This window comes from Acinetobacter sp. AOR41_HL, from assembly GCF_027854645.1.
In the GTDB taxonomy this organism is placed as follows: Bacteria; Pseudomonadota; Gammaproteobacteria; order Pseudomonadales; family Moraxellaceae; genus Acinetobacter; species Acinetobacter nosocomialis.
Genome location: NZ_JAKTHZ010000017.1, coordinates 57,672 through 288,357, shown reverse-complemented (window position 1 = coordinate 288,357; position 230,686 = coordinate 57,672). Strand labels below are relative to the sequence as shown.

Sequence of the window (230,686 nt, the reverse complement as noted above, 5' to 3'; positions counted from 1 at the left end):
AATAGATTTCACCGAAGTTTGCTTTTGAAACTTTGAAGAAACGGTCTTTGTCTTGTGGTTTAATTTGCATTAACTCAGCAAGTACGTTCAGGCTTTCACCTTGGCCTACAGCCATATCACGCGCTAAAGCTTCTGCATTTTCATTTGTGAAGGTAACAACTTGAGCTGTTACTGTTCCGCCTTGACGGCAACCTAAAGTACCGAAAGTAATACCTAATAATTGGTTAGTAAAAATACCGTTTGTTGTTGCAGCAAGAATTTTAGGCACCACTCCTTTTTGGCCAGCCCATACTTGCGTACCCACACCACAACCTACATCGTTATCAGCCATAGCAACACTTGAACCAGCTGCTAACAAAGCAGCTAAAGCTAATTTTTTTAACATAGATGTATATCTCCAAAATCATTATTGATTGTTTCTTATGTATTGTTATGTGTAACTATTGTTACACCCTTCAAAGATAGCGATATGCTTGTCATTTAGCAATTAAAAATTAAATAATATGATAAAAAGTAAAAAGGAAATTTTTATTTTAAATTCCAATTACCTTGATTATCTCGATGACCTAATATTTTAAGAACTAATACTAAACTTAGTAGTAATAATAAATACCATGAACCAAGTTTACCCCATCCCACCATATGCCAAGCATTGATCTGACTTGGATAAACCCAAATTTTATAAAATGTACTAATATTTTCAGCAACCCAAATTATGAATGCGAGTGTCACCAACACAGGAAGCATTGGAGTTTTAAACTTACGTTCATTTATTTGAAAATAAAGTGTAGTTTTCCAGAAAATATAAACACTAAAAGCAAATAAAATATAGCGAATATCAGGTATAAAAAATTTACTCATAAAATTAATATATGAGAAAAATGCGAGAAAAAGCATACTTCCAAAACTTGGAAGTTTTTCAAAAGAAACTTGAAATAAACGGATTGAGCGAGCAAAAAAGCTACCTACAGCCGAGTACATAAAGCCTGCAAATAAAGGCACAGTAATAATTTTAAACACAGCAGGCTGCGGATATTGCCATGAAGCGATGCCAGGGTGTGTCAAAAAGATTTCCATGACCATTGCCATGATATGAAATAAAGCAATGACCTTGGCTTCTTGCCAAGACTCAAGCTTTAAATACAACAGGCAAATCTGAATAATGAGCGCATAGATGAGTAAATAATCATAACGATAAAAACCCATATATTCATGGCTTCCCATCGGCGCAGTTAGGGCAAAAGCAATGAGAAGTAAAATACCAAACAAGGCTGCCGAAACAGCCTTGCCAATAAATTGAAAGGTTAAAGAGAGATATTGCACAAAAAACTATCCTAGATATTTAGCACTATACTCATGTACTGTATCTACAAAGATTTTTGGCTGGGCCGGATCTACCCATTGGGTAATGCCATGGCCTAAGTTTGCAACATAGCCTGTCTTCTCACCATTTGCATAAGCATCATCTAGCATGGCTTTCACTGCTTTTTCAATTGAAGCCGCTGAACCATATAAAACAGCCGGATCAAGGTTTCCTTGTAGGGCAACACGGCCTGCTACAGTTGTACGAGCTGTATTTAATGGTGTGGTCCAGTCTAAACCTAATGCATCTGCACCTGTTGTAATCATTGGCTCTAGCCACTGACCACCACCTTTAGTGAATACGATGACAGGAATACGGCGTCCATCTTTTTCACGTTGCAGACCTGCAATAATCTTTTTCATATAGTTCAGCGAGAACTCTACATATTCACGGTGTGCTAAAGCCCCGCCCCAACTATCAAAGATTTGAATTGCTTGAGCGCCTGCATCAATTTGCGCATTTAAGTAGTCAATGACTGAATCTGCTAAATGATCAAGCAACGCATGCAAAACTTCCGGCTGGGCATACATCATTTGCTTGGTAAAACGGAACTCTTTGCTTGAACCACCTTCAACCATATAAGTCGCCAGTGTCCAAGGGCTACCCGAAAAACCAATGAGTGGAACCTGACCACCTAAAGCAGAGCGAATTGTGCTTACTGCGTTCATGACATAATCAAGATCAGATTTAGCATTTAACTTCGGTAAATTTGCTACATCTTGTTCAGTACGAACCGTTTTATGAAACTTAGGGCCTTCGCCTGTTTCAAAATAAAGGCCTAGTCCTAACGCATCTGGAATCGTTAAAATATCTGAAAATAAAATTGCTGCGTCTAAATCGTAGCGACGCAAAGGTTGTAAAGTTACTTCACAAGCAAACTCTGTATTTTTGCATAAAGATAGAAAGTCACCAGCTTTTGAGCGTGTTTCCCGATATTCAGGCAAATAACGTCCTGCTTGGCGCATCATCCATATTGGAGTGGTATCTACAGGCTCACGTAATAAAGCACGTAAGAAACGATCATTTTTAAGTGTCGTCATTGCCGATCTCTATCTTTTTCATGTGGCAGCATCATATCAAAAAGGTGAATGTTTTTATAATTTCAATTTCATACAAAAAACTTGTCAATCTACTAAAAAATGCATATTTACACAAAAGTCTACTGCAAGAAGCTCGGTTTTCTGCAATACTTGCAACATGTTACATCGGGTTTATTGATCTTCCTTTAATGATTAAATTCACCAATACTTAAATACGCATACATTGCGTTATCGGTGATTTTATAAACTTTAGGATCAGTCTCCTTACCCTATTGCTTATATGAAAATTCTTAAGGTTGAATTACATGTTTGTTCGCTCATTACTCGCTATGAGTTTAAGTTGTATTATTGCTAATGTTGCTTTGGCTGCGTCAACAACTGAGCAACCAGTCACTCCTAAAAAAGTATCTGCTCCTGTAGAAGATCCGATTGATCCGCTTGCTGTAGATGCTGCTTCAACTGTTAAAGCCCAAACTCAAGCTCAAGCCCAGACACAGATTACAGCTCAAGAACAAAATGACTTAAATCGAGCGTCTACAACATTACAAAATTTACAAAAAGCTGAAGATCCAAATGCCGATTCAGGTATTGCTGCTTCAGAACCAACAGCGCCAGCTAAAACAACAACAGCATCTAAGACTGCTACTTCTGCTCCAGCCGCTTCATGGACATTAGATGGCTTAAACAATGCTGAGTGGTACGAAAATATTGGTAAAGGTCAATTACCAGTTTATGCACGTGCCCATGTCATGCTAAACAATGCGCATGCTTCACCAGGTGCAATTGATGGCATGAGCGGTAAAAACACCTTAAAAGCAATTGCATCTTTCCAGCAAATGAATGGTTTATCACCTACTGGTGAACTTACTAAAGAAACTTGGGATGCGCTTGTTGCAAAACAAACAAAACCAGCATTTATTGAATACACCATTACTGATGCAGACCTCAAAGGTCCGTATGCTGAGTCAATTCCTTCTGACTATGCATTACAAGCCAAAATGAAAGGTTTGTATTACACTCGCGTGAGTGAAATGTTGGGCGAGAAGTTCCATATTGATGAAGGTTTCTTAAAGAAACTAAACCCGAAAGCAACCTTCAAAAAAGTTGGTGAGAAAATTATTGTTCCTAACGTACGCAATGACTTACCAGAAGACATTCATTTAATTATTGCGCATAAAGGTGCTAAACAGTTGTATCTGTTTAATAGCCGCAATCAAATGATTGCCTCATTTCCTGCAACAATTGGCAGTACTGATACGCCATCTCCGACCGGTACTTATAAGGTAGTTGGTGTTGCGCGTAACCCTTGGTATAGCTATTCACCTTCGAACTTCGTACAAGGTAAAAACTTAAAACCACTTTCTTTACCACCAGGTCCTAACGCTCCTGTAGGTAACATCTGGATTGGTTTAAGTAAAAAATCATTCGGTATTCACGGTACACCAAACCCGTCTTTAATTTCTAAAACTGCATCACACGGTTGTATCCGTTTAACAAACTGGGATGCTAACGATTTAGGTAATAAAGTACGTTCAGGTGTCACTGTTAAATTCTTAGAATAATCTTTTAAAAGAAAAAGCCTGCTTTATGCAGGCTTTTTTTATATCTAAAATTTAAAACGAAAATTTCTAGATGTCTTGATCATATTAAAAACGCAACAATATGTTGCATCTACTCTATTTTTAGCTTGTTTCTACAGGTTTAACATAGTCCTCAAGAGATCAATAATAATTTGAGGAGATCGAGTCATGAATGCTTATTTGCATCGTAGTGAAGATCGTGGTCATGTTAAAGCAGGTTGGTTAGAGTCTTACCATAGCTTTTCATTTGGTAACTGGTATAACCCTAAATATATGGGTGTAAGTGCATTACGCGTGATTAATGACGACCAAATTGATGCCCATAACGGTTTCGGCACTCACTCTCATGACAACATGGAAATTTTAACATGTGTGCTCGATGGTGCAATTTCACACCGTGACACGATGGGAAATGAAGGCCAAATTAAGGCAGGTGAATGGCAACTTATGAGCGCTGGTACAGGCGTGGCTCATAGTGAAATTAATAACACTGATACACCCGTACATCTCTTACAAATATGGATTATTCCAGACGTAAAAGAAGCCGAGCCAAATTACCAACAAATTAGTTTGGACCCACGTAAAGATCCAAATAAATGGCATTTAATTGCAGGTCCCGATGCAAATGCCCCAATGCACATCCGCCAAAACGCAGAGGTCAAATCTGCTGTATTGGAAAAAGGAAATGAACTTCCTGTTGAAACATCAAAACGCGTAAATTACGTTCATGTCATTTCAGGTGTAATTCGTATTGGTGATCAAGAAGTTAAAGCGGGTGATGCTTTAGTGTTTGAAGATAACGCCGTGATTCATGCACTTGAAGACAGCCAATTCATTTGGTTTGATTTACCTTAAATAACTAAAAGCCCTTTTATATGAAAGGGCTTTTTTAATCGCTTCCTCCGCCCCCATCGCAACTCCCTGAGTCTGAAGAGGATGAACAATCATTTGAATAATTAGAGCTATGATGATGACTAGAACTATTATCGTGTAAATGATGTGTTGAAGATGAATAATCATGATCACTCGATGGTGAATAACTTTTTAAATTTCTGAGTAGCGCGATTAAACAGATCAGTCCAATACTCGAAAAAATGGCTATAAATATAATAAATAACTTCAAATAACGACCTCCTTGATTAGGCTATAGAGATACTTGTTGTGTCCCTATTCATTTATTTAAATGAGCTATGTTGAATAAACAAGTTGTTTTTTGATAGATAAGATCAATCTCTTAAGTTTCTTTTACATACAAATAGGCACTCGCTCTTGATATACCTAAATGTTGTGCCACTGTCTCGACAGCCTTTTTAATATCTAACAAACCGTTATTTTTTAACTCATGTACTAATTGTTTACGCTCATTGAGTTTTAACATACGCGGTGTCGTAGCATGCTTTGAGGCAAATTGGTCAATATATCTTCGAATTGCCTCTGTACCATTCGGTTCTAAATTTTCAATAATGTTGTCAGTTTCAATTTTAGTAAACTGCTCTAAAGCGCTTTGCATCCCCCTAAATAGGGTTAAATCAATATTCATACATAAAGCGGCTACATACTGGCCTTCTTCATCTTTAATCCCAATAGACGTACTTTTGGCAGGACGGCCATCAGCAAACTGGTTTGCATAGTTTGAAATGAGGTTTGGAAACTCTGGAGACATGATTCTAGCCAACCCTAACTCAGTGGCAGGATCTCCAATTTTTCGACCAGATAAATTGTTATGTATAGAGAGTATGGCATGCTCAGGATTTGTTAAGTCATGGACAACGACCTCACAAAAAGGAAATAGCGTTTCACTTAACCCCTTCGCAATGGTATCTAGTTGAGTGAGCAAATGTTTATCACGATTTCCCAAGGTATTTCCTCCAAATGACTTACTTACTATTTCAAACTTTAGAATGAAGCATGTAATAGTAATTTAGACTTTTTATCTAATTTTAAACTTAATGTAAATCAAAATCTTATATCTCATTGTTATCACATTAGAAAATAAAATTAGACATTTTATCTAAACATATATATTTTATCTAAACAAGGCTACTATTTTGTGTGTTCCTTGAGCGATACCAAATCTTGCATCCGAAAACATGAATAGAATTAGGTTTAATTATGAAAAATTTAACCCTTCCCACTTATGAAGATGTCGCAGCCGCTGCTGAACGTATAAAAGGTTTTGCAAATAAGACTCCTGTTTTAACTTCACGTACTATTAATAATGAATTTGAAGCAGAAGTATTCTTTAAATGTGAGAATTTTCAGCGAGTTGGTGCTTTCAAATTTCGTGGTGCAATAAATGCGCTTTTGCAATTCAATGAAGCTCAGAAAAAAGCTGGCGTGGTCGCTTTCTCTTCGGGAAATCATGCACAAGCAATTGCGCTCGCATCAAAAATTCTTGGTATTCCAGCAACAATCATCATGCCTAAAGATGCACCTGCTGCAAAAATGGCAGCGACCCGAGAGTACGGCGGCAATATTGTTGAATTTGACCGCTATACCGAAGATCGGGAAAAAATTGGTAAAGAGATTGCCGAAAAAAATGGCCTGACACTCATTCCATCTTATGACCATCCGCATGTAATTGCTGGGCAAGGAACGGCTGCAAAAGAGTTATTTGAAGAAGTCGGCGAATTAGATTACCTGTTTGTATGTTTAGGTGGTGGCGGTTTATTGGCTGGTTCTGCCCTGTCTGCTCGCCAGCTTTCTCCGAACTGTAAAATATATGGCGTTGAACCTGCTTTAGGAAATGATGGGCAAATGTCTTTTAGAAAGGGAGAAATTGTTCATATTGATACGCCGCAAACTATTGCCGATGGTGCTCAAACGCAATATTTAGGCAAATTAACATTCCCTATAATTCAGCAAAAAGTTGATGATATTTTGACAGTAGAAGACGAAGACCTCATTAGCTGTATGAAGTTTTTTGCTGAAAGAATGAAAATGGTCGTTGAACCGACAGGATGTCTTGGTTTTGCTGCTGCGCGTAATTTAAAGCATGAGTTAAAAGGCAAACGTATAGGCATCATTATTAGTGGTGGCAACGTTGATATTTCTAAATATGTAGAGTTTTTATCTGCTTAATAAAAGTCGATGTCTATCTATGATGTTAGGTAAAGCTTCATAGATAGACCTCCAATCTGTATCAACTTTTCGATTTATTTCGTCTTAATTTAATTAAAATTTAGTGTTAAATCAGTCCTCGCAGAAAATACTCAAGCATCTTCTCTTTTTGAGTTGTCTTATCTGAACTTAAAAGCTGAATAATGGCGCCCTCAATCATATATAAAAAGAGTTTGGCATCGGTAAAAGAAGCATCGGTTTTAAGTAATCTAAGCTGGCTATAAACTTCATTGGTCAGCCATGTTCTGTATCTCACCGCGGTTTTATAAGCTTTTGGATAACTATTTTTAGTTTCAAAAATAGCCTTAAATAATAAGTAATACGGGCCTTCTAAGTCGGTATGTAGAACATACAACTTCTTGAGTTTATCGATTGTGCTTGTGTCATGGTCATACTCGACCAGTGCAACCACTTGGTCTTGGAGGCGTTCTTTTTGTACGATTAAACAGATTTCGATGAAGCGTTCTTTAGAGTGAAAATAATTATAAAACGTCATTTTATTCACTTCGGTTTCCTTCACAATTTTGTCGACACCGACCATGTGAAACCCACCGTGATGGAACAGATTTATTCCTTTTTTTACAACTTCTAAAGCACGTGTTGGGAGAATAAAATTTGGCATAGTTTTACCGTTATAAAATAAATTTTTGTTGTATATAAATGAGATAAAAAAAGCCCGTGCCCTTTCTGGGAGAAAAAAGGCACAGCAAAGCCTATAAAGACTATGCTTGGCACATCTCAAGTTTTATTGTTGATACAAGTTTTTTGAGCCGTAATGACTTAAAGCCTGAAAACCCTATAGGTCATCAAGCTGCTTTAAATTTTTAAGTGGTGTCGTTATAGCTTTTGGCAACGGCTGCCAAGAAATAATGGATGTGCAAAGCCAACTCCTTTTTATTTGGAGTTCTGCCAGACATTTATAGAATTATGGTGGCAGAACGGAAGAAGGTTGACAGACTAGTAATAACTCAAACTAGCACACCCGAAGGTGTCCCTCTCCCGTCCTACCGCTACGGGAGGGAACGAGTGGTCCACCACACACAAAACTATTCCTCAGAAGGAAAAGCTCTGATGCGGGAGTTATTATTCAGCCTGTCAAAGCCGGCTGGCAATGTGGCCAGCAGGCAAAGAATAGTGCCCAACCCTGTTACAGTCAAGCACACAAAATGACATTTGCTTTAATTTAGATCATTAAAAAAGTAAGACTAAATAATAAATAAGTTATTGTTAAAGTGGGGTTTAGAATGGAGTATAAAATTTTGTGAGTTGGAAATATTATTATAGCTTTCATACCTATTCATAGCCTTATCATTTTTGAAGTTTTAAAGATTGCATATTTACCGACTTGGATAGACTATCGATAAGATTGGCATCACCCTCCATAATCTAGCAATAACAAACTTTATTTAGTTGAGCTTTGATAATTTAGGACTAATATAAATTTTATTAAAATATATTATTATATATCTAGCATAGCGCTCTACTATACTATTAAATATCTAATTTCAAATATTATTATTCAACACTACTAACATGTGGATATAAAATGACTGAACAACCAGACACTATTATTGAAGAACTCACATCAATCAATAAAAGCGTGAAAGAAATAGAAGCTAAAGGCAAGTTTAATAGCTTAATTGAACAAAATGATTTTTTTATATTTTTCAACACACTAAGCACTATTTCTGTTATTTTTATTGTAGCATTTGCCTTTAATATTAATAAACCTGATTCGCTTTATCGAGATATATTATTTTGGGGTTCCTTATTTTCAAAGCTTGTTTTATATATCTTAATAATTAATTATATTTACAGATTTAAATTCATCACTTACTTTTATGAATTAAAATTCACTAAAGTAATTACTACATTTATATTTTCTATAATTTTACTATTTTGCAATAGCAAAGCCTCTGCAGTAATTAATGACCTTTTTGGTATCTCAGCGAATGATTTACCTTATAGTTTAACCTTCACCACAACTTTTTATCTCGTTAATTATCTATCTAATACTTTACTATTGATTGGCATAATATGCTTGATTGGACTAGTTATCATCTGTGTCATAGAAGCACTTAATGACAAGGATGCAACTCCTAATCAAAACTGGTGGACAATTATTGTACTCTTAGTTTTTGCATTTACTACTTTTAGTATGCAAAACAAGGAAATATCAGAGATATCTATCAGACAAAAAGCTTATTGGCTAGCCTTACAAATGGATTTCAATCAAAACTATTACTGCAAAAATATTAAAAAAGACTATAAGGTTGCTTTCATCGGCTCAAATCAAGAAAAAGTTATAGTTAACAAGAATACCTTCCTACCAGAATCAATAAAGTTCGAAGACTTTTTGATAAGGACACCTTCATCGTACAGCATTGATTTTCCCGTTAAAACTTACTTTCCAGTAGGACTTATCCCCTCAGTCTCAAGTTGATTATCAGAAAGTTTATGCTTGGGTGGATGCCAAGCAGTCAACATGGTTAAAAAAACTAAATGAGGGATATACTAAAGATGAACTCGGTGAAGATGATTGTCGAAAGTGAGTAATAAAAAAGCCCTAATTATTTAGGGCTTTTTTCTATATCTGCTATATCTATAAAAATACTTATTTAGCTGGTAAATATATGCTTTGTATATACTGAAAATTGATTGCTCATAAAGAAAACAAATCTTTCAAATTAAGCCAAAACAACCTATGTATAAGTAAAGCTTGAATGCTATATTCGGCCCATGACTTAGCTCTATTTGCTTAAATGCTTAGGTGGGCTAACTTGCCAAAGCCATTTTATGAATAGCTTAATGACCTGCTTCTTGTCGTGATCATTTTTACAACTTAATCTCAATGGGGGCAGGTCGCCATCTCACCCACTACCCGCTTCAATCTTCGCTGTTGATTTTAATTCTAATAGGTTTAACTCCAAAAACAGGCATAAAAAAAGGGCTTACATGTTATTAAAACGATGTAAACCCTTTATAAATCTTGGTAGGTATATCCAGACTCGAACTGGAGACCTCTACGATGTCAAGATTACGCTCTAATTAATATAAGGCATTGAATAATATTAGAATAGTGCCTTTTTTCAACCATAAAAAACAATGAAAAACTATAAAACTAACATCAATATAATCAGACCCTTACGAAACCATTCCCCGAACACTTGCGGTATAATTTTTGTTCAGAAAACAGGAATTTTTAAAAGTTACAGATCCATTTAATTACAATATCAGCGCGTTTATTTTCCGACCAAATGCACTACCGCCAGCGACAAGTTATGACTAACCATTATTTATCCACAATTTTTTAAATTTGAATTTAATGTAACTCAGCTCTACCATTTATTTTGAATTTGTAACGTTTTCAAGGTGGGTATGAGAAGGCGTATTTTCGCACTTGTTGATGTCAACAATTGCTATGCAAGCATTGAGCGTGTTTTTAATCCAAAGCTTAATAATAGACCAGTCATTGTTCTTTCAAATAACGATGCTTGTGCTGTTGCCAGAAGTGCCGAAGCTAAAGCAATTGGTATTAAAATGGGTGAACCTCTTTTTAAAATAATTGATTTGGTTAAGCGCAATAATGTAGCTGTGCTTTCAAGCAACTACCCTGTCTATGCTGAAATGAGTAAACGATTTCATGCAATCTTAAAACAGTTTGTCGCACCACATGAACATGAAACATATAGTATTGATGAAGCATTTCTTGAGCTTACAGCTTACCAGCAAAATTATGATTTAGATGCTTATGCGAAATTAATGAAAGCAAGGATTTTGCAATGGATTGGCTTACCTGTCTGCGTGGGAATCGGTAGAAGCAAGACTGAAGCAAAAATGGCTAATCATCTGGCAAAAACCTACCCCACTTTTGACGGCGTATGTAACTTAGTTTCTTTCCCATCAAATATAAGAGATCTGCTTTATAAGCAAACGAGTGTTGCTGAAGTTTGGGGTGTTGGCCGTCAGCATTCTAAAAAACTTGAATCGATGGGAATTACCAAAGTTTATGATCTTATGATGTCAAATCCATATCACATGGAATCATTGTTTAGTGTAGTGATGAAGCGCACCGTGCTTGAGTTAAATGGTATTGCATGCATCGAAATTGAAGACACGCCACCATCACGTAAACAAATCATTTCTTCACGTGCATTTAAGCAAAAAATTACCAATAAAGATGATTTAAGAGAAGCAATCGCAAGAAGAACTCAAGAAGCATTTACACGCATAAGAAAAGATGAAGCATTGTGTGGCTGCATTATCGGCTTTGCACACTCAAGCCCTTTTGATATTAATAAACCATTTTATAAAAAAGAACTATCACAACCATTTAGTGTTCCAACGGACGACATTAGAAAGCTAATTAAAGCAACAACCAGAATGATTGATCATATTTATAAACAAGATGTGGATTTTAAAAAATGTGGTGTTGTTTTAACTGCACTCGAGAGTAAGCATACTTATACTTATGACTTACTAACAGATTATAGTGACCTAGAAAAAACAGAAAATTTGATGGTGGCGATAGAAGATATTCAAGAAAAGTTTGGAAAATTTAAATTAGGTTTTGGCGGGAGTATGTATCAAAATCGGGCTTGGTCTATGTCTCAAAATCTTAAGTCGAATAATTACTTTACATTTGAAGGGATGCTAACAATAAACAACTAATTTTTATTTGAGAATATTTTTGCTCAAATAACTTATTTTTAAGCTTTTTTGAGCAAATAATTGCACATTATTAAAGGCTCTTATTCAAGAGCCTTCACAATTGCAATATGTCTTGTTTTACAATCATTATATTTTGCAACTGTATCAACTGACCAGATCATTAAATCTTTACCTGTTGTGCCCTCAATTTCATTTAAATTAGAGCATGGCTGGACGAGATTAGCTGGTATTACCGGCTTTAATGAGTTCATTGAGTTGGTACACGCCGTCAAGGTCAATACAGCTATTGAAATAAATAGGACGCTCCACGATCTTTTGCACTTCACGTTTAACTGTTTCGACTTTTGTACTTTGCTCAACTTTGAGTTTTTCATAGTCTGCGCTCACTTTATTGATCTGATTCTGCTTTTCGGTTAGGGCGTCTAAATTTTTCTTTTCAATTTTCTGGATCTGAGACAAGCATTTTTGATCTGCTTGATTTAATTTGCCTGCCAAGTGGTTTGTGTACGCTATTTGAACTAGATACAAAATTGACAGAACCAGAATCAAGGACCATCGCTTATTGTTTAAAATCCAAGTCATGAATTAACCCCTATACATTTCTCATGTCGTTCTAGTTGTCTAGTCCAAACCCCATAACAACCATTTTTACGAATCGAACAATCGCGCTTTGCAACATACTTGTATTTAAGTAATGAGTCGCAAGCTGCTTTATATTGACCAGTCTTTAAATACTTAAGCATTGAAGATTTTGAGAATGTTGGCACACCGTACTGATATGAAAAATCCAAATAAATGTCATATTCAGTTTGTGATAATTTCACACCCTTCAATGAATCTTTAAATGCCACTTCACGTTTAGCTACATCATTTCGCAACCACTTGTCTGCTGTCGCACGTGTAATTGGTGGATCCGTCATTTTTACTGGTGAGCCGTCAAGTTTAAATGTGGAACCATGGCCCTGTGTAGGCCGATCACCTTTAACAGGTATCACTGGTTTTGAGGTATACCCCTCATCAACCTTTACGCCCATAAAAAAAGCAGCCGAAGCTGCTAGTAAACCCACCGCATATTTAGTCTTGTTCGACATCACAGTTACCTTTTAAGTTATCTATCCGCAACTTGTATTCGGCCTTTCGCATTTCATGCTCTACTTTTTCACGGCGATTTTTCTGAACCGCAAAATAAATTTGAATTGCCAAGCCAAGGGCAGCAATTAGCAAACCGCCCCATGCAATAACATCGATCTTTGCTATAAATCCGATAAAAGACCCCACGCCAGTAGTTGCTGTTACTTTTGATGTTAATGTTGCTGCACTCGCTTCAAGCGCAGTCTGAGTTTCAGACATTTGCCTTCTCCAGATTTTGGCAATAAAAAAGCACCCGACTGGGTGCTATTAATAATTTGCTGAATTAATCTCTTAAGATTAATTCATCATTTTTGATCAAATATTTATTTGCTGAGACCTGGTGATCTACCTCTAAAAACTGTTGCCCATTCTCAAGATGAATTGTTTCAACTAGAAATTCAGGACATTCTATTAAATTCTGTATTTCACCTGTTTCAACCTCATAAACTGCAAAATATGCCATTACTTCCTCATCGTCATTGCATGAATATAACGTTGTGACACATTCATTGAACCACCAGCAACCACCCGAAGTTGTAACTTGTATGTGCCGTAAATTCCTGTCGAATCATGTCTCGAAATATTAAGTGTCCCGGCACTTCGTGAAGTACCTTGCACGGTAATCTTATGGGTATGTGCACCACCCTCCGACATGGTTATATTACCGCTAGCACTAAAGCTGTGACTATGTCCACCGACATTGCCTGTCGATCCGCTAGCACTAAAGCTGTGGTTATGATAAGTACCTCCGGCATTAGTCGAGCCTGTTGTGCCGTTCACATTGTAGCTATGACTATGTGAGCCATCTTGTCCTGTTGTACCACTGACGTTAACGGTAGAACCATTATGGTTGTGCGAACCGTTTGCATCAGTGATTAAAGCAACTGAATTATGTTCAATAAAGTGAACTTCAAGATCCTCAAAAACAACTTGATCATTTTTAAGAACTCGACAATAAACTTGCTGTTTAGGGCTGTAACCAGAGAAACTAAAGACAGCGCCAAAAGTTAAAACTGTATGCCCCATATCTGACGGTACATTTAACGTCTGAATAGTGACATATTCGGTATCAACACCTACTGAAATTTCAGCAAACGCAGATACAGGAACAGTTACCGCATTATCAGCAATCTTTAAAGTATCAACTGCAAGATCAGCAATTTTACCTCTGGTCACTGCAAGATCATCAATTTGACCACTTCCAACAGCTAATTGTGCAATCTTGCCTCGCTGTACAGCCAAGTCTTTAATATGAGATGTATCAACAGATTGATAATCCATAATTGCAGCTTTCAAATAAGCAGCAGGTGGAAAAACAGTTCCAGTTAATGGATCAGTAAATGAAGTGGTACGGAAAATAAATGGATATGATACGGCACCATTACTGCCATTACCGATAGCAATAGAATCAAAGTTAAAAATAAACTGTGACTCTACCCCATTATTTGCACCACCCCAGCCTGCAATCTTTCCATTCACATCAAGCTTAATGAACTTTTGCGAATATAACCCATTGACTGATTTAGTGACCTCTTGAACAGCAGCTTTATTGCCGTTCAGATCAGTCTGAACTGTATCTGTACGAATAGCTTGAGCAAGATCACTTTCAATTCGTGCCGACTGTTCAGACCAGACACCAGCATAACCGCCATCATTGCCGATCAAATCAGAATCAGAACCAATCAGAGGCGGGTTAATTTGGGCATATACCCCATCAAGTCTGATTGTTTGAGCAGTAACCTTTTTATCAACCTCGTTAATATCCGACTTAACTTGAGTAATGTCACCAGTAGTGGCTTTGTCTTTCAACTCGATATTGATGTTCTTGATAGCTTCAATATTTGCTGAAGATTGATCGACACCAATTTTTGCAGTATCTCGAACTATGGCAAGAGCGTTGTCATTGCTAGCAATATAGTTATCAATCTTTTGGACTGTAATTTTATCGCCTTCAATACGTGATTGAACTTCTTGCTGGGTATAAGCTTGTAAATCACCTAGTACAGCATTAGTTGAATCAACTCGCTTACTTACAACAAGATCACTTTCAATTCGTGCTGATTGTTCAGACCAAACCCCTGCATAACCGCCATCATTACCAATCAAATCAGAATCAGAACCAATTAGCGGTGGGTTAATCTGTGCATAAACTCCATCAATTCGCGTTGTTTGAGCAGTTATCTTGTTATCAACATCTTTAATGTCAGACTTAACTTGAACAATATCACCTGTACTTGCTTTATCTTTTAAATCAACCTTAATAGATTGAATCTGCTCTGCATTTGCAGCAGATTGATCTGCCGCAACATTAGCTTGTGATAAAGCTGTTGCCGATGTTTGTTTAGCTTCATTCGCATTATCTGCCGCATTATTTGCAGTAGTTGCCGCTGTCGATGCTTCCGCATGGGATTGCTGAGCAATAGAAGCTGCTGAGCCTGCCTCAGAAACCGCCGTTTCTGCCTTACTAATTGCAGAAGCTGCATTTTGTTTAGCTTCATTAGCATTTGCATCAACAGTATTCACTCTGCTATCTAATTCAGTTAATGCCTTAGCATTGCTTTCTGAATTAGACACAGCAGATTCAGCTGTTTGCCGAACATTCGCAAGAGCTAGATCATTACTCGCCCGATAATCAGTCAACGCTTTTGTAACAACCTTGTCGCCTTCAATGCGCGCAATTTGCTCTGAATTGATACTTGCTGCATTATCATTTACAGAAACAATAACTTGATCTGTACGTTTTGCCTGTAATAAATCTCCTTCTTGAACAGCAGATAAAATCGACCAGACACCTGCATAGCCAGCATCATTTCCAATTAAATCAGATTCTGAGCCAATTAAAGCAGGTTTAGTAACGACCTCAACCCCTGTTACGCGTTCAGCTAATGCTCTATCTGCATCAATTCGCGCCTTACTTTCATCAGTAACCAAAGCACGAGTTTGAACATCATTTTCAATTGACTCAGCTCTCACTGTTTCAATTAATAATGCATTCGCAGAATCACCCTCAACACGTGCATTCGCTTCTTGTTGTATTGCTGCTGCATTATCTCCAGCTTGTGCAACTACAGTATCAATTCTTTGGCCCAATGCACTATCAGCATCAGTTCTTGCCTTTTCCTCACGTTGAATTGCCGCTGCATTATCTGAAGAACTAGCACTAACTGTATCAATTCTTTGAGAGAGATGATCATCACCACTAATACGTTCTTCTTTTTCAGATGTAATGGCCGTATCTCGCAATTTTGCTTCTGCAAGAATTGCAGCTTCACGTGCCTTTTGTTCTGAAAAATCAGCATTAATCCTGTCTTGAACTTCCTGAGCAATTAACTGATTTGTGGAATCAATATCTTTGATTCGTGCATCACGCTCTATTGCAAGGCTGTTGTTTGCTTGATCTACAGCTTGCTGAACAGAGTCTTTACGATCTTTAACTTCTTGTGCAATCTGATCTTTCGTATTTTGAATATCTTGAAGAATACCCGGAATTTGAGCATCAATATTTTCAATATGATCGATCTTAGTTTGTAAGTCTTGGCTTAGCTCTGTTTCAGAAATTTTACCTTCCAAAATTTCTAAAATTTCAGATGCATCAGCAGAAGTTGTTGCACTTGTCCAGTCAGACCAATGGCCAATATTACCGATACGGTCAATCAAGCGGCCACGATAGAATTGAGTTAAATTTGGTTGCAACCCCTGAATCGTATGTGTTGAAGTTGGGTATGCAAATAAGCCCAATTGAGCAATATTGCTTTTGCCATCTGGCGAAACTTGGATTTCTGTATAAGCAGTATCAAGCGCACCAGTTGATGGAAAGCCCCAATTTAGCCGCATACCAAACAAAATACCTGTTGCTTGTATGAATGCTAAAGCAGGCGGTAAACCTTGCTTACCAACTAACTTTGTAAGTGTTGAATATGCTGGCAATGATGAAATATCAGAAACATTAATTGCTGTAACTTTTGCTTGATAGTTACCTGCATAAATACCCGATACCTCAATTGAATTATTGCCAGTAACTGGAAGCTTAATCCAGCTACCATCATCTTTTCGCCATTCGACCAGATACTTAACCGCACCTTTTGCTTGCGTCCAAGACACAACCATAGTTGCAATATTAATCCCTTGATCAATGCGATCTTCACTTGTAATGGCAATATTTGAAACTGGTTCTTGAATATTGGGATTAACAATTGAAATTGGCACATCAATGTAATGAGCACCTTTATCAATAGCATCAAACTTTTTTGGATTGTACTCAATTGCGGTGATGGTAAATTGATGTGAATCACTTTGTACAACTGACAAAACCCTAAATTTAAGCGTAGCCAAATCTTGGGCATCGATAACCCAAATATTTTGGCGTGCAATAGAGTTTTCATCAAAAGCCACAGTAACTGTTACGACACGCCCTGTAACTGATTGAACAATACGAGTTTGAGCTTTGCCATTTTCACCGTTAATTACTAAACGGTCTCCAGCTATGGCGACAACGTCATCGCGATCAAGTGTAATGCTTTTTCTATCTGCTGATACTGCAGAAACTCGCCCACCATTTGCACGGCCAGCAAATAACTGATCAGCAATTTCAATCACTTTACCCGGCAATGGTATATGGCCGTCTAAACCAACTTTAAAAGTCACAGTTCGGGTTTCAAGTTGTTCAGACTTTAAAGCCCACTGTCCTGCTCGTTGAGCCTGTCCACGTGATGTACATCCCCAAGCATCGAGCTCAAGCAAACGAACTTGGCGCATTTCAGAAATGGCCTTTTCGTCTCGTACAAATTCATATTCAGTTTTATAATGATTAGCCGGGTTATCCCAGCCAACTTTTACTGCATTATGTCTATCACGTGCACGTGTACCGTTATAGTCTAATTCTCCAATAATATTTGCGCGGGTATATGTGAAATAGGTATCTTGTGGAATATCAGCATCACAAACAATACTATCTCCATCCCAATAAGTAATTGCTCGGAATACACCCGCTAATTTTGTAAGAATGCTATAAGCATCTTCAGCACTCTGAAGATAAATATTACAAGTGAAACGTGGTTCTTGCCCGCCAAGACCATCAGGCACCAACTCATCACAATATTGAGCTAAACGGTATAAAGACCATTTATCAAGCATTGATTCAGTGATACGTTCACCAATGCCATAACGTTTTGATGTACAGAGATCGTAATAAATCCAAGCTGGGTTATTTGAGTATGCCCGCTTAAAAGTACCATCCCACAACCCAATGTATTCGCGGGTTTCAGGGTTGTAATTTGTAGGCACTTTTATTTTTACGCCTTTTAAATCAACCGCTAGTTTTGCGACTGATCCGCCAAATGTTTCTGCATCGTATTGCAATGAAATTAAAGCAGTATTTGGATAACGTAATTTCGCATCGATTACCTCAGTGACTGCCTTAACATACATTTTGTCACTGATATAATCTGAAGATGAATTAGGAGTAATACGGCGAATTCGAACTAACCACCCTGAATCAGCTTCAGGCAAATCTATACGATGAGCTCGTTCATAGTTTTCTGAAGTTTTATCCGAAACTTTTGCTCTTAAGACTTCAGCCCAAGCACCACCATCGGTTTGCAGATCCACAGCATATTCAATTGAATAACCTGTAACATCTCCATTAACTGGATCTTGCGTTCTTAATGGTCCCCAGCGCAAACGTAATCGAACAGCATCAAGATCAAGATTATTAAAAGAGCGAACCCATGGTGTTGATGATTTAAGTTCTGTATCGATAGGTGTTTCATTTTCAACTGCGGGAAAACCTTCAATATATTCTTGGTCATTCGTTCCAGATCTAAAATTAACTGTGACGTTTTCAAAGTTTTTATTGCCGTTTTCATCTTGCAGTGGTGTATCTTCAAGAAAAATTGACTGATTGCCATTAGCTAAGCCTTCAACTTCACCTTCTGCTAAACCAATCAATTCTTTTATATATGTTTTAGATTGTGCGGAGTCTGGTGCAATTACTGGCTGTCTTGGCTGTTGGTTTCCTTTTTTTGCGCCTTTTACAATCGCTGTCATATCAAATCCCACGCAATAAAAAAGGCGCTAAAAAGCGCCTAAGATAACTAAATATTTACATCTGATCTTCTGGATATTGACCAGCGCTCAGAACAAAACCGCCAACTTCACGGCGTCCATAGAGAATAGGTACTGGATAACCTTGAGCGGCTGTTGTAACTGCACCACCAAACCCTTTGTTTGCCCGGTTACCATCTTGATTCTGGTTCTGTGTTGAATCAATTTTTGGCATGAGCATTGATGCAACACCACCTACAGCCATTCCCAAACCTGCACCAATTAATGCCATACCCGTTGTGGTAGTGGCACCAAAGGTGAAGTAACCAACCACCATCATTACAACACCTAGTACAACTTGCAAAGCTCCATTATTACCACCAGCACCCATAACCCGTGGGACAATATGAATAATTTCTGCTTCAGTATTCAAATCAAGCTGATCTGCGCCGATGTTATCGCCAGTGATTAGACGCTTGGATTCATGGTCGTAAATTGCTGGGCGTTTCTTGCCGCGCTTAATACTTGAACCTTTACCTTTTAGGAAAATTGCAAAAGCCAATCCTTGTTCATGGGCATGCGTCATGAAATTTTCAAAGCCAACAATCTGCACGGACAATGCACGCATGGCTTCACGAGTATTTACGACATCAAGTTTATATTCACGCCCAAACTTCTGGCCTAAAACGCCATACAATTTAATGGTTTTTAACATCTTTATGTCTCAGTATTTTTACAGTTCGCTCTTGCCATTGCTGCCCGTAAATTTCTCGGACAGATTTTCTCTTATATGGATGATGTAAAATTAAAGCAGATCCAATACAAGTTTCGGTTTGTTCAGATTTAAGTGCTCCATTATCTCCAAGCCAAACAACGGCATGGTTTGGATGTTCTGTACGTCCAACCCGACAAATCAACATATCGCCATATTGAGGTAAATCAACTTCGAAAAAACCTGCTTTTTCGTAGTTGTCTAAATATAAGGATGGATGATTTTTATCCTCCCACCACGCATCATCACGCTTAAAATCCATAAGCTCTATGCCTAATTCACGACTATAAAAATCGCGGATAAGTGCATAACAATCTTGCCAGCCATGAAAATAATTACGCCCTATTAATGGAGAACGATAACCGCATGGCTCGTAAACTTGAAAATACAGATCTGGATAAGAACAAATCACCCACGGTTTTTGATGTAATTCAATTTGAATCAGATCAAGTTCTGAAGCTCTTGTTGTTCCATCTGGATGAGAGTGCACATAAGCTAAGATTTCGCCTTGTTCTTCAGCACTTGCCAAGTCTTCGGGATGAATTTCAAACTGATCAGATTGTTCAGCGATATTGCGACAAGCAATATATTGCTTATCAACAATCACCCCACAGCATTCATGCGGGTAACATGTATCAGCATGAGCCATAATTGATTTTTTAAGTTTTGCTGTTAGTTTCATAAGACCTCACAACATACTTGATGCAGGAAAACCACCGAACGGTAATGGTTTATTCTTACCAAATCGGCATTCACAACCTGACATTCTGTACGAGCAACGATCTAATGCCGGGTTATCTGTTGGCTCATCTTTTTCTGTAAACATTGCTGAGCCTGTGTAGCTGCACTCTTCACTTCTATATTCCCAGCCGCAATAAGATGTGATTTGCCGAACTGGAATTTTAAGTCCCTCAAAATCAATTGGGTTTGAAAGTTCGAAAGATACTTGTTGTGCATTTTCTGAGGTTTTCTGTTCAATAAACCAAGTTTGTTCTTTAGACTCATTCGATGCTGAAGGATTGCCAGAAGTAAAGTTTTCAGCATCTAGATATTTCGCCAAAGTTGTAATTACTTTCAGTTTTGCCCCTGCAAAGTCCTTAAATTGAAGACAATAAGCCGAAACGGCATGTTGAATGCCGTTAATGTTATTTGCCATCATCAATGTAGGCGCTGAGGCTTTACCCGTTGAACGCATTTCCAGACCTGACACCTCAAGTGCCATCGGTTCGAAAACTTGCCCTTGCCAAATAATATTGCGGTTCCAGACTTTTTGTTCACCTGCATCAAATACTTTGCCTATACTTCCAGAATCAGCACCAATCAATCCCTCAGATCCGATGGAAGAATAAATCTTTTCCCAGTCTTGAAATGATATATGGCCGTGAAAGCGCAAGATGCCAGCACCTAAGCTGCTGGCATCTAGTTCAAATAGATGAATAAGACCATCTACATATAATTTCTGGAAATCACTATTCAGACTCATGGATTACCTCATCAAAAATAGGGTTACCATCCTTATCTTTAACTTGAACATCGTCAAAGACAGGATTTCCTTCACTATCAACTGCTTGCACCCATTCAAGTACAGGTTCACCATTTTCATTAATTACAGGTTGTTTTGTGAGAGTTGCCATTCCTGAAGAGTCTGTGACTAGATAAGTTTCTTTTTTCTGGAATGGTTTTCCATCTACCATGACAACCTTACCTTCATCATCAATGAGTTCAGTTAAACGAGTCATGAAAGTTGGTTGCATCGAATATTTGATTTGCTGAACCATACGTGGTTGCTTTTCAGTGCGTGGCACCTTTCTAATAATTTGTCGTTTAACTGTGTTTAACCGAATATCAATCCAACGTGGCTCACCATTTGCATTAGACGGAATCTCAATTGGTGCATCTAGATTCGCAACAATATCTCCATCTTCACTCAGAGTTTTCTTGAATGTTTTAATCTCAAGATCACCATTTTCAAGAGTTTGATATTCAACTGCACAAATCTTATTACCGTGAGTATCGGTCGGAATTTCTATCCACCATCCCTCTTTTGCAAAGCCAGAAGACCCTTTAATTAAATAATGGCCGATACCTAATTTCTCAAAAGTAAGTGATTGTTCAGCAGCTTCATCATTAGGTTCAATTTTATTGGCAAATAGCTTAACAATTGGTGAGGCGGCTTTAAGAAAACCGTTTGAATCAATTGTGGTATTACCTGAATGTCTAATTAATACAGGGGTATTCCATTTTTTAGTTGCATTTGGAGTTGAGCATCTTAAATAGTAAGCATTGTTATAGGGTAAATTCCCTAGCTCAAAACCAAGGGGATTATTGGCAAAATTACTACGAAGCACAAAAAAATTAGTTCCGACATCTTTCCATGAATTTTGTGCTGAGGAGTTAATATCATAATAGTAAAAGCCGCATCCAAGCACATTATCTGAATCATTTGGCATGGATAATTGGACCATATTTTTACCCAGCCCAAAAGCACCGACCTCCATGACATTCCCTGAAGCAGTACCTACATACCGACTAGCTGCATGGGTATTATTCGTAAAGTTTTCATTAATTTTTGCACCAGTAGAGCGAAATGTATCCCCACCCGCACCAGTAGGAGCCGTTCCAAGATTTACAGTTTGATATGTCATTTTCTTACTCGCATAAAAAAAGCCCCTGTAAAGGGGCTTTAAAGGGGTTTAATTTAAGGTTCAAATACTTGTGTGAACGTTGTTGAAATTTGCCAAATACCACCACCCATTGCGCGCGGCTGATATGATCCGGCTTTCACTCTTACTTCGCCTTCTAAGGGTGCATTCCAAAGGAAAGAATCGGCACCTTTATGCTCATCTAAGAATGTTTTAATTTCACGGATTTCACTTTCTTTTGCTGTTCGGGTGTATTGCCAAGTACCTGCTTTGTTGTTTATGCCGATCGATGTTGTTTGTTCATAACCATCGCCAAATTTAGAAGACAAGGTATTAAAGTCATTAGTTCCTGAATTACCATCTAAATCTTGGCACCATGTAAATTTACGGTTGCTCATACAATTAAATTGCTCCAAAAAAAACCCACTCTATTGAGTGGGTTTAAGTGGTTTATTTTGGGAAATTATCGCTTCACAAGATTAAAAAGCACACCACCCTGTTTGCTCTCACGTCTAGCCCATTCATTCATTGCAATATTCAGAGATTCAGCAACTTGCTTTTTCCCTTGAGTACTAACATTTGCGGAGCCATCAGCAAAAGTAATCTGTTGGCTAATCTGCACGTCCCCCTCACCAGAACCGCTTTGACGATTATTTAAGTAATTCGTTAAATCTTTGTTCTGTTGAGGGTTAAGTACACGCTCACCGCCATCAAGCAGCCATGTTCCTTCCTTAGGAACACTATCGATACCATTGTGAGCCATACCAGCAATTGTTTGACCTGCAATCATCCCGACATTTGCCATACCCATACCTAATACTATACTTGCTGCTGTCTCTTTACTGACAACATCCAAATACCATGGACTTGCAAGAATTTGGTTATAAGCTTGGAAAGCGTTAATGGTCGCAGAAGCAATCGCAAATGATTGTTGGGCAAGATACATTGCCTTATAGATTCCAGACTGCTCACCTGCTGCATCCTTGACAATACCCGTCATATTAGACCAGTAGCCAGAAAGTTGGCTGGTTAAGCTGCTCAATTGGCTTAGTTGAGAGTCATAAATTGATCTGTTTAGATCCATTTCATCTTGAGCATACTTTTTATCCAAGTCAGCTTTAGCTTTCAAAAACTGCTCACGTGCAGCCAAGAGTTGTGCATTTCGCTCATTCTCATTTTCAATCAGTTTAATACCAGATACCTGGTCGTCATATGATTGATTTATTCCACCAAAATCAGTTGAATATTGATTTTGTAAAGCCCATTTTTGAGCATTAATTGGCTCTTGCCGCTCCATCAAAGATTGTCTTGAGATTTGCCCAGACTGAAATACATTGTCAGAGGCTTGGTTTAACGCTCCAAAAATTGCGTAATCTTTAGATTTAGCAATCTCTTCACGTACACGTTTACTTAAGCTATAAGTTTGAAGTATCTCTTCGCGTTCACGTTGGTAACGTTTCACCACAATTTCAGTCTGGTTAAGATAACCCTCAAATGCCGATTGAATTTGTGCATCTTCTTCGCGCTTAACGGCGGCAATTTCAACTTGTTTTTGACGTTCAAGACCAGCTTTAATTTCCAAAGCTTCCTTTGACTTACCATATTGATATTCGGCATCTGTATCAATTAGCTCTTTTTGACGATCATAGTTTTGTTCAATTTGCTTAATTCGATCTGTTTCAAAAGCAAAGTACTGGTTGTACTGATCCTTTGTATCAGATGTAAATTTTGCAAGTTGTGCTTTATATAACGCATTTTCTTGAGCTAATACCTCTTTTAACTTATCAGTCCCACCAAAGGCTATTATTGCTTTTTCAGTACGATCCTTATGTTCCTGCGCTAACTTTTGCGGGACAGTGAGATAATTCGAATTAACTTCTTTCTGCATATCATCAATAGCTTTCTGAGCTTCAGCAGCTTTGTTAATCGCTTCAAGTTGATCTGCCTCTGTTGGCATTATGATTGAATTATCAACTGTTGTCTTACCATTAACAGCAGCAAACCATTTTTGATATCTCGGTAAATAACCAGCTACCTCTTTAGCTTTTTCAGGAGACATTTGGTCTGGCTTACTACCGATATTCCCAGCAAGATAGTTTTTAGTTCCAGTAGGTCCGGCATTATATGCGATGAGCGCTTTGTCAAGGCTACCGCCGAATTTTTGACGATTTCTCTTTAAGTCTTCGGCCGCTGCTGTTACGATTTCCTCCAAAGTACTTTTATCAGTTATCTGATATTCATCCCTAAAAATCTTTGTTGTCTGAAGTAATCCCTTTGCACCTGTTTTGCTACGTGCATTGGGATTTCCTGAAGATTCATTCAAAATAAGGGCTGCTAAAGTTCCAGATGGTAATCCACGTAAACTTTCGATTTTTGAAAAGTTATACTCACTAGCAAGGCTTTGAACGTATGCTATTGCTTTTTTTTCCGAAGGGCTAGGTGTGTAATTTTTGCGTTTAAAACTATCCTCAGTAGCCTTGCGTACTAAATCAGTTAGTGGGACTTTGTAGGCATTGTTTCCATTTGTACTTGCTTGTGCTTCTGCAAAAGCGTTTGCCTTATCAACTGTAAACCCTTTATCAACTAGGCCCTTAATGTAATTCTCACGAGATGCGTCTAGCTTCGCTTGGGTAATATAATCTCGTTGAGCTTTAGTTAAATTCTTATATGCCTCCGTTGAAATGTTTAAGGCTTTAGCTTGTGCTTGCTGGGCCTTAGTTGTTTCATCGGTAACATTTTTAACTAATGCCTGAATTTCCTTTTGATGATTAATGGAGTTGTTGGCATCATTAATTTTTGAGTCTAATTCAGCAACAAACTTGAGTGTGCTTTCGCTTACTAGCCCCTGACTTTGTAACTGGGCAAATGCATTTTTTGCCTTGTCTCCACCCTCTTTTAAACTGTTCAAATAGTTCTGGATAGCTGTAAGCTGATTAACATCACCCTGAACTTTTAAATCATGTTCAAATTGTTCAAGGGCAGTAAAAAGGCTTTTTAGTTCTTTTGTTTGCTTTTCAATTTCATCATTAGCTTGAATACCTCTTATTGCAAGTTGTGACGCGGTAAGTTTTTTATACTTCTCTCGCAATTCATCCACTGATAGCCCTTGCTCTTCTAAAGCATCCGTAGCATCCTGAGTTTGTTTAGTCATAAGATAATAAGCACCGCCAGCTACAGCTAACTGTGCAATCAGCATACCAATGCCAGCAGGTCCACCAAGCAAAGCTATAGCACTTCTAGCTACACCTGCCGATTTAGAAAAACTATAAAGACCTATACCAGCACGAGCGGCAAATAATGCCGTCTGACCAAGTTGATAAGATGCAAGAACTAAAGCCGGAACAAATCGGGTTGCTATACCAGCAGAAACAGCAATCGCAATGGCTTTTATTTCGCCCCAATTATCAATAACCATTTTGACTGCTGGAACTACATTATTTATTAGGCGATTTTCTAGGCCCTGCCATTGTAAATCCATCAGCATTAACTGTTTTTTAGCTTCCGAAAGATTCGCGGCCAATTCATCAGACATAATTGCGCCAGCTTTTTCAGCTGCATCGCCCCATTCTTTAAAACCTTTACCACCTTTTTCTAATAGTGGAATTAACAAAGAAGAATCAGAAATAATCGCTTCCATGTAAAACTTCATGTCATTAGTTGAAGCACCAGCTTTTTCTAATGAGTTATAAAATAATTGAAGCGCTTCTGGACCAGAAAGCTTTTGAAATTGTTGAATTGTAACGCCAACACGTGGTGCAATATTCTCAAAAAAGTCGGCTAACGGTCCACCACCTGTCTGCTGAAACTCGCCAATTCGATCTTGCATATCTTTCATTTTATCTGCGAAAGATTCCATTGAAATTCCAGCAGTTTCAGCACCTTTAGCAAAATATTGAAAGTCTCGGACTGAAGCATTAGCCAGTTTTGAAAACTTTTGAATATCGCTCCCTGTTTGTATAACCTTTTCACTAAAATTAACAAGACTAGCAATAGATAATCCCGCTAATGCTCCACCTAAAGCACTAACAGCTATAGCCGCAATATTTAAAGAATTGGCAATCCCTTGACTTGATGCTCGTGCTTGTCGTTCAGCTTTGCTTAATGGCTCGGAAAAGCTTGCAGTCTGAACAACCAAGTCTAAAGTTAATCTGCCAAGTGAATTTGTAGCCATTTCTTTTCTCCAGGCATAAAAAAAACCCACTCTAAGAGTGGGCAATATTTCAAGTAAAACTGACTATGGAATTGCTTTATTCAATTTACCAAGAGTCATTATTGTTGCTGGTACTAAGTGTTTTTTCAAAATCATTCGATAAAGAATCAAATCTGTTAAGCATCAACTTATAAGTAATAGGGTCATCAATTGGCGTGTTACCAAATCTCGCGTAACCGTAATTACTGAATTTTAGACGTGCTCTTTTATCTTTTAGATCAATTGTTAAATTAAAAGATATTTTAGCTTGGGAGTAACCATTACATTGCATTTTGCTTACTGTTGAATCACATAATGGCGAAGCAATTCCACGAATAATTAATTGCCCTTCTTCTGGGCTTTCATACTGAATTACGTCTTGAGCTGAATTAAAGTTATTTGCTACCCATTTTTTGGAGTTATTAAAAAGATTACTTTTGTCTCCATTCAAATTTTCAACAATCCTTACATGTTCAGTTGTGTATAAAGTTCTAGCTTGGACCTGACTGGTTACAATTAAAAAATAGCTTAAAAAAGCAGTAAAAATAACTTTTTTCATAAACGCACCGTTTTTTAAAATCAAAGTCAATTTAACAAAACGGTGCTAAAATGTCACATGAGCACCAATCTTAATCACTATGAAATGTCATTAAGTATTCTTCAAGTGAAACACTATTTTCTTCAACTGATTGTTTTTCATGAGGCATGAAAACGCGGGGATCTACCTTAGTTCCAACTTTAACCTTGAAACTTGTATAGTGCGCCATCCAGCTTCCGAAACTTTGTTCAAGACGGCGGCCAAAAAATAGAGAGCCATATTTTTGACGATAGGCTCTCCAATACATCAACTCCCCATGTGAAAGGTTCTGCTCAGCTTCTTCTAAGGTGTTTCCACCGACTCCGTTGAGGACGAGCTCAATAAGGAGTTCTCTGTCGTCAAGTTCTTCGTCCGTGACTTTCCCAAGAAGTTATTAACTTCATCCGCTGCCGCATAAAGAGCATTAATCAAACTCTGTTCAGCTTTGTAAATATCATTCACATTGGTGAAAAATGGAGTGCCTTTTTTATCGGAACAAATAGATCCAAGCAACTGAGCAGCTTGCATATGTGTTGAATCAATTTTCTTTACTTTCGAATGTTCAAGATTTGAATAATCTAAATCCCATTCGATAGCTTTAGCAGCTTCACGACTTTCTTTGAAGTTCATTTTTTTAACAAAAATATCAGCTTCAAGTTCAACAATTTCACCAAGTTCAAGTTTTGGCTCATTTGTTAGCTTTTTAAGTGATTCAATGTTGCATTCAGTCACTTCAACATTCCATTTGACAGTTTTTTCAACGGGAATATTTAAGGTCGAAATGCTTTGCTTAAGAACAGCAGCTGTAATCTTTGCCATTATGGATTCACCTTACGTTTAGTTGGTGTTACACCTGAAGTACGGATTAAGGTAAATGAATAAGCAACCACAGCATCTACTTCAAAAGCATTTGGTGCAGTAGGGTTAATATAGCCTTTGAAAGACCACCACATGCGATCTTCAGGAAGATCAATACCACTGGCTGGATCATAGGTCGGAGGGGTTGCAGCATGGCCCGAACCAACATACCATTCTAAAATTTCGCCAGTTTCTGCAATTTCAATCAATTTGTCATGACTTGTATTTGTATCATCATAATCAATTTCTACTGCACCTTCGCCGGGGTCACGCATACCACGAACATATTGCTTTGAGTCTGCATCAAGACAAGTTACATCAATTTTTTGAAATGAATCTTGGCCCAAATCGATTCGTTTAGAGCAAACAAAACGAACTACCTGACCATTTAACACAGTAAATAACTGTGTTTTTTGAGTTTTAACATTAGCCATTAAGAGCGCTCCTTAATTTTAGGCATAAAAAAAAGCACCCAATTGGGTGCTTACGGATAAGGATTGTTTTTTATCTAAGTTTATATTCGACACATTTATTAACGGTTTGAGGCATCAACCTGCCACCAATCATAATGTTTTGAACAGATACCTCATTCTTTGAGCAAATCCATTCATCTTTATTTAATTCAATTTTTTGACTGGTAAATTCTTTCCAGATTTGAAAACCCAGAAGAACAAAACATAGGGCTATCACTAATGAAAGTGTTACCTCAACAATAGGTAGTCTCATGTTTTAATTCCTATTTACGATCCAGCTAACATCAAAAGAATAGTGCGGCATGTTTGTAACTGGGTCCTTATCTGCCTCCCCATAACGAACTACATAACAATCAAGCTCTATTGCAAATCGAATTGCCTTAGCAACTTGGTCAACTACATCTTCATCCGTTGCATACACATCAATTTGAATAATTACATTGTCTGAAACTGGTCGACCATCAAGACTATTATTTGAATCACCTGTAATAGTCTGCCAAGTCACATAAGGAGCTTCTGCATCATCTGGTGCCGAACCAAATTTCCAAACTCGCAGAATGTCATCTTTTTCAAGAAAACTTTTTACAACTGGATCGGCTTTCGCTAATTGAAAAATTGGAATATCAATCATTAAGCTGCCCCTAAAACCACACTGAGTTCAAAATTAAAAACTTGAACAAATTTATCTGTAATTTGTTCAATATTTTCATAAAGTGCTGGACGTAAAAAAGGAGTTGCTGGCTGTCTACTTGTGCCTAGTTCCAAAAACCGCCAGTAATAAACACGACCATCCGATTGATATGACTTTCCAACTCGTCCAGAACGTCTATTTTTGGCATTATTTGTATATGGAATTTGTGCACCACCACGAACCCCAACACGCATAACTAATGTATTTTTATTTCTGCTTCGCCCGTTCTGAGTAACAATTTCGCGCCATATTTTTTCAGGTGTTTTTGGATCATCTAAGCGTTTTACTTTTTCCCTAGCTTTATCCCTAGCGATATTCATCGCTTGGCGCATAGCTTTGCGGGCAATCCGTTTTACAGTTTTTTCACTACCAATTGCCTGCATTTTTCTTAATGCAGGTTCTAAACCATGAATTTGTGTTGTCATAAATCACCCATTCCATGCTTTATCACCTGTGGCAAGATTTAATGTCAGATATTCACGGCGTGTGTCTGGATCACGCATTGGATTACCATCAATCTTGTAGAAATAGCCTTCAAAGCTAACTCTCATGGAGCTATTTATTTGCTTTGTGATACTGCTATAACGCACTTTTGCACGTGCCTGAATAGTGCTATTAACAGCCTTAGCTGCTATCTGGTCACGGGTTGAAAGATCAGTAACCTCTGCCCAAACTGTTGTGAAATCTGACCATATCAGGGTTAATTTTCCAGAAACTGGGTCTTGAGTGCTTTTAGATTTTTGAATGGTTATGCGGTGCTTTAATTTGCCAATTTTCACAAATCACCCCACATTTATAAATCGATGTCGATTCCATGCCCATGTAGTAGACTTAGGAATGTCTTGACTATTTCCCATTGTTTCAGGGTTTTCATGCCAGTAACCAATTAAGCTAATCGCTCCGTTTACTATAGCGGGGGTTGCATGAATTCCATTCAATACATCTTCTGGTATCACTTGCCCAATTTCGTAAAGCTTCCGGTTAGTTACTTCTTCAAAAGCACTTAATGCTGACTCAATCATTAATTCTAAGTCAGCATCTTCATCATCATGGTCAATTTTAAGTCTCGCTTTGACCTGTTCCAGTGTCAGAATCGCCATTAGATTTACCTTTACTAGATTTACTTGGCTTGCTTTGTTTTACTGGCTCTTGCTGTGCATCTTGCTGTGCATCTTGCTGTGCATCTTGCTGTGCATCTTGCTGTGCATCTTGCTGTGCATCTTGCTGTGCATCTTGCTGTGCATCAGTGTTTTGTGCTTTTTGACTTTGGTCAACATCTTTATACGTTGCTACACCCAGTTGCTCTACAGCAACTAATGCTGTTCGCTCTTCAACGTCATGTTCACCCGGTTCATATTCAACAATAGTGTTGCCATTGTTTTTTGCTATTTTAAAAGTCGAATCAACAATAATAATTGGTGGCATGTTTATCTCCCAGATAAAGAAAGCCCCTTTTAAGGGGCTTTATAGGTGCTTTTAAGCTGCTAAGGTTAAGACCTTAATAGCATTACTATCAGTCAACATACCACCAGTACGTTTTGTCGTATAAAAACCTACATATGGTTTGTTGGTGTACGGGTCACGTAATACACGTGTTCCCATGCGATCTGTAATTAAGTAACCACGTTTAAAGTTACCAAATAACACTGCATTAGCATCTGCTTCAGATTCTGGCATATCTTCATTTTCTTCAATGCCATAACCCAATAAGGTGGAAGGTTGACCAAGCTGCAAACCCGGTTGCCAAATATAGTTACCTTCTGAGTCTTTAAATTTACGCACTTTTGACTGTGTAAGATTAGTCATCATAAAGAGCGCACCATTGCGATAACCTTTCTTAAGTGAGTAAATCAAATCAATAAGATTATCACCTGTAAAATTACCTGCTTGGCCCGACTTAATTTGCTGTAACGTTCCGAATGCACGAGTTTTATCATTCGTGGTTGCCATTGCATAAGCCAAAATACCTTTAGGTTTTTTATCACCATCCCCCAATAGGAAAGCTTGACCTTCTTTTTCAGCAAACTCTTGGGCAACTTCTGTTGAGATCCAGTTTTCAACATCAAAAAACACATCATCTAGTGAAGTTTGAGTGGCTTGAGGGTTAGCATAAATCTCGCCCATATATGCTTGAATTTGCGCAAGGGTTGGTGTACCTGTTGCTGGGCGGTTGTCTGTTTCACCTACCCAACCAGAACCAGCACCACCAAGATTTACGAGTTTTTTATAGTCAGGCGTTCCAATTGTCATTTGAGAACAAACAGCACGCATTGGGCTTTCATCTTTGAGCAACTCAAGCAATGTGCGGTCAAGTTCTTCAGGTACTGCATAACCACCATCTTGGTTAGTAGTTGTCTGAACTGCCTTAATTTCTAATTCAGAAAGGCCATCATCAATCCCTTTTCGCAAGAACTGATAAAATGCAGATTTGTGTTCACCGACTTCTTTGCCATCAGTTGCACCTGGTCGTTTTGCTTCTTTTAGCTCTTTTTCAAGCTCTGTTTTAAGTTTATCAAGATCACCTAATTTTTCGTTGATCTTTTCAACTTCTTCAGACAATTTGCCTTTTTCAGCTTTAATACCTTCTAGCTCTTTGTCATTCTTCTTTTTGAAGTCTTCAAAAGTACCTTTTAGGTCAGCAGCTACTTCTTCGATGTCTTTCTTTTCAATAGGCATGATTATGCACCTTCAATAAAAATGGTTTTTAAGTCTTTAAGTGATTGAAGCGCGTCATCTTCCGAATCAACATCTCGCTGATTAAGTGCACTGTAGCCTTTAGACATAAATGCTTTGGCTTGCTTCTGAGAGAGTCCCATTACATCGCGTAATGCCTTCTCAACGCTGGAAGGCGGTGGAATCTCTCCTTTACGAAGTGCAGTCTTAACTTCTGTAATCTTCGCTTCTGTATTTGCAGGCATTGTCACAATTGACACTTCCCACAAATCAATTTCTTTAAGTAGAAATACGCCTTTCGCTTGGTCATATTCCCAATCTTTTAAGATGTAGCCGATTGACATTCCCTTTACGCTTCCAGCTTTCATATGAGCATGAGCACGTTTTGCTAAAGGGTCGTCATTAATAAGCAAACGACCCCGGACAAATAGGCCATGGTCGTCTTCTTTCATTTCTGTAAATGGGCCGATTGGTTCAGACATTTTGTGTTGCCACAAAACAGATGGTAGGTCTTTGCGTGTTGACCATTCCTCTAAAGTTTTTTGAAAAGCCCCCGGCATAACAACATCGCTGTAACTATCTACAACACCAAATACAGATGCATACCCCTCAAACTCACCTGAATCTGAGACACTTTTAATTTTCAATGGAACGTTAAGATACTTGACTTCCATCTTTTCCCCCTTCTTCAGGCTTAGTTGTCATATTCATAGGTGTTAGATAAATATCTCCACCTTCACGTGGGTTTAGATCTTCTAGTTCACGACAATCATTAGGACTTAAGAAGCCCCACTGAATTCCTTTTCCATAAGCTTCATATCGCGTTTTCAAATCACCACGTAACAAGGCACCAGCATTGAACTTTGCATAATGAGTTTTGCGGTCTTCTTCATTGAGCAAACCGACTTTGATTCGTGATTCGATTCTCGTCATGTACGGTACAAGCGAATAATTCACAAACGACATGCCCATGTGTTCAATATTGTTCAAAGTCATTTTGTCCATTGCTGCAACAAGATGAGGCGGGACACGGAAAAGGCCGCAAATCTCAGCTTTTTGATACTCTCGAGTTTCAAGAAATTGTGAGTCTTCAAGGTTTAAAGCTGTTGGCTTCCACTTAAGACCTTGCTCTAGAATCATTGGCTTATATGTGTTAGCTAAACCTGTATAACTTTCAGCAAATTCAGTTTTTAGACGGTTAAAAGCCGCATCTGTTAGTGAAGCTTCTGTTTCTAAAACACCAGAAGTTACGGCCCCATTTTTAAATAGCTTTGAACCGTGTTCTTCAGTATCTAACCCAAGAGCAATACTTTTTCTTGCAAATGCGATTGGATTTAATCCATTTAATCCATCAAGCGTGAATAAACGGACATGCCAAATTTCCTTTTGCGATAAAGTTTTTATCCCACCCTTTTTAAAGTTCACTTGATATTCAACTTCCCAGTTATCATTTAATTTTGGTGTAACTGAGGCTGGGTCAATAGGTAATAGTTCAACTACTTGGCCTAATGCATAAACTTTATAAGCATAAAAATTACCGCGAAGGCATAAACACACCATGAGTAATTCCCAAAACTCTTGAGGTGTCATGTAGTCATTGGGTGCTACGGTCAGCAATTCATTAAGCTTGTGATTAATTGCTGGCTCTTTATTTTTTCCATTTTGCTTATAAAGACGACATGGCAACATACCCATTGATTCGGATAGCACTCGTACACAAGAAAACACGATAGCCAGTTGCATAGCTCTCAATGGCGTCACTGGTTGCCCACTTCCTGAAACATACTCAGCACCAAAAATGCGAGCTAAATCATCAGGACTAGAAATGATTTGGGGAGCTGATTTAAAACCCATCAGCTCCCCAATTTTTGTTAAAACACTCATTACAATCTTCTAACCCCATGTTTTTCGATATGCTTCGAAAGATCTTCCTGCTCAGGTGTGCTGGTTAATGCCAAGACACGACTAATACCCATTAACAGTGCTACAGCACCATCAATTTTCTTGAACTTTTTCTCTTTATCAGGAAACTCTGAATCGTTTTTCCCTGTTTTAGAAACCACATTCCCCACCATCCATGTAAGAATCGGATTGCCATCATGATGAAAACGGCCAGATAAAATGGCCGCCTCGAGTTCTTTCATAGCAGGTGAGAAAGTTTTTGTAGTTTTGGGCATTTTGATGGAGGTATAACCTGCATCATCCACCGTTTTGGCGATCTGAAATCCACCCCATTCGTCATAGGGAACTTCAGTTAAAGAAACATGCTGAGCATCTGAAATTAAATCACTCGCAATTAAATTCAGGTCATTTTCAAAACCGTCATGAGCTTCAAGTAAACCCATGTTTAACCACTTTTGATAAAGCTTAATTACTTGCTTTTCTTCACCGTTATAGATCGTGTCTTCAGGTAAATAGAAATGTGGTGCAACACAGTAATAATGAATTTTTCCATCTTCACCAACTCTATAGAACAAGTTAATACGTGCTGCTATATCGATTTTTGATGACAGATCGACATTCATTAAACATGGCGTTGCTTTAAAATCTTCAAATTTCAGTGTTTTATCTGCACATTTTGCCCATTTTTCCATATTAAAAAAGGCAGTTTTTGCAGAAACCCATACATTTAAATGTTTAGTTTTAAATGTATTTTGTCTAGAAGCATTTTGAATCGCTTTCTTTTGCTGTGATTCAAGGTAATCGCCATAAACAGAAACATTAAAATTTGGATTTGCTTTTTGTAAAACCTTCGGATCAGTCCAGTCGTCACCATCATCAATAGTCCATATCCAGCCAAATAACTCGTCATCAGGCATGGAACCAAGCAACATTTCTTGCACACGAATGCGCAAGTCATAACAAGGACCTTCGATATTAAAACCAGCAGTTGTAATCGTAAAAATTAACGGTTGACGGCGTGCACCCATCCCCGTTTGCATTGTGTCATAAAGTCTAGAATCTGAATGCTCATGGTATTCATCAACAATTGCACAATGAGGTGATTGACCATCTGGTGGATCACCAATTAGTGGTTCAAAAATAGAACCATCTGTTGGAATTTCTAAACTTGCAGCATTAACTAAAATCCCAGCAGCTTCAATTAAGTCGGGTGACCGTAAAGCCATGAGTCGAGCAGGCTTGAATACTTCCCAAGCTTGTTTCTCAGTAGTTGCCCCCGAATAAACTTCAGAACCAAACTCACCATCATTACAAAACATATTGAGAGCAACACCAGCTGCAATAGCTGACTTACCATTTTTACGTGGTACTTCCCAATAACTCTCCCTGAATCTACGATAACCGTCTTTTTTTCTAACCCAGCCAAAAGTTACAGCTAAACCAAATTTTTGCCAGTCTTCTAACTTAATTTGGAGTCTTTTGAGTGCCCATTCGCCTTTTGTATGTGGTAGCAACTCAACGAAAAGAATCTTTTTTTCAGCTAATTTAGGCTCAAATTTATATGGGAAATCTTTGGTTTTACTTTTTTTTAAGTCATCTAAATGCCTTTGGCAGGCTAATTTCACCCATTTACATGCGGGTGTTTTGTCAGATACAACTGCCTTAGCCCATTTGTTGGCAGCGTCAACATTTGGGTATAAAGCAGACATTCATATCCTCACATTTCTAGCACCCCAGAAAACGCATTACCTTTATTTTTTTTCCCACCACCCGTTAATCTGTTACGTGAAGCAGGATCTAAACCTAATAACGAACCAAACATTGCCATTTGGCGGGATGCCTCATTCATAGCTGTTAATGCGGGATTCTTTACAGGACCACCTTGAGAACCCGCCACCACAATTCCATGTGTGGCAACTTCAATTTGGGCTTTCCGCCAGTTTTCATAAGCGAGACAAAAGCCTTCCACGTTATGCATATCAGTGATGCGTAGAATTTTATTTTTTAAAAGTTCAGGAACAACCGATTTCCAAATCATTGATGCAAATTGCAGTTCAGCCATGTATTCAGGTACATCGATATTTGTTACTTCAGTAAATTCAGGAACATTATTATTAAGTGGGCGTTTACCAGGGTTCCCATTTGCTCTTTTTGTCTCTACTGATTTTGGTTTGCGGCCTCGACCGGGTATTGCTGCAACTCCGCTCATTTTGTCAACCCACTAAATTTTTAATTTCGCGTCCGTAAAAATGTGACTAGGGGGGCGGTCATTTAGGCAAAAAGCCTGAACTTTTTACCCTCCCCTTACCCCTCACGGCGATTTTTTGAGCCTTCCCAACGGCACAAATAAAGTCGCTCAAACTCTTCTCTACTTTGAAGATTCACTGTTAAGACACGCTCATCTTTTGAGATTAAGCTTGATAACTCTTGTGCTTCCTTTGGAACACGAATACCTATGCCATGCCAAACGCCAGATTCTTTATTACTCATGGTTTACTATCCTGTTTAGCTGTCTTCTCTTTATGACACGGCGAACAAAGCGATTGTAAGTTAGATGGGTCATCTGTTCCGCCGTGTTCACGTGGAACGATGTGATCCACATCAGTTGCTTCTGTTACATGACCATTCGCTTTGCATATCAAACAAAGGTAATCATCTCGCTCAAGAATAGATGCCCTCAATTTGCGCCAAGCATGACCATAGCCACGTTCTGTTGTTGATCCTGTGCGATCTTGGCGTTTATTCCAATTGCTGCGCTTGTGTGCATGTTCATCACAGAAACCTTTCTGACTTGGTGACTTAACTACGTTTGGACATCTAAATTCTCGGCAGGGTCGTGACATAGTGTTACTCGCGCATCTAAATCTTTAACTACATCAACGGTAATGCATTTAATGTTCAAGCCTTTACGTTGATATTCTTGGACCAACTTAACCAAATTGAGTTCCATTTGCTTACGTAGAACTTCTGGAGTTTCAAGTTCAAGCACGATGAAAGACTTTTCTTGCTTATTACCCAATTCATGAAACCCTAAACGATTGTTAGTAATGCTGTTCGGAATCATCTTGCTCACCTTTAAGATCCGGTATCGAAACCACTTTAAGATCCGTCAACAATGCATCAATTTGCTGTTGATTGGTTGGATGTACTTCAATAATCGCCTTCCACGGTTGGCCGGGTTCAGCTACTAAAGTTATTTTGTTTACGTGTTGAAGATACTCACCATTATCAAGTAGAACTTTCGTTCCATTTGAAAAGGAAACATTTCCGTTACTTTCTGGTGGGATAATGCTGGTTATTCTAGGCATGTATTAATCTCCATCTAAAGATTTAGCCTTTGGTGCTGGCTCACCATCTTCAAACATTGCCAAGACTTCACTTAACTGGGCAGATTGTTCTGCATTGATTTGAACGATTAGTGTGTTTTGTTCAATCAGTTGATTGTTCTGTTCGATTAGCTTGTTTGTTTGATTAACAAGATTAAGGACTAGGTCTTGTAGTGATTGTTTGTCATCCACGTTGTGGCTCCTTATCTTTCAAGATACGCAAATTTTTTATTCGTTCTTTCAGTCGAACAATAATTGAATCTATTGTTATGAGCTCATCACGAGATAACCCGGTACGTGATGGATTTTGATATTTCTCTAGCTCACACGAACAAAAAATCCAGATCCTTTTTAACTTCTGATTTGTCAGCCATACAAACACTCCAGAGAAATTAAAGCCCCGCCAATAACTAGTATGTGGCGGGGCCATATGTGCCGTAATGTTCTCGGCTAACAACTACCTGCCTGAGCAGGTAAAAATTAAATGTTAGTCAGTGCTTCAGCTTCACTATGAAAAACACCAACTATTTCCATACTGGGTTCTATTCCCAACTCTTCATCTGCATAGAATGAAGCTTTATTAATATCTTCATACAACTTAAGAGCATCACCTATCATAGGATGATCATGACTTAAAATAATGAAATATCTTCCAGCTTCTACAGCTAAATAATATTGACCTTTAATCTTTTGCTTAACTATTGCATTCATTTCAAAACCCTCTTGGTAATGAGCAAATAATAAGCAAAAAGATTTGATTTAAATAGCTTATATTTTAAATTTATTTTTGTTATAATTCAGACACTTAAATGTAAAATAATTCTTTATAATTTAAAATAATTTCTTATCATTTCACATCACTGAAGCTCACAAAAAAAGCCCACAAAATAGTGAGCTTTCAAAATACTTAATGATCATATCCAATATACGACCATAATATAAATACTGTACGGTAATTCCCAAAGAAATGGAATAGGGATTTTTATAGATTAAGAAGAACACATTTCAATTAGTTTGGTAACTGATTCTAATACAGTGACACCAGCTGGCAACAACTCAATAAAAGTATTAATCCTACTCTTGTTTGGGTTACCACTTTGAACTTCTTCCTCAATTTTACCTATAACTTTATTAGACACATGCAAATCGGTATCATCTAAATTCAAATCAAGTAAATCACTCTTGATTTGATTCAAAACTTGTCTGTAATCATTAGTTGTATAGTTAATTGTGTTTACTGAGTTATCTGTACTATTTTGATAATATCTTGCATTACCAGATACTGAAATTGTATTAACAGTGCTGACTGATCTTGGATCTGGAACTGCATTCACGTTCACAACTTGCATTTGATAATGTGGCTGAATAATTGACGCTCCACCAGAATAATTAGGCTCAATAACTCTATATCTCTCTACTATCCCATTTGGAATAAGTCTATCCACCAAATAACCTATCTCAACTGGATAGTCTGCTTTAAAAGTTATGATGCTTTTACCATTTTGAACACTAGCTTTCTCCTTTTCAGCTACTAGATTTCCCTCTTTATCATAAACATTAATTATGTCACGCATTAAGCTACCGAATCCCATTTGTATACCTTATTATAAAGTTCAAAAAATCGTCATAATCATAAGATATAAAACGGAAAAAGCCCACTAATTGCAGGCCATTTACTCTAATTTTTCTTCACAATATTTAAGCACTTTCTTTTAATCTATTTCGATATTCACCAACCCCGTTTTCAATTTCCCAACGAGCATTTACTAATGCCACTTCCATGAGCTTTTCGTATTCTTTCCATGTTTTTCGATAAGCGTCATATGTTAAATGATGAGATGCTATACCTGCATAATACATTCGACCTTTACTTGTGAAAACTTCATTTAGGCTTGGATCAATTTCAAAATCAAGAACAAGACGAGCAACCAACTCTGCCAATTTCTCTAAAGGAATAATATTAGGCTTCTGTTTTTTTTCTTCAGCTGCACGAACCATGATTTTTGCTAAGTGTTCTTGTACAAATAAATACTCACGTTGTGCTTTATGTCCCCATACATAAACTGTAGCCAGTGCTTTTGCCAATTGAGTATCAATATTTTCAAAAGCAGCACAACGAATTTCCCACGCTGAAACCTCATCTGAACTATTTGAACCCACTTGTTCATAATTTGGTGTCTTGGCACGCATGTGCTGACCAAGCCATTCTAGATTTGTCAATTTGCTCATACGCTCACCTTTTTTATTATCCATTTAACTTAATTACACATATATCGATCTGACCACCCACAACAACTGGGCGAGCATTTACTGAAAGGCTTTTAACTTGCGAGTCATCACCTATGAGCCCACACTTAGTTAGGGCATCAAGGCAGGGTTTTAAAATGTTATCGATGTCACGTACTTTTTTATCTGGCATGTGGTAATCGATAATTACTTTTACATCACCCATATATTGAAGCGGTTGAACAAACCGTTTCATAGCTTCAATAAAATGATATGCACGTTTGCTTAAACGTTTTTGAGCTTTACCAGAATCTAACCAATAGTTATTAACTGACGGCGGAATAATGTTAAGACTGCAATTAAGCAATTCCCCCCCAACACATTCATAGGTTTTACCCTTAATTAAATATGCAGGTAGTTTAGGTGCCGGGTCTTTATTAACTCTTTTCTTGCCACTTTCGGTTTTTAAAACAGGTGGGCGGTAACCGCCCCACTTTGGTTTTAACATTTATCACCTCGGCGTTTTTCTGTTGCTTCAAGAATTGCAGCTGGAACTGATTTATCTATCTGTTGGCTATTTTCTTCAAAAACATCGCTATCCTTTTTTATTGAACGCATCTTAATATTGCTTGCTTCTGCTAACTGCCTTTGTATTGGTCTTAGAAAATAAAGCATTGCTGAAAAATAATTACGTTCTTGCATATCTACAGCGGTGTTTCTGCTTTGCTCTGCGCCTAAAATATCAAGTTCAACCAATTCAATTGATTTATTAAAAACTTTTTCTAGTGCTTCAATTGTGTCAGCACGTTGTGCACATACCTGTTGTAAAAAACCACGCTCATGCTTCAGATCCTTTACCCAGCCACAGTATTCCTTAATTGAACCCTGCAAATTGGTAATTACTTCCTGACGCTCACAATAAATTTCCCAAGCTAACTGGATAGCTGCGATCTTGTATTTTTCATCATCAAAAATAAAAAGTTTTTCACCATGCATAAATACGAGTTTCTGATAGCTTGCAGATGCTTTTATCGACTCTTCAAAATCAAGACGATTTTTATTTGTTGATTTAGATATTTCTTCACCTAAATCAATACCAATAACTTCTGATTGAGGTTGAACATATTGAGATGGACATCCAAACGTATGGCCTATGTCTAGGCGACCACAAACGAAACCGTCCGGCTCTACTCGATCTAACACACCAAAACCGCTAATTCGTGTCCCATCCGTTTCAACTCTATTTGATGAAAGGAAATCGACATAAACACGTTGGCCCACTTCCAAGTTTTGTTTTTTATTCTGCATTGCTCTAATACTCCGGTTCTGGCGTTGGCGCTGTTTAATACGTTTTTTCATACATGGACATCCAAAAAATTGAGCGTATTTTTAAGAATGTTCCAATCAAGAACTGTGACCTCAGATTTCCCTTCATAGATACGGCGCAACTGGTACGCTGTGATTGCATAGCCTGATCTTTCTGCTAAGAAATCCCATGATTGACCATATTCCTCTACGAAAACTTGCATGAATTTTTGCTGAAGCTTTGCAAATGCACTTTGCTCTGGCTCAACCTTTATTTTTTCCTTCTTCGGCTCAGTTAAGAGAATTCCATTTTTACGAGCCCAAACAACACATGTTTTACAGCGACAACCCATTTTTTTATAAGCGCCGTCTGTACCATGTTTAAGGCGGATCTGGTTTTGATCTTTTTTCTCAAATGGTTTTATTTCGTTACCCTGAGCAATCCACTTAGCAACCTCATTTTCTAGTTCTTCGCGTTTAGTAGATTTGAGACTTACATTCGAATAAGACAAAGAATAATCGCGTTTAACAAAATCTAACTTTGCATTCATGCTTGACCACCTGTACGTGCATCCGCCCAAACACACTCGACTTGAGTTAAGCCGCCATGTTGAAAACGCGACCATAAACGGTCACCTAAATCAGAAATAAGGCCATGAGTTACTTTGCCGTAACGATCTGTGGTGTCTTGCAAAGCCATATTTGAAATCAACATAGTTGGCTTACCAGCGTCATAACGTGCATATAAAACTTTGTGCACAAGTTCTTTACGCTTATCGCGGTCATGCAAACCATATTCATCAACAATGAGTAAGTCGTATTGTGAAAAATCATAGATAACTGATTTTTCAGACATGTCTTTTGTGTCTTTATCCCAAGCCTGCATAATGCGTTGTGCAATTTCTTCACTTGTGATGTAACGGGCCTTTTTCCCGTTTTTTAGCAGCGTACGCGCCGTTGCGCATGCCAAATGTGTTTTGCCTGTTCCAGTCATCCCAACCATTACCAAATTGGTAACTTTGTTTTTCATGATTCGATCTGCATATTCCACGCATTTGTTAAAAGCTATCGTTTGACCGGGTAAATCACATTGGTAATTTGAAAAACCTGAATTTTGGTGACGCTCTGGCAGCATTCCAGTAGACATATGAGCTTTGAATGCACGGCGATTCACTTCGCGGTCATATTGCTCATTTTGTTGTTTTGTATATTCAGCTGCACAAGCTGGACAAATTTCATGACCACCCATACTAACTTTTTGCTGTTTGTGTGTTTCACACATGCTTTCCGCTTGAGGGAATTGATAATTAAATTTTGGCATTGCGTTCATACGAAATTACCTCCAAGTTTCACAGGCTGCACGTTTTCATCGTATTTAGGCTGTTGTTGATCAAACGCCTGATTAACGCTGCCGCCTTGTGAATTACCTTGATTTGTTGGTTTAGTTTGCTTGGCTTTCTGAGCTTCCTGTTTTTCAAACTTTTCAAGTAACCATTGAGCAAACTTGTTGTGTTTCTGGTTGTCAGTAAGAAAACGATTAGTTTCATGATGGGCATTGAAGTTGCTCAAATGAAATTCGAAATCATCCATCGACAAAATTTCTTGAACACGTTGTGAGTATTTTGTTTTTTGCAAAATAGCTTTCAGGTGCTCTTTGTTTGGTTTCCAAGAATCATCCGGCTCTTCAAAATTTTGCGCTGGCGCTTGAGAGAGAGATTTATCTTGTTCCTGCTCCTGTTCCTGTTCTTGGCTTGCAAGGGGCTTTGAAGGGGCTTGAATTTGTTGTGTTGAATCACACTTGCCTTCACGTTTATTTGTCATGCAAAAAGCTTCTGCGTATTTATCGTAAAAGCTTGCTAAATAAGGGTTTGAAGGTAGTGAGTCATAATCCTTTTGAATGCCTTTACAACGGTTATCTGTTGCCTTTAATGACTCAGCAACTTGGTAGCGTGCCATTTCGTGCACCCAAACCATTTCTGATACTTCGTCATAACTACAAAATCCCGCTTCGCATGCCCATTGAAGCCCCTTTTTAGCCCCTTCTAAGCCCAATCCAGTTTCATGAGCTACATATAAAAGGGGCATATAGTAAAGGCCGAGCATGTTTGCATGAGGACATGTCATTAAGTACATAGCCACCACAATTGAATCAGGATACTGGCGTAATTTCTTGCCAGTAGATCCAGTCCAGAAGTGTGGAGAGACTTTCCCATAATCACGCACGGTTATTTATCTCCTTTGAAGGGGCTTTGTAGGGGGTTAGGTAATTACTTTCCATTTTGGATAACCTTAAATTCGATTACCCATACCCATGGGTTTAAATCCCATGAACCTTTACCTTTTATTGATTCCCACAAATATTTAAATTGACCAGTTGCATGCGGCCCATAACAGCCAATTTCATTACAAGTTCTACGCGCATGATCACAGGATTCAGCAATACAACCTTCACCAATGGCGTCTGCTTCAGAAATATCATTAAGGCGTTCAATTCGAATATTTGTTATTTCCAGAACTATGCGACAAGCACTACGTGGCATATGAATAGAAGGAACCCATTTAACTGGATATCCATTTCCGTTGCAGTCGTAATAACAAACCTCATCTGATTTATCGGCTTTATAGGCAAAAGATTCGTGTGGAGTTCCACCGATATTTCGAATTTTTGTTCCAAATGTTTCACGCACCCAAAGACGGTCACCTTTTTTACCAAATGGGTTTACTTCTTCAATAAATCCCTTGTACAGCTCACAAGGATTTTGGAGTTCCTGTTCAACACGAACCATTGACTGAACATAATCACAACGCCACCAATGCCCACCACCGGGATAAGGCACTGGTTGAGGTTTAACAATTCGACGAGTCTGAGTTTTACGACCTTCTAAAATGGCTCTAACCATTTCTGAATTAGATAAAATCGGACGTTCTTTCATGACACCTCTCCCATTGCTTCATGTGCACGGTTGATGTGTTTCAATTCATCTTCTGAATAAACACGACAATTTGCAGAAATATGGTTGTGTAGGTGACGGTCATCTCCTAAATCAGAGATAAGGCATGTCTTGCACTGCTCACCTTGAAAATTGCTGCATTTGTTTTCGCAAGGATGTTGTGATAGATTAGTTTTTGTATTCATTCTGGTTTCCAAATTAAATGAATCACAAAAAAGTCTGATTTGCCGATCAGGCTTTTTGCTTTTCTAGGTCTAAAGGGATTCGGCTTTTAGCCATCTTTTGAAGCGCTTTATCTGCTGCCGTTACGCTCTCGATAATTTTTTGAAAAATAGAATGAGCTTCTTCATATTCCTGCGGCGTTACAATATTGTCCTCTAACACTTCAGCAACCTTTTGATTTGCTAAACCATTAGCGATATTGTTTTTAAGCAATGCCTCAAGAATCGACATTTCATGATGCTTTTCGCCATCACAACCTACCGGCACCAGCACATAACCCAATTGATGAGCCCAAACTTTGATTAATGCAGGGTTCTGCGTGTAATTAATCATCGTCTCAACTTTCTTAAGACTAGGTACATGGTTTTCCATGTTTGGATTGGCATAGTTCAAAACAGTTTTGTGGGAATCACCCAACATGTCAGCAATTTCCGCAGGTGTAATACCCGGTGACTGGTGGACTGTCTTATAGAGAGCTGCTTGAGCTTCTCGGCTTAAATTAATTTCACTCATATGTGAATCCTTGAAAAATTTCACGTTTACGCACATTTGCTATCCGTGAATAATGTGTTTAAGCAGTTCGCTTTTGCTTAGGTGTACGGCGTAAATAGTCAAAATCGGTATCAGGACATAGATCATCACAGCGAACCTGCCCTTTACTCTCCCGATCAATGTCGATAGCTAAACTTGGATTACATGGGCGGTTGCCATACATAATCTGTTTGATTTGACCAGTTGTTGTTTTGCAGGCCGTGGCAAAAGAAACTTGCTGTTCTTCAGATAAAGAAGAGAAGTATTGTTTTAATGTCAGTTTCTGCATTGCTAAAACTCGTTGCTAAAATCTCAATACAATTTAGCAGCAGCTAAAAGTTTTAGCAATATATAAATTCGCAGTTTTTTACTAAAAAAGTTACAATTTGCTAAATGGTTTTATAAATTATGTTGGCTATGGAAATTAAAGAGATAAGACGAAAGAACTTTGTCTATATGGTCGACAAACTGTTGGCAGACAATAGTTATAAGAATCAAAAAGAAATGGCTCAAGCTATGGGGCTTTCCAATGGTTCTTATATTTCTCAGCTTAAAAGTGGTGAAAGATTTATAGATGATTCTAAGGCTAGAAGTCTCGAAGAGTTTTTCAAACTGAAGCCATATGCTTTCGATGTGCCTATGGGCGAACCAGTACTCCAAGATGGTGTTATGGAGAATGGTATTCTTAGACCAAGTGCTAACCATATCAGTAATTTAGGCAACGAGTTTTTAACAGAAACTATTGATCCTTCTGATTTTGTTCTTGTACCACAATTTGACGTAAAAGGAGCTTGCGGCTTAGGTTATACAAATGAAACTGAACTGCTTAAAGGTGGTTTAGTGTTCCGTGAGTCTTGGTTACGCAGTAAAGGTATTTCTCCAAAATTTGGATGTTCTGCTGTAATGGGTGGTGATGGTGATAGTATGTCCCCTACCATTGAGAGTAATAACATTCTCTTAGCTAACGTTACTGTTAAAACTTATGAACAAGTAATTACTGGTAATGTTTATGCGTTTATTGCCAATAATGAATTACGTATCAAACGTCTTTTTAAGATTGTTAAGGACGGTGGATTAAGAATTGTGAGTGATAATCCCAATAAAGATTTATATCCAGATGAGTATTTGAGTAAAGAAGAATTGAATAATATTCAAATAGTTGCACACTTAGCTTGGCGCGGTGGTGACATATAGAAACAAAATAAATAAATTTACAGCCTGCTAAATATGCAGGCTTTTTTTACATCTAAATTTTATACAAAATCAACAATTTGCTAAATCTGTGTAAATTATTTTAGCAAAGTGTATTGCTAAAACTTTTAGCTGCTGCTAAATTTTATCTCGTAGACAGCAAAAAGCTCTGCATGGCGACCAAACACAAGCAGAGCTTCTTATTTAACGAGGTGATTATGAAACAAAAAACTATTCAGAGTCAAACGACTCAAATTCTCCACCGCCACCCTACGGCGGCAGAACAAAAAGTGCCATGGATTGCACGATTCAAAGCTAATGCCTTAGCTACTGTAAAAATGCTTGGTTTTCTTTCAGCAGGTTTAGCAGTTTGGGCTATATGCGGTGTTGTTGCAGCTAAATTTGCAATGGGAGTCTAAAGAATGCCTAACCATGTAACAAATAAAGTTGAAATCTCATCAACTAATGCTGCTGAAGCTTTAGCCTTCATGAAAGGTGATGATAGAGCTTTTGATTTTGGCAAAATTATTCCAATGCCAGAGTCTCTAAATATTGAATCTGGTTCACGTACAGACTATGCACTTGCCTTTGCTTTGGCAAATGGTGAGAAAACAGAGCTCAGCCAAGAACAAGTCGAAAAATATTTTAAAGACGGCTTTTTTTATTCAAAAAGTGCAATAGCCAAAATAGATTTAGAAAGGGCTTATGACTATGTTGGCGACTCTCAAGAAAAACGTGAAGAGCTTTTAAAACTAGGTCAAACAGTTATTTCAAATGTTGATACCTATGGTTGTAAGACTTGGTATGAATGGTCAACCCAAAACTGGGGAACTAAATGGAATGCTTACGATATTTCAGTTTCAGATAACGTTCTGGAATTTGATACCGCATGGGCAAGCCCTACACCAGTTCTCGAAAAGTGGATTTCTCAATTCAAGCTTACCTGCACAGTCAAAGCTTTTGATGAAGGCTATAACTTTTGGTTTGTGAAGATATATGCAGATGGGGCATTGGTAAGAGAGCGTGGCTCACTTCCTGAAGATCGTGATGCATTAGCTTTAGAGCTTAAGGGTTATTCGTCTGACGAAGAGGATGACGAAGAATGACAATCGCTCAGCCTCAAGAAAATGAAACAAATGGCTTACCTGTTGATTTTTTTAAATCAAACCATGGCAAAGCTTATCAAGTTGCTCTCGATAAATTTGAAAAACCATTGCTAGATGCAGTGTTAATTCAAACACGCGTTAATCAAACAGAAGCTGCTGAAGTTCTCGGTATTAATCGTGGAACCCTACGCAAAAAACTTCAACACCACAAGCTTATGAAATAGCAGTTATTGGAGCTAATAACATGACAGCTAAAAAGACTTCGTTCTGCCAAACACTTGGCAACTTACAACATGGTGACACTTTGCAACAACTTGACAACCTTTTGTCAGAAGCGCTTCAAGCCTCAAATGACACGGGCAAAGTTTCAAAAGTATCGGTCACTTTGACAATTAAACCAAATGGCCGTGGCACCTACAAAATTATGGATGATGTGAAATCCACATTACCTAAATTCGATAAAGAGCCAACTGTTCTCTTTACTGACGGTGATCAGCAATTAGTACGTGAAGATCCACGTCAACAAAAATTGAAACTTGAACAAGTTTCAGAATCTGGCCCGGTTGAATTGAAATCAATCCCGACTGAACCAAAACAAACTTTCAAAACTCTTAACTAATACAGGTGTCTCATGACCGAACTTAACAATAACATTCAAACAGCTTATGAACTTGGTTTATCTGGCCTAAAAGCTGCTCAAAAAACAATTGGCGCTTTACCTTTTGTGGTGGTTCCTGAAGGAAGTAAAGTTAATACGTTTCCTGAACTCCTTGAACGTCCAATTAATCTTAAACAAAGCGTTTCTTTGCATACAGCTAAAGATTTTATTGGTTATGTAAATCGTTTTAGTGATCCAAATTCAATCATTTTTGTTGATGTATTAAATGGCCGTGTTAAAGCTGTGCTTGATTATCATGAAGCTACACCAGTTAGCGAATATAACAGCAATGCTAATCAACGCCATTGCAACCACATTGCTAATTTCTTTGTGGAAAAAACAACTGAATTTAAAAAAATTGAAGAGTGCTCAGGTAAGAAATTCACTCAAACTGAGTTTGCATTGTTGTTAGAAGACATCATGCCTCATATTGCAGAGCCGGTTGCAGCAGAACTTTATGAAATTGTTCAAACTCTATCTGCAAATACTAAAGTTGACTTTAAATCAGGCATTCGTACAAACACCGGTGAAGTAACCCTAACTTATAACGAAACCATTGAAGCAACGGCAGGCCGTGAAGGTAAATTAACCATTCCTGAAGTTATTAAATTTGGTGTTCAAGTACATCGTGGCGGAAATGCTTACTTACTCCCTGCTCGTTTCCGTTACCGCATTAACGGCGGAAATATCTCATTCTGGTACGACTTAGACCAGCTTGAGAAAGCAATCGAAAAATCAATGGAAGACACTATTGATTATATTCGCAACGGTAAAACGGTTACCTCAACCGTAAATGATGAAGAACTAAATGTCTTTCATCCTGGTGTTAATCCTTCAGTAACTATTTTAGAAGGCACCGTTTAAAGGTTCTTACGTGCACTAACAAGGATGTTTGCTTAGCTGTAAGCATGGTGGATCAGCTTGTAACTATTTAGACGCTGTAGAAATAGTGAAGATAGCCTCCCTATCGTCCGTTGGACCTACTTTCAACGTGAACTAGTAACTAGGAAGTGTAAGCGTTAGGCGTAATGTTTCCATGATGGGTTCCCCACCATCCGCCGATTCGGGGTTTCATAAGTTTAATAGGATTAGTAAATGAAGATATTACCTGTAATTTTCTTAGCACTGGTCTTAATACTGATCTTAACTAGCTGCATGAAAGAAGCGGAAGCTAAAAGCTCTACGGCAGGAGCCAAAGTTTCATTTAAACGTTCTTTTACCAGCACAAAAACAAACGTCTCTCAACCATCTAGCAAAAAACCTAGCTATGTAACTGAGAAGGCAAAACAAGTACGCAAATCAAAGTCAATTTTTAGTGGTCCTGAATATGTTTATTACCCATTAGGCGATTGCAAACGTTGGGTAACTTTCAATTTCAATGGCTACCGCTGTATTGACCGTGATTAATAAATAATTTGGAAACCAGAATGAATACAGTAAACAATGCTTTTGTTGATTATGTGACTAGCGGCGCGTTCAATTTGAACCTAAGCCGCCGTCAAATCGATTGTTTGAAATATTACGCTTGCCATGAGCAATTTATTTTCACACCTTCTCGCTCAAGTCAGGTGCTTGTTGAGAAAGGGCTTATTGAGCAAGTACCACAAGAAGAAGCACGTGATAAAAATTACGGCTGCATGCGGATCACGGCGGAAGGAAAGCTAGTTTGGGAATTAATTAAACGTGCTGGCCTAGCTGTGGATCTACCACCATCTGTATTTCTCCCTGCTCCTACTGTTGATTTTGTAGTTGAATTAAAGGAGCCGGTTCATGGAAATTAAGGAAAAAGAGGCTTTTTTAGAATTTCTCAGAACTAAAGGTGTAATTAAAGTTGGTTGGAATAGTTTAGGCGTTTTAACAAACCTAGTTCGAGAAGCTGGATGCACACTTAGCTATAACGATATTGAGCTAATGCAAGAGGCTTGGATGGAAAAAGCCAAAGCTCAGGCGTTGCCAGTCTGGGTATCAACTGAATTCATGAAGCCAAATGAAGGCGATTTAGTTTTAGGCATTTCCACAACTAAGATTGCTAAATTTAATGTTTATCAAATTGTTGCTTTGGATGAATTTGAGGAATGTGGGATTAATTACTGGATGCCTTTACCAGATGGGCCAAGCGAATCGGGAGCAGACCAATGAAAAAAGTAATGCAAACAAAAACTGGTTTAGGTGGCAACTGTCAATCTGCAACTATCGCCACTTTGCTTGAAATGGATATTAATGATATTCCTGACTTTTGGGAAGGCTGCGATAAATCCAAACCCGACTGCCCTATTAATGGTCAAATCTACAATGATAATTTTGACCGCTTCCTTGAAACAATTGGCTTCATATCTATCAGCTTAGGTACTAATGGTGAAGACAACTCAAAGTGGATTACTGAGATCAGTAAAAAACTGCATGACACTAAACTTTTAGTGAATGGAATTTCTCCACGTGGATACATGCATTCAGTTATTTGGATGAACGGCAAGCTTTGGCATGATCCACATCCCGAAGGAGGTGGTGTGGTTCCAGCTAATATCACTTTCATTATGCCTAAGTTTATCGGTAAAAATTTGGGAGATGAGTGATGACTTATCAAATCGAACCAATTGAACTGCCAGATGATTTAAATAGCTGCTGGTTCCATCCAGATATCGAACTACACGATACTATTGGGGAAAATTCAGAATTCTATACAACGGAACAATGGTCCCAACTTCAAAAAAATCTTGGTGTAAAGCTTCTTGTTGAGCGATTGGAATATTGGGATATTCCAGAAATCCCTGAAGATGATTGTGCAGATTGGTCAAAATGGAAACCTAAAGCACCTGAACAAGGCCTCTTTTTAATTGCAGCGTTTGATTCAGAAGATGGGCCAGTTCTTTGGTGGGCAAAACCACACGAACCGAAACTTTAATATTTAATGCCCTGCGATTGGAGGAAATATGTCTAGCAACATTAAACACATTAAACTCTCAATCTTCGCTAAAAATTATTTTGACGATGAGTCGCGCCCATGCCGTGCAACTTTGGTAAGTCATATTGAACGTGGCTGGTTAAGTGGTATTAAACGCGGCACCCATTGGTTTGTGCAATGTACAACTTGGGGTGAGCCAATCTTTTATAGTAGTGAAACACCAAAGATTGATCTACAGTCACCACCAATCACAGGGAATGCTATCGCCGATAGAATTTTAGCTGAGATATAACATGACACCACGTCCAAGGGGAAAAGGGAGCTTAGACCTCCCTCCCCATGTTGAAACAGATAAAAAGGCCAATGGCACAATTTACTTTCGTTATGTATTACCTAATGGGCAGCGTAAATCATTGGGTAAAGATCGTAATGAAGCAATTGTTGCAGCCATGGCTTTGAATGCTGCACTGAAAAGACATCCAGATATAGTTGCAAAAATACTTGAAGTGAATAAAAAAGTTGAAAATAAAATTCCAACTTTTAAAAATGGTCTTAAAGAATTTCTTGAGTTACGTTTATCAGAGAAAACATATGCTGAATCAACACTGGAAATTATTAATGCCAATTGCGACAAGTACATTGAAAAATGGGGTGAGCTCAGTTGTTCTGAAATGACTTTAAATATGTTAGCAACCTATTTAAAAGAACAAACGCCTTATCAGGCTGAAAAGCATCGCTCTTTACTGATCGATATTTTTAAATACTTTGTAGCGAATGGTTGGATAGCTGAAAATATTGCTGAGAAAACACTTAAGCCGATACGGCCTAAAAAGATTCGTCAGCGCCTAAGTAATGAAATGCTTGCTCAAATTTATGCTGTCTGCCCTAATTGGTTGCAGCTTGCTATTGATCTGGCATTACATTCAATCCAGCGCCGCGGTGATTTGGTGATGCTATTACGCACGGCGATAAATGTGAAAGAAAACACGTTCACAGTGCTACAGCATAAATCTCTTAATTATGATAAGCCGATCTATATTGAAGTTGATATGCACCCGGAACTTGCTGAGACAGTAGTTAAATGTATTGCCAATTCTTTCCGTTTGAATTGTCCATATCTAATTGCTACTCGTCCTGAACGTATTACTGAACATAATAGGATTGCAAAACCGCACCCTTATGCGGTTACTGAGGACCACTTAACAAAGCAATTTCAGAAATACCGTGATTTGTCTGGCGCTTGTGACCATTTGGAACCGAGACAACGACCATCGTTTCATGATCTGCGTGCACTTGGTATTTTCAATATTACCGAGAAATATGGAAAATCATATGCCCAAGCATTGGCAGGACATGCAACTGAAAAAATGACTGATCATTACCTGCAAGGTCATGAAGAACCGAAGCCAGAAAGGGTTAGTTATCGTTAGTTTTTTAAATTCTAAACTTGATTAATTTTCGCACTTATCCACATTAGGGCGTGAATTAGTTCCCCGAAAATACCCCGAAAGTAGCCCTAAAAGAAAAAACCGCCAATTAAGGCGGTTTTTTAAATTACTGATTTAACAGCGAATCTTGGTAGGTATATCCAGACTCGAACTGGAGACCTCTACGATGTCAACGTAGCGCTCTAACCAACTGAGCTATACACCTAGAATGGAAAGCATCATATTCATTTTTCAAAAGCAAAACAAGAGATTTGCCATTGAAAAAAATACAAATGAGCAGACTTTGAGCAAACTTTTTTCATTTCCCAAAAAGTAAAACGGTACATGGTTCAACCACATACCGTCTTTGGTTAGCCAAATATCAAGCTCAACTTAACATGGGCATTTCTTCAAAGTACCACCTGCCGATGGATAACGCACATCAACACAATGTCGATAGAAAGTCTTTGCATCCATAGGTGTTAAATCTGGATGATGGGCTTTCATATGCTCCAAATATGTTTGATAGTCCGGCACACCAACCATCAGTCGGAAGCTTTGCTGTAAACGTTGCCACAAGGTTGCTATACGCGACCAGTTCTTTGGAGAAAGTAATAGCTCTTTTTGCGAGAGCACTGTCATTTTGATGATTTTCGCAATAATGACAGTTCCATTTTTTGCAAATTTAAAATTCATCTTTATTCTCCTCGAGTGGTAACCACTTCAGGATCGGCATATACCGCAGGCGCTTCATTTACAGTCGGTTTCGGACTCGCTAAAGCACGGCGAACAATACCAATTGAGGCAATAATCATGACAATCGAAACAATCATAAAGAAGCCACAAAGCGCAGCATTAATCTGATTCGACATCACAATGTTTTGCATCTCAGCAATAGTTTTGGCTGGTTTAATAATTTCACCACGAGCAATCGCATCAGAGAACTTATGCGCTTGCGCCAAGAAACCAATTTTTGGGTTTTCGTGGAAAATCTTTTGCCAACCCGCAGTCATACAGGTCACGAACAAGAAAATAGTTGGAATAATCGTTACCCATACATATTTTTCTTTTTTCATTTTAAACAGAATGACTGTACCTAAAATAAGTGCCATAGAAGCCAGCATTTGGTTACCAACACCAAACAGAGGCCATAATGAGTTAACACCACCAAGTGGGTCAATTACACCTTGATAAACGAAGAAGCCCCATCCACCTACCGCAACAGCCGTACCGACTAAGTTACCGAAGAATGAACCTGATGCTTTAACCGCAGGAATAACAATACCTACCGTGTCTTGCACCATGAAACGACAAGCACGAGTACCGGCATCGACAGCAGTTAAAATAAACAATGCTTCAAACAAAATGGCAAAGTGATACCAAAATGCCATCATTTGGCGGCTATTAAAAATTTCAGAAATGATATGAGCCATACCAATAGCGAAGGTAGGTGCACCACCTGTACGTGAAAGAATCGAGCTTTCACCTACTTCTTGAGCCAACACAGTTAGCATTTCTGGGGTAACAACAAAACCTAAGTTACGTACAGCCTCTGCCGCAGTTTCTACAGTTGTACCGAGTACTGCCGCTGGCGCATTAATCGCAAAGTACACACCTGGGTCTAACACTGTCGCACAGATCATTGCCATGATCCCGACAAAAGACTCCATAAGCATACCGCCATAGCCAATCATGCGCATGTCAGCTTCGTTATCGACGAGTTTTGGTGTTGTACCACTAGATACAAGCGCATGGAAACCAGAAATGGCACCACAAGCAATAGTAATAAATAGGAATGGGAATAAGCTACCTGAGAAAACTGGACCTGTACCATCAATGAAGTGGGTTACAGCCGGCATTTTCAATTCAGGTAATGCAATGATAATACCCACCGCCAAACCAAGAATCACCCCGATTTTGAGGAAGGTAGATAAATAATCACGCGGTGCTAATAACAACCAAACTGGCAATACCGATGCGATAAAACCATAAATGATGAGACACCAAGTGAGTTGTGTACCTGTTAAAGTGAAGAACTCACCCCAGTATGGGTCTGCTGCAACATGTCCACCATAGACAATTGCCAGCATCATTAAAACAAAGCCAATAATTGAAACTTCTGCAATACGTCCCGGACGGATAAAGCGCATATAAACGCCCATGAACAATGCAATTGGAATGGTTGCTGCAATACTAAAGACACCCCATGGACTATGTGCAAGTGCTTTAACAACCACTAACGCCAGTACGGCAAGGATAATAATCATTACCCCAAGCGCACCGAGCATTACGACAATACCAGCAAAAGAACCAAGCTCCTGCTTTGCCATTTCACCAAGTGAACGACCATCACGGCGTGTTGAGATAAATAAGACTAAAAAGTCTTGTACCGCACCTGCCAGAACCACACCAACCAGTAGCCAAATGGTTCCCGGTAAAAAGCCCATTTGTGCAGCCAAAATTGGTCCAACTAACGGCCCTGCTCCTGCAATTGCAGCAAAGTGGTGACCGAAAAGCACATATTTATTGGTGGGTACATAATCCAGACCATCGGCTAAACGATGGGCTGGGGTTAAACGTCTTGGGTTTAATTCAAATACTTTAGTTGCAATAAATAGACTATAAAATCGATATGCGATGCTATATACACATGCTGCAGCCAGTACAAGCCAAACCGCGTTAACATGTTCACCACGACTGAGTGCCAGCATCCCAAAAGAAATTGCACCTATAATTGCCACTAGGCTCCAGACCAGCTTGGAGGGAAGCGTAGATTTCGCTTGCATTGTGTCCATTCTTAACCTCTCAATAAATAACTACAGCATTTTTATATTGTTATGTACTGTTTCTCTTAATCCCTGTGACTCTACTCCTCCTTTTTCTTTTTTCCTCTTATACTTTCGCATAAAAAAAGGGATGATTTAATCATCCCTTCGATAATAGTTTATTTTTTAACTATTATGCACGCTCTAAATACTCACCAGTACGAGTATCTACACGAACGCTTTCTTCTTGCTGAACAAATAACGGAACACGAACAACCGCACCTGTTTCAAGCTTAGCTGGTTTACCGCCACCGCCAGATGTATCACCACGTACGCCCGGATCAGTTTCAACGATTTTTAATACAACGAAGTTCGGTGGGTTTACAGTTAACGGTACACCGTTGAACAACATAATTGTACATTTTTCATTTGAATCGTCTTTTAACCATTTAGCAGCATCGCCCATTGCAGTTTTGTCTGCAGCGATTTGCTCAAAAGTTACAGGATCCATGAAGTTCCACATTTCACCATCGTTGTATAAGTAATCCATTTCAACTTCAACGATGTCAGCCGCTTCTAAAGAGTCACCTGATTTGAAAGTTTTTTCTAATACTTTGCCAGTTTTAAGGTTACGTAATTTTACACGGTTGAACGCTTGACCTTTACCTGGTTTTACATATTCGTTTTCCATGATAGAACATGGGTTACCATCAAGCATAACCTTAAGGCCAGCTTTGAAATCATTTGTAGAATAATAGGCCATGAAAGGCACACTCCAAACTTAACAAGTCAACTATGCGATATAATGCGTTGTTGCATTATCTTAATCGTGTCAAATGATAAACTATTTATACCAAGAGCAAAACTGGCAATCACAACTCAGTGACCTTATTACTGATCCTTCTGAACTGCTAAGCCTACTCGAGTTATCCTCAGATCAGCTATTATCAGGTGCGATTCTGGCTTCTGAAAAGTTTAAATTGCGTGTTCCTCGTGCGTTCGTCGGAAAAATGAACGCTAAAAACCCGCTTGACCCGCTTTTACTACAAGTATTACCTCATCATTTAGAGCTTGAAGAGCATCCTGAGTTTGTAACCGACCCTTTAGGTGAAGAAGCAGCCAATCAGTTACCGGGTGTTTTACATAAATATAAATCTCGTTTTTTACTGACCTTAACAGGCGCATGTGCTGTGCATTGTCGTTACTGTTTCCGCCGTCACTTTCCCTATCAGGAAAATCTGCCAAAAAATGATGATTGGCTCAATATTAAAAATTATATCGAAGCTAATCCCGATATTAATGAAGTGATTTTAAGTGGAGGCGACCCTCTTACACTTTCTAATCGTAAGCTTGCACTTTGGCTAGAACGCTTATCATCTCTCAAACATGTTAAGATTTTGCGAATTCATTCACGAGTTCCAATTGTCATTCCAAATCGAATCGACGAAGAGCTTATTTCTTTATTAAAAAACAGTAGGCTGCGTATTATTCTGGTGGTACACTCAAACCATGCTTCTGAACTCGATGACTTTACTTGTTCAAAGTTGATGGAGTTATCTTCGCACCACATTACTGTACTAAATCAGGCTGTATTGCTAAAAGGTGTCAATGATTCTGCTCAAACTTTAACTGATTTAAGTTATCGTCTATTTGAAGCTCGCGTTATGCCATATTACTTACACGTATTAGATAAAGTAAAAGGCGCACAACATTTTGATTTAATGCCATCTGAAATAGATGCGATATATCAAGACGTGTTAGCGAGCCTACCTGGATATCTGGTTCCTAAACTCGTCAGGGAAATTGCGGGCGAAAAGAATAAAACACCGCTTTTTGGGGCTACAACTTTTTGAGTTATATAATAAGTGATGATGAATAATGCACTTTCGGACATTTTTCACAATCAAACCTCACGTACCCGTGAACGGTTAAGCTTTTGTGAAGCCAACATTAAAGATCTTAATGAATGGGTCACTACCCTTTCTATTATGCAATTGGGTGATACTTCAAAAGCGCTATTTACCGCAATTTTGGAGTTAAATGAATTAAATTGCAGTGAAACGCTCCGCTTTGACTTAATTCAAACGCTTCACCCAACCATTAATAATGTTTTGGCAAGCTTAGAAAAGAACTTCTTTAACCAAGGGGTGATTAGTACCGACCGTAACGAGCATATTATTGAGCTGGCAATGCTGCTGCGTTGTTATTTTGCCAGCATTTATTTAAATATTGCACAGACCAGCCACGAGCAGCTACAAAGACAAAAGTTTTCTTTATTTTCTTTTAAACAAAAGAAAAACTTACAAACTGCGCGTATTTTGGCGACATTCCATGCATTGCAGCAACTCACCAACCTTTTATACCAACAGCATATGCTCTACAGCGAACCTGTAAAAGGCCAATGGTTAATTGCTCATCAACTTTATGAAACAGCCGTTCAGTATAAATATCATTTAACCAATATTAATCATATTCAAGGTGTACAGCACCCTTTAGCAAATATTACACAGGCATATGCTCAGCTGATTTTATTAGACATTTTTAATACCAATCAGATTCGTCAATCAGAAATTCAGGCTTTGTTTCAATGTAGTTTTGACTGGGCACGCATGATTCAAATCTTGCCTAAAGACTCTGCTTTAACTAAATATGTAGTCGATCCGACTAAAGACCATCCACCTGTATATAACAAAAAGCAAAGCTCAAATTTCAACCCAAGCATTTTCATTAGTACACAAGCCTTGCTTGAGCATGTGACTGCCACCATGCATAAAAATGCTCAATACATGTCTAAAAATGAAAAGATTTATTTGAGTCCAGCACTAAAATTCCACGTTCAAACCATTTTGGGTACCACAGCACAGCGTCGTCATGAACGTTATGAATACAATGCTGCACTGCAAATCTGTTTTGGCTTAAGTACTGCTCATTTTTATTTATCTAAAGCAAAAAACTTTGAAGAAACGCTACAGCTTAACAATAACTATAATCTACAAAGTGAATCAAAAGTTTTATCAAACTTAGAAAAAAAAGAGCAACAGACCAGCTCGTATCAGCGCTTGAGTCGTGAGAGCAAGACGATTTACCAAACTACAGTGCTTGATATTAGTGTTAATGGCTACCGTATTAAATGGTCTGGTGAGGCGCCTAAAAACTTAAGAACTGGCGAATATATTTTAGTCAAAGAAACGCTGCATGGTCAGTGGCGTGGCGGTGTGATTCGCTGGATTAAACAATCGACTGAAAAAAGTCTGGAGCTGGGTTTAGAAATTCTTTCGCAAGCCATGTTCCCTTGTGCCGTACATATTCAGGCAGAGCGCCATACTCGTAATTACCACCCTGCACTATTACTACAAACTCAAAACCTAGAAGAAATACAAAACACACTTATTTTACCGGGGTCTCAAATTTTTAGAGAGCAACAAACAATTCATTTACGATTGGGGACAGAAGAAATCAAAGTGTATCTACTCAAAGCACAACTCATTACTCAAAGTTTTATTCAATTTCAATTTGAACTTTTGAATGAGCAGCAACAACATCTGCTTGATCAGTTCATGCTGAAAAAGAATAGTAACGCGAATAACCAAGATTTATGGGAAGCATTAAAGTGAGAAACTCTTTACTATCTAAAAAGTTAAAACGTACTGAAATACGTTTACTCATTATTGATGATAACCAGTTACGTTATAACCAAATTTTAACTTTATTATCGGGGAATGATTATCAAGTTAATGCCTTATTACTTGATGATTTAAAAAGTTTTGAAAAGCAGTTAAATACATCGTGGGATGTCATTATTTTTGGTCGTGCGTATGATTTGAAAATTGAACAAACTCTCTCCCTTGTTCAAGCCTCAGAACAGCCGCAGCTTCCAATTTTACTTTTACAACCAGATGACTACCAATCATCGCAATATCAAAACTATATTCAAAAAGGTATTTATGATGTAGTTCCATTAGAACCTTTGGACTATTTTTATATTACGCTTGTTCGAGCGCTGTCATATAGCCGCCTTTTACAGAAAGAACAGCACCTTTTGGCTGAGCTTGATACCATTCATACACATACGCAAACACTGGTCGATAGCAGCCATAAAGCGGTCGCTATTTTTCAAGAAGGTATACATATTAAGGCAAATACCGAATATTTGAATCTTTTTGGTTTCCAGCAAGAAGAAGATATTATTGGTTTGCCGATTTTAGATGTCTTACAACCTAACGATTTAAATATTTTTAAACAACGTTTTAAGAAAATTTCTTTAGGCCAGTTTGATCAAGCACGTTTCGAAATTCAAAGTCAGCATCAAGCTATTTCTGGTAATAATGCTTTAAAACTGGAATTTATTCCGAGCCAAGAAGAAGATGCTGTACAACTGACCATCGACTATCAAGTTGATTTAAAAACACCAGCAAATACAGCGCTAACCGAGAAAACGGCTGGATTAAGTGCAGCTTGGCCACAGATTAATCGTCATTTATCGACCCACCCTGCCCAAGCAAATGCTCTGGTTCTATTTAGACTTGCACAGTGTCCAGAACGACTTTTTCAACAAGGTTGGCAAACTTTAGGACTTTATTTCAATCAGCTACATGGTTTTTTAAAAGACCATGCTCAGATGCCGATTTTCCAAGTCGACTTGGGCAGTTATGTCGGGATTTTACAAGCTGAAAATAGTACGGTTTTAAATTCTCAGTTGACGAGTTTACAAACTTTGCAAAAAGAACACTTGTTAAAAGTGAATGAGCAAAACTTTTCGGTACAGTTAAAACTTGGCTATGCTCCGCTTAACCAACCATTAACTGAAACTACATTTAGCTCATTACTTAATGAAGCTGAAAAGCAGAACCTACCTCAAGTTACTCCTCAGCTTGAAATAACGCCTATTGTAGAAAAACCAGTTTCGCCGAGCATTGAAGCTGTTCCTCTTGATTTAACGATTGAGCACTTTGAGGTGACTTCGCAGTCTTCTTTGCTACAGCAGTTGAAACAAAAATTAGCTAAAGGTGAGATACATCTTAAGTATCAGCAAATTTACGATAAGCATGATGAAGAAACTCATAACTATGAAGTGACGAGTGGCTTTATTGCAGACGAACAATGGCATGATTTAAATGACTTAGCTGAATTAAAAGAAGATGCTGAACTATCAATTCAACTAGATCGCTGGATATTAGTAGAAGCCTGTAAACAGCTTCATAATTTCATTGCTCAGTATCCTAAAGCAAGGCTCATTATTAACCTTAATATTGATATTTTGCTGAAAGATAAAACCTTCCCTGAGCTGATTTCCAAACTGCTTACTATCATTGGTAGTAAACTTGAATGTCCTTTGATTTTGCAATTTTCGGAACAAGCTCTTCAGCACTACCTTCCAACAGTTCAACCGCTGATTAGTCGTTTACGTCAACATGGTGCAGAAGTTTCAATCCGAGACTTTGCTTCTTCTATATATAGCGATTCAATTTTACAGCAGCTTGATATCCAGCTTGTAAAACTGCAGTCTAGCAAAACTGATCTATTAAGCTCAGACCAAGGACTCAATAGCTTGCAAGAAAAAGTATTGAACTATTTGACTGTAAAACCAATTGGAATTTTATTAGCTAACTTAAATGATATGAATCTGTTTGCCAATGCATGGAATGTGGAAACACGTTTCTTACAAGGTGATTATTTTCAGAAGAAGCTTGATCGTTTAACAGATGTGCAAGACCAGTAATGGTCTTGGACGCTAAAAACAAAAAACGGGCATAAGCCCGTTTTTTGTTGCGTTTTGAAGTATTAACGCTTGATAGAGCGAGACATACCAGCAAAACGTTGTTTGAATTTGTCGATACGACCACCAGTGTCTACATTCTTTTGTTTACCAGTGTAGAAAGGGTGGCAAGCTGAACATACGTCAAGGTAAATAGTTTCTTTACCTAAAGCAGAACGAGTTTCGATTACGTTACCGCATGAGCAAGTTGCAACTAATTTTTCATATTTTGGGTGAATATCGGCGCGCATCGTCGATTACTCCTAATTGAAGAAAGGCTTAAGCTGTCATCGCAATTGATCACTCTCAATTAAATTGAGGAAAGCTTTTATAAGCAGATCAACACCACAACAGACCATTCTTTTGGCCCACCGAAACCTCTAGGGTTAGAGCTAAGCACAACAAGTGGACAGTATTATACGCCATATAATTTTTTTTTGCGAATTAATCTTGGGATTTAGCCCAGTAATTTGCGATTACTCCACACACCATTAACTGTATTTGGTGAAATATCATAATTGGCAATACAATCATTCCTAAAGGCTGACCAATAAATAAGATTTGTGCCATTGGTACACCACTTGCCAAGGTCTTTTTTGAACCGCAAAAGAAAACAGTAATCTGATCGGCACGACTAAAACCAAAAGCACGCGGTAAATACAGGGCAAGCAACATAATAATAGTCAGTAATACAGAGCAAGCGAGCGCCAAAAGAAGTAAGGTTTTCCAGTTTACTTGATGCCAAAGTCCAGCAACCACCGCCCCACTAAATGCGCCATACACCACCATCAAAATTGAGCCTTGATCGAACGCTTTTACAATACTTGGTACTTTTGCCATATATGGAAAAACATAAGGACGAAGCAATTGCCCTAAAACAAATGGTACCAATAACAACAGCGTAATTTCTATAATAGATGATGTTGGATCAAAGCCATGCTGACTTTGTCCTAAAATAAAGAAACTCACTAAAACTGGTGTAATGAACATGCCAACCAAGTTTGAAAAAGATGCACTACATACCGCCCCTGCTACATTTCCTTTTGCCACTGAAGTAAAAGCAATAGAAGACTGAACCGTAGAAGGTAAGAAACACATAAACAGAAAGCCCCAATAGAGCTGCTGTCCCAATAAAGGTAAAAGAATAGGTTTAGCCAATAAACCAAGGGCAGGAAAAATAAAGAACGTAATTGCAAATACCAGTAAATGCATTTTCCAATGCAAAATACCTTCAATGACTGCCTCACGAGACAACTTAGCCCCATGTAGGAAGAATAAAATTGCAATCGCGACTGTAGTTAGTGTATTGAAATACTGCGCAGCTTGACCACTGACTGGAAAAAATGTTGCTAGTAGCACCATACCAACTAACAAAATTGTAAATCGATCAAGTGCCAAGAACTTCAGCATGTTCACATCCTATGATTATTTTAGTCAAATAAAAACCCAGTTGATAAATTGACCATTTGGTCAAGCCTTCATCATACTGGGCTATAAAAATAAAGCTAGGCTTTTAAGACCTAAATCTTAAAGCGCCTAAGTCAATTACTTAATTATTTCTAGCGTTTGCATCTTGCTGAATGAGTTCGATTTTGTAGCCATCTGGATCTTCAACAAAAGCAATCACCGTTACACCACCCTTCATTGGGCCTGCTTCACGCACAACTTTACCACCACGTGCTTTAATTTCTTCACATGCTTTGTAAGCGTCTTCGACACCAATTGCGATGTGACCATAGGCATTGCCTAAATCATAACTTGATGTATCCCAGTTATGCGTAAGTTCAAGCACGGTATTATTTTCTTCATCGCCATAACCAACAAATGCTAGTGTAAAACGACCTTCTTCATAATCACGCTTACGAAGTAACTTCATCCCTAATACTTCGGTATAGAACTTTAAAGATTGTTCTAAATTGCCTACTCGCAACATTGTATGAAGCATTCGCATGTTTATTCACCTGCCTTTTCTGTTTCATGTGTTTGATGATCTTTGAGTAGTTTTCCAACCCAAACCACTAAAATTAAGATTGGAATCCCGATCAATGTGGTCATCAAAAAGAAGTTTGGATACCCAATATTACTCACTATGGTACCTGAATATCCACCTAAAAGTTTTGGTGTAAGGGTCATGAGTGAACTAAAGATCGCATATTGAACAGCGGTAAATGACACACTGGTTAGGCTCGAAAGGAATGCAATAAATGCTGCACCCGCGAGGCCCGAAGCCATATTATCCACAACAATTGCAAAGTAGAGCCACAGCGAACTATAAGGCTTAATGACTTTACCGCTAATCTCGACCTCTTTACCTGACTGAGTATCAATATATGGTAGAGGGTCAATATTTACATCTAATTCAGCTTTGGATACAGAATTTGAAGCAATGTTATAATGATGGGAAACTGATAATACTTTTTGGTTTCCTTCGACAACTGACGCAGTAATTTGTTTGCTTGGTGATGACAGTAATTTTTGCATATCAATTGCAGCGTTAAATACACCTTTTTGATCTGTCATTTTTGCATCAAAATTTTGTCCATCAAGATTCAACACAATCTTTTGGTTAGGCGATAAAGCTTTACCAAAATACTGACCACGAACAACCACACTGCCTTCAGAAGATTTAGCAGTGATTTGGTCACTTCCCATCAAAGGTAAAATCTGTAGGGGTACATGTTCAGCATGCGTTGTTACTAAAGGTTGAACTCGGACTATGGTCTCTGCTTGTTGACCTTGCAAAGCATAGCCAGCTTTTACATCAACTTGTTTTGTTCCTTCAAAAGTGGAACTCGGGACTTTAATCTTCCAATAACCGACTTCATCTGGCTGAGCTTTATAATGTTTGTCTCCCACTTGAACATCCACCATATCAAGGGGTTTGCCAGATTTCACTAAACCAATGAAAATGAGGTTAGTAGAGCTTGCCAATACAGCACCCACAAACATCAGTTTCATGATGTTCATACGCTGTGCTAATAAGCCTCCTAAGAAGCCTCCAACCAAGCTAAAGATCACACCATAAACTTTTACAGCTTCAGCAATTTGTTCTTTGCTAAAGTTTAGATCTTGATAAAAGACATTTGAGATCACACCGGCAATGATGTCTGAAATACGGAAAAAGCCAATCAAAAATAGAAGCACTAACGCGAGTTTGACACCATAACGTTTAAAGAAATCCAGAATTGGAGCAATCCAAGTTTCTTTTGCCATTTGCTGGTTGACCACCCCCATCTTAACTAGCACATAACCAACTAAAATGGCAGAACCTGTTGCTGTTAAGAATCTTAAAGCTTCTAAACCAAATAAAGCTGCACTATCTTGAATATTGCCAGCTTTGGAAATTGCCTCGGTAATTTGACCTGAGTAAATATAAGTTATGACAAACGAAATGACCGCTATAAAGAAGACTAAAACCAGACGGTAATAATCAGTAGTTTTATAGTTTTTATATACGCGATTAACCTTAGGTTCACGAACAAGCAAGGTTGTAACAATACCGACCAACATGACTGCTGCCATGGTTAAATAGGTCGTTTTCCATGCCTCGTAAATATAGTTGCCTTTAGCTGTTCCTAAATGTGCTGCTAAAAATAATGCACCAGCACCAGCTACAATCATACCAATACGGTAGCCAGCATTATAAGTCGACGCCAACACCGTCTGCATTTCAGTTTCAGCTAATTCGATACGATAAGCATCAATTACGATATCTTGCGTTGCTGCCGAGAAGCCAAGTAATACTGCACCGGCTGCCATTTGAACCAAATAGCTATGGCCTAAAGCTGGGTCGGCAAAAGCCATGGTGCAAATCGCAAGCACAATTAAACACTGAGCAATAAGCAGCCAAGCACGTCTTCGACCTAAAGCCTTGGTCAAGACCGGTACTGGCAATTCATCAATGAGAGGTGCCCAAACAAACTTAAAGGAATATCCCAAAGCTGCCCAACTGAAAAAAGTGACTGCACTTTTATCAATGCCCGCTTCACCTAGCCATAAAGAAAGACTAGAAAAAATTAGTAAAATAGGTATTCCGGCAGAAAAACCCAGAAATAGCATAATTAATGCACGACGGTCTAAAAATGCTTTAAACGCCGAGACCCAACCAGAGGTTTGTGTGGTCATTCGTTTTTTATTTTCCATAAATTATAAATGCGTCTATTCAATCGCTTCTTACAATTGCTTTCAAGATTCTTTCTGCAATCAAGTTTTGTTTTGGTGATAAAAGCAGCAAGTTTGCTTGATATTTTATGCTAAACCTGTATACCTTTAATCTTCAACCTTCGTTTTCTTTTGCTGGATATCAACAGTGACACAAAAACTTGATCAAGTGACAACTTCAACTTTATCACTCGCTAAAACAAACACCACAAACGTCACAATAAATGCATTTCCTTCAGCTTTTGAGCAACCTGATATAAAAATGACTTTGGATAAAACAGCCTTAAAACCCGAACAACTTACACATATTCCAGATTTTGAAAATATTCCAGCCTCAACAAAACGTATAAAACCGCTTAATAACTTTTTAGGACAAGATCGTGCCAAAGCTTCAGTAGAAGCCGGCATTTCTTTACCCTACTCTGGTTATAACATTTTTGCAGTAGGAACGGCAGGTTTGGGTAAACGCACCATGATTAAGCGTTTACTACAACAACATGCGAAAACAATGCCTACTCCAGATGATTGGGTATATGTTTATAACTTTAAGCAAGCGCGTCAGCCAATTGCGCTACGCTTCCCTGCTGGGCAAGGAACCAAGTTTCAACATACTCTTCATCAAACTTGGCAAATTATTTTAAAACAGCTTGAACGCCGTTTTAGCGCCGAGACTTATCATAACCGTATTGAGCGAATTCGTCAGGAAACTGGAGATGAGCAGCAAGAAGCGCTTGTTGAATTAACAAAAGAAGGCGAAGAGCTCGATTTAAAATTAATTTCTCGAAATGAGAAGCATGGTTTTGTGCCTGTCCAAGTAAAAAATGATCAGGTTCAAGAACTGACCCAAGCAGAAATTGATGCTTTAAATAGTAAACAGCGTGCTGAAATCGCGGCGAATATTCGCTATATGGATAAAAAGCTTGAGCGTCTTGGTTTGCATTTAGGCGATTTAGAAGACGATGCACGAGACAAAGTCTCTGTTTTAAATCGAGACATCGCGACTCAAGTGGTTATGCCACGAATAGATTTAATTTTAAATAAGTATGGTCAAGTTAAAGGCCTTGAAGATTATTTAAAACAATATGCACAAGATGTAATTGACAATGTTGAGCTCATTTTAGAGCAAGAAGAAGATGACTTTGCTCCTGCTATGTTCAATCGTGTACCAGCACGTTATCAAGCAAATGTAATTGTTTCAAATAAACCAAACAGCGGTGCACCGGTTATCTTTGAAGATTTTCCAACCCACTACAACTTGCTTGGTCATGTAGAACAGCTTACGCACAACGGTACAATTACCACAGATTTCACTCTCATTCGCCCAGGTGCTCTACATCAAGCGAATGGTGGTTTTTTAATGCTTGAAGCCGAGCAATTACTCGAACAGCCTTATGCATGGCAGGGTTTAAAGCGTGCTTTAAAATCAGGCCAGCTCAAGCTTTCTTCTCTTGAACACATGTTGACGTTAACAGGCTCTATCTCGATAGAACCTGCTGCAGTTCCACTTGATATTAAAGTGGTTCTTATGGCAGAACCTGAGATTTATTATGAAATCTTAGAAGTAGAACCAGAGCTTGGTAGTGTATTTAAAATTCGTGCAGATTTTACCGATACATTACAGCGTAATGACGAAAATGAACAAGCTTACATGCAGCTAATTGCTGACTATGTACAAGCAGATAAACTACTTCCATTTGATCGTAGTGCCTTAGCAGCTTTACTTACCGACTCAAGCCGTCAGGCGGAAGACCAAAGCTCACTATCATTACATGCTTCAACTTTGGGTGACCTCATTCGTGAAGCACATCATCATGCATTTAAAGCCAATGAAAAGATTGTAACTGACCAACACATTAATCTTGCATTACAACATAGACAATATCGCTTAGGCTATTTAAGAGAACTTTACTGGCAGGATCTATCGCGTGGAACTCAGTTAATCGAAACTTCGGGCCACCGTTTAGGTCAAATCAATGCCCTCTCCGTTATTCACTATGCAGATGTTGAGTTTGGTTTACCTTCACGTTTGACCGCCTCAGTTTATCAAGGTGGTGGTGATATTCTTGATATTGAACGTAGTGTAGAACTAGGTGGTTCACTCCATGCCAAAGGCGTGTTGCTCATGTCTAGCTTCTTGAAAGCTCACTTTGGCCGTGAACAGATTTTACACTTCTCTGCCGCGCTTGCATTTGAACAAAGCTATGGGCAAGTCGACGGTGACAGTGCAACGGTTGCCGAGCTTTCTGCATTAATTTCTGCAATTAGCCAAATACCAATTGATCAATCATGGGCAATTACCGGTTCTATGAATCAGTTAGGCCAAGTTCAACCAATTGGTGGTGTAAATGCAAAAATTGAAGGCTTCTATGATGCTTGTAAATTACAAGGTTTAACTGGCAAACAGGGTGTCATTATCCCACGTCAAAACATGCAACATTTGATGTTACGTCAAGATGTGATTGATGCAGTAAAAGTTGGTCAGTTCCATATTCATGCGATTGATACGATTGACCAGGCACTTGAAATTTTAATGGCTCGTCCAGTCGGTACACTCGATAAAAAAGGCAAGTACAGTAAGCACTCTATTTATGCGGCTGTAATGGAGCAACTTGAATATTGGCAAGCCATCGAAGATGGTGCAGAAATTGAAGAGGAACCAAAGAAGAAAAAGAAAAACAAGAAAAAAATCAAAAAGCACGAAGAGCTCACAGCTGATGATCTTCCACAAGAGACTCAAGAAGAAGTTGCGACTCTGAAGCAAAAATAGTACTAAGTAAAAAAAGGGCTTGTAATCACAAGCCCTTTTTTATGAATAAGGTAAAATTAGCGAACAATTTGCATGGCCCTTCCGCCAGCCAATTGACTAAAATACTGTTTAAGCGCTTCAACACAACGCTGAATCTTCATTGGCTGTTGATCGTGTTTGGCGATCTCTGCATATAAAGTGAAAGCTGGAAGTTTCCAATCTGGAAGAATTTCAATTAAAGAACCAGCCTTCAATTCTTTTTGAGCATCTAAATATAAAATTCTAGCAATACCATGTCCTTGCTGACATAAGGCTTTAGCAACTTGCAAATTATTACTTTGTAAACGGCTTACCATCTCAATATTTAATTTCTCACCTGTTTTAGCATGCTGGAAGTTAAAAGTACGTGACTCGTTCATTGCATTGATAGAAAGCAACTCATGGTTGTTTAAATCGTTTGGATGCAAAATCGGGCTTGATTGATTGAGATAGCTGGGAGAGGCTACCAAAATCTGATCGACAAAAGCCATAGGGACTACAGAACTACTCTCTTCTACTGGCGTAGAGCTCATACGTACGGCAATATCAATTCGCTCTTCAATTAAGTCGATATAACGATGCCCCACTTCAAAATGAACAGATAAACCGCGATGGGCAGACATCCAATGAGATAAAGCAGGAATAATGTGCTGAACTGCTAAGTCTGGGGTTGTTGCAATACGCAAATCACCAATCAAGTCATCTCGCAGTTCATTGATTCTGATTTTGCCTCTTTCTGCTGCTGCCAACATTTCTTGGCAACTTGAGAAAAAAGCCTGTCCAGCCTCTGTCAAACTAAGTTTTCGAGTAGAACGGTGTAATAAAATTACATCCATTTCATTTTCAAGAGAACGTATTTGCTGACTGACAGCACTTGTTGTAATGCCTAATTCACGTGCCGCACCACTAAATGAACTTTTTTCAACCACACAAGCAAAAACACCCATCGCACGAAGCTGATCTAACATAGGTTTCCTCAAATCTAATTCTAAATTTATAAAAAATGCTTATTGTTGTAATGAAAGCAACCAATTACATTATACGAGGAAACCTATATTTATTGCATTAGCTAATTTGGTAAAAGATTTGCCGGATTGATTGGTTTACCGTCAAGGCGAATTTGGAACTCAAGCATGACACGAGAAGCCCCTGAAGACCCCATTTCAGCAATCTTTTGGCCTGCGGTTACATTGTCTCCACTCTTCACAATCATCTTGCTATTGTGGGCATACGCACTGATATAGCCATCAATATGTTTGATTAAAACGAGATTACCATATTCTTTTAAACCATCGGCTGCGTATACAACTTGACCGTCAGCTGCCGCATAAATAGGATCACCTTGGTTACCACCGTAACGAATTCCTTTGACATTATTCGCCAAATTAAATCCTTGGATAACCGGACCATTATTTGGTTTCACCCAACGCAAGCTTGAACTTGGAATTGAAGCCCCTACGCTAGTATTGTTTGTTGGTGCAACTGTTCTTGGCGGCGGTGTAGTAACCGTTGTTGTTGGCGGAGTTGTGGTTGTCGGTAATGCAATTGTTTGGCGCTTAATCGGCTCTTGTTGCGCCATGACTTGTGTCGACACGGTTTTTGGTGAAGAAGATTTTTTCAATCGTAATGATTGATTAACATAAATACGATATGGCGGAGCAATATCATTCATCTCTGCAATACTGAGATAGTCCAAACCATAACGCATTGCAATGCCACTTAAAGTATCACCTGAACGAACGGTGTAATAGTTAGGAGCCATTGAATAGCGAGAACTATTATTAATTTGTGGTTTAGAAGCACATCCTGCCATTGCAACAGTAAAACCTACAGCTACAGACAACATCATAATTTTCATTATATTGTCTCTTTGAATATGCGATCTGCTTTGTTGCCCAGTTAAATGCATCGATCTCCCTCACTAAATGCTACAAATCATTTCGGCTAAGAGTATCAAAAAAGTAAGAGGAAACATGTTCCTCTTTTTCTATATTCACAAAGTTATAACATTCGGGCCAAATTATTGACCCAAGCTTGCCTGTAAATCCTCTAAAACCGCATAGTTTGTTGCATCCATCTGAATTGGGGTCACACTTACAAAACCGTTTGCAACCGCAAAAAAGTCAGATTGAATTTGGCTAGCAATACGCTGCGGGTCCGTAACTGCTTCACCTGCCAGACCAATCCAGTAAACCTGTCTTCCTCTTGGGTCGACATGACTTGTGATGGGTTTAGACTGAGCACGGCGTCCTTGATAGGTAATTTGAGTCCCTTTAAGCTGTGGCACATCCGGAATATTAATATTAAAAATATGTCGAGGTGGTAGCGCAGGTAAACCTTTGGCAATAAAGTCATGTACCCATTTGGCTGCTTGCGCATAATCATCTTTATGGTTGTATGAACGCACATCAGAACCCGCTAAAGAAACCGCAATTGCAGGCTGTTTCATTAAACGTCCTTCAAATGCAGCGCCGACTGTTCCCGAATACAGAACATCATCACCTAAGTTTGCACCACTGTTGATTCCACTAACTACCAAGTCAAATTCGAAATCAAACAATCCATTCATAGATAAATAGACGCAATCGGCTGGCGTTCCATTTACAGCCCATACATCTTCAGCAATTTGAATAGGACGTAAAGGACGATCTAATGTTAACGCGCTCGAAAATCCACTTCTTTCACTTTCTGGAGCAACTACTACAACACGGCCTAATGGTTTTAACGCTTCAGCTAAAGCCTGTATACCTGGTGCAAATACACCGTCATCATTCGCAATTAGAATATTCACAAAAAATCTTTCTCGACAAATAAACCCGAAGGTTTTCTCAATTGAATTATTTGTTGAATTATATATATTTATGCCTCCATAGCATTATAAAATTGTGAAAAAATGAAAACTTTCGCTCCTTTTTTTCAAGTATTGGGGATCAGTATCACATTGTGTACGCAAACGGTTTTTGCTGATGAGGGTATCTCGACACAAGAAGCTGATAGCTTAATTAAAGATGACATTGCATCTACTCAAGTTTTACAAGAAATTTGCCCTAGTTTTGTTGGCGCAAATAAAAATCTTGAAACGAATACTAAAAAGATTATTGCAATGTACCTTGGTGGTTATTCCAATAAGTCAATTACCTTTTCTGCCCTACAAAATGATGCAGAATACAAGACACTTTTAAGTGAAGCTCGCCAAGCGGCAAAAGAAATGGACCACCGTGAGCAACACGAACTTTGTCAAGAAGTGGTAAATTACAAAGATTAAGCTTATTTGACTCAATACGCTTTTCTTTGAAGGGTTTTCTGTTTATGTAAAGCAGAAAACCTACATAACAATACATTTTTTCCATTTTTTTAGCGTTTAAATTGTTTAAGCTATCGGCATATTTCAAATTTTTGTTTCAGGTTATCCATGTTTATGAAAAAAAGCTTAGTTCAATCACTTTCTGTTGTTTTACTCATGACAATGGCAACAGTGGGTTATGCTGCTGACAAGAAAAAAACAGCTGAAAAGAAAACTGAAAATGAAAATGTTGTTGAAGTTACGCCGACCAAAGGGACTACACCCGAAGAATTAGCAGCAATTCAAGTACTTTCTGAAATTTGTCCAAGTTTAATTGGCAAAAAAGATGCTGAATTTGCCCAAGGTTATGAGCGCCTTGTAAAAGATTATTTACCAAATGAAGCAGACCCAGTTGCAGCTTTAGAAAAACGTAGCAAAGACAAAAGTTTCAAGAAAGTCTTAAAAGAAGCACGTAATGATGCGAAAGCTGCTGGTAACGAGCAAAACAAGTTAGTTTGTCAAGACGTAAAAGCTTATCAATCGCAAAACTAAATTAGTTAAAAACTCTCTAGTTACAATACTGTTTGAAAAAGCCGACTTCCCCCATAGAAGTCGGCTTTGCTTTGTCCTAAAATGCTAGGTTCTTCTGCTTCACACAAGATATTGGAATTACCTAGAATGACTCGAAAAAGCGCTATTGCTGCACTCCTCCTCTTACCAAGTTTTTCTTATGCAGCAACTGTCTTATCAGCTCCGCCAGAATTAAATAATAAGTCTTATGTATTAATGGATTACGAGACAGGACAGATTCTCGCTTCTAAAAATGAAAATGAAAAGCTTGCGCCTGCTTCTATGACTAAAATGATGACAAGCTACATCATTGAACAAAAACTATTAAAAGGTGAGCTTACCGAGAATGAAAAGGTTCGTATGAACGAATCTGCTTGGTGTAAAGGAAGCAGCGCTGAATCATGTATGTATGTACCATTAAATGGTACTGCAACAGTTTTAGAAATGCTTCGAGGTATTATCATTCAGTCTGGTAATGATGCGTCAAAAGCAATGGCTGAACATATTGCTGGAAATGAAGGTACTTTTGCTCACCTCATGAATCAGGAAGCAAAACGTATTGGTATGACAAATACCCAGTTTATGAACTCTACGGGCTTACCTGCAGAAGGTCATTATTCAACTGCAAAAGATATGGCTGTACTAGCTCAACATATTATTAAAGACAGCTCAAGATACTACCCAATTTACTCTGAGAAAGAATTTACATTTAACGGTATCAAGCAAGGTAACCGTAATGCGTTACTTTATACTGACCCAAGTGTTGACGGTTTAAAAACAGGCCACACAGATGAAGCTGGTTACTGCTTAACAACTTCAAGTAAACGCGGGCCAATGCGCTTAATCTCAGTTATTTTTGGTACTGACAGCGTTAATGAACGTGCTAACCAAACACGCGCGTTGTTGTCTTGGGGCTTTGCGAACTTTGAAACTGCAAATGTTCAACCTGCAAACCAAGTTCTTGCCAAAGCTAAAGTATGGTTCGGTAAAGAAAATGAAGTTCAAATTGGTTTAGCAGAGAACTTCAATGTCACTATGCCAAAAGGCAAAGCAGGTGGTATAAAAACTCAATTGGTTGTTCAACCAAATTTAAATGCCCCTCTTCAAAAAGGCCAAGTGGTAGGTAAACTTGTTGCAAGTTTAGATGGCAAAGTTATTGCTGAAAAACCTCTTGTTGCATTAAAACCAGTTGAAGAAGCAGGCTTCTTTGCACGCATGATCGACCATATCAAACAATTCTTTAGTAACTTATTCTAATTTTAGAATAGTTCAATTAAGCACTCATGCTATTAGCTTGAGTGCTTTTTTATTTTATACTTCTATTAAATTTTATTTTGATGCTTCTCATGACAAAAAACATCCGTCCTTATTTAGATCATCATCCACAAATTGATCCAAGTTGTTACATTGATGAAATGTCCGTGGTTGTCGGTGATGTTAAATTGGCCGAAAATGTTTCGGTATGGCCTTTTGCAGTCATTCGCGGAGATGTAAATAGTATTCAAATTGGTAAAAATAGTAATGTACAAGACCATTGTATGTTACATGTCAGCCATAAAAATGATGCAAAACCGAATGGTTCGCCTCTTATTATTGGTGAAGACGTAACAGTAGGTCATCATGTGACTTTACATGGCTGTACGATTGGCAACCGCGTACTAGTCGGGATCAATACCGTCATTTTAGATGATGTTGTTATTGAAGATGATGTGATGATTGGTGCGGGAAGTTTAGTGCCACCTCGTAAAGTCTTAAAAAGTGGTTATCTCTACGTTGGAAGTCCAGTACAGCAAGTACGTCCTCTAACTGAAAAAGAATTGGCATTTTTACCTTATTCAGCAAGACATTATGTAAAAGTGCAAAATAACCATAAAGATAACCAAACCAATTAGTACATACTCAATTTTTTCAAACGATAGAGCTTTTATAGTTCTCTATCGTTTGTAAGATCACCGTAGCCAAAAACCCCTAAATTTCGTATCATACGACTTTTAAATTCATGGTGCTTTTTTATGGCCGCATGGACTCCTCATGTCACTGTCGCTACAGTCGTAGAAAAAGATGGACGCTATCTTTTTGTCGAAGAACATAGCGAAGGTTTTGTACACACTGTGTTTAATCAACCTGCTGGTCATGTGGAATGTGGTGAAACGCTAATAGAAGCTGCTATTCGTGAAACACTTGAAGAAACGGGTCATCATGTTGATATAGATGCCTTACTTGGTATTTATACATATACTCCGCCTATGTTTCCGGATCGTACTTATTATCGCTTCTGCTTTTTAGCACATGTCACTCATGTCGAAAGCGACCCAAAACTTGATACAGGTATTGTTTCTGCTGTCTGGATGACTCTAGATGAGCTTCAAGAATCTGCCCGCGCTCGTAGTCCTCTGGTCATTAAAGCGATTGAAGATGCCATAAAAGGTCACCATTATCCTTTAGCTCTTATTTATGAGCACCCTTTCTCTCCCTCATTAACTTCTCATTTGGATGCCTAGTCCTATGCAACAACGTGTCATCGTCGGTATGTCTGGTGGCGTAGATTCATCTGTTTCTGCGGCACTCTTACTTCAACAGGGTTATCAAGTTGAAGGTCTCTTCATGAAAAACTGGGAGGAAGATGACGGCACGGAATACTGTACAGCAATGGAAGATTTAGCCGATGCTCAAGCAGTAGCAGATAAAATCGGTATTAAACTTCACACTGCAAACTTTGCGATGGAATATTGGGATCGTGTATTCGAACACTTCTTGGCTGAATATGCAGCTGGTCGTACCCCAAACCCAGACATCTTATGTAATAAAGAAATTAAGTTCCGCGCATTTTTAGACCATGCCATGACTTTAGGTGCCGACTTTATTGCAACAGGTCACTATGCTCGTCGTGCTGAAACTGCATACAACTCTAAAGGTGAAGCATATGCACCTTTATTACGTGGTTTAGATAATAATAAAGATCAAACTTATTTCTTGCATGCAGTGCATGGCCGCGAAATTAATAAAACGCTCTTCCCTGTTGGCGAAATTGAAAAACCGGAAGTTCGTAGAATTGCTGAAGAGCTGGACTTAGCAACTGCGAAGAAAAAAGATTCAACTGGTATATGTTTTATTGGTGAACGCCGTTTTAATGACTTCCTTAAACAATATTTACCCGCTCAACCAGGTAAAATTGTGCTGGATAATGGTAAAGAAGTTGGTGAACATCACGGTCTGATGTACTATACGCTCGGTCAACGTGGTGGTATTGGTCTGGGCGGTATGAAAGGTGCAGCTGAAGGTGCATGGTTTGTGCTTCATAAAGACGTTGCCAATAACCGTTTAGTTGTAGGCCAAGGACATGATCACCCGCTTATGCAAAGTACGCAGCTTTGGAGTGAGTCTATTGACTGGGTAGCTGGTGAACAACATATTCCGGCTGAAGGATTACGTTGTACCGCTAAAACACGCTATCGCCAGCCTGATCAAGCTTGCACAGTGTTTATTGATGAAAATAGTGAGCATGGTGTTCGTGTTGAATTTGATGAACCTCAACGCGCAGTTACACCAGGTCAAAGTGTTGTATTTTATTCAGATGAAGTTTGCCTAGGCGGGGGTGTGATTCACCATACAAATGCCCCTACACCAAATTTTATTTAAGGGAATGAATGGCATGGTGGAGTTACCCTTTCAACAATCACAAGCCTTGAATGTTCGCCAAAACCGTGCCCTTGCCTTGGCGGGGGTATTTCAAGCGACCCAGCTTACGCATATGACCGCTATGACAGGTCAACAAAGTATTGGTGAAAGTGGTAACTTCTATTTTGAATTATTAATAAAGGCGAGTTTAAATATTCGCCCTACAACAAATAATAATACCGTTCAGACATTAGATTTTTTTAATCAATTGGCTGATATTTCTCTAGGTCTTAAAACTCTTGAGAATTGTATTACCCAGCCTTTTACCAATGCGCCCAAATCTCGTTTGCCTAAAATGCGTAGTGCAAAACTTCCTATGTCTTACGCGATGTCACTTTTGCAGCTAGAAAAGAAGGTCTATAGCAATCCTGAATATGTGGCCATTATTGAAAAAGCACAGCAGAAGATTTTAAAACAGCTTTCTTTTTTCGATAATAACTATTTACACCCCAGCATTTTAGCCAATTTGGCACAAACCTATGTTGATACTGCCGGGCAAATTAATCCACGCATTCTTGTTCGTGGTAATGCTGAGGCATTTAAAGATACCAACCATACCAACCGTATTCGTGCTTGTCTGTTTACAGGGCTACAAATGGCTCATTTATGGCGACAACTCGGCGGTAGTTCATGGAACATGATTTTTAGCAAACGTAAATTGCTACAGGATATTCAAGCTCTTGCTCGCTTACAGTACCAAGTTATCTAAGGCTGTAACGAGATTATTTTTGTTTTATGTTTATTCCAGCATTAAGGAATCGTTATGAACGCTTTAACCGCACTATCACCATTAGATGGACGTTATGCCAGCAAATGTGATGCGCTACGCCCTTTTCTTTCTGAGTTTGGTTTAATTCATGCTCGTGTCACTGTAGAAGTGCGTTGGTTACAAGCGCTTTCTAACCGTCCAGAAATTATTGAAGTTGCTCCTTTCTCAGCTGAAACAAATGCAGCTCTAGATGCAATCGTAAGCAACTTCTCTGAAGAAGATGCGAATCGCATTAAAGAAATTGAACGTACAACTAACCATGACGTAAAAGCCGTTGAATATTTCTTGAAAGAGAAAATTGCTGGTATTGCTGAATTACAAAATGCGGGTGAGTTCATTCACTTTGCTTGTACATCAGAAGACATCAACAACTTGTCTCATGCACTTATGCTTAAAAACGGTCGTGAAGTTTTAGTATCAAGCATGAAGCAAATTTTAAATGCAATTTCTGCTTTAGCAACGACTCATGCTGAACAACCGATGTTGTCTCGTACACATGGACAAACTGCTAGCCCAACAACTTTGGGTAAAGAAATGGCAAACGTTGCATATCGTTTAGCTCGCCAAATCAAGCAATTTGAAAATGTTGAGTTACTCGGCAAAATCAATGGTGCAGTAGGTAACTACAATGCTCACCTTTCTGCTTACCCAGATGTTGATTGGCCAGCCCATTCACAAGCTTTTGTTGAATCTTTAGGTTTAACATTTAACCCATACACAACTCAAATTGAGCCACATGACTACATGGCTGAATTATTTGATGCGTTACGTCGTTACAATACAATTTTGATCGACTTTAACCGTGACGTATGGGGTTATATCTCTTTAGGTTACTTCAAACAAAAACTTAAAGAAGGTGAAGTTGGTTCTTCAACTATGCCGCACAAAGTTAACCCGATTGACTTTGAAAACTCTGAAGGTAACTTAGGCATTGCAAATGCTGTGTTGGCTCACTTAGGCGAAAAATTACCAATTTCTCGCTGGCAGCGTGACTTAACTGACTCAACTGTACTTCGTAACATGGGTGTTGGTTTTGCTCAAAGCTTAATTGCTTTTGATGCTTGCTTAAAAGGTATTGGCAAACTTGAATTGAATGCAAACCGCTTGAATGAAGATCTTGACCAAGCTCAAGAAGTTCTTGCAGAGCCAATTCAAACAGTTATGCGTCGTTATAACGTTGAAAAACCATATGAGAAGTTAAAAGCTTTAACTCGTGGTCAAGCAATGACTCGCGACATGATGGTTGATTTCGTAAATGGTAATGAACTTGCTCAAGTACCAAGCGAAGAGCGTGCTCGTTTAGCTGAGCTTACACCTGCAACTTACACAGGTAATGCAGCTGAACAAGCAAAACAAATTAACGATTTAATTAGCAAAATCTAATTAAAAAAATTTGATAAAAGCGAAGCTTAGGCTTCGCTTTTTTATTACACTCATATTCATCAAAAGAAATCTTATTTAGAAAATGATCGAAAAAAAATTTAAGCTTAAACATTATATTGCGCTTAGTCTGCTTTTCATTGCCATTATCATTTCAGGTATACAGCCTCTTGAGTTTGAAGCTTATTTACTTCATCAAGCTGGAACTGTTTTGATGCTGATTCTACTTTTTATTATTTTTAAAAAAATTGGTCTCGATTTTTTAAGTTTTTGTTTTTATTTACTGTTTCTTTTAATCCACGTAATTGGTGCTCATTATCTTTATTCATACGTTCCATACAATGACTGGATTCAGCACATCTTTCATTTTAATTTAGATGAGTACATGGGCTGGTCTCGTAATATGTATGATCGACTTGTCCACTTTTCATATGGTGCTTTGCTCTACCCTCTTATCTATCGTGTTTTCCAAGTATGGTTGCCGACCGCACGTCCTTTTTCTCTATTTTTGCTTGTAGTCCAATTCGTGATGGCATCGAGTGTATTCTATGAATTAATTGAATGGGTAATCGCAATAGGCTTATCACCTGAACAAGCGGAAAACTATAATGGGCAACAAGGTGACATGTGGGATGCTCATAAAGACATGCTACTCGCTACAACTGGAGCAATCTTCTATGGGCTTTTTGCCTTGATAACATCACCAAAATTAGCCCATAAACCTTAAATAAAAAGCGCTCAATGAGCGCTTTTTATTTTTTATCAAAAAACCTTTTAAACAACCGGATAAGTCTGTTCTAAAATATTTTGCAAAGGTGAAGAACTCGTATTTGGTAAAATTTGATCAAGATTTGTTGTTTGATCAATTGAAGTATTTACATCAGTTTGCTCAGGTATCTGCGTTGTTTTCAATGCTGTCGATGATAGAAGTTTTGAGACAGGATCTGAATCGTTTAAAGAAGAGCTTTTTAGCAAATCATCTACAGGAACAGTTTTCTGCTGATTCGTAGGCTCAGTTGTCGTACTTTGCGTAACCTTTAAAGTGTTTAACCCAACACTATCTGCTAAAGATGGTGTTTCTGTACTTAAAGTATTGACTGAAGCATCAGCCAGACTCGCGACTTTCGGTGCAACCACATAAAAAGTAAATGGAGAGCTTGCTTCACTGGTCAGCCCTGCTGCATCAGTTTGGGTTAAAGTAATGCTGTGCTTACCAAGAGTTAAATCCTTATCAAAAGTAAATGACCAAGATCTACCAGCCGTTACAGTCACCACCCCAATTGCAACACCATTATCATAAATCGTAAGTGTCGCATTAGCTTCACCTGAACCTGTAAGTTTTGGCCTAGCATCGTCAGTTTCAGAACCTGCTGCAATAGCACCTTTTATGTCACCTACATCATCTTCTACACTATTTAAGATAGGTTTTGTCGGGGGTATGGTGTCTTTTGTTCCCACAATGTCGAGACTTTCAGATCTATTTCCAGCACCATCGATCGCTGAAACAGCACCATGGTTGTTATCAGTTAATGCAGGCGAAATAGTAATCGTAAATTTTCCATTCGCATCTGCCGTTCCAGTACCAATCACTTTACCAGTTGCATCTTTAATTTCAATTTTGGCATTGGCTTCCGCTGTACCAGTTACCGAAGTTCCATCTGCATTAATTTGAGCCGTTGGTTTATCTGGTGCAATCGAGTCAAAGCCCGGCTTAATTTCAACGGGTTTAGACATATTACCGGCTGCATCTTCAACAACCACTGTACCTTTTTGGGATTCTGTTAAAGCAGGTGAAAGTGTAATTTGAAAGTCACCTTGAGCATCGGCGGTCCCACTTCCAATCACTTTACCATCGGCATCTTTTATTTGAACTTTCGCATTTGCTTCAGTTTTACCATGTATTACTGACCCTTCTTTGTTGACTTCAACAAAAGGAGAAGCTGGTGGCACGGTGTCTTTACCCGCAATAATTTTAACTTCTTCAGATTTATTACCAGCAGCGTCTTCAGCAACAACTTTACCGCCCGCTTCACTGGTTAACGGCGGAGTAAGCTTTAAAGAATAAATACCATCTTTATTTGCAAAAACAGAACCTAATACTTTGCCAGTGGCGTCATAAACTGTAATTTTGGCATTTGCCTCTGCCTTACCAGTCAACAATGAACCATCATCGCTCAATTGCGCCTGCGGAGCATCTGGAGGTATTGTATCTTTTGTACCTGTCACAACAGTCACTTTAGAACTATTTCCAGCCGCATCTTGGGCAATAACGTTTAATTTGTCCCCATTCAAGAGCGGCTTATCTAATTTAACAGTGTAGTTACCACTTGCATCTGCAACACCCGATGCGACTGTATTGCCTGCAGCATCTTTAAGATAGATTTTTGCATTTGCTTCAGTTTTACCAGTCACTGTCACGGTATCATCAGCAAGCGTAGCTGTAGGAGCAGCAGGTGCGATTAAATCAGGTGCACTTGATGAGTCATCCTTATCATCTTTCTTAAAAGCCCAAAGATATAATCCTTCCGCAGCTAAAACTGCTAAGCCTGCTTTGAGTACATTACCCATTGTAAAACTTGGATCACTATCAACCGCCATAGTTGCAGCTGCTGGACTCGTACTGGCATAGCCTAAATCTGTAACATGATTTAAGCCTTTATAATCGATCACTTTACCTTGAGCATCGAATTGCGCTTCAACAAATTTTCCATGTTCAGTCGGAAAAACAAGTGAATGCTCTATTGTATTTGTTGCTTCATTAAAGAAATTTTCTAAGACAATAGTCTCTCCATTTTTTAAATGGATAACTAAGCGCCCACCCTGTTTTTCCATGGATGCAATATCTTTTTGGCTTACACCAATCTGAATAATAGTAGGCTGATTTAAAATTACTTTATTGAGTTGACCATCTTGCAGAACGTCCAAACCCTCTTTGGATGCCACAATTATTCTTGTCATTATTTCCTATCCTGAATTTCAGTTATATTTTTAAATGTGTAACTTTTTAAATGAAACATCTAAAAGCTATTTTATTGTTGCCTAAAATATCAAAATCACTCATCTATCACAATTCAATAAGTATATTTATCAACAATATTTTTTGAATTTTTATTAAAAAATAACTTCGAATAGAGTTTATATAAAACTTATATATTACATTCTTAAATAAACAAAGCTAAAAGCTCCTACAAGAAATAAGATGAATAATGTCATAAATTTAGTTATTTTTTTATCTGCCCATGTCATTTTAAGCATCGTCCAACCCTGAAAGCGTTTAGCAAGAATGCTATTTAAAATAAGTGTTGAAAGATGCAATATAACCAAAGCTAAAAATAAGTTTGCGAAAAATGAATGTAAGTCTCTCAAAGCATAAGTAAAGTGTTCTGTTCCGTATCCAAGTGCTACAACAACAGGAATGAGTATGAAAATAAATACAATCGAAGCTTGAAATAGCCCAATACTGAACAATTGAATTGTATTTTTCGAAAAAAGACTGAATGAATTTGTATGGCTAAAGGACTTTTTAATTGCATTAAATGCCATAGTGCTCCGCTTCTTTAAGCCAAATGGCGCAGTACTTGAAACACGTGGACTTAAAAAGTGCCAAATAACCCGTGTAATAATGCCAATCAGGAGAATATAACCAAACATCATATGCACCTGATGTAAGTCCTCGTTATCCCCTGTAAAATAAGCACCAACGAACGAAACCATAATAATGATGTGCAAAACTCTTATAAGAATATCAATATGTGATAACGTTTTTGACATCACAAAACTCAAAAATTTAAAAATAATATTAACTTTGGCAATTAAAACTTAAATAAATATTAATCAAATTTAGTTTAATCAATTCCATAAAAAAAAGAGCACCTATAAAGGTACTCTTTAGTTAAAAACATATCTTAATTAAAATTTGGTATCGCGCATTTGCACTAAAGTTGAATTCGCTTTTGCCAACGTATGTGCAACTTTATGCATTACTGCTGGAATCAAGCTATCTGCCATTTGTGCTGCTTGTAAACCTAACTTTTCACCCAAAGTCGCCTTTTTGCGTGTGTTAATCACATAGACGTCATGCTGAGGTAACAACGCTAATAGGTATTCATCGGAAGTTTGTAATTTATCTACAAGGTTTAAATCAAGCGCATCTTGTCCATACCAGTGCTCACCTGTAGCAACTTTATCTACATTAAGCTGTGGACGATATTTTTCTACAAAGTGCTTAAACAGGATATGCGTCTGTTGTAGCTCTTCTTCAAATTTCGCTTTACCTTCAGGTGTATTTTCACCGAACATAGTCACAGTACGCTTATATTGCCCTGCTGTGTAAAGTTCAAAGTCAACGTTATGCTCTTTTAAAAGACGATTGAAATTTGGAACTTGAGCAACGACACCAATTGAACCCACAACAGCAAATGGTGCAGAAATGATTTCATTTGCAATACAAGCCATCATATAACCGCCACTTGCAGCGACCTTGTCAACACAAATCGTTAAATGAAAACCTGCATCACGTAAACGAACTAACTGAGCTGCTGCTAGTCCATAACCATGAACCATACCACCCGGACTTTCAAGACGTACCACTACGCGGTCACGTCCAGCTTTAGCGGTAGCTAAAATAAGTGTGATTTCTTCACGGAGGTTTTCAACCGCAGATGCTTGAATATCACCTTTAAAATCTAAAACAAAAATTTTCTGATTGTTCTTACGGCGGATTTTAGCTTCTTTCGCAAGTTGTTGAGCCAATTGTAAAAGCTCTAAACGGCTTGCTGTCGTTTGTGCAATTTTTTTTCTCTGTTCATTTACACGTGCATTTAAATGACTAACACGTATTTCCGCAGGGAGTTTAGGCAAATGGAATAACATAAAATTCTATGCTCATAAGTTTGTCTTTATAGCCTTAAGATGTGGTTCTTTTGATTAAAATTCAATAGCGATTTTGCAAAATAGATTCATTTTCATTTATTAAATAAAAAAAAGAGCACGAGGCTCTTTTTTTTATTTAACTATAAATTAACCAAAACGACCAGTAATGTACGCTTCTGTCAATTGATGGTCAGGTTGAGTAAATACTTTCTCTGTAGAGTTTACTTCGATTAGATCACCTAAATGGAAGTAAGCAGTACGGTCTGAAACACGCGCTGCCTGTTGCATTGAGTGCGTTACAATCACAATCGTATATTGGTCAGAAAGTTCTGAAATCAGTTCTTCCACTTTTGCTGTTGCAATTGGGTCAAGTGCAGAACATGGTTCATCCATCAAAATGACTTCAGGACTTACCGCAATTGTACGCGCAATACATAAACGTTGTTGCTGACCACCAGATAAGCCTGTACCCGGCTGATTTAAACGGTCTTTAACTTCTTCCCATAGACCAGCTTTACGCAAGCTATTTTCAACAATTTCTTCTAGGTCGTATTTATCACGTGCTAAACCATGTAACTTTGGTCCATATGCAACGTTATCAAAAATAGACTTAGGGAATGGGTTTGGCTTTTGGAATACCATGCCCACTTGAGCACGTAGTAACACTACATCCAGATTCGGATCATAGATATTTTTGTCATCTAAAGTGATCTTACCTGTTACACGACAACCATCAATTGTGTCATTCATACGGTTTAAGGTACGCAGGAAAGTCGATTTACCACAACCTGACGGCCCGATAAATGCAATCACTTCATTTTGATAGATATCTAAATCAATGCCTTTAATAGCTTCGAAGTCACCATAATAAACATGGGCATCTTGTGCACTAATCTTGATTTCGGTTGAGTTTGGCTTTTTTGAAGTATGTGGCTCAAAATGCGAAACATACGAAGTGCCATGATGCAGTTGTGTATCTGTAAGTGGAGATTGTTCAGTATTCACTAACTTATCCTTTTCTAAGGAATTCGTAATATCGATAGTATTCATTATTTATCCTCTATTACCAACGCACTTCGAACTTTTTACGTAACCAAATTGCAAGGCTGTTTAAACCAATCATTAATGCAAGGAGTACGATAATCGCAGCAGCTGTACGGCCTTCGAAGAAGTTACGCAACTCATTACCTTGCCATAAGTAAACTTGAACAGGTAAAGCAGTTGCTTGATCAAATGGAGTGGTTGGAATACTTGCAACGAATGCACTCATTCCGATTAAAAGTAACGGTGCAGTTTCACCAAGCGCATGTGCCACACCAATAATTGAACCTGTCATGATGCCCGGCATAGCCAAAGGTAAAACATGGTGGAAAACGGTTTGTACTTTAGACGCCCCTAAACCAAGAGCAGCTTGTCGAATTGATGGAGGTACAGCTTTTAAAGAAGCACGTGTTGTAATAATGACTGTCGGTAATGTCATTAAACTTAATACCAAACCACCGACAAATGGAGCTGATAATGGTAAATGCATCCAGCCAATGAAAATTGCAGCACCAAGTAAACCGAATACAATTGAAGGAACAGCAGCAAGGTTATTAATGTTGACCTCAATGATGTCGGTAATAAAATTCTTTGGAGCAAACTCTTCAAGATAGATAGCGCTGGCAACACCAATTGGGATCGAGATAATGATCACAATTAACATCATGAATAATGAACCCATGAATGCGCCTGCAAGACCACTAATTGCTGGTGAGCTACGAGAATCCGGATTCTTAAATAAGTTAGTATTAAACGTATTTTCAAGAATACCTTTTGCTTTCAAATCATCTGCAAGCTTACGGATTTCCGGATCGAGTTGCTGCTGGTCATCTGGTAATGAACGGTCAATGTTACCTTTTAACCAGACATCTACGTTAGCATCACCCAAGAAAGTAAGATTCTCTTTTTTACCAATGAGTGATGGGTCAGCAAATACCATGTCACGTAAACGATAAGCTTCCGAGCTTGCGTAAAGGCTACGTAAAGAATCACGTTGTGACTCAAGTGAAGGGTCTTTAGCAACTATTCCATTTACGATGAGGCTGTCCCAATCCACCATACCCATTTTTGTTTGCCAATCGACATAACGTTCTTGGTAATGAGCAGGTGTTTCACCTTGTGCACGTACTGGCAACGGACCGGCATCAATCACTTTAGGATCGAAGTAAACTGGTACATTCATACTGGTTTGCCAAAAAGCTGGTAAACCTTTTGCCAAAATACTACCAAACAGTAGCGCTACGAATGCAAGGCCAATAACCACTGCTGATAAACCAGCAATACGGAAAGCTTTTTCTTTACGGTGACGTTTAGCCAATGACTTTTCAATGACTTTTTTACGGCGATCACGTGCCTGAGCAGCAGCTTGTGGATCAAATACGTTCTGATCCATAGGAGACGATGTATTTGATGTACTCATTCGTATTGCTCACGGTATTTACGCACAATGTACAGTGCAACAATGTTTAATCCCAAGGTGATTACAAAGAGTGTTAAACCCAATGCAAATGCCACCAAGGCCTGTGGGCTTGCAAAATCGGTATCGCCAGTTAACTGTTTTACGATGGTTACGGTAACTGTCGAAACAGCTTCAAACGGATTTGCATGTAGAAGTGGACTGTTCCCCGCTGCCAAAACCACAATCATGGTTTCCCCCACGGCACGCGATACAGCCAATAAAAATGCCCCTGTAATGCCCGGTAAAGCTGCTGGTAAAACCACTTGGCGAATTGTTTCTGATTTAGTTGCGCCAAGTCCAAGTGAACCATCACGAAGTGCACGAGGTACTTGAGTAATAATGTCATCAGATAAAGATGAAACGAACGGGATAATCATGATTCCCATTACGAAACCAGCAGTCAAAGCACTGGTTGCATTAATTTCAATACCGACATGAGCACCAACAGCTTTAAAAAATGGACCAATAATCATCATGGCAAAAACACCATACACAATTGTTGGAATACCCGCTAAAACTTCAATCGTTGGTTTTGCCCATGAGCGCAACCATGGTGACGCATATTCAGCTAAATAAATGGCAATCATTAATCCAACCGGTACTGCAACCAATAAGGCAATACCACTGACCATGAGCGTACCCCATAGCAATGGTAATAACCCATAGCTACCTTCGGCATTGCCTGAAGTACTAAAGCCAGGGTTCCATTCTGTACCAAAGAAAAAGTCGATTGGACTTACAAAATGGAAAAAGTGCATTGCTTCGCCAAACATCGACATTACAATGCCGATTGTGGTCAAAATTGCCACGCCAGAACACAAGATCAAACCAACATTAATCGCACGTTCCACTTGGTTACGTGCACGATATTCTTGGCTAATTTTTTTCTTTGCCCAGACTAGACCTAATAATGCAGCACAAACAACAACAGCAAATTTGGCAAAAGAGCCAATAGTTTGAAATTTTGCATATTGCTGAGCAGCAGCTAACTCATAAGCAGCTGGATGATCACTTACCCCAAAACCAGAAGCAATCGCTTGAACTCGATCAACAAGTACACTTCTTGCTGCTTCATCAAGAGAAGCTGACACAGAAGCTGGAATATTATTAAAGATAATATGATTTAAAATATTTGGTTCAACCAAGTTCCAAATTATCAAAATTAAAAAAGCAGGGATACCGCACCAAAGTCCAACCAGTGCGCCATAATAACCAGGACGAGAATGTAATGTCGCTGAGTTGCTTCCCTTACCTGCTAGGTTACGGCTTTTTCTCAGCCCAAGTTGATATGCAATTGCCACAAGGGCTAACAACACACCGATAAGTAGCAGATTCATGTATTCTCCACTGTTTTCTCAATTGTCATAATTTGGGAAAAACGTGTTAGACAAAAAGGCTGATGATCACTTGGGATCACCAGCCCCTATTCAAAACAAATTATTTAACAGTTTTACCTGCTTTAAAGTCAGCTAGGACTTTAGCGCGCTCTGCATCAGACATCGCGATTAAGCCATCACGCTCAGCTTTAGAACCTTTACCAGTCGCTTTTTTGCTTAGGAAGTATTCTACATACTGTGGTAAACCTTTAACTGATTTTAAGTGTTCGCCTTTCACATAGAAGAATAATGGGCGAGATACAGGATATGTACCGTTTAACACAGTTTTCTCAGAAGGAAGTACGTTGTTTACTGATGCTACACGTAACTTGTCACGGTTCATGTCATAGAAACTTAAACCAAACACGCCTACTGCACTTGGAGAAGTTTTTAAGCGAGCTAAAGTTTCTGTATAGTCACCAGCAATTTCAATTACACGACCGTCTTTACGGAAAGTCGAACATGCTTTCTTCTGAGCATCTTTATCTAAGTTTTTGAAGTATTCGTATGATTCACAACCAGCATCAACCATTTTCTCTTGGAAAACTTCACGCGTACCGTGGTTAGACGCAGGAATTACAAGTGTAATAGGTTCATTAGGAAGTGATTTGTCGATTTGATTCCAGTTTGTATATGGGTTTGGAACCAATTTACCTTTTGAAGGCAACTGTGCAGCTAAAGCAGCAAACACATGGTAAGGTTTTAATTTATAAGCTGCTTTATGTGAGCTAGACGCGAATACAATACCGTCATAACCAATTTTGATTTCTTGAATTTGTTTTACACCAGCTTTGTTACAAGCTTCAATTTCAGTGCTTTTAATTTTACGAGAAGCGTTTGCAACGTCGATCGTGTTGTCACCAACGCCTTGACAGAACTGTTTTAAACCAGCAGAAGAACCACCAGAACCTACAACAGGAGTTTTAAATTGAGGGAATGTATTACCAAACTCTTCAGCTACAACGCTGGCAAACGGTAATACAGTTGAAGAACCAGCAATTTGAATCGTATCACGAGCTGCATTTGCAGTCGTTGTTACAGCGGCCCCAGTTACTGCTAACGCAATTGCGATTTGACGTGGATTTAAGCGCATTCTGTTCTCTCTCATTAATGCAATAGGTTGTACGTCACTTTTTGTTGAGTGCTTGTACGCTCTTCGATAGCTGCATTGTGAATAGAAAATATGACAAATAAGTTACAGTATTATGACGCTTTCATGATTTTTATAATGTTCATTGTCACATTTTTAAATTTATTTTATATCAAATATTTAAGATGATTTTATAAGGACTTTGATAATTAGATTTAATGGGAAATATGACAAATGCTCAAAATGATAAAATCATAATTATGTTTAAATTATAAAAACTTAAGTAATTTAATGAATTGATGTTACAAAATTATTTTATTGACACAATTCTCAATTTTTTACATGCCCTCTTTAATTTTAAAAAATTATTTCGCTCGAACATGAAAATATTATGACAAAACAAAACGGTTACCTGCCTTATGTCAGATAACCGCAATATCACCGTAAATTAAGCTTATCAGTTTGATTGTACTTCTGGCATTGGGACCATTTTTTTACGGTACTTCAAGAAATACATAATGGCTAAAACAGCAAGCCAGATCGGCCCCAAAATCACTGCCAGTCTCATATCTGGAGTCATTGCCATAATAATAAGAATGAAACATACAAAGCTAATGGTTAAATAGTTACTCCATGGGCTCATGATGCTTTGAAACTTAGTTTGACGACGTTGTAATTTCATTGCTTTAGTAAATTTCAAATGCGTTACAGAAATCATGAGCCAGTTAATGACAAGCGCTGCAACAACTAACATCATAAAGAGCTGAAAAGCTTGGCCAGGAATTAAATAGTTCACCACCACACAGACTGCTGTGATTGATGCAGACACAACTGCCGCCGGAACTGGAATACCACGGCTATTTACTTTTTTCAAAATTGCTGGCGCATTGCCCTGCTCTGCTAAACCATGCAACATACGACTATTACAGTAAATACAACTGTTATAAACCGAAATAGCAGCAATCAAGACCACAAAGTTCAGAACATTCGCAACGCCATTACTATTAAGGGACTGGAAAATTAAGACAAATGGACTACCACCTTCTGCCACCATATTCCAAGGATAAAGACATAAAAGAATACCAATTGCACCGATATAAAAAATCAAGATGCGGTACACAATCTGGTTCACTGCTTTTGGAATTGTTGTTTCAGGTTTTTTGGTTTCTGCAGCTGCAATACCAATAAGCTCTAAACCACCAAATGCAAACATAATCACAGCCAAAGCCATAATAAAGCCATGAATACCATGCGGAAAGAAACCACCGTGTTGCCATAAATTTGCAACACCTGCTTGCGGACCTGCTGAGCCTGAAAGTAAAAGATAAGCACCGAAGCCAATCATACTTAAAATCGCAACAATTTTAATGCAGGAAAATAAGAACTCGGATTCCCCAAAAAAGCGGACATTTACCAAGTTAATGCCGTTAATTAAAATAAAGAAAAATAATGCAGTCATCCATGTTGGAATTTCAGGCCACCAGAACTGTATAAACGTGCCAATTGCACTCAGTTCGGCCATACTTACCAGTACATACAACACCCAGTAGTTCCAACCAGACATAAAACCAGCCATTTTGCCCCAGTATTTGTTCGCAAAATAACTAAAAGAACCACTTACCGGTTCTTCAACAACCATTTCACCTAAATGACGCATAATTAAAAAGGCAATCACTCCTGCAATTGCATATCCTAATAAAATTGAAGGACCAGCCAATTTAATTGTTTGAGAAAGACCTAAGAATAACCCAGTTCCGATCGCCCCTCCGAGTGCGATGAGTTGAATATGTCGATTGGATAAGCCTTGTTTTAACTCGTGCTTATTGTTTGCATCCATAACATTATCTCCAATGTTGGTGTCACTTCCTGTACACCTTTATTCAGCACCACATCCGAAGATCAGAAACCGACCTTCGGACATAAATTGCTTTAATATGAGTCCATTTAATTTTGAGAAGACGTGTCCTATCTTCTATTTAAAACGAGCTTGCATCCTTACATTTAATAGGTTGGGAACGCTCCTTTAAAATTTCGTAGCCACGATCGCCGTAATCAAAACGTGCAATCACAGAAGCAAATTTTTTCAAACTCACCGGGGCATCCATTGCTGGTAGTTTTAATTCAATAAAAGTTAACTGGTCATTTTGCTGAACGTTGTCTAGAACACTCTTTAACTGCCCTGCGGTTTCAACCACATAAGTTGTATGGCCTTTCTTACCGTTAAATACCGCTGGAATTTCAGTGTATTTCCAGTTTTGCACGTCGTTATAGGCAGCGTTTTCACCCATAATTAAGCGCTCAATGGTATAGCCGCCATTGTTCAGCAAGAAAATAATTGGTTTTAAACCATGACGGATAATTGTAGAAAGCTCTTGTACCGTAAGCTGGAACGAACCGTCACCAATAAACAAAATTTGACGGCGTTCAGGGGCAGCCAACAAACTACCAAGCAAAGCAGGTAAGGTGTAACCAATAGACCCCCAAAGTGGCTGTGCAATATATTTAGCTGTAGCAGGCAGTTTTATACCTGACAAAGCAGAGTTTGATGTCCCGACTTCCCCAATAATCACATCATCTTCTTTTAAGAAACCTGAAATGTAGTTCCAAAGCACATCTTGGCTTAGTCTCTGTTGAGCTGGCGCTTCAACTACTTTCTGAGGTTGTTTTTCAAGAAGGGGAACTGACGATTTACGTGGCGCAACTTTTTTATTTAGCTCAACAAGTAATTGTCCAATTTCAATACCCGGAAAATCCTGCCCAAAAATATTTAAGCCATAAGATTTAATTTCGATGTAGTTCTTGGTCTCAATTTGATGAGTAAATACAGCTGAGCCTACATCGGTAAAGCGCGCGCCAATACCAATTAAACAGTCAGATTGTTCAATGATATTTTTCACATGCGGTTGGCTTGCCCCACCCACATAAGTTCCGATATAACGAGGTGAGCTTTCATCCATAATATTTTTTGCAGTATTCATACCTGCAAATGGAATTGAGCATTTTTGAGACAAATCATTTAAAAGTGAAGTTACGCCAAAAACTGAAGCTTCATTATCAATTAAAAGCGCTGGACTTTGAGCATTCTCAATAATGTCACAAAGTTTGCTCACCACACTTTGCAATAATTCAGGCTCAACAGCTGGATAACTTAAGTCGAGCGGACACTCAGACACTTCAATTTTAACGTGGGTAATATCACCAGGTAGTTGGATGTGTACAGGACGGCGTTCAAGGAAACACTGACGTAACACACGATCAATTTCAGAAGCTGCATTTGCAGGAGTTAAACGAGTTTGGGCAACTGTGAACTCTTTCATACAGTTCATAATATTGTCATAGTTACCATCGACAAGCGTGTGGTGAATTAAAGTGCCCTTTTGAACTGCATGTAAAGGTGGAATACCTGAGATATGAATAAGAGGCACATTTTCTGCATAGGCACCTGCAATACCATTAATGGCACTTAAGTCACCTACACCATAAGTGGTAGCCAAAGCAGAAAAACCGTTAATTCGTGCATAACCGTCTGCTGCATAGGCAGCATTTAATTCATTACAATTTCCAATAAATTCGAGTTGTGGGTCTGCTTCAACTTGTTCTAGATATGAGAGGTTAAAATCACCAGGTACACCAAAAAGATGTTGGATACCCATTTGTTTTAGACGAAGATTTAAAAATTCACCAATTTCTATGAACATTGCTCTATATCCTTTGAGACCAATTTTTATTCCATAGAAAAATAATATTTCATCTATCTTTTAGATTTCGTGCATAATGAAAACGCATTTTAATAAAAATACATGATTTGTGTATCATAAAAGGATTTTATGCAATGGATAAGTTCGACTGGCAAATCATTCAGGCACTACAAAAGAATGGACGACTCACCAATCAGGAAATTGGAGATTTAATCGGTTTATCTGCTTCTCAATGTTCAAGACGACGTCAATTGCTTGAGCAAAAAGGCGTGATTCTTGGCTACACGGCACGCATCCAGCAACAGGCGCTAGGGCTTGAAGTTACAGCAATGATTCACATTAATTTAAGGACACACGAAGCCAAATCACAACAAGCTTTTCAAGAGCTGATTGAAGCTGAAGATAACATTCAGGATGCTTTTTCAATTAGTGGCGATGCAGATTTTATTTTAAAAGTTGTTGCTGAAAACTTAGAACAGCTTTCTCAATTTGTGACTGAAAGATTGCTTTCTTATAATTTTATAGGCCATATAAAGTCTTACATTGTTCTGAAAAAAATTAAAGAACAGAATCATTTTTTAATCAAGCCTAAAAGCATGAGCTATCATCACTCTCAATAAAATAACTCAGCTTTTCACTCTTAAAAGTGAAAATAAAAAGGCGGATACTAAATCCGCCTTAAAATTAATATTTAGATTTTACTAATATGGACCGTTTGCCCAATCGTATTTTCAAGCAAACCTTCCAAACCAAATTCAGCGCCTAAGCCAGACATTTTCCAGCCACCAAAAGGTGCATGAGGCAACACTTCTGCATGGGTATTAATCCAAACCGTTCCGCATTGAAGCTGCGTAGCATAGGTCTGTGCGGCTTTAAGATCAGAAGACCAAATTGAACCGCCTAAGCCAAACTCACTGTCATTGGCACGGGCAATTGCATCGTTGATATCGGTATATTTTAAAACAGGCAACACTGGACCAAACTGCTCCTCTTGCACCACGCGACAAGAGTCAGAAACTTCAGTCAAAATAGTTGGCGCAATAAAGTAGCCTTGCTCTGGTAACTGTTGTTGTCCAGAAAGTGCTTTTGCACCTTGTTCAATCGCCTCAGCAATAAGAGCTTTCACCTTGTTATATTGCATTTGGTTTTGTACTGGACCAAATGTTGTAGAAGATGCCATACCATCTCCCACCACTTGAGCGTTGGCAATATCAGCTAACTTTTGAGATAAAGCCTCATATTGGCTTTCATGTACATATAAGCGCTTCAATGCCGCACATGTTTGACCAGCGTTTAAGAACGCCATATTAAAAATCTTAGCTGCAATTTCATCGATATTTGCATCTGGCAATACAATACCAGCATCATTACCGCCGAGCTCTAAAGTTAAGTGTTTTAGCTGCTGAGCTGCACCAGCCATAATGTGCTGACCAGTTCGAGTTGAGCCAGTAAAGACAACTTTTTGCACATCTGGATGAGAAGATAATGCTTCGCCAATCTCACCAGCTCCAACCACAATTGAGATTACACCAGCCGGAACTTCTTGCTGAATGATTTCACATAAACGTAAAGTCGATAGTGGTGTGTATTCAGAAGGTTTGCTAATCACAACATTACCCGCACGCAATGCAGGCATGATGTGCCAAACTGCAATCATGAGTGGCCAGTTCCATGGCGTAATTGAAGCCACTACACCCAATGGTTGGCGATGGCGCTCAATACGCTTAGTTTCACTGTCTTCAATTACTTCTACCGGTAAATCCATAGAAGCCGCATAACGCGTCCAGCCAATTGCACCCTGCACTTCCATTTGCGCAAGTGCCAGTGGTTTACCTTGTTCAAGAACAACCAGCTCTGCGAGCATTTCAGCGTGCTTTTCAATGCCATCTGCAATTTTATTTAGGATTGATTTACGTTCATCATGCGAGATTTGTTGCCAAGCTTTAGATGCCTGTTTAGCTGCACTCACTGCTTGGTTCACCTGCGCAACTGATGCTTTTGCACAACGTGCAGCAGTTAAGCCAGTAGCAGGGTTAAGAATTTCTAGTTCACCTTGTTCACCTGAACAACGTTGACCGCCAATAATGAGTTTAAATTCATTGAGCATATTCGCTTGTTGCATTTCTTCTTCCTTGTCTTAATTGTAATTACAGCCACTTACTTTTTTCAGTTAAAGCGGGATTATTTAAAGTAAGTGCGATATTGATATATCAATACAACCCAAAATATCTGGAACCTACCAATACAATAAGAAATTTGCTCCCCATAAATCATGCATAATTATTTTTGTTTTTTGAAAATATGCATATTTTGTGCATATTAGTCTTTTCCGATGCACACTTTTAATAAAAATAATATGTAATAAAAAAGCCCGGCAATAAACCGAGCTTTTTTAGTATCAACTCAATTAGTCGATTGGTGGTACGTAATTACCAGAAGCAATCGCATCTTTAATGCGGTCAGCTTCAGCCAATACTTGAGCTAAAAGGTTTTTAACATTTTCAAATGTTACAACAGGGCTTAATGTAGTCATTTTCAATGACTGTACATTACCAACTTTTGTTACACCGATATTTGCTTCACCACGTGCAAACAATTCGTCTGCTACGTTTTGATTTAAGCTATCGATAAACTCAACTGGATAACCTTCTGGTACAACACGGAACAATACCGAAGCAAATTGTGGTTCAACTAAAAGCTCTAAACCGTCAGTTGCCTTGATGTAATCTGCAACTTCACGAGTCAGTTTTACACCATGGTCAATCATTGAACCATATAGGTCTTCACCAAGTGATTCAATTGTCATCCACAATTTTAATGCATCAAAACGACGAGTCGTTTGTAATGACTTAGACACAAGGTTAGGTACACCATGTTCTTCGTCATAAGCAGAGTTCAAGTACTCAGCTTCGTAGTGCATGAAACGATAGTTCGCTTCGTCTTTTAACAAGAACGCACCACAGCTAATGCTTTGGAAATAATGCTTATGGAAGTCGAGGGTGATCGAGTCAGACAACTCAATACCATCAAGCATTGCACGATAGTCATTTGACAAGATCAGTGCACCGCCCCATGCAGCATCGATGTGCATCCATGAACCATATTTCGTTGTGATTTCACGAATTTTCTTCAATGGATCAATTGCACCAGCATCGGTTGTACCTGCTGTCGCAACAACACAAGCAACAACTTTACCTTCAGCTTGAAGATGCGCCATCGTTTTTTCAAGAGCATCAACATCCATCTGAGCATTTTCATTCACAGGTACAGTTACAACTGACTGGAAGCCCATGCCCATCATTGCCATGTTCTTTTGCACAGAGAAATGCGCATTTTCAGAACAAATGACTTTGACGTTTTTCATTGCTTCAGCTGGAATACCATCACGCTGTACAGACCATGGATTACCATTTTCGTCTTTCCAGTTTTTCGCAATGCACCAGTCACGAGCAAGCAATACACCCATCAAGTTAGATTGAGTACCGCCAGAAGTGAAAACACCTGCCTGACCAGAACCGTAACCTACTTTTTGACGCAACCAATCAATAAGCTGAACTTCCATTAATGAACCTGCCGGGCTTTGATCCCATGAGTCCATAGACTGGTTAGTTGCATTGATTAACACTTCCGCGATCTGGCTCATCACCATGGTTGGGCAGTGTAAATGTGCTAATGAGTGTGGATGGTGTACTTTTAAGCTTTTATTTAAGAAAAGCTCAATCATACGTTGAAGAGATTGTTGTACACCCATACCTTCTTTTGAAGGTTGGAAAGAAATTGCTGAACGCAATTCTTTAATGCTACCGCCTGTGTACATTTTTTCATTTTGCAACCATGCTGAAACGGCTTTTACCGCTTCGCCCATTGCTGACTCATAGTCAGCAATGGATTGTGCATCATTGCAGAGTAACGCTTTACGATGTTCTGCAAAATCCACCATACTTACGCGCCTCGCACTGCAACCAATGCTTCTGCAACTGCTTTCTTGAAGCGAGCAATTACTTCTACACACTCTTCTTGAGTAATGATGAGTGGGCAAAGTAAACGAATTACTGTACCGTTACGACCACCTTTTTCAAGCAATAACTTGTTGTTAAAGCAAGCAGTCTGGATCGCAGCCGCTAACTGAGAGTCAGCAGGGTGAGAACCGATACGGTCAGCAGGTTTACGCTCGTCAACGATTTCAACACCAATCATTAAACCGCGGCCACGTACGTTACCGATACATGGGAATTCAGTAGCTAATTTTTTCAATTCAGCTTGTAAGAATTCACCACGCTCTTGTGCATTTTGAGCAAGGTTTTGTTCCTTGATCGTTTCTAATACAACAAGACCTGTACCCATAGCAAGTTGGTTACCACGGAAAGTACCAGTGTGACCAGCAGGCTGCCAAGCATCAAATTTACGCTTAATACCTAATACTGCAAGTGGTAAACCACCACCTACTGCTTTAGACATTACAACGACATCAGGTTCAATACCGGCATGTTCAAATGCAAACATTTTGCCTGAACGAGCAAAGCCTGCTTGAACTTCGTCTAAAATTAAAACGATGTTGTGCTTTTCAGTCACTTCACGGATTTTTTGCAACCATTTTACTGGAGCTGTAACAACACCGCCTTCACCTTGAATTGCTTCAAGAATAACAGCAGCTGGCTTAGTTACACCGCTTTCAACATCTTCAATAAAGTTTTCGAAATAGTAAGTTAAAGCGTCAACACCAGCTTCACCACCTAAACCAAGTGGGCAGCGATATTCATGCGGATATGGCATGAATTGTACGCCTGGCATTAAGCCATTCACTGCATTTTTCGCACTTAAGTTACCAGTCATTGCAAGTGAACCATGAGTCATACCATGGTAACCACCAGAGAAACTGATCACTGAGCTACGGCCAGTGTAAGTTTTAGCAAGTTTAATTGCTGCCTCAGTCGCATCTGCACCAGAAGGACCACAGAACTGTAAGCAATATTCTTCTTTACCACCTGGTAAATATGCTAACAACGCTTCAGTAAACGCATCTTTTAAAGGTGTGGTTAAGTCTAAAGTATGCAATGGCAAACCACTTGCCAATGTGTCTTGAATACTTTGAATCACCGCAGGATGATTATGACCTAAAGCCAATGTACCTGCCCCAGCTAAACAATCAAGGTACTGTGTACCTTCAACATCAGTAACCCAGCAACCTTGTGCTTTCGCTATCGCTAACGGTAATTTACGTGGATAGCTACGAACATTCGATTCCATTTGACTTTGGCGAGTCAAATAATATTCGTTGGTAGCATTAGTGGCAGGGTTGACAGAAGTAACGCTCATATCGGATTACCATCTCTGATAAGGGTAGAAAGAAATAAGTCTGGTGACTTTTGGTCCTTTGACTCGGTGCTTTATAGAACTAGCGAAGACACATATTTTATATCTTGTAACTAGGAGCGCGATGATACCTAATTTTGCAAGAAAAAAAACGTCTTTTGTGTACTTTACTCATCTAATCTTATTGAAAAAATGTATTATCCCAATAGTTACGATGAATTATCATCATACTATGTGACAGCCTAAAGAAAATATTCTTTTTTTATATTAGTTTGATTTTTTAAGTTACATTGAAATACTTTATTTTTAAGTTTTTATTTTTCAAAGCTTTTGTCTGCACCAAAAATTAAAAAACGTGATTTAAATATTACAAATACCCCACAAAATCTGCAAAAGTTATGCATAACTTATGTTTAACATTTCTTAATGAAAAAAAATTAAATTTATATTAATTTTTAAAGGATAAATTTATGCGTACTTTAGCAATATCTACTCTTCTCCTTGGTACGGTACTCAGCCCTATGGTTTTTGCCCAAGATGATAATGCACTTCACTACAATATTGTAAATGTTCAAGCTGAAGCTTCTCGTCAGGTATCTAACGATGAAATGCATGCAACGTTATATATTGAAAAAAGTAACAAGCAGCCTGCTGAACTTTCAAATCAAATTAACCAGTTAATGAATCAAGCACTGGCGACTTCACGCAAATATCCACAGGTAAAAGTGGAAACCGGTGCTCAAAGCACTTATCCAATTTATGACAATGACAGTAACAAATTAAAAGAATGGCGTGGCCGTGCAGAAATCCGTTTAGAAAGTAAAGATTTTAAAGCAGCAAGCCAATTAATTAATGAGTTACAACAAAGCTTTCAAACTCAATCCATTAATTTTAGTGTTTCAGATGAGCAACGTAAAAAAGTTGAAAATGAGTTAATGGTTGAAGCATCTAAAAGCTTCCAGCAACGTGCTCAAATGTTGACTCAAGCTTGGAATAAGAGCCAATACACGTTAGTTAATCTAAACCTAAACACGAATAACTATTTTCCTCAGCCTGTAATGCGTGCAAGTATGGCTAAATTTGCGCTGGCCGAAGCTGCAGCCCCAGCTCAAGATATGGCTGCTGGTGAGTCTAAAATTACCGTAAATGCAAATGGTTCAATCCAGTTTAAATAATTATTTTTCAAACTAAAAAACCGCATTCTTAATGCGGTTTTTTTATACTCCACATTATTGTTCTAAACATAAATCTTGCAATGAACTCCATGCTGCTTTGGCTAACAAGTCTTTATAGATTTTAGGGTCAGACTTTACACGTTGTGATAACCACGCACGACAATAACTTTCTGTAGAACCAATGACCAGTGACAGCAAAAGTTCATGTGGAATCATATGGAAAGCTTTAAATTCTTCAAAATCTGCAATCAAGCTGAATATCTTTTTGTTTCTACTTTTATTTTTTTGAGCAAGTTGTTGCTGTTCTTCCCCTTGCATAATATTGAAATGAGCAGTAATTAAGAATTTTGCAAATTCGGGTTGTTCACTTACCCAGTCTACATAACTATGAATTAAACCAAATACCACCTCTTGTAATGTTTTGGCCTGTTTTAAATATTCATCTCTTAGTGCTGTCTGATCATCTAAAGCTGAAAAAAATAAAGCCGCGACTACTCCTTCTTTATTTTTAAAATGGTGGTAAACCGCTCCAACACTCGTTTCTGATTTGGCACGAATCATTTCAATGCTGGTCGCTTCAATGCCATGCTCTAAAAAACAATCTAAAGCATCTAACAATATTTGTCGTTTTAACGCAGCCCTTCTTCCGGGATACAAACGTTCTAATAAATTTTGAGCAGACACCATTTTGTATTCTCTGACCAGTCATCGGAGTTATTTTGAATGACTTGACGCATATTTGTAAACAGAACTATATTCTTTAACAGAATAATATTCTGTATTTTCAAATTAAAGGAAAATTAATTATGGCAACAACATTAGAACTCTGGAATAAAGTCACTGCTTTCCCTAAAGGAAAGTGGACTTTCTCTCGTATGCTGTGCCTAAAAGCACCCTATTTCGGCAGTATTTCTCCTCTTTTTATTGAGCTAAAGCCAAATTATTGTGAAATTTCCATCAAAAAGAAGCGTTCTGTGCTTAACCATATTGGAACAGTACATGCAATTGCCATGTGTAATATGGCAGAGCTCGCAGGTGGAACTATGACAGAAGTTACTGTCCCTTCTACTCATCGCTGGATTCCAAAAGGCATGACTGTTGAATATTTAAAAAAGGCAGAAACAGACCTTATTGCTGTAGCGGCGCCTGTACACGCGAATTATGACTGGGAAAAGGCTGGAGAATATTTAGTTAATGTAGATGTTTACGACACTCACAAAGACAAGGTATTCCATGCCACTATTACGATGTGGATTTCTAGAAAGAAATAAAAAAAGCCCTGAACTCTCAGGGCTTTTTCATATTATTTTTTAAATGGGAAAGCATATTTTGCAATACGCCCGACCACTTGACCGAACTGTTTAACAAAGCTGGCATTGTTATAGTTCAAACCATATTTTTTACAAACTGCTTCAACTTTTGGAGCCATTTGACGATAACGACGAGCAGGAATATCTGGGAATAAGTGATGTTCGATTTGATGACTTAAGTGACCAGACAAAATATGAAATGCTTCTGAACCTGTTAAGTTAGAAGAACCACGAATTTGGCGCATATACCAGTGTCCACGGCTTTCTTCTTGTAAAACAGATTTTGGAAATACTTCTGCATCTTTTGTGAAGTGACCACAGAAAATAATACTGAATGTCCAGATATTACGAAGACCATTAGCGACTAAGTTACCCGTAAATACTGGTAAAGCTGCTGGCCCTGCAATGAGAGGGAAGAAAACATAGTCTTTAAAAAGTTGCTTACCAATTTTTTTATTCACTGGTTTTAACTCTTCTAAAAATTGTGCCTTGGTCTTACGTTTATAAAGCACACGCCCAATTTCAAGATTCTGAATTGCTACGCCCCACTGGAACAATAAGCAAAATGGAATACTATAAATCGGTTGCAGTAAAAACCCTGGTTTCCAACGTTGCTCAGGGAATAAACGGAGTAAGCCATAACCAATATCATCATCAACACCTTTAATATTGGTATAAGTATGATGTTTATAGTTATGAGTTTGGCGCCAGTTATCAGATGTACCTACCGTGTCCCACTCATAAGTTTGGCCATTAAATTTTGGATCATTCATCCAGTCATATTGACCATGCATAACATTATGACCAAGTTCCATGTTCTCCATAATTTTAGAGAAACCTAATAGACCTGTACCCAAAATCCATGCTGGTGGGAACCAACCTGCAAATAAGCATGCTCGTCCTAAAAGACTGCTATAGCGAACGGCAGCATAAACACGACGGATATATTTTGCGTCTTTTTCACCCAAATCATCCAATACTTCTTGTTTGATCTGATCAAGCTCTTTTGCAAATGCTTCAAGTTCTGCTGGAGTCAAATCGCGATTTTTAGGATTTTTAAAATATTCGACTTTCACTGGCATATTCATAAGAGGTCTCTCTTAAAGATCAATAACTAGATCGGATTGTGCTGAGTTCACACAAATTTTAAGTAACTGGCTTGGTTCTGTATTTTGACTACCGTTTAGTAGGTTACGTGTAGAACCTTGCGTTTTACTACAAACACATTTATTACAAATTCCCATACGGCAACCGTGTGTTGGCTTAACACCTTCATGCTCAAGGCTCACCAAAATCGATTGTCCCTTAGGAATTGCAATCACTTTATTAGACTGAGTTAATGTGACATTCACATAACCGACATCATCTGCAGAACTTGCATTGCTTAAACTAAACGCTTCAGTAAGCACGGCTGGTGCTTTTTCAAAAAGCTCTTCGACAGTTGAAACAAAGCCAGATGGACCACATGCGTAGACCGTGCTGTTTTCAATATCATCAACCAAAGCAAGATGTTCGGCATTTAAGCGCTCATCATTTGGTGTTTCTTGTGTGTAAAACACCTGATAGCTGAAATTTGGGTTTTGTTCAGCCACTTGCTCGAAATACTCTGTAAAAGCAGCATCAGAACGCTGTTTTACCCAATATAAAAGCTGAACCTGCACTTTTTCTAATTGCTGGCTTTGCTTAATTGCTGTGATTAAGCTCAACATTGGTGTAATACCACTACCAGCAGCTAACATAATTAATTTTGGTGTCTGGATATTTTGTTGCATATCACCATAAGGTTGACCAAGCTCAAAAATATCACCAATCTTACTTTCAGCAATGAACCAATTACTAACAACACCATCAGCAACTTTTTTAACGGTTAAACGTAAGTGCTCTGCATCAATTTGTGTCAAGCTATAAGTACGTTCATAACGGCGGCCCGCAATTTCAACAATCACTGGATGATGCTGACCTGCTGCTCCCATTTTGACCAAACGGTTGCATTTTAAAGTAAGGCTCACAGTGTCATGAGCTACGAATTCTTTTTTTACAATTTGAACTAGTCCGTGCTGTACAGACCATAAGGGATTTATTTTTTGTAGCCAGAAACTCGCCATATCTTTATCAAATACGGCTTGTGTTAATGAATTGAATAGAGAATTTCTCTTTTCGATTGCTTGCATAACTGAGGGCTCTGTCGCTCTTTTTTAATTATTATACACATGTATATATATTTGTATATACACCCGTACTTTTAATTACAATTTCACAAGTTCCCTGTCTAACGCTATAATCCAGAGAGTTTAAGAATATATTGAAAAGCATGACCCAAACCTCACTTTCTCAGAGCCAAAATGACACAAGCTCTTCACAAGATGTCATTGAAATAAAAACAGTAACGCGTTCTGTTGGAAGAAAAGCGACGATTACTAAAGAGGAACTTTTTCAGGCTGCACTTAACCTGATTGGTCCACAAAAAAGTATCGCCTCACTCAGCTTACGTGAAGTTGCGAGAGAAGCTGGTATCGCACCAAACAGCTTTTATCGCCACTTTAAAGATATTGATGAATTAGCCATTTCACTCATTGACCGTGCTGGTATCGTTTTACGTAAGATTATTCGTCAAGCTCGTCTACGGGCATCTTTTCAAGACAGCATTATTCGTAGTTCGGTAGAAATTTTTCTTCAGCAGCTTGATGCAGATGAAGGTAATTTAAGTTTATTGTTACGCGAAGGTTTTACAGGTTCTGCATCTTATAAAGCTGCTGTAGACCGCCAGCTCAACTTCTTCCAGCAAGAACTACAAGAAGATTTAATCCGTCTAGAGCGATTAAACAACAACCATCTATACCATCCAGAACTCGTTGCAAAAGCAATTACGCAACTTGTATTTCATATGGGTGCTAAGGTGATTGATCTTCCGGTTCATCAACGTGCAGAAGTCGCAGAACAAACCATGATTATGATAAGAATGATTTTAGAAGGTGCCCGTCATCTAGACGAAGCAAAAATACGATAAATTCAACATAAAATGGTTTGTGATTTTACAAGCCATTTTTTATACAGATATACCAGTTTCTTGATAAAAATATAATTCGTAGATTGAAGCAACCAACATGCAAGAGTATAAGTAATTATTATTCTAGCAATACATACCCATATTTCCCCACGATATTTAGGGATTCACATGCAAAGTTTGAGTAATCGTCAAAGCCTGATTGCAAGTTATATTCTGATGGGCATTTTTTTGCTTTCGGTTATCCCCTTGCATCTCTTAGCAAGCTTTTTTGCTGGCTTTCTCATTTATGAAATTATTATTAGTTTAAGCTCTATTGTTGAACGTTATATTGATGGTCAAAGAGCCCGCATTTTTATTAGTATTTTACTCAGTATTATCACGGTTTCACTCATCGCCTTTTTCATTACAAGTTTAATTAGCTTTGTGGTTTATGACTTAAAAGGTGTAGGTATCCATAATATCAACAATAAAGTCGATCAAACGCTATTACACTTACAAACCGAAATTGGCAAATATCTTCCAGGTTATATTCCAGACAGCGTTACAGAACTAAAAGATGAAATTTTTGCGTTTATGAAAGATAACGTGACGACATTAAAAAATGCCAGTTCCGATATCTTACATAACTTCGTAACGATGATTATGGGCCTTATTATTGGTATTTTGGTGGCTATTCATGGCTTTCACCGTCGAACACCACAGCCTATATTTAAGTCTTTACTCATTCAACGTATTCAAAAGTTATCAATTTCTTTTAGAAACGTCGTTTTTGCTCAAATTAAAATTTCAGCAATTAATACGCTGCTCTTTATATTATTTGCATTTGTAATATTGCCGATTTGGGGTGTTCACCTCCCTTTCGCCAAAACCTTAACCATTCTTACTTTTTTGTTTGGTCTCATTCCAATTTTAGGCAACTTAATTTCAAATACGCTCACTTTTATTGCTGCATTGACGGTTTCACTCGGTCTAGCAGGCGTTGCTCTGCTCTATCTCGTATTAGTACATAAGTTAGAATATTTTATTAATGCGAAAATTATTGGACATAAAATTAATGCCAATGCATGGGAAATTTTATTGGCAATGTTAATTTTTGAGTCAATTTTTGGTTTAGGTGGATTGATTGCAGCACCAATCTTTTATGCGTATTTAAAACTAGAATTAAAAGATGCCAGAATGATTTAATTAAATTTTACTCAATAAAAAAGCGCCGTAACGGCGCTTTTTTATGATTGCTTACTTATGGTTTAACCACCACAAGTACTTGAATCGCTTCCGGAGTTACGGTTAAGCCATCGAGTAAACTCAAGCCTTCTTTTTGCAACTTCTGTAAGCGCTCAATTTCGTCTTGACGAATACTTGGGTTGAACTGTTTTAAATAAGTTAAGCGGTCAATCTCGTATTGCCATTTACTACCATAATGCTCTTTTGCCTGCTGTTGTAACTGTGGCAAGCCTACTTTAGCAATATCAAGTGCTTGTCTATAACGCTCTTCAATTACTTCACGGCGAGCTTTAACCACTTGGCGGCAGCTATTGCCATCTAAATGGTGCAAATATGGTTTTAAAATGGTTGGATCAATCTTTTCAGATAAGTCCTGACCATTTTCACTTAACAACACGCGAATGAGCTGTTTCGGTAAGCTTGATGGCAAGTTCAAAGATTTTGGTGCAACTACATCAACTTTAAACCAGACTTCAAGTAATACAGAACCTTGCTTTAATGCATTTGACTTAAGAACAGCAACATTAGTACTACCGAAGGATTGTGTACGGATCATTTCCATTACACTTTCAATGAACGGATGCTCTAAAGTCAGATATTGAGCGTCTTCACGCATTTGTGCTTGATCACGATAGAACGTCGCAGTCATGCCCTCTTCGTCTAGTGCCAAACCTTGAACTTGCATCTGGTCTGTCGGACGAATAATAACAGTACCGTTACTTTGCTCATCAAAATCGATATTGGTTGAAGACATAAAACGCTTCACAAACATAGGTAATGTTGTGTTGTCATCGTAGTCTTCTAAGGCTTGAACAATTTCTTGTGCAACGATAGGACGACATGAGTTGTATTCAAGCAAGCGATCTCGACCAGCTTGTAGCTCTGTTTCTAAAGCTTGACGTTGAACATTGACTTCTTCGAGTAAGTCTTCAAATGTTTGGCCTTGATCTGAAAGTAAGCAGTCTTTTAATTCAACAATAAAGTTTTCTTGCAACGTTTGAGCTGTTGGAGAAATATTGCTAAAAATATTTAATGCTTCATTGTACCAACGGAACATGCGCTCTTGAGCAGTACCCATTAAGTAAGGTACATGAATTTGAATACGGTTTTCTTGACCAATACGGTCTAAACGACCAATACGTTGTTCTAAAACATCTGGGTTTGCAGGCAAATCAAATAAAATGAGATCACTCGCAAACTGGAAGTTACGACCTTCTGAACCAATTTCAGAACACAGTAAAATTTGAGCACCATAGCTTTCTTCTGCAAAGTAAGCAGCTGCTTGGTCACGCTCAAGTAAACTCATGCCTTCATGGAACATTGCAGTACGAATACCTGCATGCAAACGAAGTGCGCTTTCTAAAGATTCAACTACAGGACCACTACGTGCAATTAAAAGAACTTTTTTATGTTTAAGTTCTTTACGTAGAATTTCCATTAACCATGGCACACGTGGGTCATTTTGCATCCATGATCCATCAATTTGTGCTTCTTCTGGCCACATTTGCTCACGTAGTTTACCGTCTTTTGACCAATCTTCTGGCGCTGGCAAAGGTGCTGGTTGGCAATCACGGCCTGGGAAACCTTGAATCGCTTCACGCGTATTACGGAATAAAATACGACCTGTACCATGACGGTCTAACAACTCATGAATCGCTCTGAAACGTTGTTCAGGCTGATCTTCAATTGAATGACCCAATAAACCTTCTAAAGCAGTTAAATGCTCTTGAGTTAAAGGTTCATCTGACATCAATACTTCTGCAACTTGAGCAGTTTGCTGATATTGCGCTTCTTCATCCAAGAAACGCTCTAAACTGCTAAAGCGCTGCGGATCTAACAAACGTAAGCGTGCAAAGTGACTTTCTACACCAAGCTGTTCAGGTGTTGCTGTAAGAAGTAATACACCAGCCGTATTTTCGGCAAGCTCTTCAACTAAGTCGTAACGATCATTACCGCCTTCTTCTTCGCTCCACATTAAATGATGCGCTTCATCGACAACGAGTAAATCGAAACCAGCTTCTAGTGCTTGCTCACGTAAATCGTCATGGTCCACCATCAAGTCGACGCTGGCAATAATACATTGCTCAGTTAAGAACGGGTTAAGCTCTGGATCATGTTCTTTAATAGACGCAGTACGGGTTAAATCGAACAGAGAAAATTGCAAGTTGAAACGGCGACGCATTTCAATCATCCACTGATATTGCAGCGAATCAGGGACTAAGATGAGGATACGTTCTGAACGACCAGTTTTAAGCTGTTGATGGATAATCAAACCAGCTTCAATTGTTTTACCTAAACCTACTTCATCAGCAAGTAAAACACGTGGTGCAAAACGTTTACCGACTTCATGTGCAATATAGAGTTGATGTGGGATTAAACCAACGCGTGCACCAACCAAGCCGCGTAATGGACTGGTTTGCATTTGCGCTTGCATTAGCATGGCTTCAATGCGTAAGTCATACCACTCTTTATAATCGATCTGGCTTGCTAGCAAACGATCTAAAGGTTTTGATAATTGAATTTGTGCACCGATACGAGTTTCATTGAGCGCTTTACGTTCTTGTTCGCCATTTTCTAAGGTACGAACTACGTTGTAACGCAAAACGCCATGGCGGTCTTCAACCGACTCAACAATCCACTTTTGGCCTTCTTGATCTTGAACTTCATCGTTTGTGTTAAAGATGATGCGAGATAGCGGTGCGTTATTACGTGCATAGACACGCGTTTCATCACTCTTGGGGAATAAAATGCTGACAGATCTTTCATCTACATCAATAAGAACGCCTAAACCGAGCTCAGTCTCTGTATCTGATAGCCAACGTTGACCAATAGCATACTGCTGCAATTTTTCCACCTTTTTCTCAAGTTCGCACTACATATTGTACGATGCAAATTAGCTTATTTTTGCATCTTTTTATGTAGTCTTTAAAGCAAAATTTTGCAGCAGAAACCAATTAAATTATTTCGCTACAAAAATTACTCATTGAAAGTTTTTACATTAAAACGGTACAGGACAGTTAAAAGTTAATGATTCCCCTGTGACAGGATGATTAAAACTTAACTGTTTGGCATGCAAGCACAGACGAGGAACAAGTAATTGTTCCGGTGTTGCATACAATGTATCACCTACAATCGGATGTCCCAGATATTGCATGTGTACACGGAGTTGATGAGAACGTCCGGTAATCGGTGTTAATTTGACACGCGTAACCGGTTGTCCCTGAATCTGGAAATGTTCGATCGCCTGCCAATGTGTTAAAGCAGGTTTATTATGAGAAGCGTCGACAATATGTAAAGGTGGTCGACTCGGGTCATAGACGACAGGGATATCAACAGTTCCTTCGCCGTCTAGATGGCCTGCGACTAACGCTTCATATATTTTCGAAGTTTGACGGTCTTGAAATTGGCGTGCAATCGCACTTTGTCCACGCTTAGATAACCCAAAAACCAAAATACCCGAGGTATCACGGTCAAGGCGGTGAATGAGCAAAGTTCGTGGTTCAATTGCCACCAGTCTTGTCAAAACGCTGTCATGTAAATCACCTTTCCCTGGCACACTCAAAATGTCCGAAGGTTTATGAATCACCATAAAATCATCATCACGATAGATCAGATGTTCACTTAGAAAATCACTCAAAGTTGTATTCCCAAGGTAAGATGAAAAACAAGCGGGCAATAATAAAAAGCTTACGTCCGAATTACAATGCCGTTCGGGTAAATTAACAACAGAATTTGCAAATATTATGATTCAGTTTATGGCTAAAGCCGATTAGTGCTTCAATAACTGCATAATATGTTGCAACGTAGGTGTTTGCATCAGCTCTTCAGCACTTAGACTCGCACCGTTCGCGCACCATAATTCCAACAGATAATTGACTCCAGCAGTGTCTAAACCGTAGTTTCTTAAATCTATTTCTGGATGAATTTCCATTGGATGCCGCCCAACCTGTTCAGCAACTGCCAATAAAATTCCTTTCTCGGATAACACCTGTGACGACGGTGCACTTAAAGACCATAACCGCATTAAAGTCTGTGTGTTTATATGTTGAATGGAGTCAAAACTGATTTTTTCAATCCACTGTACATGCTGGTCTAAACTACTCGCCAAAATCGCATCATTTACAACAGCTACATAATCTGTAATGGATAAAACAAGCTGCATGACTTGCTTAAATAGCGGTGATAAATTTCCCGCCATTATCACTTGTGCTTGAGTGTTTGATGACAACTGTTGCCCAAGCTGTAACATGGCCTGTTGAAGTTGAGATGACTGAATCATCATAACTGGAATTTCGAGTGCCTGTGCTCTTTTGCTTAGCATTTCTAAATGATCGGCTAATGGTTGGTGTGACCATTCAGATGCATTTTCAAGTTCATTTAACCCAACCATGAGCAAAATGCCATGCGTAGATTCAATAGGCCAATTTGAAGTACTTGCGGCTAACTGGATTTTTCGAGGTAAGGGGTAAAACATGGTTCTCTACAAATATAAAAATAACTCAAATTAAAAAGCCCGTTTAAAACGGGCTTTTTTGCTTACTTCATTTCGGCGAAGGTTTCTTTTGCAGCCTGAATCGTATATTCGATATCTTCATCTGAATGAGCAGATGAAATAAAGCCTGCTTCAAATGCCGACGGTGCCAAGTTTACACCGCGCTTTAACATGCCATGGAAGAACTTTTTGAAAGCTTCAATATCACATGCCAACATAGAGTCAAAGCTTGTAATATCTTCTTGGTCAGTAAAGTAAAGGCCAAACATTGCGCCCGCTTGCTGAGTTTTAAATGGAATACCTGCTTCATCTGCTGCTGCTTGTAAGCCTGCAAGTAACTTTTCAAGTTGAGCCGATAATTTGCTGTAAAAATCCGGTTGACGTAAATGTTTGAACATTTCAATACCTGCGCGCATAGCAAGTGGGTTACCAGATAAAGTTCCCGCTTGGTATACACCACCTAAAGGTGCGATGCATTCCATGATTTCTCGCTTACCACCAAATGCACCTACAGGTAAGCCCGCACCAATAATTTTACCCAAAGTCGTTAAGTCAGGTTTAACGTTGTAAACTGACTGAGCACCGCCTAATGCAACGCGGAAACCTGTCATTACTTCATCAATAATGAATACAGATTTATATTCATCACACACATCACGAATCGCTTGTAAGAAACCATCAATTGGTTTCACCATATTCATGTTACCTGCGACAGGTTCAATAATAACACCCGCAATTTCATGACCAAATTTTGCAAAGCATTCTTTTAATGCTGCAATATCGTTATATGGTAGTGTTAAAGTGTGTTTAGCGAAATCAGCTGGTACACCTTTCGATGTTGGTTCACCCTCACCTTTAGTTAATAAACCAGAACCTGCTTTTACTAATAAAGAGTCAGAGTGTCCGTGGTAACAACCTTCAAACTTCACGATCTTGTCACGGCCAGTATAACCACGTGCTAAACGAATAGCAGTCATAGTTGCTTCTGTACCAGAGTTGGTCATACGTACCAATTCAATAGATGGCATGATTTCACAAATAATATCTGCCAGCGTTGTTTCATGTACGGTTGGTGCACCAAAACTTAAACCATCTTCTGCTGCTGTTTGTACAGCTTTAATAATATCTGGATGAGCATGGCCCAAAATCATTGGTCCCCAAGAGCCAACATAATCTACATAGCGCTTGCCATCTACATCCCATAAATACGCACCTTTGGCTTTCTCGATGAAAACCGGTGTTCCTCCAACGCCATTAAAGGCACGTACCGGAGAGTTCACACCACCTGGAATGTGTTTGCTGGCTTGTTTAAATAACTGTTCTTGCTTTGGAGATAAACTCATGGAAATGCTCGTCTTAAATATCTAAAAATAATTTTGAAAGCTTAAGAAAATAATTGTGCCCACGCTTGTACACGGGCAGGAATTTCAGCAGTTGATCGACCTAATATATCACTAATGACTGCGCAGAGGTCAGCTCCAGCCTCAATCACGGGTTTTGAGTTTTCAACTGTTAAACCACCAATTGCACAAATAGGTAAATCATACTGAGCTGCTGCTTGCCTAATCACTTCTATACCTACATTACCTGCTTCCGGTTTAGTCGCAGTTGCATACACAGCGCCAAAGGCAACATAAGTTGCGCCATCAGCAATTGCTTTTTGGGCAAGTTCTAATGAGTTTAGGCAAGTACGGCCAATAATGACGCTTTCTGGTAACTGTGATTTTGCATCGGTAATTTCACCGTCACTTTGTCCTAAATGCACACCTAAACCAAACTTTGCAGCCAGTTTTAAATCATCATTAATGACAAAAGGAACCTGATATTTTTCACATAAACCTTTAATCTGTTCAACTTCAGCAGGCTGATCGGCTTTGTCTACTTTTTTACGGCGGTACTGTAAAATTGCGATTTGATGGGTTGCGAGTGCAGCGTCTAGTTTTTCTAATAATAATTCGATTGGGTCATCATTGGTAATGAGATATAAACCGCGCATACTCTACTCTCGCTTTTGAAAACTTCGCTAGTATAACGGATTTATAAGTCATCATAAGTACCGATTGATATAGGCTTACCAGTACCAATCGGTATATTTAAAAAAATAAATAAATTAACTTGGAATTTTATCATGCTTACGATCAATCAAACTTAATCGACCCGTTGCAACATCCGAAAGCATTCGCCAATCAGAAATAAAGCTATAAAGTGGCTGTTTAAAGCTGGCAGGCTTATTTTTTTCAAACACAAAATGTCCAACCCATGCATTTGCGTAACCCGCTACCAAACCATAGAGCACATATTTAGCTTGTTTCTTACGAATCGCTTTTGAAAAAAAGTATAGACCAATGCTACTTCCCACCACATGTAAGCGTCTGCTCATAATGTTACGGTGTTCGGTTAAGTAAAAACGATAAAATTCCTGATAGTTTTTAATCGGTAACTCAAACTCTGGCTGAGTTTCATGGCTAAAGTTTACTGGTGCATTCACGATCATCTTCCTGATTTTTATTTGATCAAAACATCACCTGATTGTACACCTAAATAAAAGTGTAGCGTCATATGTTTGATTGTAACTTTCTCTATCAAAAACATTATTTTTAGCGCTAAGCTATTATACTTATTCAAGATAGTTTAAATACCTGATTCAGGGAGATCCATTATGGTTGAAGTTGAGCTTAAGTTTCAGTTACCTGAATCGAAGAAAAAAACTGTTCAGCAGTATTTAAAAAAGCATAAAGCGCAGCATATTCATTTACAGGCCAAGTATTACGATACACCAAATCGCCTACTCGCAAAAAATGGCATGGCTCTACGTTTACGTAAAGAAAATGATCTGTGGGTACAAACCTTTAAAGCCGCTGGCCAAAGTCATTTACATCGTGTCGAAGAAGAAGTTTTTTTAGGAAAATGCGATCAAGAACCTGACTTAAACCTTGAGTTATATAAAGACAATAAAGCCGTCACAGATTTGATTACTCAAGCTTTAGGCTCTGAAGTCGAAAAACTAAGCTTACAGTTTGAGACTGATGTACAACGTACCTATCATGTTTTTGAAGCAGATGACACGGCAATTGAAGTCTGTCTCGATGACGGCGTCGTAAAAACAGCAACAGCACAAAGCAAAATTTGCGAAGTTGAGTTCGAACTTAAACAAGGTGCAGTTAAAACACTTATTCAATTTGCTCAGCAATGGATTAATCGTTATGAACTTTGGCTCGATGTTAGAAGTAAAGCCGAGCGAGGTAATTTACTTGCATTGGGGCAAGCTGCTTCACCGGCTGTTCACGCAAAAAATCTGAACTTAGATAAAGACGTTTCAGCAGAACAGGCGCTCAAAAAAATTGTAGAAAACTGTTTGGGACAGTTCTTGCCGAATATGGCTGCAATTGCTGATGGTGTTGCCGACGCTGAACACATTCATCAAGCACGCGTGAGCTTACGCCGTTTACGCAGCGCACTTCACCATTTTGCAACATGGTCAGACGAGTTAAACCCTGTATGGGAAGAGCAAATTGCCGAACTTTTCCGCAAGCTTGGAGACACGCGAGACGAAGATGCCATTCGTACTGAAATTTTACCGATGATTGTGCAGCATGGTTCACCTGAACTTTTGCTACCTATTTCTGAGCAGCCATTAAAAGACCTAACCACACTGTTTAAATCTGCAGAAACCGTTAAGCTCGTGCTCGCATTACTGGCATTTGCTTATTCAGAAGAAGATAACCAAAACGCTAAAGGAAAATTGAAAAAACAGATAGAAAAAAGCTTAGACAAGTTACATCACCAAGTCATAAGTCATGCCGATCATTTCACAGAACTTGAAGTCACTGAACAGCACAAAATACGTAAAAAAGCGAAGCAATTACGTTACTGTATCGAATTTATATCAAGCTTATATCCACGTAAAAATGTTCAGCAGTTTTTAAAAAAATTACAACCTGTGCAAAATACTTTAGGCCTTTATAACGACTTGTTTATTGCCGAAGATCTATTTAATAAAGCAACTGAACATGACCCGCATTTTTGGTTTGCATTAGGATGGATTAAGGCCAAACAGCCTTATTTACAAAATCAGTCTGCCGAAGCTTTGCAAAAATTTAAACAGGCAAAAATATTTTGGTAAGAATTTTAAAGTCGCGGCAAATATGTCGCGACTTTTTAGCGGTATTTACCAAATACTTTCCATACACCATTATCTGCTAATGGGTCGCTATAGCTATCACTACGCTGTTTTCTTGGCTTATCACGAGCGTCAACAAGTTTAAAGTGAGGCTCAACACCCAACACAATACCATTGGTATAAAAACGTGAACGCGTATATTCACTTTGACCATGCTGGAATACATAAGTTCTTAAATCGATAAATTCACGGTGTGCAACTAACGCTGCTGTGTCGTCACTCTGCAACCATTCTTGCATGGTAAATATCTGATCTGTTTCAAACTGCCCACATTTTTCAATAAGACTCGCCACACCACGGAAAGTTTTCGATTCTTTTGCGCGTGTTTTATTAATCCGAATACGGTCCACATGAAAAAAGAATAAAGGTAAATTTAGATGGCTTGGTAAGTGTATTGCATCTGGTAATTCATCTTCCATAAAAGGTTGAAAAAGCTCTTGTGCCCTTTCTATTAAATCTTTCCATTGTTGGTAATAGGCTAAGACTTCTTCTTGCAAACCATAATAAATTGGCAGCCCTTCGACATGCTCCAAATATTGAGGCGGAAAAACATGCTGACGTAATAAAGCAATGTCTGTTTTTAGACTTTGAACGGCAATTGCATCTTGCATATTATAACTCCCAATACTTAGGCTATTTACAGACTAAGGCAAAGGTTTTGTTTCCGCAAGGCTTTGCCTATAATAAGCAGCTCTATTTTTGCGGGAATAAGTCATGTCTCAAAAGATTAATGCAACAGATATTACTGAAGAAGAAGCGTTAAATGCTGTTTTCTTTGAGCGTGCGGATGAATTCATTAAACAAGCGAATGATTTTTGTCGCCCGCCTAAAGGCCAAAAACCTGATCCAGCTGAGCTTCGCGGTCAAGTGAGTGCTGCGATGTTATTTGCAACTGCCCGTTTTAATACATGGGTCGCTGCCAATAATTTTAAAGATGGCAATGAAATGCGTGATGCAAAAGAGCAAGTGATGTCTTATCTGCTTCAACAATTTCAAATGATGCTTGAAGATAACTTTGATGAGTACTGTGAACAGTTCGAAAACTATTTACGTTTCCGTAAGAATGAAGATTTTCATACTCACAAGCATGACCATGATCATTAATAAATTTTAAATACCCAAATAAAAAGCCACTTCATGTGGCTTTTTATTTGGCAAGTCATTTATTGCTTTTGCGGTTGACCATATTGGTCAGCCATCACTTCAACGAGATTGGAAAGTTTAATATATTTTTTAATGACTGCATTTACATCAGCAACAGTTAGCTTTGTTAAATCTTGATCATGCTTAACACGATCCAGTAATGTTTTACCTGACTCAAGCTCAATATTTAACATACCGTGAATATTACGTTCATCCTCTAATGCAGTAACACGTTTTTTCATGAGATCTGCTTTAGCTGCTGCAAGCTCTTGCTCGGTAATACCATTGGTTAATAAGTCATTTAATACCTTATGAACTGAAGCAGAAACTTGTGCCGAACGCCCAGCCGTATAGTTTGCACTAATACTTAATGCACCCACATTGGTGTCCTGATCAAGTTGCAGTCCTGTTCCAAAACCATAAACTAATGCATTTTTTTCACGAAGCTCTTGAGCCAAACGCGAAGAAATTTGAGAATCACCTAAAATATAATTCATTAAAATTAAGGCAGATGCATCCGGATGATTTTTTCCAACCGGTATCGCAAGTACGCTTTGATAACTACCAAACTCACGTTGTTCAGATAAAGCATGTACTTGCTGAGCAGGAAAATCGACGTGTTGAATTAAGATTTTTTCATATGGTTGTTTACTGTTCCAACTACCAAACTCCTGATTTAATAGTTTTTTCATTTTTTTAGCATCAAATGCGCCGGTAATTGCAATTTGGGCATGGTTCATTGCAAAGAAATGCTGATATAACTCTTTGACTTGTTCTTGGGTCACATCCTTTAATTGTTTTTTAGCTAACTCAGGTTCAAAGTGGTAGCGTAAATCACCTGGCTGATATTCTTCAACTAAACGTGACAACGTTAAACCTGCAACTACATCAGGTTCTGTATAAGGACGATCAAGACTAGATAAGCTTTGAGATTTAATTAAATCAAATTGAGATTGTTCAAATTTAGGGTTTTTCATAACCTCTAGAACAAACTTGAAGAATTCATCAAACTTTTCAGTTTTAGATTGAATATTAATGGTCATGCCATTGCCGTCAGCACTCGCATAAGCCGCGCCACCAGCATCAATCGATTTATCGGCAATATCTTGCAAGCTATATTTATCAGAACCGCGAAGTAATAAATACGAAGTTAAATCAACTACCGTGCCTTTATTAAATAAAGATTTTTCTGTACCGAAATCCATAGTAATGGTGGCATAGGTACGATCATCACGGGTTTCCACAGGGAACAAAGCATACTTCATTCCATTTTTAAGTTTTCCACGAATAATCTTTTTCTCATTACTCTCAGCATATTGCTTAGAAGTTTTTAAAAACTCGTTAACTTCTTCTTGATAAACTTTCGGGTCTTTTAAAGGTTCTGGTTTAACATCTGTCTGATCTAAAGTTTTAGGTTTATCTTTTGGGTCGAGTTGTAATGCTTTCTTTTGATCTTCAGGTGTTGGCAAAATATCGCCATCAATACGATGCCCAGCAATAAGGAACTGTTTTAAGGTTTGATTGACTTCATTGAGCTTCACTTTCTCAACTGCATCTAAATCTTTGAAATATTGATCCCACTGCCCACCAGCTACGCTGTAATCACTTAAACGAGAACCCAAAGCAACGGCGTCTTTATTGACTAACTCGCTTTGTGTTTTCATTAAACTTTTTACACGTTTTAGCTCAGTCTCTGTAAAAGGTTTACCTTTTTCAATTCCAGAGAGCAAAGCGCTTTCTACTTTGTTGGGGTCGTTTTTAGGTGAGTAGACCGCCCCTAAAAATACAACATTAAAATCTTGGTCTAACCAAGTTGATGCCTGAACGTCTGTGCTAATGCCTGTTTCAACCATATTCTGGTACAAATGACCGCTTGGCTGCATGGTATATAACATAGGCGCTAAAGCCAGTGTCGGCTGAATTTTGACGTTTTTTCCATTCATATAAATATGAAATTTGGCTAAATCACTGCCCTTTTTCACCACAAATTCACGATTCTTTATTTTTGTAGAATCTAACACAGGCACCTGAACACGCTTAGGCACAGCTCGCGCAGGAATTGGACTAAAATATTGATCTATCGTTTTTAAAACATCAGTTTTATCAAACTTGCCTGAAATCACCATGACCGCATTATTAGGTGCGTACCAACTACGGTAGAACTGGTTCAATTCCGGCATTTTAATTGACTTAAGCTCTGGCAAATCACCAATCGGTAATCGTCCTAAATACTGGTTTCCATAAGCCGATTTCCACATTTGATCCATTAAAACAGCAAAAGGCTGATCCATACGGACTTCACGTTCACGCTTTACGATTTCAATTTCAGAAGGAACAAATTTTTCTTGTAAAACCAATTTGTCCATACGCTCAGATTCAAGATACAGTACTTGATCAAGTGCAGTTTTTTCTGGACGGACAATATTCGTGTATTTAGTTGAATAGTAATCCGTGCTCGCGTTCGTCATTAATGTATATTGATCTAAACGGCGTTGGAATTCTTCACCTTTTACATTTTGCGTGCCTTTAAAGGCCAAATGCTCAAGTAAATGTGCTAAGCCACCTTTACCTTGCGGATCATTTAAAGAACCTGTTAAATAAATGGTATTAATAAAGATTTTATTTTCTTTGTCATTCGGGGCAAGTACGACCCGAAAACCATTATCTAATTTATATTCCTCAATATTTTGCTTACTTTTTACTAATGTTGTTTGTGCAAAAGACGCAGCACTTAAACCAAGAATACATAGGGAGAGAGTCAGTTGTTTAAACTGCATAAACATATAAATACCAATTAATTTGAATAATAAAAAATCAATAGTTGTGGGACTATAGTAGGAAATTTAAGCTGACATTAATAGTAAAGATTTGAAAAAAAAGCCGTTTATTTAAACGGCCTTATATTTTAAGGAAAAATTTCTGCTTGCATATAAAGTTTGCCATAGCCTGAAATTTCAATACGCTCCTGGTTCAGCACATTACAATACAAAACGCCTCCACGGTTAGAAGCCTGATAAGCAGTAATATTATTTTTAGCGAGTTTCTCTGCCCATAGCGGTGCTATTGCGGTATGAATTGAACCTGTAACAGGATCTTCTTCTATACCTGCGACAGGAGCAAAATAACGCGATACGCAATCATAGTGTTGATCTGCTCTTGACGTTATTGCTACATCAAGACCACTGGCGGTAATCGCAGTCCGCTTACCTAAGGCTTTAAGCAAGTTCATGTCAGGCTTCTCATCCAATACATCTTGAACTGATTCATATTCAACAATGTAGGCTTGAACATTTTGATAAACCGCTTTAAACGGTTTTGTTAATGCTTGACGTAAAACAGCCGGATAATCTTCAACTTGATGAGCCTTACGTATGGGAAAGTTCATTCTGATTTTGCCGTCTTCATCTTGATGAACGACAAATAGGCCTAAGTTTCGTACATGAAAATTAAGAGTCTTTTTCTCGGTAAAATCTTTAAATAATACGAACGCACTGGCAAGAGTCGCATGTCCACAAAAATCGACTTCAACTGTTGGAGTAAACCAACGGATTTCATAATTTTCAGAGTCTATAATTTTTACAAAAGCAGTTTCGGATAAGTTATTTTCAAGCGCTATCTTTTGCATTAAATCTGCATCTAGCCACTCTTTTTCAACTACTACAGCAGCAGGGTTTCCACGAAATAACTCTTTGGTAAAAGCATCGACTTGATACATTTTCATGTTAGTGCTCTCTTACTTAATAGACTCATTTTTAAAAATTATTTAAAAGAAAAACAGATACAGTTTTTTTAAAATTAACATCACAGTAGCAATTTACACATATAAAAAAACGGCTCATCCCGACTGGATGAGCCATTTTTATATTAACTTTTAATGATGTTGAGTTAATTCAATTTCATCTTCGCTATTCATAATAGCTTTGTCGGTCTGCCCCATAAATTGGCTTGTAACTACACCAGCAGTCATCGAACCATTTACGTTTAACGCAGTACGGCCCATATCAATTAAAGGTTCAATTGAAATAAGAAGTGCAACCAATGTTACAGGTAAGCCCATCGCAGGAAGCACAATCAGCGCAGCGAAAGTTGCACCACCACCAACACCTGCTACGCCAATTGAACTTAAAGTCACAATACCCACTAACGAAGCAATCCACATTGGGTCTAACGTATTAATCCCCATAGTTGGCGCAACCATTACTGCTAACATTGCAGGATACAAACCCGCACAGCCATTTTGACCAATGGTAGCACCAAAAGAAGCTGAGAAACTTGCAATAGACTCAGGCACGCCTAAACGACGAGTTTGCGCTTCAATGCTCAATGGAATACTTGCTGCACTTGAACGACTCGTAAACGCGAATGTAAGAACTGGAGCAACTTTCTTGAAGAATTTAAGTGGAGAAACACCAGTCAGAGTCAAAATAATGGCATGTACGATAAACATAATCGCCAAACCTAAGTAAGACGCGACCAAGAAACCGCCTAGATTCAAGATATCCGCAACATTTGAACTTGCCACAACTTTTGTCATGAGAGCAAAAACACCATACGGTGTAAGCGTCATTACTAAACGAACAAGCTTCATGACCCATGACTGTAAAGTCTGAATAGCCGTCAGAATACGTTGACCTTTTTCTGCATCATCTTTCATCAAGTTGAGTGCTGCTATCCCTAAAAATACAGCAAAGATAACCACGCTAATAATTGAAGTCGGATTTGCACCCGTTAACTCAGCAAAAGGGTTACTCGGAATAAAAGAAAGAATAAATTGCGGTACACTTAAGTCCGTTACTTTACCCACATAGTCAGTCTGAATTGCAGTAAGTCGAGCTGTTTCAGCCGCCCCTTGTACCAAACCTTTGGCAGTTAAACCAAACAAGTTCGTCACAAATACTCCAACTAGCGCAGCGATGAGTGTCGTAAATAACAAAGTCCCGATGGTATAGAAGCTGATTTTTCCTAAAGAAGAAGCTTGGTGCAGCTTCGCTACCGCACCTAAAATCGAAACAAAGACCAAAGGCATCACGACCATTTGTAAAAGTTTTACATAGCCGTTACCAACAATATTAAACCAGCTAATAGATTCAGCAAGAATCGGATGGCCACCGCCATAAATCAAATGTAGTCCTAAACCAAACACTACACCTAAAATTAAGCCAGCTAGAACTTTTTTAGATAAGCTCCAGTCCGTTTTACGTGTTTGGGCGAGTAAAAATATTAACCCGACAAAAACCACAATATTGATGATTAAGGGTATATTCATTCCCAAACTCCAACTTATTGCTTGTGTCATCTTTTAAGGGGGCATATTTGACCATAGCCGGCCTATATAAACTACCCTTTTCAACAATTTTCTAGCATGCAGATCATTACTGATCTGAATGAGAATATAAAATGACTTTTAAATACATATATATCACTTTTAAAACATAAGATAAGTAGGATATTTATGTATAAAAATTAAGCGCATTTCTGTATAAAGTTTTGCTCAATAAAACAAATAAATTGCTTTAAATTACTGCCCCATGTTTCAGGAGGCTGAGCAACCAAATAAGTAGTGAAATGTGCAGATTCAGTGTTAATTTCAAAACAATTTAATGAGACTTTATCGGCTACTTTGCTCAGATATGACTTGGGCAACAAAGCAAAACCGACACCTAACTCCACACAGCTTACAATGCCATCGAGACTACCCATTTCCATAATTTGTGAAGGTGGCACACTATGATCATTTAAAAACAGTTCAATTGCATGCCGATAAGAACAACCTTGTCGAAACGCAATAAAACGAGTCTTTGCGAGGGTGGTAATGTCGGGAAAGTGAGCTTGTTGTTTTGGGCAAACTAAAACCAGTTGTTCTTGCCACACTGGAAAACTATATAACTCTGGAATTACATATTTAGAAGCAACAAACGCACAATCGACTTCTCCTTGTTGCACCGCGTTTAACAAATATCGGGTTGGGTGAGTTTGAAGCTCAATTGGTAAATTCGGATATTGCTGCATACATTGATTAAGCAATTGAGGAAGTCGTATTGCTGCTGTCGTTTCCATACTGCCCAAACGAATGGTTTCATTCGGGTCAATATCACCTTCTTGAAAAATTTTTTTCGCTTTATTATGCAGTGCGATCATTTGCACAGCATAACTATGTAGCTGCTGCCCTGCGTTAGTTAATGTAACGGGGTTATGACGATTTAATAAAACCACGCCTAACTCTTCTTCAAGCTTTTTCACATGACTTGTGATGTTCGATTGAACCGTACACATTTTTTGTGCAGCTAGTGAAAAACTTCCACTCTCTGCAACCGCTAAAAAAAACTCTAAAGACTTAAGCAACATACCACTATCTCAAAACAAGATAATTAATATCATATTAAATCATTTCTAATGATAAATAAACTCGCTTTTAATAATAAAAAAATTGAGAGACTTCCCATGTCTACGTTCTATCGAATGAGCCTGCTTGTCTTTTTAGCGACTTGCCTAGGAATTGGTATTTTTAGATTTTCATATACTGCACTCATGCCGATCATGATTGTGCAATATGGATGGACTCATGATTTTGCAAGTTACTTAGGAAGTGCAAATTTATTGGGCTATCTGGTTGGCGCACTATTGGCACTGTTTAGCATTAAAGAAAAATCTATTCCCGCTTTGATCACAAGTTCAGCTGTCTTCGGCAGTTTAAGCCTGCTCTGCTGTTCGTTTATACACATGCCTATGGCTTGGTTTGTTCTCTGGCGTACTATTTCAGGTGTCGCGGGTGGCCTACTCATGATTTTAGCACCTAGCTTTGCTATGAAAAATATTGCAATTAGCCAAAGACTTAAAGTTAATTTTTTAGGGTTTAGTGGTATTGGCGCAGGCGTGTTATCTGCTACTCTCATTATTCCTGCACTCAAAAACATGTCTGTTCAATATGTATGGAGCATTTTTGCAGTACTCTCTATTATTGGCAGTTTCGTTCTTTTCCACTTATTAAAATATCAGTCTACTCAGGCCGTACAAGTCACAACGCAAGCTCCTCAAAACTTCAAACACTCACCTTTGGGGCTTGTCATTATTATTGCTTATATGTGCAGTGCTTTTGCTTATATTCCCCACTCTTTGTTCTGGATGGACTACTTATCGGGAACCCTACACTTTCCCTTGCAACAACGAAATTTATTTTGGATTCTTTATGGGACAGGAAGCTGTATTGGCGCCTTTGTGGCTTATTGTTTAAGCCGCTTTACTGGTTATTTACAAGCCATAAAATGGCTATACGGTGTCTACTGCTTGGCAGTTGCTTTACCATTCTTTTCCCATGCTACTGCTTTACTCGCCTTATCGTCCTTTCTTACAGGTCTACTTACACCAGCCACTGTATTTATTAGCTCTTATAGTCTGCTACAGATTTATGAGCAGCGTTATCAAAAAATCTGGAGCCTTGCCACCATTGGGTTTGCTAGCACTCAGCTATTAGGTGGCGTTGTTATTAGTACCTTACACCACTTGCATTGGTCTTATACCCATCTGTTTTTAATGGGAGGCATTGTTTTGTTATTTGCATTGAGCCTTTTAATTCGTACGCATTCTTCCATACCAAATTCTCTCGGAGAAACCAAACTATGAAAACCTTGTACTTTCCTCTCTTTTTAATTGTCTTTGTACTTATTATTCAGGCTTTAGACCAAAGCTATCAAAAGAAAATTGGTAGCTCTAAGCCCCAGAAACATCCGGAATTTATGCAATAAAAAAAGCCCCTATACATAAGGGGCTTTTCATTGAGTAATCGTAGTTTGTCAAAATTAATGAGTAGATCAGTAGAGCTAACTGCATAACGCCTATGTCTATACGCCTACTCAGTAAGCTCAACTGACAAAAAATGTCATATTATGTCAATGTAGAGTGTTATTTTCTGATCTATATTCGATAAAAATTTATAATTTTTAATACTTAAAATAGAGTAAGACATGAGCAATAACAATTATATTGATGAGCTTTTAAAGCTCTTGGCGATGTTTGCTTTTATCTGTGTTTCATTACTGGCATTTAAATGCCGGACCATTTTTGCACTGGATATCACAACATCCTATGAGGTCTCTGTAAAGATCATTATCTATATTGCCACAGCAGCTATTCTTGGCTTTTTAACACGCGATCATATTGAGTTTACAACACAATTTTTAATTGCTGTTCCATTCGCGTACTTTTGGCTAGAACCAATTCTTGATTATAAAGCCCTTCAAACCATCCCAGATGTTCCGTTTTATCTTTCGGGTCATGGTCAAAGTTTAGGTCTACTAATAGTCATTATATTCTGTTTTGCCTTATGGGTATTTAAAGAGACTAGTTCAAACTCGCGTGAGTCGCAAAATGTCTAAATCAGATTTTTTGAGGAGTTTTATAAAGTTAAAAATAGTCAATGTACTATACTTTTTTATAATATATATTTTATTCAAATTAATTTATACCAATTAAAAACTTTAAAAATGTACAATGTATCAAACCCAGCAAATGCGGTTGTTGTCGGCATTATTACAATAATTGCTACAGTTAGCCTTCTTATATGGAAGTTTAATTTTTATATTGGCATAGATATATATACCAGTGGTGAAGTGCTTTTCAAAACGCTGCTATATGCGGCTACGATAGGGCTATTTAGTTACTATTTCCGCTATAGCATTAAAATTAGTAATACAGTGATTTTATCATTACCTCTTTTTTTCTTTTGTATCAGGCCTGTTTTGAACTATAAAATGACGCATAGCATTGGTAATGTACCTCTGTATGCTACTCATCACGGACAAGGTTTAATATTGCTAAGTTTTACAGTATTGGCTTGTTTATTATGGGTATACACTGCCCACTCTTAGCTTTAATTTTTAATAGCATAAAAATGTATAAATACTTATATACATAAAAAAACCCTCGTTCGAGGGCCTTTTTATTTAAGTTTAATCTTCCATATGTTGAATTATGGCATCACCAAATTCAGAGCAACGCAATAAGGTTGCGCCCGGCATTAAACGCTCAAAATCGTAAGTTACCGTTTTAGCTGCAATCGCTCCTGAAATTCCTTTAATGATCAGATCAGCCGCTTCAGTCCATCCCATGTCTCGAAGCATCATTTCAGCAGATAGAATAATTGATCCGGGGTTTACTTTATCTTGCCCAGCATATTTAGGTGCTGTTCCATGTGTTGCTTCATAAACTGCAATAGCGCCACCAATATTTGCACCGGGTGCAATTCCAATCCCCCCTACTTCTGCTGCTAATGCATCGGAAATATAGTCACCATTTAAATTAAGGGTTGCAATTACAGAGTAGTCAGCAGGACGCATCAAAATTTGCTGTAAGAAAGCATCTGCAATTACATCTTTAATAATAATGTCTTTACCATTTTTAGGGTTCTTAATTTTAACCCAAGGGCCACCATCTATGAGTTCACCGCCGAAACGATCTAGTGCTAACTCGTATCCCCATTCTTTAAATGCACCTTCGGTATATTTCATAATATTGCCCTTGTGAACAAGAGTCACCGATGGTTTGTCATTATCTATGGCAAACTGGATGGCCTTACGAACTAAACGTTGCGATCCTTCTTTGGAAACGGGTTTAATACCAATACCACATCCTTCAGGAAAACGAATTTTTGTGACCCCCATTTCTTCTTGAAGGAATTTAATAACTTTTTTAGCTTCTTCCGAATCGGCTTTCCATTCAATACCTGCATAAATATCTTCCGAATTTTCACGAAAAATAACCATGTCGGTTAATTCAGGATGCTGAACAGGTGAAGGGACGCCTTGGAACCAACGCACAGGACGTACACATACGTACAAATCTAATTCTTGACGTAGTGCAACGTTGAGTGAGCGTATACCGCCACCAACTGGAGTAGTTAGGGGGCCTTTAATTGAAACGACAAATTCACGCAGGGCTTCAAAAGTTTCTTCTGGCATATAAGTGCCATAAATTTTATTGGCCTTTTCACCACAATATACTTCCATCCACTCAATGGAACGTTTGCCGCCATAGGCTTTTAAAATTGCCCCATCAACAACTTTTTTCATTGTAGGTGTAATATCTACACCAATACCATCACCCTCAATAAAAGGAATAATTGGATGATTCGGTACATTCAGTGACAGGTCTGCTTTTACTGTAATTTTATCACCGTCGGCAGGAACAACGATCTTCTGATAACCCATTGTGTAGATTCTCCCTTTTATAATATTTAACTAACCAAACAAAAATAATTATCGATAAACAATACTTTCAACTTTTATTCACGCATAATAGCTTAATCGAATTTAATCCTTTTTGAGATTTATGTGGGAAATAAGCAAATTTCACACTTAAATATTGCTCAATGTTTTTACCTCTTATTTGAAAGAAGAAGTCATTTTTTATGAAAATCGTCATTCTCAACAAACCTTATGACGTGCTCTCCCAGTTTCGTAAAGACGAAGCGCATATGACGGTGTCTGACTTTATAGATGACCCGACTTTACGCATAGCAGGCCGTCTTGATATGGACTCTGAGGGTTTAGTTTTTTTAACCGATCATGGTGGTTTGAATCAGTTCATTACTAACCCTGCGAATAAAAAATACAAAACGTATTTAGTTCAAGTTGATGGCGATGTTACCGAAGAAGCGCTTGAGCAACTTCGTAAAGGTGTAGAGCTTAATGATGGTATGACTTTACCAGCTAAAGCAATTAAGGTAAGTGAACCTGAATGGTTATGGGACCGAGACCCTCCTGTACGTTACCGTGCCAGTATTCCAACATCTTGGATTGAAATCTCTATTTGTGAAGGTCGTAACCGCCAAGTTCGTCGTATGACCTCTGCGGTAGGTTTCCCGACTTTACGTCTCATTCGTACTAAAATCGGTTCGATTGATTTAGTCCAATTAGGATTACAACCGGGCGAGACCAAAGAAATCGAACCTCTACTCTACCCAGACTTTAAAGATGTTCCGGCTGAACAACCTTATCGTTCACGCTCGTATGTGAAAAAACCTGGGGGTACAGGTGGCAAACCAATGGTTCGTAAGAATAAAGATGGTTCTGTTAAAAAGTCTGGTACAAAACGTATCTGGCAAATGGATGAAAGTGAAAAGCCACGTCGTAAAACTAACGGTACAACTCGTCCAAATACTAAAGCACCTCGTGGTCGTAGCCGTAATGGTCGATAAAAACATTTAATTTTTAAAAGCTCACATAAGTGGGCTTTTTTAATAGCTATTATTTATAAAAATAAAAAAGCCGGCGCATATGCACCGGCTTTTCAGCTATTTACTAACGAATTAGTTATTAAGCTTGAACAGTTGAAAGCGCTGCATTAAATGTAGCACTTGGACGCATTACAGCGCTTACTTTCGCAGGATCAACTGCATAGTAACCACCGATGTCAGCTGCTTTACCTTGTACTTGAGCAAGCTCAGCAACGATCTTCTGTTCGTTTTCAGCTAATGCTTTTGCAAGTGGAGCAAATTTAGCTTTCAACTCAGCATCTTCGTCTTGAGCTGCAAGTGCTTCTGCCCAGTAAAGTGATAAGTAGAAATGGCTACCACGGTTATCAAGCTCACCTGTACGGCGTGATGGAGACTTGTCATTATCGAGTAATTTACCAGTCGCTTCATCAAGTGTTTTCGCAAGTAACTTCGCACGAGCATTATTTTCTTTAATACCCATTTCTTCTAAAGAAACTGCAAGCGCAAGGAACTCACCAAGCGAATCCCAACGTAAGTGGTTTTCTTCAACAAGTTGTTGTACGTGTTTAGGTGCTGAACCACCTGCACCAGTCTCGTACATACCACCACCCGCCATAAGCGGAACGATAGACAACATTTTCGCAGAAGTACCAAGTTCCATAATTGGGAACAGGTCAGTTAAGTAGTCACGTAAAATGTTACCAGTTACAGAAATTGTATCGAGACCACGAACTACACGCTCAAGTGTGTAACGCATAGCACGTACTTGAGACATGATCTGGATATCAAGACCAGTCGTATCGTGATCTTTTAAGTACTTCTGTACTTTCTTGATCAATTCATTTTCGTGTGGACGATATGGGTCAAGCCAGAAGATCGCAGGCATGCCTGAGTTACGTGCACGAGTCACTGCAAGTTTTACCCAGTCACGAATCGGAGCATCTTTCACCTGACACATACGCCAGATATCGCCTTCTTCAACATTTTGAGTCAATAACACTTCACCAGTGTCAAGATCGGTAATGTTTGCGATACCTGCTTCAGGAATTTCAAAAGTCTTATCGTGAGAACCGTATTCTTCAGCTTTTTGAGCCATCAAACCAACGTTTGGCACTGTACCCATAGTCTTCGGATCGAAGTTACCATGCCATTTACAGAAATTGATCATTTCTTGGTAAATACGGGCAAATGTTGATTCTGGCATTACTGCTTTAGCATCGTATTGCTTACCATCAGCACCCCACATTTTACCACCAGCACGGATCATTGCAGGCATAGAAGCATCTACGATAATGTCGTTAGGCGAATGGAAGTTAGTAATACCTTTTGCTGAGTCAACCATCGCAAGTGCAGGACGGTGTTCTTGGCAAGCATGTAAGTCTTCGATGATTTCTTCACGTAATGATGTTGGAAGAGTTTCGATTTTTTCGTATAACCCAGCCATACCGTTATTTACGTTAATGCCTAATTCATCAAACAACTTACCGTGTTTTTCGAAAGCTTCTTTATAGTAAATTTTCACACAGTGACCGAAAACAATCGGGTGTGAAACTTTCATCATTGTCGCTTTAACGTGTAAAGAGAATAAAATTCCTGCTTCTTTACAATCATCAAGTTCTTTTTCATAGAAATCACAAAGTGCTTTCTTGCTCATGAACATTGAATCAATGATTTCGCCTTCTTGAAGCGCAACTTTTGGCTTAAGAACAATGCTCTTACCACTATTTGTGATAAGTTCCATTTTTACGTTGCGTGGGCGGTCAAGCGTCATTGACTTTTCACCGTGGTAGAAGTCACCTTCTTCCATGTGTGAAACGTGAGTTTGTGACCATTGTTTCCACTCGCTCATTGAATGAGGGTGTTTCTTAGCGTAATTTTTAACGGCAGCAGGAGCACGACGGTCTGAGTTACCTTCACGAAGGACAGGGTTTACTGCTGAACCTAGGCATTTGCCATAACGAGCTTTGATTGTTTTTTCTTCTTCAGTCGCTGGGTTTTCCGGATAGTCAGGAATTGGATAACCTTTAGATTGAAGTTCTTTAATACATGCTGTCAATTGCGCAACAGAGGCACTAATATTTGGGAGTTTGATAATGTTAGTATCTGGATCTTGTGTAAGACGACCTAGCTCAGCAAGGTTGTCGGATACCTTTTGCTCTTCACTTAGGTAGTCAGCGAATTCTGCGAGCACACGTGCAGCTACAGAGATGTCACTTTTAACAATCTCGATACCTGCTGGCTTAGTAAAGGTCTCAATGATCGGCAGTAGCGAATAAGTCGCCAATAATGGCGCCTCGTCAGTCAGTGTGTAAATGATAGTTGACTTTTCACCAGCCATATATAGCCCCTTCCGTTGAATTGAGTTTTGAGGACCGAGCTTTTGGCCCAGTACCTACGAACCGATATGCTTAAATAAAACCCTGAGAGTATCGGCTCTCATTGGCTTTCAGTCAACGAAATATCCAGTGATAACGACATTTCGCAGCGAAATAATACATAATTTAAATCTATTGTTAATAATCTTATACCTAACTTATGGTAATACATGCACGTTTACCAACTTTTTAGATATAGGACATTGTTAAATTACATGAGATATCTTTCAGAGTTCTGACAAATATTATACTTTTCATTCAAAATAAACTCAAAGATAACACCTATTTCAATTTTTATAATCTACTAAAAAGTAAAAAACCGATGTACGAAACATCGGTTTTTTATAAATTAATTCACTGTTATTTAGGCTTTTAACCATTTATCAGCTTTGCTTTGATCTTCAACAACAAGTTCAACTTCAGTTAAGTTGATACTGTCGCCTGTAACCTCAAATGATAACAACTCATCACGGCGGAAAGCCAAGACTGGGTAACTGCCCTTTTGTTTAGCATATTTCTCCATAAGTTTTGTGGTCGCTTTTAATCCATCAATTGCAATAATGACATCATTGGCAGAAATACCAGCTTTTGCACCAGCTCCTTCACGGTGAGCATTTTGTACTAATACGCCCTCCGGCTTATCAGTTAACTTTAAGCCATAAGCCAAGGTCTTATCATTTTTAAGCGTATAGCTTAAGCCAAACTCAGGGAATAACTGATCAAGCGGCAATTCTTCAGTGGTATTAATCAAATGATTAATCTGCTCAACCCAACTATCGCCAGTTAACTCTTCACATAAATCAAAAACAGTACGCTCATTGACCTGAATACCATTTTGCGTGTTTTCATACAAACGACGCATTAAGGCATCTAGACTGGAACCACGTAAACGTAAGCCTAAATCTAGACATAAGGCAACTAATGCGCCTTTGTTGTAATAGCTCGTACCGGCATTATTCGTATTTTCATCTGGACGATAAAACTTAATCCATGCATCAAAACTTGATTCAGCTACTGTTTGAACAAAGCGCCCCGGATTTTGTAAATAACGATCAAGCTGTGACTTCAACAAATCTAGATAAGACTTCTGAGAGATCACACCGCTACGTAATAAAATGAGATCATCATAATATGAAGTAAACCCTTCAAAGATCCACAGTAGCGAGGTATAACCTTCTTGATGAAGATTATAGTTTGCAAAGTTTTCTGGACGGATAAACTTCACTAACCAAGAATGAAAATACTCGTGGCTACATAAACCTAAGAAACGTTGATAATCTTTCGAAGGTTCAGTTGGTTCATTCGATTTTGGTAAATCATCACGTGGTGTAATCAAACTTGTGCTATTACAATGCTCTAAGCCACCATAACTATTCCCTGTAGCCATCGTCATAAAGGTATAGTTTTTAAATGGTGCTGAACCAAACATTTCAATTTCGGCTGCACAAATTTTTTCAATGTCTGTTTTTAAACGTTCTACATTGGTATTGTGCTGTCCAGAAATTGCAAACTCATGTTCAATTCCATGAGCTTCGAAGCTAAAACGTGTTTGCTCCGCAAGTTCAAATGGACTATCTATGAGTTGATCATAATGATCAGCTTTTAAGGTAAAACGTCCCTTAACTAAGCTTTTTGAAGCTAAACCAGTTGCTAATTGAAAGTGTTTCAGCTCATCAGGCAAAAAGACTTCTACTTCACAAGCAGATTGCTCTTGACCTTCCAAGCCTAGACACACACAGGCAGGGTTAATATATAGACGCGTTTGATCTACATAAGCACCACGTACCGACAAATCATAAGCATACGCATCGTATTCAACAGTAATTAACTCATGATCGGTATTAAATAACCGCCAGCGATTTTTTTCAGTTTTTTTAATATTGAGCATGCGTCCAGCTTCATCATAGGCCTTTACAGCCTCAATATGCTTAGAAAACTCACGAATTAAATAACTGCCTGGAATCCACGTTGGTAACCATAGTTCCTGATTTGGATTCGCTAAAAAACGAATTGTTACGTGAACAAGGTGTTGTTTGTAATCATCGAACTCTATTTGATAATGCAACATAAATTCTTCAATTTAAAATAAGAACGGTTTCACATTAGATTATCACTTTTTTGTATCGACTTGCGTAGATGTATTTTTTGGCAACAATTCACACTAGCCTTCTACAAAAAAAAGGCATAGCATGCTGGGCATCTGTGTTCCGTATTTGCCAGTAAACGTCAAGGTCACCTAGTGAAATTCTTCCTATCTCTTTTTACACTGTTTAGTATTTTCTGTACTACTCTTACCAATGCTGCTCTACTTAATATTGCTCCTGAAAGTGTTGAAGCCGCTGCATGGACAATTGTAGACACTCAATCTGGACAAATCATTGCTGAGCATAATAGTCATGTACAACGTGCGCCAGCATCTTTAACCAAAATGATGGTGGCCTACATTGCATTAAAAGAGATTAAGGCTGGAAAGCTAAAACTGAACGAAGTCATTACCGCAACACCAGTCGTAAGCGTGGTGCAGTGGGATGAATCACAAATGTACCTTAAAGCAGGCGAGCAAATTTCAGTTGATCAGCTTTTGGCTGGTTTAATTGTGATGTCGGCAAATGATGCAGCTGTGACTTTAGCCGAAAAAATTTCTGGTGATGTGCCTCATTTTGTACAACGTATGAACCAAGAAGCTCAAGCTTTAGGCATGAAAGACACGCATTTTAGTAATCCTGCCGGGATTACAATGCCTGATCATTACACGACAGCGCATGATTTAAGCTTATTAAGTCAGGCAGTGATTCACCAAACTCCTGAATATTTACATTATTCAAAAATGCCAAGCTTTAGCTACAATCAACGTTTTCACCATGCAACTAACCTTGCTCTGAAATATGATCCATCTGTAGATGGTTTAAAAACTGGCTATACCAAAGCAGCAGGTTATAACTTGGCTCTAACGGCTTCACGTCCTTCATTTTCGCCCAACTTACCGCAAAGACGTTTACTGGTTATTGTTTTAGGTACACCAAGTGCCGTGAAACGTGCTGAAATTGCCGATAAATTAATGAACCTTGCTTATGCTTATACACGTGATGAAGTGGTTATTCCTGAACAAAAATTGATTGCTGAACTACCTGTCATTAAATCAACTTTAAAAATGTTTAAAGTAGAAACTAAGCAGCCGACCATTGTCACAACTTCTTTATATGCTGAGCCAGCACCAATTGATTTAAATACATTTGACTACGCTACACAGCGAATTCAAGTTCTTGATAGCAATAAGCAACCGAAGACTATTGTTCCACTTGAAACAACCCAAACTCGTGTAAATATTCAGTTAAATGAGCAAAAGTTAACTGCGCCTTTAATGAAAGCCATGAACTTGGCAACTGTTTCAATTTATCAAAATAATCAGCTGATTCGCAGCTTACAAATTGAAAATGATGTGCATATTGAAGAAGCGAATATTTTCCAAAGAATCGTGATGTGGTTCTCAAATTTGTTCTCTATTTTTTCATCGAGTAACCATAGTGCCGCAAAACTTTACCCAGTAGATTCGCACTAAAAACATCAATTTGTGCACAGAGGCACAATAAATTTTATAAATAAAAGATGGCATAATTTAGCCATCTTTTTTTATAGAAAAATAATTAGGTGATAAAAATGGCCGAAAGTTTACATCATATTGTTATTGTCGGTGGTGGTGCGGGTGGTTTAGAACTTGCCACACAACTCGGTGAAACTTTTGGGAAAAGTGGTAAAGCTAAAATTACATTAGTCGACCAAAATTTGACTCATATCTGGAAACCTCTACTTCATGAAATTGCTGCGGGTTCCTTAAACCCTCACGAAGAACAAACCAATTATTTTGCCCATGCAGAAAAACATCATTACGAGTTTGTATTAGGAACACTTGTTGCGATACACAAAGATCAAAAAATAATAGATGTCGTACCACCTCAAGTATCCAAAGAACAAAACACGCATGTTCAACAACTGAATTATGACACGCTTATTTTAGCGCTTGGTTCAGTGTCAAATGACTTTAACACACCTGGGGTACGCGAAAACTGTCATTTCCTCGATAGCCGAAAACAAGCAGATATTTTCCAGCAAGATCTTTTACATTTATATATCGAAGCGCAAAATCAACCAGATCAACGCACGTTAAATATTGGAATCATTGGTGCGGGTGCAACTGGGGTTGAACTTGCAGCAGAACTGATTGAAACAACCAAAAACTTTTATCGCTATGGTTTGAAAAAGATCCATCCTAAACAGGTCAAAATCACACTGATTGAAGCATCAGAACGAATCCTGCCTGCTTTAAGTGAAAAAACGGCTGAGCATAGTGCAAAACAGCTCCAAAAAATGGGCATCGAAATTTTAACTCAACACCGCGTTGAAAAAGTTGATAAATACTGCATTTATTTCAGCAACGGTAATCAACTCACAAGTGATATTACGGTATGGGCAGCTGGCGTAAAAGCGCCAAAAGTTCTTGAAAGTTTTACTGATTTCGAACGTGACAATATTAATCGTTTAATGGTCTACGCAACTCTGCAAACTTACTCCGATCCAAATGTATTTGCTTTCGGTGATTGTGCACACTGTCAACTCGACGCAAGAAATCCCCCACTCGGACCACGTGCTCAAGTTGCCAGTCAACAAGCAAGCTTTTTAGTCGATGCAATGGCTGCTCGGCTAAATGGCCGCTCACAGCCAATGTTTACATTTAACGACAAAGGTTCGCTTGTGTCTTTAAGTCGTAATAAAGCCGTTGGAGAATTGCTGGGGGATGTCAGTGTACAAGGATATATTGCTAAAACGATGTACGTATCTTTATATCGTTTACATCAAGCAACAATTCATGGATACACTCAAGCTGGACTACTCACAGTGAAAGATTTACTTACAAGACGAGTACGTCCAAAAATTAAGCTGTATTGAGTTGAATTTTTTAAGTTCATCCCTATATAGATAAAAACGCATTAGAAAAAGTGTTAAAGATTGAGATTTTGTAGTCTACAAAATTTATTTTTCACTTTATGATGTACGCTTTAATTGATTGAATGGATCAAAAACATGACTGCAATTGCAAATAACCACGTGGTTTCATTCCACTATAAATTAACAAACGCTGAGGGTGAAACACTTGATCAATCTCAAGGTGAACCACTTGCCTATTTGCATGGCGCAGGCAATATCATTCCAGGTTTAGAAAATGCATTAACTGGTAAAACTGTTGGTGATAAATTCACTGTAAACGTACCAGCTGCTGAAGGTTATGGCGAATACAACCCAGACCTAGTACAAGAAGTTCCAGCTCAAATGTTCCAAGGTGTTGATAACATCCAACCTGGTATGCAATTCCAAGCTCAAACAGATGACGGCGTTCAAATCGTTACTGTTAAAGCGGTTGAAGGCGACAACGTTGTAGTTGATGCTAACTTCCCACTTGCTGGCCAAGATTTAACTTTTGAAGTTGAAATCGTAGAAATCCGTGAAGCTTCTCAAGAAGAGTTAGATCACGGTCACGTACATGGTGCAGGTGGTCACCACCACTAATTCATCTTTCACAAGATGATAAAAAGCAAAGCTTCGGCTTTGCTTTTTTTTATGCGTTTATTTTATATAATATTCAGTAAGTTAATTTATTATTGGACTATGCATGTCAAATGCTTATCAATTGATTTGGTTCCGACAAGATTTACGAATACATGATCATGCAGCTTTATGGCATGCCTGTCAGCAAGGGCCTTCAATTGGATTAGTCATCTTATCGCCAGAGCAATGGAAACAACACGACGATGCTCCAATAAAAATTAGTTTTTATTTACGGCAGCTCAAAGAGCTTCAAAAAGAATTAGCATCACTTCATATTCCACTTGTTATCCAAGTCATTCCTTATTGGGAAGATATTGCTAAGTTTATTTCTGATTTCAGCAAGAAATATAATATTGAAAATGTCCATGCCAATATTGAAATGGGTGCAAATGAATTAAAAAGAGATAAAACAGTACAAGATTCTTTAAATAAGGAAAGCAAAGAGCTTTTTTTATTTCATGATCGTACAATTTTCCCTTTACGTTCCATTCGCAATCAATCACAACAACCGTATCAGGTTTTTAGTGCCTTCAAAAAAGCATGTTATGCAAAACTAGATACCAGCGGTTTACCTCAATGCTTCCCTTTACCACATAAGCAAAATGAAATTTCATTAGAGTTTTTAGATGAAAAAAGTGTGGACTTGGCAGAAATTGAAAAACTATTTTGTTCATCTATTTCTAAAGAACAGCAAGATTTATGGCCTGTTGGCGAGTCATATGCATTAGAACAACTAGACCAATTTGTCGAAGATTCTGTATCCCATTATAAAGTTGAGCGAGATTTTCCTCATGTGCATGGCACAAGCAAACTTTCTCCTTATTTAAATATTGGAATCTTATCTGTAAGGCAGTGTTTACAAGCACTCTTTCGTAATCAACACAGCAACTTTCACTTAGACAATGAAGGTCAACAAACATGGCTAGATGAACTTATTTGGCGAGAGTTCTACCAGCACATCTTATTTGATTTTCCGTATGTTTCTAAGCATCTTCCATTTAAGAAAAATACTCAGAAAATTAAATGGAACCATAATCCAGAGCACCTAAAAGCTTGGCAAACAGGACAAACTGGCATTCCTATTGTGGATGCCGGGATGCGTCAACTTTTACAAACAGGTTGGATGCATAATCGAGTACGTATGATTACAGCCATGTTTTTATGCAAAAACTTATTGATTGACTGGCGTATTGGTGAACAGTGGTTTATGCAACATTTAATTGATGGAGATTTGGCAGCAAATAATGGGGGATGGCAATGGTGTGCCTCAACAGGAACAGATGCTGTGCCTTATTTTAGAATTTTTAATCCGATTTCCCAATCACAAAAGTTTGATCCTAATGGGGACTATATTCGTAAATGGGTGAAAGAACTGGCTCATCTGGACAATAAATCCATTCATGACCCCTACTCAAGCAAAATCAATTTGAGTTTAAATTATCCAAAACCAATTGTAGATTTAAAAGAAACACGATTAAAAGCAATTGAAACATTCAAGCATATTTAGATAAGAATTGCGTCTTATCTGTTTATGTTTGATTAAAAAATAAAAACGGGATTTGACTATAAAGGGACTTTCAACTACAAATAAACATAGCAGATACTTAAAAAGGACAGAAACAACAATAACTTCGCAAATGAACACCTTTCATTATAAAAGTATAAAAAAATTAACATTACAAAAAAGGTAGCATAGCTCGCATGCAACAAAAGAACCCAGGTAGAACACTCGTCTTATGGATTATCGCAGCACATCTATTTATGGGAATGGTTGCATATGAGTGGTTGCCTGTTAGTTTTAGAGGAAGCTGGATCTTTATTCTTCTTCTTTTAATTTCGGGTGCTTTTTTAGAAGTTGGCTTGTCTTTAATTGTTGGTTTACTCGCATTTATTGGAGTTGCTGTATATTTTCTACTCGACTTAGGTGCACAAACTCATATTGAGCGGCAGCTTCTCTTACTGTTTATTATTCCTCTTATTCCGCTGTTTTTAAGTGCTGTACGCCACAATATTGAAATTAATGTTCAAAAATATCGGGATATTCAAAGCTATGATCGAAATTATCGCCGCGATATTTTCCCTATCAGCGCTTTGAAATATTTCCAGCGTAGCTTTTTTAAGCTTCTTGATCACCATAATGTACAAGACTATGAAGTCTTTTCAATCAAGATTCTTAATCGTAGTCTCATTAAAGAAATGCTAGGTGATGACGTCTGGAAAACTACTCAAAACGAAATGATCAAAATTTTGAGTCAGCATCAGCCCAATGAAATTGTTTTTCAGTTTGCAGATGATGATCTCGAAAATATATACAGCATTATGATTCGTCAGCAAAAAACTGAACAAGAACCTGAATTTATTAAAAAATTAAGAGAAATTATGACGTTGCGTCTTGAGGTGGAATATAAAATTATTCCAATTCCACCTGAGGAGATGAATTAATGTCTAATCTTCTTAACATTTGTGGAATTGTGATTGCATCTAGCCAATATCCAGATGCCACTCTACAGCAGTTCTATCGGCAATATTATCATTGCGAAATTAAAGCAGAACAAATAAAAACTGAAGTGCAAAGTTCTAACGATCTTTCCATGTTTTTTCCTTATCAAGATACATGGTGGCCTGTCTTCACCCTTGATCAGATTAGTTCCGAAAGTTTTCAAAAGTTTGTTCACAACGGAATTCGCCCCGGCATTATCTTGCCAGATGAAGTATTTGGTTTCCCCCACTATTTTTTATTAAAAGAAGCCGTGAGCCAAGGTGCTATCCCCATCGTACTTTTTAAAACTGAACAACCTCAGTATTTTGCCGCAAAGGCTACTTTTTCAACTGCTATTGGTTTAAGGCCAATGGCTGCTTTCGTAAGTACAGGATGGGATGAAAATTTAATTTCACAGCCAGCTGGAAGTTATATTGTCCAGTTAAATTCTTCAGCCGTCCCTTTACCATCTAGAGAAATCCGACAAGGTCAGCATTTATTTTATTCGGCCAAAGACTTTAACGGCCCAAGACGGCGTAGGTGTGGGAGTAAGAACTCCCGAACAAGCTAGACGTATTCTAGACCAACTTGAACAAACACTTGGAAAAGATAAAACGGTGATTGTGCTAGAAGCCTTTCGCACCAAGAAAAATGGACAATTCCGGGCAGCCTATCCTTGGGAAATTATTTCTCAAATTAAAGCTTATGAAGGTAAAACTATTTACATTTTTGATGGTCCCCACTATATGGGACGCTGGTCAGTTTATATTGTCGGTTTATGGTATCGGCTCGTTTACGGCAGTACATCTACTGCCATAAACGAATCAGAACTTCAGAATAAATGATCTCTATTCAAAAGTTTTAGCAATTTCATCTAATATTCGCTGAGCAGCACGTCCATCGCCAAACGGATTTTCAACATTTGCCATTTTTTGATAATGCTCTGAATCTGTTAAAAGTTTCTCAGCTTCTTCAATAATTTTTTGCTGGTTTGTTCCAACGAGTACTCCTGCCCCCACCTCAACCACTTCTGGACGTTCAGTCGTGTCTCGTAAAATTAACACTGGCTTATTAAATGATGGGCTTTCCTCTTGTAAACCACCAGAGTCCGTTAAAATAAAGGTCGAACGGTCTATAACAGCTAATAAACTTGGATAATCTAGAGGTTTCACAAGATGAATTTGAGCATGATTTCTAAACTTATCATGTACGACATCATGTACAGCTGGATTTAAATGCACAGGCCAAATAAAATGCAAATCTGGATGCTGTTTTGCTAAATATTCAACCGCATTACAAATATTTTGAATTCCCTCACCAAAATTTTCACGGCGATGAGCTGTAATAAGTACAACCTTATCATTTAGTTTTAATTCAATTCCGTAGGGATCAAGCTGATTTTTCAAACCAGATTTTTCAGCGATTATTTTTCTTCCTAAATACACAGCATCTACTACAGTGTTACCTGTCACCGTAATTAAAGCTGGCTGAATTTGCTCATTTAACAAATTTTGTTTTGACTGCTCTGTAGGGGCAAAATGCCATTTGGTAATACGGGAGACTAACTGACGGTTACCTTCTTCAGGAAATGGGTGGTCTAAGTCATATGAACGTAAACCCGCTTCAACATGAGCAACAGGTATCTTCATTGAAAATGCAACTAACCCAGCAGCTAAGACAGTTGTGGTATCGCCCTGAATGACAATCGCATCTCTTTTTTGACCATCGGTGTAGACATGTTCAAGTTGCGTCAAGCCATGAATTAAGAGCTGATTGAGGCTTTGCCCAGCATTCATAATCTTAAGTCGGTGATCAATTTCAACTCCAAAGAAATCGATAGCATCTCGCACTAACTCATCATGTTGCCCCGTGAAAATCACTTCTACCTGAAATCGTGAATCTTGTTTTGCTAATAAAATTACCGGAGCTAGCTTTATAAGCTCTGGACGAGTACCAAATACAATCGAAATAAAAATTTTTTTCATTATTAGAAGTCCTTATAAAAAACAAGTTCTACACGAGTGTTGTTGTAATGATCTTTTGTATTAACAGGTACGTCTTTAAAATAGTTGCCATATAAACGTTCAACACGAAGTTTTATTGGTTGATAATTAAAAGGCTGCCATGAAATACCCGGGCCATATTCAAATAAATTATTGTAATATTCATCTTTACTATCTGCTAAACCATGCAATTTTACATAAGCCTGTACAGTCCCACTCTCACCCTTATAAAGATTTAAGCCTGTACGTAAGCGCAAATCCCCAATAACGTTATAATCTTCTCTCGAATAAGTCGCGACATTGCCATAAAGATCGGTAAAGTAATTATCTAAACAAAGTGTATGATTACAGTTCAATGGTGAATACCATTCTTGATAACCTGTCACCCCCCCAACTACACTTTCACGAAATTTTTTTCTATTTCTGTCAATCAAGTCATAACTTCCACCAACTTCGACATAAGCTCGAACCGGTATTGAAATCCATGGTTGATAATTTGCGCCTACCCCAAGAGTGACTGCGTTCTCATCAATAATTTCAGGTCGTACCCCACCTTGAGATTTAGTATCACGGTTTAAATTAAGAAAACCGTAGACTTGAGCTCGTCCATTATCAATATTTTTTCCGTACCGAACTTTTAAAGGAAAAATAACATCGTCATAACGTGACTCATAAGAAGGTGCAAAATAAATATCGCCAAAATATGGCTTAATTTCTCCTCCACTTAAATTTTTAACTGCCTGAGTTGCCTTTGCTGCAATTGCTGGATCTGAAGACGAAGTTAATTCTTTAAATAGAACTAATGCATCACGATCCTTTTTTTGTTGATTCAGCAAATATGCTTCTTGTAATTTTAAAGTGTCATCTTGAGGAGCTAAAGCTCTCGCTTGTCGTAAGCTTTGTAAAGCTTCATCTCTTTTTTCGAGCCGAATTTGTAAGTAAGTAAGGCTTTTCCAAACTTTAATATCTGTAGGGGTCAGCTTACTCAGCTCAACTAAAATTTTTTCTGCTTCTTGAGGTTGAGACTGCTCTATTTTATAAAATCTGTCCCATTTATCATAAATGAGGTTTCCAGGTTTATAGTCTGAAGCTACTTGGTCCTGTGCATAAACAGAGCTCATACTCACTACCGTTAAAGAAGAGATCACTGCTCCCATAAGTAATATTGAATGCGTTATAGAATTTATTGTTTTGCTATTTTTCATTTTCACCTCTACAGTAGATTAGAGTTATTAGGGGCAGTTTTTTTGGAATGATCAATAAATATCATAATTAAAAATAATGATTTACACCGTTAAATTAGGTTAAGGATGTTTTTAAAATGAATAATTTAATCTCCGTTTTTATTATTGATCTATTCTGTCTTATCCCTAAATCTCCTATAATAATGACATATTTTTTGATCAATAATTTGTAAATTTTCATAGTATTTATAAAACTTTTATAAGGAAAAACACATGGCTTTTCCACATCATACAGAACACCATGCAATTCACCGTTCAGGCTGGTTAAGAGCTTCAGTCTTAGGGGCTAATGATGGAATTATTTCTGTCACTAGCTTAATTATGGGCATGGCAGCAAGTGGAGCCAACTCACACACTCTATTAATTACATGTATTGCTGGCCTTATTTCTGGTGCTACCTCAATGGCTGCTGGAGAATATATTTCCGTAAAATCTCAAGAAGATATTGAAAAAGCAGATTTAGCGATTGAAGCAAAAGAACTCTCAAAGCACCCTCAAAAAGAGTTAGATGAGCTAACTCAAATTTATATTTCTAGAGGACTATCTAAAGAATTGGCTCAAGAGGTTGCTTTACAGTTAACAACTCATGATGCATTGGGTGCACATGCTCGTGATGAAATCGGCATTCATGAAAATACCGCAGCTAATCCTGTACAAGCTGCCTTATCATCTGCCGCATCATTTTCTTTTGGTGCTTTTTTCCCTATGCTCGCTATATTACTAAGCCCTAATCATTTGATTATGCCTGTGGTTTTGGCTACTGGTATTCTTTCGTTAGCGATTTTAGGTGCACTTTCCAGTTATTTTGCAGGTACATCTAAAATTAAAGGGAGTTTGCGTATTACGTTATGGGGTATTTTAGCAATGGCTTTTTCAAGCTGGATCGGTTCTTTATTTAATGTCACCCCTTTATAAAAAAGTTTTTTAAATACTCCTCTAGAATATTTAAAAATTAAATAGCCAATATTATTTGCTCTTCATTCTATTTTCACGTTATGGTGAAGTGAAAGAAGTGAGGTGAATAAAATGAGCCTATTACAACAACTTGCAATTAAACATCCAATTTTTCTGGCTCCCATGGCAGGGGTTTCTACACCAGAACTAGCGGCCGAGGTTTCAAATCAAGGAGGCCTTGGATCATTAGGCTTGGGAGCAAATACTCCACAAAGTGCACGTGAACAAATTTTAAAAACTCAAGCACTCACCGAAAACTCATTTCAGGTTAATTTTTTCTGTCATCAGTCTACAGAACTTAATCTAGAAAAAGCAAAACAGTGGATTGAATATCTACGTCCTCATTTTGAAAAATTCGGTGCTAAGCCACCTCAAGATTTGCACTGTATCTATCCAAGTTTTTTAGACAATGATGACTTTTTAAATGTTGTTTTAGAAACTAAGCCCAAAGCGGTGAGCTTTCATTTTGGTATTCCCCATCCGCATCAAATTAAAGCTTTAAAAGAGGCTGGTATTTTGACTATGGTTTCGGCTACCAATTTAATTGAAGCGCAAGCGATTGAAGCAGCAGGTATCGATATTATTGTTGCTCAAGGTATTGAAGCAGGTGGTCATCGCGGAATTTTCAATCAAACTTTTGATGCTGCGATTAAAACCAGTGATTTAGTACAATTGATTGTGCAGCATTGCAAACTCCCGGTTGTCGCCGCAGGCGGGATCATGACTGGCTTACAAGCCAAACATATGTTGAGCTTGGGAGCAACCGCAGTCCAGTTAGGTACAGCGTTTGTTCAATGCCAGACCTCAAATGCTTCTGCTGAATATCGCAAAGCATTATTTAATGAACCCGTAACACAAATTAGCGCTAGCCTTTCTGGGCGCCCCGCTCGCGGTTTATTCAACCATTGGCACAACCAAATTGATTCACCTACTCGACCTGCCCAACCAGAGTATCCATACGCTTACGATTTGGCGAAGCAACTTAATGCTCTTGCGAGTAAACACCATGACTATGGTTTTGGTGCATTTTGGGCAGGAAGTAATGTTGCACAGATACGCGAATTAGGAGCATCAGATCTGGTTAATCAACTCGTTGTTGAAATGCTAGATAATGAATAGATGAAGATTTTAAGCAACCAGCCTGTGTACTGGTTGCTTTATTTTAGTGAGTAGCTAATAAATTAACCTGTTCAACCTGAACATCGCTCATCAAATTACCTTCTGCAAGCAATTGATTAAAATAACTCTCGACAACTAATGCCTGTTCAGCAGTGGTTTCAACTTTATACATATTTTGTCGGAACTCGTTACTTGAGCGTAATCCTTTGGTGTACCAAGCAATATGCTTACGAGCAATACGACATCCAGAATATTCACCATAAAATTGATATAACTCAGACAGATGCCCTAAAAGTACATCTTTGACTTCTGCAATATTTGGAGCAGCCAAATGCTCACCAGTTTTTAAATAATGGGCAATTTCACGGAAAATCCATGGGCGACCTTGTGCAGCCCGCCCAATCATGATTGCATCGGCGCCAGTATAGTCCAGTACATATTTTGCTTTTTCAGGACTATCAATATCACCGTTGGCAATTACTGGAATATTGATTAATTCTTTAACATGTTTGATTAATTCATAACGCGCTGTATTTAAATACATATCTTCACGTGTGCGGCCATGCAATGCTAACGCAGCAATCCCCGCCTCTTCTGCACGTTTTGCCACCCTTAAAATATTTTCTTGGCCATTTAAAAATCCTAAACGAGTTTTTAAAGTCACAGGAACGTCAACTGCTGCAACAACTGCATCCAGTATTCGAGCAACCAAGTCTTCATCTTGTAATAATGCTGAACCTGCTAATTTATTGCATACTTTTTTTGCAGGACATCCCATATTGATATCAACAATTTGTGCCCCATTTGCAACTTGATAACGAGCAGCCTCAGCTAACTGTTCTGGGTCAGAACCCGCGATTTGCGCAGAGATAGGAGCTAACTCTCCATCAAAATTAGCACGATAAAGACTTTTTTTAGTCATCCGCAAAGTTTTATCAGCAGTCATCATTTCACTGACCGCATGACCCGCACCAAAATACTTGCACAGTGTTCTAAATGGACGGTCAGTTACACCGGCCATAGGAGCAACAATTAAATTATTTGACAGTTGATAGGGACCAATATACATATATATTCATACAATTGATGATCAACATAGTATACTTCATCCGCTTGATCAGCTCATCTTTTTTGCAGGTGCTTTCCTCGCCATGAACAAACCGTTGTCTTCCCGTTTTTTATTAAAATCATTCGGTGTAGTCACTGTATGCATGAGTTTAGCTGCTTGTGGAGATAAAGCCTGGTGGTCAAAAAATGATGAGCCCGATTTAGAAAGTCAGCAAATTAAAAAGTTAATTCCAGCACGTGTGCATGATCGGGAGTCATGGGCTAAAGATATTGACGATATTATGCAGGACTTAAAAATTCCTAAAACCAAACAAAATGTTTGTAGTATTGTCGCGATTGTAGATCAGGAATCTAACTTTGTTGCTAACCCTGTAGTACCAGGCCTAGGCAAAAAAGCAGTTGACGAAGTCAGTACCCGTTTAAATGAAAAGTTTGAAGACAAACTTGGCCAGAAAGTGGGGGGTACTGTCGCAGGTTATTTTGAAGAAGTATTGAAAACCCAACCCTCTCCTGACAACAACTATATGAGTCAGATGCGTAAAGTCAAAACTGAAAAAGATCTCGACTTACTTTATCGTCAAATTTTTGATTTTATGACTCAACATTATCATGTCAGTGCGTTAACTGGTGCAGCTAAACTGGTTGGGCAAGATATTGGTGAAAAAATGAATCCAATCACCACATTGGGTTCAATGCAAGTTCATATTAATTATGCTAAAGCGCATAAACGTTCTAGCATGAATATTGCAGACCTTAGAAATGATCTTTATACGCAATATGGCGGTCTATATTATGGCATTCATCGCTTGATGGTATACCCAGCAGACTATGATAAGGCCATTTATCGTTTTGCCGATTATAACTCAGGTATGTATTCTAGCCGTAATGCTGCTTTTCAAAGCATGCTCGATGCCCTTACTGATAATGAGCTCACCTTAGATGGTGATTTACTACTTTACGATAAAGCTGGTAGTCCACTCGCAGTTCAGAGTCAGTCAGAAAAAGAGTTAATGAAACTATTTACTGCAAATAATGTCTTAATTACACCAAGACAACTTCGCGATGATCTTAAATTAGAAAAAGAGAAAAAGTTTGAGAATACACAAACTTATATTGCCTTAACTAAACTCTATAAGGCAAAAACAGGCAAAGAACCTATCTATGCTATTATGCCTCAAGTGGTAATTTCTGGGCCTAAATTAAGTCGTGACTATAATACTAACTGGTATGCAACCCGCGTAAACGGACGATATGAATCATGTATGCAACGAGCGAAACGAATAAGACAATAAAAAATCTCGCCCTGTTTGATTTTGATGGGACCTTGTGTAGTAAAGACAGTTTTACAGGGTTCATCTTTTATGCGTTATCTAAGCGCCACATAGTTAAGCAAGGCTTGAAAATCCTGCCATGGATTCAAGCCTATTATCTTAATTTTTATCCCGCCCATGCGATGCGTGCCAAACTTTTTCGAAGCATGTTTCGCAATACCCCAGCAATTGAGCTGCAAAGATTAGGCGAAGAATATGCACAAGAACTCGTCTCAACTCTTTCACCTGAAATTTTTGCACAATTACAACAACATCAGTTACTTGGTGATCAGGTAGTACTAGTTTCGGCTTCAATCGATATCTATCTTGCTCCACTTTGCAAATTACTCGATATCGAATTAATTTGTACTGAAACTCAAGTAAAAAATGGCATGATGACGGGTTATTACTCAACGCCAGATTGTAGTAGTGAACAAAAGAAGTTAAGAATACATGAACAATATTCTTTGCAGGATTATTATCAAGTTTATGCTTATGGAAATAGCTCAGAAGATTTAGATATGCTGAGCCTTGCCACCCACCCTTTTATGGTCGGCGAAGATAGAATCTTGCCATCGTTAACACCACAAAAAAAGCTCGCATAAAGCGAGCTTTTTTTTGTAGATCACTACTTAATAAATCGCCATATGATCGCGATGGATCATTTCAAGCGAACGAGCTTCTCCAAGTACTTGATAAACCTTGTCTGAAGAGAGGCCCTTAATAATTTCAGCTGAACGAGAACTAAAGTTTACTCGTCCAACCGCAATACGTTTGCCTTGCTTATCAACGCATTCAACCACATCACCACGATCAAAATGTCCTTCAACAGTTTTTACCCCAACAGGTAATAAACTGCGATGTTTAGATTTAATCGCATCAACCGCGCCATCATCTATGACCAGACGACCTGCTGTTTGTAAATGTGCAGCAAGCCACTGTTGATGTGCTGTCATACGGTCTTTATCAGTCGTGAACAATGTACCAAGCATTTCACCAGCCATGACTCGTGACAATACATTATCACTTTCACCACTAGCGATCAGTGTTGGACAGCCCGACTTAGCCGCTAAACGGGCAGCACGGACTTTAGTGACCATGCCTCCTCGCCCAAGTACACCACCACCGCCAGCCATTTCAAATAAAACATCATCCATGGCACGAACAGTTGATAACAGCTTTGCATCAGGGTTGTGACGTGGGTCTGAGTCAAACATGCCTTGCTGATCTGTTAAAATGATCAGTAAATCAGCATGTACTTGACCAGCAACCATTGCCGCTAAGGTATCGTTATCACCAAAACGAATCTCGTCAGTAGAGACTGTATCGTTTTCATTAATAACCGGAATAACACGCCAGTCAATCAAGTTCTGCAACGCATCGCATGAGTTCAAATAACGACGGCGATCTGCCAAATCGTCATGTGTTAATAACACTTGAGCTGTTCGAATACTATGATTTTCAAGCACGCTAGACCATGTATGAATTAGGCCCATCTGCCCAATTGCGGCACATGCTTGTAAACTGGGTAGATCGGTGGGTCGACTCGCAAGCTTCATACGAACCATACCTTCTGCTACAGCTCCTGAAGACACTAAAATAATTTCGTGCCCAGCATTGTGTAAATCTGCAATCTGTTTCGCCCAATGCGAAATAGCATCCAGATCTAGCCCCTGCCCATTTGCTGTGAGTAAAGATGATCCGATTTTAACAACGATTCGTTTACACTCACTGAGCTTACGTTGCCCATCGACCACTTCTATCATGTTTTCCTCGGTTTTTTAGTCACGAACGTAGATGCTTTCTACATCATTGTCGTCTTCATCATCGTCAAAATCATCATCATCGTCCATCATGCTTTCAAGACGTTGTGCTCGACGCATTGCACGATATGCTTCTTTTGCCGCAATGGTTTGTTCACGTGTTTCAACTTCTAGTTGTTCACGGAAAGCTCTTACTTCTGCTGCGTACTCAGGATCTTCAACTTCGCGTTCACGTTGCTGTTCAATCTGATCCATCAGGTAATACACAACTTCCTTTGTACCTTCACTTAATAAGCCCGATGTTTTAAAGACAGGTCCAGTCCACTCTAATTCATCTAGAATGTGCTGACACCACTCTTCACGGCTTTCCTCAGCAATTTGATCCAGTTTATTGAGCACTAAAACAACTGGTAGTTTCGCCAAAGTAGGTGAGAACTTAACCAACTCATTCATAATTGCTTTTGCATTATGAGCTGGATCTGAACCATCAATTGGTTGTACATCAATAATATGTAAAAGAATACGAGTACGCGCCAAATGTTTAAGGAAACGAATTCCTAGACCTGCACCTTCTGCCGCACCTTCAATAAGGCCCGGAATATCGGCCATTACAAATGAACGATGACGGTCAGCATCTACAACACCCAAGTTTGGAACCATGGTTGTAAATGGATAGTCTGCCACTTTTGGCTTTGCAGCACTTACAGCACGAATGAAAGTAGATTTACCAGCATTTGGCATACCTAATAAGCCAACATCTGCCAATACTTTCAACTCAAGACGAATTTCACGAAATTCACCTTTAGTACCCGTAGTACATTTACGTGGAGCACGGTTAGTTGATGATTTAAAGTGTGTATTTCCCAAACCACCTTCACCACCACCTGCAACCAGAATTCTTTGGCCGTCTTCAACCAAGTCGCCAATAATATCGCCAGAATCTGTATCAACAATTGTTGTACCAACAGGTACTTTTAAAACCACATCTTCACCACCGCGTCCGGTACAGTTAGCACCTGCACCGTTTTTACCACGTTCAGCGCGGAATTTACGGGTGTAACGGTAATCGACTAAGGTACTTGTATCATCATCGGCTTGAATATAGATACTTCCACCACGTCCGCCATCACCACCATCTGGGCCACCAAATGGTACAAATTTTTCACGGCGAAAACTGGCTACGCCATTGCCACCGTCGCCAGCCTCTACGGTAATGACTGCTTCATCAACAAAGCGCATTTGCCAATCCTCTAAAAACTCTAAAACCGCCTATTCTGCCATATTTTCATAAAATTCTCGAATAGAAAATCGAGAGAATTCTACTTTCCTAGTTCTTATTTCATTACTTTTTATATTGATAAAAACTACTTATAGCAGAACATAACCTCTCTTTATGTATTTATTCCTTAAGGATGTACATTACGCAGAGGTAAATCCATCTTCATATCTAAATTAGCTTTAGTGTGTTGCACAGAGTTATACATAATGGCATTAAAGCTTGAGATATTGCCCATTTCCATTGCATCATTAATTTTTAAGCTTGGATTAAATTGGTGTTTAATTGGTAAATTTACCGATTCATCGAACTCGAAATAAACTGGACCATTAAAAGCAATCTTAACAGGAATGGTATAGCTACGTTTTAACTGAAATGGAATATCCAGATTGATGGGTATATTTAGTTTTAGTGGAAACCTAGGTAACAACTTATTTTGGTATATTAAATCGGTTGTTGTTTCCAAAGGCATCACCTGATCAACTTTCAGCGTTGTTGCATAATCAACACTTACTGTAATTGGAGTCTCAACTTCAAACGCTAAATCAGCCAAATATCTCCCCTTTAAAGGCACCGAAATCTGACGATTAATATCAATTGATGTATCTAGTTTACCTATGGACTGGACCTGTAAATTATTACCAACATGTATTTTAGTTTCTAATGATTCTGGTAATCGAATATCTGATTCGTGCGCAGAAACCACCACCGAAGCTTGTATATTTAAATAGAGCCAAAATAAAATTGCCGTGAGTACCATAATCAGAAAGAAACTGATGAGCATACTTTTTATTGAACCCAGCATAAGTCACCTTCCTACTTATTCTGGTTCTGTACAGGTAAAGATGTAGCGTTATCATCTTTAACACGATTAAGGCTCATGCTTGATAGAGGTATTTTTAATTCGCCATGCTCAATTTTAACTGGCAAAGTATTTTTGACATCTACTGAAGCATTTAAAGCAGTTTTTACAGGTACATTCAAACTACCCTGAATTGGAATATTTGTTTTTAATTGGGCATTTAGTGGAATATGAAGATCTTCTTTTAAAACCGTTTTAACTGGAGCATCAAACTTCAAATGAACTTTTTGATCGAGCGGTACTTGAATATCAATAGGTACATCAAGCTTTAAGGGAATATTCCCTTTTAATGGCAAAGTAATGTCTTTACCCAATACTCTGACTTGAACTTTGGTGTCTATCGGTAGGCTTTGATCAACTTTTAACGTTTCTTTTACAGGAATAACTGTGCTGATTGGCACCATATTATCGAAATAGACACGAGGAGTTAACGTCTGTGTTAAAGGTATCGTTAACTTTTCATTAATAGGAATATTCGCATTTACTCGGCCTTTTACATCGACATTTAAAGCATCTTTTACTTTGACCTGTACCTGTAATGGTTCTTGTAAATCAATCGCTACAGCTTGGTTTTTCAGCGGAATATAAATATTAAAATGCTTGAAAACCCAAATGGCGATGAGCACACCACATATATTCGCGATGATGATGAAAAAGAAGACTATCAATAATCTTTTAAACTGCTGCAATTCCAATCCCTTACTATTTCTTTTTGTTCCTTAAATCCTATTCTCATTGATTTCCAAAAAATAATCAGCATATATTTTGTACGGTTGTAAAAAAACCCAGTCTAAACTGGGTCTTTTTGTCACATACTTTTATCTAACGTTAAATCAAATTAAGCATTAGTTTCTGCAGGGATTTTTGTATAGCTTACACCACACATTTGTTCAGCAATACGTAATACTTGGCAGCTATAACCTACTTCGTTATCGTACCAAACATATGCAGTTAAACGGTTACCTGAAGTAATTGTTGCTTGAGCATCATATACACCAGCAGTACGAGAACCGATAAAGTCACTCGATACAACTTCTGTAGAGTTGGTATAACCGATTTGACCTTGAAGTTTAGAGTTAATCGAAATTTGACGAATGTATTCGTTCACTTCTTCGCGATCAACTTCTTTATCAAGTGTTAAGTTTAAGATTGCAAGAGATACGTTTGGTGTAGGAACACGTACAGAGTTACCAGTTAACTTACCTTTTAATGCAGGTAATGCTTTAGCAACAGCTTTAGCAGCACCAGTTTCAGTAATAACCATGTTCAATGTAGCAGCACGACCACGACGATCAGCTTTGTGATAGTTATCAATTAAGTTCTGGTCATTTGTAAATGAGTGAACTGTCTCAACGTGACCATTAAGAACTTTATATTTGTCATCCAATACTTTAAGAATTGGAGTGATCGCATTTGTTGTACAACTTGCAGCAGAGATGATTTTGTCTTCATCTAAGATGTCAGAGTTGTTTACACCAAATACAACGTTTTTCATTTCGCCTTTACTTGGTGCAGTTAATACAACACGTGCAACACCTGGGCATTTCAAATGTTGGCTTAAGCCTTCAGCATCACGCCATTTACCAGTGTTGTCGATTAAAAGCGCGTTTTCAATACCGTATTGAGTATAGTCTACTTCACTTGGGCTAGATGCATAGATCACTTTGATGAAGTTACCGTTAGCAATGATTGCTTCGTTTTCTTCATCAACAGAAATTGTACCAGCGAAAGTACCGTGAATAGAGTCACGACGAAGTAAAGAAGCACGTTTTGCCAAGTCACCGTCAGAAGACTTACGAACAACAATCGCTTTAAGGCTTAAACCACGACCTAAACCTGATTGGCTAATGATTAAACGAGCTAAGATACGACCAATACGACCAAAACCGTAAAGAACTACATCTTTAGGTTGTTCAGAAGTTGCGCTACCTTTAATTGACTCAACTGCTTGAGCAACAAAAGCGTCAACATCACCGCCTTTTTCTTTATATTCAACTGCAAGTTTACCGATATCAACTTCTGCAGAACCAATGTTTTCAACTTTTGCTAAAGCTTCTAAAATTGGGAAAGTATTTACTACAGAAAGCTCAACATCTACAACACGTGTACGACGGTGAGTTTTCAAAATTTGAATAACAGAACGGTTAATTAAAGAGCGACCGTAAACAGATACGACAATATTTTTTTCACGGTATAATTGACCGATTAATGCAATCATACGTTCCGCGATTTCTTCACGGTTTTTCCAACGGCCTTGGTGTTCAGCGTGCAGGGCGATGATAGTGTCTTTGCTCACAGATACGTCCTCTAATTAATTATATCTAGGCGTGATTTTTAAAACCCCGTAATTGTAATGGAATTATTAGCAAGAATGAATCAAAAGCTGACGTTAGTGACTAGATTTTCCCAAAATTCATCATAAATTCATAAAATACCTATAATTATTTTTTATTATCTTATTGTTTAAAGCAGCTAAATTTTTGCTTTTTCTTACTTTTTAGATTCTGTTGCTCTAATCATGAGCATCATTTTTTAATCTTTTTTGATATTTTTCGAGATTTAATTGCAAATTTTTGGCTTTTTTCTGTTGCTGATAAAGATGGAATGCACCTTCTAGCACAAGTACAAATACAGCACACCAAATTGGAATATAAGTAAACCATTCTTCTTGACCAATGCTTTCCCCTAGCACTAAGGATGCTAAAGCAAGTAACACTGGTTCAAGATATCCAAGTAAGCCAAATACAACTAAAGGTAAAAAACGACTTGCTAATATGTAACATCCCAAGCCTATAGCACTAAGTACTCCTAATCCTGCAATTACTAAGGCAAGAGTTGGTTGATCGAAAAATTTACTATATGGCAATAATCCTGTATGTGTTAGATAAATCGCCACAGGCATGATGATCAAAAGGTCCCACCAAAAACCACCTAAATTATCTGTTTTAATTTTCTTGCGTAACAAGAAATAAGCTGAGTAACCAATGGCCACCAAAGCAGTTTCCCAAGCAATACTTCCTAAACGAAAAATCTCATGGCCGACACCAACTATTGCCAGAATAATAGCGACCCACTGAAATTTTGATATTTTTTCCCCATATAGCACACTACCAGCCAAAACCAGCACAAGCGGTAGAAGGAAATATCCCAAAGATACTTGTAAACCACGTCCATGCATGGGTCCCCATAAAAAGAGCCATAGCTGTACCGATGTTAAAATTGAGGTTGTTATGAGTAACAAAAGTAAAGAAGGTTTTGCCAAAATACGTTGATAGATATTTTTAATATGACTTAAGTCACCACTCCACCACATAAATAGAGTTAAAAATGGCAAAGTAGCAATAATACGCCACCCAAATGTTTGTTCGCTATCAAGTTGACCAAGTAGTTGAGTATAGAAATAAAGAACACCGAAAGTTAATGATGCCATGACAGAGAAAATCACGCCTTTTAACATCATTAACCTCTTTACACTTTAAGAAAAATAAAGCGATACAATACTTGATTTATCCACTATAAAAAAGAAAAAACCATGCGAAAACATGGTTTTTTATTAAGCAGAATTTATTTATTCTTTGTGCTCAGTATGAATAACATCACGAATATCAAATCCTAATGTTTTGGCATAATTTAGATATTCATCAATCAATTCTTTTTTGGGATGTGGTGTTCTAGATAATACCCAAAGATACTTACGTGAAGGCTCCCCTACTAAAACAGTTTGATAGTCTTCATCCAGCTTTAAAATCCAGTAATCTCCACGAATAACCGGAATCCATCTCACAGCTTCAGGTAAAAAACTTACTTTTAATTTTGTGTTATAGGGTGGATTAACTACAAAAGCTTCGCCAATAGATTGCTGTAATTGCTTCTGATTATCGTAGCAGCGATTATCTACAACGATATTTCCATTTTCATTTAAAGTGTAAGTTGCAGATACGTTGTAAGCACATTTTTTTTGGAAAAAAGCCGGTTTACGTGCGACTTCATACCACACACCTAAATAACGGTCTAATTCAACTTTATCGACAGTTGGTAAAGGCTTCTGCTGGGCATAGGCATATGTTCCAACGGCTAAGCCAGTTAGAACAATCCCGCCCAATGCAATTTTTGCCAAGCGCCAACTGGCTTGCGGAACATTATTTCGAAATGCCATTGTTGCCCTCAACTATTAGTTGTGAATACAAAAATAACTTAAACATCTACAGTAGCTTGTTTATTAAACAAATCATGTAGTGTTATGTATCCATTTATTGCAACATTTGCGCTTTTAAACGAACGATTTCATCACGAATACGAGCCGCTTGCTCAAATTGTAGATCTTTAGACGCCTTTAACATTTCTTTCTCAAGCTTAGTAATATGCTTACTGAACAATTTAGGGTCAGAAAGAATATGACGGTCATCAGCACTTAGTGCTTGTGCCTGCTCCAATATTTTCTCATCAATTTGATCATCTGAAAGCACTTCACCCGTATCAATTTCTTTCACGGCCTGACGGACTGCACTACGTGGTGTAATACCATGCAGCTCGTTAAACTCGATTTGTTTAGCTCTACGGCGTTCTGTCTCATCAATTGCATTTTGCATAGAGTCGGTAATTCTATCTGCATATAAAATTGCCTTACCTTTCACATTTCGCGCAGCACGACCAATGGTCTGAATAAGTGAACGTTCTGAACGTAAGAAGCCCTCTTTATCTGCATCTAAAATAGCAACTAAAGAAACCTCTGGCATATCTAAGCCTTCACGAAGTAAGTTAATACCGACCAAAACATCAAATACGCCTGTACGTAACTCATGAATAATTTTGACACGTTCAACTGTATCAATATCCGAGTGCAAATAAGCGACCTTAACACCATATTCTTTTAAATAAGATGTTAAATCTTCCGCCATACGTTTTGTTAAAGTCGTCACCAATACACGTTCATTTAAGTTCTTACGAATATTAATTTCAGAAAGAACATCATCGACTTGAGTAAGTACTGGGCGAACTTCAATTTCAGGATCAATCAAACCTGTAGGACGAACGACCTGCTCAACCACTTGTTCTGACTTCTCCAACTCGTATTTGGCTGGCGTTGCACTCACAAAAATAGTGGTCGGAACAATACGTTCCCACTCTTCAAATTTCATTGGGCGGTTATCAAGCGCACTTGGTAAACGGAAACCATAATTCACCAAGTTTTCTTTACGTGAACGGTCACCTTTATACATTGCGCCAATTTGAGGAACCGTTACATGTGACTCATCAATAATAAGTAAAGCATCGTCCGGTACATAATCAAATAATGTCGGTGGTGCTTCACCTGCTGGACGGCCTGATAAATGACGAGAGTAGTTTTCAATACCATTGGTATAACCTAACTGCTGCATCATTTCCAAATCATAACGAGTACGCTGTTCGATACGCTGAGCCTCAAGCAACTTGTCATGTTCACGGAAGAACTTAAGCTGGTCTTGAAGTTCATCCTTAATGGTATCAATAGCACGCGTTAAGTTGTCTTTTGGCGTTACATAATGACTTTTCGGATAAATCGTAACACGTGGTACTTTGCGCACCATTTTACCGGTGAGTGGATCAAACCAACGAATTGAATCTACTTCATCATCAAAAAGTTCAATACGAATTGCGTGTTGGTCAGATTCTGCCGGGAAGATATCAATAATTTCGCCACGAATTCGATAAGTACCACGTAAAAATTCAAGCTCATTACGGGTATATTGCATTTCAACCAAACGGCGAATAATTTCGTCTCGACTCACTCGGTCACCCTGAACCACATGCAATAACATTTGCATATAGGCATTTGGGTCACCCAAACCATAAATAGCAGAAACAGAAGCTACAATAATTGCATCACGACGCTCTAACAAGGCACGTGTTGCAGATAAACGCATCTGGTCAATATGGTCATTAATTGCTGCATCTTTTTCAATAAATGTATCTGAAGACGGAACATAAGCCTCGGGTTGATAGTAGTCGTAATAACTTACGAAGTATTCAACTGCATTATTTGGGAAGAAGGCTTTAAATTCACCATAAAGCTGGGCTGCTAATGTCTTATTGTGCGCCATCACAATGGTTGGTCGCTGTGTTTGGGCAATCACGTTTGCCATGGTATAGGTCTTACCGGAACCAGTCACGCCCAAAAGTAACTGATTACGAAAACCTTTTTCGACGCCATTTACCAGCTTTTCAATTGCCTGTGGCTGATCACCCGCTGGCTGGTAATGAGTGACCAAATCGAAAGGTTGATTTTCGTTCACAGTTCTCTCTCTTTATAAAAAATTTGAATTTATCGTCTAGCAATTTAATGGGGATTTTTTCCCTAATTTAAAGTCTGTAGCCAGATTAATATACAGCGAAAATATTAAGCATCTTGACACTTGACCAATGCTTTAAACGGTTGCAACATGAACTTATCCATTAGATAAAAAGCATAACCATGACCTATCAATATCATGATGAAAGTATTGTAACTGAACTCCCTGAAGATACAGTGTTTGTCTTCGGTAGTAATATGGCTGGGCAACATGGTAGTGGAGCCGCACGTGTTGCCAGTCAGCATTTTGGGGCTGTAGAAGGTGTGGGACGTGGCTGGGCTGGACAAAGCTTTGCAATTCCAACCTTAAATGAACACATCCAACAAATGCCTCTCTCCCAAATCGAGCATTATGTTGAAGACTTTAAAATTTATGCAAAAAATCATCCTAAAATGAAATACTTTGTCACTGCTTTAGGATGTGGGATCGCGGGTTATAAAGTTTCTGAAATTGCCCCGCTTTTCAAAGGTATATATCACAACGTGATTTTTCCTGAATCCTTTAAACCTTATGTTGAAGATAATGCTGTTTCACAGTTTCCGACACTCACTCAAAAAATGGTTCAAAGTTTTATTAACGATGAGGTTATTTTTTACTTTAATCATGGCAGTGAATCTTTTGAAGATGCTTTAGATAAAACTGATTTATCAGATGCAGAAAAAGCAATAGCGCTGATTGTTTTAAATGAAGAGTTGTACCCTCGTGACCGCTATGGCAGAGGCCGAGAGCACGAATTGAGTGATATTTTAGGAAAGCTCAATGGCAAGATTTTCAATATTCATGGTAACTCAGAAGGCGCAATGATTTTTGTCAGTGTCATTGTGGCACTGATGGAACTTTATGATTTTGATGAACAAGACTTCATTAAATTATGGCGCGGCGAGAAAAATATCGACCACCCGATTAACCGTTAATTTATTTTGATATTTTATGAGTAAAGCAGATAAATTCTGCTTTATCATTATTTTAATTATTCTAAAGATTTAAATTGATTATTTTCCCCAAATCCTAACTTTTCTCATTATACTTTAAGACAAACTGAATACTTAAAGAAACAAATGGAAACTTTAGATTCTTCAATTTTTGACCTAACCCCAATTCCAATGTGGATTGAGGACTTCAGTGAAGTTAAACAGCTATTTGATCTATGGAGAAATCAAGGGGTCGAAAACCTTTATGAATTTCTAAGTCAAAATGAAAATTTGATTGTCGAATGCGCCCATAAAATTAAAATTATTAAGGTCAACCAAAAAGTATTAGAACTCTTTGAAGCAAAAAACCAAGAAGAATTATGCGCCAATTTAAATCTTATTTTTAAAAAAGAGATGTTTGAAGCTCATGTTCATGAACTCGAAGCGTTATGGAATGGCAAAACTCATTTCTCAAGTACCACTATAAATTACACGCTCTCTGGTAAACGTATTGATGTACAACTACGGGGAGCAATTTTACCGGGTTCTGAAACTACATTTGACCGTATTTTAATTACCACCGAAGACATTACGCCTTATCAAAATGCACTTCGTCAGGAAGAGAAAAATCGACGTCTAGCAGAATCAATGTTTATCTACTCCCCCACTTCTCTTTGGGTTGAAGACTTTAGCCGTATTAAAAATAGAATTGATCAGCTTAGGCTATTAGGTATTGAAGACTTTAGAACTTTTCTAGATGTACATCCTGAGTTTGTGCGTCAATGTATCGAAGATATTTTAATTTTAGATGTTAACCAGTCGACTCTTGATTTATTTAAAGCACCCGACAAAACCGCTCTCTTAAAAAATACGCATAAAATTTTTGCTGAAGAGATGATGGAAACTTTTAGAGAACAACTAATTGAACTCTGGCAAGGAAATATTCACCATAAGCGTGAAGCCGTTAACTATGCATTAGATGGCCAAATCAGAAATGTTTTACTGCAATTTACCGTATTCCCCGGTTATGAAGATACTTGGGGATTGGTACAGGTTGCTCTTACAGATATTACTGCACGAAAGAAAGCTGAAAATTATTTAGAATATTTAGGTCAGCATGATGTACTGACTAAACTTTATAACCGTGCTTTCTTTACAGAAGAGCTTAATCGTTTAAACCGCAGCATTATTCGTCCTGTTTCTTCAATTTTTTTAGACATGAATGGTTTAAAAGAAACGAATGATCAACTTGGCCACGATATTGGTGACGGTTTATTACGTCGTGTGGGGAATATTTTAAACCAAGCTATTACGAATACTGCTTATACTGCCTCCCGAATTGGTGGAGACGAGTTCGTAATTTTGATGCCTGGTGCAGATGAGGCAAATGTATTGATTATGCTTCAAACTATTCAGGAGCTTTTTAATATCGATAATCAATATTACTCAAGCCATCCTATTAGTATTGCAATTGGACACGCAACGACAAAAGAAAATGAACAAGTTGAAGATATGCTAAAACGTGCAGATCATCACATGTATCAAAAGAAAAAAATTTATTATCAAGAAGTATTACAACAATAAAAAAACAGGCATATTGCCTGTTTTTTTAAATTAACGCTTACCCATAGAACGACGGGTACCACGAGGAGGCATCCAAGTTCTATCTGCATATTGCTCTGGCTTCGGACGCACTTGATTGTGTACAGCATCGCCAGTTTGATTGCTTTCATTCGGCATTGGGAATGGCAATTTCACCAAAGCCTTTTTCTGTTTTGGCTGTTGCTCAGTCATAATTCAGTCTCGATATTTCGATTGCGATTTATTATAAAGGATTTTTCTCATTTCTTTCGAAAAAAGCTTCAATTGAATAAAACCGCAACAAGAACGTTTCTAAATTAAACTTTTTTACATCTAAAAATACCCACATCCGCAAATTACTTAATTTTTGCGATAAGATAGTATGCTTTTTATTTTTTAATCCCATAAGAGGAATATTGCCGTGGACGTACGTCTTTCTGATCGTGTCAATGCCATCAAACCGTCCCCTACACTTGCTGTAACTAATAAAGCAGCTGAGCTTAAAGCTGCTGGCAAGAATGTGATTGGTTTAGGTGCTGGCGAGCCAGATTTTGATACCCCTCAACACATCAAAAATGCTGCAATTGAAGCGATTAATAATGGTTTCACAAAATATACGGCTGTAGATGGTACTCCTGGGTTAAAAAAAGCAATTATTGCTAAATTGAAGCGTGATAATAATCTTGATTATCAACCAAACCAGATTTTGGTTTCATGTGGTGGTAAACAAAGCTTCTTTAACTTGGCACTTGCATTATTAAACAAAGGTGATGAAGTGATCATCCCTGCGCCATTCTGGGTAAGCTATCCAGATATGGTTATTATTGCTGAAGGTACGCCAGTTATTGTGAAATGTGGTGAAGACCAACGTTTTAAAATTACACCTGAACAACTAGAAGCAGCAATTACTCCTAACACTCGCTTAGTAGTATTAAACAGCCCATCTAACCCAACAGGTATGATTTATAGCAAAGCTGAATTAGAAGCTTTAGCTGAGGTTTTACGTCGTCATCCACAAGTATTTGTTGCTTCTGATGACATGTATGAGCCAATCCGTTGGAAAGATGAGTTCTATAACATTGCAACTGTTGCTCCAGATTTATATGACCGCACAATTGTTTTAAATGGTGTATCTAAAGCATATGCAATGACAGGTTGGCGTATTGGCTATGCAGCCGGTCCAGCAAAAATCATTGGTGCAATGAAAAAAATCCAGTCTCAATCAACTTCAAACCCAACTTCAATTTCGCAAGTTGCCGCTGAAGCTGCATTAAATGGTCCACAAGATGTATTAAAACCAATGATCGAAGCGTTTAAACGTCGTCACGACTTAGTGGTAAACGGCTTAAACGACATCAAAGGCATCTCTTGTTTACCGGCTGATGGCGCATTCTATGCATATGCAAATATTCGCCCTCTTATTCGTGCAAAAGGCTTAAAGTCTTGCACAGAATTCTCTGAATGGTTACTTGAAGAAACTGGCGTAGCAGTTGTTCCTGGTGATGCATTTGGTTTAGGTGGTTTCATGCGTATTTCATATGCAACAGCTGATGAAGTACTCGTTGATGCTTTAGCACGTATCAAAAAAGCTGCTGAATCAATCGAAGGTGTTGACGCTGCGATTGCATCTATCGAAGCTGAAAAAGCTGCAAAATAATTTGTAAAACTAAAAAAGGCCTCAAAATTGAGGCCTTTTTTATAATTAAAATTATTCTGGGTTAAATAGCGCAACCACCTCGGCCCCAGTTAGTTTCTTGGTATCATTCTGAAAATTATAAAAATCGGGTTTTGAATCAATAAAAATTTCCATATCAAGGTGTAAACCTTCTACTGGCTCATTTAAGGAAAATGCATTGATATTGCAATAACTATGATCTTTAGTTCTCCAAAAAATTATTGTTCCACAAGCATTACAAAAGCCCCTTTCACCCCATTCAGAAGAGTTAAATACACTAAGATGCTTTTGCTGAACAAACTTTAAACTACCTTTAACTACATCAACTGTCATAATGACACCACTGGTTTGTCTTCGACACATCGAACAATGACAAACATGAACATCATGATTTTTTAATTCAACTTCAAAAGTTGTTTCACCACATAAACACTGACCGTTCATTATTATTTTCCATACGAAATTTATATTTTTAGATTTATAAAATATTCTGCCTAATTCAACTTTACAAGTTTATGAACAGTTAACTCAACTATTTTTCTGGTATTTAGCAACTTGACAATAGTTTGTTTAACGCCTAACTTATCAACAAGTTCCATTTTAGAACTTTATTGATTGAAGGACTCAAAAATGAAAAATCCTATGGAAATGACAGGCCTCGAATTTTTACAAGCCATGGTTGAAGGCCACATTCCGCCTGCGAGTATTAGCAAAACTATACCTATGCAACCCACTGAAATTTCTGAAGGATCAGTAACTTTTAAAGCACAAGCAGATCATAGCCATTTAAACCCTTTAGGTGGCGTACATGGTGGTTTCGCTGCAACTGTTCTAGATTCAGTGACTGGCTGTGCTGTGCATACGATGTTACCCGCCGGTGTAGGTTATGGAACTATCGATTTGAATGTAAAAATGTGTCGCCCTATTCCTCAAAATCAGACTTTAATTGCTACAGGTAAGATTATTAATATAAGTAAAAATTTGGGTATTTCCGAAGGCAAAATTATTGATGAAGAAGGTAAACTTTATGCTTATGCAACAGCGACTTGTATGATTATTCGACCATAAAAACTAAGGCAGCTTTAAACGGCTGCCTTTTTTATTAAGTCAGGAAGATCTGGACGGTCACAAGTTTGTGCAACCACATAAGGTGCCCAAATATTCTTAAGTTGAAGCTCTATCACTTTATGAAACTGAGTAGACCAAGCTAAAACTTTATTTTTACCCCACAATAACTCCCCTTCGAGCTGGAAAATATAAAGGGGTTTAGATTGATCTAATATATTGCAAGACTTTAAAACTTTCAGTGAAGTATGCGCATCCCATTTTGAACTAAACCAGAGTTGTAATAAGTCACCTAAGTACAAATCCTGCTTTTTAAATGGAAAAGCATTGATCCATGCATCTTCTACAAGTGTGTAATAAGATTCTGGTTGATTTAAAATATTGAGATAATTGCGTTGATAAAAATCAAAATTAGAAAAAATAGAAGAAACAGTAAGTGTTTTCATACTTATCTCCGATTTAGCCATTTTAGTGCTGGCAAGTTGGTTTAAATCCACACTGTTTGGATTACTCCAAACGCTTGTTCTTTTTTGAATCTAGCAATTGAGTTTTTAAAGTGCAAGTAATTTATATCCTCGCCACTCAACTTGATCAAATAAAAAGCATACAACACAAAAATGAAGGAAACATGACGATTTTCACTTGACCCTTGTCAAAATCTCCTTATAATCGCATGCAGATTCTCCCATAGCTCAGTCGGTAGAGCGACGGACTGTTAATCCGCAGGTCCCTGGTTCGAGCCCAGGTGGGAGAGCCAAATATTAAAAAGCCCGCAGCATTAAAGCGGGCTTTTTTATTGCCTTCTATTAAAGTATACCTATAAAAAAAATCCCCTACTGCCTGTAGAGGATTTGCTTTTCATAATTCGAATATTTACCAGATCGAATCATCAGTTCTAAACTTAGGTGACCTTCTACGCTTAGATCTTTTTTAAAATTACATTATTCCACTTCTACAACTTTTAAAGGGTTAAAAGACTGAGTCGTTGGCATCATCTCTATACGGTTAATATTAATATGCGGTGGTTGTGATGCAATCCATGCGACCGTATTTGCAATATCTTCAGGCAAGATTGGATTCTTTTTATCATATAAACTACTAGCTTTCTCCTGATCCCCCTTAAAACGCACAAGAGAAAATTCAGTACCACCACATAGTCCCGGCTCAATATTTGTTACTCGTACACCAGTACCAGCCAAATCTGCACGAAGATTTAAACTAAACTGCTCCACAAAAGCTTTTGTTGCACCGTAAACATTACCACCAGGATATGGATATGTACCTGCAATTGACCCCATATTAATAATTAGACCCGATTTCTTCTGCACCATACTTGGTAAAATTAGTCGGGTAACAGTAACAAGCCCCTTAACATTGGTATCAATCATCGTGTACCAATCATCTAATTCAGCTTTATCTGCTGGCTCTAGACCCAATGCCAAGCCTGCATTATTGACCAGTAAGTCAATTTGATCGATTTGAAATTCATTTGGTAATTCTTTAAATAACTTATTTATATTTTCTACTGTATCTGTCATATCAAATACTAATGGGTAGAATTTCTCACCAAGTTCTTGTTTTAATTCTTCTAGTTTTTCTGCCCGTCTTCCGCAACCAATAACTTTATAGCCCAACTCAATCAATTTTTTTGAAATGCTATAACCAAAACCTGCCGATGCACCTGTAACTAATGCTAACATTCTTATATCCTTAGAAATAATCAACTATTTCAGTTGAACTCATGATGAACATATCAGCCTTTATATTTACATAATATTTATTATTAGCCTAAAAAAATAAAAGTTTTTTTAAAAATTTTATGAGAAATTAAAATCTATAAAAAATATATTTATTAAATAATTATATGCATTAAAGAACTAAAAGCAGGACATGTCTGCTGCCAAAGGATGAAGCTCACCTAATAAAAAAGTTTACCATGAAAGGTAAACTTTTTTATTTGAGGCACCCAAGACTATGCAGGAATACCACTATGAAAGCGGAAAGTATCATCCGGAGTCAAAATCAGGTTCTTTTCAACCTCACGGATATGTTCAATACGCTGCTGAATATCCTCTTCAGGATCTTTCATTTTGGCAGTTTTTGCGACATCAAGCGCTAGTGCTAAATAGTCTTCAAAATGACGAGATTCCGACTTCAGCAGATAACGATAATAACGTCCAAGTTCGTCATCTACACGCGGGGCAAGTGCATAAAAACGCTCACACGAACGTGCTTCTACAAAGGCTCCAATAACCAGTACGTCAATTAAAGCTTCTGGCTCATAGGTACGTATTTCTTTTCGTAACCCACCTGCATATCGTCCTGCGCTTAAACCTTTCCACTCTTGGCCACGTTTCGTCATAAACTCGAGAACTTGTTCATAGTGAAGCATTTCTTCACGTACAAGTTGAGCAAGTTTGACTTGTAGATCTGTAAAAAAACTATAGCGGAACATCAAGTTCATTGCCGTACCGGCTGCTTTTTTCTCACAATTGGCATGATCTTGCATCAAGATGTCTAAATTATTAACGGCCTCATCTAACCATTCATTTGGAGTTTGACACCCCAAAAATGCCAACACAGGCTGCATTAATTCATCGTAATTGATACTCGACATTACTACTTATCCTGCTGCCTGAATCGCTTTTTTCATATCTTTAACAGCCTGTGCCAGACCTACAAAAACACTATCTGCAATAATTGAATGACCAATATTTAATTCATGGATTTGTGGAATTGCTGCAATTGGTGCAATATTTTTTAGGTTAAGGCCATGTCCTGCATTTACAACCAAACCTTTTGAAGCGGCATATTCAACACCTTTTACAATACGAGCCAGCTCTTCTTGTTGTTCTTGCTCTGTTGCTGCATCGGCATATGCACCTGTGTGCAGCTCAATCGTAGGTGCACCACATGCAACTGCTGCATCAATTTGAGCAAAATCCGCATCAATAAATAATGATACGTCACATCCCAAAGCAGCTAAAGCCTGGGTTGCAGCCTTAACTTTTTCAAAGTTAGTTACTACATCTAAACCACCTTCAGTTGTTACTTCCTGACGTTTTTCAGGAACGAAACACACGTGCTGTGGTTTAATTTCTTTGGCAAACTCAACCATTTCATCAGTAACGGCCAACTCTAGATTCATACGTGTTTTTAACAATGGGCGCATGCGACGCACATCATCATCTTGAATATGGCGGCGGTCTTCACGAAGATGCAAAGTAATCCCCTCTGCACCAGCTTGTTCACAAATAAGAGCAGCTTCTACAGGGTCTGGGTAAGTAGTACCGCGCGCCTGTCTTAGAGTAGCAACATGGTCTATGTTTACACCAAGCAATGCAGCCATAAATAAATCCTAATTACGATTGAGTTTGAGTATTTTGAATCCACAATTGTCGACTTTTTAGGGGACGATCACCTAAAAGCGATGTAATCATTTGACGGTATAGTTTACCTAATAATTGCAATTGTTCGTGAGAAAAATCCTGCCCTTGCTCATAATCCAGCATAGATAAAATTGCTTTTCCCGACAAAGATGAGCGGCCTGCCTGGACAACGGGAGCAAAGCCTTCAGTCACTTGAAATTGATAAAACTGATTTGGCAAAATTTCTTTTTGTGAGCTATCAACTGAAAAATCAATTGCATAGCCCAACTCTGGAAGTAAGATATGTTCGAACTGCCTTAAGATCTGTCTGAGAAAAAGATCGGGATTTTCGTGAGAAGATAATTGTTGTAACTGAAGCAAAGTTAATTGATATTGTTCAAAAGTTTGTGGCATTGGTTCTTCTAGAGGACAAAGTCTTAGAACAATTTCATTTAAGTAAAAGCCAGCAAAAAAAGCATCACCAAAAAAGAAAACTGGCTGATTTAATATTTCCAGCTTCGTAAAATTTTTGAGTTCACTTTTACCTGTAGCTTGCAACCGAATTGGTTGATATTGGGGAGGCGGAGTCTGTCTTAAAATGCCATCGACCCGCCCGTATTCCTGAGTGAAGAGATGCACAATATGGCTTTTTTCACGATATTTACGATGGTGAATCATATATCCATGTAGGACTTCATTGCGCATCATAAAAAGAAACTATTCCTTAGATTCTTTTTCTTTTTTATCGTCATCATCACCATCAGGAATTACAGCTCCTACAACAGCAGCTGTACCCTTCACCACACCTTTAGTTGTTTTATAAGCAATACCTACTGGTACGGTTACAAGCTTATATACACAACCTTGTAACATCAATGTACACCCAATAATAGCCAATATTGATGTAATTGTTTTCATACCAGTATTCCCTGCTTGTTAGATATCGCTATATCCTAAACTTTTCAAAGCACGTTCATCATCAGACCAACCGCCTTTAACCTTAACCCATAAGGTAAGCATGATCTTTTGTTCGAACATTTTTTCCATGTCTTTGCGAGCATCCATACCAATCGTTTTAAGCTTGGCACCTTTTTCACCAATCACAATCGCTTTTTGGCCAGGACGATCGACAAAAATTGTTGCATCAATATAGGTACAAGCTGGTTTTAATCGACCATTTTTCTCATTAACAGTTGCCTCTTCTGTTTTAAAAGATTCAATTTGTACTGTTAAATCATATGGTAACTCTTCACCCAACTGACGCATAATTTTTTCACGGATGATTTCACTTGCTAAAAAGCGTTCTGAACGGTCCGTAATTTGATCAAATGAATACAGTGGCGGCTGATAAGGAAGATATTTTTCAATCGTTTCACTTAAATGTTCCAAGTTTGCTCCACGAAGAGCAGAAACAGGAACAATCTCAGCAAAATTCATAAGCTTGGTACGTTCTTGAATTAAAGGAAGAATCTCTCTTTTATCTTCAAAAGTATCAGCTTTATTAATGACCAAAATAACTGGCATTTCAGCGTTCTTGAGTTTCTCAAGCACTAAATCGTCATTTTGAGTCCACTTATACGCATCGATAACAAATAAAACCAAGTTAACATCACGTAATGCAGAATGAGCAGCGCGGTTCATCATTTTATTGATCGCACGTACTTCTTTCTTATGCATTCCCGGTGTATCTACATAAACCGCTTGCATCTTCTCACGTGAATCAATACCAATAATTTTATGGCGAGTCGTTTGAGGTTTACGTGAAGTAATTGAGAGTTTTTGACCCAATAAATGGTTCATGAGGGTAGATTTACCCACATTTGGACGTCCTACAATCGCCACAAATCCGCTCTTAAAATCCGAAGGAATTGTAACGCCTTTGGAACTAAAAAATTGATCAATCAGATTGTTTGGATCTTGGTTTTCATTTGAATCTGGATTGATTTGATCAGAATGCATCGACATGCAGGTTATTGCTCCAATAACTTTAAAATTTCCGCCGCTGCTGCCTGCTCGGCAAAACGACGACTTGACCCCTCACCATAAATCTTTGGTAAACCATCTACCAAACATTCGACTTTAAAGTGTTGATGAGGTGCATCACCCTGAATATCTACAACCTCGTAAACAGGGAGAGGTTTTTTACGTGCTTGTAGATACTCTTGTAAACGTGATTTTGGATCTTTGAGTTGATCTGTTGGCTCAATATGATCTAAATAAGGTACATACCATTTTAACACAATATCTTTGAGTAGGTTCAGATCACTACTATCAAGATAAATTGCACCAATAATCGCCTCTACCGTATCCGCTAATATTGACTCACGATGATGACCACCAGATTTCAACTCGCCTGTGCTTAATATTAAACACCGACTAAGTTGCAAATCGGTTGCAATTTTACCTAATGCTTCTTGGCGAACTAAAGTCGCACGCATACGTGTTAAACGCCCCTCATTTTCATGTGGATAGGCATGGTATAAATAATTGGCAATGATCATCCCCAACAACGAATCGCCTAAAAACTCCAGACGTTCATAGTTATACTTATGACTCACCGAACGATGAGTCAAAGCTAACTGTAGCAATTCGGGCTGCTTAAATTGATAACCGATTCGACTGAGTAAGCGAGGATCACTTAGTTTGAACTGATGTTTTGTCAAAACTTTTCTCAAATGTTAAAACTAAATCAATATTTAGTAAGAAAGGTTTTCTTACTTCATATTTCTTTTTGACGATTAGACCAGACTCGTTAAACACTTCAGCAATTTCCTTAAAATGGAGATCACGAATATTGTTCATTTCCAGCCGTTGGTCCATCTGTGTCATAAACTTTTGGGGTGTGATATCAGCTGAGCTTTGTTGCATGAGCTCTGTAATCTGATTATTAATCACACGATCATCCCAATATGCTGGCCAAACTGCAAGTACGGCTTTCGCCGCAATTGCAAATATAACCACCCCAAATAAAATTGCTAAATACGAAGTACCCTGTTGTGCCTTACGCATTTTTGTTTTTCCTAATGGTTGTTTTTAATCTATTTTTCCATTTCGGTTAAAGCTTGGCAGGTGGAAACCAGGTTCTTTGTGCATCCAGACATAGAAAGCTCGGCCTGTTAAATTTTCTTCAGGAACGAACCCCCAGAAACGACTGTCAGCACTTTGATCACGGTTGTCCCCCATTGCAAAGTAATGTCCTTTCGGAACAGTTACTTCCCAATATAAACCGTCTTGGTTTGAATATTTGCCATTATCAACATAGTTGATAAATGGTGCCTGACGCGCAACGTTTACACCTTCGAGTTCACGCATCGTAAAGGTATGATCACCAATTGTTTCTTTATGATAAATAGACGTTGGTGTATCTAAAGCATCTTTTTCACGACTAAATTGTGTTGGTACTTTAGGAATTTTCTGACCATTAATAATCAATTGACCATGATCGTAAACAATATGGTCACCTGGTAAACCAATTACACGCTTAATATAACTAATGGTTGGTTGTGGTGGGTAACGGAATACGATGACATCACCACGTTTCGGTTCACCTACATCAATGACTTTTTTATTTACGATAGGTAAACGCACACCATAGTCGAATTTATTAACTAAGATAAAATCGCCAGTCTCTAAAGTTGGAACCATAGAGTCTGATGGAATATTAAATGGCTCATAAAGAAATGAGCGAAGTACAAGCACAACAGCTAAAACTGGCCAAAAGTCATAGGCCCATGTAATAACAAAATTTTCGTTCTCTCGCCCTTTATTTGCACGCTGTTTAAAAACAAGCTTATCTAGCAACCACACTGCAAATAAAATCAGCGTAACTGGAACAAGAATTAAATTAAAATCAAAATCCACATGACCTCACTCGCAGCCTAGCTGCTTGCTTTATGGCTGGGAGAATATAAGTTCATCCCAGCCCTTTCTTTTATCTTTCTACTTTCAAAACAGCTAAGAACGCTTCTTGTGGAATTTCTACACTACCCACTTGTTTCATACGTTTCTTACCTTCTTTTTGTTTAGAAAGTAATTTCTTCTTACGAGACACGTCACCGCCATAACATTTTGCTAGAACGTTTTTACGCATCGCCTTAACAGTCGAACGAGCAATAATTTGAGCACCAATAGCAGCCTGAATTGCAACATCAAACATTTGACGTGGAATCAAATCTTTCATTTTTTCAACTAGAGCAATACCACGATGGCGAGCATCATTACGGTGACAAATCATAGCCAAGGCATCAACCTTTTCACTATTAATTAATACATCAACCTTAACTAAAGATGAACTTTCGAAACGTACGAAGTTATAGTCTAGCGATGCAAAACCACGTGAACATGATTTAAGCTTGTCAAAGAAATCCATCACAACTTCAGCCATTGGAATTTCAAAAGTAATCGAAACTTGATTACCTAAAAATTTCATGTCTTTTTGTACACCACGACGCTCAATACACAAGGTCATGACATTACCTAAGTACTCTTGCGGCACAAGAATATGACACTCAGCAATTGGCTCACGTAAATCTTCAACAACTGAACCATCAGGCATTTTAGACGGACTGTCGATATAGATCGTATCGCCTTTTTTGGTAACGGCTTCATAGACTACTGTTGGTGCAGAGCTAATCAAATCGAGATCATACTCACGCTCTAAACGCTCTTGTACGATTTCCATATGCAACATGCCTAAGAAACCACAGCGGAAACCGAAACCAAGTGCATCTGAACTTTCAGGTTCAAAGAACAAAGCAGAATCGTTAATTTGTAATTTCTGTAATGCTTCGCGGAATGGTTCAAAGTCGCTTGAATCGATTGGGAAAAGACCCGCATAAACCTGTGGTTTAACCTTTTTAAACCCAGGTAAAGTTGCAACATCTGGTGTAGACGCAAGCGTAATAGTATCACCTACTGGCGCACCAAAAATGTCTTTAATACCAGCAATAACAAATCCTACTTCGCCAGCCTCAAGAATATCGGTTTCAGTATGTTTAGGGTTAAATACACCTACAGAAGTTACCGGATGAGTTTGTCCTGTCGACTTAACCAACATTTTATCGCCCTTACGGATACGACCTTCTTTAATGCGGACAAGAGAGACTACACCTAAGTAGTTATCAAACCATGAATCGATGATTAACGCTTGAAGTGGAGCTTCACGATCACCTTCTGGCGCTGGAATAACATCGACTAAACGTTCTAATACACCTTCAACGCCCAAACCTGTTTTTGCTGAACAAGTTGGCGCATCCGTCGCTTCAATCCCGATAATTTCTTCAATTTCATGAATTACACGTTCAGGTTCAGCCTGCGGTAAATCAATTTTATTTAAAATAGGAAGAACTTCGAGGCCTTGTTCAATTGCTGTATAACAGTTTGCAACTGATTGAGCTTCTACGCCTTGCGCCGCATCTACGACCAATAACGCGCCTTCACACGCTGCTAATGAACGAGATACTTCATACGAGAAGTCGACGTGCCCCGGGGTATCAATAAAGTTAAGCTGATATTCTTGCCCATTTGGATGGGTGTAATACAATGTCACAGACGCTGCTTTAATGGTAATCCCACGTTCGCGCTCAAGCTCCATTGAGTCCAAGACCTGAGCTTGCATCTCACGATCTTGTAAGCCACCGCACATCTGAATAAAACGGTCAGCCAAAGTAGACTTACCATGATCGATATGAGCGATAATCGAGAAATTTCGGATATTTTTGATATCAACTGATTTTTTAGCTTGCGCCATGGGCTACCTTGAGAAAATATAAAGTGCTATGTAGCTTGTTTTAATACATAGCCAAAGCGGTTTAACAAATTGCGAGAGATTATAGCAGATTGCAGAAATGAAAAAGATATAAATTATTTCTTTTAAAAAAAGCTTTTAAACTTCTTTATGTAACCAAGTAATGTTCTTTAAAGAAAACTTAAATTAGTACAACTTCAGCTCAAATTTGAGTAAGTTGTCAGATACCGTATTGTTAGTATGATTAACTGTTTTACCAATTAATTCAAATCCAAGTTTATTTACAACTTGCTGAGATTTAATGTTCCGTTCAAATATTTCAGCCCAAATATATTTTATTTTGTTCCCAAATAAACGTTCTTGCTTCAAATACTGAATTATCCCTGTAAGCGCTTCTTGCATATAGCCAATACCCCATGCCTTCGGGTGAAGCTCATAACCAATCACTACAGCGAAATCATTATCAACTTGCTTGATGCTATTTACACCACATGTTCCCAACATAGTTCTATTTTGTTTAAGACGGATAGCATGCCTAAAACCTATACGTGTCTTCCATTTTAGATGCATTTTTTCAATCAAAACTTCCGCTTCTTCTAAGGAAACAAAAGCTTTCAAATCATAGAATTCAAGTACTGTTGAATTTGAAAATAATTCAAAAACAGATGTTTTATCACCTTCTTCCAATTCACTTAAAATTAGTCTAGGAGTTTCAATCGAAAATAAATGTTCCAAATTTTGATCTCTCTTAATCGCTTCTATACGAAATAGTAAAATCTAAAGGATTTATACTTGAGTCAAGTGGCTTATAGGCCTGTGTAAAAGTCGGTGACATACGTTTTGGTCGGCCAGATTCAATTTCAATACATGCCCACTTAGTATTCCCAACAAATAAGACAGCCTGATCAGAAGGGCGAAAAAAAACATACTGACGAAATGAATAAAGTGCATTGATATCATCGAGCCATGTCCGTAGTACGATTTCTTCGCCTTCAAACGCAGCTTTACGGTATTGTACATGATGCTCAACAGCAACCATTGCATGCTTGAGCTCAAGGTATTTGGTTACGCCTACTCCTAATGTTTCAACATGAGCAGCAGCAACATCTTGCATCCATTGGACATACATTACATTGTTAACATGGCCCAAAGCATCAATATGCTGTGGCTGAACCAGAATATGCAAATCGAAAATACTGCTCACAAAACACCCACTTTAATCATTAAATCTAAAGCTACATTTAAATTAGCTAGATCACATTATGCCGAATCCAAATAATAAAAAACCACCCATTTTCAGGGTGGTTCATTTTTAAATCATTTTACTGGATGCGTAAACCAAGCATTGCACGTTGGCCTTGACGAATAATCCCAACCCGAGCAACCGTATTTTTTTGTAAGTTAGAAACAACTTTAGCAAAATCTTGGCTATTCAAAATTTGAGTATTATTAACCTGAACAATTACATCACCAGGAATGATATTTGACAATGATGCTAGCCCACCACGGCGAACATCTTGAACATAAATACCACCTTTCACGCTTAACGCATTTTTCTCTGGTTCAGCCAAATCACGAATACTCATGCCTAATACTGGCCCTTTAGAAGTAGAAGCCTGAGTACCTGTAGCAGGTGTTTCATCTGGTGCAGTGGCCAGAGTTGCCGAAATATTACGAGTTTTATCATCGCGTAATACTTCAAACTGAACTGTTTGGTTTGGCTGTACTTTGTTTAAGGCATAGAGCAAATCACTTGTACGAAGTACAGAAGCACCATTAAGTTTTAAAATCACATCGCCAGCTCTAAGTCCTGCTTTTTGAGCAGGTGAATTTGGCGTAACTTGTGTGATAAGAGCACCTTCTGGTTTAGGCAGTTTGTAAGCATCGGCAAGGTTACGGTCAATATCTTGCATCATAACGCCTAGGTATGAACGAGTAACTTTGCCTTTTGTTTTAAGCTGTTCAGCTACATCCATCGCAACATCGATTGGAATAGAGAAAGACAAGCCCATATAACCGCCAGTACCACTAAAGATACGTGAGTTCACCCCGACAACTTCACCATTTTGATTAAACAATGGACCGCCTGAGTTACCAGGGTTTAAAGCTACATCTGTTTGAATAAATGGTACAGAGGTTTCACCGCTCATGTTACGTGATTTAGCGCTGACAATACCTGCTGAAGCAGAGTAGTCAAAACCAAATGGCGAACCAATCGCTAAAACAGGTTCTCCCACTCGTAAACGGTCAACATTTCCTACTTTTAAAGCAGGATAATTATTTCCATTCACTTTTAATAAGGCAACATCGGTACGTTCATCACTACCAACAACAGTTGCATCAATCTCACGACGGTCATTTAAAGTAATACTGATGCGGGAAGCATTTTCAATCACATGATGGTTTGTAAGTAAGTAACCATCTTTACTAATAAAGAATGCACTACCGTATGCGGTTTTTTCTTGAGGACCTTGTTGCTGTGGAATGATGACCTGATTACCAAAGAAACGTTTTAAAATTTCAGGAACTTGCTGCTGTAACAGTTCATCCTGCGTCATTTTTTTTACAACGTTTACACTCACCACAGCCGGACTAACTTGTTCAACGAGGTTTGAAAAATCAACAGCAGCGTTTGCTTGAACAGCAGCAACTGTAAATACCGCTGCATACATTCCTTGTTGTAAATAGCGAGATTTCATTCGGTGCTCACCCACAATTGGTCTACGAGAATAAGAATAAAACTGTTGTATCACAACGCTTTGGAATTGTGCGTAACAATATGTTTATTTGTAAGGCATCCTCATCACGTTTATTTTACACATTGCAATTTTTTAAGCTAATTGCAATTTTTCTGTGACTTAGAGCGCTTAAGCTCTTGCCTTTTTAGGTAAAAAGGGGTGTCATTAGCGGACGTTTTAAATTGATGCGAATGGACATGCCTAATCAACAGACAATTCACCACTTTGACGTGATTATTGTGGGCAGTGGCGGTGCTGGTTTAAGCTTAGCTTTATCGTTACCAAGTCATTTTAATATTGCGGTTTTAGCCAAAGCTGCTTTAACTGAAGCAAGTACCTTCTATGCACAAGGTGGTGTTGCTGCAGTTCTTGATGAAACTGACTCTATTCAACAACATATTAATGACACTATGATTGCAGGTGCTCATTTATGTGAAATAGATGCAGTACAGCATACTGTAGAAGGTGGTCGTCCTTCTGTTGATTTTCTTTTAAAGCAAGGCGTGCAGTTCACCTTAGATGAAGATGAACAGCTTCATCTAACACGTGAAGGCGGTCACTCACAGCGCCGTATTATCCATTCTGCTGATGCAACAGGCAAAGCTATTTCAACTACATTGGTTGAACGAGCGAAAGAACGCAAGAATATTACAATTTTTGAAAATTACATTGCGATTGATTTAATTACGTCGCATAAGTTGGGTCATATAGATCAAGCGAATCGTGCTATTGGTTTATATGCATTAGATGAAAAAACAGAAAAAGTTCATACTTTCCTTGCTCCATTTACCGCACTTGCTTGCGGTGGTGCGATGAAAGCTTATCTTTATACATCTAATCCAGATATTGCCACAGGTGATGGTATTGCTATGGCTTACCGCGCAGGTTGCCGTGTAGCCAATATGGAATTTAACCAGTTTCATCCAACCTGCCTATATCATCCGCAAGCACGTTCTTTCTTAATTACTGAAGCGATGCGTGGCGAAGGTGCTTATTTACGCCTGCCAGACGGCGAACGTTTTATGCTACGTTTCGATGATCGTGCAGAATTGGCTCCTCGCGATATTGTGGCACGTACCATTGACCACGAAATCAAGCGTCTCGGTATTCGTCATGTATGGTTAGACATTACCCACAAATCACCTGAGTTTATTAAAGAGCACTTCCCTACACTCTATGCAAGATTGCTTGAGCTAGGTATCGACATCACTAAAGACATGATCCCAGTGGTACCCGCAGCACATTATACATGTGGTGGTGTTGTAGTTGATTCTAACAGCCAGACCGATATTGAAGGTCTATATGCAATTGGTGAAACCTCTTATACAGGCTTACATGGCGCAAACCGTATGGCAAGTAACTCGTTACTTGAGTGCTTTGTTTACGGTATGAGTGCAGCAAAAGACATCGAAAATAAATTTGATGAAAACTTCAAATTACCAGAAGTACCAACTTGGGATGATTCACAAGTAACCAACCCAGATGAAGATGTGGTTATTTTACAAAACTGGGATGAGTTACGTTCAACCATGTGGAACTATGTTGGTATTGTCAGAACCACAAAACGTTTAGAACGTGCTTTACACCGTATTGAGATGTTAAAGCGTGAAATCACTGAATATTATCAAGACTACCGTGTCAGCAAAAACCTAATTGAACTGCGTAATCTTGTGCTTGTTTCTGAAATGATTGTGCGCTGTGCCATGCAACGTAAAGAATCGCGTGGCCTACATTACACTCTAGATTATCCTGAAACTTCGAGTGAGATTCGTAAAACGGTTCTAACGCCTCCAAACTTTGCAGTAGAGCAGCCCTTGGTTAATACTGACATTTAGGCTATTTTTCTACAAAAAGCACAGCTCTGGCTGTGCTTTTTATTTAGTTTTATATTTGTGGTCTTGGTGGAATTGAATAAGTCGCGGTCACATGCGCTACTGGTTCTTCTAGCCCAACTGAATAAATCCAGACCTCACCCACGACTAAGCTTTTTCCTACTTTCATAAGCTTACATTCACTACGTAAGTCTTTATCACCTGCAGGTTTTCTTAAAAAATTAATATTAAAATTCGTCGTTACCGCCAAACCCACAATTCCAATTTCACCGAGTATTGCAATATACAAAGCAAAATCTGCCAAAGTCATCATGGTTGGACCAGATATGGTACCGCCTGGGCGTTGATGTCTTTGATCTACATGATAATAAACGACAGCAGCTCTAGGCGTAACTGATTCAATCGTGCAATGTTCAAGACTTGGGGGAAATTCCTTTTCAAGAAACGCTATGATTTCTTCTTTTGAACTTTTCATCCTTATTTTTCTTCAATTTTAGAACAGTATTCAAAATAGCATAAAATACTGTTCAATATGTTCTATGATCTTTTTAAGCAGATTTGTCATCATTTTTAACCACTCCCACAGAACTGAGAGTGGCTTTTATTATTTATCCTAAGTATTGCAAGGCTTGCTCAAATACCTGTTCAGAACTTTGCGTAGCATCTAAACGTTTAATACGTTCTGGTTCAGATTTCCATAAAGTCTCATAACCTTCGCGAACTTTAGTAAAGAAGCTTAACTTTTCTTGCTCGAAACGGTCTAAAGCTCCACGCTCACGTGCACGATTCATACCGAGTTCAATCGGTGCATCTAACCAGAAAGTCACCTCTGGCATACGTGAAACAAAATTCTGATTTAAAAGCTGTAATTTTTCTTGGCTTAAACCACGACCAGAACATTGGTAAGCAAAGCTGGCATCTGTGAAACGATCACTTAAAACAATTTTGTTAGAGGCTAAAGCAGGCAAAATCACTTGTTGTAAGTGTTGAGCACGTGCCGCATAAATTAAGAGTAGCTCAGTATCATGACTCATATTTTCATCATGATTTACCGCTAAAAGCATCGAACGTATTTGTTCTGCGAGCGGTGTACCACCTGGCTCGCGAGTTAAAACAACTTGTTTACCTTGCTCTTCAAAATGCTGATGAATTTTTCGAATGAGTGTAGTTTTACCTACCCCTTCCGTGCCTTCAAAGCTAATAAACATCTCTTTTCCTTATTTCTTCGATCTCAACACGGATAAGTACTCTTGCACCGCTTGATTATGAGCCTGTAAATCTGCTGTAAATTTATGACCACCATTACCAGTTGCCACAAAATAAATATTATTTGAGTCATCTGGATGTAGTGCTGCTTCAATTGCTTTTTGACTTGGCAAAGCAATTGGTGTTGGCGGTAAGCCATTAATTGTATAGGTATTATATGCGGTTGGTGTACGTAAGTCTTCGCGACTGATCTTACCCTTATAGTTATCACCCATTCCATAAATCACGGTTGGGTCAGTTTGTAAACGCATACCAATTTTCAAACGGCGTACAAATACACCAGATACTTGCTCAAGCTCACTATCTATACTTGTTTCTTTTTCAACAATTGAAGCCATAATTAAAGCTTCATACTTATCTTTATAAGGTAAGTTTGGTGCGCGTTTTGCCCAAGCAGTATCTAAAGCTTTCATTTGATGATGATATAAATCGGTGAGGATTTTTTTGTCAGTCTCACCCTTTGCGAAGAAATAAGTGTTAGGCGCAAATAAACCTTCCGGATGATGATAAGGAATACCTAAAGCCTTCATAAGCTGGTCATCTGGTAAATCGAGTATTGTATTTTTTACATTTTTATCATTTTTGAGTGCAGTAATAAGCTGTTTAAAAGTCGTACCTTCAATCACTAAAATACGGTTCATCTGAGCATTATCAGCATTAGACAACATCTCCAATACTTGTCTTACGCTCATTCCCTGTTCGATTTCATACACACCAGCTTTCATGCTGTCATGAATCATAAACTTTTGATAAAGCTTAAGTACAATTGGGAAATGGATTTTATTTTCTTTGGCTAAACGATCAATAAAACCAGAATAGGTCTCACCTGATGTGATCGATAGCATCTGCTTTTTCCCTTCAACAGGATAAGCTTTAAATAAACTTGACCACAAAATAGCAAAAATAGAAATTAAAACGATAAAAAAGCCAATCAGCACCAACTTTTTAGGAAAATGAGATGCTGTTTTCTTGCCCTTTTTTTTAGCATTTTTTGCTTTCGCGTTCACAGGTGGCTTCGGCATATTAATGAATCTGATTCAAGTTAAGATTATGAAATAAATTTAGACACGCCTGTGAATCTAGAGTTTGTTCACCGATTTGAGTAACCACTCGCATTGGATGTAAAGCATTACAAAAGAATAGACTCTGTATTTGTGGCACTTCATCTAATTCAATTATTCTGACTTCGCAGGCAATTCCATGGTGCTGCATACGTGCCAAAATTTCTGCACGCATCACACCGTGGACGCCATTATAGCGAAGTTCCGGTGTAATCCATCTATCATTTAAACGAATAAAACAATTACTGCTTACCCCTTCAACAATATAACCTTGTACATCAGATACTAATGCTTCTGCCCACCCTTGTTGATCTGCTTCTTTTTTTAGCAGTACCTGTTCCAGACGGTTTAAAGATTTAACTCCAACTAGACTCGGCATGGTTAAACCCAAGGCCTGATTTAAAACCCCGCACTGTATAAAGTCGGGTTGGAATTGCTCCAGTGCTTTTGGATAAAACCAGACATAAATATCTGCATCATGCTTTGGCAAACTATAACCACGGTCACCTTCACCGCGGCTAATCACAATTTTTAAAGTGCCGTTGAGTACAAGGTTTTGTTGGTATAAATGCTGCAAACTCTGTTCAATTAATTCAAAATTTGCAATTAAAGCTAGTTTTTGACAAGCAAGTTTTAGACGTTCCCAGTGACGAGCTTTAAGCTCTATCTCGTTCTGAAAAACACGAATTGTGCTAAAGCAACCATCTCCATAATGAAATGCTCGGTCTAGTAACGGAATGGTTTCAACAGGTTGTCCATTTTTAAAACACCACATGTTTAATCCGTCCTTTATTTAAAAACCGCTCAACAATACAACACCATTCATTTAATTAATAAACGACTGATTTTTAAAAATTATACCGATTTAGTTTGTACTTTTGAAACTTGTTATATATCAAGATTTAAGAATAGTTTATCCATTTTTATTATTTCTATTTTTTTCATATTAAATTCGTTTTTTATTATTTTTTTAGAATAAAGAGTAGCGCTATTCTGCGTTCATGTTTTGAACATTTCGTATTTTTGAGGGGTTATCTCATGCGTTTTTCTCAATTAAAAGTTGGGGTTATTGCTGCGCTTCTTTCTGTTTCATCATTTGCAGCGCAAGAGTTTTTAAACGTTTCTTACGATCCTACTCGTGAGTTATATACAGACTTTAATAAACAGTTTGGTACTTACTGGAAACAGCGTACTGGTCAAGATATTCAGTTTAAGCAATCACACGGTGGTTCTGGTAAACAGGCTCGTGCAGTGATTGATGGCTTAAATGCTGACGTTGTGACATTAGCACTTGCAGCTGATATTGATGAAATTGCTGAAAAAGCAAAATTGCTTCCAACTGATTGGCAAAAGAAGTTGCCACAAAACTCTACACCATACACATCAACAATCGTGTTTTTGGTACGTAAGGGTAACCCTAAACAAATTAAAGACTGGGGTGACTTAATCAAACCAGGTGTAGAAATTATTACACCCAACCCGAAAACTTCTGGCGGTGCTCGTTGGAACTATCTTGCAGCTTGGGCTTGGGCAAAACATCAACCAGGTGGTAATGATGCTAAAGCACAAGAATATGTCCGCCAAATTTATAAGCACACTAAAGTTTTAGACTCAGGTGCACGCGGTGCAACAACAACTTTTGCTGAACGTGGCATTGGTGACGTATTGCTTGCTTGGGAAAACGAAGCTCATTTAGCTGTTCGCGAACAGCCAGGCAAGTTTGAAATTATTACCCCATCTCTATCTATTTTAGCTGAACCACCAGTTGCTGTTGTTGAGAAAAACGCTGCCAAAAAAGGCAATCTCACCATCGCGAAAGGTTACCTCAACTACTTGTATTCACCTGCTGGCCAAGAAATTGCAGCACGTAACTTCTACCGTCCGCGTAATGCAGCTGTACTCAAAAAATACAGCAATGTATTTAAACCATTGAAACTCGTGACAATTGATAAAGAGTTTGGCGGTTGGACAAAAGTACAAAAACAACACTTTGATAATGGTGGTGTTTTCGATCAAATCGTGAAAATCAATAGTGCAGAGAAGTAATTCTTTGTACTAACGATAAGGAGAACAGACATGACTCACTCTGTAATTGTCCCAGGTGTAGGTGGAAGTGAACATCAACATTGGCAATCTTGGTTGCAGCGTCAACTCGTGTCTAGTTCTCGTGTTGAGCAAAAAAACTGGGATAGACCCGTATTAAGTGAATGGATTGAGCAATTTGTTAAAACAGTTCAAGCAGTACAAGCACCCGTACAAATCGTTGCGCATAGTTTCGGTTGCTTAACCAGTGTTGCTGCTTTGGCTGAGCATCCTGATTTACAACTTCAAGTTAAAAAATTAATTTTGGTTGCTCCTGCAAATCCAGCACGTTTTGGTGAAGCAGGTTTTGCCCGCCATAGCCTGACTGACTACAAAGATTATTTTCATCAGTTAAAAATTAATGTGCCTACAACACTACTGATTAGTGAAAATGATCCTTGGCTAGATTTTTTCGATGCTTTACAACTTGCTAAAGCTTGGCAATTAGACCCGATTAATCTTGGACAAGTTGGGCATATTAATGTTGCTTCTGGTTTTGGCCCATTTTCTGACTTACTGAACTATCTACTTCCTGAAGATTCGATGTGTAGCCACTCATCTATTGATCCGGTAAAGACACATTTCTCTTTGAAATTTGCTTAATACCCAGCTTTATACCGCGCCGTTTATCTTTATTTATTCGCTTACTGGTTTCAGCAGGCTTTTCTCTTTGAGGAAATATCATGTCGCAGCGATCCCGAGTGCTGCCTGGGTTTGGTCTATCATTGGGCTTCACCCTCGCCTACGTTTCTTTTATTGTGCTTATTCCATTAGCCGCAGTCTTTATCAAATCATTTGGAATCGGATGGGACGGACTATGGGAAATTTTAACCTCTGAACGTATTTTAAAATCGCTTCAACTCAGCTTTAGTTCAGCTTTAATTGCGGCGTTTATTAATGTTGTTTTCGGACTACTTTTAGCTTGGTGCCTTGTCCGTTATAACTTTCCCGGAAAACGTCTAGTTGATGCTTTAGTAGACTTACCTTTTGCACTACCAACGGCAGTCGCAGGTATTGCACTCACTTCGCTTTATGCTCCTACTGGCTGGATTGGTCAATATTTAGAACCACTTGGTATTCATGTTGCTTATACCCCTATCGGGATTACGCTAGCTTTAGTGTTTATTGGTATTCCTTTTATTGTTCGAACTGTTCAACCGGTATTAAGCGATATCGAAACCGAGCTTGAGGAAGCGGCTTCTGCACTTGGGGCAAATCGCTGGCAGACCATTACTAAAATTATTTTGCCCATATTACTCCCTGCTCTATTTACAGGCTTTGCTTTAGCATTTGCTCGCGGTGTAGGTGAATATGGTTCTGTAATTTTCATTGCAGGAAACCAGCCGTTTAAAACAGAAATTGCCCCGCTCATGATCATTTCTCGCCTTGAAGAATATGACTATGCAGGTGCAACGACTATTGCTGCAGTTATGTTAGTTCTCTCTTTCATTATTTTATTTGTCATTAACTTACTTCAAGCATGGGCAAACCGTCGTACAGGGAGAAATATCACATGAACCTACATACCGACAGCAATGCTCTTGCTTTGAAATTGCAATCTCGTGATGCGACACGTGAACCAACTTGGGTACGTTATACGCTCATTACAATTGCGCTGATCTTTTTCCTTAGCTGTCTGATGTTGCCTCTTATTCTGGTTTTTGTTGAAGCATTTAAACAAGGCCTTGAAGTCTATGTTCAGGCTTTGATTGATCCAGATACGTTATCAGCAGTGAAACTAACACTATTAACCGCAGCAATTGCCGTTCCGATTAATGTGATTTTTGGTGTTGCGGCAGCATGGGCTGTTTCTAAGTTCCAGTTTAAAGGCAAAGCAGTTTTAACCACCATTATTGATATGCCCTTTTCAGTTTCACCTGTCATTGCAGGTTTAATGATTGTACTGATTTTTGGTGCTCAAGGTTGGTTAGGCGGCTGGTTAATGGATCATGACATTAAGATTTTATATGCCGTACCTGCAATTGTTTTAGCGACCATTTTTATTACCGTTCCTTTTGTCGCGCGTGAATTAATTCCTCTTATGGAAGCGCAAGGAACAGAGGAAGAAGAAGCAGCTATTGTACTCGGTGCATCAGGTTGGCAAACCTTTTGGAAAGTCACTCTGCCTAACATTAAGTGGGGTCTGATTTACGGTGTGATTTTGTGTAATGCCCGCGCAATGGGTGAGTTTGGCGCAGTATCGGTAGTTTCGGGACACATCCGTGGTGAAACCAATACTCTGCCACTGCATGTTGAAATTTTATATAACGAGTACACCTTCAGCGCAGCCTTTGCCGTGTCCTCATTGCTTGCTTTCTTAGCCTTATTAACACTGGTATTGAAAACTTGGTTAGAACTACATCAAGACAAACCAGAACCGCATTCAACTGATTCGTAAGGAATGAAATCATGAGTATTCAAGTTAAGAATATTGAAAAACACTTTGGTGCATTCCATGCGCTTAAAAATATTTCCCTAGACTTTCCAGAGGGCGAGCTGGTTGCGCTACTCGGACCATCTGGTTGCGGTAAAACCACACTACTTCGTATTATTGCCGGCTTAGAATCGGCCGATGGCGGTCAAGTATTACTTGAAGGCGAAGATGCAACTAATGTCCATGTTCGCGAACGTCAAGTTGGCTTTGTATTTCAGCACTATGCTTTATTCCGCCATATGACTGTATTTGACAATATTGCTTTTGGCTTACGTGTTCGCCCTCGTGCCACACGTCCTTCGGAAGCTGAGATTAAAAAACGTGTTACTCGCTTGCTTGACCTAGTTCAACTGGGCTTTTTAGCAGACCGCTACCCTGCTCAGCTTTCTGGTGGTCAACGTCAACGTATTGCCTTAGCGCGAGCACTCGCTGTAGAGCCTCGTGTGCTATTGCTTGATGAACCATTTGGCGCACTTGATGCCAAAGTCCGTAAAGAACTACGCCGCTGGTTAAGGAACTTGCATGATGAGCTGCATATCACTTCAATTTTCGTAACCCATGATCAAGAAGAAGCACTTGAGGTAGCTGATCAAATTATTGTGATGAATAAAGGTAACGTCGAACAAATTGGTTCGCCGCGTGAAGTTTACGAAAAACCTGCCACACCATTCGTATTTGATTTCTTAGGTCAAGCAAACCGTTTTGAAGGCGAACATGCTGGCGGTATTATCCGTATTGGCAATGATCGTATCGAATTACCGACTACAGTTCAGGCACCGCAAGGAAAAGTGATTGCTTTTGCCCGTCCGGATGAGTTACATATTCATTCGCAACCACAGGCAAATACAATTGAAGCAACTTTTGTACGTGAAGTCTGGATTGCTGGAAAAGTAGTGGCGGAATTACAAGATCGTAATGGACGTTTAATTGAGATTGCTTTGAGCAGTGAAGCTGCAAAACAACATGCATTTAAACCGAATCAAACTGTTTGGGTGAGTGCATCTCAACTTCACCTATTTGCAGATCAAGTTGCTTAAGGAATTATTTGGTGAGGAGCCATCTCGCGGAATTTAAAGCCGTTCCTCACCTCTTTCGAGGAAAAGTGTAAATGAACTTTCAACAATTAAGAATTATCCGAGAAACAGTACGCCAAAACTTTAATTTAACGGAAGCATCTGCCGCGTTATATACCTCTCAATCAGGTGTAAGTAAACATATTAAAGATTTAGAAGATGAGTTAGGTGTACAACTTTTCGTTCGTAAAGGTAAACGTTTACTTGGTTTAACTGAACCAGGCCAATCGCTACTTAGCATTGTGGAACGTATGCTTGTAGATGCAGAAAATATTAAACGTCTTGCAGATGACTTTAATAAAGTGGACGAAGGTACTTTAACAATTGCGACAACGCATACTCAAGCGCGTTATGTGCTACCACCGATTGTCAATCAATTTAAAAAGCTGTTCCCTAAAGTCCATTTGATTTTGCAACAAGCCAGTCCTGTCGAAATTGCAGAAATGCTTTTACAAGGCGAAGCCGATATTGGTATTGCGACAGAGTCTTTAACCACTGAAGAAAACTTAGCAAGTATTCCATACTATCAATGGCAGCACAGTATTATTACTCCGCAAGATCATCCACTTGCAAAGCTCGATAAAATCGATCTTGATGCTTTATCTGAATATCCATTGATTACTTATCACGGTGGTTTTACAGGTCGCTCTAAAATTGATAAAGCATTTGAAGATGCTCAAATTGATGCAGATATCGTAATGTCTGCGCTTGATGCCGATGTTATTAAAACTTATGTTGAACTTGGTATGGGCGTCGGAATTGTCAACGATGTTGCCTATGATGCGGAACGTGACTATCGTTTAAAGCAAATTAAAACTGATATCTTTGGTGTTAATACTACATGGATTGCTGTTCGCAAAGGTCACTTATTACGCGGTTACGGTTATGAGTTTATTTCTTTATGCTCACCTGATGCTGACATCAAAGCGTTGAAGAAAATTGCTTATCCAGATGAATAAGAACTGCAAAAAATAAAAGAGCTTTTTAGCTCTTTTATTTTTATCTATAAAAAACGAGCCGAGGCTCGTTTTTTATAGAATATTATTACCAGAAGAAGTTCACACCAACTTTACCAACTGGTAACCATTTGTATTTGTCATCGTTAGCAATCTTACGAGCTTCAGCATTCACAGCTTCTTCAAGAGACTGACTGCCACCTGTAATTGCTGAACCAGATGAAACTAGTTTTACAGTTGGGTTACCAGTGTAGTAAGCGCCTACTTCACCGAATACACCCCAGTTTTTATTAATTTTAGGCGCGAAACCAAAACCTAAGTAAGGAGCAATATCATTTTTATATGACATTTTACCGTTAATTTTCACACCATCAGCCCCCGCAATAAAGTCTTGGTTATTTACGCGGAATGAACGTGTAGCGTCAACATTACGATTTAGGTCATAGTCATTATCAAGATATGCTGCACCCGCAGCTACGTATACACCTTGAGCCCAACGGTTAGTACTTGCACCCCATGGATGAATTTCAGCATTTAAATAAACGTTGTTATTATCCATATCTAGGTCATATGTTGAACCGTTGACTTTTACATCATCAGACCAAGAAATATCACCACCGTTATAACCCAATGCTAAACCTACATATGGATTTGCTTGCCATAATAAAGCACCACCGTAACCTGTAGTACCTACCTCAGCACGAGCACCTACTGGAATTAATTGGTTTTTATCGAATGCATAACTGTCATGAACAACAGCTTCATCTGCCATTGCAGCACCAGCAGCAAGTAAAGCTGTAGTTGTCACTAAAACACGTAATACTTTCATCGTTTTCTCCTCAAGAAAAGGCTCTGTTTTTAATTTATTCAGCTTGTGACAAAAATTATATTCAAGAGCATAGATTCTTTTTTATACAAAAACTGCTAGATTTCTGTTATTTTTTGATACAAATTGAGTTAAATTTTTATTTTCAAATCATTTTTGTGTAAAAAACACTTGATTATCTAATAAGCTTTTCCACTTTAACTCTCGCTTTAAACGTAACACGTTTTTTCAAAGATTCTTGTCACAAATTAGTGTAAAATCTTTAAAATTTTTTATGGAAGGAAGATCATGTCTCAGCTTTCTACGATCATTGAGCAAGCATTTGAAGACCGCGCAAACTTTACTGCAGCAGATTGCTCAAGCGAAATTCGCCAAGCTGTTAAAGAAGCAATTGCTGGATTAGATAACGGTACACTTCGTGTTGCAGAGAAAATCAATGGTGAATGGGTTGTTCATCAATGGTTAAAAAAAGCTGTTTTATTATCATTTAAACTAAATGACAATAAACCGATCGAGTCATGTGATCTTCGTTTCTACGACAAAGTTGAAACTAAATTCTCTGGTTGGACTGAAGAGCAATTTAAAGCTGCTGGTGTTCGTGTTGTACCTCCTGCTGTTGCTCGTCGTGGTAGCTTCCAAGCTAAAAATGTGGTGTTAATGCCATCTTATGTCAACATTGGTGCTTATGTAGATGAAGGTACAATGGTTGATACATGGGCAACTGTAGGTTCATGTGCTCAAATCGGTAAAAACGTTCACTTGTCTGGTGGTGTTGGTATCGGTGGTGTTTTAGAGCCATTACAAGCTAACCCAACCATTATTGAAGACAACTGCTTTATCGGTGCGCGTTCTGAAATTGTTGAAGGTGTTATTGTTGAAGAAGGTTCAGTCATTTCAATGGGCGTTTTCATTGGTCAATCAACCAAAATTTATGACCGTGAAACTGGCGAAATCCATTATGGCCGCGTTCCTGCTGGTTCAGTTGTTGTACCAGGTAACATCCCGTCTGCTGACGGTAAATACAGCTTATATGCTGCAATTATCGTGAAAAAAGTTGATGCGCAAACACGTGCAAAAACAAGTTTGAACGATTTGTTACGCGCTGACTAATTTCAGTTTGATCAAGCATCTCTACGGTCAACACTGATCGTAGAGATTTTATTTTTTATATAGTGTGGTATTTCTAGAATGGCTTCCTTACGTTCCTCTGCAATTCCTGTCTCTGACCCTGCGTCTGGTTTACGCATTACCGAGATTTTTTACTCGTTGCAGGGTGAAGCAAATGCCTCTGGTCTACCGACTGTATTTATTCGCTTAACGGGCTGCCCTTTACGTTGTAGTTATTGTGATACCACCTATTCTTTTGAAGGAGGTGAACGTTTATCACTAGAGCACATTATTGAAACGGCTGAAAAATATCAAACGCCTTATATTTGTGTGACTGGTGGCGAACCTCTAGCACAGCCAAATTGCTTAATTTTATTACAACGTTTATGCGATGCGGGTTTTGACGTTTCTTTGGAAACCAGTGGCGCGCTCGATGTGTCAAAAGTAGACCCACGTGTTTCTAAAGTTCTCGATTTAAAAACACCAACTTCTGGTGAAGAACATCGTAATCTCATCAGTAATCTTGACTACCTAACTTCACATGACCAAATCAAATTTGTGATCTGTAATCGTGAAGACTATGAGTGGTCAAAACAACAAGTTGAACAATATCAACTGCAGACCAAAGTCAGTACCGTTTGGTTCTCCCCTGCCTTTGCAGTTGAAAAAGGTGCTGTTGGCCTACCACGTTTAGCACGTGATCTGGCACAGTGGATACTGGACGATAAACTGCCTGTTCGTTTCCAGCTACAGTTACATAAACTGCTCTGGAACGATGAATCAGGTCGTTAGTCATTCAATAAAACAAATCATTCCGAATATGGAGAAAAATATGCGCCCTCGTGCCATTGTTTTACTTTCAGGCGGCTTAGACTCAACCACTTGCCTAGCTTGGGCACAAGCGCGCTATGAATGTATCGCTATTAGTTTTATGTATGGTCAACGCTCAACCACTGAACTTGATGCAGCAAAAGCATTAGCGCAGCGCGCAGGCGTTGAACATCGTGTTATTAATATCGATTTAGCCAATTTAGGTGGATCTGCACTTACAGACCATAACATTGCTGTACCAGAACAATTACAAGAAGGCATTCCTGTAACTTATGTACCAGCACGTAACACAATTTTCCTCTCTTATGCCTTAGCAGCAGCAGAAGTTTTCAATGCTGAAGCGATTGTTATTGGTATCAATGCTGTTGATTATTCAGGATATCCTGATTGTCGTCCAGAATTTATTGATGCTTTTGCCAATATGGCTCGTTTAGCAACTAAAGCTGGCGTTGAAGGAAAACCACTTAAATTTGAAACACCCCTGTTACATTTATCCAAAGCGAATATTATACGTTTAGGGATTGAACATGGCGTAGACTATAGTCAAACGGTATCTTGCTATCAAGCAGATGCTCAAGGACGTGCGTGTGGCAAGTGTGACAGTTGCCGTTTGCGTAAAGAAGGCTTTATCGATGCTGGTGTCACCGATCCAACACGCTATATACCGCAATAAGTAGGTAAAATTTATGAAGTTGTTAAAATCAAATCTTATTCTTTCATCTTTATTCTCAGCAGCTGCACTTATGGCTGGTTCAGTTCATGCAGCTGATAACCCAGTTCAAGCAGCATATAAAAGCACTAACGTTAAAGGTGCATTAATCAACGTTTGTAAAGACCAAACTGCAAAAGGCGGTAAATTAAGCTCAGCTGAAGTTAGCAAATTCTGTAGCTGCCAAGTGGAAGCACAAGGTAAAGTGACTGAAGCACAAAAATGGGAAATCCAAAGCGCAATCAATGCGAAGAAAAGCCCAAGCTCTTTAGCTTTTGTACAACAACAAAACCGTGATCTTAAAGCATGTTTCGGTCCTCAGTTAACAACTAAGCTTGAAAAATTAACTGAAGAAGCGATGAAAGCAGCTCAACAACAAGCTCCTAAAAAATAAGCTTTTGTTGCTCCAAATTAAGCCTGCATTTATACAGGCTTTTTTTATAGCTCTGTTAAAATGACACTGACCTCATCATTCGAAATAAACCATGCAAGAACAATGGAAAACCAACGCACATAACAGACAGTCAATTGTCTCCTTTAGTGGAGGTAAAGACAGTTCTCTTGCACTGTATGATGCAATGCGAACTGGGAATGTAATTGGTTTAATCGTTATGCTGGAAGAACATGGCCAACGCTCCCGTTCCCATGCTATGCCACTTGATATTATTCGAGCACAAGCGAAAGCAATTGGCTTACCCGTGTTTATGGCTTCATCTAGTTGGAATGACTATGAAAGTAAATTCATTAACTTATTGGATGAAGCTAAACAAAAAGGTGCAGAAGTACTGGTTACAGGTGACTTAGATATGCCTGAACATGGTTGTTGGCATGATCGCGTCACTCAAATGGTTGGACTTAAACTAGGCATGCCACTTTGGCTACGCCCTCACCGTGAAGTTGTTGAAGAGTTTATTCAACTTGGATTTCAGAGCATCATTGTGACCGTAAACCTTAAACTCGGGATGAAGGTAGAAGATTTAGGTCAAGTGTTATCGCTAGAGTATATACAGGAACTTGAAAACCGCGGAATTGATACATGTGGTGAGGGCGGCGAATTCCATACCACTGTCATTGACGGCCCAATTTTTAACAAAGCTATTCCTGTAAGAAAACTCGATATTGTTTATCATGAAGAATATGCTTTTCTACCACTTGAATTAGATCGAATTTAACTTTTAAAGGATAAGAAATGTCTGAAAATATTCAACTGCCAAATCAGGTTTTCCCAACTACACACGGCGGAGTTAATTTGGCTGAAGTCGATAATGAATGGCTGATTATTTACTTCTACCCTAAAGACTCAACTCCTGGCTGTACCACACAAGCTGTCGGTTTTTCTTGTTTAAAAGACCAGTTTGATGCTTTGGGTGCTCGTATTTTTGGAGTATCACGTGACTCAGTAAAAGCCCACCAAAACTTTACAGAAAAACAGGCTCTAACTATTGATTTAATTAGTGATAAAGAAGAAGTGCTTTGTAATCACTTTGATGTCATTAAAGAAAAGAATATGTATGGAAAAAAAGTAATGGGTATCGAGCGCTCTACTTTTATTTTCCATAACAAAACTTTAGTTAAAAGCTACCGTAAAGTAAAAGCTGCTGGACATGCAGAACAAGTTTTAGAAGACTTAAAAGCATTACAAACGGCTTAATAAGCTTGAGCAACAAAAAAGCGGGTTTAAGACTCGCTTTTTCACATGTACAAAAATTACTCATATATTTTAATTTGGCGTATGATAAAAATATTAAAATAATTCGAACTCAAGCATTATTATGAATCTACTAAAAGTTTGTACTTTATTGCCTTGTAGCCTTATTACTGCTGCCTGCTCAGTTAACTCATCAAGCATGCCTCTTACACTGAGCTCTTCTACACCACAAGTTCAGAAATCATTTATAGAAATAAACTGCCAAGATTTACAAAACCCTGCCTACCAACAAGCTATTCTTAATACAATTAATCAAATTCGTCAGCAATCACGCCAATGTGGTCCGCAGTATTTTTCCGCAACCACTCCGCTGAGTTGGAATAATAATTTATATAAAGGCGCACTTTCTCATAGTGAAGATATGGCGACACATAACTTTCTTGGGCATGTTGGCTCGACTGGCCTCGATCTAAAGTCACGATTAAAACTTTATAATTCACTTGGTAAAGCCAACGGTGAAAATGTCGCGAGTGGGCAGAAAACTTTAAATGAGGTAATGTCTAAATGGCTATCGAGTCCCCTACACTGTAGCAATTTAATGAATCCAAAATTCACTACTTACGCAATTGCTTGTGCTTCTGACCAAACAGGTAAACAAAAGAGCTATTGGACTCAACAATTTGGTACACGTTAAAAGGAAAAATGATGCAATCAGGTTCTATTACACCAATTTTAAGAATTTTTGATGTTGATTTAGTTCAATCATTTTACCTTGAGTTTTTAGGATTTCAGCTCGATTGGCAACACCAGTTTGAAGACAACTTTCCACTGTATTTACAGATTTCCAAAGATGATTGCATCATTCATTTATCTGAACATTTTGGAGATGCAAGTCCGCACAGCGCAATCCGTATTTATTGGGAACATATTTATGAGTTACATAGTGAACTCAGTCAAAAAGATTATAAATTTTCTAAACCTCAGGTTGAAAAAACAGATTGGGAAACGCTGGAACTCAGTATTACCGATCCTTTTTCCAACCGAATTATCTTTTGGGCAGATGCTTAATCTATATTTAATTACTCAATTTCATCTAAGTTAGAGCGGTCATCTTGCTCAAAACGTTGTTGAAGTTGTTGGTAAGTACGTGTTTTTTTAAATTCATCTAAAAATTGAATAGTTCCAACAGGGAAAAATTCCGTTTGGATTTCACCACGATAATACGCCTCACGCATTGGTGTTGCTGAAATAGAGTCTTTTAAACTATCCAGCTCCACCATTACCCATTCTGGAAATAATCTTAAATAATAAGATGACTCATCTTTAAAGTGGCCAATTAAACCAACTTTTGAGTTCGGCTCTATCACGCCATTTACCAGTGATTTGACTTGTTTTACCCATTTCTCATCATTATAAACATCGACAACATGCACAAATCGAATACGCTTTTGCTCATCTAATGAAAAATTAGATAAAATCATTTGCTCTCGTTCAATCGCGAGAAACGGATTTTTAATATTACGTTCCATTTGAGCGGAACCTAATGCCAAAATCACATAACGGCTTTGTTGTAGCGCGATTTCGATCGTTTGCATATGTGCCAAGTGAAATGGCTGAAAACGACCTATAAAAACGAGATAATCAAATGTATACATAATGAGTTTTTCACTTTTTATGAACTCACCAGTTACGCTTATTACAAAAAATATGCGCCATAATGAGAACCTAAAAATCAACAACGTGGTTTAAAGCAAGGATAGTACGATGACACTTAGCTGTATTCAACAACCTCATCAACATTTACAAGCAAATTTAGAAGGTGGCGTACTCACCTTAGCCATAAATCGCCCAGAAGCAAAAAATGCATTATATGGCGAACTTTATTTATGGATTGCCAAAGCACTTGATGAAGCTGACCAAAATAAAGATGTACGAGTAGTCGTTCTACGTGGTGCCGAACATGACTTTACCGCTGGTAATGACATGAAAGACTTCATGGGTTTTGTACAAAATCCGAATGCTGGCCCAACAGGTCAAGTTCCTCCATTTGTACTCCTTAAATCTGCTGCCAGATTATCAAAGCCGCTTATTATTGCAGTAAAAGGCGTGGCAATTGGTATTGGCGTTACGATTCTATTACAGGCAGACCTCGTTTTTGCCGACAATACGGCCCTCTTCCAAATTCCTTTTGTTAGCCTTGGGCTTTCTCCTGAAGGTGGTGCAAGTCAATTATTAGTTAAACAAGCCGGTTATCACAAAGCAGCTGAACTACTGTTTACTGCGAAAAAGTTCAATGCAGAAACTGCTCTACAAGCTGGCTTAGTGAATGAAATCGTTGAAGATGCTTATTCAATTGCTCAGGCAACTGCTCAACACTTAACAGCTTTACCACTTGCTTCATTAAAACAAACCAAAGCATTAATGAAACATGATTTAGATCAGATTATTGAATGTATTGACCATGAAGCAGAAATCTTTATGCAACGCGTTCAATCACCAGAAATGCTAGAAGCTGTGCAGGCATTTATGCAAAAACGTAAACCGGACTTTTCACAGTTTAATTAAAAATCAACTTCTATGATTTGAATAAACTCAAAGGCAGGCTCTTCGTAAGGATGGCTTGCCTTTAATGCTTTTGCTACTGCATTTGCCTTTTCTTCAAGCACAATCGTTTCAACACGCCATTCGTCAACTTGCTCAAGTTCACCTAGCTCTCCAATATAAGGATCAGCTCCTTTAACTGGCTTGAATTGCCCTATTCCTTTAACTTGCCAAGCACATTGTTCATAGTTCCCTATCCCACCTGCTCCGGCCGCAAATATAGACTCTTTAGTCGACTCAAGATGTGACTCAGGTACGTAATAAATCAGCTTTAACATGAATAGAATGACTCAAAACTAGTAAATTTGCTTTAAATCATACCTTTTAAGAAGACCACGAATCAAAGTCAGCTCATCATTGCTAGATAATTTGCTCCAATAAAAAGTATTTGTATGGCAAGCGCCAAGCCAAATAAGCGCCAACCTTTATCTCTTGTGTACATCGTTCTTATGTGATTTTTGTTTTTCATCATTTTGATCTCCGATTTTTATCGTTGTTACAGAGAAAGCAAAAATTGAACCAACTTCCTTAAAGTATAATTTAATATAAATTTACCTTAACCATCGAAATATTTTTCTTATTAAATTGTTTTTTGTGTAACTTATCAAATAACATGTTAACAAATATTCAGGCTAAAAAGAAAATGACTAATTCATTCATAAATCAATGGAAGTTTTTTTATCCGAATAAACTTCCAATTTCACATTATTTTCGACAATATTTTTCACAATTTTGGTTCCGAATTCATAGCCTTCCAGAATCAAAAAGATATGCAGATACACCTGCAGAATATGAATTATTATTAAATCGTCATAATCAAATTATTGATGACTGTTTCGATTCTAATGCTTCTATTTTTATTGTTACCGGTCATTATTTCAGCCAAAGCGATAATAATAAAATATATGATCCAACTTTAAGGCTCAAATACGAATTTCATCCAGAAAAAGAAATAAATCTAACACAAGCTAATCCCGAATATTATGATGATGACGAAGAAGATCATTTCTATAGACCGTACTCCATCAATGAAATTTGGAAAAAAAATGAACACAATGATTTATTAAAAAAGATCGCCAACGATGAGGTTCGAGCCTTTATGATTTCTTTTGAGCAAAATATAATTATTGCTCCATATGATGGTGGCATTGATCTTATCATCTTTAATGACGCCAAAAGGAATGAGTTAATAAATAAGTATCAAGATTGGCTTTCACCAAGAGCTGATGGATTATAGAACTTTAGGAATATTAAATAACACATCTGTAATCTCTAAAGATTTTGGAGATAGATTTAATGAGAAATTACAATTCCCTATGAGTGGATGATCTTCTATTGGTAATGAATCTATATAATTTCTTTGCTTTATCCAATGAGTATGAGCCACACAATATCCATCATTGTATCTTGAAAAAGTTCTTGTATATGAATCAACAAGAATTACTCTAACCTGGAAATAATCACCATATAAAGTACCTGCTGATATTTTATGATCTTTATCAAATGCAATTTTTATGACGGCCTCAATCAAATCCTCTCTTTTTTTCTTATGAATTGCTAAATAATCATCTAGATAGCTCGAGAATTTATTATTTACTTGCTTCAAAAATTCATCATTTATGAAAGAGTTACGATTTAATAGATCAAATGTTAAGGAAAACTCACCTAGTGAAAAACAATGTGTATACAAAACACCGATTGCCCAAAAACCCTCACAATCATGATAACGATTAACAAACTTATCTAGTAATACAGTTGCTGTATCTAATAATCTTTTCTTCATTTATCTAAAGACAATAATATAGAAATAAAACTTTTATCATAATTAATCAAAGATTTGCATTATCTACAATCTTTAACTGCCTCTTCTCATATACGGTCATCATAAATGCTAAACCACATAAAATGACAAAACCGCAAGTCATTGGAATTAATGTGCCGTTATATAATTGCCCAATAATAGAGGCAAGAATAAGTGACAAAACGGAGGACGCTGCACCAATAATAGCCGATGCCATGCCGGCAACATGCCCCATTGGCTCCATTGCAATCGCATTTAAATTACCAAATAGAGTTCCAAATAATAAGAACAGAATGCAGGCGTAAAGCATGAACATCCAAAATGCTACAGTCACACCTATAAGTTGAATCCCTAAGAAAATGACTGAAATTAAGCAAAGACCGAGAAATCCATAAATACAGATTGGACGCATACCAAATTTCATGACAATTTTAGAATTGGTAAATGAAGCAATGCCCATTACACCAGCAAGCACAGCAAAATAGGCACTAAATTCTTGCCCAGTTTTACCAAATTGCTGCATAAAAATTTGTTGAGAAGTTCCTAAGTAACCAATAAATCCACCAAAACAAAAGCCTGCACATAGCAAATAGCTCATGGTGGTTTTATTACTCACTACCTCTTTAAAGCCCTCTTGAAATGCTTGTAAACGCATAGGTAAACGTTTTTCAGGAAGTAGTGTCTCTTCTAATCGTAGAGCGAGCCATGCCCCAACGACTAGCGCATACGCCATGTATAAAACAAAAATATCACGCCAACCAAAGAAATGAATAATAAGCTGCCCCAGACTTGGTGCAATCGCAGGAGCAACCATAAAGACCATCATGATTAAAGACATAATACGGGCCATTTGAGCACCGCTGTATTTATCTCTAACAATTGAAATAGAAGCAACATAAGGCCCAGAAACCCCAATACCTTGAATGAAGCGTCCTACTAAAAACCATTCAAAACTTTGTGTGGTAAAGCACAATAAACTTCCCAAAAAGTAAATGATGATACCGGTAAATAAAATGCGCTTACGGCCGATTGCATCGGATAGCGGTCCCGCTATAAGCTGACCTATTGTCATACCGGAAAAAATACCAATGATGACCCACTGTGTCTGATTATTATTTTTTAAGTCAAAAACTCGTCCAATCTCACCTAAGGCAGGTAAAACTGCATCTATCGAAAAAGAAACAATAGACATGAGTAATGCCATCAGAAGTGCAAACTCACGGAAATGGATTTTTGAATTCATTTTTCTTCTCTACTATTTATTTTATTCACATTGTACTACATACAAATAAGCCACCTGACGGTGGCTTATTTCAATTTTTATATTAACCAATAAACTTACGTGCATTACGGAACATACGTAACCATGCACCGTCTTCAGTCCACTCTTCTGGACTCCAAGAGTGTTGAATTGCTCGGAAGGTACGCTCTGGGTGCGGCATCATAATCGTTGCACGACCGTCTTTAGATGTTACGCCAGTAATCGCTTCCGGCGAACCGTTCGGGTTCAATGGATAATGTTGAGTCGGGTTACCGTGACTATCAACATAACGCAATGCAACTTGATTCGCTGCATTTAAGCTTGCAATATCAGCTTCGCTAGCAACTGCACGGCCTTCACCATGTGCTACAGCAATCGGTAAAATCGAACCTTCCATACCATCTAGTAATACAGAAACAGATTTTTCAACACGAACGTTTACGCTACGCGCTTCAAAAACTTCTGACATATTACGGTGGAAACGTGGCCAGTGTTCAGCACCCGGAATAAGCGGTGCTAATTGTGACAACATTTGGCAACCATTACAGATACCTAAGCTAAACGTACCTTCACGGTGGAAGAATTGCTCGAATTGATCACGTAATTTTGCATTAAACAGAACTGATTTTGCCCAGCCACCGCCAGCACCCATTACGTCACCGTAAGAGAAACCACCACAAGTTACCAAGCCTTCGAAATCACTTAGGCTTACACGACCAGCAAGTAAATCACTCATGTGCACGTCAATCGTATTAAAGCCAACTTTGTCGAAAGCTGCTGCCATTTCAATATGACCGTTTACACCCTGCTCACGCAAGATTGCCATATTAGGACGACGGCTATTAATAAACGGCGCTTCAATAGGTTCATTTAAATCAAATGTAGGTTTTGCAATTAAACCTTGATGTGATTTATCAGTAATTAAAGCAAATTCTTGGTCAGCAGTTTCAACGTTATCACGTAAACGTTGGATCTGATGAGATACTTCAGACCAAGCTTGTTGTAACTCTGCACGCTCTAAAGTTAAGCCATTTACAGATAATTGATCGGTGTTATTTACACGACCAACTACAGCAATTGCATCTTTTAAGCTAGAAGCAGCAACTTCTGCTTGTAAAGCTTCCCAATCAGCTGCTTTGATTTGAACTACTGCACCAATTTCTTCTGCAAATAAGCCCGCAGTAGTTTGGTTCTCTAATGCTACACCTAAACGTGAAGCAAACATCATTTCAGCTACAGTTGCAAGTAAACCACCATCACCGATGTCGTGGTAAGCTTGAATCAAGCCACGGTTATTCCAGTCTTGAATTAAAGCAAAGAACGCTTTGAAATCATCAAAACTATCAACATCTGGAGTGACTGAACCAATTGCTTTATATACTTGCGCAAGAATCGAACCACCTAAACGGAACTGACCTTTAGATAAATCAATACGTACAAGTACTGAATCTTCTAAATTCTTAAGTTCAGGCGTTAAAGTCTTACGAACATCAGCTACTGGAGCAAATGCAGTAATTACACCAGTCATTGGAGATGTTACAGCTTTATCTTCGCCGTTTTCATTCCAAGTGGTACGCATTGAAAGTGAGTCTTTACCTACAGGAATCGCAATTCCTAAAGCAGGACACATTTCCATACCAATCGCTTTCACACCTTCAAACAATGCTTGGTCTTCACCTTTTTGACCAGCAGCAGCCATCCAGTTTGCTGAAAGTTTGATATCGCTAATTTGTTCAATGTTTGCACATGCAATATTGGTAATTGCTTCAGCAACTGCCAAACGAGCAGACGCTGCTGGATTCAGCAATGCAACTGGCGGACGCTCCCCCATTGCCATTGCTTCACCAGTGAAGCCTTGTAGGCTTGTAGTCGTTACTGCTGCATCTGCAACAGGAATCTGCCAACGACCAACCATTTGGTCACGTGCAACCATACCTGTAATTGAACGGTCACCAATGGTGATCAAGAATGACTTAGATGCAACTGTAGGATTTTTCAATACACGGAAAATGGCATCTTTCAAATCAACTTTTGAAGCGTCAAATTCGTTACCTTTACGTTCAATTGTTTCATAAGAACGTTGCATACGCGGTGTACCACCAAGCATCACTTGCATTGGGATATCAACTGCGTTGTTTTGGAACAATGGATCTTCAACAGTTAAGTGACGAGCTTCAGTTGCTTCACCTAACACGGCAAACGGACAACGTTCACGAGCACAGATTGATTCGAACTGTTCTAAAGACTCTGGACGAATTGCAAGAACATAACGCTCTTGTGCTTCATTTGACCAGATTTCCATTGGGCTCATGCCCGGCTCTAATGAAGGAATCTTACGAAGGTTAAGAACTGCACCTAACTCGTGGTCGTTTACAAGCTCAGGCATTGCATTTGATAAACCACCTGCACCTACGTCATGAATAGATACGATTGGGTTGAAGTCTTCTAAACGCCAGCATGTATCAATCACTTCTTGACAACGGCGTTCCATTTCTGGGTTTTCACGTTGTACAGATGCGAAATCAAGGCTTTCACCCATTGTGCCGCTATCTACAGAAGAGGCTGCACCACCACCAAGACCGATTAACATCGCAGGACCACCCAATACAATGAGCAGGTCACCCGGTTGAATCGCATCTTTTTCTACATGGTCAGGACGGATGTTACCGTAACCACCAGCAATCATGATTGGCTTATGGAAGCCCTTCACTTCACCATTTACGTTTTGTTCGAAAGTACGGAAATAACCATTTAATGCAGGACGGCCAAATTCATTGTTAAATGCCGCGCCACCTAATGGACCTTCAATCATAATTTGTAATGGCGATGCCATACGTGAAGGTTTACCGTAGTTTTCTTCCCAAGGTTGTTCAAAACCAGGAATATTTAAGTTAGAAACTGTAAAGCCTGTTAAACCCGCTTTTGGTTTACCACCACGACCAGTTGCACCTTCATCACGGATTTCACCACCTGAACCTGTTGCTGCACCAGCAAATGGAGAAATTGCTGTTGGGTGGTTGTGCGTTTCAACCTTCATTAAAATGTGAGCAGCCTGGCTCTTATATTTGTAAACAAAATGACCGTTTTCATCTGCTTTCGGATAAAAACGCATAGTGTCATAACCAACAATTACAGAAGCGTTATCTTTATATGCCGATAACACGTCAGTTGGTGATTCTTTATAAGTGTTTTTAATCATTTGGAACAATGATAATGGTTGTTTTTCACCATCAATTGTCCATTCAGAACCGAAGATTTTATGACGACAATGTTCAGAGTTTGCTTGTGCAAACATCATTAACTCGATGTCATTTGGGTTACGACCAAGTCGAGTAAATGCTTCTGTTAAATAATCAATTTCTTGTTCAGATAAAGCAAAACCAAATTCGTTGTTGGCTTTTACTAATGCTTCTTTACCTTGACCTAAAATATCAATTGAATTTAAAGGTTTTGGTGCTGTTTCTGAAAATAGTGCTTTTGCATCTTCAATTTGTGCAAAAACAGTTTCAGTCATACGGTCATGAAGTACTTGTTTTACTTCATTAGAAATTTCAGAAACACCTTTTAACGTAAATAAAAGACCACGTTCTAAACGGTGAACTGGCGTATTACAGTTTTTGAAAATGTCAGTTGCTTTAGAAGACCAAGGTGAAATAGTTCCCACACGTGGTGTCACTAAAATCTGAATCTCATCATTTGCAGGTTGACGAAGTTCAAAAGACTCACCGTCATTTAATAATTGCAAAGCAGATTGATGTTGCTGCTCGTTGAGCGCTTGATCAAACAAATAGACCCATTGGCTGTCAAAAGATTGAACAGAACTAATTGACGATAAACGTGTTAATAGTTGAGCTTTCTTAAAAGAAGAATGTGCTGCTGCACCGGCCACGATAAACATGTTGATTTTGGCTCCACGGGCAGGTCTTGTGAACCTTACCGCAATGTGACTTTAGAGAGAGCGCATATTCTACTGTGTCTTGCTAAAATCAGCTAGATGTAGAATCAGTATTCTGTAACCTAATTCTGCAAGAAGTGACGTGTTTTTTGTTCAAAATCATTTTTTTAATCATTCTCACTCAAAATAAATTGTTTCATGTTTATTCAATAACATAATAAAACCTGAACTAAGACAAACTATGTCGCACCACGCTAGTGCTTTTAAGTTTTTTTTGGCATGATCAGGCTTTATAGTTTTGAATAATGATAAATGGAACAAATGCGTTGGTTAGAACTGCTTTCTGCGGTTCGTTTAGGCAGTAAAAAAAGCAGTACAGAGCTGGCTCGTAGCCCATTTCATAAAGATTATGACCGCATTATATTTTCACAAAGTTTTCGTCAGTTAAACCGTAAGACCCAAGTTCACCCTTTAGCACAGCATGACGGTATCCATACCCGTTTAACTCACTCCCTTGAGGTTTCCTGTATTGGCCGTTCCATGGGCATGCTGGCAGCCGAAAAAATAAAAGATGAATTGCCCGTTTGGATTTCTCCTGCCGATGTCGGTGCAATCATTCAAGCAGCCTGCCTTGCTCATGATATTGGCAACCCACCCTTCGGTCATGCCGGCGAGTATGCGATTCGTGAATGGTTTGACGATGCCTCACATAATGATTTTCTAAAAAAATTGACGCCCGAAGAAGAAGCCGATGTTCGTCAGTTTGAAGGTAATGCTCAAGGTTTACGCCTATTAACCCGTATTGACTATCATCCAGATGATGGAGGCATGCGTTTAACTTACGCGACCTTAGGCGCTTATTTAAAATATCCTTGGCTTTCAAAAACAATTGCTTCCCAAGGCGATCGTCCCTCTCACCAACGGGCGAAATTTGGTTGTTATCAGTCTGAAAAAGAAATTTTAAAACAAATTGCTGAACAGCTTGGTCTCATTCAATTAGGTGAATATCACTACTGCCGCCATCCACTCACCTATTTATTAGAAGCAGCAGATGATATTTGCTATGCCCTCATCGACTTAGAAGATGGCATTATTTTAAATATGCTGCACTATCAAGAAGTTGAACCGATTTTTCTGAACTTAATTGCAGATTATGGTCAACCTGAAGAGTTGTCACAGCCGAGCAGTACATGGCAACAAAAAATTTCGGCATTACGTGGCCGTGTTATGAAACGTTTGGTCGATGAAGTCACAACAGCTTTTGCTAAGCATCAGTATGAAATTATTACGGGTCAGCTTCAAGGTAACCTTTTACAATACTGCTCACCTGATATTGCTAAAGGAATTGAAACAGCCAAAAATCTGGCACGTGAAAAAATATTTGAACATCCACAAAAGTCTGGTTTAGAAATTATTGCTCATCAAAGTTTGCAAACTATTCTTGATGCATTTGTACCATTAACCATGCCGCATAAATCTTTAAGCTTTAAAGAGCAACGTTTAATGTCTATTCTCCATTTATACGGTGCACGCTTTAGCAACAACCACTACAACAATATCATGCAGGTACTCGATATTATTAGTAAGTTTTCAGATCATCAGGCTTATAGCTTGGCGCAAGAGCTACAAGGTAATAAAATCGGCTTGTTTTAAGTTGCCTTAATATAGAAAGAAATACAGCTAGTGTCGTTTTAATACATTTAGAACGACCAGATTTACAGTTATGAATAAGTGAAATTACGCTATGATCGGATGTTTAATTGGCGAAGTGTTTGCCCTAGAAGCCCCAACTGTCTTACTGAATGTAAATGGTGTGGGCTATGAAATTGATACGCCACTTTCAACATTTTGCCAATTACAAAAAGGCCAGAAAGTTACGCTATGGACGCATTTGGTCGTCCGCGAAGATGCTCAGCAGCTTTATGGTTTTAGTGATGCTCAAGAGAAAACAATTTTCCGCACCTTATTAAAAGTAAATGGTGTTGGCCCGAAAATGGCATTAGGTATTCTCTCTACTTTAAGTGTTGAATTGCTAGTACACACAATTGAACATGACGATGTAAACACTTTGGTCAAAGTTCCAGGCGTAGGTAAAAAAACGGCTGAACGTTTAATGATTGAACTACGTGACCGTTTCAAAACCTTGGCTCAAGGCACTTCAACTGTGGCTACCATGCCTCAAATTCAATTTGCTGCGAACTCTCCAGTTGCTGAAGCAGAAGCAGCATTACAGTCTTTAGGTTATAAACCACTTGAAGCACAAAAAGCTGTAGCTGCGGTTAAAGCCGATTACACTGAATCAGCCGATATTATTCGTGCTGCTCTTAAATCAATGATGAAGTAAATACATTTATGCAAGACCGTCTAATCAGTGGAACAGAAAAACCTGAAGATCATTTTGATCGGGCTATTCGACCGACTTCACTTGCCGATTATATTGGACAGCCAGTTGTACGCGAGCAAATGGAAATTTTCATCGGTGCGGCTCGGGGTCGTGGTGAAGCACTCGATCACACACTGATTTTCGGTCCACCGGGCTTAGGAAAAACCACGCTTGCCAATATTATTGCGCGTGAAATGGGTGGCAATCTCAAATCCACTTCAGGGCCTGTTTTAGAGCGTGCGGGTGATTTGGCTGCAATGCTCACCAACCTTGAAGAAGGCGATGTTCTATTTATTGATGAAATTCACCGTCTTTCTCCAGTGATTGAAGAAATTCTGTATCCGGCAATGGAAGATTACCAACTCGATATCATGATTGGTGAAGGCCCTGCTGCTCGTTCAATTAAACTAGATTTACCACCTTTTACGCTCGTTGCTGCCACCACACGTGCCGGCTTACTCACCTCACCTCTACGCGACCGTTTTGGTATTGTGCAGCGTCTTGAGTTTTACTCTGTAGAAGACCTAACTCATATCGTGTCACGTTCTGCAAACCTCATGGATGTACCAATTACAGTTGAAGGTGCAGAAGAAGTAGCTCGTCGCTCACGCGGTACTCCACGTATTGCCAACCGTTTATTACGACGTGTTCGAGACTATGCACAAGTAAAAGGTACGGGTGAAGTGACTCATGAAATGGCACAACGTGCGCTTGATATGCTCAATGTTGATAAAGCTGGTCTAGATACCCTAGACCGTCGTTATTTGAGTATGTTACTCGAGCGTTTTGATGGCGGTCCTGCTGGAGTTGAAGCGCTTGCAGCTGCCATGGCTGAAGACAGCGGTACACTTGAAGACGTGATTGAACCTTATTTAATTCAACAAGGTTATGTCATGCGTACCGCACGAGGTCGTATAGCAACCAACCAATCTTATTTACAGTTTGGAATGACGCCCCCTGAGCCTAAAAACTAATCAAAGGAAGAGAATTTTCTCTTCCTTTTTTAATTTAACTATTCTTTTTAACTCAAATAATAACTGTCTTATCAATAAGTTAATTACTCTATACCTTTTAAGTCTTTATTTATACCTTATTGATTTTTTAATATTTTTAAAAACTGAATTATAAGAAATCTAGATATTAAATCTTATGAACAATAATATTTTTAGGATAAGGACATGTACAAAAAAGCCGCTTTACTTCTGCCATTCGCCTTAATGAGTCAACTGAGCCTAGCAGATTGGATCAAAGATGCTGCACAACAAAATGAAAATCAGGTCATTCAGTTAAGACAACATATTCATCAAAATCCTGAACTTGGCAATATGGAATTTAAAACATCTGCACTTGTTCAAAAAGAATTAAAGTCTTATGGCATTCAAGTCAAAACGGGTTATGCCAAAACAGGGGTTGTAGGTATTTTAAAAGGAAATAAACCCGGCCCTATTATTGCGCTTAGAGCCGATATGGATGCACTACCTATGGAAGAAAAAAGTGGTGTGCCATTTGCAAGTAAACAAAAAGCAATTTACCAAGGTAAAGAAACCTATGTAATGCATGCTTGTGGACATGATGCGCACACTGCAATGTTATTAGGGGCTGCAAAAATTCTGGCTGCCAATAAAGATAAAATATCAGGTACCGTTGTCTTTGTTTTTCAACCCGCTGAAGAAGGTGGAGCAGATATAGACAATTTCACGCAAGGTGATCAAATCGGATCAAGAAAAATGATCGCAGATGGAGCATTTAGAGACTATAAACCTGAAGCCATTTTTGGCATACATGTCATATCTGGTATGCAAAGTGGACATCTTTATTATAAAGACGGTGCTATTTTAAATAGTGCAGATCATTTACGTATCCAAGTCAACGGCAAGCAAGTACATGGCTCTACCCCTTGGTTAGGTAGAGATCCAATTTATGCATCGGCACAAATGATTAATAATTTACAAAGCCTTATTAGCCGAAGGACTGATCTCACCAAAGGTATGGGTGTAGTGAGCATTGGTAATATTCAGGGTGGCACAGCAGGAAATATAATTCCTGAACAAGTTAATATGGTGGGGACTATTCGTTCTAATAACGAACAGATACGGGCGAATATCTTAAAAAGTTTACCAGCCATGATAGAGCATAATGCTCAAGCCAATGATGTGACTGCCAAAGTTGAAATTGCGCCCTATGCTCCCGTAACAATGAATGACAAAGCACTGACTCAACTTATTCAACCAACATTACTCAAGGTTGTTGGAGACTCAAAACTTCATGTTTTGGATCATAATGCAAGCGCAAGTGAAGATTTTGCCTATTATGGCAAATTAATGCCCTCATTTTTTATTTTCTTGGGTGCAACACCAGAAAATCATGATTTAACTCAAGCTGCACCAAATCATAGTCCCTATTTTATTGTAGATGATAAGGCCTTAAAAACAGGAATTGAGCTGCATATAAGATTTGTATTCGATTATCCCAATATAGCTAAACAAGTTCAGGCTGCGTGGAAACAGTCTTAACTTAACAATATGCTTGCATAGAGGGTACCGTTTTAGACAACAAAGACAGCCATCGCAATTGAAAGGTTGTGCCATAGGACTTAGTATGCAATCTGCTAAACTGCCCCGTATTTAAAAGCAGATGTATGACTTGAGATAGAACTGATGTTTTATTCAGCAGTCATATTTTAAATATAAAGCTCTATAGTGAACTAAAACGGAATACTCTCATGGCGAATCATTTTGAATTCAACATTCGTGTTTATATCGAAGATACGGACGCAGGTGGTATTGTTTACCATGCCAACCACATTCGCTATATGGAACGTACCCGTACAGAATGGCTCCGTGCTGCTGGTGTTGACCATTACTGGCGTCAAAAAGATTACAACTTTGTTGTTCATAAAATTGATGTGAAATACATGCGTCCTATTTTAATGGATGACTTAATTACTGTTACAGCACGTGTAGTTTCATGTAAAGCTGCGTCATTTGTGTTGCAACAAAATATTTATCGTGGTGAAATCTTGCTTGCTTCTGGCGAGGTTGAATTGGCATGTTTAAGTAAAGAAATGATGCCACGTCGCCTTCCTGAAGAAATACGTGATCTTATTCGTAAAGAATTGGAACAAGACTAAAAAAAGCAACCGGCATATGTAACTATGGCAACAAACATTGAATCAACCCTGCATATTTCTGACCTTATCTTACAAGCAAGTCCAGTCGTCCAATTGGTCATGCTAATTTTATTGTTAGCATCAATCTTTAGTTGGTACTTAATTGCCAAGTTACATATGGGTTATAAAAAAGCACGTCAAGGTGATGAACATTTCCAAAAAATGTTCTGGTCTGGTGCTGAACTTAATACGCTCTATAACAACGCACAACTCAATTCAAAACGCTCAGGCCTTGAGGATATCTTTTATCAAGGACTGAGTGAGTTTTTCAAACTTAAAAAGCGTAACGCGTCTACCTCTCAAACGATCGAAGGCACCGAGCGTATTTTACGTGTAGGTTTAAGTCGTGATCAGGGTACTCTTGAATATGGCCTAGGTACTCTAGCAAGTATCGGTTCTGTTGCTCCATATATCGGTTTATTCGGTACAGTTTGGGGAATCATGAATGCCTTTATCGGTTTGGCTGCCGTTGATCAAGTGACTTTAGCAACAGTTGCGCCGGGTATTGCTGAAGCGCTTATTGCAACTGCTATTGGTTTATTTGCTGCAATTCCTGCGGTATTAGCTTTTAACCACTTTACGGCTAAAGGTGAAAGCGTCTACTCTGACCGTGCACTATTTGCCGAAGAAATGATTGCTTTATTGCAACGTCAATCTGTGGGTTCATCACAGGAAGATGCATAATGGCTATTCAACGTTCAGGGCGCTTTGAGCGCATAAAAAAACCATTAAAAAGTGACATGAACGTCGTCCCTTATATCGATGTAATGCTTGTGCTTTTAGTCATTTTCATGGTGACTGCTCCCATGATTACTAGCGGTATTAAAGTTGATTTACCGCAGGCAAATAATCGTCCAATTGAATCCAAAGATATGCCAGCCATGGTAACCATTGGTAAAGACGGCAATATTTATCTTCAATATCAAGACTACAAAGATAACGAACCACTTTCTCGTGAAAAACTTGAATCTGTTTTAAGTGAAGCACAAAAGCAAGCTGAACAAGAAAACAAACAGCTTACGGTTTTAGTGAATGGTGATAAATCTCGTCCTTATGGCGAAGTCGTATCATTGATGGCAAGTTTACAAGAAGCAGGTTTAACGCAAGTTGGCCTTCTGACAGAGCCTTTAAAATAAGCTATGAACAAAAATCAAAAGCCTCCTTTTAAACAAAATGCAATTGCATTGGGCTTCACACTTGGAGTTCATGCAATTGCTATTGTCGGCTTGCTTTTTTTAGGCTTGAGTAAACCACCTGAACAGCCAAAAAAGCTGACGACTATTTTAGTTAAGCCAGAAGATTTACCACCGCCTTTAGCAAAAGAAGTTGAGCAACAAACCACAGCAGAAAATCAGGCTGAAGAAGTTTTAAGTCCGATTGTGGATGAAAATGTTCCTCAAAATATTCCAGCAGCACCAGTGCCACCTCCTCCATCAACAGCACAACATCTGGTTGCCCAAAAGCAAAAAGCTGAGCAAGCAAAATTAGCTGAGGAAAAACGTAAAACTGAAGAAGCTGCTAAAGCGAAGCAAGCTGCGGAACAACAACGTTTAGAGGAAGCTCAAAAACAGCAGGCTGAAGCTAAGCGTCAAGCTGAAGCGAAAGCTGCAAAAGTTGAAGCTGAACAAAAGCGTAAAGCTGAAGCTGAAGCAAAAACTAAACATGAACAAAGTGAAGCTCGCAAAGCTGCTGAGGAAGCCAAACGTAAAGCTGAGGCTGACGCAAAACTAAAACGTGAAGCAGAAAATGCAAAACTTCAGGCACAGCAAGAAGCAAAACGTAAAGCTGAAGCTGAGGCAAAAGCTAAACATGAAGCCCGCAACAAAGCGGCTGAAGATGCTAAACGTAAAGCGGCTGAAGATGCGAAAGTTAAACAGCAGAAAGTAGCTGAGGAAGCCAAGCGTAAAGCTGAAGCTGATGCGAAGGCCCAAAAGCAGAAAGCGGCTGAAGAGGCTAAGCGTAAAGCTGAAGCTGATGCAAAAGCCAAACAGCAAAAAGCGGCTGAAGAGGCTAAGCATAAAGCTGAAGCTGACGCAAAAGCCAAACAGCAAAAAGCGGCTGAAGAGGCTAAGCATAAAGCTGAAGCTGACGCGAAGGCTAAAAAGCAGAAAGCGGCTGAAGATGCTAAGCGTAAAGCTGAAGCTGATGCGAAAGCCAAACAGCAAAAAGCGGCTGAAGATGCTAAGCGTAAAGCTGAGGCTGAGGCAGAAGAAAAAGCTGCATCTGCCAAAAAAGCACAGGAAGAAGCTGCACAGAAAAAGGGTGAAGCCAAAAAAATTGCATCTTCAGCGAAGCGTGATTTTGAACAGAAAATTCGAAATGCTTGGGATATCCCAGCAGGAACATCGGGTCAGAAAGCAACTGCGCGTGTCACTTTGAGCGATAGTGGAACTGTATTATCAGTTGTTGTTAGCTCTAGCAACCCAGATGTTAAAGCGAGTGTTGAAGCTGCGATTCGTTCTGCTGCACCTTACCCAATGCCATCCGATCCTGATGCTCGACGTGAAGCAAGGTCATTCAGTTCAACATTTACTGCAAAATAAGTATATTGTTACATGCTTTAAATAGTTTAAGGCATGTAACTATGTTACAAAATCCACAGTCACAAAAATGCCTTCAATGACTTTAAACCTATGAAAACGACCCGCAAACACCTTCTAGCCTTAACGTTGCTTACAGCATTAAGTCCTCTTGCACCGACAGCTGCCTTTGCTCAATTACATTTAGAAATTGCAAAAGCACCTGATCAGGCGCCAAAAATCGCTATTGTTCCATTTAATAATGACAATGGTCTCTACCCTATTGTTGAGACTGACTTAAACCGTTCAGGCCGCTTTACAAGTTCATCAAAAAATTTACCTGCAAATGCTGCAATTAATCAGATTCAAGCATCTGATTGGCAAGCTGCTGGTATTCCATATGTTGTTACTGGACAAATTAAGCAAACGGCTGATGGGTTTGAAGTTCATTACCAGCTTTATGATGTGCAAAAACAGCAATATCTTTTGAATGAATTGCTAAATGTCCCTGCTTCACGTGTGCGCCAAGCAGGACATATGGTAAGTGACGCTATTTATCAAGCATTGACTGGTATTGCAGGTGATTTTAGTGGTCGTATTGCCTATGTACTACGTAATCCCGCAACCCCAGCGGAACGTTACACCTTACAAATTGCTGATACAGATGGTGAACAACCAAAAACTGTTCTCTCTTCACGCGACCCGATTTTGTCTCCGGCATGGACTCCGGACGCTAAAAAAATTGCTTATGTTTCTTTTGAAACTAAACGCCCAGCAATTTACTTACAAGATCTCTCTACAGGAACACGTGAAGTACTGACTAGCTTTAAAGGCTTAAATGGTGCACCAAGCTTTTCCCCAGATGGTAAATCAATGCTATTTACAGCATCGATGAATGGTAACCCTGAAATTTATCAAATGGATTTATCAACTCGCCAAGTCAAACGTATGACAAATGACTCAGGCATTGATACAGAAGCACGTTATACACCAGATGGAAAAGCTTTTATTTTCACATCTGACCGTGGAGGCTCTCCTCAAATTTATCGCTATGATTTTGGAGATGGCTCAGTAAAACGTTTAACATTTAAAGGGTCGTTTAATGCTCGTGGAACTTTAAGTGCAGATGGTAAAAAAATTGCGCTGGTGCATCGACCAAGTGGCAGTAACTATAAAGTTGCTATCCAAGATATTAATACAGGCATTGTCAATATTCTTACCCCAACCAGTTTAGATGAATCACCAAGTTTCTCACCAAATGGGCAAATGGTGGTTTACGCAACTCGTGAAGGAAACCGTGGTTTACTGTCTATCATGTCCACTGATGGTCGTTTCCGTATGAATTTACCGAGTGAGCAAGGTGAAGTACGTGAACCAGCCTGGGCACCTAAATAACTTTTTCTTCCATTGATGGAGATGATGATGAAATCAATCAAATATTTGGCTTTTCCTCTACTTAGTGTAGCGCTTGTCATGACAGGTTGTGCGAGCCGTAAACCAGCAACGACTGCAAATGCTGGTACTACAAACCCAAGCACCGTAAACACAACAGGTTTAAGTGAAGATGCTGCATTAAATGCCCAAAATTTGGCAGGTGCTTCATCAAAAGGTGTAACTGAGGCAAATAAAGCTGCTTTAGCTAAACGTGTTGTTCACTTTGATTACGACAGTAGTGATTTATCTGCTGAAGACTATCAAACTCTTCAAGCCCATGCTCAATTCCTCATGGCCAATGCAAACTCAAAAGTTGCATTAACTGGTCATACAGATGAGCGCGGTACGCGTGAATACAACATGGCTTTAGGTGAGCGTCGTGCAAAAGCCGTTCAAAGTTACCTTATTACAAGTGGTGTAAATCCACAGCAACTTGAAGCGGTAAGTTATGGTAAAGAAGCGCCAGTTAATCCAGGACATGACGAATCAGCATGGAAAGAAAACCGCCGTGTTGAAATTAACTATGAAGCGGTTCCTCCCCTATTAAAATAAAACATCTAAAAAATAAACGCCCAAATATGGGCGTTTATTTTTGCATTCTTAATTTAAGAAGATTTATTTTCCTCTTCTTCTGAATGTTGCATTGACTCAATCAAATCGTGCTTATTAAAAGCTTTATATTCAGGTTTTGCTTCATAATCTTTCCAAGCCTCCTGAACACTTTCTTTCGAAATTTCTTCTAAATTGATTGGTTCACCTGCCGTTGGGGTCGCATCAAACTTCTTAGTTGTCATTTCGATTCTCCTAAATATACATTCCTTTGCTATGCAAACAACATACCACGTAAAATGGGGCTTGTAAGCATAAATGCAACACAAATAAAGTAAGATAATTTTTATTTTCCGGCATTCTCATCTAGAATATGCCACGTATTTATTTGACTCATTTTGATGCTTGCGCACAGGAGCGTTTTTTTATGTCCAACCTCACATTGTCCCAATTTTTACAACAAGAAAAAGGGAACCTTACACCTGAGTTGGCCCAAGTTATCGACACGATTGCGACGACTTGTAAAACCATTGACCAAGCCCTACAAAAAGGTGCATTGGCTGGAATTTTAGGTAGTGCAGGTAATGAAAATGTTCAAGGTGAAACACAGAAAAAACTTGATGTGATTTCTAATGACTATTTAATTGATGCTTTAAAAGTTCATCCTCACGTAGGTGGTCTTGCATCTGAAGAACTTGATGATTTTACACCTGCGCAAGAAAACGGCGAATACTTGGTACTATTCGACCCATTAGATGGTTCAAGTAATATTGATATCAACATGTGCGTAGGAACAATCTTCTCGATTCTTCCTGCAAAAAATGCAGTTACACAAGCGCAAGATTTCATGCAAGCAGGTACTCAACAAGTCGCTGCTGGTTATGTGTTATATGGCCCATCAACAATGATGGCTTTAACAGTTGGAAATGGTGTAGCTTTCTTTACTTTAGATCCAGAAACTCAAACATTCTTACTTACTACAGAGAATGTTCAAGTATCAGCAGATACTCAAGAATTTGCAATTAACGCATCTAACCAGCGTCATTGGGAACAACCAGTGAAACAATATATTGAAGAGTTACTTGCAGGTAAAACATCTGTACGTGAAAAAGATTTCAATATGCGTTGGGTAGCATGTATGGTGGGTGATATTCACCGTATTTTATGCCGTGGTGGTATCTTCCTTTATCCATATGACTTAAAAGATCCGAAAAAAGCTGGTCGTTTACGTCTAATGTATGAAGCTAACCCAATGAGTATGCTCATTGAACAAGCAGGTGGTTCATCAACTACAGGCCGTGTTCGTATTTTAGATATTGAACCAACAGAGCTTCACCAACGTGTTCCGGTAATTATCGGTTCTAAAAACGAAGTTGAACGCGTAACAAGCTATCATTAATAATTAAATTATAGAGGGCGTCATATAGTATGATGACGCCCTTTTGGATATATCCTTATGGCGGTTATTTTTTTAGAATCAAAAGACAATGCAAAAATTAAACATTTGCGTGGTTTAATTGAACTCAATAGCGCCCGAAAAAAGCATCAACAAACGGTTCTTGAAGGTACTCACCTTTGCCTAGCTTGGTTACAACAACAGAAAAAACTCTTTTCTTTGTTTACAACTGAACAAGCCTTAGAACATCCCGATTTAAAGAAAATAATTGAGCTCCATCAGGGTCATGTCTTTATTATTAGCGAAGTTTTATATAAGGATTTAAGTACTTTAGGTAATACCCTTCCTTGCTTAGCTATTATTGATTTGCCTAAAACTGCATCAACGATTGACTATAACGTAGACACTCTAATTCTCGAAAATGTACAAGACCCAGGTAACGTAGGCACATTATTACGGTCTGCAGCAGCAGCGAATATTAAACAAATTATTTGTACACAAGGCTCTGCCTCACTTTGGTCTCCACGTGTTTTAAGAGCAGGTATGGGCGCACATTTTAGCCTGTCTTGCTTTGAAAACTTTCAATTGACCGATATTCTTCCTAAATTCGATATTCCTGTTTTCGTTACAAGCTCTCATCGCTCGACTAGTCTTTATTCAAAAGATCTTTCAAAACCATGTGTTTGGATTTTAGGCAACGAAGGACAAGGCGCAAGTGATTACGCTTTAGAGCATGCACAATCAGTAACAATACCGCAACCAGGTGGTCAAGAGTCGTTAAATGTAGCAATTGCAGGATCAATTTGTTTTTTTGAAATGGTTCGCCAACGCCAATAAAACGTTAATTTATTTTACATCGCTCATATTTGTGAAAAAAATCATTTACACTACTAAAAAATAGCCGATTGTTGTCAACCTCCCACCTCTTTTCAACGTTATATAAGAGATATATTGAAGATAAGGTGGGTACGTCCAATGACAGGATTTTCCATCTCCATGGATTTAGCACCGAAAAAGTCTCGATCGGAAGCATCTAGTGTTCATGCCAGCACGGCTGAACAACGCCTAAAGGTTTTTATGCAAGATGTTACTGGACGTGCTTTAGTGATGATGGAAAGTGCTACCCAAGGTCAACAGGGCATTGCCATGGACTTGGTTCAAGAAGCATTTATTGCTTTACACAAGTCTTACGCCGATCGAAGTACTGAAGAATGGTATCCGCTGTTTTATACCATTCTAAACAACAAACTTCAGGATTGGCGCCGCAAAGAAGCTCGTCGAGCAAATCCATTTTCATTCTTCAAAAAAGTTAGTCTAGACAATGATGATGAAGAAATCATTGATATTGTCGATGAAAAAGCAATCAATCCAGCAGATTTTCTAGATCAAGCAGTGACCATAGAAGAAATTCAGGAAGCGATTGCAAAACTACCTGTTCGTCAACAACAAGCTTTCATGTTACGTGCTTGGGAAGGTTTCGATACCCACACCACAGCGCAAATTATGAACTGTACTGAAGGTAGTGTAAAAACCCATTATCATCGAGCAATTCAGGGACTTAGAGAGTACTTAGCGCATTTAAATCCCATGGGAGGTTCTAATGAATCATGATGATTTCACTAAAAAGGTGACGTCTAAACTCGATAGTTTGGCCCATCACCATAAAAATAAAACAGTGGTGATGAATCATGTGCTTGACCATATCCAGCAAAAACCAGCCTCTTTTTATAGTGTCTGGAAAATGACTGGTTTTGCACTTGCAGCAGCAATTACTGGTTTTGTTATTTTGCCTAATTCGGTAGATATGATGGATAAGCCACAAAATCAAGTGGTTGTAAATCCTAAATTATCACCCCAAATGGTGGAAGATTTAGAAATGCTGATGGTGTTGGGTGAGGATAAAGTTCAACATGGTAGCTAAAAAGTTAGCACTTATCCTTTGTTCATTAAGTTTCCTGCAAACCAGTTTTGCGGGTTTTGAACGTTTCTGGATTTTTTCTAAAGATGCCAATACTCAAGTAGATGATACTTGGAATGCTTTGTCTGAAGAAGAACAACGAGCAGTAATTAAACGCTATCAAAGCTTAAAAGAATTACCAGCAAACCAAAGCGCTAATCTGCAACAACGTATGGATTGGTTCAACCAACTTCCAGATGCAGAAAAACAGAAAATGCGTGAAGCTTGGCAAAAAATGAGTACACAAGAACGTAATGATTTACGTCAACGCATGCTCAAAGCAAGTGCTGATGAAAGAACCGCTATACGTGAAGAATATATCAACAAATATTTAGAGCACTAAAAACTGTTTTTTTAATAATGTGCCATTCAAAAATCTAACAAGTAATAAAAAAGCCTCCTATGGAGGCTTTTTTATTTATGCTTATTTACGGTAACGTCTATAGGCAATTAAACTTAGTAAGGAAGCAAGAGAGAAAATTCCAATACTTCCTCCACCTCCACTTCGAGAATCATCTGTTGTAGTTGCTGTACTTACTAAATTAATCGTTCCTGCTTTAGCTGAAATAGTTCCATCTGCATCATAAACATAGTAAGTCAATGTATCATTGAAGGTGTTAAATACGTTACTCGCTTGAATATAGATGTTACCACCATAGCAAGTATTACCGCTATCATCTTTAGGACATGGCCCTTCTCGATCTGCTTTGACTACCTTGAAAATACCATCCTTTGAAGTTTTACTTGGTATATAAATCGGTAACTCTACACCCTGATCATTCACCCAAAATTTAGGTTTATTTGGCTTTGTCTTAAGTGTACTTGTAGGACCATCTCCATCATCATTCGCATACTGTAATAAATTCAAAGGAATGACTTCATTTGCTAAATATTTAAAAGTTACAGTTCCATCACCAGCAACTGGTGGGATATTATCAAATCGGGCTTCTAATAATCCAGATGATTGAGTAGTGCCATCTTTACTGCTAATTGTATATTTACAATAGTTATAATCACCTGCTTGGGTAATAATATCATCTGAACGATAGAATATAATTTGCTGTAAAGCATCATTCCATTCACAAAAAAGTCCATCATCCTTTTTAATGTTTGTAACTTTATCGTCGATCAATCCTGTACCGACAGTTTCAAGATTAATATTATAATCAGATGTATTAAAGAACTTTAATAAGTGACTACTATCTTCATTTGGTAAAGGTAAACCATTTGCCTTTAAGTCGATATAAATTGCTCGATATTTTGCATTTGCTTTAGTTTGATCAAGAAGGTTCTTGTAATTTGCTGAATCGATTTTTAATACATTTAATAAATATGCATAATCTGGATTCAAGATATTCTTCTGAACCGTATCATATTGAGATTGATATTTTGCAAGCAGATCTGTAAGTGACGTATTACCTAAACCTTTTATATCTCCAGCGGTCAGTTTCATTAGTTCAATCGAACCAATATCACAGCTATTACGACCATTTGGTTGATAATATAATTTACTATCGGCAAGGCGTGAAAGTCCGCGCTGGTCGATAGAAGTACATGAGTCTTTACCCTCTGGGTCTACATCTACTAGATTCTTACCACCTATATTATTTTTAGGATAATAAATTGGTAAAAAACCAGTCTCTGGCCCAGCTGAATGTAAAGGTTCTAATAATGAGTCAAAAGACTGGCCTGCTATATCAACAGTTCGATGTGTAGACGTAAGAGCTTCCGTTGGTAGATCACATTTTCCAGCATCATTCGTCAAATTTAATGCGTTAAAAGATAGGATGAAACCAGCATTTTTTAAATCAGTGGCTGGCCCTATAAAATAATGACAGGCATAGGTTCCCGGGTTATAACCGATTAAATTAAATCTTAATTCTTTACTTCCTAATGTGTCATATAAGAACGTGGTATAAGCATTATTTTCAACAATAGTATTATTTTTTAAGGTTAAACTACTGTTAGCGCTAAGTATGGTTGAAGGATTAGGAGTACCGTTAGGAGTAGCATCACCAGTAAATTTCAAAATGCTACCATTTACTGTATTTGCAATATTTTTAGCTATTGTATTAATTGTAAAGGTTGCTTTCGGCTCTCCGCAAAACTCAAAAGTATTATTAGAACTATTTGAACCATTACTCATAATACTAGAGGAGGTAAATGTTACTTCCCGTTTTGTATAGGCTGTGCCATTCCAACAACTCATTGAAAGTACACTTCCAGATGTTGCATTATTACCCTGAATCAAAGAGTGAGTTGCAGATAAATTAACATTATCGCCACCGAGGAAAATAGCACCACCTTTAGATGCTTGTGAGTTCAAGATTTGACTATTTAATAAGGTAATATTACCACCTGCATAAATAGCACCACCAAAGTCTTGTGCTGAACCATTTTCCAAAATAATATTTTGAAGAAATAAAGGTTGTTTATTTACCGCTGTATTAAAGATACGTGACTTACCAGCAGCATTAATTCTCGTCTGTAACGGTTGTAATGCTGGATAATCATTGGTTAAAACACTTTTTTCTGCCCAATTTTTATCTTGATCTTTTTCACCATATCCATAAATCGCAATATCTGCATTTGGAACCAATTCTTTGTTTAATGTATAAGTTCCTGCTTTTAATTGGATTACCTGACTTTTAGAAGTGTTATAGACTGTACATCCATAATCAGATCTTCGTGTTTCAGCAACTTTTATCGCTTCCCTTAACGAACATGCATTAGGGTTTTCACCATCTTCATCTGCAAAAGTTGTTACTTCGATTCTTTGATTTGCTGTATCAGCAAAAAGTGGCATAGCCGCTAGCACAGCTAATGCTAATACTGCTTTTTTATAATTTTTCATAGTCCTCATCCCTGATTATGACTTGAAACGGCGCAATGCAATTAATCCGAATAATCCTAAAATTAATCCACCACCGACACTTCCCCCACCACCGGTACTAACAGACTTATCTTCAATACCAGATACAGGTTCTTGGACTACGGTTGCTGGAATCGAGACATATTGGAAATCGGTTCCATCATTAAATCTTGATACACTCGTAACGACTTGAATACTAAAAATGTCCGCACCATGCCAGTTTCCATTTGGCGTATAAACCACGTTTCCATTTTGGTCTATGGTTACACTACCTTTAGAGACTGGTGTATCAGTACTTTGTTTTATTTTTAGACAACCTGGTTGCCATTCTTTTCCATCTGGACGGTCACCAAATAAACGCTTACATGTAGCTGGTGTGACCAAATCTGCTTCACTTAAAGAATTTAAAATATTAAATTTTGCAACTTGTCCATATTTAATATCTTGCCCTACTGTTGCGATTTCATTATTTAAAATATATTCAATTGCCCCTAAATCACATAACTCATCATAACCACTACGGTTTTTTCCACGTTGATCAAGTTTCTCACAACTCGCTAAACCAATTGATGAGCCATCACTATATAAACGTCCTTTATTAATAATTAAGGAGTCAGCTAAAGTGTTATAGCTCTCAAGTAATCGTGGTTTAAAAAAGCCAAGGAAACTATCTTTTGGTGTGTTAAATGGACATAACAAGCCGTCTTTAGCAGTTACATCACATATGCCTTCATCACTATCACCAGCAATTAACTTTTCACTCGTAGGCAAAAGTATATTAGGCAGCTTTGCAGAAGCATTGCGATTACAATCAGTGGTCACTAAGTTGCTTTGGACAACAGTTTGATCATTTGTATTTGGAGTACAGTTAACACCATTACCGACTAAAATACTGTTAGAAACAGAAGCATTTCCTTGAGGAGCATCTAAAAATAAACCTGCTGCATTTTTAATCATTGTAATATTATTAACAAACATTCCATCTTTAATGTTTGCAATAAAACCAACTTTATTATGGAAAAAGGTACTATTACTAAAGCCTATGGCACGTACATTTAAGTATCCACCAGTACTTTCATCATCAAATTTTGTTGCGCCATAAAATAAGGCACCATCTGCAGAAGAAACTTCATTATCTCGGACTACAGATTGGGTCACTAAATATAAAGGCTGTTCGCTGTAAATGACGCCGCCTTGGGTTGCTTTATTGTTTTGAATCAAACTATTTATGATAGTTACAAAGCCAGCTGTTTGACCTGTTTTCGATAACAATCCTTGATTGTAAATCGCCCCGCCCTGATTGGCATATCCACCAATCAATCGAGAGTTTTGAATAGTCAATTTTTCATGGTTTAAAATTAAACCACCTGTTAAAACATTAGAGTTTACGCCTGCACCTTGTAAGTTAAGATCACTTAAGGTCACAGCAAAAGATGCTTTTTCAACGCTACCATCATCAATTTTAAATAATTGATCTGTACCGACCATTTTGATAGTTGCATTATGAGAACCAGGCTGATCAGTATCAACTAATGTAGAATCATTTTTTGCTGTACTAATTGTAAGGGGAGCTGTAATCGTTATTCTGCTATTTAAGCTATATTCTTGATCGCGCTGTAAAATAATATTTGATGAAGCATCTTTATTTCCACAACCATGATAACCATTTGCATATTTTTCAACGTCAGCTGCATTAGATGAGCCACGATAATTTAGGAACTGTACAGCCTCCCTAAGCGTACATACCGTATCATCTTTATCTTCATCAGCTAAACTTGTCACTTGAATATCAGCAGAATAAGCGTGCCCAGCAGCAGCCAATAATGCAAAAGCAATGCTCCGTTTGAGCATACCCTTCTCCTTACCTATTTTTTTCATTTTTCTTTGTCAATATTGCAAAGTGTCCACTTTTGCAATCGCATCCTTTGTGCGTACTTTGTCACAGGAATCAGAATTTCTCAAGATATTTTGATCGGCCTATCCGGTCATTTTGTTCATATAACTTTATAAATATTTGGTTATTTAAGCATCTATTGATATATGAAAATTTTCTTAGGAAAAAATTTAACAATACACTTTAAAGTTAAAAGCATAAGTATTTAATAGTTCATTATTTTTTTAGCAAAAAAACCAAGTTCACCCCAACCAAAGAAATAACGAGATGTATGAAACAATTTATTGTTGGTACTCATCAATTAAAGCATAAATTTGTCTTAACGTTGCATTTGAAAGCTTAGTCTTCTCACCTTTAAGAAGTTTTTCTAACTGTGCTACGGTTTGTAATAAAACAGAAGCTTGATGCGGCCCATGTAAAAGTAAATAGTCGACAATCTGCTGATCGAAATGGATACCACGTCTAGCCATAACGGAAGTGACTAAAGCATAACGGTCTGCATATAAACTTCCACTTGGCACTTTTACACTGACCGCTTGGGTAAGACGTGATTGTAAGTCTGGTAACTCGAGTTTTAATTCAATCGGTGCAACACGTGAAGAAAATACAAGTTGTCCTTCATGGTTATTCATTAAATGAAACACAGCTTTTTGCCAGTGCGGCACGCCACTAATAGATTCAATATCATCTAAAGCAACTAAATCATAATGCTCTAAACAAGTAATTGCCTCAATGGGAGCATCAAGCAGTTCCAACAGTGAAACTTTTATTGCTGACTTGCCTACTTCTAAATAAGAATCACAAATCGCTGAAAGCAAATGACTCTTACCTGTTCCAGCTCCACCATAGATATAAAATCTATTGACTAGACCTGCATGTAGTTGACGCACTGCATCGACTACATGCCCCCAACCTGGTCCCGAAAAATCACTGATTCGGGCATCAAGTTGAGGTTCTATATCCAGTTGGAGTTGACGCATATAATGAATTGGCCTTGAAATTATTTCTGATCTGAAAGATTTGGTGTATCTGTATCTTGCTGTGTTTTAACTTCAAGATCAAGTTTAGTATTTTCAGTTTCTACATGAATTTGCTGAATATTACCCTCTTGCACAAATAATTCCGAATACGCACCATAAAGGCTACTCTTTTCATAGTTATCCCTTAAGTGCTTTAAGAGCACAACAATGACCGCAGCCACTGGTAATGCGATGAGCATTCCTAAGAAACCAGCAAGTTGCGCGCCTGCCAAAACAGCAAATACAACAGCAACTGGTGAAAGACCAATTTTATCACCGAGTAGGAATGGTTGTAGAATATAGCCTTCTACAGCTTGACCAATCATAAAAACCACACCAACGAGTAACAAGTGAGTCCAGTCCATTCCAAACTGAAATAGACTTGCAATAATGGCTGCAATAATGCCGACTGCAAATCCCAAATAAGGAATAATACTGGCAAGGCCTGCCACCATACCAATAATAAGTCCAACCTCTAACCCAATTAATTGTAGACCTACCGCATAGACCACACCGAGCAAAAGCATAACGAGGAACTGACCTTTAACAAATGCTCCTAAAACACTATGGCATTCACGAACGATTTGTAAGGTAGTGGCTTCATATGGTCGTGGGATGAGACGACGTAAGTTCTGCAACATACGGTCCCAGTCTAATAAAAAATAAAAAGCGATAATTGGAATTAAAACGAGTGTTCCACCAATCTGAATAAAATTCAGACCTGATTGTGCAAGCTTTAATAAAACAGCCTGAATGCTATCGGCACTGTAATTGGTCTGGACATAATCCATAACCGCTTTGGACATTTGATCGGTATCGATTTCCATTTGTTGTACATGGAAGGTCGAAGAAATCCAAGGCAGTAGCTCTGCATTAATCCAATGAATTCCAGCAGGGATACTATCTCGAGCATAAACAAGTTGTTTCCAGATGAGTGGAACCAAATACCATAATGCAACAGTTAAAGTTACACCGATACCGATAAAAACGATGCTAATTGCCAACCAACGAGGGAGCTTAATTTTTACTAGAACATCGACAAGTGGACTGAATAAATAAGCCAGGAAAAAAGCACCAAGAAATGGAATGACCACAGGCTTGAGCAAGTATAATACCCATACCAGCAATACAATACCTGCGAGTAAGAAAATACGGCGCAGTATACGATCTTGCATAAAATCTAGCCTTTTTTGATTTAATCGTTATAAATGGAAAAATATTTTTATTAAAGATAGCATTTTCGAGCATAAATAACATAAGAGTTTCGTATATTCAGGTTATAATCTGCCGCCAATGCGGAGACTTCATTTATGAGCAACTCAACTTCTACCCCAAATACCGGTTTAAGCTACAAAGATGCGGGTGTTGACATTGAAGCGGGCGACGCACTGGTCGATCGTATCAAGTCAGTCGCTAAACGTACAACTCGTCCAGAAGTAATGGGCGGACTTGGTGGCTTTGGTGCACTATGCAAAATTCCTAAAGGTTACGAAGAACCTGTTTTGGTTTCTGGAACTGACGGTGTAGGTACTAAATTACGTTTAGCACTTAACCTTAATCGTCATGACACAATCGGCCAAGATCTTGTCGCTATGTGTGTTAACGATCTTTTGGTTTGTGGTGCAGAACCATTATTCTTCCTCGACTATTATGCAACTGGTCACTTAAATGTAGACGTAGCTGCAAACGTAGTTACTGGTATCGGTAAAGGTTGTGAACTTGCAGGTTGTGCACTTGTAGGTGGTGAAACAGCTGAAATGCCTGGTATGTATGAAGGTGAAGATTACGATCTTGCTGGTTTTGCAGTGGGTGTTGTTGAGCAAAGCAAAATTATTGATGGCTCTAAAGTAAAATCTGGTGATGTACTTATTGGTGTTGCATCAAGTGGTGCTCACTCAAATGGTTATTCATTACTACGTAAAATCCTAGATGTTAAGAATGTAGACTTAACTCAAGTGATTGATGGCCGTCCTCTTGCAGATGTCGCAATGGAACCAACACGTATTTATGTAAAACCAGTTCTTGAGCTTTGCAAACAAGTTGATGTGCATGCTATGGCACACATCACTGGTGGCGGTTTACCTGGTAACTTACCGCGTGTATTACCAAATGGTGCTCAAGCTGTCATTAATGAAGCTTCTTGGGAATGGCCAGAATTATTCAAACTTCTACAACGTGAAGGTAATGTAGAACGTTTTGAAATGTACCGTACCTTTAACTGTGGTGTAGGTATGGTGATTGCAGTTGACGCAAATGATGCAGAAAAAGCAATTGAAGTACTTAATGCTCAAGGTGAAAAAGCTTGGAAAATCGGACATATCCAAGAAAATGCTGAATCAGTGGAAGGTGCAGACGAAAAAATTCGTGTGATCTTTGAATGATGAAAATTGCTGTTCTAGTCTCTGGGAACGGCAGTAACTTACAAGCCTTGATAGATGCACGTCTATCAGGGCAAATTGTAGGTGTATTGTCCAATAAAGCCGATGCTTATGCCCTAGAGCGTGCTCAAAATGCCAATATCACAACAGCGGTAATTTCGCATAAAGACTTTCCTAGTCGTGCCGATTTTGATGAAGCGATGCATCAGCAACTTATGGCATGGCAAGCTGATATCGTTATTTTAGCTGGCTTCATGCGTATTTTAACTGCAAACTTTGTCGATAAATGGCAAGGTAAAATGCTCAATATCCATCCTTCGCTATTACCTGCTTATAAAGGTGTTAATACACATCAGCGTGTATTAAATACGGGCGATCGATTGCATGGTTGTACAGTTCACTTTGTAACTTCTGAACTTGATGCTGGTCAAGCAATTGCTCAATCTGCAATTGAAGTCAAAGAACATGACAATGTTGCTTCTTTGGCAGAACGTGTACATAAACTTGAGCATTTTATTTATCCTCAAGTTGCAGAATGGTTATGTAATGGCCAGCTGACATGGAAAGATGGACAAGCCTATTTCCGTAATCAAATTCTTGAACACCCTATTCGTTTTGCATCTTGGTAAAAGATTTGCTCAACGTAAGTAAAAAAAGGACATGCATGCATGTCCTTTTTTTATAAAAGTCTTATTAGCGTGAATTGCTATGAATAAGCTTCTTAATATAATTCACTGTATCAATTGGATGCTCTAGAGGGAACATATGCCCTCCTTCAACCACACTAAATGGAATTCCCATTTTACGCTTTGCCATTTGAGGAAAACCTCTTTTTAAGAAGGCACTCTCTTTACCCACGACTAGATGTACAGGCATTTTCGGTTTTGGCATAGGTAGCCACCACCAAGAAGGATTTTTACGGAATATCGCAACTTCATCTTCACGAGAAATAGTTAAAGTAACACCGCCACGAACTGGATCTTCTTTTAAAGCATAGTCAATATAGGCTTGAAAGCAGTCTTCATCAAAGTCTTTATAAAAACCTTTTGGACGTAACAATGCAGCGGCTTGCTCACGAGACTCCCAATGCTCACGACGACGTGCAGATAAACCCGCAGGTGTCATGTCATCGACTATTTTAGGTTTAAATAATTTTGCCATATGAAAAGCAAAAGAGTATCGACCCAAAATAAGAGGCGGATCTAGCATAATTACTTGTGAAAAAAGCTCAGGGCGTTTAAAAGATGCCATTAAGGTTAAAACTGAACCTAACGAATGACCAAGTCCAATCACCTTGCGCCCCTTCGCTTGGCGTACAATACTATCAATCACCTGATCAACCAAAAAAGGCCAGTGATTGGTAATCGGATAACGTTTGTCAGGTCCAATGAGTGGAACATAAATTACGTCATACTCATCTTTTAATTGATCAAACAACTTTTGATACACCTTAGACGGCACGCCATTGGCATGCGCAAAGTGTATAACCGGTTTTACTGACATACCGTTATCCTGATTTAAATTATTGTAGCTTTGCGTCTTGGCTCGTCTGTAAACGTTGAGCAACTGACTCACTTAAACCTTTACCCATTTCTGCTCCCATTCGACCTAAAATAGATTGCAGTGGATTACGTTCAATTGTGTAGTCAACTTTATTATCAAGCTTCAGTTCACGCATCAAGCTCGTAATGTTACCTGAGCGGTCAGCGACACCCAACTGGATTGCTTGCTCGCCAGTCCAGAAAAGACCTGAGAAAATAGCAGGATCATTTGATTTTAAGCGTTTCCCGCGTCCTTCTTTCACTGCATTAATAAAATGAGTATGGACATTATCGAGTACAGATTGAATATGCTCTCGTTGTACAGGATTAATCGGTTTTGTCATACTTAAAATGTCTTTATTGGTGCCCGCTGTCAAAGTACGGTCTTCAATTCCAAGTTTTTGAGCTAAACCAGTAATGCCATAGTTCGGCATAATGACACCAATTGAGCCTACCAAACTTGATGGATTCACAATAATTTCATCAGCCGCAGAAGCAATATAATAAGCACCTGAAGCACCCATATCGCCAATCACTGCATAGACTTTCTTGTCAGGATGTTCTTTTTTCAAATAGCGAATTTCTTGCCAAATTTCATCCGACTGAACAGGAGAACCGCCAGGAGAATTAATATTAAGTGCAATTGCTTTGCTATTTGAAGCTTCAAAGGCGCGTTTAAGCGCTTTATTCGTATCTTCACTATTTACTGCTTGATTGCTTGAAGCATCAATGGTTCCAACAATATCAACCACAGCCAGATGAGCACTGCTACTACTTGCTGCTGAGCCTTCTTTGCTGGTCGAACAACCTTTGCCCATTAACACAACAATGAACAATAGATAAATAAAAGTAAGTGTTTTAAAGAATATACCCCAGCGACGACTACGGCGTTGTTCTTCTACAGAAGCCAGCACAGCTTTCTCAAGGATTTGCCATTCCGGTCCGTTCTGTTTAGAGGTTATAGGTTCATTTTGTGGTTTTGGTGGCCAATCGGACATAAAATTCCAATCCAAATCAATCGAAATGATGTCATTATATACGTTGATTTGATAAAAACTGTCTAAATAATATGATTTCATTTATAATATTTTTGTCTTTTTTTACTTGTTGTTTCCTCCTTACTGCTATAGATGACCAGACCAGATTCAAAAAGCATGAACTATCAATTACTCAAAACATTTAGCCGACTACCTATTCAATTTGGGCGTTCTATTGCTCGTCTATTGGCTGGCCTTGTAAATACTTTAAAAATTACTAAAACTTCAAAAAGTATAGAGCTTAACTTAAGAATTGCACTGCCCCACTTAACACCACAGCAACGTATAGCAATTACAGAAAAAGCTGTACGTAATGAATTAACCTCATATTTCGAGTTTTTAAGTATCTGGGGTTCATCTAATGAAGAGAATATTGCTCGTATCCATCGGATAGAAGGCGAACAATACTTTCACGATGCTTTAGCAGCAAAAAAAGGTGTTGTACTCATTGTTCCTCATTTTGGCACTTGGGAAGTCATGAATGCATGGTGTGCTCAGTTCACAGCAATGACTATTTTATATAAACCAGTGAAAAATGATGATGCTGACCGTTTTGTACGAGAAGCTCGCAGTCGTGAACAAGCAAATCTAGTCCCGACCGATGAAACTGGTGTAAGACAAATTTTTAAAGCACTCAAACAAGGTGAAACTACAGTAATTTTGCCAGATCATACTCCGAACATTGGGGGAGATATGGTGAACTATTTTGGTGTGCCACTTGCTTCAAGTAATTTAAGTGCAAAACTCATCCAGAAGACTAAGGCAAAAGCTTTATTCCTTTATGCGATCCGTAATGAAAATGATGGTTTTACCATGCATATCGAACCAATGGATGAGAAGATCTATGAAGGAACTGCAGACGATGGTACTTATGTCATCCATCAGGCAATTGAGCAACTCATCCATAAATATCCAGAACACTATCACTGGAGCTATAAACGCTTTAAAGCAAACCCAGCTTTAGACAATGTTTATAATATTGACCCTGCAGAAGCGATTAAAACCGTGAATAGGCTCAAGGCTGAAGCTTTAGGGAACTCTACGCAACCAGAGGCGCTCAAAACGTCGGTTGTGTAAAACTATTTTTTGGTTTTCCAAAACAAAACTTAACGTTCCTTGCTCTACTGTACTTTTAAGCGGGATATGAAGGGCTTTTAAACGATTGATAACCTCTTGGCTTGGATGGCCATAACGGTTATCAAACCCTGCCGATGCAATTGCCAGTTTTGGTTTTAGGGTTGCTAAAAAATCATAAGCCGAACTGTGCTTGCTTCCATGATGGCCTAATACCAAAACATCTACTTTTAAACTTGGATAGTCTTCTAACAATTCGTATTCTGCCTCCCATCCAGCGTCTCCCATAATCAGAAAATTTTGGTAATCACTAATTCCTTTAAAATGCAGATATACCACACAGGAATATTGATTCTGTTCAGAATGGACAAAAGCCAAATCTTTTTCTTTAGGCCATAAAATTTGAATATCTAACTCAGGATATTGCCATTGTTGACCTTGATGACAATACTGAAATGGCTGCTTTAGAGTAGTGGAAGATTGCTCATTTGAGAGAACCTGCTTTATAGGAATCTCCTGCTGAATGAAAGGAAAAGCCCCACTATGATCTTGATCAAGATGAGAGAGCACAACACGATCTAATCGCTTCACTCCTTGTTGGCGTAAGAATGGAACTACAACATTTTGACCAATACTAAAGATCTTTTCATCATAAGAACCACCTGTATCAATTAGCCAGTTTTGTTCAGGCTGCTGCAAGAAAATAGCCTGCCCCTGCCCAACATCTAAAATATGAAGTTGAATTGGTTGGTTCGTTTTATTCACAACAATGAGAGGTAAACAACAGAGCATTCCCCATGTTTTTGGCAAAATGCCTTTAGGCAAAAATAAAATAAGGATGCCTAAACTCACTGCGAATAAAGCCAGTGGCGTCAAGCTTATACCTTGTAGTGGTAAAGACAGTTTTTCTAATAAGCCTAAACAACTCAGCAATATACTGAGCAAGATATCATTGAAATAAAAAAGCATGTTTCCAAATGGTTTGACAATAAACCATGTACAAGCAGCCAGAATATTTAAAGGAACAATAATCCCACCAACGATAGGCACCGCAACAATATTGGTTAATGGAGCAATCCAAGAAATTTGTTGAAAGAAAAGTAAGGTTAAAGGACTCAATGCAATAAAGATTTTGCCTTGAGACTCAATTAACACCTTAGTCATAAAAATCATTTTCGAGCGTAAGCTTAAAAAATGTTGATCAGGTATTTGAACTATAGTTTGATAAATTCTTAATAAAATAAAGCATGCCCCATAAGACAACCAAAAACCTGCAGACAAGACACTAAACGGGTCCATGAGTAATAATAAACTTGCGCTGTATACGAGCAACGCAAATGGTTTAAGAGGTTGTTTTAATACTATAAAAGAAATAAATATAAAGACTGACAACAATGTCCGTAATGCAGGAATTTCGAAACCCACAAAAGCTGTATAAATTAAAACACCGAAACAGCATGGTATAGCCATCAAAACTTGTTTGGGTTTCCATAAGTAAATTTGAGGATAATAACGGCAGATGACTTGATGACAGAACCAAGACAACATGATGGCAAAAATAAGTACATGTGGCCCTGAAATCGCTAACAAGTGAGCAATTCCCAATTGTTTAAATTGTATTTGGGTCTCATCTGATAAAAGGCTTTCATCACCAGTCAGCAAAGCTAAAATTAGTCCTTTTTGTTGTAGTGAAGAATTTTCCAATAGATGTCTAAAAGTTAAGCGCAGCTTTTCTATATTTATTTGAAATCTATTAAAAAAGGACTGCTGTTCTCTTGAATGCTGTTGATATCCCAATCGATAAATTTGATCAAGGCTTAAAGGCTCAATATACTGAACAATAAAACCAGACATTATATTTCGCTGAATAAACCACTTTTCCTGATCAAAAGCTCCTGCTGTGGCGTAACTATGAGCAGGTTTTGTTTTTCCAGATAGTCGATAGTAATGGCCTAATTGAAGTTCTTGATTGCTCTTCAATATACTTTGATTATCATTTTTTAAATACAGTAGCCAATTTACCGGATCTTTAGATAGGTTTAATACTTGAGCATTTTGTTGAACTTTATTGTCTTTTTCTTCACTTAGTTGATTTATATAAACAATAATATCGAGATTTTTTGAATCCATTTCTCTTTGTTGTAAGCGTTCGACCAACGCATTCTCGGCATATTGATACCCCACAACAAAAAGGCTGGCTGCACATAACAAAGAATACATTGCCTTTAAAAATGGTCGGCTAACGAATACTGAGCGTTTAAAAAGATAGAAAAGAAAAGCAAGCAACAGCAGAGCTTTGCCTACTTTTCCATATTGCATAATTAAAGGTAAATTAATGCCCATCAATGCAATACCACCAACCCACCCCAATAAAATAATTTTAAGCATTTAAAATCTTGTGATTATCATTTTAGGGGCAAAATTAAAGCCCAACTCAGTGGGCTTTAACAATGTGATTTAATGACAATTTTTTAAGAACCGCTTACCCACAAACCATCTTCCATATGCAAGATAGAATCTGCTGCCTGAGCTAATTGCTCATCATGGGTCACAATGAGCATCGCCATGTTTAGTTCTTTCTTCAAGTCAGTAAGTAATTGGAAAATACCTACTGCTGTTTTACGGTCCAAATTACCAGTTGGTTCATCAGCTAAAACGACCGCAGGCTTAGTCACCAATGATCGAGCAAGAGCCACACGTTGACGTTCACCACCAGAAAGTTCACCTGGTTTATGGTCCATACGATGAGATAACCCAACTCGATCTAACAAATATTCAGCCTGAGCCTTAACCGACTTATATTGACTGTCCGCTCGAAGCATCAAAGGCATTGCCACATTTTCAAGCGCACTAAATTCAGGCAATAAATGGTGAAACTGATAAACGAAACCTAAATACTGATTACGTTGAAAACCACGTTCTGCTTCACCCAAGTTATCAAAGCGCTGACCATTTAAAAAGACTTGGCCTTGGGTTGGTTGATCTAAGCCACCGAGTACATGTAACAAAGTACTTTTACCTGAACCACTTGCACCAACAATAGATACAAACTGCCCTGCTTCAACTTGTAAAGAAAGACCTTTAATGACTTCAACCTTAGATTTACCATCATCAAAATGCTTATAAATATCTTTTGCTTCTAAAACGACTTTACTCATAACGCAATGCCTCGGCAGGTTGAACTTTGGCTGCACGAAGCGCCGGATAAATAGTTGCCAAGAAACTTAAGAGTAAAGAAACAATCACGATAATTGTCACGTCTTGCCATCTTAAGTACGAAGGTAAGTAATGTACAAAATAGGCATCGAACAAATTAAGTCCAAGAACATTATTAAACCAAGAAATAATATCACTGATCGTAAGTGCCAAAATTACACCTAAAACCGTGCCCGCAACTGTACCAATCACACCAATCACGGTACCTTGCACCATAAAGATTTTAGTAATCATGGATGGTGACGCACCTAAAGTACGTAAAATTGCAATGTCCGATTTTTTGTCAGTTACCACCATGACCAAAGACGAAACAATGTTAAATGCAGCAACCACAATAATCAGTACAAGTAATAAACCAACTAATGTTTTTTCCATTTGAATGGCATTAAACAAATTACCGTGTGTATAAGTCCAGTTCGTTGCGTAGAAATTGCTTGGCAAGTTTTTCACAATATCATCGGCAACTTGAGGTGCTGCAAAAATATCATCCATTTTTAAACGGACGCCTTGAGCACCATCAGGTAAACGCAATAAAGTCGATGCATCATATAAAGCAATGTATCCAACCATTGAGTCCACTTCAGCACCTACGCTGAAAATACCCACCACTTTAAAGCGCTTAAAACGAGGCACAACACCTGCTGGAGATGGCGTTGCTTCTGGTAATACTAATGTCACACTGTCATTTAGACGTAAACCAAGTGAATCGGCCATGTCTTTACCAAGCACAATACCGAACTCACCCTTTTTAAGTGAGTCGAGGCTACCGGCAACAATATGATTTTGAATGATAGATACATTCTTTTCATATTTCGGATCAATACCCGTCACCATGATACCAGCCACTTGCCCTTGAGCAGTTAACATACCTTGTAATTGAGTAAAAGGTGCAACTCCAGTCACATGGGGATGATTTTCAACTCGTTTAATCAGCTCAGGCCAATCCGTAAGAATTTGCGTTGAAGAAACTGTCGCTTGCGGTACCATTCCCAAAACACGATTTTTCAATTCGCGGTCAAAACCGTTCATTACAGAAAGTACCGTGATCAGTACAGCGACACCAAGTGTCAAACCGACCATCGAAACCAATGCAATAAAAGAAATAAAATGATTACTGCGTCGTGCGCGAGTATATCTCAACCCTATATACAGTGAGATTGGTTTAAACATACCTTCTAAATCCAAGGTCATTGATGGAAAATAGAGAAGTGCGATCCACACTTCTTATTTAGCCATATCGTTAGATGCTGTATTAAGGTTTAAAAATCAGTAAGTTCTGACCTACCCTTAACAATCCTAATATTATATTGCTGCGCTATTTTCTACTACTTAAGATATGAGATCAATTTGATCATGCATTTAGCTACGAATTAGAACAATTTAATGAATAAGCTCAACAAATTACCCTCATCTTCTCCTATTTAGATTTAATATGTTGGGCAAAATTACGGTTTGCTTGAATGTCTTTATAGAAATACAGGAATAGACCAAACAAGATAATAAATGCCCCCACAAAAACCATCATTGAAAGATGTTCATGGTTTAAAACAGCACCAATCATCATAGCTAACATAGGCGTAATAACGGTTGTAAGCGATAAAGTAGTTGCTTTGATATTTTGTACAAGTTTGAAATAACAGAACATAGCAACGAGTGAAGCCATAAGAACTGTATAAATTAGAGCAAATAAGGATTTAGCTTGTGGCAAATGGGTCGGAGCATATTGCCAAATAAATGGAATAAGACAGCTCGCCAAAAGCGATGAGACCAAGATTGAACCTGTTGCCTGAGCCATAGGTTGAATTTGGGCATTCACTTTTTTTACCCAAAAAATAGAAAATGAATAAACAAAAACACTGATCAACATTAAAACAATGCCAAATGGATGCACGTGCTGACCAGATCCATTCAAACAAATGATTGCTAGACCACAAACGGCAATCGCCATACCAAGCCACTGCAATTTATAAAGATGCTGACCAAAAGCAAAACGGCCAATTAATCCAGCCATGATAGGCGCCAGACCAAACATGAGTGCGATCATGCCTGAACTTAAATATTGAGTTGCAGCATAAGTAAAAATTTGAGAGCCAATTAAACTAAAAGACCCTGCAAAATAACTATGGAGAGCTTGCTTATGAGTGGGAAAAGAAGTTTTTAGAATAAGTAAAACAATAACCGAAAGAGGTAAAGCAATATAAAAACGTAATAGTAAGGCCCACATGACATGTAAGTCAGACACGCTCCATACAATGGCTAAAGGTGTCGTTGCCCAAATAAATACAAGCAAGACATAAGTTGAAGCCAAGTTGGTCTGGGATGGCATAAGAAGCTCACTAAGCAGTTTTACGTTTTTGCTTTAAAATTGTTTGGTCGAGTGCACTGGAAAATTCACGCTTATCACGTTCTGAAATTGGAGGAGGACCACCTGTCTGGACTCCTGCACCGCGCAGCGTGTCCATAAAATCACGTAAGTGCAACCGTGCCTTAACATTTGCAGTGGTATAAATCTCACCACGTGGATGAATCGCGATACCACCTTTTTCAATAACTTGAGCAGCAAGCGGAATATCTTGTGTAATGACAATGTCATTTTCCGACATGCGATTTACGATTTCCTGATCGGCTTGATCAGCCCCACTTAAAACCTGTATTGATTTAATGCGTACCGATGGTGTAATGCCGACATTTTGATTGGCTACAAAAATCACTTCTAACTGATAACGATCTGAAGCTCGCAAAATGACTTCACGCAGAATTTTAGGTAATGCATCTGCGTCTACCCATAACTTAAATGGCAGCACGTTATTCTCTATTTCCACTAAAAATATAAGTCTAACAGATGCATTTCATTAGAGAATAGCGCTAAATATAAAACTTGTTTTCTAAATTTAATTTTAACAATCTCTTAACAGTCGACTATATTCACTCTTAAAAGCACGTGTTTTGCCTATTGAAAGGCTTTTTAATAAGTAAATATGTGCTTTTGCAAGAGAATTTACATATGTTGACTTGAAAAATAGCAATTACCCTCGATTTAATATAACAAGTGAGATAAACCCAACATCAATCGTACTTATGAAAAATCAAAACAGTCCAGAAGTTATTACGGTAAACGACCAAAATTTTGGTAGTCATGGCGAGCATTGGAATCTACTGACCGCCCATCCAGAGACAGATGTACCAAAATGGCTTGGACTGGCGCTTGATGCTCCTGTAATGCCAATGGGTTTATGCCAAAGTGAAGATGAAATGGATCAATCTTTTTGGCTGATTCAAGGTCCTCAAGGGCAAAATGTCACCATTAACCAAATTATTGCAGTTGAAAATCAAAAGCCTCGTGCTCTAAAAACAGCATTTCCTAGTTTTGAAAGTCCTTATCAATATAATGCGCAAATTGAGCGCATCATTACTTGTGACTCAGCAACTCAGGCAGTATTAAGTTTAAGATTAAATAAAAATACGACTGTTTATGCATTTGATAATTTATTTAGTGTTAATCGTTGTCAATATGACAAAACCCAAACTTACCAAGTTCAATTTAATGCATGGGCTTATGAATTAGAATCAGTCCCTGCTGGTGAAACAATTGTTGTAGACGATCCGGCATCAATTAAGCATCACCGTGCACTAAATGCAATTTTAACTGAACATAATGGAATTGCACCTGAAAATCTACAAGAACTCATTAATGAATGGCAACCAAAAACTGAGGAAGATCAAGAGCCTGTAACGGTTGATTTTTCAAAAATGGTTGCATATTTATATGGGGAAAATCTTGGTCAAGAAGACGAAGCATGGTTCCAAGGTAATATTGTCGGTAAAACTTCAATGACATTTATGGGTGCAGAATATACCCTTTACGATGTCACTTTAGTTTTAGAAGACAATCTCCCTGCCATATTAGTGCGCATCGCGACCCAAAATGATTTGTACAAAAACTTTAATATTGGTGAATATATTCGCGGTAATATCTGGATTCAGGCGAATATTTATGCTAAAAATAGTGAAACTAATTGAATTTCACTAATATTTTAAAAATTAGGCTTTTGAATGAAGATTATACCTGAACAAACCACCAGCCTCATTCAAACTAGTAACCCACGTATAAGGGTCGATACTGGTGCGTTTTGCTTTTTCATTTTAGGTATGTTCTTAGCTGCGATGATGATACATCAATTTGGTTTTATGCCTTTTTAATTAATAAATTATATAAAAATAAAGCCCTCTTTTTGAGGGCTTTATTTATTTGATTTACTTAACCATTACGTTTAGCAAAATCATCCATAAAGCGAATAAGTGCTTGCACGCCTTCTAATGGCACAGCGTTATAAATACTTGCACGCATACCCCCAACTGAACGGTGGCCTGCCAAGTTTAATAAATGATTTTCTTCAGCTTCTTTCAAGAATTGCTTTTCTAAAGCTTCATCTGCCAAAGTGAATGGTACATTCATAATTGAACGGTTTGGAATAGCAATTGGGTTATTATAGAAATCGCTTGAATCGATATAACCATAGAGTAACTGAGCTTTTTCAAGGTTCACTTTATGGATAGCCTCTACCCCACCCTGCTCTAATAACCATTCAAATACTAAACCTGACAAGTACCAAGCATAAGTTGAAGGAGTATTTACCATAGAACCATTTTTCGCTTGGTCACCATATTTTAAAATGCTTGGAATTTCTGGCTTAGCTTGGTCAAGTAAATCATCACGAACAATAACGATTGTTAAACCAGCAGGACCAATATTTTTTTGTGCGCCGGCATAAATTAAACCAAACTTGGTCACATCTAATGGAGCTGATAAAATACTTGATGAATAGTCGCATACAAGTGGCGCTTTAACATCAGGAATACCTGCAAACTGTAATCCGCCAATTGTTTCATTATCTGCATAATGAACATATGCTGCATCATCAGACAAGTTCCATTCGCTTTGATCAGAGATGGCGAACTTACCATCTACTTTAATACCTGCTTCTACAGTATTAATATCTCCATAGCGTTTTGCCTCTTTTAACGCTTTTTCAGACCAAATTCCTGTATGGATATAATCTGCTTTGTTATTTTTACCAAGCAGGTTTAAAGGAATTGCTGAAAATTGTAATGACGCGCCGCCTTGTAAAAACAGTACTTTATAGTTTTCAGGAATATTCATAAGCTTACGCAAATCTGCTTCAGCTTTTTCAGCTACGGCAACATAGTCAGCACTACGGTGACTCATTTCCATGATGGATAGACCTTTACCTTGCCAATCCAACAACTCTTTTTGAGCTTTTTCTAAAACGGCAGTAGGTAATGCAGCAGGACCAGCACAGAAATTGTACGCGCGCATGATTTTTCCCTTGTAAAGTGAAACACAATAAAAAAAGGCATTTAACCACAGATTGCTTAAGCTTGCAGCAGCTTCTCTAGTAAATATTTCAATGCTAGGGCGTATTTAGGTTTATTTTTTCAATAACTATTTTATTTATTTCTTTGCTTTCACTTATTTTTTTATAAGTTTTATTAGATAAAGTTCAACTTGACTTGTTAATCGAGTTCCCCATACTGTGAGGAATATATAAAGTTTGCTGTATGATTTTCCGTCAAGCAAAATAAACTCAAAATCATTTTGTGCTTTTATACAATTGTATAATAAACAATATGATAATTGAATTTAATAACAAGAAATTTAAACTATAAGGGATGATCAAAAATTGTTATATAAAATGCCAACACATCAGTATCGACAGTCAATCCGCCCTTTTTTCTTTAAACCCAATTACCTTGCGTTGGTATTGGGAGTATTTATTGCAACGCCTATTTATGCACAAAGCTTAAGTTATGCTGAAGCAGAACAACAAGCTTTAAAAAGCTCGTATAGCACTCAAGCCAACCAAGCTTTACAACAAGCCTCTCAATTAGAAGCCGAAGCAGTAAAAGGTTTAGGCTTACCCAGAGTTGATTTAAACGTTAGAGCATACGCGTTTCATAGTGAAACAGATGTGCCACTTAGTGGTTTTAAGCAAAAACTTGAGAATGATTTAAGCCAAGGATTAAACGACAAATTGTCTCAGTGGAACAATGTCATTCCATCAGATGTTTTAGGACAAGTTCAAGAAGGTTCAAACCAAATCATCCATGATGGAATCAATCGTTTTCCTAACTACGCTAATTTGACTGTAGAAGATCAAGTGGTTCGCCCATCTATTTCAGTTGTGATGCCAATCTATACAGGAGGCTTGACGACTAGTGCAAAGAAAATAGCTAATATTCAAGCTCAACGTTCCGAGCTTTCAAGCCAACAACAACAAGATATACAGCGCTTCGAAGTCGTACAAAGTTACTTTAATGTGCAATTACAACAACAACTGGTCGCAAGTAGCTTATTTAACTTTAATGCAATGCAAAAACATTACAGCAATGCACTAAAGCTCGAACAGCAAGGTTTTATTAGTAAAGGACAACGCATGCAATTTGAAGTTGCCCGTAACAATGCCGAACGAACTTTACAAAATGCTCAAGCAAATCTGAATGCCAGTCAATTCAGTTTAAACAATCTTCTTCATCAGCAAAGTAATCCTGATTTGAGTACTCCTCTTTTTGTAAATACAGTTCGTAGCCAATCTTTAGAAGCACTGCTAAGTAGTTACGCTCAAAAATCAAGCCTTGTGCAAAAAATGCAGTTAGACACCCAATTGGCTAATGCGAATATTCAGGCTCAACAAGCAGCTAAAAAGCCAAGCCTCTTTGCTTTTGGTGAATATTCACTCGATGAAAATGAAAACTGGATTGTAGGTGTCATGGCAAAATACAATCTGTTTTCTGGCGTAGATAAAAATAAGAATATTCATGCTGCCGAGTTAAAACGTTATGCCTCAGAACTCATGACTGAACGAACTAAACAAGAGATTGAAGCTTTATTGAATAAGTCTTATAACGAGCTCAATTCAGCGCAGCAAAGTCATACCTTACTTCAAAGAAATATCAATGCAGCTCAAGAAAACTTACGTATTCAGGAGCTTTCTTTCCGTGAAGGTATGGGAACAGCCACACAAGTCATTGACGCGCAAAATGCGTTAAGTGCTTTAAAAACAGAAATGGCTTTAAATGCTTATAAATATGTCATGTCGCTCGCAACGCTATTGCAAAGCCATGGTTCTATGGACCAGTTTAAAGCTTATGTGACTCAACCACACACCGACTATATCCGCTAATGGGGGCATAACATGAATCAAGACTCAGCTCATTCAGAACAAAATTCTCCTGTTGCGGATACGGCAGACATTAACCAAAATCAGCAGAACACTCAAACCGACAATACGCAAGAAGTAAAAACGAGTAAAAGTTCTCAACCGCCTAAAAGTTCAAAAATTAAACTAATTATTGCGCTGGTCATTATTGCTCTATTAGGGCTAATCATTTTCGGTTTATGGAAAAGTTATCAACCTAAGCCTATTGAGTTACAAGGCAGAGTTGAGGCTGAAACGATTCACGTCAGTACTAAAGTTCCAAGTCGTATTGTAGAAATTTATGTGCAAGAAGGCCAAAAAGTTTCTAAAGGACAACCTCTGGTTCGTTTAGTCAGCCCAGAAATTGAAGCTAAAAAGCAGCAAGCTTTAGCTACACTACAATCAGCTTTAGCTTTTCAGTCTACTGTAGACCGTGGTTCGCAACAGGAAAATATTGATACACTTTATGCCAACTGGCAAAGTATGAAAGCTCAAGCGAACCTTGCAAAAACCACTTATCAACGTGGTGAAAATTTATATAGACAAGGTGTTATTTCTCGTCAAAGACGAGATGAGATGTTAGCTGCACAGACCTCTGCTCAAGAGTTAAGTGAAGCAGCTTATCAACAATATGCACGAGCAAAGCGCGGAAGTACCAGTCAGCAGAAATCTACGGCAGATGCACAAGTTGATATTGCCAAAGCAGCAGTCAGCGAAGCTCAAGCACTTGAGGCAGAAACCCGCCTACTCGCTCCTATTTCAGGTACAGTTTCAAAAACTTATGGCAAACCTTCTGAACTCGTTGCGATGGGTGTACCGGTTGTCAGCATTTTAGAAGATGATGATTTGTGGGTGAGTTTAAATGTCGGTGAAAATC

General features: G+C 38.3%; 233 protein-coding genes, 2 tRNA genes and 5 pseudogenes (2 of these 240 only partly in view). 99 read left to right on the top strand and 141 right to left on the bottom strand.

All coding sequences use genetic code 11. The annotated features are described in order from the left end of the window. The 3 genes from MKL35_RS05525 to hemE all read right to left on the bottom strand — a co-directional run. Nucleotides 1–385: the 5' portion of a DUF3015 family protein gene (locus MKL35_RS05525; protein ID WP_000914200.1), read on the bottom strand. Its footprint begins 86 nt before the window's first position; 385 of the gene's 471 nt are visible here — the first part of the coding sequence; it begins with the start codon at nt 383–385; its stop codon lies off the left edge, out of view. A gap of 143 nt (nt 386–528) precedes the next feature. Beyond that, nucleotides 529–1,323, bottom strand: a complete 795-nt coding sequence (locus MKL35_RS05520) for a DUF817 family protein (RefSeq protein WP_002052947.1) — start codon at nt 1,321–1,323, stop codon at nt 529–531. A gap of 6 nt (nt 1,324–1,329) precedes the next feature. Continuing rightward, the gene (hemE, locus tag MKL35_RS05515) at nt 1,330–2,403 is read right to left on the bottom strand and encodes a uroporphyrinogen decarboxylase (protein WP_002052969.1); all 1,074 of its coding nucleotides are present in this window, start codon (nt 2,401–2,403) and stop codon (nt 1,330–1,332) included. A 305-nt stretch (nt 2,404–2,708) separates the two neighbouring features. Between hemE and MKL35_RS05510 the strand changes: the two genes are divergently transcribed. Both MKL35_RS05510 and MKL35_RS05505 read left to right on the top strand, forming a co-directional pair. Beyond that, the gene (locus MKL35_RS05510) at nt 2,709–3,965 is read left to right on the top strand and encodes a L,D-transpeptidase family protein (RefSeq protein WP_032010266.1); all 1,257 of its coding nucleotides are present in this window, start codon (nt 2,709–2,711) and stop codon (nt 3,963–3,965) included. A 186-nt stretch (nt 3,966–4,151) separates the two neighbouring features. Beyond that, nucleotides 4,152–4,838 carry a pirin family protein gene (locus tag MKL35_RS05505; RefSeq protein WP_004707698.1) on the top strand — a complete coding sequence of 229 codons (687 nt, stop codon included), beginning with the start codon at nt 4,152–4,154 and terminating at the stop codon, nt 4,836–4,838. A gap of 34 nt (nt 4,839–4,872) precedes the next feature. Here MKL35_RS05505 and MKL35_RS19385 read toward each other — a convergent pair whose 3' ends face one another. Together MKL35_RS19385 and MKL35_RS05500 are read right to left on the bottom strand one after the other, a co-directional pair. Further along, nucleotides 4,873–5,106, bottom strand: a complete 234-nt coding sequence (locus tag MKL35_RS19385) for a hypothetical protein (protein WP_079377100.1) — start codon at nt 5,104–5,106, stop codon at nt 4,873–4,875. Nucleotides 5,107–5,217: 111 nt separating this feature from the next. Next, nucleotides 5,218–5,841 carry a helix-turn-helix transcriptional regulator gene (locus MKL35_RS05500; protein WP_002052706.1) on the bottom strand — a complete coding sequence of 208 codons (624 nt, stop codon included), beginning with the start codon at nt 5,839–5,841 and terminating at the stop codon, nt 5,218–5,220. Nucleotides 5,842–6,095: 254 nt separating this feature from the next. Between MKL35_RS05500 and MKL35_RS05495 the strand changes: the two genes are divergently transcribed. Next, complete coding sequence (locus MKL35_RS05495) at nt 6,096–7,064, top strand: threo-3-hydroxy-L-aspartate ammonia-lyase (RefSeq protein WP_032010268.1); 969 nt, start codon at nt 6,096–6,098, stop codon at nt 7,062–7,064. Nucleotides 7,065–7,170: 106 nt separating this feature from the next. Here the strand turns inward: MKL35_RS05495 and MKL35_RS05490 are convergent, their stop codons facing one another. Continuing rightward, nucleotides 7,171–7,725: a TetR/AcrR family transcriptional regulator gene (locus MKL35_RS05490; RefSeq protein WP_032010270.1), complete on the bottom strand. Its 555-nt coding sequence runs from the start codon at nt 7,723–7,725 to the stop codon at nt 7,171–7,173. 924 nt (nt 7,726–8,649) lie between these two features. Between MKL35_RS05490 and MKL35_RS05480 the strand changes: the two genes are divergently transcribed. Together MKL35_RS05480 and MKL35_RS05475 are read left to right on the top strand one after the other, a co-directional pair. Then, on the top strand, nt 8,650–9,546 hold the full coding sequence (locus MKL35_RS05480; RefSeq protein ID WP_119689292.1) for a hypothetical protein: 897 nt from the start codon (nt 8,650–8,652) through the stop codon (nt 9,544–9,546). 935 nt (nt 9,547–10,481) lie between these two features. Continuing rightward, nucleotides 10,482–11,774 carry a Y-family DNA polymerase gene (locus MKL35_RS05475; RefSeq protein WP_049066003.1) on the top strand — a complete coding sequence of 431 codons (1,293 nt, stop codon included), beginning with the start codon at nt 10,482–10,484 and terminating at the stop codon, nt 11,772–11,774. Between the two features lie 219 nt (nt 11,775–11,993). Here the strand turns inward: MKL35_RS05475 and MKL35_RS05470 are convergent, their stop codons facing one another. From MKL35_RS05470 to MKL35_RS05255, 43 genes and pseudogenes are all read right to left on the bottom strand, one after another. Then, a complete protein-coding gene (locus tag MKL35_RS05470; protein WP_049066002.1) occupies nt 11,994–12,356 on the bottom strand; it encodes a hypothetical protein in 363 nt (120 codons plus the stop codon). Then, on the bottom strand, nt 12,353–12,865 hold the full coding sequence (locus MKL35_RS05465) for a lysozyme (protein WP_049066001.1): 513 nt from the start codon (nt 12,863–12,865) through the stop codon (nt 12,353–12,355). Before MKL35_RS05465 ends, MKL35_RS05470 begins: the two co-directional genes overlap by 4 nt. Beyond that, nucleotides 12,849–13,124, bottom strand: coding sequence for a holin (locus tag MKL35_RS05460; protein ID WP_031997603.1), 276 nt, complete (start codon nt 13,122–13,124; stop codon nt 12,849–12,851). The genes MKL35_RS05465 and MKL35_RS05460 overlap by 17 nt, the downstream gene beginning before the upstream one ends. A 64-nt stretch (nt 13,125–13,188) precedes the next feature. Then, the gene (locus tag MKL35_RS05455; RefSeq protein ID WP_031997605.1) at nt 13,189–13,368 is read right to left on the bottom strand and encodes a hypothetical protein; all 180 of its coding nucleotides are present in this window, start codon (nt 13,366–13,368) and stop codon (nt 13,189–13,191) included. Next, nucleotides 13,368–18,950 carry a TipJ family phage tail tip protein gene (gene gpJ / locus MKL35_RS05450; protein WP_270913061.1) on the bottom strand — a complete coding sequence of 1,861 codons (5,583 nt, stop codon included), beginning with the start codon at nt 18,948–18,950 and terminating at the stop codon, nt 13,368–13,370. Before gpJ ends, MKL35_RS05455 begins: the two co-directional genes overlap by 1 nt. A gap of 55 nt (nt 18,951–19,005) precedes the next feature. Beyond that, the gene (locus MKL35_RS05445; RefSeq protein WP_270913059.1) at nt 19,006–19,662 is read right to left on the bottom strand and encodes a tail assembly protein; all 657 of its coding nucleotides are present in this window, start codon (nt 19,660–19,662) and stop codon (nt 19,006–19,008) included. Beyond that, entirely contained in the window at nt 19,646–20,401 is a 756-nt protein-coding gene (locus MKL35_RS05440) for a C40 family peptidase (protein WP_270913057.1), read from the bottom strand. Before MKL35_RS05440 ends, MKL35_RS05445 begins: the two co-directional genes overlap by 17 nt. Before the next feature lie 6 nt (nt 20,402–20,407). Beyond that, nucleotides 20,408–21,202, bottom strand: coding sequence for a phage minor tail protein L (locus MKL35_RS05435; RefSeq protein ID WP_270913055.1), 795 nt, complete (start codon nt 21,200–21,202; stop codon nt 20,408–20,410). Continuing rightward, nucleotides 21,189–22,364: a phage tail fiber protein gene (locus tag MKL35_RS05430; RefSeq protein WP_270913053.1), complete on the bottom strand. Its 1,176-nt coding sequence runs from the start codon at nt 22,362–22,364 to the stop codon at nt 21,189–21,191. The genes MKL35_RS05435 and MKL35_RS05430 overlap by 14 nt, the downstream gene beginning before the upstream one ends. A gap of 53 nt (nt 22,365–22,417) precedes the next feature. Next, on the bottom strand, nt 22,418–22,759 hold the full coding sequence (locus tag MKL35_RS05425) for a phage tail protein (protein WP_049066507.1): 342 nt from the start codon (nt 22,757–22,759) through the stop codon (nt 22,418–22,420). A 65-nt stretch (nt 22,760–22,824) separates the two neighbouring features. After that, nucleotides 22,825–26,532 carry a transglycosylase SLT domain-containing protein gene (locus MKL35_RS05420; RefSeq protein ID WP_049066506.1) on the bottom strand — a complete coding sequence of 1,236 codons (3,708 nt, stop codon included), beginning with the start codon at nt 26,530–26,532 and terminating at the stop codon, nt 22,825–22,827. A gap of 85 nt (nt 26,533–26,617) precedes the next feature. Next, nucleotides 26,618–27,109 (bottom strand): DUF4468 domain-containing protein, encoded by a 492-nt coding sequence (locus MKL35_RS05415; RefSeq protein ID WP_049066505.1) that lies wholly within the window; start codon nt 27,107–27,109, stop codon nt 26,618–26,620. A 70-nt stretch (nt 27,110–27,179) separates the two neighbouring features. Continuing rightward, nucleotides 27,180–27,395 carry a hypothetical protein gene (locus MKL35_RS05410; protein ID WP_031997628.1) on the bottom strand — a complete coding sequence of 72 codons (216 nt, stop codon included), beginning with the start codon at nt 27,393–27,395 and terminating at the stop codon, nt 27,180–27,182. A 35-nt stretch (nt 27,396–27,430) separates the two neighbouring features. Next, complete coding sequence (locus tag MKL35_RS05405; protein WP_049066504.1) at nt 27,431–27,946, bottom strand: phage tail assembly chaperone family protein, TAC; 516 nt, start codon at nt 27,944–27,946, stop codon at nt 27,431–27,433. Continuing rightward, nucleotides 27,946–28,419 (bottom strand): phage tail tube protein, encoded by a 474-nt coding sequence (locus MKL35_RS05400; protein WP_270913048.1) that lies wholly within the window; start codon nt 28,417–28,419, stop codon nt 27,946–27,948. The genes MKL35_RS05405 and MKL35_RS05400 overlap by 1 nt, the downstream gene beginning before the upstream one ends. 70 nt (nt 28,420–28,489) lie before the next feature. Then, entirely contained in the window at nt 28,490–28,711 is a 222-nt protein-coding gene (locus MKL35_RS05395; RefSeq protein WP_049066410.1) for a hypothetical protein, read from the bottom strand. Nucleotides 28,712–28,714: 3 nt separating this feature from the next. Continuing rightward, entirely contained in the window at nt 28,715–29,089 is a 375-nt protein-coding gene (locus MKL35_RS05390) for a DUF3168 domain-containing protein (RefSeq protein WP_049066411.1), read from the bottom strand. After that, nucleotides 29,089–29,574: an HK97-gp10 family putative phage morphogenesis protein gene (locus tag MKL35_RS05385; RefSeq protein ID WP_049066412.1), complete on the bottom strand. Its 486-nt coding sequence runs from the start codon at nt 29,572–29,574 to the stop codon at nt 29,089–29,091. Before MKL35_RS05385 ends, MKL35_RS05390 begins: the two co-directional genes overlap by 1 nt. A gap of 3 nt (nt 29,575–29,577) precedes the next feature. Then, on the bottom strand, nt 29,578–29,928 hold the full coding sequence (locus tag MKL35_RS05380; RefSeq protein ID WP_049066413.1) for a phage head closure protein: 351 nt from the start codon (nt 29,926–29,928) through the stop codon (nt 29,578–29,580). 3 nt (nt 29,929–29,931) lie between these two features. Then, on the bottom strand, nt 29,932–30,249 hold the full coding sequence (locus MKL35_RS05375) for a head-tail connector protein (RefSeq protein WP_057077626.1): 318 nt from the start codon (nt 30,247–30,249) through the stop codon (nt 29,932–29,934). Next, nucleotides 30,209–30,574 carry a hypothetical protein gene (locus MKL35_RS05370; RefSeq protein WP_270913042.1) on the bottom strand — a complete coding sequence of 122 codons (366 nt, stop codon included), beginning with the start codon at nt 30,572–30,574 and terminating at the stop codon, nt 30,209–30,211. Before MKL35_RS05370 ends, MKL35_RS05375 begins: the two co-directional genes overlap by 41 nt. Before the next feature lie 51 nt (nt 30,575–30,625). After that, nucleotides 30,626–31,825: a phage major capsid protein gene (locus tag MKL35_RS05365; protein WP_057077750.1), complete on the bottom strand. Its 1,200-nt coding sequence runs from the start codon at nt 31,823–31,825 to the stop codon at nt 30,626–30,628. Nucleotides 31,826–31,827: 2 nt separating this feature from the next. Beyond that, nucleotides 31,828–32,496 carry an HK97 family phage prohead protease gene (locus MKL35_RS05360; RefSeq protein ID WP_057077749.1) on the bottom strand — a complete coding sequence of 223 codons (669 nt, stop codon included), beginning with the start codon at nt 32,494–32,496 and terminating at the stop codon, nt 31,828–31,830. Further along, nucleotides 32,477–33,706 carry a phage portal protein gene (locus tag MKL35_RS05355; RefSeq protein WP_099475529.1) on the bottom strand — a complete coding sequence of 410 codons (1,230 nt, stop codon included), beginning with the start codon at nt 33,704–33,706 and terminating at the stop codon, nt 32,477–32,479. Before MKL35_RS05355 ends, MKL35_RS05360 begins: the two co-directional genes overlap by 20 nt. After that, nucleotides 33,706–35,433 (bottom strand): terminase large subunit, encoded by a 1,728-nt coding sequence (locus MKL35_RS05350; protein WP_057077748.1) that lies wholly within the window; start codon nt 35,431–35,433, stop codon nt 33,706–33,708. The genes MKL35_RS05355 and MKL35_RS05350 overlap by 1 nt, the downstream gene beginning before the upstream one ends. 8 nt (nt 35,434–35,441) lie before the next feature. Next, on the bottom strand, nt 35,442–35,933 hold the full coding sequence (locus MKL35_RS05345; protein ID WP_270913037.1) for a phage terminase small subunit P27 family: 492 nt from the start codon (nt 35,931–35,933) through the stop codon (nt 35,442–35,444). A gap of 95 nt (nt 35,934–36,028) precedes the next feature. Next, entirely contained in the window at nt 36,029–36,214 is a 186-nt protein-coding gene (locus MKL35_RS05340) for a hypothetical protein (protein WP_057077746.1), read from the bottom strand. After that, nucleotides 36,211–36,567, bottom strand: a complete 357-nt coding sequence (locus tag MKL35_RS05335) for an HNH endonuclease (RefSeq protein ID WP_081039471.1) — start codon at nt 36,565–36,567, stop codon at nt 36,211–36,213. Before MKL35_RS05335 ends, MKL35_RS05340 begins: the two co-directional genes overlap by 4 nt. Next, nucleotides 36,528–36,788 carry a hypothetical protein gene (locus MKL35_RS05330; protein WP_057077745.1) on the bottom strand — a complete coding sequence of 87 codons (261 nt, stop codon included), beginning with the start codon at nt 36,786–36,788 and terminating at the stop codon, nt 36,528–36,530. The genes MKL35_RS05335 and MKL35_RS05330 overlap by 40 nt, the downstream gene beginning before the upstream one ends. Continuing rightward, a complete protein-coding gene (locus tag MKL35_RS05325) occupies nt 36,766–37,032 on the bottom strand; it encodes a hypothetical protein (protein WP_081039470.1) in 267 nt (88 codons plus the stop codon). Before MKL35_RS05325 ends, MKL35_RS05330 begins: the two co-directional genes overlap by 23 nt. 3 nt (nt 37,033–37,035) lie before the next feature. Continuing rightward, entirely contained in the window at nt 37,036–37,242 is a 207-nt protein-coding gene (locus tag MKL35_RS05320; RefSeq protein ID WP_057077744.1) for a hypothetical protein, read from the bottom strand. Continuing rightward, a pseudogene (locus MKL35_RS05315) lies at nt 37,235–37,424 on the bottom strand (hypothetical protein). The gene MKL35_RS05320 and the pseudogene MKL35_RS05315 overlap by 8 nt, the downstream one beginning before the upstream one ends. Nucleotides 37,425–37,530: 106 nt before the next feature. After that, nucleotides 37,531–37,761 carry a hypothetical protein gene (locus MKL35_RS05310; protein WP_057077743.1) on the bottom strand — a complete coding sequence of 77 codons (231 nt, stop codon included), beginning with the start codon at nt 37,759–37,761 and terminating at the stop codon, nt 37,531–37,533. Nucleotides 37,762–38,039: 278 nt separating this feature from the next. Next, nucleotides 38,040–38,642: a hypothetical protein gene (locus MKL35_RS05305; protein WP_057077742.1), complete on the bottom strand. Its 603-nt coding sequence runs from the start codon at nt 38,640–38,642 to the stop codon at nt 38,040–38,042. Between the two features lie 106 nt (nt 38,643–38,748). Continuing rightward, on the bottom strand, nt 38,749–39,279 hold the full coding sequence (locus MKL35_RS05300) for a hypothetical protein (RefSeq protein ID WP_155519868.1): 531 nt from the start codon (nt 39,277–39,279) through the stop codon (nt 38,749–38,751). A 16-nt stretch (nt 39,280–39,295) separates the two neighbouring features. Continuing rightward, nucleotides 39,296–39,784: a RusA family crossover junction endodeoxyribonuclease gene (locus MKL35_RS05295; protein ID WP_057077740.1), complete on the bottom strand. Its 489-nt coding sequence runs from the start codon at nt 39,782–39,784 to the stop codon at nt 39,296–39,298. Further along, a complete protein-coding gene (locus MKL35_RS05290) occupies nt 39,778–40,635 on the bottom strand; it encodes a hypothetical protein (protein WP_155519867.1) in 858 nt (285 codons plus the stop codon). Before MKL35_RS05290 ends, MKL35_RS05295 begins: the two co-directional genes overlap by 7 nt. Further along, nucleotides 40,632–41,132 (bottom strand): hypothetical protein, encoded by a 501-nt coding sequence (locus MKL35_RS05285; protein ID WP_057077739.1) that lies wholly within the window; start codon nt 41,130–41,132, stop codon nt 40,632–40,634. Before MKL35_RS05285 ends, MKL35_RS05290 begins: the two co-directional genes overlap by 4 nt. Continuing rightward, entirely contained in the window at nt 41,129–41,911 is a 783-nt protein-coding gene (locus tag MKL35_RS05280) for an ATP-binding protein (protein WP_431605817.1), read from the bottom strand. Before MKL35_RS05280 ends, MKL35_RS05285 begins: the two co-directional genes overlap by 4 nt. Beyond that, nucleotides 41,908–42,804 carry a hypothetical protein gene (locus MKL35_RS05275; RefSeq protein WP_057077737.1) on the bottom strand — a complete coding sequence of 299 codons (897 nt, stop codon included), beginning with the start codon at nt 42,802–42,804 and terminating at the stop codon, nt 41,908–41,910. The genes MKL35_RS05280 and MKL35_RS05275 overlap by 4 nt, the downstream gene beginning before the upstream one ends. A gap of 44 nt (nt 42,805–42,848) precedes the next feature. Next, complete coding sequence (locus MKL35_RS05270; RefSeq protein WP_057077736.1) at nt 42,849–43,514, bottom strand: hypothetical protein; 666 nt, start codon at nt 43,512–43,514, stop codon at nt 42,849–42,851. Between the two features lie 249 nt (nt 43,515–43,763). Further along, entirely contained in the window at nt 43,764–44,267 is a 504-nt protein-coding gene (locus MKL35_RS05260; protein WP_057077734.1) for a phage regulatory CII family protein, read from the bottom strand. Between the two features lie 58 nt (nt 44,268–44,325). Next, nucleotides 44,326–44,574, bottom strand: a complete 249-nt coding sequence (locus tag MKL35_RS05255; protein WP_049063489.1) for a YdaS family helix-turn-helix protein — start codon at nt 44,572–44,574, stop codon at nt 44,326–44,328. A gap of 119 nt (nt 44,575–44,693) precedes the next feature. Here MKL35_RS05255 and MKL35_RS05250 point away from each other — a divergent pair, with 119 nt between their 5' ends. From MKL35_RS05250 to MKL35_RS05190, 13 genes are all read left to right on the top strand, one after another. Continuing rightward, entirely contained in the window at nt 44,694–45,479 is a 786-nt protein-coding gene (locus MKL35_RS05250) for a LexA family transcriptional regulator (RefSeq protein WP_057077733.1), read from the top strand. Nucleotides 45,480–45,694: 215 nt separating this feature from the next. Beyond that, a complete protein-coding gene (locus tag MKL35_RS05245; protein WP_270913026.1) occupies nt 45,695–45,895 on the top strand; it encodes a hypothetical protein in 201 nt (66 codons plus the stop codon). A gap of 3 nt (nt 45,896–45,898) precedes the next feature. Further along, nucleotides 45,899–46,582, top strand: a complete 684-nt coding sequence (locus MKL35_RS05240; protein ID WP_270913024.1) for a hypothetical protein — start codon at nt 45,899–45,901, stop codon at nt 46,580–46,582. Beyond that, a complete protein-coding gene (locus MKL35_RS05235; protein ID WP_270913022.1) occupies nt 46,579–46,806 on the top strand; it encodes a helix-turn-helix domain-containing protein in 228 nt (75 codons plus the stop codon). Before MKL35_RS05240 ends, MKL35_RS05235 begins: the two co-directional genes overlap by 4 nt. Before the next feature lie 20 nt (nt 46,807–46,826). Beyond that, nucleotides 46,827–47,201 carry a hypothetical protein gene (locus tag MKL35_RS05230; RefSeq protein ID WP_270913020.1) on the top strand — a complete coding sequence of 125 codons (375 nt, stop codon included), beginning with the start codon at nt 46,827–46,829 and terminating at the stop codon, nt 47,199–47,201. A 12-nt stretch (nt 47,202–47,213) separates the two neighbouring features. Continuing rightward, a complete protein-coding gene (locus tag MKL35_RS05225; protein WP_270913019.1) occupies nt 47,214–48,104 on the top strand; it encodes a DUF2303 family protein in 891 nt (296 codons plus the stop codon). A 231-nt stretch (nt 48,105–48,335) separates the two neighbouring features. Next, the gene (locus MKL35_RS05220) at nt 48,336–48,647 is read left to right on the top strand and encodes a hypothetical protein (RefSeq protein ID WP_270913018.1); all 312 of its coding nucleotides are present in this window, start codon (nt 48,336–48,338) and stop codon (nt 48,645–48,647) included. Nucleotides 48,648–48,667: 20 nt separating this feature from the next. After that, complete coding sequence (locus MKL35_RS05215; RefSeq protein ID WP_270913017.1) at nt 48,668–49,021, top strand: hypothetical protein; 354 nt, start codon at nt 48,668–48,670, stop codon at nt 49,019–49,021. Beyond that, nucleotides 49,011–49,379, top strand: coding sequence for a hypothetical protein (locus tag MKL35_RS05210; RefSeq protein WP_270913015.1), 369 nt, complete (start codon nt 49,011–49,013; stop codon nt 49,377–49,379). The genes MKL35_RS05215 and MKL35_RS05210 overlap by 11 nt, the downstream gene beginning before the upstream one ends. Next, complete coding sequence (locus MKL35_RS05205) at nt 49,376–49,813, top strand: hypothetical protein (protein WP_270913014.1); 438 nt, start codon at nt 49,376–49,378, stop codon at nt 49,811–49,813. Before MKL35_RS05210 ends, MKL35_RS05205 begins: the two co-directional genes overlap by 4 nt. Beyond that, nucleotides 49,813–50,142 carry a hypothetical protein gene (locus tag MKL35_RS05200; protein WP_270913013.1) on the top strand — a complete coding sequence of 110 codons (330 nt, stop codon included), beginning with the start codon at nt 49,813–49,815 and terminating at the stop codon, nt 50,140–50,142. The genes MKL35_RS05205 and MKL35_RS05200 overlap by 1 nt, the downstream gene beginning before the upstream one ends. A gap of 28 nt (nt 50,143–50,170) precedes the next feature. After that, nucleotides 50,171–50,434 carry a hypothetical protein gene (locus tag MKL35_RS05195; protein WP_049065975.1) on the top strand — a complete coding sequence of 88 codons (264 nt, stop codon included), beginning with the start codon at nt 50,171–50,173 and terminating at the stop codon, nt 50,432–50,434. A 1-nt stretch (nt 50,435) separates the two neighbouring features. Further along, nucleotides 50,436–51,572 (top strand): phage integrase Arm DNA-binding domain-containing protein, encoded by a 1,137-nt coding sequence (locus MKL35_RS05190; RefSeq protein WP_270913011.1) that lies wholly within the window; start codon nt 50,436–50,438, stop codon nt 51,570–51,572. 146 nt (nt 51,573–51,718) lie between these two features. On the opposite strand, the gene MKL35_RS05185 is transcribed toward MKL35_RS05190, so the two are convergent. The 4 genes from MKL35_RS05185 to efp form a co-directional block, all read right to left on the bottom strand. Then, nucleotides 51,719–51,795 (bottom strand) — tRNA-Val (locus MKL35_RS05185). Nucleotides 51,796–51,962: 167 nt separating this feature from the next. Further along, nucleotides 51,963–52,265: a YbdD/YjiX family protein gene (locus MKL35_RS05180; protein WP_002052430.1), complete on the bottom strand. Its 303-nt coding sequence runs from the start codon at nt 52,263–52,265 to the stop codon at nt 51,963–51,965. A gap of 2 nt (nt 52,266–52,267) precedes the next feature. Next, the gene (locus MKL35_RS05175; RefSeq protein ID WP_022575324.1) at nt 52,268–54,364 is read right to left on the bottom strand and encodes a carbon starvation CstA family protein; all 2,097 of its coding nucleotides are present in this window, start codon (nt 54,362–54,364) and stop codon (nt 52,268–52,270) included. Nucleotides 54,365–54,527: 163 nt separating this feature from the next. After that, nucleotides 54,528–55,097, bottom strand: coding sequence for an elongation factor P (efp, locus tag MKL35_RS05170; protein ID WP_002052936.1), 570 nt, complete (start codon nt 55,095–55,097; stop codon nt 54,528–54,530). 73 nt (nt 55,098–55,170) lie between these two features. Here efp and epmB point away from each other — a divergent pair, with 73 nt between their 5' ends. From epmB to MKL35_RS05155, 3 genes are read left to right on the top strand one after another with little or no spacing between them, the layout of a single operon-like run. After that, nucleotides 55,171–56,187 (top strand): EF-P beta-lysylation protein EpmB, encoded by a 1,017-nt coding sequence (epmB, locus tag MKL35_RS05165; RefSeq protein ID WP_209796279.1) that lies wholly within the window; start codon nt 55,171–55,173, stop codon nt 56,185–56,187. A 15-nt stretch (nt 56,188–56,202) separates the two neighbouring features. Then, on the top strand, nt 56,203–57,948 hold the full coding sequence (locus MKL35_RS05160) for a hypothetical protein (RefSeq protein WP_004707685.1): 1,746 nt from the start codon (nt 56,203–56,205) through the stop codon (nt 57,946–57,948). Continuing rightward, nucleotides 57,945–60,053, top strand: a complete 2,109-nt coding sequence (locus tag MKL35_RS05155; protein ID WP_081404397.1) for an EAL domain-containing protein — start codon at nt 57,945–57,947, stop codon at nt 60,051–60,053. The genes MKL35_RS05160 and MKL35_RS05155 overlap by 4 nt, the downstream gene beginning before the upstream one ends. 62 nt (nt 60,054–60,115) lie before the next feature. Here the strand turns inward: MKL35_RS05155 and rpmE are convergent, their stop codons facing one another. The 4 genes from rpmE to MKL35_RS05135 form a co-directional block, all read right to left on the bottom strand. Further along, entirely contained in the window at nt 60,116–60,340 is a 225-nt protein-coding gene (gene rpmE, locus MKL35_RS05150; RefSeq protein ID WP_001200845.1) for a 50S ribosomal protein L31, read from the bottom strand. A gap of 193 nt (nt 60,341–60,533) precedes the next feature. Next, complete coding sequence (locus MKL35_RS05145; RefSeq protein ID WP_006580654.1) at nt 60,534–61,505, bottom strand: bile acid:sodium symporter family protein; 972 nt, start codon at nt 61,503–61,505, stop codon at nt 60,534–60,536. Between the two features lie 133 nt (nt 61,506–61,638). Continuing rightward, nucleotides 61,639–62,040: a lactoylglutathione lyase gene (gene gloA, locus MKL35_RS05140; RefSeq protein WP_002052709.1), complete on the bottom strand. Its 402-nt coding sequence runs from the start codon at nt 62,038–62,040 to the stop codon at nt 61,639–61,641. A 2-nt stretch (nt 62,041–62,042) separates the two neighbouring features. Further along, a complete protein-coding gene (locus MKL35_RS05135; protein ID WP_004707678.1) occupies nt 62,043–64,232 on the bottom strand; it encodes an AmpG family muropeptide MFS transporter in 2,190 nt (729 codons plus the stop codon). 166 nt (nt 64,233–64,398) lie between these two features. On the opposite strand from MKL35_RS05135, the gene MKL35_RS05130 reads away from it, so the two are divergent. After that, nucleotides 64,399–67,017 carry a Lon protease family protein gene (locus MKL35_RS05130; protein ID WP_004707676.1) on the top strand — a complete coding sequence of 873 codons (2,619 nt, stop codon included), beginning with the start codon at nt 64,399–64,401 and terminating at the stop codon, nt 67,015–67,017. Nucleotides 67,018–67,073: 56 nt separating this feature from the next. Here MKL35_RS05130 and MKL35_RS05125 read toward each other — a convergent pair whose 3' ends face one another. The 3 genes from MKL35_RS05125 to surE form a co-directional block, all read right to left on the bottom strand. Then, complete coding sequence (locus MKL35_RS05125) at nt 67,074–68,003, bottom strand: LysR family transcriptional regulator (protein WP_002052792.1); 930 nt, start codon at nt 68,001–68,003, stop codon at nt 67,074–67,076. A gap of 101 nt (nt 68,004–68,104) precedes the next feature. Further along, complete coding sequence (locus tag MKL35_RS05120; protein WP_004707673.1) at nt 68,105–68,944, bottom strand: peptidoglycan DD-metalloendopeptidase family protein; 840 nt, start codon at nt 68,942–68,944, stop codon at nt 68,105–68,107. Nucleotides 68,945–69,055: 111 nt separating this feature from the next. Then, nucleotides 69,056–69,826 (bottom strand): 5'/3'-nucleotidase SurE, encoded by a 771-nt coding sequence (gene surE / locus MKL35_RS05115; RefSeq protein WP_002052561.1) that lies wholly within the window; start codon nt 69,824–69,826, stop codon nt 69,056–69,058. Nucleotides 69,827–69,928: 102 nt separating this feature from the next. Between surE and MKL35_RS05110 the strand changes: the two genes are divergently transcribed. The 9 genes from MKL35_RS05110 to MKL35_RS05070 all read left to right on the top strand — a co-directional run bounded on the left by MKL35_RS05110 (nt 69,929) and on the right by MKL35_RS05070 (nt 77,442). Next, on the top strand, nt 69,929–70,300 hold the full coding sequence (locus MKL35_RS05110) for an MCR_0457 family protein (protein WP_004707670.1): 372 nt from the start codon (nt 69,929–69,931) through the stop codon (nt 70,298–70,300). A 147-nt stretch (nt 70,301–70,447) separates the two neighbouring features. After that, nucleotides 70,448–70,870, top strand: coding sequence for an MCR_0457 family protein (locus tag MKL35_RS05105; protein ID WP_002052886.1), 423 nt, complete (start codon nt 70,448–70,450; stop codon nt 70,868–70,870). A gap of 126 nt (nt 70,871–70,996) precedes the next feature. Further along, nucleotides 70,997–72,145, top strand: a complete 1,149-nt coding sequence (gene dacC / locus MKL35_RS05100) for a D-alanyl-D-alanine carboxypeptidase PBP5/6 (protein ID WP_002052555.1) — start codon at nt 70,997–70,999, stop codon at nt 72,143–72,145. Between the two features lie 89 nt (nt 72,146–72,234). Beyond that, the gene (locus MKL35_RS05095) at nt 72,235–72,780 is read left to right on the top strand and encodes a gamma carbonic anhydrase family protein (protein WP_004707665.1); all 546 of its coding nucleotides are present in this window, start codon (nt 72,235–72,237) and stop codon (nt 72,778–72,780) included. Nucleotides 72,781–72,900: 120 nt separating this feature from the next. Beyond that, complete coding sequence (locus MKL35_RS05090) at nt 72,901–73,389, top strand: NUDIX hydrolase (protein ID WP_004707663.1); 489 nt, start codon at nt 72,901–72,903, stop codon at nt 73,387–73,389. 4 nt (nt 73,390–73,393) lie between these two features. Continuing rightward, entirely contained in the window at nt 73,394–74,527 is a 1,134-nt protein-coding gene (mnmA, locus tag MKL35_RS05085) for a tRNA 2-thiouridine(34) synthase MnmA (protein ID WP_004707662.1), read from the top strand. 13 nt (nt 74,528–74,540) lie between these two features. Next, complete coding sequence (gene hflD, locus MKL35_RS05080) at nt 74,541–75,275, top strand: high frequency lysogenization protein HflD (RefSeq protein WP_000229973.1); 735 nt, start codon at nt 74,541–74,543, stop codon at nt 75,273–75,275. A gap of 54 nt (nt 75,276–75,329) precedes the next feature. Next, nucleotides 75,330–76,718, top strand: coding sequence for an adenylosuccinate lyase (gene purB / locus MKL35_RS05075; RefSeq protein WP_002052704.1), 1,389 nt, complete (start codon nt 75,330–75,332; stop codon nt 76,716–76,718). An 82-nt stretch (nt 76,719–76,800) separates the two neighbouring features. Next, entirely contained in the window at nt 76,801–77,442 is a 642-nt protein-coding gene (locus MKL35_RS05070) for a DUF2238 domain-containing protein (protein WP_002052686.1), read from the top strand. Nucleotides 77,443–77,489: 47 nt separating this feature from the next. On the opposite strand, the gene blp2 is transcribed toward MKL35_RS05070, so the two are convergent. From blp2 to MKL35_RS05025, 9 genes are all read right to left on the bottom strand, one after another. Then, nucleotides 77,490–79,673: an Ig-like repeat protein Blp2 gene (blp2, locus tag MKL35_RS05065; RefSeq protein WP_032010278.1), complete on the bottom strand. Its 2,184-nt coding sequence runs from the start codon at nt 79,671–79,673 to the stop codon at nt 77,490–77,492. Between the two features lie 195 nt (nt 79,674–79,868). Continuing rightward, entirely contained in the window at nt 79,869–80,486 is a 618-nt protein-coding gene (locus MKL35_RS05060) for a cytochrome b/b6 domain-containing protein (protein ID WP_004707656.1), read from the bottom strand. Nucleotides 80,487–80,624: 138 nt separating this feature from the next. Continuing rightward, the gene (sohB, locus tag MKL35_RS05055) at nt 80,625–81,587 is read right to left on the bottom strand and encodes a protease SohB (RefSeq protein ID WP_032010280.1); all 963 of its coding nucleotides are present in this window, start codon (nt 81,585–81,587) and stop codon (nt 80,625–80,627) included. A gap of 147 nt (nt 81,588–81,734) precedes the next feature. Further along, on the bottom strand, nt 81,735–82,637 hold the full coding sequence (gene pstB / locus MKL35_RS05050) for a phosphate ABC transporter ATP-binding protein PstB (RefSeq protein ID WP_002052705.1): 903 nt from the start codon (nt 82,635–82,637) through the stop codon (nt 81,735–81,737). Nucleotides 82,638–82,650: 13 nt separating this feature from the next. Next, the gene (pstA, locus tag MKL35_RS05045; protein WP_016804258.1) at nt 82,651–84,048 is read right to left on the bottom strand and encodes a phosphate ABC transporter permease PstA; all 1,398 of its coding nucleotides are present in this window, start codon (nt 84,046–84,048) and stop codon (nt 82,651–82,653) included. Next, nucleotides 84,045–85,424 carry a phosphate ABC transporter permease subunit PstC gene (gene pstC, locus MKL35_RS05040; RefSeq protein ID WP_004707651.1) on the bottom strand — a complete coding sequence of 460 codons (1,380 nt, stop codon included), beginning with the start codon at nt 85,422–85,424 and terminating at the stop codon, nt 84,045–84,047. Before pstC ends, pstA begins: the two co-directional genes overlap by 4 nt. 100 nt (nt 85,425–85,524) lie before the next feature. Then, nucleotides 85,525–86,556 carry a substrate-binding domain-containing protein gene (locus MKL35_RS05035; protein WP_004707648.1) on the bottom strand — a complete coding sequence of 344 codons (1,032 nt, stop codon included), beginning with the start codon at nt 86,554–86,556 and terminating at the stop codon, nt 85,525–85,527. A gap of 454 nt (nt 86,557–87,010) precedes the next feature. Next, nucleotides 87,011–88,390 (bottom strand): amino acid permease, encoded by a 1,380-nt coding sequence (locus tag MKL35_RS05030; protein WP_002052892.1) that lies wholly within the window; start codon nt 88,388–88,390, stop codon nt 87,011–87,013. A 139-nt stretch (nt 88,391–88,529) separates the two neighbouring features. Then, on the bottom strand, nt 88,530–90,251 hold the full coding sequence (locus tag MKL35_RS05025) for an alpha-keto acid decarboxylase family protein (protein WP_032010283.1): 1,722 nt from the start codon (nt 90,249–90,251) through the stop codon (nt 88,530–88,532). 134 nt (nt 90,252–90,385) lie between these two features. Here MKL35_RS05025 and MKL35_RS05020 point away from each other — a divergent pair, with 134 nt between their 5' ends. After that, a complete protein-coding gene (locus MKL35_RS05020; RefSeq protein ID WP_000357090.1) occupies nt 90,386–90,871 on the top strand; it encodes an Lrp/AsnC family transcriptional regulator in 486 nt (161 codons plus the stop codon). Between the two features lie 71 nt (nt 90,872–90,942). On the opposite strand, the gene MKL35_RS05015 is transcribed toward MKL35_RS05020, so the two are convergent. From MKL35_RS05015 to MKL35_RS05005, 3 genes are all read right to left on the bottom strand, one after another. Further along, the gene (locus MKL35_RS05015) at nt 90,943–92,373 is read right to left on the bottom strand and encodes an aldehyde dehydrogenase family protein (protein ID WP_017394313.1); all 1,431 of its coding nucleotides are present in this window, start codon (nt 92,371–92,373) and stop codon (nt 90,943–90,945) included. 285 nt (nt 92,374–92,658) lie between these two features. Then, nucleotides 92,659–94,191: a pyridoxal phosphate-dependent decarboxylase family protein gene (locus MKL35_RS05010; protein ID WP_004707641.1), complete on the bottom strand. Its 1,533-nt coding sequence runs from the start codon at nt 94,189–94,191 to the stop codon at nt 92,659–92,661. A 2-nt stretch (nt 94,192–94,193) separates the two neighbouring features. Then, a complete protein-coding gene (locus tag MKL35_RS05005; protein ID WP_000117540.1) occupies nt 94,194–95,567 on the bottom strand; it encodes a diaminobutyrate--2-oxoglutarate transaminase in 1,374 nt (457 codons plus the stop codon). Nucleotides 95,568–96,034: 467 nt separating this feature from the next. Here MKL35_RS05005 and MKL35_RS05000 point away from each other — a divergent pair, with 467 nt between their 5' ends. Further along, nucleotides 96,035–96,739: an SIMPL domain-containing protein gene (locus tag MKL35_RS05000; RefSeq protein WP_002052708.1), complete on the top strand. Its 705-nt coding sequence runs from the start codon at nt 96,035–96,037 to the stop codon at nt 96,737–96,739. 54 nt (nt 96,740–96,793) lie between these two features. Here the strand turns inward: MKL35_RS05000 and MKL35_RS04995 are convergent, their stop codons facing one another. Next, entirely contained in the window at nt 96,794–97,426 is a 633-nt protein-coding gene (locus MKL35_RS04995; RefSeq protein ID WP_017394314.1) for a TetR/AcrR family transcriptional regulator, read from the bottom strand. Nucleotides 97,427–97,545: 119 nt separating this feature from the next. Here MKL35_RS04995 and MKL35_RS04990 point away from each other — a divergent pair, with 119 nt between their 5' ends. Beyond that, nucleotides 97,546–98,010: a hotdog fold domain-containing protein gene (locus tag MKL35_RS04990; protein WP_032010289.1), complete on the top strand. Its 465-nt coding sequence runs from the start codon at nt 97,546–97,548 to the stop codon at nt 98,008–98,010. A gap of 32 nt (nt 98,011–98,042) precedes the next feature. Here the strand turns inward: MKL35_RS04990 and MKL35_RS04985 are convergent, their stop codons facing one another. Together MKL35_RS04985 and MKL35_RS04980 are read right to left on the bottom strand one after the other, a co-directional pair. Further along, nucleotides 98,043–99,137 carry a fatty acid desaturase family protein gene (locus MKL35_RS04985; RefSeq protein ID WP_032010290.1) on the bottom strand — a complete coding sequence of 365 codons (1,095 nt, stop codon included), beginning with the start codon at nt 99,135–99,137 and terminating at the stop codon, nt 98,043–98,045. A gap of 12 nt (nt 99,138–99,149) precedes the next feature. Continuing rightward, entirely contained in the window at nt 99,150–100,220 is a 1,071-nt protein-coding gene (locus MKL35_RS04980; protein ID WP_016804265.1) for a ferredoxin reductase, read from the bottom strand. A 140-nt stretch (nt 100,221–100,360) separates the two neighbouring features. Here MKL35_RS04980 and fabR point away from each other — a divergent pair, with 140 nt between their 5' ends. Both fabR and MKL35_RS04970 read left to right on the top strand, forming a co-directional pair. Beyond that, nucleotides 100,361–101,056 (top strand): HTH-type transcriptional repressor FabR, encoded by a 696-nt coding sequence (gene fabR, locus MKL35_RS04975; protein WP_004707630.1) that lies wholly within the window; start codon nt 100,361–100,363, stop codon nt 101,054–101,056. A 168-nt stretch (nt 101,057–101,224) separates the two neighbouring features. Further along, nucleotides 101,225–102,241: an AI-2E family transporter gene (locus MKL35_RS04970; protein WP_002052593.1), complete on the top strand. Its 1,017-nt coding sequence runs from the start codon at nt 101,225–101,227 to the stop codon at nt 102,239–102,241. A gap of 55 nt (nt 102,242–102,296) precedes the next feature. Here the strand turns inward: MKL35_RS04970 and rapA are convergent, their stop codons facing one another. The 6 genes from rapA to MKL35_RS04940 all read right to left on the bottom strand — a co-directional run bounded on the left by rapA (nt 102,297) and on the right by MKL35_RS04940 (nt 109,266). Beyond that, nucleotides 102,297–105,134 (bottom strand): RNA polymerase-associated protein RapA, encoded by a 2,838-nt coding sequence (rapA, locus tag MKL35_RS04965; protein ID WP_031981770.1) that lies wholly within the window; start codon nt 105,132–105,134, stop codon nt 102,297–102,299. A gap of 144 nt (nt 105,135–105,278) precedes the next feature. Continuing rightward, nucleotides 105,279–105,917 (bottom strand): RluA family pseudouridine synthase, encoded by a 639-nt coding sequence (locus tag MKL35_RS04960; protein WP_004700090.1) that lies wholly within the window; start codon nt 105,915–105,917, stop codon nt 105,279–105,281. Nucleotides 105,918–106,049: 132 nt separating this feature from the next. Then, nucleotides 106,050–106,754 carry an isochorismatase gene (locus tag MKL35_RS04955; protein WP_032010292.1) on the bottom strand — a complete coding sequence of 235 codons (705 nt, stop codon included), beginning with the start codon at nt 106,752–106,754 and terminating at the stop codon, nt 106,050–106,052. A gap of 62 nt (nt 106,755–106,816) precedes the next feature. Further along, nucleotides 106,817–108,115 (bottom strand): glutamate-1-semialdehyde 2,1-aminomutase, encoded by a 1,299-nt coding sequence (gene hemL / locus MKL35_RS04950; RefSeq protein WP_002052888.1) that lies wholly within the window; start codon nt 108,113–108,115, stop codon nt 106,817–106,819. Between the two features lie 41 nt (nt 108,116–108,156). Continuing rightward, nucleotides 108,157–108,768, bottom strand: coding sequence for a thiamine phosphate synthase (gene thiE, locus MKL35_RS04945; RefSeq protein ID WP_004707626.1), 612 nt, complete (start codon nt 108,766–108,768; stop codon nt 108,157–108,159). A 114-nt stretch (nt 108,769–108,882) separates the two neighbouring features. Beyond that, the gene (locus MKL35_RS04940) at nt 108,883–109,266 is read right to left on the bottom strand and encodes a DUF962 domain-containing protein (protein ID WP_017398143.1); all 384 of its coding nucleotides are present in this window, start codon (nt 109,264–109,266) and stop codon (nt 108,883–108,885) included. 165 nt (nt 109,267–109,431) lie between these two features. On the opposite strand from MKL35_RS04940, the gene MKL35_RS04935 reads away from it, so the two are divergent. Beyond that, nucleotides 109,432–110,895, top strand: coding sequence for a CYTH and CHAD domain-containing protein (locus MKL35_RS04935; protein WP_032010294.1), 1,464 nt, complete (start codon nt 109,432–109,434; stop codon nt 110,893–110,895). Nucleotides 110,896–110,930: 35 nt separating this feature from the next. Here MKL35_RS04935 and MKL35_RS04930 read toward each other — a convergent pair whose 3' ends face one another. Continuing rightward, nucleotides 110,931–111,563 carry a hypothetical protein gene (locus tag MKL35_RS04930; RefSeq protein WP_017394321.1) on the bottom strand — a complete coding sequence of 211 codons (633 nt, stop codon included), beginning with the start codon at nt 111,561–111,563 and terminating at the stop codon, nt 110,931–110,933. A 103-nt stretch (nt 111,564–111,666) separates the two neighbouring features. On the opposite strand from MKL35_RS04930, the gene MKL35_RS04925 reads away from it, so the two are divergent. Further along, the gene (locus tag MKL35_RS04925; protein WP_002052603.1) at nt 111,667–112,056 is read left to right on the top strand and encodes a DUF3144 domain-containing protein; all 390 of its coding nucleotides are present in this window, start codon (nt 111,667–111,669) and stop codon (nt 112,054–112,056) included. A gap of 59 nt (nt 112,057–112,115) precedes the next feature. Here the strand turns inward: MKL35_RS04925 and MKL35_RS04920 are convergent, their stop codons facing one another. The 4 genes from MKL35_RS04920 to MKL35_RS04905 form a co-directional block, all read right to left on the bottom strand. Beyond that, entirely contained in the window at nt 112,116–114,878 is a 2,763-nt protein-coding gene (locus tag MKL35_RS04920; RefSeq protein ID WP_032010295.1) for a M16 family metallopeptidase, read from the bottom strand. A 122-nt stretch (nt 114,879–115,000) separates the two neighbouring features. Further along, nucleotides 115,001–115,816 (bottom strand): PhzF family phenazine biosynthesis protein, encoded by an 816-nt coding sequence (locus MKL35_RS04915; protein ID WP_032010297.1) that lies wholly within the window; start codon nt 115,814–115,816, stop codon nt 115,001–115,003. 150 nt (nt 115,817–115,966) lie between these two features. Then, a complete protein-coding gene (locus tag MKL35_RS04910) occupies nt 115,967–117,361 on the bottom strand; it encodes an L-cystine transporter (RefSeq protein ID WP_032010298.1) in 1,395 nt (464 codons plus the stop codon). Nucleotides 117,362–117,558: 197 nt separating this feature from the next. Further along, nucleotides 117,559–118,440: a LysR family transcriptional regulator gene (locus MKL35_RS04905; protein WP_032010300.1), complete on the bottom strand. Its 882-nt coding sequence runs from the start codon at nt 118,438–118,440 to the stop codon at nt 117,559–117,561. Between the two features lie 96 nt (nt 118,441–118,536). Between MKL35_RS04905 and MKL35_RS04900 the strand changes: the two genes are divergently transcribed. The 4 genes from MKL35_RS04900 (at nt 118,537) to MKL35_RS04885 (ending at nt 120,959) form a co-directional block, all read left to right on the top strand. Beyond that, a complete protein-coding gene (locus MKL35_RS04900; protein ID WP_270912985.1) occupies nt 118,537–119,715 on the top strand; it encodes a YbfB/YjiJ family MFS transporter in 1,179 nt (392 codons plus the stop codon). After that, the gene (locus MKL35_RS04895) at nt 119,712–119,837 is read left to right on the top strand and encodes a hypothetical protein (RefSeq protein WP_017394326.1); all 126 of its coding nucleotides are present in this window, start codon (nt 119,712–119,714) and stop codon (nt 119,835–119,837) included. Before MKL35_RS04900 ends, MKL35_RS04895 begins: the two co-directional genes overlap by 4 nt. A 219-nt stretch (nt 119,838–120,056) precedes the next feature. Continuing rightward, the gene (locus MKL35_RS04890) at nt 120,057–120,467 is read left to right on the top strand and encodes a hypothetical protein (RefSeq protein ID WP_002052664.1); all 411 of its coding nucleotides are present in this window, start codon (nt 120,057–120,059) and stop codon (nt 120,465–120,467) included. Next, nucleotides 120,468–120,959 (top strand): hypothetical protein, encoded by a 492-nt coding sequence (locus MKL35_RS04885; protein ID WP_079377796.1) that lies wholly within the window; start codon nt 120,468–120,470, stop codon nt 120,957–120,959. A gap of 81 nt (nt 120,960–121,040) precedes the next feature. Here the strand turns inward: MKL35_RS04885 and icd are convergent, their stop codons facing one another. Continuing rightward, a complete protein-coding gene (icd, locus tag MKL35_RS04880; RefSeq protein WP_017394328.1) occupies nt 121,041–122,297 on the bottom strand; it encodes an NADP-dependent isocitrate dehydrogenase in 1,257 nt (418 codons plus the stop codon). A 200-nt stretch (nt 122,298–122,497) separates the two neighbouring features. On the opposite strand from icd, the gene MKL35_RS04875 reads away from it, so the two are divergent. Further along, nucleotides 122,498–123,286: an rRNA large subunit pseudouridine synthase E gene (locus tag MKL35_RS04875; RefSeq protein ID WP_004707608.1), complete on the top strand. Its 789-nt coding sequence runs from the start codon at nt 122,498–122,500 to the stop codon at nt 123,284–123,286. Between the two features lie 118 nt (nt 123,287–123,404). Here the strand turns inward: MKL35_RS04875 and MKL35_RS04870 are convergent, their stop codons facing one another. Both MKL35_RS04870 and MKL35_RS04865 read right to left on the bottom strand, forming a co-directional pair. Next, nucleotides 123,405–125,642, bottom strand: a complete 2,238-nt coding sequence (locus tag MKL35_RS04870) for an NADP-dependent isocitrate dehydrogenase (protein WP_002052445.1) — start codon at nt 125,640–125,642, stop codon at nt 123,405–123,407. A gap of 401 nt (nt 125,643–126,043) precedes the next feature. Then, nucleotides 126,044–127,747 carry a M61 family metallopeptidase gene (locus tag MKL35_RS04865; RefSeq protein WP_022575299.1) on the bottom strand — a complete coding sequence of 568 codons (1,704 nt, stop codon included), beginning with the start codon at nt 127,745–127,747 and terminating at the stop codon, nt 126,044–126,046. A gap of 171 nt (nt 127,748–127,918) precedes the next feature. Here MKL35_RS04865 and MKL35_RS04860 point away from each other — a divergent pair, with 171 nt between their 5' ends. From MKL35_RS04860 to MKL35_RS04830, 7 genes and pseudogenes are all read left to right on the top strand, one after another. Continuing rightward, a complete protein-coding gene (locus MKL35_RS04860; protein WP_002052978.1) occupies nt 127,919–129,238 on the top strand; it encodes a D-alanyl-D-alanine carboxypeptidase PBP6B in 1,320 nt (439 codons plus the stop codon). Nucleotides 129,239–129,336: 98 nt separating this feature from the next. Beyond that, on the top strand, nt 129,337–130,623 hold the full coding sequence (locus tag MKL35_RS04855) for an NAD(P)/FAD-dependent oxidoreductase (RefSeq protein ID WP_106479704.1): 1,287 nt from the start codon (nt 129,337–129,339) through the stop codon (nt 130,621–130,623). A gap of 135 nt (nt 130,624–130,758) precedes the next feature. Then, nucleotides 130,759–131,241, top strand: a complete 483-nt coding sequence (gene slyD, locus MKL35_RS04850) for a peptidylprolyl isomerase (RefSeq protein ID WP_002052512.1) — start codon at nt 130,759–130,761, stop codon at nt 131,239–131,241. A gap of 103 nt (nt 131,242–131,344) precedes the next feature. Next, nucleotides 131,345–132,787, top strand: a complete 1,443-nt coding sequence (gene phrB, locus MKL35_RS04845; RefSeq protein WP_032010303.1) for a deoxyribodipyrimidine photo-lyase — start codon at nt 131,345–131,347, stop codon at nt 132,785–132,787. A 194-nt stretch (nt 132,788–132,981) separates the two neighbouring features. Then, complete coding sequence (locus tag MKL35_RS04840) at nt 132,982–133,722, top strand: hypothetical protein (protein WP_002052464.1); 741 nt, start codon at nt 132,982–132,984, stop codon at nt 133,720–133,722. Next, nucleotides 133,722–134,282 (top strand): annotated as a pseudogene (locus tag MKL35_RS04835) (hypothetical protein); the annotation flags it as partial. The gene MKL35_RS04840 and the pseudogene MKL35_RS04835, both read left to right, overlap by 1 nt. A gap of 4 nt (nt 134,283–134,286) precedes the next feature. Beyond that, nucleotides 134,287–134,604: pseudogene (locus MKL35_RS04830) on the top strand (hypothetical protein); the annotation flags it as partial. Between the two features lie 3 nt (nt 134,605–134,607). Here the strand turns inward: MKL35_RS04830 and wecB are convergent. Further along, complete coding sequence (gene wecB / locus MKL35_RS04825; protein ID WP_106479703.1) at nt 134,608–135,744, bottom strand: non-hydrolyzing UDP-N-acetylglucosamine 2-epimerase; 1,137 nt, start codon at nt 135,742–135,744, stop codon at nt 134,608–134,610. A gap of 2 nt (nt 135,745–135,746) precedes the next feature. Continuing rightward, complete coding sequence (locus MKL35_RS04820) at nt 135,747–136,967, bottom strand: tetratricopeptide repeat protein (RefSeq protein WP_199983380.1); 1,221 nt, start codon at nt 136,965–136,967, stop codon at nt 135,747–135,749. A gap of 252 nt (nt 136,968–137,219) precedes the next feature. On the opposite strand from MKL35_RS04820, the gene MKL35_RS04815 reads away from it, so the two are divergent. Together MKL35_RS04815 and MKL35_RS04810 are read left to right on the top strand one after the other, a co-directional pair. Then, the gene (locus MKL35_RS04815; RefSeq protein WP_002052483.1) at nt 137,220–137,921 is read left to right on the top strand and encodes a VIT1/CCC1 transporter family protein; all 702 of its coding nucleotides are present in this window, start codon (nt 137,220–137,222) and stop codon (nt 137,919–137,921) included. 111 nt (nt 137,922–138,032) lie between these two features. Beyond that, nucleotides 138,033–139,079 (top strand): NAD(P)H-dependent flavin oxidoreductase, encoded by a 1,047-nt coding sequence (locus MKL35_RS04810; RefSeq protein WP_032012242.1) that lies wholly within the window; start codon nt 138,033–138,035, stop codon nt 139,077–139,079. 43 nt (nt 139,080–139,122) lie between these two features. Here MKL35_RS04810 and dusB read toward each other — a convergent pair whose 3' ends face one another. Next, on the bottom strand, nt 139,123–140,148 hold the full coding sequence (gene dusB / locus MKL35_RS04805; protein WP_032012243.1) for a tRNA dihydrouridine synthase DusB: 1,026 nt from the start codon (nt 140,146–140,148) through the stop codon (nt 139,123–139,125). Nucleotides 140,149–140,230: 82 nt separating this feature from the next. On the opposite strand from dusB, the gene MKL35_RS04800 reads away from it, so the two are divergent. Further along, entirely contained in the window at nt 140,231–141,439 is a 1,209-nt protein-coding gene (locus MKL35_RS04800; RefSeq protein ID WP_002052526.1) for a DUF1615 domain-containing protein, read from the top strand. Next, entirely contained in the window at nt 141,406–142,062 is a 657-nt protein-coding gene (locus tag MKL35_RS04795; RefSeq protein WP_004885875.1) for an HAD-IB family hydrolase, read from the top strand. The genes MKL35_RS04800 and MKL35_RS04795 overlap by 34 nt, the downstream gene beginning before the upstream one ends. A gap of 27 nt (nt 142,063–142,089) precedes the next feature. Here MKL35_RS04795 and proB read toward each other — a convergent pair whose 3' ends face one another. From proB to uvrB, 8 genes are all read right to left on the bottom strand, one after another. Next, nucleotides 142,090–143,223 (bottom strand): glutamate 5-kinase, encoded by a 1,134-nt coding sequence (gene proB, locus MKL35_RS04790; protein ID WP_002052602.1) that lies wholly within the window; start codon nt 143,221–143,223, stop codon nt 142,090–142,092. Between the two features lie 15 nt (nt 143,224–143,238). Continuing rightward, nucleotides 143,239–144,459 (bottom strand): Obg family GTPase CgtA, encoded by a 1,221-nt coding sequence (gene cgtA, locus MKL35_RS04785; RefSeq protein WP_002052725.1) that lies wholly within the window; start codon nt 144,457–144,459, stop codon nt 143,239–143,241. Nucleotides 144,460–144,626: 167 nt separating this feature from the next. Further along, nucleotides 144,627–145,301, bottom strand: coding sequence for a hypothetical protein (locus MKL35_RS04780; protein WP_002052875.1), 675 nt, complete (start codon nt 145,299–145,301; stop codon nt 144,627–144,629). 11 nt (nt 145,302–145,312) lie between these two features. Further along, nucleotides 145,313–146,047, bottom strand: coding sequence for a hypothetical protein (locus MKL35_RS04775; RefSeq protein ID WP_032012245.1), 735 nt, complete (start codon nt 146,045–146,047; stop codon nt 145,313–145,315). 149 nt (nt 146,048–146,196) lie between these two features. Continuing rightward, nucleotides 146,197–147,654 (bottom strand): glyceraldehyde-3-phosphate dehydrogenase, encoded by a 1,458-nt coding sequence (locus tag MKL35_RS04770; protein ID WP_002052743.1) that lies wholly within the window; start codon nt 147,652–147,654, stop codon nt 146,197–146,199. 216 nt (nt 147,655–147,870) lie between these two features. Beyond that, nucleotides 147,871–148,818, bottom strand: a complete 948-nt coding sequence (gene rarD, locus MKL35_RS04765) for an EamA family transporter RarD (protein ID WP_079376984.1) — start codon at nt 148,816–148,818, stop codon at nt 147,871–147,873. Between the two features lie 108 nt (nt 148,819–148,926). Further along, the gene (locus tag MKL35_RS04760) at nt 148,927–149,514 is read right to left on the bottom strand and encodes a lipocalin family protein (RefSeq protein ID WP_002052730.1); all 588 of its coding nucleotides are present in this window, start codon (nt 149,512–149,514) and stop codon (nt 148,927–148,929) included. Nucleotides 149,515–149,608: 94 nt separating this feature from the next. Then, on the bottom strand, nt 149,609–151,630 hold the full coding sequence (gene uvrB, locus MKL35_RS04755; RefSeq protein ID WP_032012247.1) for an excinuclease ABC subunit UvrB: 2,022 nt from the start codon (nt 151,628–151,630) through the stop codon (nt 149,609–149,611). A gap of 179 nt (nt 151,631–151,809) precedes the next feature. Between uvrB and MKL35_RS04750 the strand changes: the two genes are divergently transcribed. Both MKL35_RS04750 and MKL35_RS04745 read left to right on the top strand, forming a co-directional pair. Further along, nucleotides 151,810–152,601 (top strand): A1S_2505 family phage non-structural protein, encoded by a 792-nt coding sequence (locus MKL35_RS04750; RefSeq protein WP_002052788.1) that lies wholly within the window; start codon nt 151,810–151,812, stop codon nt 152,599–152,601. A 144-nt stretch (nt 152,602–152,745) separates the two neighbouring features. Further along, complete coding sequence (locus MKL35_RS04745; protein ID WP_032012249.1) at nt 152,746–154,182, top strand: sensor domain-containing diguanylate cyclase; 1,437 nt, start codon at nt 152,746–152,748, stop codon at nt 154,180–154,182. A gap of 30 nt (nt 154,183–154,212) precedes the next feature. On the opposite strand, the gene MKL35_RS04740 is transcribed toward MKL35_RS04745, so the two are convergent. Beyond that, nucleotides 154,213–154,392 carry a hypothetical protein gene (locus MKL35_RS04740; protein ID WP_000139633.1) on the bottom strand — a complete coding sequence of 60 codons (180 nt, stop codon included), beginning with the start codon at nt 154,390–154,392 and terminating at the stop codon, nt 154,213–154,215. Nucleotides 154,393–154,600: 208 nt separating this feature from the next. On the opposite strand from MKL35_RS04740, the gene MKL35_RS04735 reads away from it, so the two are divergent. Next, complete coding sequence (locus MKL35_RS04735) at nt 154,601–155,836, top strand: pyridoxal phosphate-dependent aminotransferase (RefSeq protein WP_032012250.1); 1,236 nt, start codon at nt 154,601–154,603, stop codon at nt 155,834–155,836. 51 nt (nt 155,837–155,887) lie between these two features. Here MKL35_RS04735 and MKL35_RS04730 read toward each other — a convergent pair whose 3' ends face one another. Further along, a complete protein-coding gene (locus tag MKL35_RS04730; RefSeq protein WP_031953066.1) occupies nt 155,888–156,298 on the bottom strand; it encodes a GFA family protein in 411 nt (136 codons plus the stop codon). Between the two features lie 186 nt (nt 156,299–156,484). On the opposite strand from MKL35_RS04730, the gene MKL35_RS04725 reads away from it, so the two are divergent. After that, nucleotides 156,485–156,922 (top strand): PaaI family thioesterase, encoded by a 438-nt coding sequence (locus tag MKL35_RS04725; RefSeq protein ID WP_004707558.1) that lies wholly within the window; start codon nt 156,485–156,487, stop codon nt 156,920–156,922. Nucleotides 156,923–156,936: 14 nt separating this feature from the next. On the opposite strand, the gene MKL35_RS04720 is transcribed toward MKL35_RS04725, so the two are convergent. Both MKL35_RS04720 and MKL35_RS04715 read right to left on the bottom strand, forming a co-directional pair. Further along, on the bottom strand, nt 156,937–157,365 hold the full coding sequence (locus tag MKL35_RS04720) for a hypothetical protein (RefSeq protein ID WP_032012253.1): 429 nt from the start codon (nt 157,363–157,365) through the stop codon (nt 156,937–156,939). A gap of 41 nt (nt 157,366–157,406) precedes the next feature. Continuing rightward, a pseudogene (locus MKL35_RS04715) lies at nt 157,407–157,551 on the bottom strand (hypothetical protein); the annotation flags it as partial. Nucleotides 157,552–157,600: 49 nt separating this feature from the next. On the opposite strand from MKL35_RS04715, the gene MKL35_RS04710 reads away from it, so the two are divergent. Beyond that, nucleotides 157,601–157,676: transfer RNA gene (locus MKL35_RS04710), tRNA-Asn, on the top strand. A gap of 184 nt (nt 157,677–157,860) precedes the next feature. On the opposite strand, the gene MKL35_RS04705 is transcribed toward MKL35_RS04710, so the two are convergent. The 13 genes from MKL35_RS04705 to MKL35_RS04645 all read right to left on the bottom strand — a co-directional run bounded on the left by MKL35_RS04705 (nt 157,861) and on the right by MKL35_RS04645 (nt 168,732). Further along, nucleotides 157,861–158,619 (bottom strand): SDR family oxidoreductase, encoded by a 759-nt coding sequence (locus MKL35_RS04705; RefSeq protein WP_004707555.1) that lies wholly within the window; start codon nt 158,617–158,619, stop codon nt 157,861–157,863. A 272-nt stretch (nt 158,620–158,891) separates the two neighbouring features. After that, complete coding sequence (locus tag MKL35_RS04700) at nt 158,892–159,536, bottom strand: tRNA-(ms[2]io[6]A)-hydroxylase (protein ID WP_002052437.1); 645 nt, start codon at nt 159,534–159,536, stop codon at nt 158,892–158,894. 6 nt (nt 159,537–159,542) lie between these two features. Continuing rightward, on the bottom strand, nt 159,543–160,268 hold the full coding sequence (gene pdxJ / locus MKL35_RS04695) for a pyridoxine 5'-phosphate synthase (protein WP_002052525.1): 726 nt from the start codon (nt 160,266–160,268) through the stop codon (nt 159,543–159,545). Between the two features lie 13 nt (nt 160,269–160,281). Next, the gene (recO, locus tag MKL35_RS04690) at nt 160,282–160,995 is read right to left on the bottom strand and encodes a DNA repair protein RecO (RefSeq protein WP_004707550.1); all 714 of its coding nucleotides are present in this window, start codon (nt 160,993–160,995) and stop codon (nt 160,282–160,284) included. A 9-nt stretch (nt 160,996–161,004) separates the two neighbouring features. Continuing rightward, on the bottom strand, nt 161,005–161,205 hold the full coding sequence (locus MKL35_RS04685) for an NF038104 family lipoprotein (RefSeq protein WP_004885836.1): 201 nt from the start codon (nt 161,203–161,205) through the stop codon (nt 161,005–161,007). Between the two features lie 18 nt (nt 161,206–161,223). After that, complete coding sequence (era, locus tag MKL35_RS04680; RefSeq protein WP_079376989.1) at nt 161,224–162,246, bottom strand: GTPase Era; 1,023 nt, start codon at nt 162,244–162,246, stop codon at nt 161,224–161,226. Nucleotides 162,247–162,257: 11 nt separating this feature from the next. Beyond that, the gene (gene rnc / locus MKL35_RS04675; RefSeq protein ID WP_004707545.1) at nt 162,258–162,950 is read right to left on the bottom strand and encodes a ribonuclease III; all 693 of its coding nucleotides are present in this window, start codon (nt 162,948–162,950) and stop codon (nt 162,258–162,260) included. Further along, on the bottom strand, nt 162,922–163,296 hold the full coding sequence (locus tag MKL35_RS04670) for a DUF4845 domain-containing protein (RefSeq protein ID WP_001224037.1): 375 nt from the start codon (nt 163,294–163,296) through the stop codon (nt 162,922–162,924). Before MKL35_RS04670 ends, rnc begins: the two co-directional genes overlap by 29 nt. A 24-nt stretch (nt 163,297–163,320) precedes the next feature. Next, nucleotides 163,321–164,148: a signal peptidase I gene (lepB, locus tag MKL35_RS04665; RefSeq protein WP_002052421.1), complete on the bottom strand. Its 828-nt coding sequence runs from the start codon at nt 164,146–164,148 to the stop codon at nt 163,321–163,323. Between the two features lie 70 nt (nt 164,149–164,218). Next, a complete protein-coding gene (gene lepA / locus MKL35_RS04660) occupies nt 164,219–166,036 on the bottom strand; it encodes a translation elongation factor 4 (protein WP_002052578.1) in 1,818 nt (605 codons plus the stop codon). Between the two features lie 183 nt (nt 166,037–166,219). Continuing rightward, nucleotides 166,220–166,768, bottom strand: a complete 549-nt coding sequence (locus MKL35_RS04655) for a GNAT family N-acetyltransferase (protein WP_004885833.1) — start codon at nt 166,766–166,768, stop codon at nt 166,220–166,222. Between the two features lie 13 nt (nt 166,769–166,781). Continuing rightward, nucleotides 166,782–167,237, bottom strand: coding sequence for an acyl-CoA thioesterase (locus tag MKL35_RS04650; protein ID WP_039246845.1), 456 nt, complete (start codon nt 167,235–167,237; stop codon nt 166,782–166,784). A gap of 118 nt (nt 167,238–167,355) precedes the next feature. Then, nucleotides 167,356–168,732 (bottom strand): Do family serine endopeptidase, encoded by a 1,377-nt coding sequence (locus MKL35_RS04645; protein ID WP_002052609.1) that lies wholly within the window; start codon nt 168,730–168,732, stop codon nt 167,356–167,358. Between the two features lie 230 nt (nt 168,733–168,962). On the opposite strand from MKL35_RS04645, the gene nadB reads away from it, so the two are divergent. Continuing rightward, nucleotides 168,963–170,606 carry an L-aspartate oxidase gene (gene nadB, locus MKL35_RS04640; protein WP_017394350.1) on the top strand — a complete coding sequence of 548 codons (1,644 nt, stop codon included), beginning with the start codon at nt 168,963–168,965 and terminating at the stop codon, nt 170,604–170,606. Nucleotides 170,607–170,655: 49 nt separating this feature from the next. Here the strand turns inward: nadB and MKL35_RS04635 are convergent, their stop codons facing one another. The 4 genes from MKL35_RS04635 to pabC form a co-directional block, all read right to left on the bottom strand. Then, a complete protein-coding gene (locus MKL35_RS04635; protein ID WP_004885824.1) occupies nt 170,656–171,078 on the bottom strand; it encodes a PaaI family thioesterase in 423 nt (140 codons plus the stop codon). 133 nt (nt 171,079–171,211) lie between these two features. After that, nucleotides 171,212–171,811, bottom strand: a complete 600-nt coding sequence (gene tmk, locus MKL35_RS04630; protein ID WP_270912955.1) for a dTMP kinase — start codon at nt 171,809–171,811, stop codon at nt 171,212–171,214. Between the two features lie 9 nt (nt 171,812–171,820). Next, the gene (gene mltG / locus MKL35_RS04625; protein ID WP_032011923.1) at nt 171,821–172,891 is read right to left on the bottom strand and encodes an endolytic transglycosylase MltG; all 1,071 of its coding nucleotides are present in this window, start codon (nt 172,889–172,891) and stop codon (nt 171,821–171,823) included. A 1-nt stretch (nt 172,892) separates the two neighbouring features. Beyond that, nucleotides 172,893–173,705, bottom strand: a complete 813-nt coding sequence (pabC, locus tag MKL35_RS04620) for an aminodeoxychorismate lyase (RefSeq protein WP_032011924.1) — start codon at nt 173,703–173,705, stop codon at nt 172,893–172,895. A gap of 263 nt (nt 173,706–173,968) precedes the next feature. Here pabC and MKL35_RS04615 point away from each other — a divergent pair, with 263 nt between their 5' ends. The 6 genes from MKL35_RS04615 (at nt 173,969) to MKL35_RS04590 (ending at nt 179,478) form a co-directional block, all read left to right on the top strand. Next, a complete protein-coding gene (locus MKL35_RS04615) occupies nt 173,969–174,976 on the top strand; it encodes a sulfate ABC transporter substrate-binding protein (RefSeq protein WP_002052521.1) in 1,008 nt (335 codons plus the stop codon). Nucleotides 174,977–175,006: 30 nt separating this feature from the next. Further along, on the top strand, nt 175,007–175,615 hold the full coding sequence (locus tag MKL35_RS04610) for an RBBP9/YdeN family alpha/beta hydrolase (protein ID WP_032011925.1): 609 nt from the start codon (nt 175,007–175,009) through the stop codon (nt 175,613–175,615). A gap of 80 nt (nt 175,616–175,695) precedes the next feature. Then, a complete protein-coding gene (gene cysT, locus MKL35_RS04605; protein ID WP_004707527.1) occupies nt 175,696–176,529 on the top strand; it encodes a sulfate ABC transporter permease subunit CysT in 834 nt (277 codons plus the stop codon). Beyond that, the gene (gene cysW / locus MKL35_RS04600; protein ID WP_004707525.1) at nt 176,526–177,410 is read left to right on the top strand and encodes a sulfate ABC transporter permease subunit CysW; all 885 of its coding nucleotides are present in this window, start codon (nt 176,526–176,528) and stop codon (nt 177,408–177,410) included. Before cysT ends, cysW begins: the two co-directional genes overlap by 4 nt. An 11-nt stretch (nt 177,411–177,421) precedes the next feature. Further along, nucleotides 177,422–178,483 (top strand): sulfate/molybdate ABC transporter ATP-binding protein, encoded by a 1,062-nt coding sequence (locus MKL35_RS04595; protein WP_002052588.1) that lies wholly within the window; start codon nt 177,422–177,424, stop codon nt 178,481–178,483. Between the two features lie 71 nt (nt 178,484–178,554). Beyond that, nucleotides 178,555–179,478: a CysB family HTH-type transcriptional regulator gene (locus MKL35_RS04590; RefSeq protein WP_002052645.1), complete on the top strand. Its 924-nt coding sequence runs from the start codon at nt 178,555–178,557 to the stop codon at nt 179,476–179,478. A gap of 85 nt (nt 179,479–179,563) precedes the next feature. On the opposite strand, the gene carO is transcribed toward MKL35_RS04590, so the two are convergent. After that, entirely contained in the window at nt 179,564–180,304 is a 741-nt protein-coding gene (carO, locus tag MKL35_RS04585) for an ornithine uptake porin CarO type 3 (protein ID WP_016805510.1), read from the bottom strand. 285 nt (nt 180,305–180,589) lie between these two features. On the opposite strand from carO, the gene dapD reads away from it, so the two are divergent. The 8 genes from dapD to MKL35_RS04545 all read left to right on the top strand — a co-directional run bounded on the left by dapD (nt 180,590) and on the right by MKL35_RS04545 (nt 185,664). Further along, on the top strand, nt 180,590–181,411 hold the full coding sequence (dapD, locus tag MKL35_RS04580) for a 2,3,4,5-tetrahydropyridine-2,6-dicarboxylate N-succinyltransferase (protein WP_032011926.1): 822 nt from the start codon (nt 180,590–180,592) through the stop codon (nt 181,409–181,411). 78 nt (nt 181,412–181,489) lie between these two features. After that, entirely contained in the window at nt 181,490–182,200 is a 711-nt protein-coding gene (queE, locus tag MKL35_RS04575; RefSeq protein ID WP_002052669.1) for a 7-carboxy-7-deazaguanine synthase QueE, read from the top strand. A gap of 40 nt (nt 182,201–182,240) precedes the next feature. After that, a complete protein-coding gene (gene queC, locus MKL35_RS04570; RefSeq protein WP_001247780.1) occupies nt 182,241–182,912 on the top strand; it encodes a 7-cyano-7-deazaguanine synthase QueC in 672 nt (223 codons plus the stop codon). 13 nt (nt 182,913–182,925) lie between these two features. Next, entirely contained in the window at nt 182,926–183,342 is a 417-nt protein-coding gene (locus MKL35_RS04565; protein WP_002052853.1) for a hypothetical protein, read from the top strand. 91 nt (nt 183,343–183,433) lie between these two features. Next, complete coding sequence (locus MKL35_RS04560) at nt 183,434–184,120, top strand: diphthine--ammonia ligase (RefSeq protein WP_032011927.1); 687 nt, start codon at nt 183,434–183,436, stop codon at nt 184,118–184,120. Between the two features lie 17 nt (nt 184,121–184,137). Next, the gene (locus tag MKL35_RS04555; RefSeq protein WP_004707515.1) at nt 184,138–184,599 is read left to right on the top strand and encodes a peroxiredoxin; all 462 of its coding nucleotides are present in this window, start codon (nt 184,138–184,140) and stop codon (nt 184,597–184,599) included. A gap of 121 nt (nt 184,600–184,720) precedes the next feature. Beyond that, a complete protein-coding gene (locus MKL35_RS04550; RefSeq protein WP_004707512.1) occupies nt 184,721–185,290 on the top strand; it encodes a CAP domain-containing protein in 570 nt (189 codons plus the stop codon). An 11-nt stretch (nt 185,291–185,301) separates the two neighbouring features. Next, nucleotides 185,302–185,664 carry a glyoxalase superfamily protein gene (locus MKL35_RS04545; RefSeq protein WP_032011928.1) on the top strand — a complete coding sequence of 121 codons (363 nt, stop codon included), beginning with the start codon at nt 185,302–185,304 and terminating at the stop codon, nt 185,662–185,664. Nucleotides 185,665–185,675: 11 nt separating this feature from the next. Here MKL35_RS04545 and MKL35_RS04540 read toward each other — a convergent pair whose 3' ends face one another. Continuing rightward, nucleotides 185,676–186,251 (bottom strand): nicotinate-nicotinamide nucleotide adenylyltransferase, encoded by a 576-nt coding sequence (locus tag MKL35_RS04540; protein ID WP_004707509.1) that lies wholly within the window; start codon nt 186,249–186,251, stop codon nt 185,676–185,678. Nucleotides 186,252–186,360: 109 nt separating this feature from the next. Between MKL35_RS04540 and MKL35_RS04535 the strand changes: the two genes are divergently transcribed. Next, nucleotides 186,361–187,161: an enoyl-CoA hydratase gene (locus MKL35_RS04535; RefSeq protein ID WP_032011929.1), complete on the top strand. Its 801-nt coding sequence runs from the start codon at nt 186,361–186,363 to the stop codon at nt 187,159–187,161. Here the strand turns inward: MKL35_RS04535 and MKL35_RS04530 are convergent. After that, complete coding sequence (locus tag MKL35_RS04530) at nt 187,158–187,475, bottom strand: NIF3 1 (RefSeq protein WP_004707506.1); 318 nt, start codon at nt 187,473–187,475, stop codon at nt 187,158–187,160. The two genes, MKL35_RS04535 and MKL35_RS04530, sit on opposite strands and share 4 nt — an antisense overlap. Before the next feature lie 68 nt (nt 187,476–187,543). Beyond that, on the bottom strand, nt 187,544–187,669 hold the full coding sequence (locus MKL35_RS04525) for a KGW motif small protein (RefSeq protein ID WP_000977276.1): 126 nt from the start codon (nt 187,667–187,669) through the stop codon (nt 187,544–187,546). Between the two features lie 171 nt (nt 187,670–187,840). Between MKL35_RS04525 and MKL35_RS04520 the strand changes: the two genes are divergently transcribed. After that, the gene (locus MKL35_RS04520; RefSeq protein WP_031953089.1) at nt 187,841–188,434 is read left to right on the top strand and encodes a DUF3885 domain-containing protein; all 594 of its coding nucleotides are present in this window, start codon (nt 187,841–187,843) and stop codon (nt 188,432–188,434) included. On the opposite strand, the gene MKL35_RS04515 is transcribed toward MKL35_RS04520, so the two are convergent. From MKL35_RS04515 to purL, 3 genes are all read right to left on the bottom strand, one after another. Further along, nucleotides 188,429–188,980, bottom strand: coding sequence for a hypothetical protein (locus tag MKL35_RS04515; protein WP_032011930.1), 552 nt, complete (start codon nt 188,978–188,980; stop codon nt 188,429–188,431). The two genes, MKL35_RS04520 and MKL35_RS04515, sit on opposite strands and share 6 nt — an antisense overlap. 46 nt (nt 188,981–189,026) lie before the next feature. After that, the gene (locus MKL35_RS04510; RefSeq protein WP_270912945.1) at nt 189,027–190,241 is read right to left on the bottom strand and encodes a multidrug effflux MFS transporter; all 1,215 of its coding nucleotides are present in this window, start codon (nt 190,239–190,241) and stop codon (nt 189,027–189,029) included. Between the two features lie 82 nt (nt 190,242–190,323). Further along, on the bottom strand, nt 190,324–194,157 hold the full coding sequence (gene purL, locus MKL35_RS04505) for a phosphoribosylformylglycinamidine synthase (protein WP_032011931.1): 3,834 nt from the start codon (nt 194,155–194,157) through the stop codon (nt 190,324–190,326). Between the two features lie 309 nt (nt 194,158–194,466). Here purL and MKL35_RS04500 point away from each other — a divergent pair, with 309 nt between their 5' ends. From MKL35_RS04500 to pal, 10 genes are all read left to right on the top strand, one after another. Further along, on the top strand, nt 194,467–195,807 hold the full coding sequence (locus MKL35_RS04500; RefSeq protein ID WP_032011932.1) for a deoxyguanosinetriphosphate triphosphohydrolase: 1,341 nt from the start codon (nt 194,467–194,469) through the stop codon (nt 195,805–195,807). A 91-nt stretch (nt 195,808–195,898) separates the two neighbouring features. Continuing rightward, a complete protein-coding gene (gene ruvA / locus MKL35_RS04495; RefSeq protein WP_004707498.1) occupies nt 195,899–196,498 on the top strand; it encodes a Holliday junction branch migration protein RuvA in 600 nt (199 codons plus the stop codon). Nucleotides 196,499–196,506: 8 nt separating this feature from the next. Further along, nucleotides 196,507–197,511 (top strand): Holliday junction branch migration DNA helicase RuvB, encoded by a 1,005-nt coding sequence (gene ruvB, locus MKL35_RS04490; RefSeq protein ID WP_002052424.1) that lies wholly within the window; start codon nt 196,507–196,509, stop codon nt 197,509–197,511. 204 nt (nt 197,512–197,715) lie between these two features. Further along, complete coding sequence (locus tag MKL35_RS04485) at nt 197,716–199,050, top strand: M20 family metallopeptidase (RefSeq protein WP_106479648.1); 1,335 nt, start codon at nt 197,716–197,718, stop codon at nt 199,048–199,050. A gap of 209 nt (nt 199,051–199,259) precedes the next feature. Beyond that, complete coding sequence (ybgC, locus tag MKL35_RS04480; RefSeq protein ID WP_002052673.1) at nt 199,260–199,667, top strand: tol-pal system-associated acyl-CoA thioesterase; 408 nt, start codon at nt 199,260–199,262, stop codon at nt 199,665–199,667. Between the two features lie 24 nt (nt 199,668–199,691). Next, nucleotides 199,692–200,390 carry a protein TolQ gene (gene tolQ, locus MKL35_RS04475; protein WP_002052880.1) on the top strand — a complete coding sequence of 233 codons (699 nt, stop codon included), beginning with the start codon at nt 199,692–199,694 and terminating at the stop codon, nt 200,388–200,390. Next, a complete protein-coding gene (gene tolR / locus MKL35_RS04470) occupies nt 200,390–200,842 on the top strand; it encodes a protein TolR (protein ID WP_002052868.1) in 453 nt (150 codons plus the stop codon). The genes tolQ and tolR overlap by 1 nt, the downstream gene beginning before the upstream one ends. A gap of 3 nt (nt 200,843–200,845) precedes the next feature. Continuing rightward, the gene (gene tolA / locus MKL35_RS04465) at nt 200,846–202,249 is read left to right on the top strand and encodes a cell envelope integrity protein TolA (RefSeq protein WP_270912920.1); all 1,404 of its coding nucleotides are present in this window, start codon (nt 200,846–200,848) and stop codon (nt 202,247–202,249) included. A 90-nt stretch (nt 202,250–202,339) separates the two neighbouring features. Beyond that, a complete protein-coding gene (gene tolB, locus MKL35_RS04460; RefSeq protein ID WP_002052600.1) occupies nt 202,340–203,620 on the top strand; it encodes a Tol-Pal system beta propeller repeat protein TolB in 1,281 nt (426 codons plus the stop codon). A 27-nt stretch (nt 203,621–203,647) separates the two neighbouring features. Further along, the gene (pal, locus tag MKL35_RS04455) at nt 203,648–204,211 is read left to right on the top strand and encodes a peptidoglycan-associated lipoprotein Pal (RefSeq protein WP_002052670.1); all 564 of its coding nucleotides are present in this window, start codon (nt 203,648–203,650) and stop codon (nt 204,209–204,211) included. Between the two features lie 53 nt (nt 204,212–204,264). Here the strand turns inward: pal and MKL35_RS04450 are convergent, their stop codons facing one another. Further along, nucleotides 204,265–204,453, bottom strand: a complete 189-nt coding sequence (locus MKL35_RS04450) for an NF038105 family protein (protein ID WP_002052586.1) — start codon at nt 204,451–204,453, stop codon at nt 204,265–204,267. A 182-nt stretch (nt 204,454–204,635) separates the two neighbouring features. Between MKL35_RS04450 and MKL35_RS04445 the strand changes: the two genes are divergently transcribed. From MKL35_RS04445 to MKL35_RS04425, 5 genes are all read left to right on the top strand, one after another. Further along, nucleotides 204,636–205,607 (top strand): class 1 fructose-bisphosphatase, encoded by a 972-nt coding sequence (locus tag MKL35_RS04445; protein WP_025466205.1) that lies wholly within the window; start codon nt 204,636–204,638, stop codon nt 205,605–205,607. 57 nt (nt 205,608–205,664) lie between these two features. Next, nucleotides 205,665–206,441: a TrmH family RNA methyltransferase gene (locus tag MKL35_RS04440; protein ID WP_032011935.1), complete on the top strand. Its 777-nt coding sequence runs from the start codon at nt 205,665–205,667 to the stop codon at nt 206,439–206,441. Between the two features lie 159 nt (nt 206,442–206,600). After that, nucleotides 206,601–207,215 (top strand): RNA polymerase sigma factor, encoded by a 615-nt coding sequence (locus MKL35_RS04435; protein WP_000362317.1) that lies wholly within the window; start codon nt 206,601–206,603, stop codon nt 207,213–207,215. Beyond that, complete coding sequence (locus tag MKL35_RS04430) at nt 207,205–207,525, top strand: hypothetical protein (RefSeq protein ID WP_002052599.1); 321 nt, start codon at nt 207,205–207,207, stop codon at nt 207,523–207,525. The genes MKL35_RS04435 and MKL35_RS04430 overlap by 11 nt, the downstream gene beginning before the upstream one ends. Beyond that, complete coding sequence (locus MKL35_RS04425; RefSeq protein ID WP_002052406.1) at nt 207,515–207,904, top strand: DUF3106 domain-containing protein; 390 nt, start codon at nt 207,515–207,517, stop codon at nt 207,902–207,904. The genes MKL35_RS04430 and MKL35_RS04425 overlap by 11 nt, the downstream gene beginning before the upstream one ends. 81 nt (nt 207,905–207,985) lie before the next feature. Here the strand turns inward: MKL35_RS04425 and MKL35_RS04420 are convergent, their stop codons facing one another. The 4 genes from MKL35_RS04420 to cxpE form a co-directional block, all read right to left on the bottom strand. Further along, nucleotides 207,986–210,415, bottom strand: coding sequence for a CSLREA domain-containing protein (locus tag MKL35_RS04420; protein WP_032011936.1), 2,430 nt, complete (start codon nt 210,413–210,415; stop codon nt 207,986–207,988). A 15-nt stretch (nt 210,416–210,430) separates the two neighbouring features. Further along, on the bottom strand, nt 210,431–212,284 hold the full coding sequence (gene rbtA, locus MKL35_RS04415) for a rhombotarget A (protein ID WP_032011938.1): 1,854 nt from the start codon (nt 212,282–212,284) through the stop codon (nt 210,431–210,433). Nucleotides 212,285–212,608: 324 nt separating this feature from the next. After that, nucleotides 212,609–213,307, bottom strand: coding sequence for a DnaA regulatory inactivator Hda (gene hda, locus MKL35_RS04410; RefSeq protein ID WP_001249536.1), 699 nt, complete (start codon nt 213,305–213,307; stop codon nt 212,609–212,611). Between the two features lie 20 nt (nt 213,308–213,327). Further along, a complete protein-coding gene (gene cxpE / locus MKL35_RS04405; protein ID WP_002052735.1) occupies nt 213,328–214,521 on the bottom strand; it encodes a chloramphenicol efflux transporter CxpE in 1,194 nt (397 codons plus the stop codon). A gap of 135 nt (nt 214,522–214,656) precedes the next feature. Here cxpE and purM point away from each other — a divergent pair, with 135 nt between their 5' ends. Next, on the top strand, nt 214,657–215,727 hold the full coding sequence (gene purM, locus MKL35_RS04400; protein WP_000071984.1) for a phosphoribosylformylglycinamidine cyclo-ligase: 1,071 nt from the start codon (nt 214,657–214,659) through the stop codon (nt 215,725–215,727). Then, nucleotides 215,724–216,353, top strand: coding sequence for a phosphoribosylglycinamide formyltransferase (purN, locus tag MKL35_RS04395; protein WP_081404490.1), 630 nt, complete (start codon nt 215,724–215,726; stop codon nt 216,351–216,353). Before purM ends, purN begins: the two co-directional genes overlap by 4 nt. 64 nt (nt 216,354–216,417) lie before the next feature. Here the strand turns inward: purN and MKL35_RS04390 are convergent, their stop codons facing one another. Next, a complete protein-coding gene (locus tag MKL35_RS04390) occupies nt 216,418–217,227 on the bottom strand; it encodes an alpha/beta fold hydrolase (protein ID WP_002052584.1) in 810 nt (269 codons plus the stop codon). A 19-nt stretch (nt 217,228–217,246) separates the two neighbouring features. Continuing rightward, on the bottom strand, nt 217,247–218,263 hold the full coding sequence (sppA, locus tag MKL35_RS04385; RefSeq protein WP_002052797.1) for a signal peptide peptidase SppA: 1,017 nt from the start codon (nt 218,261–218,263) through the stop codon (nt 217,247–217,249). Nucleotides 218,264–218,395: 132 nt separating this feature from the next. On the opposite strand from sppA, the gene MKL35_RS04380 reads away from it, so the two are divergent. After that, the gene (locus MKL35_RS04380) at nt 218,396–219,379 is read left to right on the top strand and encodes a lysophospholipid acyltransferase family protein (protein WP_004707465.1); all 984 of its coding nucleotides are present in this window, start codon (nt 218,396–218,398) and stop codon (nt 219,377–219,379) included. Here MKL35_RS04380 and MKL35_RS04375 read toward each other — a convergent pair. The 3 genes from MKL35_RS04375 to MKL35_RS04365 all read right to left on the bottom strand — a co-directional run bounded on the left by MKL35_RS04375 (nt 219,332) and on the right by MKL35_RS04365 (nt 223,762). Continuing rightward, nucleotides 219,332–221,764 (bottom strand): DNA internalization-related competence protein ComEC/Rec2, encoded by a 2,433-nt coding sequence (locus tag MKL35_RS04375; protein ID WP_106479649.1) that lies wholly within the window; start codon nt 221,762–221,764, stop codon nt 219,332–219,334. The two genes, MKL35_RS04380 and MKL35_RS04375, sit on opposite strands and share 48 nt — an antisense overlap. A gap of 83 nt (nt 221,765–221,847) precedes the next feature. Continuing rightward, entirely contained in the window at nt 221,848–222,534 is a 687-nt protein-coding gene (lolD, locus tag MKL35_RS04370; RefSeq protein WP_032011941.1) for a lipoprotein-releasing ABC transporter ATP-binding protein LolD, read from the bottom strand. After that, nucleotides 222,527–223,762, bottom strand: coding sequence for a lipoprotein-releasing ABC transporter permease subunit (locus MKL35_RS04365; RefSeq protein ID WP_004707458.1), 1,236 nt, complete (start codon nt 223,760–223,762; stop codon nt 222,527–222,529). Before MKL35_RS04365 ends, lolD begins: the two co-directional genes overlap by 8 nt. Nucleotides 223,763–223,899: 137 nt before the next feature. Between MKL35_RS04365 and MKL35_RS19380 the strand changes: the two are divergent. Beyond that, nucleotides 223,900–223,980: pseudogene (locus tag MKL35_RS19380) on the top strand (PilZ domain-containing protein); the annotation flags it as partial. A 29-nt stretch (nt 223,981–224,009) separates the two neighbouring features. On the opposite strand, the gene MKL35_RS04360 reads toward MKL35_RS19380, so the two are convergent. Then, the gene (locus tag MKL35_RS04360) at nt 224,010–224,918 is read right to left on the bottom strand and encodes a DMT family transporter (RefSeq protein ID WP_004707455.1); all 909 of its coding nucleotides are present in this window, start codon (nt 224,916–224,918) and stop codon (nt 224,010–224,012) included. A 10-nt stretch (nt 224,919–224,928) separates the two neighbouring features. Further along, entirely contained in the window at nt 224,929–225,414 is a 486-nt protein-coding gene (locus MKL35_RS04355; RefSeq protein WP_080746701.1) for a YaiI/YqxD family protein, read from the bottom strand. A 256-nt stretch (nt 225,415–225,670) separates the two neighbouring features. Between MKL35_RS04355 and MKL35_RS04350 the strand changes: the two genes are divergently transcribed. Together MKL35_RS04350 and MKL35_RS04345 are read left to right on the top strand one after the other, a co-directional pair. Continuing rightward, nucleotides 225,671–226,612 carry a hypothetical protein gene (locus MKL35_RS04350; RefSeq protein WP_032011943.1) on the top strand — a complete coding sequence of 314 codons (942 nt, stop codon included), beginning with the start codon at nt 225,671–225,673 and terminating at the stop codon, nt 226,610–226,612. 33 nt (nt 226,613–226,645) lie between these two features. Next, on the top strand, nt 226,646–226,792 hold the full coding sequence (locus MKL35_RS04345; RefSeq protein WP_000691793.1) for a hypothetical protein: 147 nt from the start codon (nt 226,646–226,648) through the stop codon (nt 226,790–226,792). Nucleotides 226,793–226,850: 58 nt separating this feature from the next. Here the strand turns inward: MKL35_RS04345 and serC are convergent, their stop codons facing one another. After that, a complete protein-coding gene (serC, locus tag MKL35_RS04340) occupies nt 226,851–227,930 on the bottom strand; it encodes a 3-phosphoserine/phosphohydroxythreonine transaminase (protein ID WP_022575256.1) in 1,080 nt (359 codons plus the stop codon). Between the two features lie 376 nt (nt 227,931–228,306). On the opposite strand from serC, the gene MKL35_RS04335 reads away from it, so the two are divergent. Both MKL35_RS04335 and MKL35_RS04330 read left to right on the top strand, forming a co-directional pair. Then, a complete protein-coding gene (locus tag MKL35_RS04335) occupies nt 228,307–229,794 on the top strand; it encodes a TolC family protein (RefSeq protein WP_001142040.1) in 1,488 nt (495 codons plus the stop codon). Nucleotides 229,795–229,806: 12 nt separating this feature from the next. Next, nucleotides 229,807–230,686 carry the 5' portion of an HlyD family secretion protein gene (locus MKL35_RS04330; RefSeq protein WP_270912905.1) on the top strand. It continues 239 nt past the right edge of the window, so 880 of the gene's 1,119 nt are visible here — the first part of the coding sequence; it begins with the start codon at nt 229,807–229,809; the stop codon falls past the right edge of the window.

Excerpts from the sequence above, each read along its gene's own strand:
- MKL35_RS05240 (WP_270913024.1), top strand. The coding sequence starts at position 45,899 with ATGCCTAACCATGTAACAAATAAAGTTGAAATCTCATCAACTAATGCT.
- MKL35_RS05060 (WP_004707656.1), bottom strand. The coding sequence starts at position 80,486 with ATGTCAAAAACGTTATCACATATTGATATTCTTATAAGAGTTTTGCAC.
- MKL35_RS05295 (WP_057077740.1), bottom strand. The coding sequence starts at position 39,784 with ATGTTAAAACCAAAGTGGGGCGGTTACCGCCCACCTGTTTTAAAAACC.
- MKL35_RS05245 (WP_270913026.1), top strand. The coding sequence starts at position 45,695 with ATGAAACAAAAAACTATTCAGAGTCAAACGACTCAAATTCTCCACCGC.
- MKL35_RS05260 (WP_057077734.1), bottom strand. The coding sequence starts at position 44,267 with ATGAGTGAAATTAATTTAAGCCGAGAAGCTCAAGCAGCTCTCTATAAG.
- rarD (WP_079376984.1), bottom strand. The coding sequence starts at position 148,818 with ATGATGTTAAAAGGCGTGATTTTCTCTGTCATGGCATCATTAACTTTC.
- queC (WP_001247780.1), top strand. The coding sequence starts at position 182,241 with ATGCGCCCTCGTGCCATTGTTTTACTTTCAGGCGGCTTAGACTCAACC.
- MKL35_RS05430 (WP_270913053.1), bottom strand. The coding sequence starts at position 22,364 with ATGACATATCAAACTGTAAATCTTGGAACGGCTCCTACTGGTGCGGGT.
- MKL35_RS04550 (WP_004707512.1), top strand. The coding sequence starts at position 184,721 with ATGAATCTACTAAAAGTTTGTACTTTATTGCCTTGTAGCCTTATTACT.
- mltG (WP_032011923.1), bottom strand. The coding sequence starts at position 172,891 with ATGCCGAAGCCACCTGTGAACGCGAAAGCAAAAAATGCTAAAAAAAAG.
- MKL35_RS04750 (WP_002052788.1), top strand. The coding sequence starts at position 151,810 with ATGACCTATCAATATCATGATGAAAGTATTGTAACTGAACTCCCTGAA.
- MKL35_RS04535 (WP_032011929.1), top strand. The coding sequence starts at position 186,361 with ATGACACTTAGCTGTATTCAACAACCTCATCAACATTTACAAGCAAAT.
- cysW (WP_004707525.1), top strand. The coding sequence starts at position 176,526 with ATGAACCTACATACCGACAGCAATGCTCTTGCTTTGAAATTGCAATCT.
- gpJ (WP_270913061.1), bottom strand. The coding sequence starts at position 18,950 with ATGACAGCGATTGTAAAAGGCGCAAAAAAAGGAAACCAACAGCCAAGA.
- hflD (WP_000229973.1), top strand. The coding sequence starts at position 74,541 with ATGGTGGAGTTACCCTTTCAACAATCACAAGCCTTGAATGTTCGCCAA.
- MKL35_RS05335 (WP_081039471.1), bottom strand. The coding sequence starts at position 36,567 with ATGTCACGACCCTGCCGAGAATTTAGATGTCCAAACGTAGTTAAGTCA.
- tolR (WP_002052868.1), top strand. The coding sequence starts at position 200,390 with ATGGCTATTCAACGTTCAGGGCGCTTTGAGCGCATAAAAAAACCATTA.
- MKL35_RS05110 (WP_004707670.1), top strand. The coding sequence starts at position 69,929 with ATGAAAACTTTCGCTCCTTTTTTTCAAGTATTGGGGATCAGTATCACA.
- MKL35_RS05290 (WP_155519867.1), bottom strand. The coding sequence starts at position 40,635 with ATGAAAAAACGTATTAAACAGCGCCAACGCCAGAACCGGAGTATTAGA.
- cxpE (WP_002052735.1), bottom strand. The coding sequence starts at position 214,521 with ATGCAAGATCGTATACTGCGCCGTATTTTCTTACTCGCAGGTATTGTA.
- hemL (WP_002052888.1), bottom strand. The coding sequence starts at position 108,115 with ATGAGTTTATCTCCAAAGCAAGAACAGTTATTTAAACAAGCCAGCAAA.
- MKL35_RS04875 (WP_004707608.1), top strand. The coding sequence starts at position 122,498 with ATGAAAATCGTCATTCTCAACAAACCTTATGACGTGCTCTCCCAGTTT.
- MKL35_RS04990 (WP_032010289.1), top strand. The coding sequence starts at position 97,546 with ATGGCAACAACATTAGAACTCTGGAATAAAGTCACTGCTTTCCCTAAA.
- MKL35_RS05190 (WP_270913011.1), top strand. The coding sequence starts at position 50,436 with ATGACACCACGTCCAAGGGGAAAAGGGAGCTTAGACCTCCCTCCCCAT.
- MKL35_RS04645 (WP_002052609.1), bottom strand. The coding sequence starts at position 168,732 with ATGAAATCTCGCTATTTACAACAAGGAATGTATGCAGCGGTATTTACA.
- MKL35_RS04615 (WP_002052521.1), top strand. The coding sequence starts at position 173,969 with ATGCGTTTTTCTCAATTAAAAGTTGGGGTTATTGCTGCGCTTCTTTCT.
- MKL35_RS04910 (WP_032010298.1), bottom strand. The coding sequence starts at position 117,361 with ATGAATATACCCTTAATCATCAATATTGTGGTTTTTGTCGGGTTAATA.
- MKL35_RS04610 (WP_032011925.1), top strand. The coding sequence starts at position 175,007 with ATGACTCACTCTGTAATTGTCCCAGGTGTAGGTGGAAGTGAACATCAA.
- MKL35_RS04685 (WP_004885836.1), bottom strand. The coding sequence starts at position 161,205 with ATGAAAACAATTACATCAATATTGGCTATTATTGGGTGTACATTGATG.
- MKL35_RS05405 (WP_049066504.1), bottom strand. The coding sequence starts at position 27,946 with ATGGCAAAGATTACAGCTGCTGTTCTTAAGCAAAGCATTTCGACCTTA.
- MKL35_RS05435 (WP_270913055.1), bottom strand. The coding sequence starts at position 21,202 with ATGAGTCTGAATAGTGATTTCCAGAAATTATATGTAGATGGTCTTATT.
- MKL35_RS05230 (WP_270913020.1), top strand. The coding sequence starts at position 46,827 with ATGACAGCTAAAAAGACTTCGTTCTGCCAAACACTTGGCAACTTACAA.
- cgtA (WP_002052725.1), bottom strand. The coding sequence starts at position 144,459 with ATGCGCTTTGTTGATGAAGCAGTCATTACCGTAGAGGCTGGCGACGGT.
- MKL35_RS05070 (WP_002052686.1), top strand. The coding sequence starts at position 76,801 with ATGATCGAAAAAAAATTTAAGCTTAAACATTATATTGCGCTTAGTCTG.
- MKL35_RS05385 (WP_049066412.1), bottom strand. The coding sequence starts at position 29,574 with ATGACAACACAAATTCATGGTTTAGAACCTGCATTAAGAAAAATGCAG.
- ruvB (WP_002052424.1), top strand. The coding sequence starts at position 196,507 with ATGCAAGACCGTCTAATCAGTGGAACAGAAAAACCTGAAGATCATTTT.
- lepA (WP_002052578.1), bottom strand. The coding sequence starts at position 166,036 with ATGGCGCAAGCTAAAAAATCAGTTGATATCAAAAATATCCGAAATTTC.
- MKL35_RS04425 (WP_002052406.1), top strand. The coding sequence starts at position 207,515 with ATGGTAGCTAAAAAGTTAGCACTTATCCTTTGTTCATTAAGTTTCCTG.
- MKL35_RS04705 (WP_004707555.1), bottom strand. The coding sequence starts at position 158,619 with ATGTTAGCATTAGTTACAGGTGCATCGGCAGGTTTTGGTTATAGCATT.
- MKL35_RS04895 (WP_017394326.1), top strand. The coding sequence starts at position 119,712 with ATGAAAACCTTGTACTTTCCTCTCTTTTTAATTGTCTTTGTACTTATT.
- MKL35_RS05470 (WP_049066002.1), bottom strand. The coding sequence starts at position 12,356 with ATGACTTGGATTTTAAACAATAAGCGATGGTCCTTGATTCTGGTTCTG.
- MKL35_RS04970 (WP_002052593.1), top strand. The coding sequence starts at position 101,225 with ATGCAAAGTTTGAGTAATCGTCAAAGCCTGATTGCAAGTTATATTCTG.
- MKL35_RS04925 (WP_002052603.1), top strand. The coding sequence starts at position 111,667 with ATGTCTCAAAAGATTAATGCAACAGATATTACTGAAGAAGAAGCGTTA.
- MKL35_RS04445 (WP_025466205.1), top strand. The coding sequence starts at position 204,636 with ATGTCCAACCTCACATTGTCCCAATTTTTACAACAAGAAAAAGGGAAC.
- serC (WP_022575256.1), bottom strand. The coding sequence starts at position 227,930 with ATGCGCGCGTACAATTTCTGTGCTGGTCCTGCTGCATTACCTACTGCC.
- MKL35_RS04820 (WP_199983380.1), bottom strand. The coding sequence starts at position 136,967 with ATGAAAAATAGCAAAACAATAAATTCTATAACGCATTCAATATTACTT.
- MKL35_RS05015 (WP_017394313.1), bottom strand. The coding sequence starts at position 92,373 with ATGCAACAAGCGAATATGCTCAATGAATTTAAACTCATTATTGGCGGT.
- MKL35_RS05365 (WP_057077750.1), bottom strand. The coding sequence starts at position 31,825 with ATGCCTATTGAAAAGAAAGACATCGAAGAAGTAGCTGCTGACCTAAAA.
- MKL35_RS04760 (WP_002052730.1), bottom strand. The coding sequence starts at position 149,514 with ATGGCATTTCGAAATAATGTTCCGCAAGCCAGTTGGCGCTTGGCAAAA.
- MKL35_RS04430 (WP_002052599.1), top strand. The coding sequence starts at position 207,205 with ATGAATCATGATGATTTCACTAAAAAGGTGACGTCTAAACTCGATAGT.
- MKL35_RS04595 (WP_002052588.1), top strand. The coding sequence starts at position 177,422 with ATGAGTATTCAAGTTAAGAATATTGAAAAACACTTTGGTGCATTCCAT.
- MKL35_RS04440 (WP_032011935.1), top strand. The coding sequence starts at position 205,665 with ATGGCGGTTATTTTTTTAGAATCAAAAGACAATGCAAAAATTAAACAT.
- MKL35_RS04560 (WP_032011927.1), top strand. The coding sequence starts at position 183,434 with ATGCAAGAACAATGGAAAACCAACGCACATAACAGACAGTCAATTGTC.
- MKL35_RS04815 (WP_002052483.1), top strand. The coding sequence starts at position 137,220 with ATGGCTTTTCCACATCATACAGAACACCATGCAATTCACCGTTCAGGC.
- MKL35_RS05250 (WP_057077733.1), top strand. The coding sequence starts at position 44,694 with ATGTTGGCTATGGAAATTAAAGAGATAAGACGAAAGAACTTTGTCTAT.
- MKL35_RS05345 (WP_270913037.1), bottom strand. The coding sequence starts at position 35,933 with ATGAGCGGAGTTGCAGCAATACCCGGTCGAGGCCGCAAACCAAAATCA.
- MKL35_RS04985 (WP_032010290.1), bottom strand. The coding sequence starts at position 99,137 with ATGAATATGCCAGTGAAAGTCGAATATTTTAAAAATCCTAAAAATCGC.
- MKL35_RS04375 (WP_106479649.1), bottom strand. The coding sequence starts at position 221,764 with ATGCTTAAAATTATTTTATTGGGGTGGGTTGGTGGTATTGCATTGATG.
- MKL35_RS05010 (WP_004707641.1), bottom strand. The coding sequence starts at position 94,191 with ATGGTGGATTTTGCAGAACATCGTAAAGCGTTACTCTGCAATGATGCA.
- ruvA (WP_004707498.1), top strand. The coding sequence starts at position 195,899 with ATGATCGGATGTTTAATTGGCGAAGTGTTTGCCCTAGAAGCCCCAACT.
- tolB (WP_002052600.1), top strand. The coding sequence starts at position 202,340 with ATGAAAACGACCCGCAAACACCTTCTAGCCTTAACGTTGCTTACAGCA.
- MKL35_RS05420 (WP_049066506.1), bottom strand. The coding sequence starts at position 26,532 with ATGGCTACAAATTCACTTGGCAGATTAACTTTAGACTTGGTTGTTCAG.
- blp2 (WP_032010278.1), bottom strand. The coding sequence starts at position 79,673 with ATGACAAGAATAATTGTGGCATCCAAAGAGGGTTTGGACGTTCTGCAA.
- carO (WP_016805510.1), bottom strand. The coding sequence starts at position 180,304 with ATGAAAGTATTACGTGTTTTAGTGACAACTACAGCTTTACTTGCTGCT.
- cysT (WP_004707527.1), top strand. The coding sequence starts at position 175,696 with ATGTCGCAGCGATCCCGAGTGCTGCCTGGGTTTGGTCTATCATTGGGC.
- tolQ (WP_002052880.1), top strand. The coding sequence starts at position 199,692 with ATGGCAACAAACATTGAATCAACCCTGCATATTTCTGACCTTATCTTA.
- MKL35_RS05340 (WP_057077746.1), bottom strand. The coding sequence starts at position 36,214 with ATGAGTAATAAAGAATCTGGCGTTTGGCATGGCATAGGTATTCGTGTT.
- MKL35_RS04800 (WP_002052526.1), top strand. The coding sequence starts at position 140,231 with ATGAACAAACCGTTGTCTTCCCGTTTTTTATTAAAATCATTCGGTGTA.
- MKL35_RS04420 (WP_032011936.1), bottom strand. The coding sequence starts at position 210,415 with ATGAAAAATTATAAAAAAGCAGTATTAGCATTAGCTGTGCTAGCGGCT.
- MKL35_RS04700 (WP_002052437.1), bottom strand. The coding sequence starts at position 159,536 with ATGTCGAGTATCAATTACGATGAATTAATGCAGCCTGTGTTGGCATTT.
- MKL35_RS04485 (WP_106479648.1), top strand. The coding sequence starts at position 197,716 with ATGTACAAAAAAGCCGCTTTACTTCTGCCATTCGCCTTAATGAGTCAA.
- era (WP_079376989.1), bottom strand. The coding sequence starts at position 162,246 with ATGCATTCTGATCAAATCAATCCAGATTCAAATGAAAACCAAGATCCA.
- MKL35_RS05120 (WP_004707673.1), bottom strand. The coding sequence starts at position 68,944 with ATGCATTTAACTGGGCAACAAAGCAGATCGCATATTCAAAGAGACAAT.
- MKL35_RS04810 (WP_032012242.1), top strand. The coding sequence starts at position 138,033 with ATGAGCCTATTACAACAACTTGCAATTAAACATCCAATTTTTCTGGCT.
- MKL35_RS04905 (WP_032010300.1), bottom strand. The coding sequence starts at position 118,440 with ATGTTGCTTAAGTCTTTAGAGTTTTTTTTAGCGGTTGCAGAGAGTGGA.
- pabC (WP_032011924.1), bottom strand. The coding sequence starts at position 173,705 with ATGTGGTGTTTTAAAAATGGACAACCTGTTGAAACCATTCCGTTACTA.
- MKL35_RS04890 (WP_002052664.1), top strand. The coding sequence starts at position 120,057 with ATGAGCAATAACAATTATATTGATGAGCTTTTAAAGCTCTTGGCGATG.
- MKL35_RS04670 (WP_001224037.1), bottom strand. The coding sequence starts at position 163,296 with ATGCGTAAGGCACAACAGGGTACTTCGTATTTAGCAATTTTATTTGGG.
- MKL35_RS05325 (WP_081039470.1), bottom strand. The coding sequence starts at position 37,032 with ATGCCTAGAATAACCAGCATTATCCCACCAGAAAGTAACGGAAATGTT.
- MKL35_RS05355 (WP_099475529.1), bottom strand. The coding sequence starts at position 33,706 with ATGAGTGTTTTAACAAAAATTGGGGAGCTGATGGGTTTTAAATCAGCT.
- MKL35_RS05285 (WP_057077739.1), bottom strand. The coding sequence starts at position 41,132 with ATGAATGCAAAGTTAGATTTTGTTAAACGCGATTATTCTTTGTCTTAT.
- MKL35_RS04510 (WP_270912945.1), bottom strand. The coding sequence starts at position 190,241 with ATGAATTCAAAAATCCATTTCCGTGAGTTTGCACTTCTGATGGCATTA.
- MKL35_RS05205 (WP_270913014.1), top strand. The coding sequence starts at position 49,376 with ATGAAAAAAGTAATGCAAACAAAAACTGGTTTAGGTGGCAACTGTCAA.
- tolA (WP_270912920.1), top strand. The coding sequence starts at position 200,846 with ATGAACAAAAATCAAAAGCCTCCTTTTAAACAAAATGCAATTGCATTG.
- pal (WP_002052670.1), top strand. The coding sequence starts at position 203,648 with ATGAAATCAATCAAATATTTGGCTTTTCCTCTACTTAGTGTAGCGCTT.
- MKL35_RS04635 (WP_004885824.1), bottom strand. The coding sequence starts at position 171,078 with ATGAAAAGTTCAAAAGAAGAAATCATAGCGTTTCTTGAAAAGGAATTT.
- pstA (WP_016804258.1), bottom strand. The coding sequence starts at position 84,048 with ATGAGTACATCAAATACATCGTCTCCTATGGATCAGAACGTATTTGAT.
- MKL35_RS05490 (WP_032010270.1), bottom strand. The coding sequence starts at position 7,725 with ATGCCAAATTTTATTCTCCCAACACGTGCTTTAGAAGTTGTAAAAAAA.
- recO (WP_004707550.1), bottom strand. The coding sequence starts at position 160,995 with ATGATGCGCAATGAAGTCCTACATGGATATATGATTCACCATCGTAAA.
- MKL35_RS04450 (WP_002052586.1), bottom strand. The coding sequence starts at position 204,453 with ATGACAACTAAGAAGTTTGATGCGACCCCAACGGCAGGTGAACCAATC.
- MKL35_RS04360 (WP_004707455.1), bottom strand. The coding sequence starts at position 224,918 with ATGCCATCCCAGACCAACTTGGCTTCAACTTATGTCTTGCTTGTATTT.
- MKL35_RS04525 (WP_000977276.1), bottom strand. The coding sequence starts at position 187,669 with ATGATGAAAAACAAAAATCACATAAGAACGATGTACACAAGAGATAAA.
- pdxJ (WP_002052525.1), bottom strand. The coding sequence starts at position 160,268 with ATGGCTGCATTGCTTGGTGTAAACATAGACCATGTTGCTACTCTAAGA.
- thiE (WP_004707626.1), bottom strand. The coding sequence starts at position 108,768 with ATGCGCGGTTTATATCTCATTACCAATGATGACCCAATCGAATTATTA.
- purM (WP_000071984.1), top strand. The coding sequence starts at position 214,657 with ATGAGCAACTCAACTTCTACCCCAAATACCGGTTTAAGCTACAAAGAT.
- MKL35_RS05105 (WP_002052886.1), top strand. The coding sequence starts at position 70,448 with ATGTTTATGAAAAAAAGCTTAGTTCAATCACTTTCTGTTGTTTTACTC.
- MKL35_RS05025 (WP_032010283.1), bottom strand. The coding sequence starts at position 90,251 with ATGTTCATAGAAATTGGTGAATTTTTAAATCTTCGTCTAAAACAAATG.
- MKL35_RS04335 (WP_001142040.1), top strand. The coding sequence starts at position 228,307 with ATGCCAACACATCAGTATCGACAGTCAATCCGCCCTTTTTTCTTTAAA.
- MKL35_RS05410 (WP_031997628.1), bottom strand. The coding sequence starts at position 27,395 with ATGTATTGGAGAGCCTATCGTCAAAAATATGGCTCTCTATTTTTTGGC.
- dacC (WP_002052555.1), top strand. The coding sequence starts at position 70,997 with ATGACTCGAAAAAGCGCTATTGCTGCACTCCTCCTCTTACCAAGTTTT.
- MKL35_RS05460 (WP_031997603.1), bottom strand. The coding sequence starts at position 13,124 with ATGTCTGAAACTCAGACTGCGCTTGAAGCGAGTGCAGCAACATTAACA.
- MKL35_RS04515 (WP_032011930.1), bottom strand. The coding sequence starts at position 188,980 with ATGAAGAAAAGATTATTAGATACAGCAACTGTATTACTAGATAAGTTT.
- ybgC (WP_002052673.1), top strand. The coding sequence starts at position 199,260 with ATGGCGAATCATTTTGAATTCAACATTCGTGTTTATATCGAAGATACG.
- mnmA (WP_004707662.1), top strand. The coding sequence starts at position 73,394 with ATGCAACAACGTGTCATCGTCGGTATGTCTGGTGGCGTAGATTCATCT.
- MKL35_RS05215 (WP_270913017.1), top strand. The coding sequence starts at position 48,668 with ATGAATACAGTAAACAATGCTTTTGTTGATTATGTGACTAGCGGCGCG.
- MKL35_RS05160 (WP_004707685.1), top strand. The coding sequence starts at position 56,203 with ATGATGAATAATGCACTTTCGGACATTTTTCACAATCAAACCTCACGT.
- nadB (WP_017394350.1), top strand. The coding sequence starts at position 168,963 with ATGGACATGCCTAATCAACAGACAATTCACCACTTTGACGTGATTATT.
- queE (WP_002052669.1), top strand. The coding sequence starts at position 181,490 with ATGGCTTCCTTACGTTCCTCTGCAATTCCTGTCTCTGACCCTGCGTCT.
- MKL35_RS04345 (WP_000691793.1), top strand. The coding sequence starts at position 226,646 with ATGAAGATTATACCTGAACAAACCACCAGCCTCATTCAAACTAGTAAC.
- MKL35_RS04590 (WP_002052645.1), top strand. The coding sequence starts at position 178,555 with ATGAACTTTCAACAATTAAGAATTATCCGAGAAACAGTACGCCAAAAC.
- MKL35_RS05095 (WP_004707665.1), top strand. The coding sequence starts at position 72,235 with ATGACAAAAAACATCCGTCCTTATTTAGATCATCATCCACAAATTGAT.
- MKL35_RS05475 (WP_049066003.1), top strand. The coding sequence starts at position 10,482 with ATGAGAAGGCGTATTTTCGCACTTGTTGATGTCAACAATTGCTATGCA.
- pstB (WP_002052705.1), bottom strand. The coding sequence starts at position 82,637 with ATGAATACTATCGATATTACGAATTCCTTAGAAAAGGATAAGTTAGTG.
- MKL35_RS05415 (WP_049066505.1), bottom strand. The coding sequence starts at position 27,109 with ATGAAAAAAGTTATTTTTACTGCTTTTTTAAGCTATTTTTTAATTGTA.
- MKL35_RS04350 (WP_032011943.1), top strand. The coding sequence starts at position 225,671 with ATGAAAAATCAAAACAGTCCAGAAGTTATTACGGTAAACGACCAAAAT.
- MKL35_RS05425 (WP_049066507.1), bottom strand. The coding sequence starts at position 22,759 with ATGAGCAACCGTAAATTTACATGGTGCCAAGATTTAGATGGTAATTCA.
- MKL35_RS05310 (WP_057077743.1), bottom strand. The coding sequence starts at position 37,761 with ATGAATGCAATAGTTAAGCAAAAGATTAAAGGTCAATATTATTTAGCT.
- MKL35_RS05020 (WP_000357090.1), top strand. The coding sequence starts at position 90,386 with ATGGATAAGTTCGACTGGCAAATCATTCAGGCACTACAAAAGAATGGA.
- MKL35_RS05360 (WP_057077749.1), bottom strand. The coding sequence starts at position 32,496 with ATGGAAGTCAAGTATCTTAACGTTCCATTGAAAATTAAAAGTGTCTCA.
- MKL35_RS05005 (WP_000117540.1), bottom strand. The coding sequence starts at position 95,567 with ATGAGCGTTACTTCTGTCAACCCTGCCACTAATGCTACCAACGAATAT.
- MKL35_RS04900 (WP_270912985.1), top strand. The coding sequence starts at position 118,537 with ATGTCTACGTTCTATCGAATGAGCCTGCTTGTCTTTTTAGCGACTTGC.
- MKL35_RS04520 (WP_031953089.1), top strand. The coding sequence starts at position 187,841 with ATGACTAATTCATTCATAAATCAATGGAAGTTTTTTTATCCGAATAAA.
- slyD (WP_002052512.1), top strand. The coding sequence starts at position 130,759 with ATGACTGCAATTGCAAATAACCACGTGGTTTCATTCCACTATAAATTA.
- MKL35_RS05200 (WP_270913013.1), top strand. The coding sequence starts at position 49,813 with ATGACTTATCAAATCGAACCAATTGAACTGCCAGATGATTTAAATAGC.
- epmB (WP_209796279.1), top strand. The coding sequence starts at position 55,171 with ATGATAAACTATTTATACCAAGAGCAAAACTGGCAATCACAACTCAGT.
- pstC (WP_004707651.1), bottom strand. The coding sequence starts at position 85,424 with ATGAATCTGCTACTTATCGGTGTGTTGTTAGCCCTTGTGGCAATTGCA.
- MKL35_RS05255 (WP_049063489.1), bottom strand. The coding sequence starts at position 44,574 with ATGCAGAAACTGACATTAAAACAATACTTCTCTTCTTTATCTGAAGAA.
- phrB (WP_032010303.1), top strand. The coding sequence starts at position 131,345 with ATGTCAAATGCTTATCAATTGATTTGGTTCCGACAAGATTTACGAATA.
- MKL35_RS04545 (WP_032011928.1), top strand. The coding sequence starts at position 185,302 with ATGCAATCAGGTTCTATTACACCAATTTTAAGAATTTTTGATGTTGAT.
- rbtA (WP_032011938.1), bottom strand. The coding sequence starts at position 212,284 with ATGCTCAAACGGAGCATTGCTTTTGCATTATTGGCTGCTGCTGGGCAC.
- MKL35_RS04840 (WP_002052464.1), top strand. The coding sequence starts at position 132,982 with ATGCAACAAAAGAACCCAGGTAGAACACTCGTCTTATGGATTATCGCA.
- MKL35_RS04920 (WP_032010295.1), bottom strand. The coding sequence starts at position 114,878 with ATGTTTATGCAGTTTAAACAACTGACTCTCTCCCTATGTATTCTTGGT.
- MKL35_RS05135 (WP_004707678.1), bottom strand. The coding sequence starts at position 64,232 with ATGGAAAATAAAAAACGAATGACCACACAAACCTCTGGTTGGGTCTCG.
- MKL35_RS05030 (WP_002052892.1), bottom strand. The coding sequence starts at position 88,390 with ATGGATGCAAACAATAAGCACGAGTTAAAACAAGGCTTATCCAATCGA.
- purN (WP_081404490.1), top strand. The coding sequence starts at position 215,724 with ATGATGAAAATTGCTGTTCTAGTCTCTGGGAACGGCAGTAACTTACAA.
- MKL35_RS04995 (WP_017394314.1), bottom strand. The coding sequence starts at position 97,426 with ATGGTGTCTGCTCAAAATTTATTAGAACGTTTGTATCCCGGAAGAAGG.
- MKL35_RS04540 (WP_004707509.1), bottom strand. The coding sequence starts at position 186,251 with ATGTATACATTTGATTATCTCGTTTTTATAGGTCGTTTTCAGCCATTT.
- MKL35_RS04855 (WP_106479704.1), top strand. The coding sequence starts at position 129,337 with ATGGCCGAAAGTTTACATCATATTGTTATTGTCGGTGGTGGTGCGGGT.
- rpmE (WP_001200845.1), bottom strand. The coding sequence starts at position 60,340 with ATGCGCGCCGATATTCACCCAAAATATGAAAAATTAGTTGCAACTTGC.
- MKL35_RS05330 (WP_057077745.1), bottom strand. The coding sequence starts at position 36,788 with ATGATTCCGAACAGCATTACTAACAATCGTTTAGGGTTTCATGAATTG.
- MKL35_RS05495 (WP_032010268.1), top strand. The coding sequence starts at position 6,096 with ATGAAAAATTTAACCCTTCCCACTTATGAAGATGTCGCAGCCGCTGCT.
- MKL35_RS04730 (WP_031953066.1), bottom strand. The coding sequence starts at position 156,298 with ATGAACGGTCAGTGTTTATGTGGTGAAACAACTTTTGAAGTTGAATTA.
- icd (WP_017394328.1), bottom strand. The coding sequence starts at position 122,297 with ATGGGTTATCAGAAGATCGTTGTTCCTGCCGACGGTGATAAAATTACA.
- MKL35_RS05375 (WP_057077626.1), bottom strand. The coding sequence starts at position 30,249 with ATGGCGATTCTGACACTGGAACAGGTCAAAGCGAGACTTAAAATTGAC.
- MKL35_RS05465 (WP_049066001.1), bottom strand. The coding sequence starts at position 12,865 with ATGTCGAACAAGACTAAATATGCGGTGGGTTTACTAGCAGCTTCGGCT.
- MKL35_RS04930 (WP_017394321.1), bottom strand. The coding sequence starts at position 111,563 with ATGCAAGATGCAATTGCCGTTCAAAGTCTAAAAACAGACATTGCTTTA.
- gloA (WP_002052709.1), bottom strand. The coding sequence starts at position 62,040 with ATGCGAATGCTTCATACAATGTTGCGAGTAGGCAATTTAGAACAATCT.
- dapD (WP_032011926.1), top strand. The coding sequence starts at position 180,590 with ATGTCTCAGCTTTCTACGATCATTGAGCAAGCATTTGAAGACCGCGCA.
- MKL35_RS04565 (WP_002052853.1), top strand. The coding sequence starts at position 182,926 with ATGAAGTTGTTAAAATCAAATCTTATTCTTTCATCTTTATTCTCAGCA.
- MKL35_RS04980 (WP_016804265.1), bottom strand. The coding sequence starts at position 100,220 with ATGCAAGCAATCGAAAAGAGAAATTCTCTATTCAATTCATTAACACAA.
- MKL35_RS05195 (WP_049065975.1), top strand. The coding sequence starts at position 50,171 with ATGTCTAGCAACATTAAACACATTAAACTCTCAATCTTCGCTAAAAAT.
- MKL35_RS05510 (WP_032010266.1), top strand. The coding sequence starts at position 2,709 with ATGTTTGTTCGCTCATTACTCGCTATGAGTTTAAGTTGTATTATTGCT.
- MKL35_RS04380 (WP_004707465.1), top strand. The coding sequence starts at position 218,396 with ATGACCAGACCAGATTCAAAAAGCATGAACTATCAATTACTCAAAACA.
- MKL35_RS05445 (WP_270913059.1), bottom strand. The coding sequence starts at position 19,662 with ATGTTAAAAACCATTAAATTGTATGGCGTTTTAGGCCAGAAGTTTGGG.
- MKL35_RS04865 (WP_022575299.1), bottom strand. The coding sequence starts at position 127,747 with ATGTTGCATTATCAAATAGAGTTCGATGATTACAAACAACACCTTGTT.
- MKL35_RS05390 (WP_049066411.1), bottom strand. The coding sequence starts at position 29,089 with ATGATTGATATTCCAATTTTTCAATTAGCGAAAGCCGATCCAGTTGTA.
- purB (WP_002052704.1), top strand. The coding sequence starts at position 75,330 with ATGAACGCTTTAACCGCACTATCACCATTAGATGGACGTTATGCCAGC.
- MKL35_RS05305 (WP_057077742.1), bottom strand. The coding sequence starts at position 38,642 with ATGGGATTCGGTAGCTTAATGCGTGACATAATTAATGTTTATGATAAA.
- wecB (WP_106479703.1), bottom strand. The coding sequence starts at position 135,744 with ATGAAAAAAATTTTTATTTCGATTGTATTTGGTACTCGTCCAGAGCTT.
- MKL35_RS04870 (WP_002052445.1), bottom strand. The coding sequence starts at position 125,642 with ATGGCTGGTGAAAAGTCAACTATCATTTACACACTGACTGACGAGGCG.
- MKL35_RS05210 (WP_270913015.1), top strand. The coding sequence starts at position 49,011 with ATGGAAATTAAGGAAAAAGAGGCTTTTTTAGAATTTCTCAGAACTAAA.
- MKL35_RS04795 (WP_004885875.1), top strand. The coding sequence starts at position 141,406 with ATGTATGCAACGAGCGAAACGAATAAGACAATAAAAAATCTCGCCCTG.
- MKL35_RS05220 (WP_270913018.1), top strand. The coding sequence starts at position 48,336 with ATGAAGATATTACCTGTAATTTTCTTAGCACTGGTCTTAATACTGATC.
- sohB (WP_032010280.1), bottom strand. The coding sequence starts at position 81,587 with ATGTTATTCCATTTGCCTAAACTCCCTGCGGAAATACGTGTTAGTCAT.
- MKL35_RS04390 (WP_002052584.1), bottom strand. The coding sequence starts at position 217,227 with ATGTCAGTAAAACCGGTTATACACTTTGCGCATGCCAATGGCGTGCCG.
- MKL35_RS04780 (WP_002052875.1), bottom strand. The coding sequence starts at position 145,301 with ATGCTGGGTTCAATAAAAAGTATGCTCATCAGTTTCTTTCTGATTATG.
- efp (WP_002052936.1), bottom strand. The coding sequence starts at position 55,097 with ATGGCCTATTATTCTACAAATGATTTCAAAGCTGGCCTTAAGGTTATG.
- MKL35_RS05455 (WP_031997605.1), bottom strand. The coding sequence starts at position 13,368 with ATGGCATATTTTGCAGTTTATGAGGTTGAAACAGGTGAAATACAGAAT.
- MKL35_RS05035 (WP_004707648.1), bottom strand. The coding sequence starts at position 86,556 with ATGCGCTTAAATCCACGTCAAATCGCAATTGCGTTAGCAGTAACTGGG.
- MKL35_RS05235 (WP_270913022.1), top strand. The coding sequence starts at position 46,579 with ATGACAATCGCTCAGCCTCAAGAAAATGAAACAAATGGCTTACCTGTT.
- MKL35_RS05270 (WP_057077736.1), bottom strand. The coding sequence starts at position 43,514 with ATGAAAGAACGTCCGATTTTATCTAATTCAGAAATGGTTAGAGCCATT.
- MKL35_RS05505 (WP_004707698.1), top strand. The coding sequence starts at position 4,152 with ATGAATGCTTATTTGCATCGTAGTGAAGATCGTGGTCATGTTAAAGCA.
- MKL35_RS05300 (WP_155519868.1), bottom strand. The coding sequence starts at position 39,279 with ATGAGCAAATTGACAAATCTAGAATGGCTTGGTCAGCACATGCGTGCC.
- MKL35_RS04740 (WP_000139633.1), bottom strand. The coding sequence starts at position 154,392 with ATGACTGAGCAACAGCCAAAACAGAAAAAGGCTTTGGTGAAATTGCCA.
- MKL35_RS04500 (WP_032011932.1), top strand. The coding sequence starts at position 194,467 with ATGGAACAAATGCGTTGGTTAGAACTGCTTTCTGCGGTTCGTTTAGGC.
- MKL35_RS05125 (WP_002052792.1), bottom strand. The coding sequence starts at position 68,003 with ATGTTAGATCAGCTTCGTGCGATGGGTGTTTTTGCTTGTGTGGTTGAA.
- MKL35_RS05350 (WP_057077748.1), bottom strand. The coding sequence starts at position 35,433 with ATGTCTGCTTTATACCCAAATGTTGACGCTGCCAACAAATGGGCTAAG.
- MKL35_RS04720 (WP_032012253.1), bottom strand. The coding sequence starts at position 157,365 with ATGAAAACACTTACTGTTTCTTCTATTTTTTCTAATTTTGATTTTTAT.
- hemE (WP_002052969.1), bottom strand. The coding sequence starts at position 2,403 with ATGACGACACTTAAAAATGATCGTTTCTTACGTGCTTTATTACGTGAG.
- MKL35_RS04745 (WP_032012249.1), top strand. The coding sequence starts at position 152,746 with ATGGAAACTTTAGATTCTTCAATTTTTGACCTAACCCCAATTCCAATG.
- MKL35_RS04530 (WP_004707506.1), bottom strand. The coding sequence starts at position 187,475 with ATGTTAAAGCTGATTTATTACGTACCTGAGTCACATCTTGAGTCGACT.
- MKL35_RS04435 (WP_000362317.1), top strand. The coding sequence starts at position 206,601 with ATGGATTTAGCACCGAAAAAGTCTCGATCGGAAGCATCTAGTGTTCAT.
- MKL35_RS04555 (WP_004707515.1), top strand. The coding sequence starts at position 184,138 with ATGTCTGAAAATATTCAACTGCCAAATCAGGTTTTCCCAACTACACAC.
- MKL35_RS05280 (WP_431605817.1), bottom strand. The coding sequence starts at position 41,911 with ATGAACGCAATGCCAAAATTTAATTATCAATTCCCTCAAGCGGAAAGC.
- proB (WP_002052602.1), bottom strand. The coding sequence starts at position 143,223 with ATGATAGAAGTGGTCGATGGGCAACGTAAGCTCAGTGAGTGTAAACGA.
- MKL35_RS04935 (WP_032010294.1), top strand. The coding sequence starts at position 109,432 with ATGGTTGAAGTTGAGCTTAAGTTTCAGTTACCTGAATCGAAGAAAAAA.
- hda (WP_001249536.1), bottom strand. The coding sequence starts at position 213,307 with ATGCGTCAACTCCAACTGGATATAGAACCTCAACTTGATGCCCGAATC.
- tmk (WP_270912955.1), bottom strand. The coding sequence starts at position 171,811 with ATGTTTATTAGCTTTGAAGGCACGGAAGGGGTAGGTAAAACTACACTC.
- MKL35_RS04365 (WP_004707458.1), bottom strand. The coding sequence starts at position 223,762 with ATGTTTAAACCAATCTCACTGTATATAGGGTTGAGATATACTCGCGCA.
- MKL35_RS04940 (WP_017398143.1), bottom strand. The coding sequence starts at position 109,266 with ATGATCGTGAATGCACCAGTAAACTTTAGCCATGAAACTCAGCCAGAG.
- fabR (WP_004707630.1), top strand. The coding sequence starts at position 100,361 with ATGACCCAAACCTCACTTTCTCAGAGCCAAAATGACACAAGCTCTTCA.
- lolD (WP_032011941.1), bottom strand. The coding sequence starts at position 222,534 with ATGAGTAAAGTCGTTTTAGAAGCAAAAGATATTTATAAGCATTTTGAT.
- MKL35_RS04915 (WP_032010297.1), bottom strand. The coding sequence starts at position 115,816 with ATGAAAATGTATCAAGTCGATGCTTTTACCAAAGAGTTATTTCGTGGA.
- MKL35_RS05370 (WP_270913042.1), bottom strand. The coding sequence starts at position 30,574 with ATGCCACCAATTATTATTGTTGATTCGACTTTTAAAATAGCAAAAAAC.
- MKL35_RS05225 (WP_270913019.1), top strand. The coding sequence starts at position 47,214 with ATGACCGAACTTAACAATAACATTCAAACAGCTTATGAACTTGGTTTA.
- dusB (WP_032012243.1), bottom strand. The coding sequence starts at position 140,148 with ATGTATATTGGTCCCTATCAACTGTCAAATAATTTAATTGTTGCTCCT.
- MKL35_RS04955 (WP_032010292.1), bottom strand. The coding sequence starts at position 106,754 with ATGTTTTACCCCTTACCTCGAAAAATCCAGTTAGCCGCAAGTACTTCA.
- MKL35_RS05480 (WP_119689292.1), top strand. The coding sequence starts at position 8,650 with ATGACTGAACAACCAGACACTATTATTGAAGAACTCACATCAATCAAT.
- MKL35_RS05400 (WP_270913048.1), bottom strand. The coding sequence starts at position 28,419 with ATGGCTAATGTTAAAACTCAAAAAACACAGTTATTTACTGTGTTAAAT.
- MKL35_RS05180 (WP_002052430.1), bottom strand. The coding sequence starts at position 52,265 with ATGAATTTTAAATTTGCAAAAAATGGAACTGTCATTATTGCGAAAATC.
- MKL35_RS04725 (WP_004707558.1), top strand. The coding sequence starts at position 156,485 with ATGAAAAATCCTATGGAAATGACAGGCCTCGAATTTTTACAAGCCATG.
- MKL35_RS05175 (WP_022575324.1), bottom strand. The coding sequence starts at position 54,364 with ATGGACACAATGCAAGCGAAATCTACGCTTCCCTCCAAGCTGGTCTGG.
- MKL35_RS05395 (WP_049066410.1), bottom strand. The coding sequence starts at position 28,711 with ATGAGACTACCTATTGTTGAGGTAACACTTTCATTAGTGATAGCCCTA.
- MKL35_RS05090 (WP_004707663.1), top strand. The coding sequence starts at position 72,901 with ATGGCCGCATGGACTCCTCATGTCACTGTCGCTACAGTCGTAGAAAAA.
- sppA (WP_002052797.1), bottom strand. The coding sequence starts at position 218,263 with ATGTCCGATTGGCCACCAAAACCACAAAATGAACCTATAACCTCTAAA.
- MKL35_RS05440 (WP_270913057.1), bottom strand. The coding sequence starts at position 20,401 with ATGAAACTAACAGCAAAACTTAAAAAATCAATTATGGCTCATGCTGAT.
- MKL35_RS05000 (WP_002052708.1), top strand. The coding sequence starts at position 96,035 with ATGCGTACTTTAGCAATATCTACTCTTCTCCTTGGTACGGTACTCAGC.
- purL (WP_032011931.1), bottom strand. The coding sequence starts at position 194,157 with ATGTTTATCGTGGCCGGTGCAGCAGCACATTCTTCTTTTAAGAAAGCT.